This is a genomic window from uncultured Pontibacter sp. (assembly GCF_947495565.1).
Lineage (GTDB): Bacteria > Bacteroidota > Bacteroidia > Cytophagales > Hymenobacteraceae > Pontibacter.
Genome location: NZ_CANLZM010000001.1, coordinates 173,015 through 403,700 on the forward strand (window position 1 = coordinate 173,015; position 230,686 = coordinate 403,700).

Below are 230,686 nucleotides of genomic sequence, written 5' to 3' on the forward strand. Positions count from 1 at the left end.
ACCGGACAAGCAGTACATGGTGCACGACCTGCTAACTGAGCGTAAATATACCTGGACCGGCGAGTTTAATTTCGTGGAGCTGCGGCCGAACGAAATGCCAGTGCACGTTTTCCGTATAGAGGAAGCCAGCCCTGGCATGGGGCACGATAATTTAGACGATACCTGGCTGCCATCAGAGCACCACACCAACGAATAAAAGAACCCTTTTGACCACAACTATGGCTGACGAAAAATTCGAGCTTGACGACAACATCCATTGGTATAAAGACGCCATCATTTACGAACTGCACATAAAAGCCTTTAAAGATGGCAACGGCGACGGCATCGGTGATTTTAAAGGTCTGATGCAGAAGCTGGATTACCTCGAAGACTTGGGAGTAACTGCTATCTGGCTGCTACCTTTTTACCCATCGCCCCTCCGCGACGACGGCTACGATATTGCCGATTATCTGAGCATTAACCCAAGCTACGGGGTGATGCAGGACTTTAAGATTTTTGTGCGCGAAGCGCATAAGCGCGGGCTGAAGGTGATTACGGAGCTGGTTATAAACCACACTTCCGACCAGCATCCTTGGTTCCAGCGGGCGCGTCGGGCAAAAAAAGGCTCAAAGTACAGGGATTGGTATGTGTGGAGCGATGACCCGAACAAGTATAAGGATGTGCGTATCATTTTTACAGATACCGAGCAAAGTAACTGGAGCTGGGACCCTGTGGCCGAACAATACTACTGGCACCGTTTCTTCTCGCACCAGCCCGACCTGAATTACGACAACCCAGCCGTGCAGAAGGAGGTGTTTAAGGTGCTCGATTACTGGTTTGATTTAGGCGTGGATGGTTTCCGTTTGGATGCCGTGCCATACTTGTTTGAGCGCGAAGGAACCAACGGTGAAAACCTGCCCGAAACCCACCAGTTCTTAAAGAAGCTGCGCGCACACGTAGACCAGAAGCATACCGGGAAACTGCTGTTAGCGGAAGCAAACATGTGGCCCGAAGACTCTGCCTCCTACTTTGGCGATGGCGATGAGTGCCACATGAACTACCACTTCCCGATCATGCCGCGCCTGTTTATGTCTTTAAAGATGGAGGATCGTTACCCGATTATCGATATCTTTAACCAGACACCGGCCATTCCGGAAAGCTGCCAATGGGCCATGTTCCTGCGCAACCACGATGAGCTGACGCTGGAAATGGTGACCGACGAGGAGCGTGACTACATGTACAAAGTATACACCAAGGACCCGATGGCCCGCATTAACCTGGGTATACGCCACCGCCTGGCCCCGCTGCTGGGCAACGACCGCGCGAAGATAGAGCTGATGAACGTGCTGCTCTTCTCGATGCGCGGAACGCCAGTGGTATACTATGGCGACGAGATTGGGATGGGCGATAACTACTACCTCGGCGACCGCGATGGCGTGCGTACCCCGATGCAGTGGAACGATAACCGTAACGCAGGATTCTCCGATGCCAATCCGCAGAAACTGTACCTGCCTGTCATCATCGACCCTGAGTATAAGTATGAATCTATCAACGTAGATACACAAAACCATAACAGCAACTCGCTGCTCTGGTGGATGCGCCGCACCATTAACATGCGCAAGCGCTACAAAGCGTTTGGCCGCGGGAGTATAAAATTCCTGAACCCGAGCAACTCCAAAGTGTTGGCTTTTGTGCGCGAGTACGAGGACGAAACCATACTTGTAATCGCCAACTTATCGCGCTTCCCAGAGGCAGTGGAACTGGACCTGCACGAGTACAAAGGCTATGTGCCGATGGAGGTTTTCAGCAAAAATAAGTTTCCGTCCATCAAAGATGATGCTTACCTGTTTACAATCGGCGGCCACGGCTATTACTGGATGGAGCTGCGCCCGCAGGAGGTAGTGCAGGAGTCTGAAAAGGACCAGGCAAGGCCAGCTATGAAAATGGGAAGCCTGAAGCAGCCGCTCGATTCCCGTATCCTGCGTGAGTTGGAAAGCCGCGTACTGCCGCAGTACATCTGGCAGCGCCGCTGGTTCGGAGGCAAGGCCCGCACGTTGCAGCGCATGCAGATACTGCAAAGTATACCGCTCCCTTTAAGTAAGGGTGGCGCAGCGCTGTTGTTTGTGGAGGTCAGCTACAACGAAGGGCTTCCGGAAGTATACCAGCTGCCTATAGCGTTTGCCACCGGCGAGCAGGAGCAGGATCTGCGCGACCACAACCCTAACGCCATTATTAGCCGCGTAAGTATAGACGGCAAAGACGGTGTGCTGTATGACGCCCTCTACAGTGAGGATTTTCGTCAGATGCTGCTGCAGCTAATTTCGCGACGCAAAAAGCTACGCCACGACGGCGCAGAACTGGTTGGTTACAGCCACCGGGGTGTCAGCACTGAGATTCGTAGCTCAGAAAGTCCGTTAACCTCTAAAATTTTATCTGCCGAGCAAAGCAACACCTCCATCATTTACAACAATACCTTCTTTATGAAGGTGTACCGTAAACTGGACCGCACCCTGAACCCGGATGTGGAAGTGGTGCAGATGCTGACGGATAAGGTAGGCTATGGCCATGTGCCGCGCTTCCTGGGGTCGCTGGAGCATCAGGAGGGGAACAAGCCCCCTATGGTGCTGATGATGCTGCAGGAACTGGTGCCTAACCAAGGCGATGCCTGGACTTATATGGGCGACGCTTTAAAAAGGCTCTATGAACGCCTGCAAACGCAAACAGACCGTGTGAAGGTTAGTGCGGTTTCGGGCTCACTTTCCAGGCCGCTGGCATTCTCAGAGATTCCGGAGGAGGTGCAGTTGCAGATTGGTGGTGCCCATGTAGAGCGCGTGGAACTGCTGGGGCAGCGTACCGCAGAAATGCACCTGGCGCTAGGCTCTATTACTGATAGCAAGGACTTTACCCCGGAGAATTTCTCGCTGCACTACCAGCGTTCGCTGTACTCATCGCTAACCTCTTTGGTGCGCAGCAACTTTGATAGCTTGCAGAAACACCTGCCAGGTTTGCCGGAGCATGTGCGCGGCGAGGCAGAGGAAGTGCTGCAGATGCGAGGCGAGATTCTGGAGCGCCTGAAAATGATCTTTTCCCATAAAATCGATACACAGAAAATCCGCACGCACGGCGACTACCATTTAGGGCAGGTGCTGTTTACAGGCAAGGATTTCTACATTATTGACTTTGAGGGTGAACCGGCACGCTCCTTTAGTGAGCGCCGCCTGAAGCGGTCAGCACTGCGCGATGTGGCAGGCATGATCCGCTCTTTCCACTATGCCGCTTATAGCGCCCTCTTCCAGGAAGAAGGGCTTCGTAAAGAAGATGTGGACTACCTGGAGGCTTGGGCCGAGCAGTGGTACCACTACGCAAGCGGCTTCTACATGCACAGCTACCTGGGTAAAACCATGGGCACCGGCATTGTGCCGGCCAAGGAAGAGGACTTTGAGATCCTGATACATACTTTCTTGTTAGAGAAGGCTATCTATGAGCTGGGCTATGAACTGAATAACCGTCCGGATTGGGTGCTCATCCCTATCAGAGGCATTAAGTACATCATGAAAAAGTATAAGAATGGCTAAGAGAAAAGAAAGCATATCCCCCGAGACCAACGATACTAGCAAAGCAACGGACGCTGCTAAAGCTAAAAATGCTACTTCCCGCAAAAAGAAGGAAGAGCCAATGGCAGCTGAGGAGGCGAAGGCAGAGGCTAAAGCCAAGCGTACCCGCAAAAAAGCGACGGATGCGCCCGCAGCAGAAGCGGGAGCACCTGCAACAGCGTCTTCCAAAAAGCGCGGGAGACCCAAAAAGTCTGAAGGCGGTGAGCAAGAGGTTCCGGTGCAGGTAGCGTTTAAAGGCGGTGTGCAGGAGGTGGTGAAGGCAAAAACCCGCGGGCGCGCTAAAAGTGCGTCTGCCACCGAGGTAAAAGAGACTGCCCAAGTTATTGCTCCAGATCAGCAGCAGGATCAGCCGGTGTGGTATGCCAGTCTTTTCACGGATTTTGATATCTACCTATTTAAGGAAGGCAAGCATTTTAGCCTGTACCTCAAGCTAGGGTCGCACCCGATGGAGCTGCAGGGGCGGCAGGGAACTTACTTTGCTGTTTGGGCTCCAAACGCTGATCAGGTATCGGTAATGGGAGAGTTTAACGGCTGGAGCCGCGAAAACCACCAGTTGCACGTACGCCACGACGGCTCCGGTATTTGGGAGGGTTTTGTGCCTGAAGTACAAGCCGGTATGATGTATAAATACCACATCAAATCTAAGTATCACCTGTACCATGTGGAGAAGAGCGACCCGTTTGCTTTCTGCCGTGAAGTGCCGCCTCAAACTGCCTCCATAGTTAGCGAGCTAAAGTATGAGTGGCAGGACCAGGCTTGGATTGATGAGCGTAAAAGTAAGGCCGGAAAGCCGCAGCCGTTTAGCGTATACGAACTGCACCTGGGCTCGTGGCGCCGCAAACCTGAAGATAACAACCGGCCGCTTACCTACCGGGAGTTGGCTGAGGAACTGCCAGAGTATATAAAGAACCTCGGGTTTACGCACGTGGAATTTATGCCGGTTATGTACCACCCGTTCAGCGGATCGTGGGGCTATCAGATAACAGGATACTTTGCCGCACACAGCCTGCTTGGTTCACCTGAAGACTTGATGCACCTGATTGATGTGCTGCATCAGCATGGCATCGGTGTCATTATGGACTGGGTTCCGTCACACTTTCCTTCGGATGAGCACGGTCTGGCATACTTTGACGGCACGCATCTTTTTGAGCACGCAGACCCTAGAAAAGGCTTCCATCCCGACTGGAACAGCTACATCTTTAACTATGGCCGCAACGAGGTACGTTCTTTCCTGATCAGCAACGCGCTTTTCTGGCTGGATAAATACCATGTGGACGGGCTGCGTGTAGATGCTGTGGCCTCTATGCTATACTTAGATTACAGCCGCAAAGAAGGCGAATGGATACCGAACGAGCATGGCGGACGCGAGAACCTGGAGGCAATTTCCTTGCTAAAAGATTTTAACCACGCAGTGCATGATAACTTCCCGGAAGTACTAACGATAGCGGAAGAATCAACGGCTTGGCCAGCGGTGACGGGTCCTGTAGAGAATGGCGGTCTTGGCTTTGACATGAAATGGATGATGGGGTGGATGCACGATTCGCTGCACTATTTTTCTAAAGATCCTGTCTATCGCCGCTATCATCAGGGTGAGATTACATTTAGCCTTGTGTATGCTTTTTCAGAGAAATTTATGTTGCCACTGTCGCATGATGAAGTGGTGCACGGTAAAGGTTCGCTGCTAGGCAAGATGCCGGGAGATGAGTGGCAGCGCTTTGCTAATTTACGCGCACTGTACGCTTACATGTACGCTCACCCTGGTGGCAAACTCATGTTTATGGGCGGTGAAATTGCGCAGGCCACCGAGTGGAACCATGATAGTAGCCTGGACTGGCACTTACTGCAGTATGCTCCTCACCAAGGGATACAGCAGCTCCTGAGTGAACTCAATGCCATTTATAAAGCAGAACCCGCTATGTACTGGCACAGTTTCAGCCCCGAAGGTTTCCAGTGGGTAGACATGAACGATGCGCACAACTCCGTAGTGAGTTTTCTGCGCAAAGGAGACAATCCGCAAGAGGAGATACTGGTGATCTGTAATTTTACGCCGGCGCTGCACGAGCATTACCGTATCGGGACTCCGCATGCAGGCAAATGGGCGCAGATCTTTAACTCAGACGACAGACGGTATGGCGGAAGCGACGCGCATAATATGGAGCCGGTTCACACAGAACCTGAGCCGTTTCATGGGCATCCATACTCTCTTACTGTTAAACTGCCGCCAATGGCAGTAGTATACTTTAAGCTGGTAAACGGAGATTAAAGATTAGTATAAAAATAAAAATAGAGCCGCCGCAAAGATTAACTTATACTTTGCGGCGGCTCCTTTTTTATAACTGTGTGTGGCTGATCAAAGCCAACTATTCAGAAACGCTATTTACCCTTGCGCAGAGGAAAGAACCTGCGCAGACTTACCTGCCGTTCATTCTCGCCCTGAGGCAAGTCAATGTCTGAAACAGAGCGGACATCTTCCACAGAATAAAAAGCCTGCGGGTTGTAATCACGGATAATGTCGAGGACGTGCTGTAGCTTTTTGCGCTTTACGATCAGGAAAAGCAGGTTTACTTTGCCGCGCGTGCCCCGGGCATCAATACAGGTAAACCGGTAGCCATAACCAGCTAGTATGTCAATCAGCTTGTTGGCAGGCTCTACTGTTATAACGCGTACTACCATTTGGCCCAGCGCCAGCTTCTGCTCTACACGCAACCCCAGGAAATTACCCATGGCAAACCCCCCGGCCCAAGCCAGGTAAGAAGCCACATTGCTCAGGTTTTCCATGACTTGTGTAATAGCTACAAGCCAGATCAACACCTCCAGAAAACCCAGTAAGGGTGCCACAATCTTATCTCCTTTAGAGATAAAAACAATGCGCAGCGTGCCAAGGGTAACATCACAGATGCGGGCAAGAAAAATAAGGGTAGGTATGATAACCCAGTCTACTATTGCTGGGTCTATGCCTTCAAAAAAATCCATAGGGTTATACTTTTAAATGGGCAGCCTCAAGTTACGAAAGCTCAGCCAAAGGGGGTAATTTATCTCCCACAAACTCGCTGCGTGTTCTGGGCAGCGCCTCCGGGTAATTCCGCTGTATAAAGTTAACAAGCTGTTCGCGCACGTAGCAGCGCAAATCCCAGGCAGTGGCCGAATCCTGCGCACTCATAAGCGCACGTAGCTCCAGGGTACGCTCTTTAGAGTCTGTTACCTGCAGCACCGATACCTGTTTGTTCCATAAGTTGGTGGCGGCAAGTACCTGTTCAAACTCTTTTCTTAGGGGCTCGATGGGCATGGTATAGTCTGTGTAGAGGTACACGGATGCAAGTATATCGGAGCCGGTGCGGGTCCAATTCTGAAACGGCTTCTGTATAAAATAGTTGAGCGGCAGAATCATGCGGCGGTTGTCCCACAGCTTCAGCACGACATAAGTCAGGGTGATTTCTTCTACGCGCCCAAACTCATTTTCCACCACCAACACATCGTCCAGACGAATAGGCTGTGTGAAGGCAATCTGGAGGCCAGCCAACAAGTTAGCAATAGATGTTTGCGCTGCAAACCCAATTACTACACCCGCAACACCCGCCGAGGTAAGCAAGCCTGTGCCAAGTTTGCGCACCGGTTCGAAACTCAGAAGTACAAGTGCCACGGCCAGGAAAATAATGGTAACTACAGTGACTTTGCGCAGAAACTGCAACTGCGTTATTAGCCTTCGCTCGCGTATGTTATCCGGTTTTTGCTCAATGTTATACTTTTTTCGGACCAGATCGCGGGCAACATCCGTCAGCTTTATCAGTATCCAAGCAAAGGCAACAATATTCAGAATCTCTATTAGGCGGCGCAGGTTTCGCACCAGTGCTTCAGGGTAAGGCAAGGCCGGAAGCGCAATTGAAACAAACAGCAGAGGTATAAACAGTGCCAGCGGCTTGTTTAAATGTTTGGTAATCGATTTAAAGAAGTAAGGGTTTTCACGGCGGTTATAGATGTTCAGTACCTTAAAGATCAGGTACTTTGTAATAATCCCTGCCACCACAGCCACAGCCACCACAGCAAGTCCGCCAAGAAGGTCCTCAAACTGTTCGTGCCAAGCTTTTAAGTATTCCATTCGTATTCATAAAAATCACTCTGTGAAGGGAGATACTCTTTATAGCTGCCAAGGGTTATGGGCAGGCACTGACACCATAAGTTGTAGAAGAGTTTATTTCTTAATAGATATTTACCTATATTAGAGAACGTGAGGCGTTGATTTTACGTATGGGAGGTAGGTTGATGTGTGTCAACCGCTGGAGATAAACTTATACCCCGGCATACAGCCGCAGTTCCTATCTGCGCCTGAACATTTGCTGCGCTGCCTGCCGGGGAAAATACCACAGAGCATGGCAAAACTGATTATTGTTTCTAACAGGCTACCTGTTAAACTGCAAGAGAAAGACGGAGAACTGAGCTATAAAACGAGCGAAGGGGGCTTGGCCACAGGCTTGGGATCCATCTACAAAAAGGGAGACAATCTTTGGATTGGCTGGCCGGGCCTGGTAGTAACCGAGGAGGAAAAGCAAGAGCAGATCACCAAAGACATCAAGGGAGAAAACATGCATCCTGTTTTTCTCACCGAAACCGAGATTAAAGAATTTTACGAGGGCTTCAGCAACGAAACGCTGTGGCCTACTTTCCATTACTTCAGCCAATACGCCATTTACGACCAACAACTATGGGAGACCTATGTTGAGGTAAACCAGAAATACTGTGATGCAGTAGTGGCGCAGGCTGGTCCGGAAGATACTATCTGGGTGCACGATTATCAACTGCTGCTGTTGCCAAGTATGCTGCGCGAAAAATTGCCCGAAAGCACCATTGGTTTCTTTCAGCACATCCCGTTCCCTAGTTACGAAGTTTTCAGGCTGCTGCCTTGGCGTAAGCAGTTGCTGGAAGGCATGTTGGGCTCCGACCTCATCGGTTTCCATACTTATGATGACATGCGCCACTTCCTCAGTTCTGTAAACAGGATTGTAGGCTACGGCAGTATGCACGGCTGGATCAACACGCCAAGCCGCTCGCTGTTAGTAGACTCTTTCCCGATGGGGATAGACTATGAGAAGTATGCCGGAACAGCTGGCTTGGAGGAGGTAAAGAAGCGCGAGCGCATCTACCGTGGTAACCTCAATGCCGAGAAAATCATACTTTCCATTGATCGCCTGGACTACTCCAAAGGTATACCGCAACGCCTTAATGCCTTTGAGCTATTCCTGGAGAAGCATCCTGAGTTTCATGACAAGGTAACCCTGCTGATGCTGGTAGTGCCCAGCCGCGACGCTGTAGAAAAGTATAAAGAACTGAAAGAAGAGGTAGACGAACTGGTAGGCCGTATTAATGGCAAGTACAGCCACATTAGCTGGAACCCAATACAATACTTCTACCGCTCTTATCCATTAGAGACGCTTTCTGCATTTTATCGTATGGCTGATGTGGCGCTGGTAACTCCAATGCGCGATGGCATGAACCTGGTGTGTAAAGAGTACGTTGCCAGTAAGCTAGATCGAAAGGGTGTGCTTATACTTAGTGAAATGGCGGGCGCTTCCAAAGAACTCTCCGATGCTATCCTTATAAATCCGAATGATATTAATCAGATGGTAGAGGCTATTTACCAGTCGCTCACTATGCCTGAGGAGCAGCAGGTACAGCACATGGGTAATATGCAGGAGTCGCTGCAGCGCTACAACATACACCACTGGGTAAGTATGTTTATGGATCGTCTGTCTTACGTGAAGATCAAGCAATTGTCACTGGCTACAACTTACCTCGACGAGTCTACTTTCCTGGAAATGAGCAACGCTTACGAGTCATCCAGCTCGCGCCTGTTCTTCCTGGAGTATGATGGTGCTTTGGTAGACTATCGCCACCGTCCGCTTATGGCTCGCCCTGACGATGATTTAATGGAGCTGCTGGAGCGCCTGAGTAGCAACCCGAAAAACAGAGTGGTTGTGATGAGCAGCCGCGAAAAAGCTACCATGCAAGACTGGCTGGGCCATCTCAACATTGATATTATTGCCGAGCACGGTGTTTGGATAAAGCAACGCGGCACAGGTTGGCAAACCATGCTAAGCCTGATGGATGACTGGAAAAGAGATATACGCCTTATTCTGGACCTGTACGTTGACCGCACTCCGGGATCTTTTATTGAAGAGAAAGAGTACTCGCTGGTGTGGCACTACCGCCGTGTAGAAACAGGTTTAGGAGAGTTACGAGCCCGTGAACTGGTGAGCCATCTCAACTTCTTAGCATCTAACAGTAACCTACAGGTTTTGGATGGACAGATGGCTGTTGAGATCAAGGCCCAGGAAATAAACAAGGGTAAGGCATCGAGCTACTGGCTCAGCAAGTTTCCACATAAGTTTGTGATGGCCGTAGGCGATGATTGGGGTGATGAGGATATTTTTAAAGCAATGCCTCGCAACTCTTATACTATCAAAGTTGGTAACGCATCCTCGGTAGCTAAATACCATGTGGACACTTGCCAGGAAGCCCGCGAAATGCTGGACCGTCTGTTGCAAAACAGTGCACAAGAGCAGTCAACAGGCGCCTTGATGACAGGTTGATAAAGTATAAATCTATGAAGGCCCCACCTGCTGCAAGAGTAGTAGGTGGGGCCTTTGTCTAAATTGAGTTTTAAGTGCTTGATGTAATTATCAAGCTGCTGTTTATTACATTATACCTTTGATGTTTAGTATAAAATACTGATTAACTTACATCAAATTTGTTGCAAGTTTTATTTTTAAACAATGTTTTTGCTAAACCATTTATATCTATTATAATGTATGTATAAACATACGACGACAAAACAACCAACGCTAAAATGAGAAAAATACTATGTCCCACGGACTTTTCTGATACTTCAGGGAAGGCTGTGGAGTATGCTGTGTATATAGCACAGCATGCTGGGGCGCACCTCACGCTTTTGCATGTGGTGCACTTACCCATCGTAGATACTTCGGAAACAGCGTTAGTGGCAAACGAACTGCTGGGGGAGCAGATGCAGGATGCAGCTAACAAGCTTAAATCGACTGTACTACAACTTGAAGAGAATTTTGGGGCTAACCGCGACGGTGGCTTTACCTGCGATTTTTTGCTGAAAGAAGCGCTGCTGACAGATGTAACTGAAAGCTTAAGCAAACAGGAAGGCTACGATTTAATAGTGATGGGTACTACCGGCTGCGACAGCACCATGGAAGAGCTACTAATCGGGAGTAACACTGAAGCCGTAATTGAGGAAGTAAAATGCCCGCTGTTATCAGTACCAAAAGAAGCTGCTACTCCTAAAATAGAGCACATTATATATGCTTCTGACTACAGCCAAGAAGACATAGCTGCCATGAGTGAGGTAGTGGAGTTCGGAAGCTGCTTTGGGTCCAAAATTGATGTTGTGCACGTGGTGAAAGGGCGTGATAAACAAGATGGCGAGGAAGCCGCAGCTTTCAGGATGGAGCTACAGGGCATGTTCCCGAATGTGCCGCTCACTTTTCAGGAGATTACCAGCAAGCACCGCGACGAAGGGCTAATGCAGTATTATAACCAAGCCGGGGGAGATGTGATGGCGATTGTGCGAAAAGAGAAAGGCTTTCTGAAGAGCCTGTTCACTCAAAGCCTAGCTGAACGAATGACCTACCAGGCTAAAGTGCCGCTGCTGGTGCTGCACGGAAAGTAAAACAGAAGCACCGATGAAGAAAAACATACTTTGTAAAAAAGGCCCTACTAAAGCAGGGCCTTTTTTATTTATCAGTTCAGTACCCTTACCGCGTCCTGGTCAAATATAATGTCAAGGTCTTTGCTGCACACCTGGCAGTTATAGCGATCGTAATCTTCAATAGCTCTGGTTATGAGTAAGTTCCTGAAAGAGCCTCTGCCTTTGCATTGCACAAGAACAGGGCAATCATGCTGCACATGAAAAATATCCGATTGGCCATCCTCGCAGATCCAAACGCGCTTTTTGAGCATTTCCTCCGGAACCACAAAGAATTCTGGCGCTGGTCTTTTCTCAGTGGCTGCACTAGTTACCGCAGTCTCAGTTTCAGGAGTGCTACTTTCCTCTGCCTGCTGCTCTGTTTCTGCGGGTTGGCACGAAGCCATTATCAAGAGTGAACCCACAAAAGCGCTTTTAATTGATATTGCTGTTAGCTTGAAAAAAGTTGATTTCATTTATTTGAGGCTTTAAGAGACTCAAAGGTATACAATTTAGCCTTAAAGGCTGAAACCATACTTTAAATTCAATACTTAATACCAAAAGAACCAATCTTTATTATGGCTGTGAGTTACATACTACAACCAGGAAGTATAAGCCCTACGCTTTTAACAAGTAATGGATATAGGAGCTTATCTTTTCACGAACCTGCTTACATGGCGCTTCCCGGTTTCATCAAGTAACACCAATACATAAGTTCCGCTCTCTAAGGTGTTTACCTTAACCGAATAATTTGATCCGGTTTTAGGTAAATTAACATCCAGCACTTTCCGTCCCATAGGGTCTATTACTATAGCCTGCTGTAGATTTATACCTGTGCTAACCTGTAACTCCTGTGTGGCAATGGTAGGAAATACATGTACTTGCTGCGACACTTTTCTCGTAAGGGCAACCACTTTAGAATAAGTAAGGCTTTCATCTTCATCTACTTGCTTTAAGCGATAGTATGAGGTGCCCGCCAGTGGTACCTGGTCGTAAAAACTGTAATTTGTTGTAAGTGAGGTGGTGCCGTTGCCCGCTACTATGCCTATGCCTTCAAACAATTTTCCATCTGAGCTACGCTCCACCATAAAGTGGCTGTTTTGGTCCTCGCTGGCTGTTTGCCATTGCAACTCTACTTGTGTGCCAAATGCAGTGACTTTAAAATAAGCAAGTTCAACAGGTAGCGGTGCCGGTACATCTACCGTTTGGGTATGCCATGTTACTGTTACATCATCTATGGCCAAACCGTGATCAGCCTCAATATCGTCAGCATCTTTCCAGCGAAGCATCAGGTAATGGCCATCTGGAACTTCTATCTGTAACATGTGCTGGAGTAAAGCTTTGTTTTCAGGGGCATTGCCATCATGTGCCCCTCCGGGTAAATAGAACTTGGGGCCATAGAATTTTAGCTCCTGCACTTCAATCCATCCTTTGTCGGATGTAGGTGAGGTACTAAAGCCTTGTGGCGTACTGCTGATGGCATACCAGAAGGAGAGCGTGTGCTGCGGGGCAGTTTTATTGGAAGTACGCCATTGCTCACCGGTATACTTAACTTCCACAGATTTTATGGCGTTGCCGGTATTGTTCTGTAGCAGCAGGTTATAAGTAAATTGTCCGGCCGTACTTGAACTAAGCGATCCTAAAGCTCTGTCAGTTGAGTTCGCAGGGCCGTAGCTGTACAATCCTCCGGTATTACCCTGGCCTGTGTTGGCAGTGATAATAGTATCGTTTTTTGAGCGGAACACTGCCAGACCTGGTAGTAAATAGTTGCCGTTTTTCCAGGTTGCTGTACCGGTAGCGGGCAGCTGATCAAAATTTTGACTATAACTATTTTGGCGTGGTCCCATGCCTATTTGAGCCATAGCATCGGCAGAAATAAGCAGCAAGGCACAACATAAGGCAGCTAGCTGCCAGGCAAGCGTAAAAGTTGTTTTCATTCGCTCGGAAAGAAGTTAGTGTGTTAAGTATCAGGCTGTACTAATATCTTATAATTACAGACCAAACTCTTTGCTTCTTCTTTTAGTTCAATCTGATTACAGTATTTTTTAACAAGCAGCTGGTGAATAATTTTTAGAAGTATTTTTCTGATAACCCTTATCTGCATTGCACTCATTTTGTACAAGCAGCGTAAAATCAGGAACTATAAGCACGCTGAGGATGTACTAAAGTTAAGTACATGAAAATATGTTCATGTATAAGCTTACTTTAATATTACATGGCATGGGTACCTTAAAAGTTCGGGTGGACCAGAAAAAATTAGAGCGCGCCGCTTACGTGCTGAAGTGTGTAGCACATCCGGTCCGCATCAGTATTATAGACCTGCTGGAGCAACGCGATAGACTGACTGTAAGTCAACTTCAGGAGGTGTTGCAGATAGAGCAGTCTTTGCTGTCGCATCACCTTACCAATCTGCGCGACAAAGGTCTGGTAGATACGCAGCGTGAAGGCAAAAACGTGTTCTATTCACTTTCCGATTCCGCAGTCACCAATATTATCAGCGTTATTTACGGGGCGCGAAATCTATAAATCAGGCTTTAGTAGATGAAGCTTTCTTGCGCATAAAAAGGCAGGTATTATCTATCTTTACAATTAGAAGATTTAACAAAGTATAAAACATGAGAATATTAGCCATAAGCATACTTGTAGCCATACTTTTTAGCTGCGCTGGAGCTACGCCGCAAGGCCCGGTTCAAGTACAAAACATGTCTCCGGATGCGTTTAAAGAGCAAAACATGAACAGCAAAGCCGTGCTACTGGATGTTCGGACGCCCGAAGAGTTTTCTAGCGGCCATTTGGACGGGGCCATACTCTCAGACTTTAGAGGAGGCGACTTTGTACAGGATTTGCAGAACTGGGACAAGGATAAAGTATACTACCTTTACTGTGCATCCGGTAACCGCAGCGGACAGGCCGCAGAACTGATGAAGCAAGCTGGTTTTAAGCATATCTATAATCTTGGCGCCTATAGAAGCCTAGAAGAAGCTGGCTTGCCAACCGAAAAAGGAAATGTAGACAATCAGTAACAGCTTTTACAAGCTTGTAAAGGGGCAGGAAAGGCATTTGCATTTCCTGCCCCTTTAATTTTTTGTATCATCATACTAGCTTAAGGCAAGCTGTACCTAAAATTATACATGCTTACCAGAGAGACTACATAAAGCATACAGAGTGCGGTCCAGAAAATCAAGTGAGCATTGGCTAATAATAATCCTAAATTTCTTGCAATATCATTATATCCTGATGTAACTTGAAGCGGAATTGGAGAAGAAGAACATGCGCGTACTACATACCTCAGACTGGCACCTAGGCCAGCGCCTCGTTAACCTGGAACGTACCGAAGAACACCAGCACTTCCTGAACTGGCTGCTGCAGACCATAGAGCAGGAGCGGGTAGAGGTGCTTTTAATGTCCGGGGATGTTTTCGATAATGGCGCACCCTCTAATACAGCCCTTAAACTGTATTATGATTTTCTGCGGAAAGTATGTGCTACCTGCTGCCGCCATATTATAATTACAGGCGGCAACCATGATTCCATCTCTACTTTAAACGCACCTAAAGAGCTGCTGGAGTGTTTTAATATTTATGTTGTTGGTGGCGCTTCTTCAGATCCGCTGGATGAACTTATTGAATTGAAAAACGAACAGGGTGAGCTGCAACTGGCAGTTTGTGCCGTTCCTTTTCTCCGCGACCGCGATGTAAGGCTCTCAATGCCCGGCGAAAGCTTTGAGGAGCGGGAGCAGCGCATAAAGCAGGGTATAGCCGCACATTACAAAGCTTTCGTGCCGCACATCCAAAAGTATAGACAGCAAAATATACCGGTTGTAGCCATGGGGCATTTGTTTGCCGCCGGCGGCTCCGCCTCCGAAAGTGAGAAAGAGATTCATGTAGGGAACCTCGGCCAAATAGGGGCAGACCAGTTTCCGAAAGAGTTTAATTATGTAGCGCTGGGGCACCTGCACCGCCCGCAGCAGGTAAACAACAGCTATCATATCCGCTACTCCGGTTCTCCTATTCCGCTTAGCTTTAGCGAGGTAACGGATAAAAAAGTAGTCTTTATACTTGATTTTGAAAGCGGTAACCTGGCTGAGCTGCGCGAACTGGAAATACCCTGCTGCCGGAAGCTGGTACGCTTTAAAGGCTCTCTGGACAAGGTAAAACAGCAACTCGCCATCTACGATAATAGCGCTTATACTTTAACTGCATGGGCAGAGGTACAGCTGGAACTGGAGTCATACTTGCCAGACATGAACCAGCAGCTAGAGGAAGTACTAAACCTGAAAGCCGGAGAACTGCAGTTGCTTATCCACCGCCCGCCCATTATCCAGAAAGCCGCTCAAACTTTGGAGCAGCAGGTGCAGGAGGAAGCAGATTTGCATACCCTCCGCGAGCAGGATGTGTTTCTGAAACGCTGCCAAAGTACATTTCCTGATGCAGACCATGCGGAGTTGCTGTCTACTTTCTCGGAACTGCTGGAGCTTATGGGGCAGGAGCAGGAGAGTTGAAGTGTATGGAGTATAACGAGCTGGCGGTGCCCGAATGTCCCGCAAGCGTCTGTTTCAGCTATAAAGATAAATTATCAGAATCAGGATTTACAGGATAAATAAATTGGCAGGAATAAAAGTTAGCATCAGCACTTTGTGCTAGTGCTAAATATGAAATCCTGTTGATCCTCATACTTTGTAAATCCTGATTCTGACATGTATAAGATCAGCAAGATTTAGAAATAGTTACTACCCGCTTCCCATGAAAATCCTTTCTGTCCGCTTCCAGAACCTGAACTCGCTTAAAGGTGAGCATGAGATCCGCTTTGACCAAAGCCCACTGGTGGAGGCGGGGCTGTTCGCTATAACTGGGCCAACTGGTGCCGGCAAAACCACCATTCTGGATGCCATTACCGTTGGGTTGTATGGGCTGGTGCACCGCCACAGCAATGATAAGCCTCTGGAACTGATGACGCGCCACACAGCCGAATGTTATTCTGAGGTTGAGTTTGAGGCGGATGGCAAACGCTACCGCTCCAAGTGGCACCTGCGCCGCAGCCGGGGCAAAGTAGACGGCAACATACAGCCGGTGCACATGGAGCTGTATACTTTTGAGGAAGATACTTTATTTGATCTGAAGCCAAGTGAGGTTCCCGGTAAAATAGCAGAGCTCTGCGGGCTGGACTATAACCAGTTTTTGCGCTCGGTGATGCTCTCACAGGGAGATTTTGCACGTTTCCTGAAGGCCAGCCCAAACGAGCGCAGCAGCCTTTTAGAGAAAATAACAGATACGGGCATCTATTCTGATATCTCAAAATTTGCTTACGAAAAGGCAAAGCAGGAGCGCCTGAAGCAGGAAACTATGGAGCGGCGGCTGCAGGACACCCAGCTTCTGCCGGAAGAGCAGCGGCTGGCGTACAGCCAAAGTATAAAAGATCTGTCTGAACAGGAAGCCATACTTCAGGTTGATATTACAAAGCTGCAGGAGAAGGTGCAGTGGCTGCAGCAGGTGGCACAGCTGCAGCTAAAGCAGGAGCAACACCAGGCAAACCTGCAAGTGCAGGAGCAGAAACTAGCCCAACTGCAACCCGAATTTAAAAAACTGCATGCGCACGAGCAGGCGCATCAGTTTGTGGGTGAGCTAGCCGAAATCCGCAGTGCTAACAGCAAAGTAGTAGAGGTGCAGGAAGAGCTGCAAACACTTCAGAAACGCGTGCCCGCTCTGGATACAGAGCTAGAAGCCGCCGGTAAAATTGCAAACGAGGCTACCAATGCGCACCAGACACAGGAGGAGGCGCTTCAGAAACTGGAGCCGCTGCTGGCACAGGTCAGCCGCCTGGACCACCAGCTGCAAAGCATCCGCGACTCATATAGCAAAAACAAAACTGCTTACATGAACTCTGAGCAGCAACTGCAGCAAGAGCAAGCGCAGCTGCAAACCAAACAGCAGGAGTTGGAAAAGCTGACGCAAGAGGCGACAAGTATAAAAAGCTGGCTTGAGCAGAACGAGAAGCTACAAGACCTGAAAGAGCATTTGCCTGAGTTCAAGGCCACTCTTCGCGATTTGCAGGAGGTGGAGCAGCGCATAAAGCGCAGCCAGCAGGAGCAGCAGGAGCTAAACCAGCAGCGGCAGCACGAGGCAAAGCAACTAACTGAACTGCAGCAGCAACAGGCACAGCAGCAGGAGCAACAGCAACAGCTGCATCAGCAGAAAGAAGAAAAGCTATCGCAGCTGCAAAGTATACTTGCCGATAAAAGTATGGAAGAGCTGGAGCAGGCGGCGCAAACGCAACCGGCTTTAATGGCAACCTATGAACGCCTGCAGGAACTGGCGCAGCAGCATGCAGGGTATCAGCAAAAATTACATCAAGTTGATGAAAAGCTAACGCAGCTGGGGCAGCAGGCAAAGACAACAAGTATAAAATTAAAAGAGAGCCAAACAAAGTATAAACAGGCAGAAGAACACCTGCAGGCGCTTCAGAAACTGGTGCAGCTGCAACAGCAGATCCAGCAGTATGAGTCAGCGCGCCATACTTTAACACAAGGTGAACACTGTCCGCTTTGCGGCTCTGAGCACCATCCTTTTGCTGAGGCTGGTTATACTTTTGATTTGCCGGAAGAGGTGCAGAAACGCGACCAGCAGCATACATTGGTAAAGGAACTGGAGAGAAGTATAAACCAAATGCAGTTGCAGCAAGAGGCTTTGGAGCAGAAGCAGCAGTTGGGACTTACGGCTAGGTCAGAAGCAGCAGCCGAATTGCAACGCCTGAACCTGACTTTTGAGCAGTTCTCAAAAATCCTTCCGGATAGTATAACAATTGCTGATGTAGAGCAGCTGGCAAAACTACGGCAGGCGCAGCAGGAGTCAGCTACGGCTTTGCAGCATCAGCTGGCGCAGGCGCGTAGCCTGGGCCGGGAGGTGGAAAGTATAAACCAACAGTTGCAGAAACTCAGGGAGGCACAGGTGCAGGCGCAAGCTAATGCTAACCAGCTGCAAAATTCAGATAGACTGCTGGAGGCCCAATGGCAGAAGCTACAGGTTATACTTACCGATGAGCAGGAGCAACAGCAGGCGCATACCCAAACCGCCGCATCCTTTGCCGCTACTTTCGGAATGAAATTTAATCCGGAAGAAAAGTTTGTCTTGCAGCAGGCCCTGGAGCAGCAAGCAGCCTCTTACACTCAAAAGCAGCAGGCGCTGGAGAGTATGCGCGAGAAGTATATTGAGCTGAAAGAGCTGGTGAAGAACCTGAACGCCAACACACAGCAAAAGCAGAAAGAGCAGGAAGAGCGCCGGCAGGCACTGACAGAGGAGCATGAACAGCTAACGCAGCAGAAAGCAGAGCGGCAGAAGCTTTTCGGCGACAAAAGCCCGGATCAGGAAAGGCAGCTGGCGCAACAGGAGCTGAAAAAACTGGCAACTCAAGCTGAGGAGGCGCGCCGTGCCCAACTGCAGAAGCAGCAGGAACTACAGGAAGCGCGTTTCCGGCACGTAGACTGCCAGCAGAAACATCAGCAAAACACATCTGTACTTGATGAGCTACGCCGCGGGCTGCTGCAGGTGCTACAGCAGAAAGGCATAGAAACCATTGAGGCACTGAGCCAGATGCTGCTCCACCGCGATGAGGCTGACCGCCTTGCCAACCTGAAGGCACAAACTGAAAAGCATCTGACGGAGCTTCGCAAATCCTTGCGCGATGTGCAGCAGGAACTTAGCCAGGAGCAGGAAAAGCAGTTGACAGATGAAAGTTTGGCAACTCTGCAACAGCAGCAACAGGAAAAGGTAGAGCAGCAGCGCGAACTGATCTCTCAGCGGGCCAGGCATCAGCAGCTGCTGGAGCAGGACGCGCAGCAGCGGGAAAAGAACAGGGAGCTGGCCGAACAGCTAAAAACGCAGCAGCTTGTTTACCACCGCTGGTCGCAGCTGGCAGACCTGATCGGTTCAGCTGACGGAAACAAGTTCAGCCGCTTTGCGCAAGGGCTTACGCTGGCAAGGCTGGTGGAGCTGGCAAACCGCCACCTGCAAAAGCTTAACGACCGTTACCGAATCCTGAAATCTTCTGCAGAAGACCTGGAGCTGCTCATCGTTGATTTGTACCAGGCGGAAGCTGTGCGGCCTATGAACACACTTTCAGGAGGCGAGAGCTTTTTGGTGAGTTTAGCGCTGGCTTTGGGACTGTCTGATCTTGCAGGTCGGCGTACCCAAATCAACTCCTTATTTATTGACGAAGGCTTCGGAACATTGGACGGTGAAACGCTGGATGCTGCCATCTCAACTTTAGAAAATCTGCAGGCCAGCGGCAAAATGATTGGTATCATCTCGCATGTGGAGGCTTTAAAAGAGCGTATCAGCACACAGATAAAGATACAGCGGCAAGCAGGAGGTGTAAGCAAAGTGGCAGTTACTGGTTAATGGATAGCTTAAAACTTATACTTATCAGGCGTATCTAAAGTTGATCTCATTTTCAGAGTAAAAGAATAAAATCTTAAACTGGACATTTTAAATTACCTATATATTATTTCAATAAATTTATATATTTGTTGTAGGCAATCCTCTGTAAATGAAGCATATCATACTTATAGGCCTTTTATTGGTTATTTTTACTGCTCAAGCTCAGTCCGATAAAGTAGCAGAGGCGGAAGCTAAAATGGCAGCAGTCCAAGATCTGGATAAGGAGATATTTTTGCTATGTGAACTCACCAAGCAATTCTGGAATTCCTCTTTTAGTACTTCTTTAATGTACGGCAATAAAGCTATAAAATTGGCTCAGGAGTTAGGTAACCAAAAAGGGCTGGCGCTTGCTTACAACAACGTTGGGGTTGCGTATGACATCTACGGGAACTACAGCGAAGCCAGTAGCTACTATTATAAATCTCTGCAGATAAGAGAGGCCATCGGCGATTCTGCAGGGCTGAGTGCTAGCTACAACAACATTGCCTCCATCTTTGCTACGCAAGGCGACTATATCAAGTCTATAGAGCTTTATACTGCTTCCATGGAAATATCGGAGGCCATACACGACACAATAGCTGTAGCGCATGCTTTAGGCAATTTAGGTAACGTTTATCAGCAGCAAAAAGACTTAGACAGAGCCTTAGACTACTCATTGCGCGGCATTCAGCTTTTTAAGCCAGAACAAGAAGCAAGCTCACTTATCAGCTTAAATAATATAGGCTTTATTTATTCTGAGATAGGCGAATGGGGGAAGGCGCTGACTTACCATAACAAAGCTTTAAGCATTTCCAGAAAAATTGGGAGCACCTTAGATGAGGCTTACTCTCTAAGCGGCATGGCAAAAGCTTACATGACTGCCGATAAACCTGAAATGGCGCTGCCTTACGCACTCAAAAATGTGGAGTTGCTCCTAGAACTCAACTCTAAAGATGAAGTAAAAATTGGCGCTGAGCTGCTCAACAATCTTTACGTCAAACTAGGAGATTACGAGAACGCACACAAATACTTAACCCTGCAGAACCAGTATGCAGACAGTGTGCAGGCGGCGGCGGTAAAAACAAAGTTGTCCGAGCTTGAATTTAAGTATGAGAATGAAAAAGCCGCACAGGAAAACTTGCTGCTAAAGGCTCAGACTAACCTGCAGCAGCAGATGATTCAGCGAAGAAACACGGCACAATTATTTACTGGGGCTTTGTTGCTGCTGGTTGGCGCCTTGGCTGTGGTGTTCTTTATGGGCCGCCGGCGTAAGCACAAACTCAATGACCTGCTGATACAAAAGAACAAGGATGTGTTAGATCATAGTATTGCCTTAACCTCTCAGAAAGAGCGGCTGGCCAGCCAGGCGGAGCTGCTTCGGGAGCAGAAAGAGGAGCTCGAAAAACTAAATTCTGTAAAAGACAAGCTTTTCTCTGTCATCGCCCATGACCTTAAAGGCCCTCTTACTTCGCTGCAAGGCTTGCTGCAGCTTATCGCAAAAGACGCTGTTCCGCCGGATAAGCTAAAGCCTTTTATGGCTTCTCTTGAGGCCAGCCAGCAAAACTCACTTTGGCTGCTGGATAACCTGCTTCTTTGGTCGCGTATGCAAATGCGTGGTTTAACGGTAAAGCCGGAAGCTACCGAACTTAGCACACTGGTGCAGCAGAACATCCGTTTACTTGGGCCACAGGCAAATTCCAAGAACATCAACTTTGCATATGATATTGCAGAGTCTCATATCCTGTACGCTGACAAGGAAATGGCCAACTTAGTGTTGCGTAACCTGTTAGCCAACGCTATTAAATTCAGTAAAACGGGTGGAAGCATATTTATAGACTCCCAGCTTCAAGATGATTCTGTTACTATAACTGTAAGAGATACGGGGATAGGTATTTCTGCCGAGAAGCTTGCCCTACTTTTTAGTGGCAACAGCACCAGTAGCAAAGGAACTGCCGATGAGAAAGGGAGCGGGCTAGGTCTTCAGCTTTGTCAGTACTTTATAGATCGTAACGGCGGCAGCATTTGGGTTGAAAGTGAGCTGGGTCAAGGCAGTACGTTTTATTTTAAGCTTCCTGCTTTTGATTTCTGCTCAATAGAACCTGTATCAAACCAAACAGAGGCTATAGAAATAGCTTAACATATGCCGTACTGTTTGCTCTTAGCTGTTCATACGTATACTTTTGTGGCGCATGGCTATATCAGCCGTAAACTAAAGTATACTTTATAAGAGATGATAAAAAGATTCTTATACCTGCCGCTGGTAATCTTGGTTCTTTCTTCCTGTAGCAGCGACCGTGAAGATGCGCAGGAGCAGTTTAGGGAGCGTCGGCAGGCTATTCTGGAGCGTGATCAGCAGCAGGAGGAGCCGTCAGAAAGTGCTGTAGTTGAAGAGCCGGAGCCTGTAGAGATAGCTCCAGATGATGAAGCTGCCGATGCCAGTCCAGAGCAGTCAGGTACAACAGCCGGAGATAAAGTAGTAGGTGTAAAAGACGGTGATACGATTGTTTTGCTACGAAACGGCGAGGAGGTAACTGTGCGCCTTTATGGTATAGATACGCCTGAGAAAAACCAGGCGTATGGCCAACGGGCCAAAAAGTATACTTCAGACCTGGCATTTGGTAAAACGGTCCGGCTGATTATAAATAACAAAGATCGGTATGGACGCACTGTCGGCACAATTCTGCTTCCTGATGGGCGCAGTTTAAATGAGGAGCTGGTTCGAAACGGTTTTGCCTGGCACTATAAAGCATATTCTAAAGATCAGAACCTGGCCAATGCCGAGGCAGATGCCCGCCGCTTTAAACGTGGTTTGTGGCAAGATCCTAATCCTGTAGCGCCCTGGGATTTCCGTAAAGAACAGCGGAGCGGTAAATCATCTCCTAGTACAGCTAACGCACCTATCCCGGCTGGAGCAACCAAAAGAACAGTTTACATCTGCAACAGCGTTAATTCTGCGGTTTACCACTACGATAGTACCTGCCATGTACTAAAACGCTGTAAGGATGAAGTTATAAAAACCACTGAGGCTGCTGCCATCCGTGAACACGGCAGACGCGCTGATAAAACGTGTACTCCTTAAGCTATAATTTGAAATTAATAAGCATAAAAAAGGCTCTGCCATAGCGGCAGAGCCTTTTTTATGCTTTATCATGTGTTGTTTAAACGGAGAAACTGTCGCCGCAGCCGCAGGTGCGTGATGCATTCGGGTTGTTAAAGAAGAAGCCTTTACCGTTCAGGCCGTCAGAGAAATCAAGCTCTGTGCCTGCCAAGTATAAAAAGCTTTTCATGTCTACTACAACCTTCACACCTTTATCTTCAAACTCCTGATCCATTGGCTTCACCTCATCATCAAAGTCAAGGTTATAAGACAGGCCGGAGCAACCACCACCCGCAACAGAGGCACGCAAGCGAAACGTATCGTCGAGCTGAGCATCCTGCTTCAGCTTTATCACCTTCTCTTTTGCTTTATCTGAAACTGTGATCATAATCTTTTAGATTTAAGAGACCGGGTTAAGCACCACGCTGAATACAGTAATTGTGTTCATATCCCGGCCAAAGTATAACTTATCCAGCGCCTCATACATATTACGGGCCCGGAAGTAGGATGTATTTAACTCCTTGTCATCACGAGACATCCATTGCACCGTAAATGAGCTTTCCTGGTCACGGTAGCTTTGCACATAGGCCAGCATCTTGCGCAGCACATCTAAACGGTCATATCCCTCTTCCGAATGAAAAAGAAACGACTGCTGGTGGCGCGGGTTCACCGTAATCAGGTCGAGGCGTGTTTTGTTGTCAAGTTGTCTGAATTCAAAAAGCAGACTGCTACCGCTTATTCCTAAGTGGTGCTCAATCTGCTTTTGAATACGGGCACTCTCAACGTGCACATCCGTAGTTGACTCCATTGAGTCTGGTTTTCTTAGTGGTGAGACTTAGGCATTTCCAGTTCCGGAAGGCCATTCTTTACTCGATAGTCGTTGATGGCCGTTTTGATGGCATCTTCGGCAAGTACAGAGCAGTGAATTTTAACCGGCGGCAATGCCAGCTCTTCCACAATAGCCATGTTGTCGATAGCCAAAGCCTCGTCAACGGTTTTGCCTTTCAGCCATTCGGTAGCCAGCGAAGAAGAGGCGATAGCAGAACCACAGCCAAATGTCTTGAATTTAGCATCTGTGATTACCTGGTTCTCGTCCACCTCAATCTGCAGGCGCATTACGTCACCACACTCTGGGGCACCTACAAGGCCAGTACCCACATTTGCTTTTGCTTTATCTAATGTACCAACGTTACGTGGGTTGGTATAATGGTCGATTACTTTATCTGAATAAGCCATAGCTTTATAATTACGAATTGTTAATTAAGAATTATGAATGGAATCAGGAACAAAAAAGTAATACTAAATCGTAATTCCTGATTCTTAATCACATATTAATGTTCAGCCCACTCAATTGAGTTCAGGTCGATTCCTTCTTTGAACATTTCCCACAGCGGAGAGAGTTCACGAAGTTTAGAAACTGCCTCTTTCACGTGGCCAATAGCGAAGTCAATTTCCTCTTCTGTAGTGAAGCGGCTTAAGCCGAAACGCAGGGAAGAGTGTGCCAGGTCGTCGCTCAAACCTAATGCTTTTAGTACGTAAGACGGCTCCAAAGAGGCTGAAGTACAGGCAGATCCGGAAGAAACAGCCAAGTCTTTCACACCCATCATCAAGCCTTCGCCTTCTACATACTTAAAGGAGATGTTGGATACGTGCGGCAGGCGATGCTCTACAGATCCGTTTACATAAGACTCCTCAATTTTTGTCAGTTCACGCTCCAATCTGTCGCGCATGGCAGCGATACGCTTTGTATCAGACTCCATGTCTTGCTTCGCTACCTCGGCAGCTTTACCAAGGCCAACAATGCCCGGTACGTTAAGTGTACCTGAGCGCATGCCGCGCTCGTGTCCGCCACCGTCCATCTGGGCAGTAACTTTAACACGTGGATTTTTGCGGCGTACATAAAGCGCGCCTACACCCTTAGGGCCATACATTTTGTGAGCTGAGAAAGCCATCAGGTCAATGCCGTCGGCCTCTACGTCTACCGGAATTTTGCCTACAGCCTGGGTAGCGTCTGTAAAGAACAGAATACCGTGCTTTTTAGCAATAGTAGAGATTTCGCGAATAGGCTGGATAACACCAATCTCGTTGTTGGCATACATCACAGAGATAAGGATCGTCTTGTCGGTGATGGCTTCTTCCAACTCCTTCAGGTTGATCAAACCTTTCTCATCCACCTTCAGGTATGTAACCTTGCCGCCCATTTTCTCGATGTGCTTACAAGGGTCCAGCACTGCTTTATGCTCGGTGGTAAGGGTAATAATGTGGTTACCTTTTGAGGCGTACATCTCAAACACACCTTTCAGAGCAAGGTTGTCAGACTCAGTAGCACCGGAGGTAAAAATGATTTCCTTAGGAGAACAATTGATCAGCGAAGCGATCTGCTCGCGTGCATAATCTACAGCCTCTTCAGCCTGCCAGCCAAAGGCGTGGTTACGGGAAGCGGCATTGCCAAACATATTAGTCATGTAAGGCATCATGGCCTCCAGCACGCGCGGGTCTAACGGCGTAGTGGCGTTGTTATCTAAGTATATCGGTAGTGTTAGCATAATAACTATTTCGGTTTCTTGTTGTATCCTGTTAGCTAAACAGTTTGAAGAAATTATTAGTTTTGAATCCGGTGCAAAAATAGCAAAAATTCTTTACTTAGACTAATTACAAACTCTAAATGAAAAACGTAGAACATATAGGAATAGCTGTCAGAGACTTTAGTGAGGCCAATGCGCTATACTTTAAATTACTGGGTGTAGAGCCCTATAAAACAGAGTATGTGGAGTCGGAGGGGGTAAACACCTCTTTCTTTAAAGTAGGGGGCACAAAAATAGAGTTGTTGGAGGGCACAACCCCCGATAGCGCCATCAGCAAATTTGTGGAGAAACGCGGCGAGGGCATCCATCATATCGCTTTTGAGGTGGAGGATATTTATGCTGAGATGGAGCGCCTGAAAAGCGAGGGTTTTATACTTCTGAACGAGCAGCCTAAAAAGGGAGCCGATAACAAACTGGTGTGCTTCGTGCATCCTAAAAGTGCCAACGGCGTGCTGGTTGAACTGACGCAGGAGATCAGATAAATTGTTGAGTTGCTGAATTGTTAAATCGTTGTTCTGAATATTAAAAACTACACTTTCAACAATAAGCAGTAAATAATCAAACATTTTAAAAATTAGTGAAATGAGCCAGTTAGTTAAAGAAGTACAAGCAGCTGAGGAAGAGATTATTCTGGGCAACGTTATTCTGTACCCGACCGACACGGTTTGGGGAATTGGCTGCGATGCTGAAAATCCTGAAGCAGTCCGTAAAATCTTTAAAATGAAAGAGCGTGAGGAGTCTAAGGCGATGATTTTGCTGGTGGCTGACCAAAATATGCTTCAGCGCTATATTAAAAGCCTGCCCGACGACTTTGAGGAGATGGTGAAGCAGCAGGAGCGGCCGACCACTTATGTGTTTTCTAACCCGCAGAACCTGCCGAAAGAGGTATTGGCCGAAGATGGAACAGTGGCGATCAGAGTGGTGCAAAATGATGAGTTTTGCCGTCGGCTTATCCGGCAGGTGGCCAGGCCAATCGTATCCACCTCAGCCAACATTAGCGGAGAGCCATCCCCTAAAACTTTTGCTGATGTAAGCGATATTATAAAGGAGCGGGTTGATTTTGTAGTAAACTGGCGCCAGGATGATGATATGGCCTCGCAACCATCTCGAGTTATTAAAATAGAAGCCGACGGCAGCCAAAGCATCATCCGGGATTAGGAAAGCTTAGTTTTATACTTTGCGTCCCGGATGTAAAGTATAAATAGTTGTAATGCAAAGTATAAGCAGCTTAAAGCGCAGGCTTTTTTATTATTGAGCTGGTTATATGTAATTTTGTGCCTCAGGCCGCACTTCTGTAGCCTGAGGTTTTGATTTTACGAAAGATGGAGAAAGTACAGTTACCCGAGCATCCTATATTTAATGTTGTAGCCGAGGCCGCTGGCGAGCTAGGCGTAGACGCTTACGTGATCGGAGGTTTTGTGAGGGACCTGGTGCTGAAACGGCCATCCAAAGATATTGATGTGGTATGTGTGGGAGATGGCATTGCGCTGGCGGCCATGGTTGCCCAAAAGCTGCCGCACAAGCCAAAGGTATCCATCTTCAAGAATTTTGGCACAGCCATGCTTCGCTCCGGAGAGTGGGAGGTTGAGTTTGTGGGTGCCCGCAAAGAGTCATACAGGGAGCATTCGCGCAAGCCGGAAGTGGAGCAGGGCTCTTTGGATGATGACCTGCACCGCCGCGATTTTACCATTAACGCACTAGGTATAAGCCTTAATAAGGAAAACTATGGCGAGCTGATAGATGAGTTTGAAGGCGTAAAAGATATGCGCCGCCAGATTATACGTACGCCTCTGGAGCCAGGAATCACCTTCTCCGACGATCCGCTGCGCATGATGCGGGCCATCCGCTTTGCCAGCCAGCTTGGCTTCGACATTGACCCGGATACGTTCGACGCGATTATGGATAATAAAGAGCGCATCAAGATCGTGTCGCAGGAGCGGATAACGGATGAGCTGAACAAGATTATACTTTCGCCGGTGCCGAGCTATGGCTTTAAGCTGTTGTTCGCCTCAGGCCTTTTGCACCTGATCTTCCCGAAAATGGTGGAGCTGCAGGGCGTGGAAACCATTAACGGCAACTCGCATAAAGATAACTTTTACCACACTTTGCAGGTGCTGGATAACGTGGCGCAGGTGTCGGATGACCTGTGGTTGCGCTGGTCTGCCATTATGCACGATATTGCCAAGCCGGACACCAAACGCTACCACCCGAAAATTGGGTGGACTTTTCATGGGCATGAAGACCGTGGCGCCCGTATGGTGCCTCGCCTGTTCCGTGACCTAAAACTGCCCCTGAACGAGCACATGAAGTTTGTGCAGAAGCTCGTGCGTCTGCACTTACGCCCAATTGCCCTGGTAAAGGAAACCGTGACGGATTCGGCCATCCGCAGGTTGTTGTTTGAGGCCGGTGATGATATTGATGCGCTGATGAAACTCTGCCGCGCTGATATCACCTCCAAAAACGATAACAAGGTGAAACGCTACCTGCAGAACTTTGATAAGGTGGAGAAGCGCCTGGTGGAGGTGGAGGAAAGCGACAAGCTGCGCAACTTCCAACCAGTTATTACAGGCGAAATAATTATGGAAACGTTTGGGCTGAAACCTTCTAAAACAGTCGGCGACCTGAAGGAAATTCTGACAGAGGCAATACTGGAGGGAAAAGTAAAAAATGAGTTTGACGAAGCCTACGCCTTTCTTCTGGAAAAAGGAAAGGAGATGGGGCTCCGTCAAGATCACTCATCAAACAACTAAACAAACACTTCTGGAAAGCATAGCCATAACGGCTATGCAATGATTTTAGTATATAGTTTTATTCTGTACTTAGTGGCGATGTATCAAGAAGCTGGCTGATGAAGTATAAATCAGCCAGCTTCTTGATTTTAAGGTATTATCGGCGCTTTACGCTGCTTGGCCCAGAGCTGTCTATAACAGTATCAGATGGGTTGCCGCGGTAAACGATGCGGCTGGTGCCGGAGGCATCGGCGCGAAGGGTGTTGGTGGCGTATACTTCTGCCACTCCGGCACCTGTTACGTCAACATCCACATAACGGGCTTCTAAATTATCAGCATCTATACCGCAGGCTCCGGTAGCATCCAGCTCAAAACGATCAGCTTTGCCTGTAAACTTGCTTACAGTGGCGCCAGCTGCATCTACGCGCAGGTTGCGCACGTTCAGGTTGGCCATTGTTTGGATAGCGCCGGAAAGGTTCATGCGCAGGTTGTCTGCTTTTATACTTCCGATATCTGCCTTGATGGCTCCGTTTAATTCTATGGTGTTGATGTCTGGGGCTGTGATCTGGATCAGCACCGGCTCACGGTCGTCGAACAGGCTGAAGTATTTTTTTTCCGTTCTGATCTCCAGTTCATCGCCGCTTTGGTCCAGTTCCATGCGCTCTAACTCATCGTTTCCAGCCCTAACTGTTACAGTATAGTTGTCGCCCTGGCGCAGCTGCACATGGTACGGCCCGCTGATGGTGACACGCTGGAAATCGCGGAAGTTGAAGCTGCGGGAGTTGCTGCTGTACTCACTCTCGTTGAGCAATACGCTGCCGCGCATTTCTATTGAGCTGTTCTCATCGTCCAGTTTCATTTCCATGTCAAATTCGTCACGGTCGCTGTCCGTGCTAAGCGTATCGGTTGCGCAGGTGAGGCAAACCAAACGGTCACCGCTTACCTGCCATGTGTTGCGCAGTATTTTGTCGCGCTCATAGTTGCCCTCCAGGGCCGCACTAGGCAACATGGAATAGAAATTACGGGTCAGGCGCAGAGGTTTGTCTTTTGGCAGCTTTAGCACCAGGCTCAATTCCTGGTCACGGAACGCAGCGCCTTGCTTAAATTCGTAGCTGTCGTCAAAACGCAGCGTGGAGTCGTTAAGTACGGTGCGGTAAGTTACCATACGGGCATTTTGCTGTGCCTCCTCCTCGGTTCGGCCTTTGGCTTCTACACGCTGCATAATTTCTACGGTAGAGCCGTTGTTTTCCTGTATATCTATGTAGATGTCGTCATAATCCAGTCCAGTATCATAAGCATCCAGTGTAAGGGTGCCAAAGGCGTCTACAGGCACAGTTTTACTTGTGATCACCTCACCGCTGCGGCGGAAATTGCTGCTGAACATAGCGATGGTAGCGATCATAGTGAACAGTGCCACCAGCCATACTCCAAACATCGACCAGCCCACAATCGGCTTCATAACAGTTCGTTTTATGAGCAGGCTTATCCCTAGCACGATCAGCAGTAGAAGCGGAATCAGCCCTACAAAAAAACCTGCCACCAATCCGAGCCTGGGAAAGCCCCCGAGCATGACGGAGGCCGGGAAATCACCAAGGTTTATGTATTGTGCTTCGTCAATCATCCCTAGCGACACAAAAAGCGTGGAGAAAAGGGCAACGGTAAGTCCGAGTGAAATAACCAGAAGTATAACACCGGCCGCCACGCGAATCAGCGTAACAAGGAAAGCAAGTACAGGGCCTAGGGCACGTCCAAGCCAGTTAAATATTTGGGCAACAAGGCGAACTGGAAGCAGTATTATTTTTGCCAACGCGCTTTCCTCGCCGTTACTGTCGCGCATGTTCAGGTTGTCCTTCAGGGTGCGCTCGATGCCGGCCAGCGTAACCGGGTCGCCCTGCATCTGCATGCGCTCGGTTAGGGTAACAGCCTCCGGCATGGCAATCCAGAGAACAATGTAGGCAAGTATACCGAAACCGCCCAGGAAGATTGACACCAGGAAAAGGAGCCTGACAACGGCTACATCCACGCCAAAGTACTTTGCAATGCCGCTTGATACACCCGCCAGCTTTTTATCCTCGGGGTCGCGGAATAGTTTACGTACTTTACTTTCTGGCAGCAGGTTGCTCTCCGGCATGGCAATCCAAAGTATAACATAAATAATTATACCTGTGGCCGCCGACACGCCGGCAGATACGATGCCTAGCAGCACAAGCAGCACAAAGAACAGCCTGATCCACAGTGGGTCAATGCTCAAATAGTTGGCAATACCCGACGACACACCAGAAATTACCTTGTGGTTTACATCGCGGTACAGCTTTTTGGGGCCGGCAGCTTCTTGTGCAGCTTCTGCTTTAGGGTCTGGTCCGGGTCCAGATTTAGCTCCCGTGCCTGCGTTAGTGTATGCTTCCTCCTCCACAGGCTCCTCCACCTCAAAATCAGTTACGTTACCCATGCGCAGGATCAGGTATTGCACATCCTCCTGGGTTATTACCTGTTTGGCTGGGGAGACACGGGCAGAGAAAATTTCGGCCACGCGGGCTTCAATGTCGGCTACAATCTCCTCGTGGCCCTCATAGTTAGAAAAGTATGTTCTGATAGAGGCGAGGTAGCGGCTAAGCTGCTCATACCCATCTTCCTCGATCTGAAAGATGATGCCTTGCAAGTTTATACTTATATTCTTTTTCATGATTACTGGGCTTTCTTGTTTCGGATAATGTATTCTGTGGAGTCAACTAGCTCGGACCAAGTTGTCCGGAGCTGCTCCAGAAACTCTTTGCCGGTGTCGGTGAGGCGGTAATACTTTCGTGGCGGGCCAGAGGTAGACTCTACCCAGTTGTATTCCAGAAGCTGCGCGTTCTTAAGGCGGGTGAGCAAGGGGTAAAGGGTCCCTTCCACAACGATCATCTTGGCCGCTGTGAGCTCCTCCAACATATCGGACGCATAAACTTCACCACGAGAGATAATCTCCAGGATGCAGAACTCCAGAATTCCCTTCCGCATCTGCACTTGTGTGTTTTCTACTTTCATGATGATTCCGTTATAATGTTGAGGCAAAGATATAATAAGGTACTATGTAACGCAAGGTACTGTTTGATTTTATTTACGCCCTTTTTTTATAATGGTTATGATGCTGGTGAATTGTTAGTATAAATGATTAATTTTGAATAAAAATAAATCTCGGATAGAGTCAACTAAAATGACCCACAGCATGTTAAGGGGGCACAAAATGGGCAGAGGAGCCATGTGGCCGTGCTTAAGTAAATGCAATAAAAAAATTTAGCGAGCGATAAAACCTATACTATCAAGAATGAATAAGTTTCTGCTTCGCTGCCTGCTGGCGGCGATAGTTTTGCTGACATGGTCGGTGGCCGAGGCGCAGGTGGCCACGCCAAAGTATAGCAACGAGTTTCTGAATCTGGGCGTAGGTGCCCGGGCGCTGGGAATGGGTAATGTGCAGTCTGCTTTGGCCGAAGACGCCACCGCCGGCTACTGGAACCCTGCCGGGCTGTTGCGCCTGCCCAACAAGTATAACGTGAGCCTGATGCACTCGGAGCTCTTTGCCGGCATCGCCAAGAATGACTTTGCCAGCTTTGCCATGCCCCTGGACTCCAGCAGCGCATTAGGTATCTCACTGATCAGAGTTGGCGTGGATGACATTGCCGATACCCGCCGCCTGCAAAACGAGTATGGCTACATTCAGTACGATAGTATCCGTTTCTTCTCTGTGGCCGATTACGCCATGCTGCTTTCCTATGCCCGCAAAAGCAACCTGATCGAAGGTTTGCAATTAGGAGCTAGCGCTAAGATAATTTACCGCAACGTAGGCGACTTCGCCGATGCTTACGGGTTCGGGATTGATGCCGGAGCGCAGTTGCAGCGCGGAACCTGGCAGTTCGGCATCATGGCCAAAGATATTACCACCACCTTCACTGCCTGGACTCATAATGTGGAGGAACTAGAGGAAGCCTATCTGCAAACTGGAAACGATCTTCCTGAAAACACCGCAGAACTTACCTTGCCGCGTGTCATACTTGGAGTAGGCAAATCTTTCCGCTTTACCGACAACTTTACTGCTGCCCTGGCCACTGACATTGATTTTACTTTTGATGGGAGGCGCAACGTGCTTTTTAAATCTGATGTAATGTCTGTAGACCCACACGTAGGTCTGGAGCTGGCTTATGCTAACTCTGTTTTTGTACGCGGGGGACTTAACAACTATCAGGAAACACAGGATTTGTACGGCGGTACAACCAAGCGCATACAGCCAAACTTCGGGGTAGGTATAAAAACCGGCGGCCTCAACCTAGACCTTGCCATTTCCCGCATTAACAACAGCGAGAGCAACTCAGTTGGCAGCCGCAACACCTCGTCTGTTATAGTTTCTTTAGGATACGCTTTCGACTAATTAATAAAGATTTAGCCAATTGCTCATGTATACTTTTAGCATGAAAAGATGTTTTACCGCAGTTCTTCTGCTCCTGGTGGCCCTAACCACACAAACCTCCAAAGCGCAGGAGCTGGTCGGCAATGAGTGGATCGATTACTCAAAGACTTACCATAAACTGCAGGTACTGGAGAATGGCCTGTATAAGTTAGATTATACTTACCTGCAGGGGCTAGGGCTGGAAAATGTAAATCCTCAGCACCTGCAGCTCTTCCGGCGTGGCAAAGAGGTGGCAATTTATGTGGCAGGCGAGGCTGACGGCCGTTTGGATGCGCAGGATTTTGTAGAATTTTACGGTGAACGCAACGACGGAGTACTCGATAAGGAACTATATAAGAACCCAGCCCACCAGGTGCACCAGCTCCACAGCATGTATACCGACTCGGCTGCATATTTTCTAACCGTAAACCCTGCAGGCAATAACATGCGTATGCGGGAGGTGAACCCCTCCACCGCCGGTCTGACGCCTGAACCTTACCATTTGCAGAAGGTACTATCTCTCCAAACAGCGACGATCCAATTGGGGCAGCCTACCGGCTCAAACCGAATGCCTTGGATGGATAGGGGCGAGGGGTATTTTTCGAAAACTTCTACAGGTACGCAGAGCTTCAACATAACAGGTATTACCAATGTAGTGTCAACCGGCCCTAAACCGTTATTAAAGTATGCCATTGTAGGCCCTGATGAGAAAACGCACCGGGTTGACATAAATGTGGTAAACGGAGCGACGTTTAAGATAAATACGGCTGAGTACGGGGGGTATGATTTTTATAAGTCGCAACAGCAGCTGGAGTTTGGCCACATCAGCTCCTCAAGCCAGATTACACTGCAGCTGGTATCGCAGGAAGTAAATGGCAGTAAAGGTGCTGTTGCTTTGGCTTATGCTGAAGTTACATTTCCTCAAAGAAGTGTTTTTGCAGGCAAATCAATGTTTCTGTATACAGATTCGTTGCGTAGTGCCACATCTTACTTTGAATTTACCAGTGCACCAGCCAGTGTTGTGGCCTACAACGTGACAGACCAGCAGAACATAGTTCGTACAGTTGGGTACTCAAACGGCACAAGCAAAGGATTTGTGGTAAACGGAGGCCAAAATCAACAGAAGGTACTGTTGGCCAGAACAGATCAAGCCCTTATTCCTGCCGGGAATCCAGAAAAAATAACTTTCAGAGAGATTAATCCTGATGCCTATAACTACATCATTGTTACTAATAAAGAACTGATGAAGCCCGCGGACGGCAGCTCAACGCCAGCTCCCAAAGAGTACGCGGCTTACCGTAGCTCAGCAGAAGGAGGAGGGTATGATACCCTGCTTGTTTTTATAGATGACATAGCAGACCAGTTTCATTATGGTGAATTTTCGTCTAATGCGCTCACACGTTTCTCTTCACACTTGCTAAAGTCTCCGCGCCAAAAGTATATTTTATACCTGGGTAAATCTCTGGAATTGCGTGTGCTAAACTATAAGTTAGCTGCTTCCAGAAGTCAGGATCTGGTGCCTTCTGGCTTGGGTACATATCCTGGTTCAGATATCATCTTCTCCGCAGATTTCAGAAACAACAATTACGAACCACGCATTCCAACTGGCAGAGTTACAGCAAAAACTTCAGATGAAATTATTGCATACCTGAATAAAGTAAAGGAGTATGAGGCCGTAAAGGACGGGGAGGAGTGGAGAAAGAACATCCTGCAGCTGGGTGGCGGCTTAAAAGTTGATGAGATTAACTTGATAAATGGTTATTTAAATAATTATGCCACAATAGCAGAAGGGCCTCTTCTTGGAGCAAGTGTTATTCAGAAAACCAGGAAGAACCTGAGTGAGGTTGTGGAGACTTTGGATGTGTCTAAAGAAATTAATGAAGGCGTTTCGCTCATCACATTTTTTGGGCATAGTTCGTCAGGAACCGTGGACTTGGACATTGGCGTGCCATCCAGCCCGATCAGTAATTATAAAAACAAAGGCAAATATCCGGTTATGATCATGAACGGTTGTAACCTAGGTGGTATATTTTCCACCAGCGGGCTGACATTTGGTGAAAACTGGATTAAAACACCTGAAAAAGGAGCTATTGCTTTTATCGCACACACTGATGCTGGATATGTAACAGACCTTAACAGGTATACTTATAATTTTTACACAGTTGCTTTACAAGATCCGGCCTTCTACGGAAAAACGATTGGAGAGGTGCAGCGAGAAACTATACGGAGAGTGCTCCAAATCTCAAGGTCCAACTTTTCCATAGCCATGGTGCTCGAGATGGTGCTTCAAGGCGATCCTGCCATCAAGATCTACAGTCCTGCTAAACCGGATTACCTGGTTAAGCCAAACAGCTTTGACTTAAAAGGACGTTCCGGAAGCTTGGCCACTGCTGTGTCGGATTCTGTTGTACTTTCTTTTGATGCTCAAAACCTAGGCAAGGCTATCACAGACTCAATTTATGTTTCTGTGAAGCGAACATTGCCAGATAACACAGTGCTGGAGGCTGATACTTTTAAAGTTGGCCCTATTATGCATACCAGCCGCATCGAATTGACACTGCCTAATATTGGTGTGTCCTCTATGGGGATAAATACATTTGAGGTTACCCTTGACAGCCGCAATGCTTTTGAGGAGCTGAATGAGGAAAATAACATAGCTGTTTACCAGCGCTATATCTCAGCTAGTGGTTTAACAGTTGTCACTCCGATGCAGTATAGCTTACTTAGTGATGCTGTTGCGACCTTAGCGGTACAGGCTGTAGTAGCCAATAAAGATAAAGGTGTATACTTTGAAATAGACACTACAAATGCATTTAACAGCCCTTGGCTGAAAAAGAGCACAAACCCTAAATCAGGATTTGCATCCTGGGATGTTAGTTTGATTAATAATAGTACTTCGGACAGCATTGTGTATTTCTGGCGTGCGCGTTTTGATTCTTATGAGCAAGGGGAAGACACCGTTTGGGTAAACAGCTCTTTCAGGCGCGTGGCAAGTATAAAATCCGGCTGGTCGCAGAGCCACCGTGGGCAGTTTACGGAAGCCATACTTTCTGGCATGGATTCCCTCAATCAGAAAACGGGTGTGTGGGAGTTCGGTACGGTACGGAAGTTCGTTGACATCAAAACCGCCGGCGGAGACATCCATTTTAGTGACCCACCTTATGGCTTGTTTATTGATGGTAATCAGCAGCTGAACTACTGGTGCGGCAACCCTACTTACTATAAATACACCCAGCCGCGCTTTTATTTAATTGCCTTCAATGACGTTACACTGGAGCCTGTTACCGACATACCCGGACAGATTCTATGTACTACATACCCGTACATCTTCGATACCGATGACTTAAGGAAAGAGGCTAACATCACGAAGTTGAAATCTTTTATTGCAGCTATCCCTGATGGGTATTATGTGGCAGTGATAGGCATGCAGAATGTTCCTTTCAGCAGTTTTACGGAAGAAACCAAAGCAGCTTTTAGAAGCTTAGGCTCAAAATTGATTGATGAGCTAAGAACCGGCGACCCTTTTGTGATGATGGGTAGGAAAGGTGCCGCCCCAGGCACAATTGAGGAAAAGGGATATTCTAAAGAGGAGGAAGATAGAGAAGGTGGTACACCGGGAGCTTCACAAAGTATAGCCTTAAGTATAACTCTGGAGTCTAACAGGCAGTCTGGTACCATCACATCAACAACGATCGGCCCAGCCCTGAACTGGAATTCTTTGCACCATACAATTAAACCTTATGATGGCGGCGAAGACAAGTATAAGTTAAGCTTGATAGGGGTAGATGCCGCAGGTGAGGAGACATTGCTGGAAGAGAATATTAGCTCGAAAGCTTTCGATATTTCTCATATTAACGCTAGTCAGTATCCTAATCTAAAGCTATCAGCCTTCCTAGCTGACTCCACAATGCGTACTGCACCACAGTTGAAAGAGTGGTTTGTTATTTATGATCCTGTACCTGAAGGCATCATCCGGCCTGATTTAGTAAAAGCAAGCAGTGAGGATCTTACCCAGTTGGCCGGAAGCGGAAGTATGAATGTGCCGATGGCTTTTCAAAACGTAACTGCTACCGCGTTTACTGACTCACTGACAGTAGAGGTAGTACTAAGCGGAGCGGGTATATCAGCTACAACGTCAAGGTTCAAAATAAAGCCATTGGGGCCGAATGAGACAGTGCATTTCAGCCATGCCGTTTCTACGGTTGAGCTGGATGGAGACTATAGAATCAGTTTTTATGTGAACCCGCGCTTGGTGCCAGAGCAAGAATATACTAATAACATCTACGAAGTAGCTTTTAAAGTACAGTCTAAGCTTCATCCGGTTATGGATGTGGCTTTTGATGGCATACACATTCTGGATGGTGATATTGTATCTCCCAGCCCGCTGATCAGTGTGACGGTGAAGGATGAGAACAGGCACATTTTTCTGCAGGACCCAGCAAAAATGTCGATGGTGCTGATTACACCAGAAGGGCAACAGCAGGAGGTAGACCTGATGGGCAACCAGGAGGTGACGCATACACCTGCCACCGAGGCAAATGACTTTAAAATGGAGTATAGGCCTGCCAAACTAGAGGACGGCAAGTATACGATGGAAGTGCGGGCAAAAGACGCTGCCGGGAAAGAATCAGGCGTGTCGCCTTACAGGATAGGTTTTGAAGTAGTAAGCGAATCAAGTATATCCAACTTCTACCCATTCCCGAACCCGTTCTCGACTAAAACCAACTTTATATTTACCATAACAGGTAGCACCATTCCGGATCAGATAAAGATTCAGATCCTGACAATTACTGGTAAGGTAGTGAAGGAGATTATGAAGGAGGAGCTTGGCCCGTTACGCATCGGTAATAATAAAACAGAGTATGCCTGGGATGGCACCGATATGTATGGCGACAGGCTGGCCAACGGTGTATACTTGTACCGCGTGGTTATGAGCCGTGGCGAAGAGGAAATGAAGCACCGCAATACTTTCGGCGACGGTGCCTTTAAGAATGGCTACGGCAAGCTCTATATTCTACGCTAAGCTACAGCCGCAAGTATAAAAGCAGAGGGGCCGCTGATTTCAGCGGCCCCTCTGCTTTTATACTTGCGTTACTTCCTTTCCAGCGTCAGGAATGTATAGCTATACTTGTTTTTCTCGTCCGGCTCATGTTGTTCCTGCTCCACCACCTGCCATTTGTTTTCGGGCAGCTCCGGGAAGTAGGCATCTCCATCGAAAGTATGATGCACTCGTGTTAGGTATACTTTGTCGGTGTAGGGAAGCGCTTGCCTATAAACATTGGCCCCTCCAATTATACTTACCTGCTCCGCATCCAGCTCTTTGCCTTTAGCGATGGCCTCTTCTAAAGAGTGTACCACAATGCATCCATCAGCATGGTAGTCTATTTGAGAGGTGATAATAATTGAAGTACGGCCCGGAAGCGGCTTTCCGATAGCCTCATAGGTTTTGCGACCCATAATCATCGGATGGCCCATGGTGAGGCGCTTAAAATGCTTCAGGTCGGCGGGCAGGTACCAGATCAGGTCATTGTCTTTGCCAATCACATTGTTTTCGGCGGCGGCTACTACAATCGCTATCATATCAGTTATACTTCAAAATTATAGCCACGCAGCAGGTCCTGCGCCGGCATACGTTTTTTACCTTCCATCTGCAGGTCGAGCACAGCAAGTGCGCCTTCAGCAGTTTGTATGTGCAGGAAGTTTTTGTTGTCGGTGTGGATAGTGCCGGGCTCCGAAGTATAAACAGCATCATCCAGCACGGTTACTTTATAAATTTTAAAGTTTTTCCCGTTAAGCTTTGTCCAGGCGGCTGGGTAAGGGCTGAGGCCTCTGATAAAATTGCGTACCTGCTCTGCCGGCTGGTTCCAGTTAATCTCGCAGGTGTCTTTAAATATCTTAGGCGCATGTCTAGTTTCGGAGGAGATTAACTGCGGCTGTGGCTGCACTTCGTTGCGTTCGATAGCCTGCACGGTTCGCAATGCCAGCTCAGCGCCTTTATACTTCAGCTTTTCATACAGCGTACCGAAATCATCTTCTTCCAGAATCGACATGTGCTCCTGGAAAATCAAATCACCGGTGTCAATCTCATGCTTCAGGAAAAAGGAGGTAACACCTGTTTCTTTCTCTCCGTTGATGATGGCCCAGTTTATAGGCGCGGCCCCGCGGTACTGCGGCAGCAGCGATGCGTGAATGTTGAAAGAGCCCAACTCAGGCATCGCCCATACAACTTCCGGCAGCATTCTAAACGCCACAATAATTTGCAGGTTAGCACTGTAGCTTCTGAGTTCTTCCAGAAAAACCTCTGATTTAAGGTTTGTTGGCTGCAGCACCGGAATATGCTGCGAAACAGCATACTCCTTAACCGGCGACTGGTTCAGCTTCTGGCCACGCCCGGCCGGTTTGTCAGGGGCCGTGATAACAGCTACAACATTATACTTATTCTCCACGAGTGTCTGCAGGGTTGGCACGGCAAAATCCGGCGTACCCATAAACATGATGCGTAAATCTTTCATAATTAGCTAAAGTCTGGGTATAAAAGGTACTGCTTGCGCTTAGCTTTGTAGTTTGATAAGGCAGGCTCCCAGCTGGCGCGAATCTCCGCCTCTGTCTTGCCTGCTTTTACCTGCTCGCGCAGTTTGGTGGTACCCGCCAGTTTTTCGAAGAAGTTGTTGAAGAACTTATCCTTGTTACTGGAGTTGTTATACATTTCCAGTAGGTAACTCAGCGTAAAAGGCTGCGCATCGGACGGGTCTGTCAGGTCCATGCCATAGCAGGTAACGCCCTTGTGGGGAGGATCGGTGGCGCCTGGGGTGCTGGTTGGCGTAAAGCTAAAATCCTTGATCTGATAATATGGGCTGCCAATTAACTGGAAAGGTGTAGCAGTGCCTCGCCCAACACTCACGTTTGTGCCTTCAAAGAAGCAGATGGAAGGGTATAGTGCAATGGCCTGTGCGTTTGGCAGGTTTGGTGAAGGCCTCACAGGTAAATCGTAAGCCATGTTATGGTCATAGTTTTCCATCGGGATAACCGTGAGTTTTGCCTGGCGCTGCCCCTCCAGCCACTTTTCGCCGTTAATCATTTTGGCCAGTTCGCCTACGGTAAGCCCGTGCACAATCGGAATCGGGTGCATGCCCACAAACGACTGCAGTTCCATTTCCAGTACCGGCCCGTCTACATAATGTCCGTTCGGGTTTGGGCGGTCCAGTATAACCACTTCTTTTCCATTTTCTGCGGCGGCCTCCATTACATAATGCATGGTGCTGATGTACGTATAGAATCGCGTGCCCACATCCTGAATGTCGAACAGCAGCACGTCCAGATCTTTTATCTGCTGCGGCAGCGGTTTTTTGTTTTTGCCGTAAAGCGAGATGATGGGCAAGCCTGTTTTTGGGTCGTTGCCATCTTTTATATGCGCACCCGCGTCAGCCTCACCACGGAAGCCGTGCTCCGGCGCGAATATCGTTTTTATCTCTACACCCCGGCTCAGGAGCGTATCGACAAGGTGCGTTTGTCCAATGGTGGAGGTTTGGTTCACAATCATGCCCACGCGCTTGCCCTGTAGCTGCGGCAGGTAGGCTTCTAATCGCTCTGCGCCTGTTTTAAAGGGTTGGGCCTCTGGTGCAGGGGCCGCGGCAGTAACCTGGTTTTGCTCTGGCGCTGCTGTTGTGGCAGGCACTTGTTTAGAATTGCAGCCGCCAAGCGAGAGCAGCAGCGATGCGGTAAGGTATAGGAAAGGGTGTGTCATCGTTTTTGTAAGGTAGAAGTCAAAATTCATACCTATCTTTAAGGCCATTAATCTGATTTAAGGCGAGTGAATATCTCCAAATACATATCCGATAAAATATCAGAAGTGCAGACTGGCTCTTTTACGCAGTCAGTTACAAAAATAGCAATTATAAGTATAGCTGCAGGCATAGCCATCATGATTGTGTCTTTTGCCATATTGGAAGGCTTCCGTAACGAGATCCGTGAGAAGATCTTCAGTTTCGGGGCACACCTGCAAATCAGCAAGTATGACACCAATAACTCTTACGAAGGCTCTCCGATCAGCTACAATATCGGGCTGTCGGACTCCATTCCGGGTATAAGAAAAATACAGGGTTTTGCGCGTAAAACAGCCATCATCAAGACAGAGGATGAGGTGCTGGGCGTGGTGGTGAAAGGCGTAGGCGATACCTATGATTTAAGCGCCATGCAGCAGAACCTGAAGGGCGGGGAGCTCATGGCTTTTACAGATACCGCCTCGTCTAAAGACGTGCTACTGAGCCAGGCAATTGCCAGTAAACTCCGCCTGAGCGTGGGCGACGAGGCAATTTTTTACTTTGTCCAGAATCCGCCGCGGGCTCGTAAGCTACGGGTAAGCGGAATTTATAATACCGGGCTCGAAGAGTTTGACGAGGTTTTTGTACTCAGTGACATTAAACTGTTACGGGAGTTGAACAATTGGCCAGATACACTGGTAGGAGGCGTGGAGGTGGTGCTCCAGGATTTTGAGCAGATAGATGAAGCTGCAGAGGTAGTGTTCGAAAATATGAACTATGATTTGCAGTTGGAGAAGATTACGGACCGGCACGCCCAGCTATTTGACTGGCTGAAACTGCTGCAGAAGAACGTCGTGATCTTTTTAGTGCTCATCATCTTCGTGGCAACGTTTAACATGGTTTCGACAGTGTTTATCATGATTATTGAGCGGATAAACATGATTGGCGTTCTAAAAGCTGTAGGAGCCACAGATGCCCAGATCCGGCAGGTCTTTTACTTCCGTGGATTGAAACTGACGCTGAAAGGCCTGGTTTGGGGTAACATCATCGGGATTGGCTTTTGCGCGGTGCAGTATTATTTTGAGCTGATTCCGCTGGACCCAGAGAACTACTACATGGACCGCGTGCCTATCAGCTGGAACATCGGCATGATTCTGATCCTGAACGCGCTTACGCTTGTACTTACCATGTTGGCGATAATTATACCTGCCGCCATGATTGCACGCATCAAACCTGTAAAGGCAATAAAGTTTGATTAAGAAGAGTCATCATTCATACTTTGTAAATCAGAACTAACAAGCAGACCAAGTATAAAAAGCGAGGGACTAACCGTATTCGGTTAGTCCCTCGCTTTTTATACTTTGAAAATGATCTATACTGCAGCTGCAGCCTTGGGCTGACTTCCGTTTTGCTGTGTAAGGACTTCTCTTTTGGGAACTGGCAATGCAATGTTATTCTTCTCAAAAGCATCTTTTGCACGCTCATTCATGTCCCAGAACAGGCTCCAGTAATCTTCACGTTTGCACCAGATACGGGTACTGATGGTAATTGAATGCTCGGCAAAATTAGTGACAACTATGACAGGGGCAGGCTCAGCCATAATTCGCTCATCCTCGGTTACCAGCTGCTGAAGCAACTGCCGCACTTTGCCAATGTCGTTGTTAACAGATATGGTGAAAAGCAGCTCAACCCGTCGTGTAGATTCTACCGAGTAATTTACCACCACAGTAGAGGCCAGCGGTCCGTTGGGCATATAGATCGTTTTATTATCAGCCGTTTTAAGCACAGTGTTAAAGATGTTGATCAGTTTAACAGTGCCGCCTTGCCCTTGTGCCTCGATATAATCACCTACCCTGAAAGGTTTTATGGTAAGTATAAGTACGCCGCCCGCAAAATTTGAGAGGCTTCCCTGTAGTGCCAAACCAATAGCAAGGCCAGCTGAGCCGAGTACGGCAATAAAAGAAGTCATTTCTACGCCCAACTGTGCAATTACCAGCACAATCAGCAGCACCCACAGCGATATGTTAAGTATACTGGTAAGGAAGGGGCGCAGCGACTCATCTACGCCTTTGCGTAGCATTATGCTGTTAATCAATAATTTAAGGCGCCTGATAACCCAGGTTCCGATAATTAGAATAAAGATGGCAACCAACAGCTTAAAACCGTAAAGCACGGCAAAGTTTGCAACCATTTCGCGGATAGAATCTATATCCAGCACCATAAGAGTTAAAAAGTTATAGAGTTAAAAGTTATAAGGTTTGTGAGAATATGATCATGTGAGTACACTTTCTGATGGATGATACTGTTCTGAGACAATTTTAAAATAAAGCCGTGAGGTGACGGCACTGCAGAATCAGGTTTGGGTTGGGGCACAACTTCTCATACTTTGCACGCTCAGAATTGGTAGCAACACCCGGAAAATCACCGTGCTTTCCGCTCATGTCGGCAATAACCTGGAAGTGCAGGTGCGGCGGCCAATGGCCGTTTTCGGGGTACGGACCAACTTCCGCTATCTTTGCGCCTTTGGCAAAATGCTTCCCTTCCTGCAGCCCCTGCAAGGAGGCCCGGTTCAGATGCCCGTATAAAGTATAAAAGGTAACCCCCTCCAATTCATGCTGCAGAATAATAGTGGGGCCGTAATCACCAAAATTATCATTATCAGCAAAACTATGGATAGTGGCATCTAACGGGGTAAAAACGGCAATGCCTGCGGGTAGCCACACATCCACACCTAGATGAAGGTTGCGGCTTTCAGCCTGTACGTCAAAATGGCGGCTGCGGCGGTAAATAAAACGATCCTCCAGATACCCACCAACGCCCGTGGTGGCTTTATGCTGTCGCAGCATTTGTTCAACTGCCTGGTTAAAGGCAGCAGTATCCTGCAAATCGGTGTTTTGCAGCAGTTGGTTTTTTTCGGAGAAATCCAGTGTGCACACGCTTTCAGCGTTCAGGTTGGCATCCAACACTGGGGCAAAAGCATGGCAGTTCCTGCTTAGCAGGGCGCTAAGGTCTTGGGTGTTTTTCATAAGCTTGCACAACGGGCATAGTTTGGGATGCCCGTTGTGCAAGTTAAGTAGAATTTAGTTTAAAGGCGCAGCCTCTTCCTCCTCTAATACCTTGGAGAAGGTTTTAAGGCTCTTGGTTTTGCCGAAAAGCTCTTCTGATTTTTTGCTGTAGGCCAGGGCAGCCTCCTGCAGTGTTTCGAAGGTACCCAGGTTGATACGCTGCTTGTTGTGGTGAATGATGGCGCGGTATTTCTGGGCTTCTTTGTGCACCCCGCGCACACCAAGCTTGTTTTCGGTTTTTGTGGTGTTGCGAACAATTTTGCAAAGCGGAGCCCATTCTAGGTTCTCACGGCGGCAGTCAAGCTTGTTGCCGTTTTTGAAGTGTACGTACAGCTTCAGGTCGCTTTCAGGTTTTTCGAGCAGTTGCTCGCCAATCATTTTGTGAAGGTAGATCGTCTCGTTGCGGTATTTACCATTTTTGAGCGGCCAGTTTTTCTGAAAAAAAGCATAGCCGTTGGAGTGGATGCGCAGGTGCTTCAGAAATTCGATTTGTTGCAGATACGCGTTGCGCTGAATGTAATCGTACGTAGTGTCATCTACAACTACAGTTTTATCACAGTTCTTGAGTGTTAATTTGTACAGCATTTGGTTGTTTTCATGTTATAGTAAGGATAGCGTTTAATACAGAAGCATGGGCTGTGAAGTATAAATACTGTAGCCGTTGCAGCGTGTTGTAAAGTTCAACTTTTTTTTAATATATTTTACAACTAATATTCAAATTTTTTATTATTCACCGGGGGCTGGTGTTTCTAAATTTTATACGATACTTTCCCAGAACAGGAGGGATTGTCGTAACTTTCAGGGCCAAAATAAGTTTTAGTCCTAGACACATCAGAGCTAAAGTATAAAAACATGAGTAACCCTTATCTGACCTTAAAGGTTGTAGAAATTACCCGTGAAACGGCAGATGCTGCCACTATTCATTTTGAACATCCTGAAAAACAAGCGATAAACTATAAGCCGGGCCAGTTCCTGACACTGATCCTGCCTGTAGAAGGTAAAGAGATACGCCGTTCTTACTCCCTCTCCAGCACCCCGCACGAGGCGCCGCGCCTTTCAGTAACTGTTAAGCGCGTAGAAGGCGGATTGTTGTCTAACTACCTGCTGGATAGCCTGCAGGTAGGGCAGGAGGTAAAAGTGATGGAGCCTATCGGTAATTTTTGCCTCACCTGTGCCCCAACCAACCAACGGCAGGTATTGCTGTTTGGCGCTGGCAGCGGCATTACGCCACTAATGTCTATACTTAAAGCTGTGCTGCGCGAGGAGCCAAAAAGTAACGTAACGCTACTGTACGGCAACCGCGACGAAGACTCTGTTATTTTTAAAGAGCAGCTGCAGCAATTAGAGGTGCAGTACCAGGAGCGCCTGCATGTGGAGTATATCTTCAGCCAGCCGCGTGAGGCCTGCGACCACCGGGGCCGCATGAACCAAAGTATGATCATCAAAATTCTGGAGCGGCTGCAATTAGCCAAAATTAGCGACGGCATTTATTACATGTGTGGCCCTGAAGGCATGATGGAGGAGGTGCGCCACGCACTGGATGTGCTGCACGTTCCTGCTGATCGTATTTTCAGAGAAAGCTTTGTGAGTAACAAACTGCTGGATAAACAGCAGCAGGAGGCGCAGCATGGAGATGTGCTTTCTTCGGAAGATGACGGGGAAATTGTAACCCAGAACGTAACGGTTATTTACGAAGGCTCCGAGTACAGCTTTGTAGTAGAGCCAGACCAGACAATACTAGAGGCTGCCCTGGAGCAGGACATTGATTTACCTTACTCCTGCCAGGCCGGGCTCTGCACCGCTTGCCGTGGTAAGTGCCTGAGCGGCAAAGTACACTTAGACGAGCGTGAGGGATTATCTGACGCTGAAATGGAAGAAGGATACGTGCTTAACTGCGTAGGCCATCCCCTCACATCAAACGTAGTAATAGAGATCGGTTAAAGTTTAAAAAGCGTATATAAGAGCAGCGCCGGATAAGTTTTTTCTGGCACTGCTCTTTTTTTTGTACTTTCATAAGAAGTGCTTATATTGTACTTCTTAAATATACATTGCAATAATGACAATACAACCAACGACAAACCTAACTATACCGGAACGTAGCCCACGCACCTATCTCTCCGAAAATTTTAAGGTAGAGGACTGGGAAACCATAAGGCCATACTTTGAAGAATTGAAAACACGCCAGGTTAATAATGTAGAGGAGCTGGAGAAGTGGATGCGTGACCGCAGCGAGTTGGAGAGTGTGCTTTCTGAGGACTTAGGGTGGCGCTACATACGCATGACCTGCGACACGCAGAATGAGGAAACCACGCAGGCTTTTCAACACTTTATTTCAGAGATAGAACCAAACATTGCCCCCCTGGATCATGAGCTGAATTTAAAGCTTATGCACTCGCCTTATGGGAACGGGCTGGACAAGGAAAAGTATAAAATCTATTTGCGTGGGGTGGAGCGCGCTTTGGAAATTTTCCGTGAAGAAAATATTCCGCTGCAGACAGAAATCAGCACAAAGCAGCAGCAGTATGCGGCTACTACAGGTGCCATGACCGTAACGTTAGACGGGGAAGAAATGACGTTACAGCGTGCCGCAGACCGTTTGAAGCGTACTGACAGGGGCGTTCGGGAAGAAGCCTGGCTCACCGTGCAGGAGCGCCGCTACCAGGACCGTGAAAAACTGGATGGCCTTTTTGACGAACTCCTGAAGTTGCGCCACAAAGTAGCTGAGAATGCTGATTTTGAGAACTTCCGCGACTACATGTTCGCTGCCATGGGCCGTTTCGATTACACGCCGCAAGACTGTTTCGACTTCCATACTTCCATAGAGAAAACCATTGTTCCTTTGCTCACAAAGTTTGATGAGGAGCGCAAGCAGCAGCTAGGTGTGGAGCAACTGCGCCCCTGGGACCTGGATGTGGACCCCTCAGGCAAAAAGCCACTGGAGCCCTTTCAATCGGGTGATGAGCTGCTGGAGAAAACAGTGCAGGTGTTTTACAAGCTGGATAACTACCTGGGCGACTGCCTGGCTACCATGCGCGAAATGGGACACTTAGACCTGGAGTCCAGAAAAGGGAAAGCACCAGGCGGTTATAATTATCCGCTAGATGAAATTGGAGTGCCGTTTATTTTCATGAACGCTACCTCTAGCCTGCGCGATGTAATTACCATGCTGCACGAAGGGGGCCACGCTGTACACTCCTTCCTGACGCGTGATCTGTGGCTTAACTCTTTCAAACACCCACCTTCAGAAGTTGCTGAGCTGGCATCTATGTCTATGGAGTTGATCTCGATGGACTTCTGGGATACTTTTTTCGAGGACGAGGACGAGCTGAAGCGCGCGAAGAAAACGCATCTGGAAAGTGTGCTGGAGACGTTCCCATGGGTAGCCACTGTAGATAAGTTTCAGCACTGGATTTACGAAAACCCGGAGCAGACGCAGGAGCAGCGCCACCAGGAGTGGCTGAAGATCTTTGAGACCTTTAACCACAAAATGGTAAGCTGGGAAGGGTTAGAAAAGTATAAACCATACATGTGGCAGAAGCAGCTGCACATTTATGAGGTGCCGTTTTACTACATCGAGTATGCCATGGCGCAATTAGGAGCTATTGCTGTCTGGAAAAACTATAAAGAGAACCCTACCGAAGGACTTGCCGCCTATAAGCGTGCGCTAAGCCTCGGCTACACCGTTTCCATTGGCGAGGTCTATGAAGCCGCGGGCATTAAATTCGATTTCAGCACAGTATATATTAACAGCCTTGTGGATTTTGTGAAAGACGAGATGGCAAAAATCTGATTTATACTTTAAGATCAAGTAATGCAGCGGGCATGCCTTTTGTAGAGCGTGCTCGCTTTTTTTGTACACAACCAGGTGCTTTATCTCAACGAAGTATAATCTTAACCCAAATCTGCTTTTCGCAGTTAAAGACTGAAACAATCGATCTAAACTATGAAAGTTAGCTTACTCTTGATTCTTCCTTTGGTATTTTTGAGCATTTCTTGCTCCAGCAATAAAGCCTCTGCTTCAGCTTCCATTCCAAACGCAATAGAGGCTACCGCTGAGCTTGTGTCTCAGTCAGAGACGGTTGTAGGTACTTGGCAAGGTATGCTTCCCTGCGCTGACTGCCCTGGTATTAGCTACACGCTGCAGATTTTTCCGGACCAAACCTATCAGGAAAAGCTGGTATACCTGGAGCGCAGTGCGGAGGCAGTGGAGCAAGCAGGTGCTTGGGAAGTAGATGCCTCAGGCGTACTTAATTTAGAGAAGCCGGACGGCAGCGGGATGATTAAGTTTGAAATAATGCCGGATGCACTTGTCATGCTGGATACAGTAGGAAAGCGTATAAATTCTGATATGGCTGCTATGTACCGGCTTAAAAGAATTAATCAAAAGTAGAAGAGGCAGTGTATTTGAGACAGCAGTAAAAGAAAATCCGCCCCAGCTATAGTAAAATGGCTGGGGCGGATTTTTGTAATTATGCTTATACGTTACAGGGGCTTAAACTGCTCAAACATTTGCTTGCAGTTGTTGCAGTAGTGCATGGAGCGGCAAAGTGTCGGGCCGAAAGGAGTACGCATAGTTGTATTCTCACTTTCGCAGTACGGGCACTTCACGTGCTCCAGAATATCGAGATCCAGGATCAGGTCATATTTGGGTGGAGGGGCCAAACCGAATTCTTTCAAATGCTTTCTGCCTCGCTCGGTAAGTTTGTTGCTATCCCAGGGTTTGTCAAAAGTCATATTAACTGTATGGTTGCTGATGCCGTGCTTTTCTAATGTGAGCTCCACGTCCTTTTTCATATAATCCATGGCAGGGCAACCGGCAAAGGTAGGTGTCATGTTCACAGTCACGTGGTTCTTATCTGATACTTCCACGCCCGTAATCACACCTAAATCTACCAGTGAGAGCACCGGTATTTCAGGGTCTTTTACCTCCTCCAGTAGTATTAATATGTCTTCTTTTGTCAGCATATTTTTTGATTGTATCAGGTACCATGACTTTCTACTTTATTACAAACTCCCTGCGGATGTCGTGCTACGTGATACGTAAGAATTACCACTCAGCAGTCGGGTCAATTTTGAATACTTCAGCCATTTCATCCAACAGCGGTTGCAGGTGCTCGGTATGCTCGCCGTAGCGCCCGCCAAGCTTTGGCTCTTTACTTTTCAGGTCAGGCAGCCTTAGCTCTGTCTTCTCGAGTACTGCCTGTATCCGCTTCAGCCACTCTGATTTCACCGCTTCTTCACCTGCATACACTCCGGCGTTTATCAGTTCCTGCTCATAAGTTGATTTCTCAAACATCCCAAGTGCGTAAGGTAGAGCCTCATTGAGCGATGACTGCAAACGGATAAGAGCCTCTTCGGTAGAGGTCCCAAGGTTTTTGATCCAAGTGTTGGCATGCAGCACGTGGTACTTCACTTCACCCTTCAATTTCATGGCTACTTTGGCAATCGGCTCATAACTTGACTGCGAGAGCATCTCAAAGCGGATAATTTCGGCGTTGTCGTATAGGAAGTGGCGGATCAGGCTGAAATCATACTCACCGTTAGGTAGTTCTACCAATTGGTTGTTGTGGAACTGGTTGGCATTTCGCGTAAAGGCAACGGTATCCGGCTCGGCCTCTCCGAGCTCGTGCAGCAAAGTATAAAATGCCAGGCTATGGCCTATCTTGTCCTGCGCCATCGACGAAAAAGCAATGTCCTCTTCCAGTATCGGGCCAAAGCCAGTCCACTCGGAGTTGCGGTGGCCAAGTATAAGTTGGTCATCGGCCAGTTTGTACAGCAGGTCTTTTATCGCGAGCTCGTTCATTATTGGGCAGGTGTGTTTTTACGTTCTTCTTTATACTTCGTAATCTTGTCCATCACCTTGTAAGCGATGGCTTCGCGGTATTTTTTCTCCGGCACGGTAGTCCACATATCCTTGTCATCCTCCGCAGACTGCAGCACATCCTTAGATTTTACTACCCACACGTTCACGATAGGGCTTTTCTCTCCAAAAGCTTGCTTTGCCTCCTGTAGCGCGTTCAGGTAAGATGTTGCCATCACGCGACCAGCATGGGTATGGGCTTTTCCGCGTTTCTTCAGATGGAAAATTTCGTAAGGCTCCGGCTGTTCGATCTGCTCGGCAGTCTCTTCAATGCGAAGCATGTCATACACGTTTTCGCCATCGTTGCCATAAGGCGTTACCTGAATGTTTTCAGTGCGCGCAATCCAAAGGCCTACGCAAGGGAAACGGCGGCTGTACTGCTCTTTGGCAAACAGGAAAGCCACATCCTCGTTAGGGGCATGCACTGGGCCAACGTAAGTATGGGCAGCGCCATCTTTTTTCTGATGAAAGGCTTCGTAGGTTTCAAACTGATCCAGTTCAGGCTTTTCCTCCATCGGAGGCACTTCGCCGTCCGGCAGGTTCAGTCGAGTAACTCGTGGGTCAAGGGACTTTAACATAAGTTATGAGTTAAGAGTGAAGAGTTAAGAGTTAGAAGCACTTTTAAACTTTTAACTCTCAACTTTTAACTAAGTACGCCTACGCTAATGGGCGTACATATTTTGCTTTCGGGTTCAGCAGGGCTCTACGTACCCAGGCACCGCGCTCTTCGGCAGTTCGGCGTACGGCAAGACGCTCAGCGTTGCAAGGGCCGTCGCCGTTTATCACGCGCTTAAACTCATCCCAATCTGGCTCGGTGAATTCCCACTGCCCGGTTTCTTGGTTTTTCTTTAAGTTTGGATCAGGCACGGTCAGGCCAAGCTCCCATATTTTCGGCACATACATATCCAGGAACTGCTGGCGGCATTCGTCATTAGAAGCCATCTTAACCTTCCAGCGCATAAGCGTTTCAGTGTGCGTACTCATTTTATCAGACGGGCCGAAGAACGTCATAATCGGCGGCCACCAGCGGTTAAGTGCTGCCTGGATCATCTCGCGCTGCTTTGGAGAACCTGTTGCCATGTGCACCACAGCATCGTGGCCATACTTCAGGTGGAAAGCTTCCTCGGCGCAGATACGCTCCAGCGCACGGGAGTACGGGCCATAAGAGCCTTTGGCGTTTGCCATCTGGTTCACAATCGCACCCGCATCAATCAGCCAGGAAATAATATTGGAATCTGCCCAGGTAAAAGCAGGGTAGTTAAATACGTTGGAATACTTTGATTTGCCGTTGATCAAGTCCGTCAGCATTTGCTCGCGCGACTTACCCAACGTTTCGGCGGCAGAGTATAGAAGCTGCGCATGGCCTACCTCATCCTGCACCTTAGCCATCTGCGCCATTTTGCGGCGGAAACCAGGGGCGCGGGTAATCCAGGTACCTTCCGGCAAGGCGCCGATAATCTCAGAGTGCGCGTGCTGCTCGATCATGCGGATCAGCTGCTTACGGTACAACTCCGGCATCCAGTCAGTCGGCTCAATTTTTTCGCCTCGTGCAATGCGCGCTTCAAATTCGGCCAGTTTTGCAGGGTCTTCTGTCTGCAGGTCGTCAAATTTGGTAGCCTCGAAAATGTTTCCTCCTCCGTACATAATATATAGTTTTAAGGTTCTGAAATAAGGTTGCTGAGCCGTTTCCGGCCCAGCTGATAAAGGTAGATTAGTTAGGGTGTGTTAAGGTGAGAATATGTATCTTGTAAAGCCTGCTTTTTAGTGCTCAGGCCGTTTAGTAGCATCTCAGTCAGGTTATCGGCAATCTCTGCCGGTGTCATTTTCCCGTTTGGCTTATACCAGGTGTGGGTCCAGTTAAGCCCGGAAAGTATGGTAAGAGCGGCAAACTTCTCATCAGGCACAGTAAACTCTCCATTGCTTATGCCGGAGCGGATAATCTCCCTGAACCGGGCCTCATACTTATCGCGGAGCGACAGGTACGTACTGTGCATCGGTTCGCTCAGGTGGCGCCACTCGTGCAGAAAAACGGCTGCAGCTTCTGTGTTCTGCGTCAGTACCTGCACATGGGCGGCAATGGCGCGCTTTAGCCGGTCTGTGGCAGATCTCTCTGTCGCTTCGGCGGCATCTATGGCCTCAAAAAACTCCTGCGCCATTTTAAAGCAAACCCGCTGCAGTATTTCTTCTTTAGACTTGATGTGCGAGTAAATACTGGCAGCCTCAATGCCCAGCGCATTGGCTAGGTCACGCATCGATGTAGCCGAATATCCCTTTGTTCTGAAAAGGGCAGTGGCTGTTTTTTCGATTTGTTCTTTCCTGCTCAATTTTGTTCTTTCCTGCTCAATACGACTTCCATACTAGTTTAACAAATATAAGCAACCTAACGTTCGTTAGCAAATTTATTTTTATAAACGTTTATACTTTTAGAATGTTGGCAGGGGAGTTGTAGCTTTAATTGTTGGGTTAACATAACCAATGGTCTATACTTGTTGTTGTGCATGTAAGCGGCAAGCATAATATTATGCAGCATTGCTTCTGTACTTCCGTATATTTGAACGAATGGCTATACTTATTATATAAGACTATACATCATGACTGAAATGATCAATACGGCTGAAAGGCTGACAATGGAATATGTGCATTATGAAGTAAAAAATCGTGTCGGCTATGTTACGTTGGCTCGTGCCGAAAAGCGTAATGCGCTGAACTTTGAGGTAGTGTCTGAACTGAAGCAGGCTTTTGCGATTGCTGAAGATGACGAAGCATGTAAGTTGATTGTGCTGCGTGCTGAAGGCAAGGTTTTTTGTGCCGGAGCTGACCTGGAGTACATTCAGCGCCTGCAGGAGAACGATTATCACGAAAACCTGCTAGACTCTACGCACCTGATGGAGCTTTTCCGGCTGATTTATACTTTGAAGAAGGTTGTAATTGCTCAGATTCATGGGCATGCAATTGCCGGGGGCTGTGGTTTGGCTGCTATCTGCGATTTCGGGTTTACGGTGCCGGATGCAAAATTTGGGTATACTGAAGTTAAAATAGGGTTTATACCTGCTATTGTAAAAGTTTTTTTGCTGCGCAAAATAGGGGAGTCGCGTGCTAAGCAGCTGCTGCTTACCGGCGATTTGATTTCTGCGGAGGAGGCCGAGAAGTATGGTTTGGTAAATTATATAGTGCCTGCCGAAGAACTTGAGGAACGCGTATTTGCCTTTGCTCAGAAACTTTGCACAGAAAACTCCAGACAATCTATGGAAGTGACGAAGGAAATGATTGCCCGCGTGCAGGCGATGAGCCTTGAAGAAGGACTGCAGTATGCTTCCGAAATGAACGCCGTGGCGCGCGGTAGTGAGGATTGCCAGCGTGGAATAGCCGCCTTTCTTAATAAAGGACAAATTAAGTGGTAGACATTTGTTTAATAGTTTAAACTATTTATTAAACTTGCTGTTTTGTGGTTATGCTGATAGGCACCGGAATAATGCTATTGACTTTTGTGGCGATGGAGGGCTTAGCCTGGCTTATGCACAAATACGTGCTGCACGGCTTTCTGTGGTTTTTGCATAAGTCGCACCATACGCACCATGACCACGCCTTTGAGTGGAATGACCTGTTTTTTGCCTACTATGGCACGCTGGCGATGCTTTTTTTTATCTTCGGCAGCGACCCAATAGACTACAGGTTTTGGATTGGCGCAGGTATCACTTTATATGGCGTAGCCTATTTTTTGATACATGATGTCTTCATCCACAGGCGAATTAAGGTGTTTAGCAAAACGTCTAATGTTTACCTGAAAGCATTAAACATGGCTCATAAGGTGCACCATAAGGTACAAAGTAAAGAAGGTTCTGAGTCGTTTGGGATGCTGTGGGTTGCACCGCGGTATTTCAGATCAGCTTATGACATTGTGAAGAAACAGGAACAGGAGAAACGTGGCTCAGTACACTATTAAGGAACTCGAACATTTATCAGGCATCAAAGCGCACACCATTCGGATATGGGAGCAGCGTTACGGTATCCTGAACCCCAGGCGCACCGAAACTAATATTCGTTATTACGACGACGCTGATTTAAAGGAGCTGCTGAACATATCGCTTCTGAACGAGAGCGGCTACAAAATCTCGAAGATTGCTCAAATGGAGCGAGAACAGTTGCTGCAGACAGTACGGCAACTCTGTGAGCGCCCCTGTGCCTGCTCTCATCATGTAAATGCGCTGGTATCTGCCATGGTGGATATGGACGAGTATAAATTTGACCGTGCTCTGTCCACGGCAGCTGTGCAGATGGGTTTTCAGGCAACGATGCAGGAAGTAATTTATCCGTTCCTTAACAAAATAGGTGTGCTGTGGCAAACGGGTAATATTACTCCGGCGCATGAGCATTTTGTCAGTAACCTAATCCGGCAAAAACTGCTGGTAGCCATTGATGGCCAAACTGCCCGCTGGAAAGAAAGTGACCCTGCCTATATTTTATACTTGCCTGAAAACGAGTTTCATGAGCTGGCGCTGCTGTATATGCATTATATTCTGCGAACTTACAACCAGCGCGTGGTCTATATGGGCCAGCACCTGCCGTTTGAAGACCTGGAGTTGACATATGAGCAGTTTCAGGCAAAGTATATCTGCACTGTTTTAACTTCGCAACCGGAGCGAGAGGAGGTACAGGCGTACCTAAATAAGCTCTCTCAACGATTTACAGGCTGTACAGTTTATGTTTATGGCTACCAGGTGCAACAGGATGCTCTTGTATTCCCGGAAAATGTGCAGCGTTTGAGCTGCATGACAGAGCTTATTGCTAAATTTACCTAAATATAACATACTTCTTGCAATCCGGCCTTCCTGCGCTTTCGTTTATAAAGTGTTGGCAGGGCGGATTTTTTATGTCGTTTGCCATGATAATATGTACGTACACAGGTAGAAGAGGTGTATTTGTCGAATTTGTTTAACATATATTTAAAATATACTCCACAAACTTATTTTTATTGGCGCGTGTGTCGTATATTTGTTTATGGTTAAACCATAAAAGTTAAACAGAATGACAGCTCTGGAATTCAATACTCTCGTACAGAATGTGGCCCAATCGCTTCGGCCGGCGGCCATGAACCTTACCCGTGACTTGGATGATGCTAAAGACCTGGTTCAGGAAACTATGTTGAAGGCACTAACCAACCGCGATAAATTTAAATCAGGCACAAACCTCAAGGCGTGGCTTTATACTATCATGCGCAATACCTTTATTAATAACTATAATAAAGTAACTAAGCGCAGTAGTAATGTCGATAGTTCGGAATATCTGCAGTATCTTAACACTGACGAAAGTTATGTGACGCAAAACAAAGGTACGGCAACTTTCGTCATGAACGATATAAACAAAGCCATTGCGAACCTCAGCGAAGAGCATCGTACACCATTCATGATGTATTATGTAGGATATAAATACCTTGAAATCGCTGATAAACTGCAGATCCCGATCGGTACAGTTAAAAACCGCATTCACATTGCGCGTAAGGAGCTGAAGGAGGTTCTGAAAGTGTATAAGCAAGACGCTTAACCAAACCCATACCTGCCCTTATGGCTGCAACACGAGTAATTGTTATCGGATCAGGATTTTCCGGGCTGGCGGCAGCTACCAGCCTCGCCGACAGAGGTTATGACGTAACGGTGCTGGAGAAAAACAGCACTCCCGGCGGGCGTGCCCGTAGCTTCTCTTCTAACGGCTTTACATTCGATATGGGGCCCAGCTGGTACTGGATGCCCGATGTCTTTGAATCATACTTCCAAAAATTCGGCAAATCCACATTAGACTATTACAACCTTAAGCGACTAGACCCTTCTTACGCGGTTATATTCGGTGAGGATGATTTTATGGATGTGCCTGCGCAACTCTCCCAGATGCGCCAGCTTTTTGAAAGTATGGAACCGGGTAGCGCCGCTCAATTAGACCGATTTCTGGAGCAGGCCGCTTATAAGTATGAAGTTGGCATTAACCAGCTTGTATACAAACCCGGACGCTCCTTAACCGAGTTTATGAATCCCCGCCTTTTGCTGGATGTGCTGCGGATGGATGTTTTCCAGTCTTTCCATAAGCACATACGCCGCTTCTTTCAGCACGAAAAGATTGTGAAGCTGATGGAGTTTCCAATTCTTTTTCTGGGTGCACTGCCCCAAAATACACCTGCTCTTTATAGTTTGATGAATTATGCCGATATCAGCCTCGGTACCTGGTACCCGATGGGCGGCATGTATAAGATTGTAGAAGGAATGGTGCGCCTGGCAAAAGAGAAAGGCGTAAAGTTTATGTATAATCAGAACGTGAGTCGGCTGGAGGTGCAGGATGGAAGCGTAACGCACGTGCAAACTGATACGGGTACGTTTGAGGCAGAAGTAGTCGTGGCGAGCGCTGATTACCACCATGTGGAGAAAAAGCTTTTGGCCAAGAGCCACCAAAGTTACTCCGATAGCTACTGGGAAAGCCGTACCATGGCGCCATCATCGTTGCTGTTTTACCTGGGCGTAAACAAGCGCCTGCAAAAGCTGCGGCACCACAACCTGTTCTTTGATGAGGATTTCGGGCCGCACGCGCAGGAAATTTACACGCACCCGCAGTGGCCTACAAAGCCGCTTTTCTATGTGTCAGCCCCATCCGTTACCGACCCTGGTGTTGCACCGGAGGGCTGCGAAAACCTATTCATACTTATACCTGTGGCTCCTGGCTTAGAAGACTCGGAGGAGTTGCGCGAGAAATACTTTAATCTGGTGATGGATCGCCTGGAACGGCTGACAAAGCAGGAAATCCGTAGCCATATTATCTACAAGCGCAGCTATGCCCACAAAGACTTTATTCAGGATTACAATGCTTTTAAGGGAAATGCTTACGGACTGGCAAACACGCTTTTGCAAACAGCCATACTTAAGCCGAGCCTGAAAAGCAAGAAAGTTAAAAATCTATTTTACACCGGGCAGCTTACTGTGCCCGGGCCTGGCGTACCGCCCTCGCTTATATCGGGGCAGGTTGTGGCGAGAGAGGTTGAGAAGGAGTATGCACCGCCGGTTGCCGTAAACGTATAATTTACCATAACCATTTTGCGTATGGAGCAGCTTTTTGAAGATACCTGCATGCAGTGCAGCAAAGTTATTACCCAAGCTTACAGTACCTCATTTACTCTAGGCATTAAAACGCTGGATAAGAAATTCCACCTGCCCATTTACGCCGTGTATGGTTTTGTGCGCTGCGCTGATGAGATTGTGGACACGTTTCATGACTATGATAAGCGTCAGCTGCTTGCAGATTTCAAAAAGCAAACCTACGAGGCCATAGACCAAAAACTCAGCCTTAACCCGGTGCTGCACGCTTTTCAGTGTGTGGTAAACAAGTATGGCATCGATAAAAAGTATATTGAGGCCTTCCTCAAAAGTATGGAAATGGACCTGGACGACCACGTGTATGACCGGGCGCTATATAATGAGTATATTTACGGATCAGCTGAAGTGGTAGGGCTAATGTGCCTAAAGGTATTCTGCGAAGGAGATCAGGAAATGTTCGACAGGCTGGAGAAGCCGGCTAAAAGCCTGGGGGCAGCCTTTCAGAAGGTAAACTTCCTGCGTGACATGAAAAGTGATTTTAAGGAACGCGGCCGGGTATACTTTCCGAAGGTGGAGTACCGGGAATTCAGTAACGCTTGTAAGGCAGAAATAGAGCAGGACATCCTGAAAGACTTTGAAGATGCCTATGCCGGAATCATGGCGCTTCCGCGTTCTGCCCGCATGGGGGTGTACCTGGCTTACGTCTATTACCGCAAACTTTTCCGTAAGATACAGGCTCTGCCGGCAACCCACATACTAAAGGAGCGCGTAAGAGTACCTGATAATACTAAGCTGGCGCTACTGCTCAGCTCCTACGTCAAGTACCGATTTAACGCAATTTAAATGCTAAACAAATTACCTTTTATACTTTTACTTTTTGTAGTACACGTGGCCATGGCCGGTAACGAAACCCGTTATAAGCTATCTGAGTTGCGCACAGAATACCTGGAAGCAAGCAAAGACAAAGTGGCTGCAGAGCGCTTTAACAAAAAGATGGGCAAGTATGAGGATAAAAACCCGGTTGTGCTGGCTTACAAGGCTGCTTCAGAGGCAGTGATGGCCAAGTATGTCTGGAACCCTTACAGCAAGCTGAAGCAGATTAAAACAGCCGCTGCCATTTTTGATGAAGCGGTTGCGCTGGATAAGGATCATCCAGAAATTCGCTTTCTCAGGTTTACAGTGGAGCATTATGTGCCGCGCTACCTTAACCTGAGCCCAAACCTGGAGAGCGATAAAAAAATAATGATCAGCAGCCTGAAAGCATATCCAAATACGGTGATTTCTGCTGAGTTTGCACGTACCATGCGCGATTTCCTGCTTACAAAGGACCACTGCACCGAAGCTGAGAAAAAAGAGCTGCGTAAGATCTCTATTTAACGCTTGCAAGGTCATATAGCCAAATATTAGCGCATGCTCAGTTGGTAAAGGGGAAAGAACGCACACAGGTTGTTTATCATCATACTTTCAAATTGATTCCCTTTACACAGTAACCGCATGTACCTCTACCTGTACCTGAACATTTTTACTATTCTATTCCCGTTCCTGCTGTCGTTCGACCGGAAAGTGGCTTTTTATAAAAACTGGGGCGCATTGTTTCCGGCTATACTTGCCAACGGCGTGTTCTTTATCGTATGGGATGTGCTCTTTACCGAAGCAGGCATCTGGGGTTTCAATGAGGAGTATCTCACGGGTATTTACATCTTCAACTTGCCGCTGGAGGAGGTACTTTTTTTCCTGACTGTGCCGTACGCCTGCGTCTTTATTTATGATGTGCTGAACGCCTATATCCAGAAGGATCTGTTACAGCCTTATGCCAAGGCAGTAGCTGTGGTGCTGATGGTGGTGCTGCCTTTAATTGCGGTTTTTAACATGGGCAGACTTTATACTTCCATCACGTTTATACTGCTGACGCTCATGCACCTTCTGCACCTTCGCTTCTTTAAAACACGTTATTTAGGGCGATTTTACCTGGCTTACCTGGTGCACCTGGTGCCTTTCCTGCTTGTTAACGGTGTGCTAACGTATTTGCCTATCGTCTGGTATAATGATGATTATAACCTGGGCCTCAGAATCGTTTCCATACCTGTGGAGGATACTTTATACTCTATGTTGATGCTTTTGCTAACTATATCTGTTTATGAAGGACTTAGGCAGCGGAAAAGCGTTAAACAATATAACCCTGTAGCTGTATAAGATATATGCAACATCTGGATGTAACTATAGACGATAATTCAGGCTTCTGCTTTGGGGTAGTATACGCCATTCAGATGGCCGAAGATATTCTGAATGAGCAGGATTACCTGTACTGCCTGGGCGATATAGTGCACAACGATGTGGAGGTGGAGCGCCTGCAGCAGCGGGGCCTGCGCATTATCAACTATGAGCAGATGCGGCAGCTGAAAAACGATACGGTGCTCATAAGGGCGCATGGAGAGCCGCCCGAAACTTACCAGACCGCCCTGCAAAACAACCTGACTTTAGTAGATGCCTCCTGCCCGGTGGTGCTAAAGCTGCAGAACCGCATCAAAACATCCTACGACAAAAGCGATAAGATTTACATTTACGGCAAGCACGGCCACGCCGAGGTGATGGGGCTGCTTGGCCAAACAAACAACCAAGCTATTGTGTTTGAGAATATGGAGGAGCTGCTGCAGCACGAGCTCCCTGCCAAAATCACACTCTATAGCCAAACTACCAAAAGCACCGACAGCTTCTACGCCATCAAGAATAAATTAGAAGGCAAAGGCTACGAAGTAAGCGCCAATGACACCATCTGCCGCCAGGTATCTAACAGAGATAAGGAACTGCGAAAGTTTGCTGCAAAGTTTGATAAAATAGTTTTCGTATCTGGCACCAAATCGAGCAACGGCAAAGTGTTGTACCAGGTCTGCAAAGACACCAATCCAGCTACTTTTTTTGTTTCGAAGGTAGAGCAGCTGCAGCCGGAGTGGTTTTCTGCCGGCGAAACAGTCGGTATTTGCGGCGCGACTTCTACGCCTATGTGGCTGATGGAACAAGTGCGCGACGCGCTGCTGCAATATGAGCTGTAAAATTCCGACTCATTTCTCGTAATTAAGTATGATATTCTGCTGCTTGAGAAGCAGGGGTATGTTTTACTCAGCTAAGTATATATTTGTGCAGACGCTAATACAACTAAACTGAATGGGCATAGCAAGAACAAACGATTACCGGGGTGTGATAATTGCAGCAGTTATACTTACCTGCTGGGCTGTGCTGCTGGTTTTCTTGCTGACATCGTTTGAAGTTGATTTCGCCTCACCGCTTCCCTATATTTTTATCCTGCTGCAGACGCACCTGTATACCGGCCTGTTTATTACAGCACATGATGCCATGCATGGTGTAGCGGCACCGGGCAAGCCTCAGTTAAATAAGTTTATTGGCACTGTAACGGCCTTTCTGTTTGCCTATAACTGGTATCCGCGCCTGCTGCCGCGCCACCACCAGCACCACCGCCATGTAGCCACCGAAGAGGATCCTGATTACCACCACGGGTCGTTCTGGCCCTGGTATTTCAGCTTTCTAAAGCAGTATATTACTTGGTGGCAGCTCCTGCTGATGGCTGTTACCTTTAACGTGCTCAAGTTATACTTCCCGCTGGAGAATGTGGTGTTGTTCTGGATGCTGCCGGCTATACTTGCTACTTTTCAGCTTTTCTACTTCGGTACCTACCTGCCGCACAAAGGCGAACATCCGGCTGATAACCCACACAAATCCGGCACACAGCAGAAAAACCATTTATGGGCATTTTTTAGCTGTTACTTTTTCGGGTATCATTACGAGCACCACGACAAACCTTATCTGCCTTGGTGGCAACTTTATAAAACAAAAGTATAAATTTGTAAAGTATAAATTTGCATGATGCTGTAACAGCTTGATGAAGTATACCGTAAGCTCAAGGGTTTAATCTAATCATACCTTTCGTACACCCTTAGCCTTTTTAGCCCATGAAGTCCTGCTTTGCTTTCATTGCCCTGTGCTTACTTTTCAGTTTAACTTTTTTATTTCAGCCTTATACTTCAGTTGCGCAAACTTTCGCCAACGGAGGTGCCGGGAAAGAGCCTGCAAGTGTTAAAGCGGGTGTAAACTTTGTCTGGCTTTCTGAAAACGACAGTCAGGGCCTGATGTTCAGCAATAGCTTAAGCCATTACCTGGGTAGTCGTCTTTCGTTAGGCCTTAATCTGGGGCTTTTGTCTGCTAAGCGCTACGATGAAGCAAAAAAGATTTATACCATACAAAATACATTTTACATGGCCTCGTTGGAGGCAGCTTTTGATGTGATGCAGGGAGAAAGCGTTTCTTTCAGGCTAGGAGCAGGGCCAAGTTTCCGGCACCGCGCCGAAGTCAACTCTGACCCTGAGGAGCAGGGTACGCAAGACGGCTCCGTAACGCACATCAAGACATCAGATGTAGGGGCGTTTGGTTTTATTGAGAATGATTTCAACATCCTGCGCAATGGAGTGGCCGGCGGAAGGATCTCATACTTTCATTATAAAGAAGGCACTCCTGTACTGTCTATAGGGCTGCACGTAGGCTTCAAGTTCTAAAGCTGAAAGTTGCTGATGAACCTGTCATAGAAAAGGGGAGCCTGCAAAGACTCCCCTTTTTCATGCTGTATATTTGTTAGATCAATGATCGCCGGCTTCTTTTTTGCAGCACTCATCCAGACGGTTATATGCGCGTTCATCTGCAGGCAGCTCGTTGGCATCATAGCCTGTTTTGTTTACAGCTTTAAGTATACTTGCCTCATTAGTCTTGCGGCTGTCAAACATAACTGTCAGCACTTTAGACTTTACATCCAGGTTAGAAGACTTTACGCCTTTTTCGTAGGCCATAGCTTTCTCCAGTGTTTTCTTGCACATGTTGCACACAGCCGAGGTTTTAATCTTTACCGTTTCTGTGTTGCCTTTTTGCTGCGCTTGTGCGTTTGTTGCCATACTTACCAAGGCCAGCACCATCGAGAAGAATAAGACTTGTAGCTTTTTCATTTGTGTCTGTTTATAATGTATATGTTGTTAAGGTTAATCGATTCTAAATCGGAGTCCGGCATATACTACCCGCCCAGTAATTGGACCCCAAACCATGCTAGCATCAAAGTTGTTGCCAAAAGGATCATCGGCTCCTAAAATTGGCTCTGGCTGACGATAATTTAGCAGATTTTCTGCGCCAAGGTATACTTCCCATTGCTTAAAAGCTCGGGTAACCTGCGTGTTTACTGTGGCAAAACGTTTAGACGTATGCACCGGCTGCTCCTGCTGCGCCACCGGGGCCAGCGGCATCAGGCCAAAATACTGCGTAGTAAGGTCGGCGCGCCATTTGTCAAATGGAGTGGCAAAGCCAAGATTCACGAAAAAGCGGTGCTCCGGTATCATAGGCTTCTGCAGCAGGTCTCCTTTGTAACTCGTCTTTACGTCGTAATATTTGTAGGCAGCTTTCGCATCCAAGCCTCTCAACAGCTCATACTGTAGCTCCGCCTGAAAACTGTTGGAGTAAGATTTACCGTCGAGGTTATAAAATAACACAGCTCCCGGTTGGCTATACATATCCGCCACTACCTGATTCGTAAAACTGGTACGGTAAAAGTCTGTTACGAAAGCGCCTGATCGCCCTGCCAGCTCAAAGTAATGCGTAAATGAGCCACCAATGTTCCAGGCCTCTTCAGGCTTTAGATTTACCTGTGTCACAAACCTACGTGAGCTGACCAGTGCCGCTGTATTCTCTGCCACCGGATTTGCCACTCTAAAGCCTGTGCCTGCCGCCACACGCACAATTGTGTTTGGGCTGAAATCATACTTCAGGTTAAACCTTGGCGTAAATACGGCTCCGTAAAGATTATGCTGATCCAGTCGGGCCCCGGCTACTACTGTTAAATTCTCTGCGTTGTTGTAAATGTACTCACCAAACAAGCCAGGTATATGCTCTGTGCGGCTAAAAGCAGAGTCGGAGAGCGCTTCGGTATAATCCTCGAAAGTATAGCTGAGGCCGGCTTTATAAGTATGGCGGGTATCCCCAATAATTGATTGGAAGATCAGCCGTGCATTAGCGCTGTTTTGTTCGCCATTGTAGGTGCGCAAGCCGTATTGAGAGTCGAACTTGTGGTGCGTGGCCGAAGTAATGAGTCCCAGGCTCTGGTAAGGCTTGCCCGGAAAAGTATAGGAAGACTTGTTGAAGCCCGACAGCCGCTCAACTTCTGATTCGGTGCCATAGTAAGGCTGCTCCGTTTGTGCCACATCCTCCTTATAATCCATCTGCCCGCCTACCTTCGACTCCTGCAGCGCATTAACACCAAACTCAGATACCCAGGCGCCGTGTTCATACTTCCATTTGTTGTATACATTGTACTGTGATCCCAGCGATAAATCCATAAAACCATCGTTGTTGCGGTCCACGCGGTTGTGCAGTTGGTTGGTGTGCAGCATCAGTAGCGTGCTCCACTTATTGCCCAGGTTGGTAGCTAGGTTCAGGTTAGCGTCATACCTGGCGAGGCTGTTGCCATAAACATTAAAGTACAGGCGCTCTGCCTTGGCCGGGTCGCGAAGCGTTACGTTTACCTGCCCCGATATAGACTCATAGCCATTCAGGACAGAACCCATACCTTTAATAATATCAATGGATTCGATAAAGGTGCCGGATAGGTAATTAAGACGGTAAGGAGTGGCCAGTCCGCGGAGTGCTGGTACATTGTCGGTAGTCAGCAAGGTATAAGAACCGTCCAGGCCCAGCATCTGGATCTGTTTTGCACCTGATACGGCATCGGTAGTGCTCACTTCCACAGAAGCGTTTGTCTCGAAGCTTTCGGCCAGGTTACAGCAAGCTGATTTCTCTAAATCGCGGCTGGTGATAATCTCTGTCTGTGAGGATGTGAGGGCGGAGTGGCGTTCTACCTGCCCCTCAATCACTACCTCTTGCAGTCCGGTTGCCTGGCGAAGCGTAATGGTCACTTGGTTTTTGCCGGCCACATCTACCGTATCTGGTGTGTAGCCGATATACGTTACCACTACCTTAGGGGAAATAGCGTCTGCTTTAGAAAGGGTGAAGCTGCCGGTGGCATCTGTTGCGGTGCCTTTTTCGGTGCCCAGCCACACCACGTTAGCGCCAATAATGGGTTGCCCGGTATTTTGTTTGTCTACCACTTTGCCTTGCAGCTCTTGGGCGTAGGCTTGTGCTGTGGTAAGTGAAAGTATAGCAAACAGGGCAAAAGTAAGGCTCCTGATGTTGCTGAATTGTGTTAGCATATTGCGTGTGATCGTTTATTTCTCAGAATAGAATAAAGTATAGCATAACCAGCGCAAGCCATAAAACCTGCACCTGTGCGGTAACTTCTGAGGTGTCTAGACGATCAGGGTATGAAGGAAGTGCAGCAGTTGCCTGCCATAAAGCGGAGGTGAGCTGTTGGTAAAAGTATAAACGTCTAGCTGCGGGTTTATACTTGCAACATAAGTTGGTAAGGAAGGCGTGTGCGTAAGGTAAGCGAGAAGCGGTATAGCTAAATGATACTGCTTGTGCCCCTGAACCGGCTCCAGTTTTTGATAAGAAACATGCTCCTCGCAGCAATCATCCGCCTCGCTGTCTAAAGCATCCTCGCAGCAACTGTCAGGCACGGACGAGGCCTCAAAAGACTGAACGCCAGTAATCTCACAGAACTGCTTGCTCAGGGCAACGCCAAACGAGCCTAACAGCACACTAAGCGTTAGGGCGAGTAGCACAATATGTCTGAAGATGCTTTTCACGACACAAATATACGAAATCATTAGCCACTTTGTGCCACCTTGGTTAAATCCCTTCCATTTACTCCCACTTTTGCCATTTCGCCCCACTTTTAGCGTGGATAAGTATATAAAATAGCTTATACGCTATGTTATATTTGTAATAATTTGAGATTCAGTATTTTGTGTTTTAATGGGTCGTATTTTACTGATTTTGCTGATTCGCTGCAAATTTAGTTATACCCAAAATGAGGGACCGGCGGTGTGGATAATGTGGATAAGTGGTGTGGATTACCATAATTTATCCACAAAGTGGTAAAAAGTGGTAGATTGTGGTTGCGTTATTTTGCTGATTGGCTACATTTGTATAGTCCAAAGTCTATACGGACTAAACCACCATAAGCCTATGAACTTCCTTTCTGGCGAATATGAGTGCAAGATTGATCCTAAGGGAAGATTGGTTTTACCTGCAAAGATAAAAGCCAATCTGCCGGAGGCGTCTGGCAATCATGTGGTTCTGATGAGGGGGTTTGAGCCTTGCCTGGTTTTGTATCCGAAGGCAGAGTGGAAAGTGATTTACGACAAGGTTGCCGGCCTGAACGAGTTTAACGAAGAGTACCGTCACTTTCAGCGGAACTTCTTCCGGGGAAACACAGAGATAGAGCTGGATGGTGCCGGCCGTTTTATCGTGCCTAAAACTATGTCGCGCTTTGCGGGACTGGAAAAAGAGGCGATTGTGGTGGGTTTAGGCAACCGCGTGGAGATATGGAACCCTGACAAGTATGAGGAGTTCCTGATTAAGGATCAACAGAATTTCTCACAGCTTGCCCAAAAGTTTTTAGGTGACAAACCGGCTGAGGAGCCACAAATATAATGGAGTATCATCGCCCAGTATTGCTGGAGGAATCGGTAGAGGCGCTGGCAATTAAGCCAGATGGCATATACGTGGATGTAACGTTTGGTGGCGGAGGCCACTCTGCTCGCATCCTGAAAGCGCTTACAACAGGTAAGCTGTACAGTTTTGACCAGGATAGTGACGCGCAGGAGCAGTCTAAGAAGCTGGAGGGGCCGACTTTTCAGTTTGTTCGGGCAAATTTCCGCGACCTGAAAAAGTATTTGCGTCTGTACGGTATAAAGAAGGTAGACGGGATTCTGGCTGATTTGGGTGTTTCGTCGCACCAGTTTGATGTGCCGGAGCGTGGTTTTTCCACCCGCTTTAACGGTCCTCTGGATATGCGTATGGACGCTGATGCGGGAATTACCGCGCAGGAGGTGCTGGAAACCTACTCAGAGGAGCAGCTGCACCGCATCTTCGGGATTTACGGAGAAGTGAAAAACGCTAAAACGCTGGCCCGCACAGTAGTGGAAAAGCGCAACCGGCAGCCGCTGGAGACAATTGCGGATTTTAAGCAGGCAATCAGCTCCTGCACCCCAAAAGGAAAAGAGAATAAGTACCTAGCACAGGTGTTTCAGGCACTCCGGATAGAGGTGAACGATGAGATGAAGGCGCTGGAGGAGATGCTGGAGCAGACAGTGGAGGTTTTAAAACCAGGCGGTAGGCTTTCGGTGATCTCTTATCACTCTTTAGAAGACCGGATGGTGAAGAACTTTATCGCCAAGGGCAAATTTTTTGGAGAGGTGGAGAAAGACCTGTTCGGGAATGAGATAAAGCCGCTGGAGGCGGTGCACAGAAAGCCGATTACGCCATCAGAAGAGGAGCTGCTGCAGAACAGCCGCTCCAGAAGTGCCAAGCTAAGGGTAGCTGAGAAGAAGGAGGAGCGCGAAGGAAAGTAAACGAACTATTAGCTAAAGAAAACAAGTATGGCTTCTAATGTACTCACGAAAAGAACAAGCGTGCCGAAGGGAAACTCGATGCGCGTGAAGCCAGAGGTAGAAGAGCCGCAGAAGCCTAAGAAAAAAGGTTTCAGCCTGTTTGCTCTGCTGGATAAATACGCCAATGTTGATGCCTTGTTTGAGGAGGGTGTGCCGCTTAAGTATATGCCGCGCGTCCTTTTTCTGACGGGCATTACGCTTTTATACATTGGTAACACACACTTTGCTGTGAAGACGATCCGTCTGATCGACAAGGTGAAGGTGGAGGTGGAGGACCTTCGGGCCGATTACTCTACGTTAAAATCGGAGTATATGGAGGCTAGTAAACAGTCAGAGGTGGCCAGAAACGTTGCCCCGCTGGGCCTTGAGGAGAGTTCCAGACCGCCATACCAAGTATTAGTGCCTGCAGATGAGTATTAAGAAATCCATACTGGTTCGGGTCCGGCTGGTTTTCCTGCTGGTTTGCCTGTTTGCATGCGCCATCGTGTATAAGATCGTGCATATTCAGTTTCTGCACGGGGATAAATGGAAGAGCATCTCTAAAGAGCGCCGTATCTTTTACAAGCCGGTGCACGCCACCCGAGGAAACATACTTTCTGATAATGAAAGCATACTGGCTACATCGTTGCCATTTTACCGAGTAGCTTTTGACCCGACCGTGACAAAGGCAGAGGTGTTTAACAGCGGTATAGACTCGCTGGCATTGTTGCTTTCGCAGTTTTACGGTGATAAATCGAAAGATTACTACCACCGCAAAATCAAGAACGCGCGTCACTCCGGCAGAAGGTATATCCGCCTGAACAGCAGGCAGATTGATTATCAGGATAAAAAACAAATGTCGCGCTGGCCTATCTTCCGGGAGGGCAAGAACAGAGGCGGAGTGATTTTTGAGAAAGTAGAGAAGCGCTTTAAACCTTTCGGTATTCTGGCCGAGCGTACCATCGGCTTTATAAACGAGGATAAAAACGGAGCAGGCCTGGAGTATAGCTTCAACGGAAACCTGTCCGGAACAGACGGCGAGGCGCTCTTTGAACGCATAGCCGGCGGTAGCAAACCAATTTATGATGGCACGGAGGTAAACCCGCAGCACGGCTACGACATCAAGACTACCCTGGATATAAACCTGCAGGATGTAGCAGAAAGCGCTCTTTACAAGGCGCTTGAAAAGACGAATGCAGAATATGGCACCGTGATTCTGATGGAGGTGAAGACCGGGGAAATAAAAGCCCTGGCTAACCTAGGGAAAACCAAAGGCGGTTACATAGAAGATTACAACTATGCTGTTGGTAACCAGGGGCGTACAGAACCAGGGTCAACCTTTAAGTTGGCCTCTATGATGGCGCTGCTTGAACATGCCCCGGATGTAAACCTGACCGACACCATAGACACAGGCGATGGCCGTTACCGCATCAAAAATACGATCATGACCGATGCTAAAATCAATGGTTATGGTAAAATAACGGTGCAGGAGGTTTTTGAGAAGTCATCTAACATCGGCGTTGCAAAGCTGATGGAGCAATATTTCGGCAATGAGCAGCAGGCTTATGTCGATTACCTGAACAAATTCGGGCTGAACAGTACTTTGGGTTTCCAGATGGAGGGAGAAGCCAGGCCATACATGAAAGATCCGCAGGATAAGAACTGGTATGGCACTACGCTAACGTCCATGTCCATTGGCTATGAAATGAAGCTTTCGCCGCTGCAGACGCTGGCTTTCTACAATGCCGTAGCGAACGACGGTGTGAAAATCCAACCCATTATTGTGAAGGAAATCAGGAAAGTGGACGAGGTGGTGCAGTCGTTCCAGACGCGGGTGCTGAACGATAAAATCTGTTCCGATGAAACGCTTAAGAGGTTGAGAACCATGCTGGAAGGTGTTGTAGAACATGGTACGGCTAAAAACATCTTCAACTCCGACTATAAAATAGCCGGTAAAACAGGCACAGCCCGAAAAGTGAAAGATGGCAGATATGTTCGGGAGTACTCAACTTCCTTTGCGGGATACTTTCCGGCTGATAACCCGAAGTATAGCTGCATTGTGATTATTGACAGCCCGCGCGGCGTGAACGTGTATGGTGGCGACGTAGCAGCGCCTGTTTTCAAAGAGCTGGCTGATAAAGCCTACGCACGGGACCTGGCCATGCACAAGCCAATGCAAGCGCGTGTGGTGCCGAATAAAGATAGTATGCCAGTGGTGCAGGCGGGCAGTTTTGATGATCTGAAGATGATCTACAACAAGCTTGGGATCAGCACACACACCGGCCTGATGGATGAAGACTGGGTAAAGGTGTCGCCGAAACGACGCTCACTGGAATTCAAATCAAACCCGGTGCTGGAGAACAAGGTGCCGGATGTGGTGGGAATGATCCTGCGGGATGCCTTATTTATACTTGGTAACCAGCACCTGGAGGTAAAGGTGGAGGGAGTTGGCAAACGCGTAAAATCGCAGTCTCTGGCGCCAGGCACCGATATTAACGAAGATAAAACGATTAAAATTATACTAGGCTGATGCAGTTACTGCAGAACATACTACAAAATGTAAATGTGGTTAGCACCCACGGCACCCTTGATGTGCAGGTGCAGGGCATCACCTTCGACTCGCGCCATGTGCGGGAGGGGGTGCTGTTTGTGGCAGTACGTGGTGTGCAGGCAGACGGCCACGCATATATATCCAAAGCCGAGGAAGCGCAGGCAGTAGCGATTGTTTGTGATGAACTGCCGCAGGACCTGAAGCAAGGTATAACCTATGTGCAGGTAAGTGATACTGGAGTAGCGCTGGGGCAGATGGCTTCTGCTTATTATGGCCACCCTTCTAAAAAACTGCAGTTGGTAGGGGTTACCGGCACCAACGGCAAGACTACCTCTGTAACGTTGCTGCATAAGTTGTTCAGAGAACTGGGCTACCATGTGGGCATGATTTCTACGGTGCAGAACCAGATTGATGAGCAGGTGATCCCGTCTACCCATACAACTCCGGATGCTGTAAAGCTGAATGAGCTGCTGGCGCAGATGGTGAAGGCCGGCTGCACGCATGCTTTTATGGAGGTAAGCTCACATGCCATGGTGCAACACAGGGTGGCGGGCATTACGTTTGCTGGCGGTGTTTTCACCAATATTACGCATGACCACCTGGATTACCACGGCACGTTTGATGAATATATCAAGGCAAAAAAGTCTTTCTTTGATATGTTGCCGAAAAACGCGTTTGCCTTGGTAAATGCCGACGACAAACGCGGACCGATAATGGTACAAAATACCAAAGCCGAAGCGCACTTTTATGCTTTACGCAAGGTTGTGGAATTTAAGGCCCGCATCATAGATAATACTATTCAAGGATTACACCTGGAGGTAGATGGCCAGGAGATATGGGCAAAGCTCATCGGCACATTCAATGCTTACAACCTTCTGGCTGCTTACGGCGTGGCAGTGCTCCTTGGCGAGGACGCAACAGAGGCACTGACAGTGCTTTCTAGCCTGAGTTCTGCTGCCGGCCGCTTCGATTATATTGTCTCTGATTCGCAAATAACTGGCATTGTGGATTATGCCCACACACCGGATGCACTTGAAAACGTGCTCAATACAATTCAGCAGATAAGAAACCCAACGCAAAAAGTAATAACTCTGGTTGGCTGTGGCGGAAACCGAGACGCCGGCAAGCGTCCGGTAATGGCTGATATTGCCTGCCGCCTGAGCGATAAAGTTATACTTACTTCTGATAATCCACGATTCGAAGAGCCGCAGACTATATTGGAAGATATGCAGAAAGGGGTTAAACCGCTGGATTTTAAGAAAACGCTATCAGTTCTGGACCGTAAGGAGGCCATTAAAACTGCCTGCATGCTGGCCGAGCCGAATGATATTATACTTGTTGCTGGCAAAGGGCATGAGACCTACCAGGAGATCAAAGGTGTAAAGTATGACTTTGATGATAAGCAGATACTCCGCGAAATGTTTCAGCAGTTAGGGAAATAAATCAAAAGCCAAAAATCAATAATTAGCCAAAGGTAACCGAATACAGAATAAATGCTTTATCACCTTTTTACATACCTAGACCGCGAGTTCGATTTTGTCGGCGCTGGCGTGTTTCAATACATCTCCTTCCGGGCTGGTATGGCTACGCTTGTGTCGCTGCTGATTGCCATGCTGTTTGGCGGCAAGCTGATCAAAATCCTGCAGCGCAAGCAGGTAGGCGAGTCTATCCGCGATTTGGGTCTGGAGGGACAGATGGAGAAAAAAGGCACGCCAACCATGGGCGGTCTTATTATCCTGCTGGCTATTTTGGTGCCCGTGCTGCTGTTTGCTCGCCTCGATAACGTATACGTGCAGCTGATGATCGTTTCTACCGTGTGGCTCGGCATGATCGGTTTTCTGGACGACTACATCAAAGTATTTAAAAAGAACAAAGAAGGCCTGGCTGGCCGATTTAAGATATTAGGGCAGATAGGTCTGGGGCTTATTGTGGGCCTTACGCTATACTTTAATGATGATGTAGTGGTAAGGCAGTATATGTTTGCCGATGGCACAACCTCAGCTGTAAATGCTTCAAGCAACTACACAGATGTGCACAGTATGATTACCAGCATTCCGTTCCGGAAGAATAATGAGCTTGACTACTGCAACCTGTTCGGGTTTGCGGGCCCCCTGTTTGCGGGCTGGTCATGCTATCTCTACATCCCATTTGTGATTCTAGTGATTACGGCTGTGTCTAACGGCGCCAACATTACCGACGGCATCGACGGCCTGGCAGCAGGTACTTCAGCCATTATTGGACTGACGCTCGCCATTTTCGCGTGGGTATCGGGTAACACCATTTTTGCCGACTATCTGGATATCATGTTTATCCCAAATTCCGGTGAGTTGGCCATTTTCTCGCTGGCGTTTGTGGGGGCCTGTGTAGGTTTCTTGTGGTACAATACGTATCCGGCGCAGGTATTTATGGGCGATACAGGTAGCTTGGCTATCGGCGGCATCATTGCGGTATTGGCCCTGATTGTGCGCAAAGAGCTGCTCATCCCGATACTTTGCGGCATCTTCCTAGTAGAGAACCTGTCTGTGATGCTGCAGGTGAGCTACTTTAAGTATACCAAAAAGAAGTATGGCGAAGGGCGCCGCATATTTAAGATGTCGCCGCTACACCATCATTACCAAAAAATGGGTTACCATGAGTCTAAAATTGTGGGCCGCTTCTGGATTGTGGGCATCATGCTTGCTATTCTGACGCTGGCAACCCTGAAACTAAGATAAACGCACCTTAACAGAAAACGAACCATAAAACTATGAAGATAGCGATACTAGGAGCAGGAGAAAGCGGAGTAGGAGCGGCTTTGCTGGCAAAGGCAAAGGGGCTGGAGGTATTCGTATCTGATAAAGGTAAGATTAAAGAGCAGTACAAGGCCAAACTGGCTACGGCTGCTATTCCGTTTGAAGAGGGAAATCATACTTTAGAAACCATACTCAACTCCGATGAGATTATTAAAAGTCCTGGCATTCCTGATAAAGCTGCAGTTATACAAGAGGCAACCAAGAAACAGATCCCTGTAATATCTGAGATTGAGTTTGCAGGCCGCTATACCGATGCCAAGTTTATTTGCATTACAGGCACCAATGGCAAAACCACTACTACGCTGCTTACCTACCACCTGCTCAAAAACGCAGGTTTGAACGTTGGTTTAGCAGGAAACATAGGGGAAAGCCTAGCCGAAAAAGTAATCGAAAACAAGCACGACTACTATGTGGTGGAGCTGAGCAGCTTCCAGCTCGACAACATGTACCAGTTCAAAGCGCACATTGCAGTGCTGACTAACATCACCCCTGACCACCTGGACCGTTACGAGTATAGCATGGAGAAGTATGCCGCTTCTAAGCTACGCGTGGCCCAGAACATGACAGGAGCTGATTTCTTCTTGTTCAATGCCGATGACGAGAACATCAAAAAAGCATTTGACTCAGCTAGTTTTGGAGGTACAACTGTTCCATTCTCATTAAAAGGAGCTGATACTGCCAAAGTATACTTTGAGGAAAGCAATTTAAAAGTAGCAGCCAGGTTTTACGAAGGAACGGTTGATACATCAAAATCAGGCCTGATTGGCAAGCATAACCAGTACAACACGATGGCCGCTGTGGCTGTGGCCAAGTTGATGGGTGTGGAAGACAAGCAGATAGAGCAGGCGCTGGAGACCTTTGAGAACGCAGACCACAGGCTGCAGTTTGTAGGAGTTGCCAAGGAGGTATCTTATATCAACGACTCCAAAGCGACCAATGTGGAAGCTGTTTGGTATGCCCTGGAGGGTATTAAGCAGCCGATAGTCTGGATTGCAGGCGGCGTGGACAAAGGCAATGATTACACCAGTCTGATAGAGCTAGCCCGTGAGAAAGTGAAAGTGCTGGTTTGCCTGGGTACAGATAATGAGAAACTGAAAGAGGCGTTTGGCAAGGTAATTCCTATCATCGCCGAAACCACATCCATCGATTATGCCGTGCGCCTGAGCCGCTCTTTGGCAACGGCAGGCGATGTGGTGCTGTTGTCGCCGGCCTGTGCCAGTTTTGACCTGTTTAACAATTACGAACACCGTGGGCAGCGATTTAAAGAAGCTGTGGAGAAGATAGTGCTGAAGAAGTAAAGATAAATTTTAAGCCAAAGGTATGGTAAAGCAGTGGTTACAAAAAAACCTGAAGGGAGACTCCGTGCTGTGGGGCATCGTGATTGCGTTTTCGCTGATCAGCGTGGCCGTGGTATACTCAGCTACAGGTACACTGGCTTATAAAAAGATGGAAGGCAACACAGAGTACTTCCTGTTTAAGCATACTTTCCTGATTCTGGTTGGCCTGGCTTTTATGTGGATGGCCCACAAAATCCCTTACCGTTTTTACTCCAAATTATCCCTGGTGGCATTGATCATCTCTGCCCCGTTGCTGATCATCACATACTTTTACGGCTCAAACATCAACGATGCTTCCCGTTGGATTACCATTCCGGTGATCAACCAAACCTTTCAGCCTTCTGACTTGGCAAAACTGGCCCTGATCTCTTACCTGGCTAGTATGCTATCTAAAAAGCAACAGTTTCTGGAGGATTGGAAAGCAACTTTATTGCCTATGCTGGGTTGGACTGTGGCTATCTGCGGATTGATCGCCATGACAAATACATCAACAGCAGTGCTGCTTTTTGCTACTTGTATGCTGCTGATGTTTATTGGCCGGGTGCCTATAAAATACCTGGCCATTGTGGTACTGACAGGCGTGATAGTAGGCGGGGCGGGTCTGGCAGCCGGGCAGCGTATGGGCACAGCCATCAGCCGAGTGCAGGATTTTATGGACCCGAACGAGGTGCCGTTTCAGCTGGAGCAGTCTTACATTGCCATCGCCACCGGCGGGGTAGTGGGCAAAGGCCCCGGCAACAGCGACCAGCGCGACATTCTGCCGCACCCTTACTCTGACTTTATCTATGCGATCATCTTAGAAGAGTATGGATTGCTGGGCGGTGTTTTTGTGCTGTTTTTATATTTAGCTCTACTTTATCGAGGCTTGGTTACAGTTAATAAAAGCGACGGTGCCTTTGCCGGGCTGCTTTCCGCTGGTTTGAGTTTCAGCCTGGTGCTGCAGGGGATGATCAACATGGCCGTTGCCGTTGGCTTGGGTCCGATTACAGGCCTGCCGCTTCCGCTCTTAAGTATGGGCGGTACATCTTTGATCTTTACAGGAATTTCCATCGGCATCATACTTAGTGTGAGCCGAAAAGATATAAATGAGGAGCGTGCTGTGGGAGCAGCTATGAAATCACCTTTAAACGCGCCAGTGAATGCCTAAGCAGCACAAACCATATCGCGTCATCATTAGTGGCGGCGGCACCGGCGGACACATTTATCCGGCTGTGGCCATTGCTAACCAACTGCGTGCTGTAAACAAGGAAGCGGAGATTCTCTTTGTGGGGGCGCAGGGCCGGATGGAGATGATGCGCGTGCCAGAGGCAGGCTACAAAATTGTGGGCCTATGGATAAGCGGTCTGCAGCGCCGCCTCACGCTGGATAACCTGTCGTTTCCGCTCAAAGTATGGAAAAGCGTTCGGGCTTCGCATAAAATTATAAAAGACTTCAAGCCTGATGCCGTGGTGGGTGTAGGTGGCTACGCCAGTGGCCCTTTATTATACGCTGCTACATCACAGGGTATTCCGGCGCTAATCCAGGAGCAAAACTCATATGCCGGCATCACCAATAAACTGCTGGCAAAGCGCGTACAGAAAGTATGCGTGGCTTATCCTAACATGGAGGCATTTTTTCCGGGCGATAAAATTGTTCTGACAGGGAACCCAGTACGCTCTGATATCATGAACCTGCAGGGCAAAAAGGAAGAGGCATTGCAGCATTTCGGCCTGTCTCCGCAGAAGAAAACAATACTGATAATCGGAGGCAGCTTAGGTGCCCGAACCATAAACCAAAGTATAGCCGCTGGTCTGCAAAGTATAGCTGATGCAGGTTGCCAACTTATCTGGCAGACTGGAAAGGCCTTTTATCCGCAGGCGCAGGAGCTGGAGGCAAAGTATAAATCGCAGGGTATTCATGCCATGGATTTTATTCGGCGGATGGATTTGGCCTACGCCGCAGCGGACATAGTGGTATCGAGAGCTGGCGCACTTTCTATTTCGGAACTTTGCCTGGCCGGGAAACCCGCGGTGCTGGTGCCTTCTCCTAACGTGGCCGAAGACCATCAAACCAAGAACGCTATGGCGCTGGTGCAGCAAGACGCGGCGCTACTGGTGCGCGATGCGGAGGCGATGGAGAAATTAGTGCCAGCTGCACTGGAGCTATTGAAAAATGAAAAGGAGCAGCAGCGGCTGCATCAGAATATACTGAAGATGGCACGCCCTAACGCGGCGGCTGATATTGTAGGTGAACTGGTAAAATTGATCAAATGAAACTGGAGGACTACAGCTATATCTACTTTTTGGGCATTGGTGGTATCGGAATGAGCGCAATCGCCCGCTGGTTCAAGGCCAAAGGTTACCCGGTGTGGGGCTACGACAAAACCCGCACCGCATTAACGGAGGCGCTGGAGCAGGAGGGGATATTGGTGCACTATGAGGACGATGTGGCGCATCTTCCTCAGGAGGTTCTTCAGCATAAAGATCAGACCCTGGTGGTCTTAACGCCAGCCATTCCTGCCGAGCATGCAGAGTGGGCTTATCTAAAAATACAGGGTTATACTATCAAGAAACGTTCTGAGGTGCTGGGGATAATTACTTCCTCTGCTTACTCAGTGGCTGTAGCGGGTACACACGGCAAAACCACCACGTCCAGCATTGTGGCGCACCTGCTGCACCATGCCGGTGTGGATTGTTCTGCTTTTTTGGGAGGCATAGCCACTAACCTAAATTCCAATCTGCTTATAGGAAAAGGAGAGGCAGAAAAAGAAGTAGTGGTAGTGGAAGCAGATGAGTATGACCGCTCCTTCCTGACCTTGTTTCCGGATATTGCGATCGTAACTTCCGCAGACCCAGACCACTTAGATATTTATGGAGATAAGGAGGAACTGATCCGCACTTTCCAGAGGTTCATTAGCCAGGTGAAGCCGGGTGGTTTCCTGTTTTTGCACGAGGGTACCGACCCACGCCTGACGGACTTGGTGCAGGAGGGGGTGCAAGTGTACAAGTATAGCCTGAAAAGTGGGGATGCCCATGTAGAAAACTTGCAGGTAAACGGGCGTTGGTTTGAATTTGATGTGGTAAGTCCTTTCGGAAATGTCGAGGGAATCAGGTTGGGAGTGCCGGGATTTCATAATGCCGAGAATACATTAGCGGCCATACTTGCGGCCCAGGTGCTGCAGGTACAGGCTCAAAGTATAAAGGCAGGCGTGGAGGCTTTTACAGGTGTAAAGCGTCGCTTCGAGTTTGTGTATGAGGGCCAAGGCAAAGTATACATTGATGATTACGCGCACCATCCCAAAGAGATAGATGCGTTTATGAGTTCATTGTTAGCACTTTATCCAAACAAGCGGATAAAAGTGATATTTCAGCCGCACCTCTTTACGCGTACCCGCGACTTTGCAGCGGAGTTTGCAGAGAGCTTGAGTAAGGCAGACGAACTGGTACTTCTGGATATTTACCCGGCACGGGAAAAACCGCTTCCAGGCATTACCTCAGACATCATTCTGGAGCAGGTAACAAGCCCTGTAAAAGAGTTGATGCACAAAGATGAAGTTGTGAAAAATCTGCTTAAAAACAGTGATTTTGATGTTTTGGCCACACTTGGGGCTGGAGATATTGACACGCTGGTTAAGCCTATCAAAAATATTTTAGAAAATAATCGGTATGGGCTTGAATAGTAGAATAAAATCTTTAATTTTTGCAGGTTGTAGTGTAATATCAATTGGTGCCATTGCAGGTTTTGCGTCTTCTAGACAAAATGAAAAAATCTGTAAAAAAGTGACAATAAAGATTGATAATGAGTACAACAATTACTTTATTGGGGATAAGGAAGTTCGAGGCTTGCTAACAAGAGAAGGTGAGCGAAAACTCGAAGGCCTCCCGAATCAAAACATCGACCTGAAAAACCTTGAAAAACGCATAGAATCACATAAATTTGTGAAGGATGCTGAGGTCTACAGAGGGTTAGATGGAAACATCCAGGTATTTGTAAAACAGAACAGGCCTATTGCTAGAATTATACGTTCAAACCAAGATGTATACATCGATGCTGAGGGGAATATTCTTCCGCTCTCAGACAGGTACACCGCTCGTGTAATCCCAATAACCAAGTCAGCTCTTATAAAGCCAACTGACCGAGGATTCTTTCAGGATTCTTTAGGCCAATCTTACCTTGCGCTACTCCAGTTCATAGAGAACGACGAGTTTTGGAAGGCACAGCTTGCCCAGATGCATATAGACGGCAAAGGCAAGGTATCTTTTTTACCTCAGGTAGGCGAACATACGATTGAGTTCGGTAAGCCAAATAAGGTAGAAGAGAAGTTTAAAAAGTTAGCTATACTTTACAAAGAAGTGTTGCCAACCATGGGTTGGGATCGCTATAAAAGGGTTAACTTAGAGTTTGAAGATCAGATTATTTGCGAATAATAGACATAGATATGCAGAACGACAAAATAGTAGTAGGCTTGGATATTGGGACAACCAAAGTTTGCGCACTTGTAGGTCGGAGAAATGAGTTTGGCAAGCTGGAGATATTAGGCATGGGCAAGGCCGCGTCGGAGGGAGTGGTGAGAGGCATTGTCAGCAATATCGACAAGACAGTTGAAGCCATCAAGAAAGCCATACGCCAGGCTGAAGAACAATCAGGCATTAACATCGGCGTGGTTAACGTGGGTATAGCAGGCCAGCATATCAAGAGCCTGCAGCACAATGGCAGTATCACGCGCCAGGTATCTGATGATGAGATAACTGTGGAAGACGTGAACCGTCTGACAAACGATATGTACCGCCTTGTAACGCCTCCGGGCAGCGAGATCATCCATGTGATGCCGCAAGAGTACAAAGTAGACTATGAAGAAGGTATTGTAGACCCGGTTGGCATGTCTGGTGTGCGCCTGGAGGGTAACTTCCATATTATCACTGCGCAGTCTAACGCTATTAATAACATCAACAAGTGTGTGCTTCGTGCCGGACTTGAGGTAGACCAGCTGATCCTGGAGCCGTTGGCATCGAGCATGTCGGTACTGAGTGACGAGGAGAAGGAAGCAGGCGTAGCACTCGTGGACATTGGCGGCGGCACAACAGACCTGGCAATTTTCAAGGACAATATTATTCGCCACACGGCAGTTCTTCCTTTTGGAGGCAATATCATCACCTCTGACATTAAGCAGGGCTGTATGGTGATGCAAAACCAGGCGGAGCAGCTAAAGGTGAAGTTCGGTAGAGCCATTGCCGATGAAGCTTCCGAGAATGAAATCGTGTCTATACCTGGCCTGCGCGACCGTACGCCGAAAGAAATATCCCTGAAAAACCTGGCATATATTATTGAGGCTAGAATGGAGGAGATTGTGGAGCTGGTGTATGCTGAGATTGTTCGCTCAGGTTATGCTAACAGCTTGGCAGGTGGTATTGTCATTACTGGCGGAGGCGCTCAGCTTCAGAACCTGGTACAGCTTGTAGAATATATTACAGGTATGGATACGCGTATTGGCTACCCGAACGAGCATTTGGGTAGGTCTAAGATAGACGCCGTGAAAGGACCTATGTTTGCAACCAGTGTTGGCCTTGTGCTGGCAGGTTACCATCCGTTAGATCAGCGTGTGGAACGCCAGTCTCCGGTAGAAGAGCAAGTATATAATAAAGTAGCTGAACCAAAGAGTACAGCAAATAACAACAGTGGCGGAGGCCTACTGCAGAAGCTTAAGGGCTTCTTATCAGACGATATTGACTAAAAAAACTTATCAACCCATAATAGCAGGAGAAATTAGTATGACATCAGCATATGCATTTGACTTGCCTTCCAGCGGCAAGTCCATCATTAAGGTGATAGGCGTTGGCGGTGGCGGTAGCAATGCCGTTAACCACATGTATAACCAAGGTATAAAAGACGTTGAGTTTATAATTTGTAATACGGATGCACAGGCGCTGAAAAGCAGCGGTGTTCCTAGCAGGTTACAGATTGGCGAAAACCTGACAGAAGGCCTTGGAGCAGGCGCTAATCCCGAAAAAGGTAAGCAAGCGGCCCTTGAAAGCAAGGAAGAAATCCGCGAAATGCTGAGCAACGATACCAAGATGGTATTTATCACTGCTGGTATGGGTGGCGGTACAGGTACTGGTGCTGCTCCTGTAATTGCAAGAGTTGCTAAAGAGCTGGGTATACTTACTGTTGGCATCGTAACTGCTCCGTTTGCTTTTGAGGGTAAGAAGAAAAAGATTGCTGCAGAAAATGGTGTAAAAGAGCTGAGCGATAACTGCGATACCATTCTGGTGATCCTAAATGATAAGTTGCGCGAGATGTTTGGTAACCTGACCATCCGTGAGGCTTTCGCGAAGGCTGATAATGTATTAACTACTGCTGCAAAGTCAATTGCTGAGATTATCACAGTTACGGCTGAGGTAAACGTTGACTTTGAAGACGTTAAAACTGTTATGAAAGACTCTGGTGCAGCAGTGATGGGTTCTGCGACAACAGAGGGTGAGGGCCGTGCCCTGCGTGCCGCTGAAGAGGCTCTTTCTTCTCCTTTGCTGAACAACACCGATATTCATGGTGCTCAAAAGATCCTTCTTTCTATTATGTCTGGTGAGCAGGCTGAGCTGGAAATGGATGAGTTAACCGAAATCACAGAGTATATTCAGGATAAAGCTGGTCAGGAGGCTGAGGTTATCTTCGGACATGGTATTGACTCTACACTTGGTCAGAGCATTCGTGTTACTGTTATCGCAACTGGCTTCGCCAGCGATTCTGAGAGCATTATCGAGCCGAAGAAAACGGTTTTCGACCTGGATAGCCAAAAAAAAATTGAGGTAGCAGAGCCTGCAAAGCCTGAGCCTGCAGCAGAAATCACAACTTTTGCGAAGCCTGTTGCTCCGGCCCCAGTAGCCACTCCTAAACCTGCTCCTGCACCTCAGCAGCAAAACAATTTTGATAACAGCGCACCACGTCGTGCCGAGCAGCCGCAACAAGCGCAGCCGCAACGTATTGTTTTTGAGCTGGATGGTAATTCTCAGAACGATAGCTTCCATAATAGCTACCGCGACGATGAGGCACGTGAAGTGCGTGAGCATCGTGAGGCTGCTCAGAGACAGGCCGAAGAGCGTGAGCTAATGCAGCGCCGTGCCGAAGAGCGTCGTGAGCGTCTGCGTATGCTGAGCTCAGAGACTACCTCTGAAGCTATTAAAGAGAAGTTAGAAGTGCCTGCATACCTGAGACGCAATGTCGCCTTGGATAGAGTAGCGCACTCTTCAGAGCGTAATATCTCCCGCTTCAACCTAAACGACGACAACGAAATTCTAGGCGATAACCGCTTTCTGCACGATAATGTAGATTAGCTTCCAGGCAAGTATAAAATTTAAAAAAGGGGCTGCAGATTAACTGCAGCCCCTTTTTTAAATTTTATACTTGCCTACTTAGAACCTAAGAAATTGCGTTACATGCTGCTCCAACAGCTCTTGGTAAAGCTTATTTGTTAGTTTTTCGCCATTAAAGTTATGCTCTATGTGGGCTAGCTTAAGGCGCATAGCCATCACGTGCATCCCAAGGTAATTCAATATGTCAGAGAGGTGGCTAAGTGCTAGTCCACTGCCTTGCATGCCGGAGGATAGCCCAATTAATGCCCCTTTCTTGTCCTTAAAAGTATAAGGGTAAGAAAGCCCGTCGATAAATGCTTTCAAAACGCCCGGGAAAGAGGAGTTATACTCAGGCACCACGAAAACGAATTTATCTGAATTGATAATTTTGTCCGTTAAGCTGTTGAAAATCTCGTTTTTGCCTGTGTTGTCATATAGCGCTGACACTGTGAAATCTGCAGGAAGATCTGCCAGATCCAGGATCTGGTAAGGCTCACCATGCTCCTGAAGCATGCTGGCATACAGATCTACAATTGCTTTAGTATTGGATGAGGGCCGGTTAGTACCTGAAATTAATGTAATCATACTTTGTTGATTTTGCTTCCGATGCAGTTAACTTTTTAAGTTTCATAGTTAACTCGTTAACCTTACCGGAGGTTTATACTTGTGCTGACTTTGCCAGTTATTAGCTTAAAAGTATGCAAATATGGCAAATTCAGAAAAAGAAAAGGCGAGAACAGTTGCTGCCTCGCCTTTCCATACTTTAGTTTAGCTTCAGCTACACGTTTTCTGATGTTGCCTTGGCATAAACAAATTCGCTTCTCAGCATATTGATGTTCTCTAAAGAGATACCAACAGGACACTCGGCTGCGCACGCGCCAGTGTTAGTGCAGGCACCAAATCCTTCTATATCCATCTGCGCCACCATGTTTTCTACACGCGTTTTACGCTCAGTTTTACCTTGCGGCAACATAGCCAGCTGAGATACCTTCGCACTTACAAACAGCATGGCAGAGGCGTTTTTACAAGCCGCCACGCAAGCGCCGCAACCGATACAAGTAGCTGCATCAAAAGCCTTGTCAGCAATTGACTTTGGAATAGGAATGGCATTAGCGTCTGGCACACCACCGGTGTTTACCGACACGTACCCACCAGCCTGCTGTATACGGTCAAAAGCAGAGCGGTCTACCACCAAGTCCTTATGTACAGGGAAAGCGGCAGCTCTCCAAGGCTCGATGGTAATAGTGTCTCCGTCTTTGAAGTGACGCATGTGCAACTGGCAAGTAGTAGTGCCACGCTCAGGACCGTGCGGACGGCCATTGATGAACAGGCTGCACATACCACAAATACCTTCACGGCAGTCGTGGTCGAATGCTACCGGATCTTCCCCTTTGAGTAGCAGGTCTTCGTTAAGCACGTCCAGCATCTCCAGGAAAGACATATCCGGAGAGATGCCTTTAAGAGGGTAGGTCACCATCTGACCTATTGCATTTCTATCTTTTTGGCGCCAAACCTTTAACGTAATGTCCATTGGTTTAGCATTTGGATTGCTTCCAGCCATATTTTTATTAATTACGAATTAAGAATCACGAATTAAGAATTTTAAATCGGCTTACTACAGCCCCATTACTAATTCTTAATCATTACTTATAGCTACGCTGCGTTAGCTTCACGTTCTCGAACTTGAGCTCCTCTTTATGCAGCACCGGCTCGTTGCCAACGCCTGTAAACTCCCAGGCAGCTACATAAGTATAATTCTCGTCGTCGCGGAGTGCTTCATTCTCAGGTGTTTGGTACTCCTCACGGAAGTGGCCGCCACAAGACTCATTTCTGTTCAAGGCATCTTCTACCATCAGTTCTCCCAGTTCCAAAAAGTCAGCAACACGGTTAGCTTTTTCAAGGGTGATGTTCAGCTCCTCGTTTACACCTACCACTTTCACATCGCGCCAGAACTCATCACGCAACTTACGAATCTCCTGTTTCGCAAACTGCAGTCCTTCCGCGTTGCGTGCCATACCGCAGTATTCCCACATAATTAAGCCTAAAGCCTTATGGAAATCATCTACCGTACGCGTACCGTTGATAGAAAGCAACTGGTTGTTTTTAGAGATAACCGCCTGCTCTGCTTCTATAAATGCAGGATGGTCAACCGGAACCTTGTCGTAAAGAGTTTTAGCAAGATAATCACCGATTGTGTAAGGCAGTACAAAGTATCCGTCAGCCAAGCCTTGCATCAGGGCAGATGCACCCAGGCGGTTGGCGCCGTGGTCTGAGAAGTTTGCCTCGCCGGCAGCATATAAGCCTGGTACGTTAGTCATCAGGTTATAATCTACCCACAGGCCACCCATTGTATAGTGTACAGCAGGGTAAATACGCATTGGCCTTTCGTACGGGTTTTCATCCGTGATCTTGGCATACATCTCGAAGAGGTTACCATACTTGGCCGCAATGGCTGGCTGGCTATCGCGTTTGATGGCATCGGCAAAGTCGAGGTATACGGCAAGACCTGAGGCTCCTACCCCACGTCCTTCGTCGCAAACCAGTTTGGCGTTACGTGAGGCCACGTCGCGCGGCACCAGGTTACCGAATGCTGGGTATTTACGCTCCAGGTAGTAATCGCGGTCCTGCTCGGCAATGTCGTTTACTGTGATTTCACCGTTGCGCAGGCGCTGAGCAGTTTCAACTGTTTTAGGCACCCACACACGTCCGTCGTTACGCAGAGATTCTGACATCAGCGTAAGCTTAGACTGATACTCACCGGAAACCGGGATACAGGTTGGGTGAATCTGAGTAAAGCACGGGTTAGCGAACAAAGCGCCTTTCTTGTGTGCTCTCCAGGCTGCGGTAGCGTTGGAGCCCATCGCATTTGTAGAAAGGAAGAATACGTTACCGTAACCACCTGTAGCCAGTACAACGGCATGCGCACTATGCGATTCGATTTTGCCTGTGATCAGGTTACGAACCACAATACCACGGGCTTTTCCATCTACAAGCACCAGGTCAAGCATTTCGGTGCGTGGGTACATCTTCACCTTACCGTAAGCGATCTGACGGTTAAGGGCAGAGTAAGCACCCAGTAGCAGCTGCTGTCCTGTTTGGCCACGGGCGTAGAATGTACGTGATACCTGGGCCCCACCGAAGGAGCGGTTAGCCAAAAGGCCACCGTACTCACGGGCAAAAGGAACACCCTGGGCCACACACTGGTCGATGATATCTACAGACACCTGCGCCAGACGGTAAACGTTTGCCTCACGAGCGCGGTAGTCACCACCTTTCACCGTGTCATAGAAAAGACGGAAAACAGAGTCGCCGTCATTCTGGTAGTTTTTGGCTGCATTTATACCACCTTGCGCCGCAATAGAGTGCGCGCGACGCGGCGTATCCTGGAAGCAAAAGGCCTTTACGTTATAGCCCAATTCTCCGAAAGATGCAGCGGCAGAAGCACCGGCAAGACCTGTGCCTACTACTATTATATCATATTTACGCTTGTTAGCCGGGTTCACCAGCTTAACGTCAAATTTATGCTTTTCCCACTTTTCGGCTAAAGGGCCTTCCGGGATTCTTGAATCTAATATCATAGCAATATAGATAGCTTTTAATTACACAAGGAAGAAGAAATACAGCGGAATAATTGCAAACCCTAAGCATACAATGATAGAGAATGCCACGCCGAACTTCTGAATAAAGGGAGTGTACTTCTTATGGTCTAAGCCAAGTGTTTGGAAGGCACTCTGGAAGCCGTGAATAAGATGGTAAGCCAGGGCAACCATTGCGATAACATAAATAGCCACATACCACCAGATCTGGAAAGATTGTACTACACGTAAGTAAAGGTTGTCATACTCCACGTCTTCAATCACTACGCCTTCCAGGCCGCCAAAACGGGCAGGAACGAAGAAATTCCATAAGTGAATGATGAGGAAAACCAGGATTACTGTGCCTAAAAGGCCCATGTTGCGCGAAGACCAGGTGCTGTTCTGCTCCGGGTGGTTATTTACATAATCCACAGGGCGAGCCTTTTTATTACGGCTAGTCAGTACGATGGCATCGTAAATGTGAAACAGAAAGCCAGCAACAAGTATAAGCTCCATAAACCGGATAACACCATTGTGGGCCATGAAATCCGAATAAAGGTTAAATGCAGCTCCACCGTCGTTTCGGAACAGCTGTAGGTTACCGATAAGGTGCACCACCAGGAAAGAGCAAAGGAAAAGTCCCGTAACTGACATCACGATCTTTCGCCCAACTGTACTGGAAAACGTTTTAGTAAACCAATTCATCTGTGTTTGTTATAGGTTAAGTGAATTAAGCGTTTTTTAACGCCCAAAGGTACATTTCGACCAAGTAGAAAACAATTATACTTATATATTTTGAATCAATCTAAATTGATATCCGTAACTCCATAAATCTGCACCATTTCCTCGTATCAGAATCTATTAAGACAACATTTTAAACTGAACATAGTTTAAGATTATACTATATTTACTGCCTAACCCGATTCATCTATGCCAAATCTTATACGCCTGAAGTATCTGCTGCATGGTAGTCTGTTGTGGGTGTTGCTATTGTTGCTGTTGGGTACTTTCTCGGAAGTACAGGCTACTCATATTAGAGCAGGGGATATTACCGCCAAGCGGGACACGACACCAAACCCTAATCCCCGTCGCTTTTTCTTTACCATGATCGTGTATACTAACCATACTTCCCCGGCCGAAGACCCGGAAGTAACTATATTCACAGGTTCTGGTAATACCACCTTGCTTGTTCAACGTAAGTCAGTGACCCCCATTAACGCTGAGACTGACAGAGAGGTGTTTGAGTGGGAATTTACGTATCCGTCTGACGGCACCTACACCACCTACTGGATTGGCGAGAACCGCGATAATAATATCCTGAACATGGCGCCGCCATCTGACCAGCGGTCTTTTTTCATATCCACCACCATAGATATCAATGCTTTGCGCGGCTTTAACAGTACGCCAGTACTTACCGTGGAGCCGATTGACGATGCAGCCATGTTCCGTAAGTTTGTGCACAACCCTGGTGCTTTTGATGCCGACGGAGACAGCCTATCCTTTAAACTAATTGCCCCACGCTATCAGCAGCCGAGCGGAGACATTGCCGTGGTGCCTGGCTACCGCAACCCGGACCAGGTTGCAAACTGCCGCACATCGGATGACAGCGGCCCCGCATTTTTCAGACTCGACCCCATAACCGGCCAGCTAACCTGGGACGCACCCTGCCTTGCCGGTAAGTATAACATTGCGTTTGTGGTAGAGGAGTGGCGGCGCGGACCAAACGGCGGCGCTGTAAAGATTGGTGAAGTAGTGCGGGATATGCGCATAAACGTAGAGGAAAACGAAAACCGGCCGCCTGTGCTGGAGCCAAAAGATACCTGTATTGTTGCGGGTACTACGCTCAGAGCTATAGTGCGCGCCACCGACCCTGACGGAGACCGCATTAACCTGACAGTGGCAGGTAGCGGTATTGTGCCGCCTGCTACGCTCGAGCAGTTAACAAACAACCCCGGAGAGGCTACTGGCCGCTTTGTCTGGAGCACTTCCTGCGAGGATGTAAGACAGGCCCCTTATCAGGTTGTTTTCCGGGCGGAGGACATCCGGCCAAACAATGATGAAAGACTGGCCGACCTGCAGCCCTGGAATATAACAGTAATAGGACCGGCACCTGAAAACCTGGATGCCACCAGCGCAGACCGGAACGTAACTCTGACCTGGGATGAATATACTTGCCAGAACGCAGACAAAATAAGGATTTACCGACGTGAGGGGCCAAGCAACTTTGTGCCAGACGAATGCCAGACGGGCGTACCAGCCTCCACAGGCTATGTGCTAATTGGTGAGGTAGATGCAGGTGATGTTACGTTTTTTGATGACAACAACGGGGCAGGCTTAGAAGCCGGCGTGGAGTACTGCTATATTATTTATGCTACCTTCCCGGCAGTAGGCCGCGGCGAAAGCCTAGCCTCTCTTGAAACTTGCGTGGTAATAGACCAGGACATCCCATATCTGACCAACGTGACGGTAGATGAAACCGATGTGGCAAACGGCCAGATTACTGTTAAATGGGCACAGCCGATGGAAGTAGAGAAGCTGACACCGCCGTTGGAATATCGTTTGTTCCGCAAAGTGGGCATGGACACCGGAAACGGCTTTACTGAAGTAAAGCGCACCCGCAACATGGCCGACACTACCTTTGTTGACACCGGGCTGAACACTGTAGAAAATGCCTATCGTTACCGCCTGGAGTTTTACCAGACACCACAGCCGGGAGGCCAGCCAACGTCGCTGCGCGATAGTACGGAAGCATCCAGCGTATACTTAGAGGTTGCACCATCCGAAGGCGAAGCAAAAGAGGTTCAGTTGAGCTGGACTTACGATGTGCCTTGGAACAACGAACTGCTGCAGCATTACATTTACCGGCAGGTAGAAGATGAGTTTATACTTATCGATAGTGTGTCGGCTACGGCTGCAGGCGGAAATTATACGGATGCCGGTACTTTCCAGAACCAGGAGCTGGTGCGCGGGCAGGAGTATTGCTATTATGTGCAGACAGCAGGCACCTATCAGATTGAAGGACTGCCGGAGCCGCTGCTTAACAACAGCCAGCAAGTATGCGCCACATTGCCAAGAAATATTTGTCCGCCAGAGTTAAGTATAGAACTGCTTAACTGCGATCTTTTTGCCCAAAACCCTACAGAGCCTCCTTACCAGAATGTTCTGAATTGGGTGCCGGACACTTCGCCGGACTGCACGGACGAGATCGCTTATTACACCATATACTTTAAACCGACACTGGATGCAGCGTATGTGCGACTGGACACCACAACAGAAACCACTTACACGCACAGCGGCTTGCAGTCGTTTGCGGGGTGCTATGTAGTAACAGCCACAGATGTGAATGGCCGCGAAAGTGAGTTCAGCAACGAGGTTTGCAACGACAACTGTATCTCGTTTATACTTCCTAACATCATCACGCCAAACGGAGACAACCTGAACGATGTGTTCCGGCCTAAGGTACGAGCCTTTATCAGGAGCATGAAGTTTAAAGTTTACAACAGATGGGGGGTGCAGGTATTTGACGGCGGTACGGTTACCGAAGGAGAAGGACTGTTCATCAACTGGCCTGGAGTTGACACAGACGGTAACCGCCTTACTGACGGCACCTACTATTACGAGGTTGAAGTAGAGTTTTACACGTTAGACCCGTCCAAAGCCCGTGCCTCTTACAAGGGTTGGGTAGAGATTGTGCGTTAATGCAAAGTTTACAAAATATACAGCAGCTGCAGGGTAAGCCAGTCATATTTTACGACGGCACCTGCGGCTTTTGCCAAGGCAGTGTGCAGGTGGTGCTAAAGTATAACCAGCGGCAAAATTTATACTTTGCAGCCCTGCAATCCGGTGTGATGGAGGCGCTGGTGCCCAAAGCGCAAATTCCTGGTCCTTTGCCTGATTCCATACTTTTTTACGAGAACGGGAGGCTCTATTCTGAGTCTGAAGCTGCGCTGCGTATTGCCCGCTATCTTGATTTTCCTTTGTCCATACTTGCTGTTTTCCGCATTATTCCTTTATCTTTCCGGGATTTTGTGTACCGCCTGGTGGCCCGAAACCGCTACCGTATAGCCGGCCGCACAGATGCCTGCATGCTGCCAAGCCCGGAACAAAGGGCCAGGTTTTTTTAAATTGTTAAATGTTAGATTTCTGAACTTTACAAAGTATAGGTTGGCTAAACCATAGGCCTATAGTGAAGGGAGCAACTATGTAGCAGTTTAGCCATTTGGCGATTTAACCATACAGCAACTATCAATTAACAAAAAATAAGGAATGAAAGCATATGTTTTCCCGGGCCAGGGCTCTCAGTTTGTTGGGATGGGCAAAGACCTATATGAGCAGCATGAAGCAGCAAAGCAGCTGTTTGATCAGGCAAACGAGATACTGGGTTTCAATATCACCGAGATCATGTTTAACGGCACCGACGAGGAGCTGAAGCAAACCAAAGTAACACAACCTGCTATTTTTCTGCATTCTGTAGCACAGGCCGCCGTAGCCAAGGACTTTGCACCGGATATGGTGGCAGGTCACTCGCTTGGAGAATTCTCTGCTTTGGTAGCCAGTAAAGTGCTGAGTTTTGAAGATGGCCTGAGGTTAGTATACAAAAGAGCCATGGCCATGCAGGCCGCTTGCGAGGCAAACCCATCTACCATGGCCGCCATACTTGGTCTGGAAGATGCAAAGGTTGAAGAGGTGTGCGCTTCTATAGACGAGGTAGTAGTGGCCGCCAATTATAACTGCCCGGGCCAACTGGTTATCTCCGGCTCTAACAAAGGAATTGAGATAGCTTGCGAGAAAATGAAAGAGGCTGGTGCCAAGCGTGCGCTACCGCTCCCTGTAGGTGGTGCGTTCCACTCGCCGCTGATGAAACCAGCTGAAGTTGAACTGGCGAAGGCTATTGAGGAAACAACTTTCTCGGAAGGCATTTGCCCTATCTATCAGAATGTAGATGCCCAGCCGCATACCGATCCGCAGGAGATTAAGCAGAACCTGATCAGCCAGCTGACTGCGCCCGTGCGTTGGACACAATCGGTGCAGCAAATGGTAGCCGACGGTGCCACACATTTTGTAGAGTGCGGCCCGGGTAAAGTGCTGCAGGGCCTGGTGAAAAAGATTGAGCGTACAGCCGAAGTTAGCTCTGCCGAATAAGCATCAGAAGTAGTATAAACTATAAAACGCCTTCTTTGGCCTGCGCCGGGGGAGGCGTTTGTGCTTTGCAGAAGTATAGATGAACAGATTTATACTTTAAAGTCGGTTTGATACAGCAGCAGCTCTTCAGCATCATGTGGCAATTTTACGAGCTTTACGTACCGCAGACCTAGTGTTTCCAGTAGCTTTTGGCTGGCAATATTGCCTTTTGTGGTGATGGCGCAAATCTGCTTTAAACCGAAATGCTCAAAAGCTGCATTGCTCAGTTTACTCGCTGCCTCAAAAGCATAGCCTTGCTTTTCATACTGCGGCAGGAAAGCAAAGCCGATATCAATTCCATCCAAGCCCTGTCTGTCGTAAAGCCCGCAGGTTCCTATTTTAGCGCCGTCAGATTTCCGGATAACTGTGTAGTTGCCGTAGCCCAGCTTTTTTAATTGCGGTAGTATTCTGCTCCCGATATATTCTTCTGCCGCCTTAACAGAGCGCACGTTCCTGTCTCCGATATACTTTAGCCACTGCGGCGTGTTCAGGAGCTCAACTATAAAAGCGGCATCTGCAGTAGAAGTTGGTTTAATAAGCAGTCGCTCTGTTTCGAAGGATAGGTAGGCGCTCAAAGCTTTGTTGTTGGTAAGTATGATTTAATACGAGTTACTCCTCAAACTCCCATACCTCCAGCTCATCCGGGCACTCCTGCAGCAGTTGGTTTATACTTTTGTGCAGCAACGGGTGCTCCAACTCCGGTACCAGCTCTGAAAGCGGCAGCAACGTAAAACGTCGCAGGTGCAGCTGTGGGTGAGGAATGGTTAAGCGTTGCGTCTGCTGCACCTGGTTAGCGTAAAAAAGTATGTCGATGTCAATCACGCGGGCGCCCCAGTGCTCATGGCGTATACGGCCGAGTTCCTGCTCAATTTGGTTTATCTGCTGCAGCACCTGCTCAGGCGTTAATTCCGTCTGCACCTCCAGCACCTGGTTCAGGAAGTTAGGTTGGTCGGTTTTGCCCCAGGCGGCAGTTTCGTATATTTTTGAGCTGCGCATGAGGCGGCCCACCTGCTGGTTTATACTTTCGCGGGCTTGCTGTAAGTATGAGGTGCGGTCGCCGAGGTTGCCGCCAAGCAATAAGTAAACCTTAGGCATGCCTTCGGAAGAAATTTATACTTAGGTCTGCGGCTGAACGCGCTGCGTCTGGCAGTTCATTTTTATCGTAAGGGTGTTGCCCGCCAAAGGAGTGGTCGGCTTCGGGGAGCAGGTGCAGTTCGGCATCCGGCTTCCAGCTTTGCAGGTCGTGGGCCATTTGGGTTGGCAGCGTTTCGTCTCGCTCGCCGTGCAGCAGGAGCAAGGGTTGATCCATGCGCTTTACCACAGTGGGTATATCCAAGCGGTACTTGTTCTCAATAAAATTTTCTACAATCTGGTAATACAGCGGCATCTGAACACCGGTGCGTCCGTTCTGCACATATTGTACGCCTTGCTCTTTCCACTTGCCCATGTGCAGCTCATCCCAGCGGTTATCGTACCTGTTTACACCGGCCCAACTGGCCACAGCTTTTACGCGCGGCTCTTCGGCAGCTTTCAGAATCACGGCGCCTCCGCCACGGCTATGGCCTATCAGGTAAATACGGCTCAGGTCCAGTTCTTTGGCCTCGACAGGAGGGTTTTCGGAGTGAAGCAAATCGATAAGTGCCTGCATATCATCCAGCTCCAGACTGAAGTTATTTTGCCCGAACGCCTCCATGTCGTGCATGTCAGAGTAGTTGTCTACGGTGGTGCCGTTGTAGGCAAAGTTAAATTTGATAAACACAAAGCCTTGCTTGGCAAAATAAGTGGCCAGCAGGTTAAAATGTCCCCAGTCTTTAAATCCCTTAAAACCGTGGGCGAATAGGATAATTGGTTTGGGGTTACTGTCAGGCCAATAGGTGACATCGGCTGTAAAAGGGCGTCCGTGCTCGGGATAAACTACAAAATCAACTTTCATCTTCTGGGTTGCTTAGTGGCTGATTGTTAAATTGTTGCTTAGAGTTATTTACTATACTTGATTGGCTTCTGTTAAAGTCGTGCTGCACAAATGTATACTTACGAAGCAAGGGCATACTCGTAACCGAGCGTTCGTCTAAGCCTGACATTAATTTTTGTCATCAAACAATTTAACTATTCAGCAATTTAACAATAAAACACTGTTTTGCCAGCCCGCGTTTGGAAAGCACTTCAGGAGGCCGTAATATTGCGGACTTAATACATGAGCATAAGTCTAAACGAAATACAGGCGCCCATCGCGTCGGAGATGCAGCAGTTCGAGAAGAAGTTCAGGGCTTCCATGAAGACCAGGGTTTTGCTTCTAGACCGAATTATGAGCTACATCGTGAAGCGCAAAGGGAAGCAGATGCGGCCTATGTTCGTGTTTTTCACAGCCAAGCTTTTCCAGGAAAGTATAACCGAAGCCACTTACCGCGGCGCCGCCCTGATAGAATTGCTGCACACGGCTACGCTGGTGCACGATGATGTGGTGGACGATGCCAACTACCGTCGCGGCTTCTTTTCCGTAAATGCCCTCTGGAAAAACAAGATTGCAGTTCTGGTAGGCGATTATCTGCTCTCCAAAGGCCTGTTGCTCTCGCTGCAGAACGACGATTACGAGCTGCTCAAAATCGTTTCTAATGCAGTGAAGGAGATGAGTGAAGGAGAGCTGCTGCAGATTGAGAAAGCCCGCCGCCTCGATATAACCGAGGATGTATACTTTGATATTATTCGCCAGAAAACCGCTTCTTTAATTGCCTCCTGTTGTGCTGTGGGTGCGGCCTCTGCCGGCGCTTGCAAAGAGGAGATTGAGAAGGCCCGCTTGTTCGGTGAGAAGGTGGGGATTGCCTTTCAGATTAAAGACGACCTTTTTGATTATGGCACCGCCGAGATTGGCAAACCTGTAGGCATCGATATCAAAGAAAAGAAAATGACCCTGCCGCTGATACATGCCTTACGCGAAGCTGATTGGCTGACCAAGCGCCGTGTAATTTACAACGTGAAAAACAACAACGGCGACAACAAGCGCGTGCAGCAGGTGATCGATTTCGTAAAAAACTCCGGCGGCATAGACTACACCATACAGCAGATGAACCAGTACCATGCCGAGGCGCTGGCCATTCTCCATACTTTCCCAAATACCCCATCACGCCGCTCGCTAGAGCAGCTTATCGCTTATACTATAGAGCGGGAGAAGTAATTTAATTGTTAACTGTTGGATTGTTGATTTGCTTTGTAGGGACAGGTCGTGACCTGTCCGCGCTATGGCTGCAGCAATGAAATTTATACTTTAGCAGTAGCAGTTATAGGTTCCCCTCCTTTGACAAGGGGGGAAGTTAGACCCGACGCTGGCGAAGTATAAATCCTGCCCATCCATCCCCTAAATCCTGATTCAGGCAGTTTCAACCTTATACTTCTGTAAATATCAGCCGTAATTTTGCAACAGGTAGTATAGGTACAGTAGGTAGCTTTGATGACACAAAATAACCTATGAAACATGAACCTGAACACCAACACCTGGAACCGCCTGCGGTATACTATGTACCTGCCCATCTATGATTTTGTTGCGGATCGTATTTTCAGGAAGTATAGACAGCGCTCTGTACAGCTGCTGGGGGCAAAGCCTGATGATGCCATACTTATACTTGGCGCCGGCACCGGCCTCGACCTGCCTTACCTCAAAGGATGCACCAACCTCACCGCGATTGATATTACACCGGGCATGATTCGGAAATTAGTGCGGCGGGCCGACAAGCTACAGGTGCCAGTTGATGCGCAGGTGATGAACGGGCAGCAGCTGACTTTTGCAGACGCTTCTTTCGATGCCGTTATACTTCATCTTATACTTGCTGTTATACCTGATCCTGTGGCCTGTATCAAAGAGGTGGAGCGGGTGCTGAAGCCAGGCGGTACCGCTATGGTTTTCGATAAGTTTCTGCCCGACGGACAGAAGCCATCACTGCTTCGGCGCGCTTTTAACCAGGTTGCCAGCACGCTTTTTTCCGACATCAACCGAAGTATAGGAAACATCATCAGTCATACTTCGCTGCAGCAGGAGCTGAATGAGACGGCAGCGCTGGGAGGGACTTTCCGCATTGTGCGGTTGCGAAAGCCTTAGTATCTAACTACCCCTTTATCTCTAAGGCTACCATTGGGGACACATTTTGTTCCTGCCGCAAGATTACATCTTGTGGCTTATAACGGGGCAAGCTTTCAGCTTGCAAAAGTATGAAATGCGCAATCAACGCAAGCTGAAAGCCTGCCCCATGGGAAAACACGAGTTGAAAACTCGCGGTAAGTTTGCTGGAGTAAACACAAAGGCCGCTGCTTCATCAGAAACAGCGGCCTTTGCCTTTATACATGCCAATCAACAATTATCCATTACTTCTCCGCTAGCAGCTGCTCCATGGTTTTGTTGAAATCAGCCACAAACTCGTCGTAATACTTGCCAGTGCCGGGGCCAGAGAAGCCGGTGTGGATCTTGCGTACTTTGCCGTCGCGGCCTATAAAGATAGTGGTCGGGAAGGAGAGGACGTGGTTTAAGGCTGGTAAGGCTTTAGCGGCTGCCTCTTTATCGGAAGTGCCGGCTACGAGCAAATCATAATTTACATCCAGGCGTTCCTCCATCTTCTTCAGGCGGGCAGCGGCTTTGTCAAACTCCGGGCTGCGTTCAAAACCGAGCCCGATAATTTCCAGTCCGCGATCTTTGTTCTGGTCATAGTATGGCGCCAGAAAATTTGTCTCGTCCATACAGTTAGGGCACCAGGAGCCCAATAGCTGCACTACCACCACCTTGCCTTTATACTTGTCATCAGACAGCGACACCTGCTCGCCCTGCAGGTTAGGAAATGCAAACGATAGTGTTTCGTAGCCAGGCTTCAGGAACGTAAGCGAGTCAGCGCTGGCAAGTGCAGCGTTAGGGTTGCGTTTGGCAGTCCAGCTCTCGTAGCCGTTCATGCCGGCGTAAAAATCTCCGTTAAGCGTGGTGTCGTTAGTTGGTGTGGCTGTAAACAGGTAAGCGTGGTTTCCGTCGAAGGTGGAAAGTTTTAGCTCACTTCCAGCCACTTGCCCCTCCAGAAAACGGTAATCACCGGTTTCGGTCAGGAAGGTGCCCGTTACATAATTATCCTGCTGCTTAAACTCGCCGATGGCATTGTAGCTTTTCCCTTCTTTGGGTGTGAACACTACTTCCCATTTGCCGACAAAGTTAAAGTCTGCCGGAGCAGGATTGGCCTCAAATCGGTTTTCCAGGCCATGCGCTGCCGTGAAAGGCATGGCATAAGGTGTGGCGGTGTCGTTCTTTACAAAGCGGCCAGCCATTTTATTTCCTTCCACCTTAGCAATCAGGTCGGCATCAAAAATATGCAAACCGATTTTAACAGAGTCTCCTTCCTGTTTTATGTCATCTACCAAAATGCGCTCTTCGCCATTTATCAGGTAAAGTATGGTTTTGCCGTCTTGCTCTTCGGCTTCCATTATAAAAGGAATCTCTTTTCCGTCGGCGTGCTGCAGTGCTACGCGCCAGCTGCCGGCTTTAATTGTGTTGTCAGTGGATGTCATAGAAGTACAGGATGTTACCAGCAGCGCCAAAAACAAAAAGAGGCTGGTATAGGTATTACTAAAGTGATGTTTCATGTCGTGAACATTATGAATTACTGCAGTGCAAAGGTATAGATAAGTCTTTAAAATGTGTATTCTAATAATTCTGCATGCATATTAATGTAGCAACTTATATTAGCGTATTCTTATGTTTTTAGAGATATATAGTTTTCGTACATTTGTAAACTTCATTAAATAGAGTATAAAACACTAACAATAGCAAAACTATGGCATTTGATTTAGAAATGATCAAGGCGGTATATGCCGGCATGGAAGAGCGTGTTACAGCTGCCCGCAATAAGGTTGGCAGACCGCTTACCCTGACAGAGAAAATCCTGTATGCACACCTTTATGATGGTCCTGCGACAGGGGCTCATGAGCGTGGTAAGTCTTATGTAGACTTTGCGCCGGACAGGGTAGCCATGCAGGATGCCACGGCACAAATGGCCTTGCTTCAGTTCATGCAGGCAGGTAAGCCAACTGTGGCAGTACCTTCTACTGTACACTGCGACCACCTGATTCAGGCTCGTACGGGTGCTGAGTCTGACCTGCAGGACGCTTATGCAGAAAACAAAGAGGTTTATGACTTCCTTGCTTCTGTATCTAACAAGTATGGCATTGGCTTCTGGAAGCCAGGTGCTGGTATCATTCACCAGGTAGTGCTCGAAAACTACGCATTCCCGGGTGGTATGATGATTGGTACGGACTCTCACACACCTAACGCAGGTGGTTTGGGTATGGTAGCCATTGGTGTAGGCGGTGCCGATGCCGTGGACGTAATGGCCGGTATGCCTTGGGAGCTGAAATTCCCGAAAGTAATCGGCGTAAAGCTGACCGGTAAAATGAGCGGCTGGACCTCTCCGAAAGACGTAATCCTGAAAGTGGCTGGTATCCTGACTGTAAAAGGTGGTACAGGCGCTATTGTGGAGTATTTCGGCGAAGGCGCAGAGAGCATGTCTTGTACTGGTAAAGGCACTATCTGTAACATGGGTGCTGAAATCGGTGCAACTACTTCGGTATTTGCCTATGACAACAGCATGCGTGCTTACCTGAACTCTACTAACCGCGAGGAAGTAGTGCAGATGGCTGACGAAGTGGCGCAGCACCTGCGTGCCGACGACGAAGTATACGCTGACCCGGCTGCTTTCTACGATCAACTGATCGAGATCGACCTGAATATACTGGAGCCGCATGTAAACGGCCCATTCACGCCGGACGCTGCGTGGCCAATTTCTCAGTTCGCTGCTGTAGTTAAAGAGCACAACTGGCCAGCTAAGCTGGAAGTAGGTTTGATCGGTTCTTGCACCAACTCTTCTTACGAAGACATTACGCGCGCTGCCTCTATCGCGAAGCAAGCCGTTGATAAGAATCTGGTTGCTCAGGCAGAGTTCACCATTACACCAGGTTCCGAAATGGTACGCTATACAACTGCCCGCGATGGCTTGTTGGATACGTTCGCTGAAATGGGCGGTGTTGTGTTGGCAAACGCTTGCGGTCCGTGCATTGGCCAGTGGGCGCGTCACACCGACGATCCTACCCGTAAGAACTCTATCATTACCTCGTTTAACCGTAACTTTGCCAAGCGTAACGACGGTAACCCGAACACACACGCGTTCGTGGCTTCACCCGAGATCGTAACTGCTTTCGCAATTGCCGGCGACCTTACGTTTAACCCGCTTACCGATACGCTGACTACAAAAGATGGACAGCAGGTGAAGCTGGATGAGCCGGTAGGTATTGAGCTGCCAACGCAGGGCTTTGCAGTAGAAGACGCAGGTTATGCTGCTCCAGCCGAAGACGGAAGCACAGTTGAGGTAGTTGTTGATCCGGCTTCTGACCGTCTGCAACTGCTGGAAGGCTTTAAACCGTGGGAAGGCACAGACCTGAAAGGACTGAAGCTGCTGATTAAAGCGCAAGGCAAGTGTACAACTGACCATATTTCTATGGCAGGTCCTTGGTTGAAATACCGTGGCCACCTTGATAACATCTCCAACAATATGTTGATCGGTGCTATCAATGCTTTCAACGGTGAGGCGAATAGCGTTTACAATGACATGACCCGTGGTTATGACACTGTGCCTGCTACAGCCCGTACGTACAAAGCTGCCGGCATCGGTACTGTGGTTGTAGGTGATGAGAACTATGGCGAAGGCTCTTCTCGTGAGCACGCTGCCATGGAGCCTCGCCACTTGGGCGTTCGTGCGGTTCTTGTGAAGTCTTTCGCACGTATCCACGAAACGAACCTGAAGAAGCAAGGTATGTTAGGTCTAACATTCGTTAACAAAGCGGATTACGATCTGATTGAGGAAACCGACACAATCGATATACTTGGCCTTGAGGACTTCCAGGAAGGTAAGCAACTGAAAGTTGTGCTGCACCATTCAGATGGCAGCCAGGACAGCTTTATGGTAAACCACACTTACAACCAAGGCCAGATAGCCTGGTTTAAAGCTGGTTCTGCCCTTAACCTGATCCGTCAGATGCAGAAGCAGAACGCTAACGCATAGCACGTACTGAAATTCATAAGAAAGGCCTCTCTGTTTGGAGAGGCCTTTTGTTTTATAGGCGGTAGTCAGTTACTGAAGCAAGTAAGATTAGCTGCTAAAAACTACTTCCTTACCAGAACCCGCCTCACAAATATTTCACCCTGGTAGCTGATGTGGGCAATGTATACACCCGCACTTAAAGGGCTCAAATCATATTGAAACTGTGTGCTGGAAATTGAAGAAGGAGCAGCTGCCATAGTTTTTCCGGCCATATCGGTTAGCCTTAGCTCAGGCTTAGAGTCTTCTAATTCTGAAAGAGGCGCTGTTAAATTCAGAGTGATTTTTCCGATAGCAGGGTTAGGATAAAGTTTTGGCTCCACATCATACACATCAATTAACTGCTGATAGGTGCTGCGCGTGCAGTCTAATTTATTTAGCGTAGTTAAGGTAACGGTATATGTGCCGGGGCTAGTAAATTTATGCATAGGTTGTTGCACCTGAGATTGCCCGCCGTCCCCGAAATCCCAATGCCAGGAGCTGGCATTTATACTTTCATCTTTAAAGATTACAGTTTTGTTTACCTGAGACGTGGCATTTGTAACTTTAAAATTAGCATTGCTGATGGGCAGCACCTCTATCTGCATCGGCACCAAAGCACTTAAGTACATAGAGTCAGCATTGGCAACATAAATGGTGCTGCTGGTAGCGTTGCTGATAGTGAGGCTTGACCCTGAAGCAAGCAATTCTTTAGCATCGGAGTCATTGTAAAAATTAAAGTAGCTACCTCCTTCCGGAGCAATGACAACAGCGTCAGAATTGCAGACCTGATAAGCCAGAGACGATGGAGCCGGCCCGGATTTCATGCTTTTATACTTCTTCTGCGCAGCCTGGGCATGTTGTTTCATAGCGGCCAGGTTATCGCCGGCCAGCACGGCAAAGGCAATAATTTTAGTTTGCCCCGGTGCAAGGTCTAGCGCAGTGGCACCCAATATATGCGATATGCTGTTGCCATACTCCCCGCCTGCCTTCAAACGGCTCATTCCATTCGAAACAATTTTATACTTTTCAGCATCAGAAAAGCCATCGTCCACGGCAATAGTAGAGTCGTTGCCGCCAATGTTGTCAATGGCGTGGTAGATAGGCTGGCTTTCAGTAGTCAGAAGTTTGATGCCGGCGTAAGGTAACGGGGAGTAGGTATGATAAGCGTAACCCATCTGCAGCTCACTGTCCCAACCAGCTTTGTTTTCGGTATAGTTTCCGATGTCCCAGTCAGCAAAAAGGCCGGCGTGCAAGTATGGAATCGCTTCGGATGAATTGTTTGTGATCTGATATTCCAGTATCACATAATCCTGATCCGGCTCGGTGGCCCAAGCGTAAGCAAGGGTTTTAACCTCCACTTCCGGGTGCCCGTCTACTTTTGTCTGCATCAGGCTGCGGATTTCCTGGTCTGCCAGCTTGGTATTATAGTAGGATCGCGTAAGCATGGTTGGCTCAAATCCTTTGCTGTTTTGCCAGGAGTCGTTATGAAGGTTATCGGCCACTTTACCGTTAGTAGCAGAAAGTATAAGCCCTCCTTCAAATAACAGCGAAGCGCCATCTTTATATTTTACACCCACACCTTGCTTCATGTTTAGCCCGTTGTAGCCAATGTTGCCCTCACTGTTTAAGGTCAGGTGCAGGTTGTTGGCTGTGAGCGTGGCAAAGTTAGGGTTGATGACAAGCTCGAAATGCTGGAAACCGCTGTAGTCTCCGTCTGAATATCCTAAGCGCAAAAATACTTTATGGTTGGCAGGGGAGTCGCCTGATATTTTAATAACAAAAGGCTGTTCGCCTGTAGAGACAGTGGCCATGGTGCCTAGGCCTGAAAAACTGGCGTTGCCCTGCTCCACACTCACGTAAGGGGATAGGGAGCTAAGTGTGATTTGCAGCCCATCAGCAGCAGCAAGGTAATTTACAAAGCTGGCATCTATGGCAACAGTGCTTCCAGCTGACATGCTCTGGTTTGGGAAAGGCGCAAAAGAAAGACAGCGTACAGCTTTTAAGGAGGCGCTTTTCAATGCCTTTTTAAGGTTGAAGCGACCGGTTCCCAACATTTCGAGGTAGGCCTTGTTACCATCCAAAGTATAAATTTCGTCAGTGCTTGCTCTCAGCCTTTCTGCCACCTGCCTTGCGTTCAGCTCCGGAAAATGGGAACGCACCAGCGCAGCGCCACCGGCTACTGTGGGAGCCGCAAAGGAAGTTCCGCCCACGTTGCCATAGCGCTCATCGCCAAGCACAGATGTACTGTAGATATTGCTGCTCGGCGAGATAAGGTCAATGGTATAGCTGAAAGTATGGTCCTTAAACTTTACATCCTGATTATTGGCCCCACCCACTGAGAGCACATTGTCATATGAGGCGGGGTAAATATTAAGGTAGGCATTTGTGTTGCCACCCGATGCCACTATAAGCACATCCTTCTCCAGTACGGCATAGTTAATCACATCTTGCTCAAAAGCAGAGAAACCGGTGCCGCCCCAGGAGAGGTTGATGATCTTACAGCCATTATTAGCAGCGTAAACTATTGCCTCATATCCGCCAAACGGTCCGTTATTGTAAGAAGAGAAAACCTTGATAGGCATGAAAAGGGCATTATAGCTAAGGCCGGCCATACCTGTGCCATTGTTTGTAGCACCCGCAGCCACGCCAGCCACTGCTGTGCCGTGGCCTCGCCAGGCGGTGTTATCGGTTACGTCGTTATCGTTATCGGCAAAGTCCCAGCCGCGGTAATTGTCTATAAAGCCGTCGCCGTCGTTATCAATGCCATCAATCGGGTCGTTGTGGTTAAGTTTTACTTTTGTCTGCAGGTCAACGTGTGTAAGCCTGAAACCGGTGTCAAGTATACCGATCACAACTGTGGTGTCGCCTTGCTCTACCTCCCAGCCGCCATAAGCCTGCACCTGCTTGAGGTAATACTGCGTGGTTTTAGTAGAATCAGAGGCAGGGTCGTTGGGCTGATGGAGTGGCTCCCGTATAAATAATGGCTCTACATAGGCTACCTGTCCGGTTGCCATAAGTATGCTGCGGACTTCCTCAAACGTATGGCCAGGTGTATACTGTAATTCGTAAATCTGGGACAGGTCTACTGCAGGGGCAGCTTTTCGGGCCAAAGCAAATGTCTGCTGGGCTGCCACGCCCGGGAATTTCTGGTTTACCTGTTTTGCTCCTATCTGCTGCAGCGCCTGGCTCATACTTTGGTCAGTGCTTTTGCGCAAGTGGCTGGCTTGCTGCGGTTTTAGTTTGTAAACAACCTTGTTGGGAATGGTTTTGGCACCAAAATCCAAGGCAGGTCGTTGCCCATACAGCAGCGGCGCGTATAACAGTAAAATTAAGGCGAATAATAGACTGCGCTTTGGCAGCAGGGTAAGGGTAATCATCTGCTCAATATAATACCTGTTTATACCTGTTTATGAAATAGAGCAAATCATGGACGGGTACGGCAAAAGTACAAATATCCATGATAAAAAAAACAGCTGATGGATTTGGCTTCAGATTTTTTTGTGTATATTTCATTCAACTGTTATTTACAATAATTTGTTTCTATTTTCCTATTAAATATTAAAAATTAACTATGAATCTGGAATTAGTGGATAAACACCGAGAAACTATTCAAAAAGCAGTACAGGCTTTGCATGACCGTACTTTCTTTGCATACTACCCTGAAAACCCATCGCCGGACGTGTATGGCGAAACTGCCGATAAGGAAGGTCGCGAGAAGTATAAAAACTTTCTGAACAATAAATTTACGGAACTACTGCAGCAGGAAGAGCAAGCCTGGGTAGGGCAGGAGGAGTCGCCGTACGAGCAGCAGCAGCTCGGCGTTAAATACCCTTTCTTTGAGCCGGATACCCTGATCAGCCGTGCTGAAGAGGCGTATCATCAATGGCGTAAACTAAAGCCAGCCGATCGTGCAGCGCTGCTTGTGGAGGCGCTGGAGCAAATGAAAACCCGCTTTTTCGAAATCGCCTATGCTACCATGCACACTACGGGGCAGGCTTATATGATGTCGTTTCAGGCTTCCGGCCCTCACGCAGCCGACAGAGCCCTTGAAGCCATTGCGGCTGGCTACGAAGAGCAAACCCGTTTTCCGGAAAGCACGGAGTGGGAAAAGCCAATGGGCAAGTATAACCTGAAGCTTAACAAAACTTGGAAAGCAGTACCGAAGGGTGTGTCGCTGGTAATTGGCTGCTCTACCTTCCCGACCTGGAATACCGTGCCAGGCATGTTTGCCAGCTTGGTAACAGGCAACCCTGTTATCGTGAAGCCGCACCCGAAAGCTGTGCTTCCTATTGCTATTGTTGTGGCTGAGGTGCAGAAGGTGCTGCAGCAAAACGGCCTAAACCCGAACATCTGTCAGCTGGGTGTGGATGCCGATGACCGACTGATTACAAAGGAGCTGGCAGAAAACCCGAAGGTTAAGCTGATCGACTATACTGGCGGCACTGAGTTTGGAAACTATGTGGAGAGCCTTTCAGGTAAAACTACTTTCACTGAGAAAACCGGCGTTAACTCTATTATCATAGATTCTGTGGAGAACCTGGACAAAGTGGTGCAGAACCTGGCCTTCTCGGTTACGCTGTACTCTGGCCAAATGTGCACAGCTCCTCAGAACTTCTTTATACCTGAAACAGGTGTGAAAGTAGCCGGCGAAACAGTGCCTTACGAGCAGGTAGTGGAGAAAATTGCCGGAGCCGTAACAGCCTTGGTAAATAACCCTAAAGCTGCGCCGCATATCATGGGTGCCATTCAAAACCCGGCCACTGCGGAGCGTGTAAAAAGTGCTGCTTCGGTAAAAGGGCGCGAGGTGCTTAGCACTTGCGATTTCGAGAACCCGATGTTCACCAACGCGCGCACCTGCACACCGGTAATCTATGAAGTGGATGCCACTGAAAAAGAAAGCTACAGCCGCGAGTTGTTCGGGCCGGTGGTTCTGATCATCAAGACCAGAAGCACAGACCAAAGTATAGAACTGGCTAAAGAAATGGCCATTAATTTCGGGGCCATCTCGTGCGGAGCTTATACTACTGACGATGACGTGAAAGAGAAGATTATGGACGAAATGGGCTTAGCGGGTACTCCGGTAAGCTTTAACCTGACAGGCGGTATTTATGTAAATCAAAATGCCAGCTTCTCCGACTTCCACGTAACAGGGGGCAACCCTGCAGGTAACGCCTCTTTCACTAACCCTGAGTTTGTCATAAAACGCTTTACATGGGTTGGCTTTAGAGAGCCTGTAATGGGATAACCTGTAACGAGATCACGTATAAAAACAAAGCCCCTGCCGCAAGCAGGGGCTTTGTTTTTATTTTATCATATTGTCTGCATCGCTGTGCAGGTCGTTAATGTTGTTGTGCAAATCTTTCCAGTGCTGCTGCTCATTGCTGGGGTCGCCCATCTTCTGGATGATCAGTTCCCGCTTCCGCTCCAGGCCGGCAATATGCTCATGGTACGTATGGTTAGAGTCTGCCGCAGTGGCGTTAATGCGACCCTTGAGGGTTTTAATCTTGTTATCCAGTTCATCCAGGCTTTTCTGTACCTCGCCTTTAGTCAAATGGTCTGGGGCGCGCATGTTTTCAGGTTTAATAGGGTAATTATCCATAGTATAATAGCTTTGTTGTAGAATTGCTTTTTGGGCTTCTTACCACTATTACTAATTTTTTAGTCAAAAGGATGTGTGGTGGCAGCAGCTTATAAAAGTATGGAGATAATGCGGGGCCTAAATCAGCAAGATAACAGGTGAGATTCTACCATCTGTTTAAGTTTTGCGTTAATGGCACCTGATTTAGCAGGGTATTATGCTGCGTACGTAACACATGTATTTTCAATAATTTAGTTTAATGCAGGATTAAAATTTGAATTTACAGGTTAGAGTACGATATTCGCAAAAAGTTAAACAGAATAACTTGCAGCTGTAGGTTTAGTAGGTGCGACTGGTGAAATTTTAAAGGAATTGAGGCATAAATGAACAACCTGATGAAGCCCTACAATTATCCCTTAAATCTTGTGTTATTGGTAGACGACGACGATACCACTAACTATCTGAATGAGCGTTTGCTCAAAGAAATGCAGGTGGCGAAGGAGATTAAGTTGCTGAAAAACGGCAAAGAAGCATTAGATTATCTCACAAAGGCAGAAGGCCCTGAGGCAGAAGCAGCATACAAGCACCCGGATCTAGTTTTCCTGGATATTAAAATGCCTGTTATGGATGGCTTCTCTTTTTTAAATGAGTACCACAAGCTTAATTTTGAAGAAATTAACCCTGTTATTATACTTATGCTTACTTCTTCAGCAAGCTTTTACGATCTGGAGAAGCTAAAGCAGTATAATAAGGTAAAAAAGCATTTCTCCAAAGCGCTCACCAAGCACGATGTGCACGAAATAATAGAAGAATTTTTTAAAAGAAGCTAAAATAAGAGAGGCGCTGTATTTATTTGCAGCGCCTCTCTTATTTTAGCTTTCCTGTACGATTTCTTCCTTGGGCCAGGTAAAAGAAAACCGGCTGCCCCTCCCTTGGGAGTCAACCCATATATTGCCGCCTTTTTCTTCTATAATTTTCCGGACAATAGAAAGCCCAAGCCCGGAGCTATCCGGCCTCGACATAGCATTGCCTGATTCATACATACTGAAAATCTGGTGCTGCGCCTCTTCGGCAATTCCCGGGCCGTTATCCTCCACTGTAAAGTATAGCCAATCCTGCTGAGCCTCAAAATTGATGCGGACAAATGCCTTTTCCGGCTGGTCGTGGTACTTTATAGCATTGCCCAGCAGGTTGCTGAACACCTGGTAAAGGTATATTTCCTGAGTGTAAAGTATAGGCAGCTCTGGCTGAACATCTATTTTAAATAATGGCGGCACATTAAGCGAAGAGATAACCTGGTGCAGCAGCACCTGCATATCAATTACTTTTTTAGGCAAGTTGTGGTGCCCCGCCAACGAGTAAGCAAGTATGCCTGTTATCAGGCGGTCCATTTTCTGAGTCTGCTGACGAAGCATCGGGAAAACATGGTTAGCCTCCTCCAACTGTCCGGCCTCCAGGCACGCCTCCAGTGCGGTTGCAATTCCGTTGATGTTCTGCAGCGGCGCGCGCAGGTCATGCGACACGGTGTGTGCAAAGGCATCCAAGTGCTGGTTAATATCTTGCAGGATGAGGTTTTTCTTCTCCCGCTCGTCCAGCAGCTGGTTAATCTCTTGGTTAGACTTCTGTAGCTGTGTGTTCAATCGCCGGATCTCTTGTAGCTGTTGCTCTGCCTCCAGGTTTCTGATGCGAAGTTGTTCCAGTACCTCCAGGAGCTGCATGTTCTGAGTCTTGATCTCGGCATAAGGAGATATGTCTGCTTCACGCTCAAATTCTAAAGCCCACTTCTCTAAAGTATCTTTGCTGATGCTCGGGCCGGTGGCCGGAAGTTTTTTCAGGAGCTTTACACGGGTACCTTTTGCAAAATCGCTCTCTATCTCAAACAAGTCGGACAGCTTTTTTGAGTTGATGATTCCGGAGCCGCGGGAGTTGATTTTATAAGCCCTGTTTTCAAGTATAAGATCAAGGTTGCCGATGCCTCGCCCTCTATCAGTTACAAAAGCTTCCAGGTACTTAAAGCCGCTGACTTCTGATATGTTAAACTGTATGGTGCCGCTGCCAACATGCTCCACCACGTTGCGGCAAATCTCAGAAACGGCCGTAGCAAACTTGGTCTGGTTGGCTTGTTGCAAACCTAGCCGCTCAGAAAGCTGCATGGCTCTCTTGTAAGCCAGTACTACATCCAGCTCGTTGTTAATATTTATTTTAAGTATACTAAGCTGCATTTTGCTTAACTTCTACTTTTACATACTACAACCAAAGAATCATCTGTTTGGCGACTATTGTCTTTGTAGAGCAAAGCTGCCACAGTGGTAGGTAAATGGCGGTTTAAAGCCTGGTATTTGGTAAGATCCCACCTGGATTTGATTCCGTCTGAGTGTAGGATCAGCATACGGTGCCGTCCCCAATCAAGTTCCTGCTCGCTAAGTGTATTTGGGATATTGTGGCCTAAGATACCATTATAGGAGAACACGTTCTTATACGGGCTGCTGCCAAAGGTTGCATCGGGTGCATACAGTTTGCCTGCAATATTACCAATTCCGCAATAGCTCATGCGGTTGCTTGTTCCGCTGATGTTGGCCACAAAACCCACGGCACCACGTGTGCGCTTAATGTTATGATGAATCAGGCGTAGGGCATCGGTAGGCAGAAGCGGGGGAGAAGAGGTAAACACCTGTGCGGCAAGCTCTGAGGCTTCGTGTGCGCTTGGGCCATGCCCCAGTCCATCCAGGGCTAGTATGTATACTTCAGTTTCCTTTTCAATGATAGCCAACCCATCGCCACAAACTGTTTCTTTAGGCTTAGGCACCATAACATAACCAATCTCGTGGTGCCTTGCAGGCTGTGTTGCAGAGGTGGTTTTAACAGGCTTTAAAATCCTGGAAAGTATAACCGTGCCGACTCCCTGCTGAGAGTAAAGGTCAAAAACGTCTGACTGTCTTTTTATGGCGCCAAGTCCTTCCCCAGCAGTGCCGAAAGTAGAAATTCCATCTTCCTGCATCCGGATTGGGTCAGTCATACCAGGGCCGTTATCAAGGCTAATCACCTCTATACCCTCAGCCGGTGTGCCTCCTAATACGCGTAAGAGCAACTCACCACCCTGCACGGTATGCTTTACCAAGTTGGATACCATCTCGGCAACCACGATGTTGAGCTTTCCTACGTCGCTAACGGACATGCCGGCAGCAGCAGCTACACGCGCAATTTCTCGTTTAGCAATACTGGCGTAAGATTTATCTGGTATAAGAAAACGTTGGTGTTGCTTAACGTCCATGTTTCCAGTGTATTATTGTTACAGTGGTGCCTTCGCCCACTGCGCTCTTGATATCAAACTCATTTACGAGCCTTTTGGCGCCGGGCAGGCCGAGGCCCAAACTTTTTCCGGTAGAAAAACCGTCTCGCATAGCCTGCTGCACATCGGGTATACCTGGTCCCTGATCTTCAAAAATAAGCCTGATGCCTGACTGAGCGTTCTTGCTTATGGTTTCCAGCATTACTTTGCCGCCGTTGCCATACTTAAGCATATTCCGAACTAGTTCGCTGGCCGCAGTGATGAGCTTTGTCTGGTTTACCAGGCTCATACCTATTTTAGTGCTTAGCTCACGAACCCGGTTACGAAAGGGTACAACATCCTGCTCTCGCACGATTTGCATCGTGTCTTTAGTCATTACAATCATCCGGGGCCTCCTCGTCTTCTTCAGGATCTTCTAAGATGCCTATTTTATCCTGTAAGAGCTCCATGCCTTTTTCTACATCGAGGGCAGTATAAACACCCTGTAATGTAAGGCCAAGCTCTACCAGCGTAATAGCTACGGCAGGCTGCATACCCACCACAACTGTTTCAGCATCCATGATCCGCGACATAGAGGCAATGTTGCCCAGAATGCGGCCCATAAAGGAATCTACTATACTAACTGCGGAAATATCGATGAGCACACCTCTTGCACCGGTCTTACTCACCATGCTGATCAGGTCGTTTTCGAGGTTCAGGGCTAACCGGTCATAAAGGTCTACTTGAATGGTGACCAGTAGGAACGGCCCCATTTTCAGAATAGGAATTCTCTCCATTTTACTAAACTATCGGCTAATGCTAAAGCCTGTTTTCTTACTACTGTTCCGAACCTCTACGTTGCGCATGCTAAAGGCTAACTGCAGGGCAGTTGCCAAACTTGCTTTTGTTTTGATATTAGAGAGGTCAATGCCTAAATGCACGATAGTCTGTGCAATCTCTGCACGGATACCGCTAATAATACATTCAGCTCCCATTAGGCGGGTGGCGCTCACCGTTTTTATAAGGTGCTGGGCAACTAATGAGTCTACAGCTGGTACACCAGAGATATCAAGAATAGCAATGCTGCTACCTGTGTTCACAATCTCTTGCAACAGGTTCTCCATTACAATTTGAGTACGGGCGCTGTCTAACGTTCCGATAATTGGAAGAGCAAGTATACCATCCCAAACACGGATAACAGGAGTAGATATCTCATTGATCTCATCCGTCTGGCGCAGGATCACTTCTTCACGCCCTTTAATATAAGTCTCAAAAGTAACGACACTAAGGTTGTCTAATAACCTGTGGATAATGAGTAGCTCTTTGTAAAGTACTTCTGGCTGGTCGCTATGCTTTTCTTCTAAAATAGCGCTTAGTGCCTGCTTAAGGCTCAATACATACATACCTGTCTCGCGGGGGCTAAAGCCTTGGCGGGCGCGGGTAATAGAAATATCACTTAAGATTTCAATTACAGTTTCATATTCAGGAGCGTGAATATTATCTACGTTGCCTGTTGATGTGGCACGGGCAAGCGAACTGATAAGCTCATCAGACTGGCGACGCAGCTCCTCGTTTGATATTAAATCATCGCGGAGTGAATTGTCTTGTAGTTGATTTTGCATCCAAGTTTCCAGAATTTTACTCTTATTATTCTGTAATAACTGAGCTGTTGTGTTCATAATAAAGGGTTAGCCGATGTATACTAGGTATAGGTGTAAAATGATTTGGTACGATAAGCTTAAAGATATAAAATATATGTTTAACTACAGCACTTAACTTTTGTTGAGGTTGGCTGCATGTGTTTACACTTTGCTGTATATCAATAATATAGATAATTTTTTAGTTAGTTGGTAGCGCAAAGTATATGTCAAACCGGATCAAAAATTTAATATACTTAAAGCCTTTTGAGCTGAAATACGGCAAAAGGTTAATGTTAAAAGCTTAAATATTAACTTCTTGGTAACACTTCAGTATCTATGCAGGTGAGTTAGCTGTCAGTTGTGGAGAGTTTCAAAAATCTGCCACTCAGTATATTGCCGGATAATTTTCATGCGCTCAATTCGATTTTAAAATGTACAAAAATTGTTTTTTAGACAAACCTAAAACTATACTTTTGAGTATTGAACATTGTAAGAATGTATGTCTAAAAAGTAATTATGAAACACCTCAATACGCTTATTTTATTATTAACGGTTTTCTCCGTGCAGGTAGTGGCGCAGAAAGGCAGCATTAGCGGCTATGTTCGCTCGGCAGACAGCCCGCTGGAGTTTGTGAACGTGGGGTTGAAAAATACCAGCTTGGGCGCCTCCACAAACCAGAACGGATACTTTAGCATCAAAGAAGTGCCCTATGGCACCTACGAAATCACTACTTCCTTTATAGGTTTTGAAACGCAAACAAAACGGGTTGTTGTTAGCAGCCAAAACCCTCAGGGCACAGTTAATTTTAACTTAAAAGAGGCTGCCGCCCGGATAAGCGAGGTTGTGATTTCGGGTACAATGAAGGAAATGACAAAGCTGGAGAGCCCAGTGCCGGTGGAGGTTTACACTACGGAATTTTTTAAAGCCAACCCAACTCCCTCTGTGTTCGAGTCTATGCAGCACGTGAACGGCGTGCGGCCACAGCTTAATTGCAACGTGTGCAACACCGGCGACATACACATAAACGGGCTTGAGGGGCCTTATACGATGGTGATGATCGACGGCATGCCCATAGTAAGCGGGCTCTCCACAGTATATGGGTTAACCGGTATCCCGCAGTCGCTGATGGAGCGGGTGGAGGTTGTAAAAGGCCCGGCCTCCACGCTCTACGGTTCTGAGGCTGTGGGAGGCTTGATTAACATTATTACTAAAAAGCCGTCTTCCGCGCCGCTTACCGCTGTAGATGTGTTCGGCACAAGTTGGGGCGAGGTAAACGCTGATGTGGGGATGCGCTACGCCGCCGCAAATAAAGCGCAGGGCCTGTTAGGGGTAAATTACTTTAACTATCAGAACCCTATTGATAACAACAGCGACAACTTTACTGATGTAACACTGCAGAACCGTATTTCAGTATTCAACAAACTGAGCTTTGCGCGCAAGAGCAATAAGCCTTTCTCGGTGGCAGGCCGCTATGTGTACGAAGATCGCTGGGGCGGCGAGATGAACTGGAATAGCGAGAACCGTGGAGGGGAAGAGGTATACGGCGAGAGCATTTATACCAGCCGCTGGGAAGCTTTCGGGACTTATCAGCTACCGGTGGATGAAGTCATCAATTTCCAGTTCAGCGCTAACGGGCATGACCATAACTCTGTGTATGGCACCACTTTGTATTACGCCAACCAGTACATCGGCTTCGGGCAGCTGACCTGGAACAGGCTTTTTGGTAGAAAACATGATGTGCTGATGGGCCTGGCTTACCGCTATACTTACTACGACGACAACACGCCAGCCACAGCCGAAGCCGACGGTGCCGGAAATGAGCCTTCGGTGACGCACCTGCCGGGCCTCTTTCTCCAGGACGAGATCATCCTGAACGAGCAGAACAAAATCCTGCTTGGTGCCCGCTACGATTATAACAGCCTGCACGGCAACATTTTTACGCCCCGCCTCAACTATAAATGGACCTCTGAAAACAAAAATAACGTAGTGCGCCTGAGCGTGGGCAACGGCTACCGCGTAGCCAATGTGTTCACTGAAGACCATGCTGCCCTGACCGGTGCCCGTGAGGTGGTATTTGAAGGGGAGCTGGACCCGGAAACATCCTGGAACGCGAACCTGAATGTGGTAAAGCAAATTTATACCGGCAACAATTCCTTTATCGGTCTGGATGGGAGTCTTTTTTATACTTATTTCAACAACCGCATTGTGCCTGATTATGAAACAGACCCGAACAAGATCTTTTACAGCAACCTGATGGGCTCAGCCGTTTCGAAGGGAGTGTCTCTGAACCTGGATATGGCCTGGACGAACGGCTTGAAAATATTGGCTGGCGTTACTGCCATGGACGTTACGCTGGAGGAGAACGGTAAGCGCAGAAGGCAGCTGCTGACCGAGCAGTTTACTGGCGTCTGGAATGTTGGCTATACTTTTCTTAGGGCGGGCCTGACGGTAGATTATACCGGTAACCTGTACGGGCCTATGCGCCTGCCTCTGCTTGGGGAGCTGGATGACCGCCAAGAGTACTCCCCCTGGTGGAGTTTACAGAACATACAGCTTACCAAAGCCTTCGGCAGCCAATGGGAAGTATACGGGGGCGTGAAAAACCTGCTCAACTTCACGCCTCCGGCCAACAGCATTGCCCGCTCCTTCGACCCCTTCGATAAAGAAGTGCAGTTTGACGACCAGGGGCAGGTGGTTCCGACTCTCAATAATCCTAACGCGCTCACTTTTGACCCTTCCTATGTATATGCGCCTAACCAAGGCATCAGAGGGTTCCTGGGCGTCCGTTATACTTTGAGCAAATGATAATACTTCGCCTGCTGACCATACTTCTATTGACTCTCTGCCTGCAGACAAACGCACAGGGCAGTCTGTCAACTGGACTGATTTTGAGCATCTGGGCGACAGCCTGCGCAGAGAAAGAAAACCGCTGCTGATCTTCACCCAGACCGATTGGTGCAAATTCTGTAAAATGCAGGAGCACATCACTTTCATGGACAATGCTTTGGTGCAGGAGCTGAATAAAAGGTTTTACTGCCTGCGCCTGCATGGTGAGAGCAAAGCTAAGATTAGTTTTTTGGGTAAAATATACTGCTACCAACTCAACGGGTACCATGAATTGGCCGAAATGTTGGCCCGAGCGAACGGTGAAGTTACTTTCCCGACTACAGTGGTGTTCTTGGATAACCCGCAGGTTTTGATCAGGTATAGCGGGTATATAGGGCCGGAGGAGTCAAGGAGTTTTTTGAAAAGCTACATCGCCAAGAAAACCGATGAGCGGGGTAACTCCCAAAATGAGTAAGCTGGGCTGTTACAATTTACTGTAAGTGCTGCGACAGTGGGCCTACATTTTCCTTATTAGTTGTCATTTCACTTAAATTGTCTCTGATATTGTAAGCAGTAGTAAACCGATTAATGTGAATACGGCAACAAAAAAGCGCTAACTACTTTAGAAGTAATTAGCGCTGAAATTATACTTGTGCACCCGAGAGGATTCGAACCCCTAACCCTCGGAGCCGAAATCCGATATTCTATCCAATTGAACTACGGGTGCAAAGAGTATGCAAAAATAGCAAGTAAACCCACAATACGAAACATCTGTTAATAAAATATGCTAAAATCTGCTATATAAGTTACTTCCCAAAACATTGCTGCTTATTCTGTAGTTAAACCTACCAACGATAGTAAATTTAAATAGCTGAAAACTATGAAGAAACTGTATACGGCAGAGGTTACTGCTACCGGAGGCCGTCGTGGTCAAGTTACATCCTCAGACGGTATTATAGACATGAAATTAGCGCTTCCTGAAGGCTTAGGAGGGCAGGGGGGCGCAACTAACCCAGAACAGTTATTTGCCGCAGGGTATGCTGCCTGTTTCCAGAGCGCATTATTGGTAGTAGCTGGTAAGCATCATTTACGCCTTGACCCGGAATCTACCGTGTCGGCGCACGTAGACCTGAACCAGAACGAGGATGGTGGCTATGGCCTAAGCGTGAAACTTGAAGTAGATATCAAGGGAGTAGAAAAAGACAAAGCAAAGGAACTGGTAGACGAAGCGCACCAGATTTGCCCGTACTCCATTGGCACTCGCGGTAATATAGAAGTTGACCTGCACGTAGTGTAGCAAGTATAAAAAGGTTTAGATGGTCAGTTGAGCTAGAATCAACTGCCAATCTAAACCAAGTATAACTAAAAAGGGCTGCCAAAACTGGCAGCCCTTTTTAGTTATTTAGTAAGCGGATTAAGCTTCAGCTAATACTTGCTTTACTTTCTCAGCAGCTTCTTTCAGTACAACGGCAGAGTATACCTTAAGGCCAGACTCGTCGATGATGCGAGCACCTTCCTCAGCGTTTGTGCCTTGCAGACGAACAATGATCGGAACCTTGATGTCTCCGATGTTCTTGTACGCCTCAACCACACCGTTAGCCACTCTGTCGCAACGAACGATACCACCGAAAATATTGATCAGGATAGCTTTTACGTTCGGGTCTTTCAGGATGATCCGGAAACCAGCCTCAACCGTCTGTGCGTTTGCCCCACCCCCTACGTCAAGGAAGTTAGCAGGCTCACCGCCAGAAAGCTTAATGATATCCATGGTAGCCATTGCCAGACCTGCACCGTTTACCATACAGCCAACGTTACCGTCAAGCTTTACATAGTTTAGGTGATACTCACCAGCCTCAACCTCCAATGGGTCTTCCTCTGTGATATCACGCAGGGCAGCCAGATTTTTGTGGCGGAACAGCGCGTTATCGTCCAGGTCTACTTTGGCGTCAACTGCAAGTATTTTATTGTCTGATGTCTTCAACACCGGGTTGATCTCGAACATAGAAGAGTCAGTCTCAACGTAAGCCTTGTACAGGTTCGTTACAAACTTAACCATCTCCTTAAATGCTTCGCCTTCCAAACCGAAAGCAAATGCAATTTTACGAGCCTGGAATCCCTGTAAGCCAACAGCCGGGTCGATCCACTCTTTAATGATTTTTTCAGGAGATTTCTCAGCAACCTCCTCAATGTCCATACCACCTTCGGTAGAGGCCATGATCACGTTCTGACCTTTAGCGCGGTCCAGCAGGATGCTCAGGTAGTATTCTTTTGGCTCAGAATCGCCTGGGTAATACACATCCTGTGCAACCAGAACTTTCTGTACCAGTTTGCCTTCTGGGCCAGTCTGGTGCGTTACCAGCGTCATTCCCAGAATCTGATCAGCGATTTCTTTCACCTGATCCAGGTTTTTGGCCAGTTTTACACCGCCACCTTTACCACGGCCACCCGCATGGATCTGAGCTTTGATTACGTGCCAGCCTGTGCCGGTTTCTTCAGTCAGTTTCATGGCAGCTTTAACTGCCTGGTCTGGCGTCTCAGCCACGATACCCTCCTGGATACGTACTCCGTAGCTCTTTAAAATTTCTTTAGCCTGATATTCGTGTATGTTCATGCTTTCAGTTTTAATGGACGCACGAAAGTAAGCTTTTGTCGGCTTAAATTCAAGTAATCGGTTTTTAAAATATTCCTTGTCTAAAAGCTCCTCAAGGCGCTTTTGCAACGTGCACTGCTGCTATTCAGTAACAGAGTATACTTTAAAAGCCTCATCGGACTTAATTAAATAGAGAAGTTTATGTTAAATGTGTACTTGTATGCTAAGCGGGTGGCAATCGCCGCTCTTGTGGTACTGCTGATTGTCACCGGGTTCTACCTGCTGGGGCAGCACGCCTACTTTTTCCTGCTGGTGTTTGCAGCCATCCTGCTGGCTGTGCTGTTCTGTGGCATAACAGACTGGATAACTGCTAAACTGCATTTAAAACGGGGGCTGAGTTTGCTGCTGGCCGTGCTGTTCTTCTTCGGCGTAATCATAGCGGCTTTCTGGCTAATAGCTCCAACAGTGAGCGAACAGGTGCAGGAGATGCGGCAGACTATACCGCAGGCAGTGTCGCGGGTGCAGGACTGGCTGAGCCAGTATGGATGGGGGCAAAAGCTGGTGGAGCAGGTGCCCGACGACATGAGTAAAGCCATACCCAAGCAAAACGCGATGCTGTCTAAAGTATCGGGGATTTTCTCAACCACGCTGAGTTTTCTGGCTGATCTGTTTATAGTTATCATCACAGCACTTTTTCTGGCCTCTAACCCTGCGCTGTATACAACTGGCCTCACAAAACTTTTCCCGCTACGAAACCGCTCACGTATATCGGAAGTGCTTGGCAAGAGCTACGCAACTTTAAAATCATGGCTGGTAGGGATGTTGTCTGCCATGGCCATTATAGGTGTAAGCTCTGCAATCGCCTACAGTTTAATTGGGCTACCGTTGGCGTTTGCACTGGCCCTGATCGCTTTTTTTCTGGCCTTTATACCTAACGTTGGGCCATGGATTGCCGGCTTGCCTGCTGTACTTGTTGGCCTTACTGTGAGTCCGCAGATGGCGCTGTATACTTTGCTGATTTATAGTGCCATTCAGATGGTGGAAAGCTATATGATTACACCGATTATATTTCAGAAGACCGTGGATTTACCGCCGGCACTGCTGCTCTTTTTCCAGGTGCTGCTGGGTATTTTTGAAGGGGCGCTGGGGCTGCTTTTGGCTGCGCCTATACTTGCCGTGCTGATGGTTTTGATAAATGAATTTTACGTGAAAGATGTGTTGGAAGCAGAACCTGTAGATGCCTCGAAGGAGGAACAAACGGAGGGAAAGATAGCCTCGTCTGAAGTATAAAAAAGCCACTGATACAAACCAAAGGCAAGTATAAGCCACTGGCTGAAGTATAAGCAACGCAGCAACTGCAAAATTTTTGTAGCTTTGGCTTATTAATTTACGTTTTCAGGGCCAAACTCATACTTAACAGAACGTGCTGCAGGTAAAGAATATTCATAAAAAATACGGTGCGCTGGAGGTGCTTAAAGGCATCGACCTAACCATTGCCACAGGAGAAGTTGTATCGATAGTAGGGGCTTCGGGAGCCGGTAAAAGCACCTTGCTGCATATTCTGGGTACGCTAGATACGGCAGATACCGGTGAGGTAATGTTTGATGATAAGAATATCGCCCGTATGAATGCCGCAGAAATGGCGCGTTTCCGTAACCGGCACATAGGCTTTATCTTCCAGTTCCATAACCTGCTGCCTGAGTTTACCGCACTCGAAAATGTATGCCTCCCGGGCTTTCTGGCAGATAGGCCTGAGAAGGAGGTACGGCAGCGGGCCGAGGAACTCCTGACGATGCTCCACCTCTCGCACCGCCTCGACCACAAGCCTTCTGAAATGTCGGGTGGCGAGCAGCAGCGCACAGCTGTAGCAAGGGCGCTTATTAACTCTCCTAAAATTATTTTCGCTGATGAGCCGAGCGGTAACCTCGACTCCAAAAATGCGCAGGAACTGCACGATATCTTCTTCCGCCTACGAAATGAGTTCAACCAGACGTTTGTGATTGTAACCCATAACGAGCAGCTTGCCACCATGGCCGACAGAACGCTGGTAATGAAGGATGGCCAGATTGTGGAAGAGCTGAGGGTAAGGGTGGATTAGAAATTTCAAGACTTTTAAAGATGTGAGGGACGGGCTGTGGCTTGTCCCTTTTTTTATGTATCAGGTTTTACAAGATGTTGTAGTGTGCTATTGTTTTTTTTAACTACTGATTTTATAACCAGCAAACTGTTAAGGATTTAGTGGCTTTAAAGTTTACATATCTTCATCTCCGGAATCTACGTATGTATACTTCCTCCTTTTCTCAACTTTTAGCTTTTGGGTAGAGCTTTGGCAGTAGCCAAATTTTCTTTGAAAATATTTTATAACAAACTGATAATCAGTCTTTTAATTTGTGTTTAATTTCTGATTTTTTGCACTATTTACGCTGCTGCTCTGTTTAATATATGTAACTAACTATGAAAGCTAAATGAATATGAATCAACCTAATAAGGAGACAAAGGTGCAGAAGAAGCCGAAGATTGAGAGCTATGATATAGCCAAGTCTGACGAAACGCTCCACCTGGCCGTTGACCTGGCGAAGTTCATAAAGGAAAACCGCCTTTACCAGAACATCCAGGGAAAAGAATATGTGAATGTGGAAGGCTGGCAGTATGCCGGTTCTCGCTTGGGTATTTTGCCAGTGGTAGAGCACGTGGTGAACATCAGCAGCGATGACGAGATAAAATACCAGGCAAAGGTTAACCTGCTTGATCTGCGTAGCCAGCAGGTGGTAGGTGCCGGCTTTGCCATCTGTTCTAACAAGGAGCAGGGGAAGAAGTATTATCAGGAGTTTGCCATTGCCTCTATGGCGCAAACGCGTGCTATCGGTAAGGCATACCGTAATATTTTGGCCTGGGTTATCCGGGCTGCCGGCTATGAACCGACTCCCACTGAGGAAATGGATTATGGCGGCAATGAGTCTGCCGCTAAGCCTGCAGTGCCAACCGAAAAGAAAGCTACAATGAAGTCTTCTACGGCGGCACCAGTTGCGGAGGCTGAGAACAATGAAGAGCAAAGCGCCAGTGTGCGTTATGCGTCGGCTAAGCAGAAGGAAGAGATCATTCGCCTGCTGAATAACCCGACTATTACGCGCCAGGAAAAGACAAAAATGCTGCTGAACATTAACCGTTTCGACGAAGAGCGTGCCGCGCAGGCCATCGAGAAGTTAACCAAGGTGATTGAGGAGCGTGAAGACGGACAGTCGGCAGCTGCATAAGTATACTTTCAAAACTAGCTAAAGTCCCCATCTCTGCTGAGGTGGGGACTTTTTGATTTTAAGGCAGAAAACAATGTGTGTTGCAGAAAACAATGTGTGTTAAAGATGAAAGGTTGGCTCCGGAAGTGGCTGGGCGATGCCGTGCTTGTGGGATCCAAAGCCAGAATTGCAACAAACAGGTTGTGATGCAAAGTTCAGCGGTAGCTAGTAAGTAAGTTGTTGGAGGCAGACGCTTAGGGAATACAGATATACGGCTTAAGAAATCCGTAGCAGGCAAATAGAGGACAGAGAAGGCCGGAACAGCGAAGCTTACTTTATACTTGCTGTTGCAAATCATACTTTACAAAAGTATAAACACGACCTCCGGCGTTGGCTTCTGTTTGCTAAAGCTTATCTTCGCAGTAAAGAAGCAGCCATACGTTGGAGGATATTCACCACATACTTAAAACCTACTGGGGTTATGACTCCTTCCGGCCATTGCAGGAGGAGATTGTACAGTCGGTGCTGGCAGGGCAGGATACTTTGGCACTGCTGCCGACTGGCGGCGGAAAATCGGTCTGCTTTCAGGTGCCAGCTATGGTTTTAGATGGTGTTTGCCTGGTTATAACACCACTCATCGCCCTGATGAAAGACCAGGTAGAGAACCTGAAGAATCGTGGAATAGCTGCCGTAGCCGTGTACGCTGGCATGAGCCGCCGGGAGATTGATATTGCCTTTGACAACTGCGTGTACGGTGGCGTGAAGTTTCTGTATCTCTCTCCGGAGCGCCTGCTCACAGAAATGTTCCAGGAGCGTGTGAAGCGCATGAAAGTGGGGTTGCTGGCGGTGGATGAGGCTCACTGTATCTCGGCTTGGGGATATGATTTTAGGCCGCCATACCTGCAATTGGCAGAGTTGCGCGAGGCGTTGCCCAGTGTTCCTGTTATCGCACTCACAGCCACAGCTACCGAACTTGTAAAACTGGACATACAAGAGAAGCTGAACTTTCCGAAGCACAACGTTTTCCAGAAGAGTTTTGCCCGCGCCAACCTGTCTTACTCCTGCCTTCAAACAGAAGATAAAACAAACCGACTACTGGAAATTATGCAACGGATGCAGGGCCAAAGTATAGTGTATGTGCGCAGCCGCCGCCAAACGGTAGAGATGGCTAAGTTTCTGCAGAGCCGCCGGATTTCCGCCGCCGCTTACCATGCCGGTCTTAAGTTTGAAGAACGCAGTGCCGTGCAGCAGCAGTGGGTGGAAGATAAGGTACGGGTAATTGTGGCCACCAATGCCTTTGGTATGGGTATAGATAAACCTGATGTGCGGCTGGTGGTGCACCTGGATCTGCCGGAGAGCTTGGAGGCATATTACCAGGAGGCTGGCCGGGCCGGTAGAGATGAGCATTATGCCTTTGCCACCATACTTTTAGGGCCGAACGATGTAGCAGACCTGCTTCGGAAAGTAGAGGAAGCGCATCCGCCTTTGGAGTTCATCAGAAGAGTATACCAGTGCCTGGCAAACTATTATCAGCTGGCAGTTGGCAGCGGCCAGTTCAGCAGCTTTGACTTTGACCTGGCTGATTTCTCAAAACAGTATAAGCTGAAGGCACTAGAAACGCACCATGCTATTAAAAGGCTGGAGTCTGAGGGTTATCTGCAGTTGAATGAAGGGTACTACCTGCCTTCGCGGCTTATGCTCGCGCTCGAAAACACTGAACTCTATAGCTTTCAGCTGAAGAACCCTGAGCACGACAAACTTATACAGCTCATACTTAGGATGTACGGCGGCGAGGCTTTTGTGAATTTTGTGAAGGTGCGCGAGAAAAAGATGGCTGAACTGCTAAAGGTGCCAGAACTGGAACTTCGGCGCAAGTTGGAGTACCTTCATAAGCTGAAGGTTATCATGTATGAGCCTCAGCACGATTCGCCACAGCTCGTTTTTACTGCTCCCCGCGAAGATGCAAGCCGGGTTATACTTCAACCTAAAAAGCTGAATACCCTACGGGAACGGGCGCTGGATCAGGCAAAAGCAATGGGCTACTATGTGCAAACTGAGAGCCGTTGCCGTACACAGCTGCTGTTGGAGTACTTCGGAGAAATAACAGACACCCGCTGCCGCATCTGCGACTACTGCTTGTCGGAGCGTAAAAAGCAGCGGCGACTGGAGGACCAACAGGCTTTGCGTGCCAAGCTGATGCAGCTGGTACAAGTGCGGCCATACTTGCCTAAAGAGTTGGTGCAGCAGTTTGAGCCAAAACATGCTACAGCTGTAACAGAACTTATACGGGAGCTGTTAGACGTCGGTAAACTGCATTACCAGGGCAGCGGAAAATTAGAAGCGAGGCATTAATGTAACAGCTGGTCGCGCCATTTTTTACCCATTTCGGTGAGTGTGGTGTAATTATCTTTAACTTGGGGATTTGGTTGAACTAATTCTACTGTTTCTTTTCCCCAAAACTTAGCGTAATCATTATTAACCCATGAGCCTTCTCCGTTTTCGGATACCTGCAAATCGAGGAAATGAAGCGAGGCAGGTACGGCAGATAAAGGCGGTGTTTTACACTTCACACAACTGCTGGTCGCCATTGTCAGGTCTCTTGCGCTCAGCTCATTGTTATATTGAGCGGCTTTGCCAGAGATTAGATCCAGGTATGCCGTGCTGATGTTATTGTTCAGATCCAGAAACGCCAGCAGCAGTAAAACACTAACAGCAGCTTTCAGAAAAACAGGCCATCGGCTAACCATAAACCAGCTGCCTTTACGAATTATAAGCACCTGTAAAGTATAAAACCAGGCTAGCAGCAAAAAGAAGTAAATTACGTTCTGTAATCTAGGAGTAGGTCGCTCGCCGGTGGCCCACACAAACAAGAAGTTCATCAGGTAAACCGTGCCCACAACATACAGCAGCAGCAACGGCAGCGAAACCTTGAATAAGCCAGATTGACCGAGCGCTGCTTTTATTTTCTCTCCGAAAGCAAACACGTATACCAGCGAAGCCAGCAGGAGCAAGCCACCAAAACGATAAAAAGTAACCACACTAAGTATGCCGGCATATACAACAGACCACACCGGTTGCTTTGCCTGCGGATGGGATGCCATTCTGGAGAAGTTGCCCGGTGCCAGCACAACTGCCAGACTCACGAGCAGACAAAAAGCAAAAACAGCCAGAAAATAATTCCTGTTGGCAGATTGATTTATCCAACTGCTGATAAGTATAAACAGTAGCGTAGCCATGAGGTAGAGCAGTGCCATTTCGTTAGCGCCTACTATAAGCCCACCTGTTAGAGCGGCAGCCGTAGCGTAAGCTATTTTAATCTTTTGCTGACTTGTGTAAACTAGCTTATATAGGAAAAACAATACCCAAAAAAAGAGCAGATTCGGGAGTGTATAACCTAAAAAGCCTGTAAGCCAGAACAGACTTTCTGCAGTACTTGGCAGTTGCAACAGGTACAAAGCCAGAAGCAGCGAGGTCAAACCAAAACAAGCGGCGCGGGAAAGATGTGGGCGAAGCACCTGGTAGATCAGAAAAGTCAGGCTACCGGCAAAGGCAAGTATAATACCCAGTGAGTAAAATTTGTAATCCTCAAAGGATTTGGTGATAAGCGGGTTTAGCTGAAGTATGGCTGTGCTGAAAAAGCGGCCAGACCAATTCAAATAAAAATCTGCTTGCGTACTCCAAAAATTAAACTGCCCATCTCGGATAGCATAGTAATAGTCATCAGCCTGTGGGTATGCGTAGTTGGATAACAACAGAAACGGTAACAGGCAACAGATGCCAAGCAGGCTTAGAAAGAAGTAAAAGGCTTTGCTCTTAAAATTAAGGATGATAGACATATACTAGCTCTGGCTGCAGCTCAAAGATAAGTGATTTAAGAAGTATACAAGTATAAAGTACCTCGAACTGATAATCATTTATACCTGTCGCAGCTGCTCCTCTACCAGTTGCTTCAGTACAATAATCGGTTAAAATTTTATCGATCTCACCCTTTGCAACCAGATATCACTTTTTGGCATCTTAAGTATAGTCGTTACTAAAAATAAACCAAAATTATGATGTACTGGAGGAGGTTTGAATGTATAATACTGCTGGATGCTTGCCTTCTAAGTGCTTGCAAGGATAAAAACTGCATAAAGGGAGAAGGAAGTATTGAAACGCGCATGCTTGGTATTCAGCCTTTTAGCAGGATAGAGGCCAACGGAGATTTTAAAGTATACTTAGTTCAAAGCTCTTTGCCTCAGGTGGAGGCAAAGAGCGCGGTTAGCTAACTTCAAAATTATACTGCAGCAAGTATAAATCTAAGCCGATTAAGCTTGAGCCATACTTGCCAAGGAACCGCTTCAGGTAAGCTTACCGAATTTTGCGCCGCGTGTATAAGTATAATCCCTCTACTTTTTCGCGGGCCCAGGGCGTGCGGCGCAGGAAGGTAAGGCTGGATTTTATACTTGGGTTATTTTTGAAGCAGTTAAGGTTAATCTTGAGGCTCAGGTGTTCCCAGCCGTATACTTCCACCAAGTGCTCTAGCATCATTTGCAGCGTAACGCCGTGCAGCGGATTGTTTTTCTGTTGTTCTGCCATACCACAAAAGTACGTATTTAAGCTGAAAGTACAGCTGAATCCAGCATGGGCAACAGCCGTATAAGGGGGCTATGCTAGAAGAACTCATTATCCGCACCCTGGCCGACACCCTGCCGGACAAACCCTTAGACGGCCTTTTCCTGTTTGGGCAGACAGAAGATAACCAGCAGTCCGGTTTTGCTGTGGCCCAACGTATGCTGCAGCAGGGGCAGGTACAGAAAATTATGTTTCTGAAAACCAAACCCATGAGCGGCTACCCCGGTTTCGACAACTGGCACGCTGCACTTACCAAGCTGGGAGTACCGGAAGAAAGTATAGAAGGCATCCCGGATCCAGGTGAACCTTATCTGCACACGCTGATAGAAGCGAAGGCAATGGTACGCCACGCCAAAGACAAAAATTACAAGCATATAGCCGTAGCGGCGGCACCGTTTCAGCAGCCTCGCGCGTTTATGGCGGCTGTTACGGCGGCACGTCTCTACTTTCCGCAGCTATACCTCTACAGCCAGCCTGGCCAGCCGTTGCCGTGGTGCCGCCAAGTAACCCACTCGCAGGGAAAAGTAGAAGACACCAGAGCAGGGCTAATTGCCGGAGAAATGGAGCGAATCAGCAAGTATAACGCAAAAGGTGATTTGGATACTATGGAGGAAGTGCTGGCATATCTGAACCGTCGTGACAATAAGCAGTTGTAAATTCTATACCTGTCATATTTTTTTATGAAAAAGTATGACAAACCTTTTATTCATGCTTCAGTTCTTAAGGAATATGTATCACCTAACTACTTAAAGCTATGAAAGCATATGTTTTGAACGAGCCAGGCCAGCCTAATAATCTACAACTGCAGGAGGTAGATAAGCCAGTACCTGATAAAGGTGAGGTGCTGGTAAAAGTGAGAGCCATCAGTATAAACCCGGTAGATACCAAAACGCGTGAAGGAAAAGCGCTATACAAGCAGTTGGAAGCAGACCCTCCGGTTATACTTGGTTGGGACATATCTGGTGAGGTAGAAGCTGTAGGCGAGGGCGTAAATTACTTTAATGTGGGGGATGAGGTGTTTGGGATGGTGAATTTCCCCGGGCATGGCAAAGCCTACGCAGAGTACGTAACCGCCCCGGAATCTCACCTGGCGCACAAGCCGGAGCATATTCCGCACCACGAAGCCGCTGCCGCTACGTTGGCTGCTCTAACAGCCTGGCAGGTACTAGTACATGAAGCCAGTATTCAGCCAGGGCAGCGGGTGCTGATACATGCCGCAGCAGGTGGTGTTGGGCACTTTGCAACTCAGATTGCCCGGTACTTCAAAGCCTTTGTGATAGGCACGGCCTCTGCCAAAAATCATGAGTTTCTTAGAACAATGGGGGCTGATGAACAGATAGATTACCATGCCTACAAAGTAGAAGATGTGGTGATGGACGCAGACATTGTATTGGACTCGCTAGGAGAGGAGAATGCCCAAAGGTCACTGGCTACTTTAAAAAACGGCGGCAAACTCATTTCCATACTTGGAGGAGCCACCGAGGCTGTACAGGCTGAGGCGAAGAAGCGCAATATTGAGGCAAAAAATTACCTGGTACACTCCAGCGGAGAAGATCAGGCAAAGCTGGCTGACCTGATGCGTGAGGGCAAGTTGCGGCCGCATGTATCGCACGTGTTCAGTTTTGAAGATTTGCCAAAGGCGCACCAGCAGGTGGAAACGCACAGAACAAATGGCAAAGTGGTGGTTACGGTAGCCTGACAGTATCTCTATCATTCAAATAAATTCAGAAGGAAAACTATAAGTATGGCTGGCCCTTCGCCTGACGTACTAGGCCTGATACCCTGAATTGCTGCAGGCCTGCCTAAAATCCCAAAGTTTCAGGAACGAGGTACTGTACGATTTTTAAAAAGCCAGCCAATAAAGCTACAAATCCCTGCCACTTGCTCGTAACAGGGATTTGTAGCTAACTACCTTAAATGTAGCCGTAGCGCTGAAAAGCTTCCTGCTCCAGCCGCTCCCGGTGGTCTGGATGCGCAATGCTGATGAGCGCCTTGGCCCGCTGCCGCAGGTTTTTGCCATAGAGGTACGCTACACCATACTCTGTTACTACATAATGCACGTGCGCCCTGGTAGTGGTTACGGCGGCACCCTCATTAATGAGCGGCGTAATTCTGGAGATGCCTTTGTTCGTGACAGAAGGTAGCGCGATAATCGGTTTGCCGCCTTCAGACAAGGCTGCGCCCCTGATAAAATCCATTTGCCCGCCAATGCCCGAAAACTGGTGCCTGCCAATGGTATCGGCCACAACCTGCCCGGTCAGGTCAATTTCTATAGCGCTGTTGATGGCAGTAACTTTCGGGTTGGTGCGGATGATAGTGACGTCGTTTACATAGTCAGTGCGCTGCATAAGTATGAGCGGGTTATCGTCCACAAAATCGTAAAGCTTACGGTTGCCTACAATAAAACCGGTGGCAATGCGGCCTGGGTGCCTCTTCTTGTGCTCATTGGTAATCACTCCTTTCTCCACCAGCTCCATAATACCGTTCGACATCATTTCGGTATGGATGCCGAGTTCCTTGTGGTTGGTCAGGTTGCTTAAAACGGCGTCTGGTATGGCACCAATGCCCATTTGCAAAGTAGCACCGTCTTCCACCATCTCTGCAATATAGTTGGCGATAGCCCTTTCTCTGTCTGTGATGCGGAGGCTGTAATCCACTTCCGGCAGTGCTTCGTTTACCTCCACCAGCACATCGAAACGCCTTATATGTATCAGGCCGTCGCCGTGGGTACGTGGCATCTGCGGGTTTACCTGCGCAATAACATGTTTGGCGCTTAGCACGGCTTCGCGGGCAATATCCACAGACACACCCAGGGAGCAGTAGCCGTGGTGGTCAGGGGGTGATACGTGCACAATAGCGACATCCAGCGGCATGTTGCCGGACCGGAAAAGTTTAGGAATCTCGCTGAGGAAAATCGGCACGTAATCGCCGCGGCCGCTGTTTACGGCATCGCGCACATTGGCCGACACAAACAGTGAGTTGATGAAGAAGGAATCTTTGTAGCGCTCTTCTGAGAGCGGGAAATCTCCGTAAGTCGAAATACTTACCAACTCCACATCGCGCAGCGAATCGGCGCGTTCGGCCAGTTTGCGCACCAGGTACTGCGGGGTGGCGGCACTGCCTTGAATAAAAACTCGGTCTCCGGACTTGATAACTGCCAGAGCTTCCTCAGCTGATTTGTAAGAAACGTTAGTACCAGACATAGCTTTAAAATAAATCTGCCCTTCCTGGTGAGGGAAGGGCAGTAAGTGTAACATTAGTAATCGGTGCGTTCCAGGGCGGCTACCCCTGGCAGGGTTTTTCCTTCCATATATTCTAGTAAGGCACCGCCGCCGGTGGATACGTAGGACACACGGTCGGTGTAGCCAAATTTGTTTACAGCTGCGGCAGAGTCTCCGCCACCTATCAGGGAGTAGGCGCCGTTGGCTGTGGCGGCTACTACGGCATCGGCCACGGCCTCGGTACCTACCGAGAAGTTAGACATCTCAAACACGCCCATCGGACCGTTCCAAAGTATAGTTTTGGAGTTAGCGATTACGGCAGCGTACTGCTCGCGCGCATCAGGGCCAATGTCTAGTCCCATCCAGTTCTGCGGGATGTGGTGGCTCAGCTTTGTATCTACATTAGCATCGTTGCTGAAGGCATCGGCTATCACAGAGTCCACCGGAATCATAATGTTTACGCCCTTGTCCTTCGCCATTTTGATGAGGCGGTTTGCCAGCTCCAGCTTGTCTTCTTCCACCAATGAAGAACCAATCTGGCCGCCGTCGGCTTTCACGAAGGTATAAGACATGCCGCCACCAATCAGCAGGTTGTCCACGCGGTCGAGCAGTTTTTCGATGATCAGGATTTTATCAGAGATCTTGGCGCCGCCCATAATAGCAGTGTAAGGGCGCTCGGAATTGTCCAGCACGCGGCGTGCGTTCTCCAGCTCGGCCTGCATCACGTAGCCCATCATTTTATCGTTCGGGAAGTAACGTGCTATAACAGCCGTGGAGGCGTGCTCGCGGTGAGCAGTACCGAAGGCATCATTTACATACATATCACCCAGCGTAGAAAGCTCTTTCGCAAAATCAGGGTCTCCTTTTTCCTCCGCCTTATGAAAGCGCAGGTTCTCCAGCAGCAGGATTTCGCCAGGCTGCAGTTCATGTGCCAGCTGCGCCGCCTCAGGGCCAACGCAATCCGGGGCAAAAAGTACGCGGGTGTTAAACTCCTGCTCCAGGCGAGCTACCAGGTGGCGCAGCGAGTACTTCTCCTCAGGGCCAGTTTTAGGGCGGCCAAGGTGCGACATCAGGATAACAGCGCCGCCATCTTGTAAAATCTTGTTGATAGTTGGCACGGCAGCCCGGATGCGTGTATCGTCGGTGATCTTATATTCGCTGTCAAGCGGCACGTTGAAATCTACGCGCACCAAAGCTCTCTTACCGGCGAAGTTATACTCATCTATTGTTCTCATGGGGTTTGGTTATGATTTTGTAAAAGCGTTAACTCGTTTTTCGTGATTTGCAGAAAATAGTTGCTCTACAAATATAGCGATTTACCTATTGTATGATAATCGGAGAGGGGCAAAAGGCGATATACTTCATGTTTAGGTCTCTGCAGTGGGCTGTTTAACCCAGGTTACTAATTACAACTTGAATTTTTACAAGCGTGTAGAAGGTGCAATTTTGGGGGTTGATGCAGGTGTGAGTTTTAACCAGCAATTAGCAAGTATAAAACTGCCTTATAAACCGCATAAAAACTGGTAAAAGAAAAATGGCTAAACCGCTGATTTATACTTCAGCGATTTAGCCACTTCACTTAGTGATATTGTTAAAAGATTACTTCAGTTTCAGGTCTTTGAGGATCTGCTCTATTTTCTGGTTCAGCTTCTGCTCCGTAGCCTCATAATCGTTGGCAGAGGCAAGCGGCTCTTTCACGCTGATGTAGAACTTGATTTTTGGCTCGGTACCGGACGGCCGGGCGGATACTTTGGTGCCGTCTTCCGTCAGGTATTGCAACACGTTAGAGCTTTCCAGCTTCAGTTTGTGCTCCTCACCGGTCATGATAACTTTGCGGGTGCTCATTTTGTAGTCGTGCACCTCTATGATGTTAGAGCCGGCAACCTGCTTAGGCGGGTTGCTGCGCATGTCGGCCATCATCTGCTGGATTTCCTCGGCACCGCGCTGGCCTTTTTTGGTGATGGAAAGCAGATCTTCTTTGTAGAAGTTATACTTAGCATACATTTCCACCATCATTTCGAACAGGCTCTGGCCATTGTCTTTAGCGACGGCGGCCATTTCCGCAATAAGGGCGCAGGCCGAGATAGCGTCTTTGTCGCGCACAAAGTCACCGATCATGTAGCCGTAGCTTTCTTCGCCGCCGCCAATGTATACTTCCTGGCCTTCTTTTTCACGGATTACCTCTGCAATGTATTTGAAGCCGGTCAGCGTCTCATACATCGTCACGTTGTAGCTTTCGGCAATCTCTTTGATCAGGTCGGTGGTTACGATGGTTTTCACTACAAACTCTTTGCCAGTTAGCTTATCGGCTTTCTGCCACGCCTGCAGCAGGTAGTTGATGAGCAGCGCACCGGTCTGGTTTCCGTTCAGGAGCACAAACTCGCCTTTCTGGTTTTTCACGGCAATGCCTACGCGATCCGAGTCCGGGTCTGTAGCCAGCACTAAATCCGCATCAATTTCTTTTGCCTTGTTCAGGGCCAGCGTCATGGCTTCTTTCTCTTCCGGGTTCGGATACACTACCGTCGGGAAGTTGCCGTTTGGCTCTGCCTGCTCCTCTACTACATGCACATTGGTAAAACCGAAGCGCTGCAGCACCTCCGGCACCAACGTAATGCCTGTGCCGTGGATGGAGGAGAAAACAATTTTGAGATCGTGCTGGCGCTTAATGGCCTCCTGCGAAATAGACAGCTTCTGCACTTCCTGCATATAAGCTTCATCTATCTCCTTGCCGATCATCTCGATCAGGTCAGGGTTTGGCTGAAACTTCACCTCATCAATAGAAGTAATTTTGTTTACTTCGCCGATGATATTTTTATCATGCGGGGCCGTTACCTGGGCGCCGTCGTTCCAGTATACTTTGTAGCCGTTATACTCTTTCGGGTTGTGCGATGCCGTTACCACCACACCGCTCTGGCAACCCAAATGGCGAATGGCAAAGGAAAGCTCCGGCGTTGGGCGCAGCGCCTCAAACAAGTATACTTTAATGCCGTTGGCAGAAAAAATCTCAGCGGCGATGCGGGCAAACAGATCAGAGTTGTTGCGGCAGTCGTGGGCGATGGCCACTTTTACCTGCTCCCCCGGAAAATTCTGCTTCAGGTAGTTGCAAAGGCCTTGTGTGGCCATGCCTAACGTATAACGGTTCATACGGTTGCTGCCCGCACCCATAATGCCGCGCAAGCCGCCGGTGCCAAATTCCAGGTCTCGGTAAAACGCATCCGACAGCGCTTCGTGCTCGTTGCGCTCCAGCAAGCCGCTGATCTCACTTTTTGTAGCCTCGTCGTAGTTACCGGAAAGCCACTGGTCTATTTTCTGTTTTATGGACTGGTCTATCATAGTCTGTTTTTGCTGATGTGTTAGTAGCCGTAATCTCTTCTTTAAGTATAGTGCCGCCGGCATGGCAGGCATCAAGACAAAAAATCACACCAGCTCTTGTTGTACCCAAAGCACAATCGAAGAACTGGTGTGAAATATAGTTATATCAAAATAAAGGTATTTTAGCCACAATTACACGCGGCTATACTTTATTTTTAGCCTAAAGGTTGCCGCGCAGCTCCTGTTCGCGCTCAATGGCTTCAAACAATGCCTTAAAATTGCCTTTGCCAAACGATTTAGCCCCCTTGCGCTGAATAATTTCATAGAACACGGTTGGTCTGTCTTCCACCGGTTTTGTGAAAATCTGTAGCAGGTAACCTTCGTCGTCGCGGTCTACCAGAATGTTGAGCTTCTTCAGGTCTTCCATGTCCTCGTCAATGTCGCCAATGCGCTCAAACAGGTCGTCGTAGTATGTCTCTGGTACGTATAAGAACTCCACCCCACGGCGGCGCAGTTCACTCACGGTATGCAGAATATCGTTGGTAGCCACGGCAATGTGCTGTACTCCGGCTCCGCGGTAAAACTCAAGGTACTCGTCTATCTGCGATTTTTTCTTTCCTTCGGCCGGCTCGTTTATCGGGAATTTAATGTAACCGTTTCCGTTGGATACTACTTTAGACATCAGGGCAGTGTACTCGGTGCTAATGTCTTTATCGTCGAAGGTCAGGAGCAGTTTGAAGCCCATCACATCTTCGTAAAATTTCACCCACTCGTTCATCTGGCCCAGCTCCACGTTTCCTACGCAGTGATCTACATACTTCAGGCCAACCGGCTCAATGTCAAGTATATTTTGCTTCGGAACAAAACCCGGCATAAACACACCATTATAGTTTTTGCGCTCCACAAAAGTATGGATGGTATCGCCGTAAGTATGGATGGAGGCTACTTTCACCTCGCCGTGCTCGTCGGTGATGGTTTTGGGCTCCATGGCCGGTTTAGCGCCACGCCCCACTGTGCCACGAAAGGCTTCCTCGGCATCATCCACCCAAAGGGCCAGCACCTTTACACCGTCGCCGTGCTGGAGCACATGCTTTGATATTTCGGAATTAGGGTCCAGAGAGGTGGTAAGCACCAGGCGTATTTTCTCCTGCTGCACCACATAGGAGGCACGGTCGCGCACGCCGGTTTCGGGACCAGCATAAGCCACCAGCTTAAAGCCGAAGGCAGTCTGGTAGAAGTGAGCGGCTTGCTTGGCGTTGCCTACGTAAAACTCAATATGGTCTGTGCCGTTTAAGGGCAGGATATCTTTAGCTACAGTTTCTGAAGTTACGGTCTTGGTATTCATAGTCTGTTCGGAAAGGTTTACAATTATACTACGTAAAAATACATCTTTTACTTTAGTATCAAAACGATGCAAGCCTCAGACAAATTATCAAACCTATTTCTTGCAATTGCTAAGGCATGTTTCCAACTTTGTAAAAAATACGAGACAACATGAACGCAAAAGCCCTGAACGAGTCCATTGTGGCCATCCTGGAGAAGAAGCAAGAGTTACGAGCGCTTGACTACAACGATGCGCGCTATGATGACATAGAGGAAGAGCTGCACGACCTGGAAGACGATTTTAATGAAGAGTACGGCGATGAGCTGGAGGATGTGCTGGAGGATGTGCACGGCAAAATAAAGTCTGATGCCGATATCCTGCTGCCAACCGCTTACCTGGCCAGCTCGCTGGACGGCAAAGAGCTGGAAGAAGGCGATGATAACGAAGGCGTTTGGGTAGAGTCAGATTCTTTTCCGGGTGTGGAGATGCGCCTGGTGCTGGTAGCTAACCCGCCACGCGTGCTGCTGGTGCTTGCAGACCAGGAGCGTGTACTCTGGAAAGCTGAGTAAATAAGATTTGACTTTAGTAGCCTTCGGGCTGCCGATTTATACTTGCCGCACTTGCCAAAGCCTTGAGCTTAGGTTGGTGCGGCAATTTTTTTGTAGTTGATAAACGTAGGAATATGGCTATATTTTATTAGTTTAGAAATATGTGACATATTTTTCTAAACAGATTGATGAGAAACTATACTTAAATAGTGAAACAACTTAATGGGAAAGAAACTAACAATTTACATGATAGATGGGACTGAATATGGCCCAAGATTAGGTGAGATTGGTAATTGGGTTGGTAAAGCTGTTTTTTGTCCGAGACCTTCCGTAAATAAAATCATAAATAGACCCGAATTTGATAATCCAGGTATTTATTGTCTGAAAGGTGATCCGAGTGATGACACTTTTGATGAAAAGATTTACATAGGAGAAGCAGAAAACATTAGGTCAAGATTAAAGCAGCATTTAAGCGATCCGAATAGAGATTTTAAGGAGTTAATCTTTTTTGTTAGCAAAGATGAACTTCTTACTAAGACTCAAATAAGATATCTAGAGTCTAGGCTTGTACAAATTGCAATTGAAGCTAAAACTGCTCAAATTGATAATGGAAACTCACCAAGTTTACCAACTCTACATGAAGCGGACATTTCTGATATGGAATATTTTCTTGATCAAATTAAGTTAATACTACCTGTCATGGGTTTTAAGTTTCTCATTTCATCAACCATTAAACCATCACAAAGTGAAAGTAAAAATCCTCTTGATGAAGTGCATGAAACTTATTTTATTAGAACTAAATCTTTCAAAGCAACAATGAAAGAAACTGATCAAGGTTATATTGTTTTAAAGGGAAGCGAAGCTAAAAAATCTCTCTCTAACTCCTGTACAGATACTTACCGAAATATGAGAAGGCGACTTGTTGAAACTAGAATACTAGTTGAACAGATTGATAAGTTAGTTTTTGCTGAAGATGCCATCTTTAATAGTCCTAGTGCTGCATCAAACATGATATTAGGTAGAAACTCAAATGGGTTTACAGAATGGGTAAATAAGGATGGGTTAACCTTCAAATATGTTCAGGAAAAAATTAATAACTGACAGTTGAATAAAAAGCACTAAGATTATCTAGTAAAGATGTAACTATTAAGAGAAGCTCATTTATATTATCAGGTACTTTAAATTCGCACAATAGTTATATTTCATATTATAATATTTTTTGAAGAACTATTTCCTACCCCTCCTCTTCCTCCTATATATGCTTTCTACAGATATTGCCATTGCCCAGGATTGGGCGCAGCTGGGTAAGTATAAAGCTGAAAATGCAAAACTGAAAACACCTGCACCAGGCGAAAAGCGGGTGGTATTTATGGGCAATTCTATAACCGAAGGATGGAGCAATCATTATCCTGCCTTTTTCAAAGGAAAGCCTTACGTTAACCGCGGTATCAGCGGACAAACTACCCCTCAGATGCTGCTTCGGTTCAGGCAGGATGTTGTAGAACTGAAGCCGGCGATAGTGGTGATACTGGCCGGAATAAATGATATTGCGGGTAATACCGGCCCCGCCACGTTGCAGCAGATAGAAGCCAATATTATTGCGATGGCTGAGCTGGCTGAGGCTAACAATATAAATGTAGTACTCTCGTCTGTATTGCCCGCCCTGGATTTTGGCTGGAATCCTGGCCAGGAGCCAGCCTCTAAAGTTATCGCGCTCAACAAACTTATCAGGAAATATGCAGACCAACATAAACTGCCTTACATTGATTATTATTCAGCTATGGCAGACGCGCAGCAGGGGCTAAAACAGGCATATACCTATGATGGGGTTCATCCTAACGAGGCAGGGTATAAGATAATGGCACCACTGGCAGAAGCTGCCATTGCCAAGGCGCTGGCGCAGGAGTAGACGTAATTATAATTAAAAAGGCAGGTCAGAATCTGGTTCCAACCTGCCTTTGCTGCTTTTTAAGCTTCTTCTTTTTCATCGGTTTTTTCTTCTTTGCTTTCTTCCGGAGGCGTATCGGTTATGTTTCCGAATTCATCCACATAGGCAATCATGGCATCCAGGCTACCGCCTGAAGAGTTTTCCTGGCGCTCCTGCTTGCGCTGCACTTTGTCCTCTTTCTTTTTCTGCCTTTTCTTTTCGCGTTGCTTTTTCATGAATGTGTTTTGAGATCTGGCCATAGTATGTTTTTTAAGTGAGACATGTACCCCGCCCGTATCAGCTTTCAAAAGCACGGTGTGCGGAGGTATATTTAAAACGAGCAGCTGCCTTGCAAAACTTAGCCTGATGCGGCTGCACCAAGTGTCTTCTTCGCCAAACACCAAAGCTAAAAGAGCTGCTGAAGTATGAACCCTGACAGGTAGTTTAATGATGGTGCCGCGGGAGAGGGTGTACCAAAAAAAGCGGCTACAAACGAAGATCGGTTATAAAATCAGGATGTATGAATTAAACAAAGATAGCAAAATTCCAGGAGAAACGCAGGTTTTAGCCCAAGTTTCTTGGCAGGAGAGGGAGCAGGAGTGATCTCTTTTTTTAAGAATCGTACCGAACAGTTTCTGGCAGGAGTTTATCCCGTTTCTAAAAAAACACTATCTTTAGGCAAGGCATCCGCAGAAGGAGCCACTTGAAAAGAAGTAATTATGAAAACCACTACTATTGCGCTAATTGCTCATAACCAAAGAAAGACAGACCTGCTGAACTGGGCTAAAACACACCGCGACGTGCTTGTAAAGCACGAGCTGATAGGGACCAGCAATACTTCTAAGTTACTGAACGACATGCTGGAGCTGGAGGTAAAACCTTTTGGCCACGGCCCAAGCGGCGGCGATATACTTTTAGCAGCTAAAATACTGCAGCATGAGGTGCATAAGATTATTTTCTTTATTGATGCTGAAACACCACACGGCCACGAGCACGATATCCAGACGCTGATACGTACCGCTGTGATCAACAATATCCCGATTGCACTAAACCGCGCCTCAGCAGATTTTATCATCATGGAAATGACGGAGGAGGCTTAGGCTATACTTGTGATGCAAACAAAAAAGCGCCTATGGCTGCACAAGCAGTTATAGGCGCTTTTTGATACACTTTTATTGAAGTGGCGATACATATAAACGCCCGCCTAGTACTAATAACCAGGCGGGCGTTTATACTTTGCGGTAAGTATAATTTATACTTTAACGTAAATGCGGTTGCGGTCCATCAGGTAACCCATCAGCCAGTGCAGCAGCATGTAGGCAAGGGCAAACATCAGAGAGGCAAATTCTCCCTCGCCCCAGCTCAGGAACCAGTTTTGGTAAATCCACCGGCTTAGGCGGGTTTCTTCATCTACTTTTATAAAGCTCAGCGTTTTGATAATCAGAATGGACATGCAGAAAATGAACAGCGGGTTTTTGCCGAAGACCTCAAAAAAGTAAGTCCACTTTCTGTAGTTCAGCACCTCTATTACAAGCATCAGCGTAGCCAACACCAGCAGCACCAGTCCCACAGAGTATAAAGTATAAGTGCTGGTCCAGAGCGCCTTGTTAATCGGGAAAACAGTATCCCACAGCAGTGCTGCCACAATAACAGCTGCCCCGGCAATATTCAGTTTAAAGACAGTGCTAAGGTTGTTGCCATACCGCTGAATTGCCATGCCGGCCAAATAACCAGCCACCACGTTTACAGCTGCAGGCAGCGTGCTCAGCAGTCCTTCCGGATCAAACGGAATGCCGTAACCCTTGTAAAGATTCTCCGGGGAGAAAAACAGCAGGTCAAATTTGAGAGCTGCATTGCCCTCTAGTGAATAAGGGTCTGGTTGATTGCCGAAGAAGTATGAAACAGCCCAGTAGCCTAGCAATACCACGGCACTAAAAATAATAGAGCCCTTAATTTTAAGGTAATGAATGGCCAAAGACCCGATGAGGTAGCAGAGAGCAATGCGCTGCAGCACGCCCATCACTCGTATGCCTGTAAAGTTTATCAGCCCCAGGCCACCGCCCTCGGCATGCGCCACAAACGGAAAGGCGCGCAGTAGTACTCCGATAAAAAAGATAATCGCGGCGCGCTTAAACACCTTCTTCAGGAAAACACTATCCGGCTGCAGGTCGAATTTGCGCATGCTGAAGCTCATGGCATTTCCCACAGCAAACAGAAAAGCCGGAAAAACAAGGTCTGTAACAGTAAAGCCGTGCCAGGCAGCGTGCCGAAGCGGTGCGTAAATAGAGCCCCAGCTGCCCGGTGTATTCACGATCACCATCAGTGCCACGGTAAGCCCTCGCAGCACATCCAGCGACAGGTAGCGTTCAGATCTTTTCTTTGTGAGAGGTGTTGATGCTGCAACTGCGTTTGCCATACGTTAAGGTTCAGGAGTTAGAGTAAAGTATAGAATATCGCTTTAAGATATAGATAATACCCGATATTTTGGGTCTAATCAGCCTAAATCAACAAGGAAACATAAAAAAAGCGGCAGCCGGTTTTACGCAGCTGCCGCTTCTGTACTTTATACTTTAATCTGTAATTCAGCTTACTGTAAGGTGCAGTTCAGGCAAAGTTATACTTAATAACCTAGCTTCTGGCGCACACGCTCCAGCACCGGTGTTGCAATGGCTTTCGCTTTCTGGGCACCTTCCAAGAGTTTCTTATCCAGCTCAGGCAGGTTGTTCATGTAGTAATTAAAAATCTCGCGCTCCTTGGCATACTTGCGAATAATGAGCTCGTAAAGGGCTTGCTTAGCATGGCCATACCCGTAGCCGCCCGCCAGGTAGTTCTGGCGCATTACCTGAATTTCCTCTTCTGAGGCCAGCAAGCTGTAAAGTTTAAAAGTTGTGTCCTGGTCCGGGTCCTTAGGCTCCTCTAGTGCTGTACTGTCTGTCACAATGCTCATGATGGTTTTGCGCAGCGGTTTGTCTGCTTCAAAAATATCGATGATGTTGCCGTACGATTTACTCATTTTCTCGCCGTTAACGCCGGGCACGGTCATCACGGTCTCATCGGTTTTAGCCTCCGGCAGCACAAAGGTGTCGCCGTAAATATGGTTAAATGAGCTGGCAATGTCGCGGGTGATTTCCAGGTGCTGTATCTGGTCTTTGCCTACCGGTATAAAGTTGGCGTCATACATCAGAATGTCGGCGGCCATCAGTACAGGGTAAGTAAACAAGCCGGCATTTACATCCGCAAGGCCGCGGCGCGAAGATTTGTCTTTAAACGAGTGGGCATTTGCCAACATCGGGAAAGGCGTATAGCAGCTCAGGTACCAGCTCAGCTCCGTCACCATCGGCACATCCGACTGGCGGTAAAAAATATGCTTATCCGTATCGAAACCAAAGGCAAGCCAGGCTGCAGCCACCGAGTAGGTATTGTGTCGTAAGGTCTCTGCGTCGCGGACTGTAGTCAGCGAGTGCATATCGGCTATAAAGTACATGGCCTCCTGGTCTGAGGTTTCGGAGAACTTGATAGCAGGAATAATAGCGCCCAGCAGGTTGCCCAGGTGCGGGCGGCCCGTGCTCTGGATGCCTGTAAGATAACGTGCCATAGGTTAGGGTGTTCTTTGTTTGATTGCAAATTACGCGAAAATGCTGCAAACATGCTTAGCCCATTCAGCACAAATCCATACCTGTAGCTTTAAAGTTTGCGGAGCGAGTAGTTCTTAGCGTCGCTGATCTCCTCCTGCCGGTTGTTGAGCAGCTTTACTTCGGTATCGCTTACCTGCAGGAAATACATCAGGTCCAGGTCGCCTTCTGTCGGGATGAGCTGCAGGATCACGGCTTCTGGGTTATGCTTATTGCCTCTGGCTAAAATCCATTTTCCGCTGCCGGTAACTATGTTATTTTCAGCTGGTTTGCCCACATGCATTTGCTTGATTGTAAAGATGCCGTTGGTATCTTTAGAGTTTCGGGTCAGTATCAGTTCCGTCCGGATTTCCTGGCAGTCTGAGCAGGCAAATTTACCCCTGAAAGTGCCGTTTGGTGGAGCCATGGCAGGAGCAGGAGCTTTTTTCTCGGCACTCGCAGCTGCAGTCTTTCCTTTTACCGTCGTTTTTTTAGCGGCTGACTTGCCGCCGCTTCTGCTTTCTTTCAGCCAGTCCTCATAGCTTTTGCCGGTTTGCGCCTGTGCCTGCTGCAGCCCAAACGTACAAGAGAATAGGACAAAAATTGCGATGATTGCTTTCATATGGTAAGTGTTTTTATGCCGGTTTATACGTATCAGAAAGTGTACCGCAATTGCGATAGCAGTCACTTTCATATCCTGATACAGTTTAAACTGCCTTAGGAGAAGGATTATTGTGCTTTAAGGCAGTTGGGATACTGAGAGAGGATGCGTCAGGAGCAGGAATTGAAAAGCCGCGGAGTGCAGTAGGTATGCTTTAAAATTGGATCTTCTCTGGAAGCAATCATACTTGTGATGATGTAAAACAGAAAAGGCCAGGTATCTGCCCGAAGCAAAACCTGACCTATCTGTAATCAACCATCAACGAATATAGTTAAGCGGCCGCCATTAGCTGCTGCCGCTTTTTCTGCCTTACCGAACTGATATTGGATAGCACAATTGCCAGCAGAATCAGCGCCACGCCCAGCCATTGCATCACTTTTACATCCTCCTGCAGCACCAAGCTAGACATAAGCACAGCCACAGGCAACTCAGCAGCGCTAAGTATGGCGCTTAGCCCAAGCCCTGTTTTCGGGATACCGTAGGCATAGAATAGCGGCGGGATAACCGTACCAAACAAAGCCAGTACCAACCCCCACTTCAGCAGGCCGTTAAGCAGCGCCCCATTCACCAGAAACACAGGCGGAAAAATACTGAATATCAGCAAACAGGCTCCGGTAAGTATAAGGGCACTTTTAGTAGTAGGGTGCAGCGTATTGCCGGCCGAGCCGTTTATCATCAAAAAGAAAGTATAGAAAAGTGCGGCTAACATGCCATACACTATGCCTGCTACATCAAAATTAGAAATGCTTTCGGAGAACAAGCGGCCCGCCAGCGCTGTGCCTAAAAGTATAAGCACTACCATGCCTAACTGAAAGCGGCTTGGCAACTTACGCTTTATAGCAGACTCCAGTAGCAGGCTCATCCAGGTGAACTGCATGAGCAGCAGGATGGCGATGGAGGCAGGTACTGTTTGAACACATTTATAGTAGAAAATGCTGACAAGGCCGGTGCTGGTGCCCATAGCAACCAGTTTAAGCTTTTCCCTGAACGACGTGTCATTGCTTTTGCTGCCAAGCAGCTTGCGCAATAACACGATGGTCCAAAGAATAATCAACCCAAAAAAAACCTGAGTGCCCGTTACTTCACCCAGATCAAAACCTTCCTTGTAGGCTAGCTTAACAAAAGTAGAAAGTACGCCAAAACTACATGCGCCCATAAATACCAAGGCGACTCCTCTGAACATAATTGTCCCTCCAGTCTAAAATATTAATCAACCAAAAATAGTAAAGGAGGGGCCGACACAGCCCCAAAAGAGATTGGGGAGCTGTTACAGGTCGTGCAGCTCGTAGCCTGTGATGAAAATCTGTGTATGTGCTAAATGTGCAGGCATTTTCTATTTTGCAAGACTACAAAGATAAGGCACGCGCAAGTATAAATCCAAAAGAAAAAGTTGTTGCAACTATAATTTGTTGATTGTCAGAATGAAATTTTTCATGGCTAGAATTCGCTTTCTGCAGCGGCGGCCTCTATTTGCTGCTCCGCCTGCCGCTCGCCCAAGTAGCCATCTATCAGGTAGTGGGCCAGGTACAGGAGCGGAGTTAGAAGTATGGCCACGCTAAACTTGTAGATGTAGTTGATGAAAGCAACAGATAGCACCTGTTGCAGGCTCCAGTTACCGAACACGAAAAAGGCGATGAACAGCACCACCAGTGAGTCGATGATCTGGGAGACGAGGGTGGAGCCGGTGGCGCGGAGCCAGATTTTTTTGCTGCCGGTAAAACGGCGCAGCCAGTGGAACACCGTGGCATCCAGAAACTGCGAGAGCAGGAAAGCAGCCACAGATCCAAGTATAATGCCCAAACCCTGGCGATACACGCTGTTATAGGCATAATTAATATCGAAAGGGTTGCCGCTGGCGTCGGTGCTGTTTACATCAAGCCAGAACTGGGCGGGAGGCAGGCCGGTTACTGCCGTTATCACCACAAAGGCATATAGTATAAGTATAACAGTAAGTATGCTGACTTTCTTTACGCCGGCTTTTCCAAAGTATTCATTTATGATATCAGTGGTGATAAACACAATGGGCCAGATGATGACACCGGCAGTCAGGTTAAAGTCCAGTAGCTCGCCGGCGATCGGAATTTGCGCGCCTGGCAAACCAAAGAGCGCCTCCCCGGAAAAAATCTTAACACCGATAAGCTCAGCCAATAAGGCATTGGAAATAAAGATACCGCTGAGCACCAAGAAAAGATTTGTGCGCTTGCGTTGCTGTGTAGCCGTGACTATACTTTCCATAGTTCTGGGTTTATACTTTGGCAGTGCCAGTGTGGCGGAAATCTAATAAAGAAAGGTTATACTTACTGGTCGCAGACGCTAAAAATACTGCCTTCCGTAGCCAGGTCCGTAGCCGCAAAAACCTCCTGCGCTTCCTGCAGTAAAGGTGTCAGGTCTTTGTAGCGTACCGAAAAGTGGCCGATGAGCAGGTGCCGCACTTCAGCGGCTGTGGCTATCTCTGCCGCCTGCCGGGCTGTGCTGTGGTAAGTATAACTGGCACGGTCGCGCAGCTCGTCAGTAAAAGTAGCTTCGTGGTACAGCAGGTCTACGTGGCGGAGGTAAGGGAGCAGCGATGGCTTGTAGCGGCTGTCGGAGCAGTAGGCGTAGCTGCGGCTGCGCTTGGGCTCCAGGGTTACCTCGCTGTTGCGCACCAGTATGTTCCCTGCTTCGTCTTTAATGTCTTCGCCCCACTTCAGGCGCACCAGCTGCGGAGGCCGCAGAAAATCAGGTAGTTTATCTTTAATGAGAGGACGCGGCTTCTGCTTTTCACGGAACAAAAAACCGCAGCAGGGCACGCGGTGCTCCATGGGTATGGTGTGCACGGTTATGCTTTTATCCTCGAAAATCTTTCTGTAGCAGGTAGTATCCAGCTCATGAAACACAAGCTTGAAGTTGAGGTTGGTGCCAGAGTACTTAAACTGCAGACTAAGGATTTCGGAGAGGCCGGGAGGGCCGAAGAGGTGCAGCGGCGATTGGCGGCCCTGCAGGTGCATGGTGGAGATGAGCCCTGCCAGACCGAAGTAATGGTCGCCGTGCAGGTGGCTGATGTAAATATTGCAAATGCGCTGATGCTTTATCTTGTAAAGCATCAGCTGCATTTGCGTACCTTCTCCGCAATCAATCAGGTGGGGCTGATTGCCAAGTGTAAGAACCTGGGCGGTATGGTGCCTATTTGCCGAGGGAGTGGCCGACGAACTACCAAGAATTCTGAGTTCGAAATCCACAACGGCTTTTTACTTAGTCTTCCTTATTAGTCAGATCCTGCTCAATCTCGTGCAGAAAAACACGATCAATCGCCTCTTCCACAGTTGGCAGGATGTTTAGCACAGACTCCAGCTTAGAGATTGAGATCAGCTTCATTACGTGGTCTTGCAAACCGGTCAGAATCAGCAAGCCGCTAGATGAGTTGCATAGGCGGTTAGCGATCAGTATGGAGCTAAGGCCGGACGAATCTGTATATTTAACTTCGCTCAGGTCTAGAATCAGGTTGTTGATCCCTTCTGCATTCAATTTCACGAACTCAGACTTCAGGTCTGGCGCGATCGAAGTATCCAACTTCTTCTCATCTATCGTGATAATCGTGTAGTTTTCTTTCTTATCTATCGTGTACTTCATAGTCAACCAGTAAAGGATTTAAATGCGAATGTACCAAAATCTACTTTAACAAACTTAATTTTTGGTAGTAAAAATATTGTCATTAATGTGTTGCTCAATGCGTTTGAACACTGAGTTGTAATCTTCTTTCAGGAATTTTTCGCCTGTAAATACTTCATAGAGCTCTATATAGCGCTCAGAGATGCCGCCTACAACCGCATCTGTCATTTCAGGAATCTGCTGCCCGTCTTTGCCCTGAAAACCGTTTTCGATAAGCCACTGGCGAACAAACTCCTTTGAGAGCTGACGCTGCGGCTCGCCGTTTTGCTGGCGCTCTGCGTAGCCTTCGCTGTAAAAGTATCGCGACGAATCTGGTGTATGTATCTCATCAATAAGGTACACCTCTCCGTTATACTTGCCAAATTCATACTTGGTATCCACTAAAATCAGGCCGCGCTGCAGTGCCAGTTCGGTACCGCGCGCAAACAAGGCGCGGGTATAACGCTCCAGCACCAGGTAATCTTGTTCAGACACGATGCCATTTGCCAGAATTTCCTCTCTCGAGATATCCTCATCGTGGCCCTGATCGGCTTTGGTAGTAGGAGTGATGATCGGCTCTGGCAGCTTATCGTTTTCGCGGAGGCCTTCGGGCAGTTGCACACCGCATACAGTGCGTTTGCCTGCTTTGTACTCGCGCCAGGCATGGCCCGCCAGGTAACCACGAATCACCATTTCAACCCTAAAAGGCTCGCAGCAGTAACCAATTGTAACATTTGAGTCTGGTGTGCTTAGCACCCAATTCGGAACTATATCAGAGGTGGCTTCTAGATTGAGGCTGGCAATCTGGTTCAGCACCTGGCCCTTATAAGGTATAGCCCGCGGCAGCACTACATCGAACGCAGAAATACGGTCGGTGGCTACTACTGCCAGCTTATCCCCGAAATAATAAACATCGCGTACTTTGCCCTTGTAAAAGCCGGTTTGGCCGGCAAAGGAGAAGTTAGTTTCTTTAATGGCCTCCATTAAGTTAGTGTCGTTATAGGCAAGCAAAGTTAATTATATTTTACAGGGCAGGAAAAAAATCTAAAGGTTGATACTAAACTCAGACCAAAGGCTAAATATATAGGTAGCCAGAGATATTGAATTATACTTAGGGTATGGCTTTAAGTTTTATACTATAAACGCTATACTTTGCATATTACCCTGAACTTTCGGAATGAAGCTGCTGCTGTTGCTGCTTTGTGTTATCAGGCCGGTAACTGATGATGTTCTGAACCATTCCGCCAAAGATGATAAAGTGAAAGGGAAGTACGGCATACCAGTACAAACGGCCCATTAAACCGTAAGGGCGGAAGGCGGCCAGCTGCTCCAGGTAATTGCCGTCTTTCTCCTCACAGATCCTGAACTGTAGCCACGCCTCGCCGGGCAGTTTCATTTCTGCATAAAGCAGTAAACGTTTATGCATTTTATCAGCCACCAGCACGCGCCAGAAATCAATGGTGTCGCCGGCCATTACATCGTTCGGGCTACGCCTGCCGCGCCTAAGCCCAACACCGCCCACCATTTTATCCATCAATCCGCGTATGCGCCACAGAAAGTCTGTCTTGTACCAGCCACGCTCTCCGCCGATGCTCCAGATGTTGTCCAGTACTTCGTTGGGGGAGCGGTTAAACTTCAGACGCTGTTTATCGGTCAGCACCCCATGCTCTGGTATTTGTATAAAATCCATATAATTGAGGCGCATGGTGCCGCTTACAAGTGCATCTTTCCAGCTGGATATTACTGAGTTTTGCTCAATTCTGGCATAGGCCAAACTTACAGCCTTCTCGTAGGGTAGGCAGTGGTGCGGAATAACCTGGTTGATACGTTTGTCTTGTACCACAGCATCGTTACGCAGGCTATCTACCAGGCTTTGCGCTAAAGTATGGTTGGTGCTGGTTACAAAATACAGCCAGTAGGAGGAGATGCGCGGCGTAAGCACAGGCAAGGTAATGATGTAACGTTTCAGGTGACGCACTTCGGCCAGTTTAAGTAGCATCTGTTTATAGGTCAGCACATCGGGGCCGCCAATTTCAAAGCGTTTGCCGTAGACGTCTTCGCGTCCTAACACCTCCGTCAGGTAAAAAAGCACGTCGCGGATGGCGATGGGCTGGCAACGGGAGTTCAGCCATTTGGGCGTTACCATAACCGGCAGTTTTTCTACCAGGTCGCGGATAATCTCAAAAGAGGCGCTGCCGGAGCCGATGATAATGGCAGCCCGGAGCACGGTGAGTTGCGCCTTTGCCGTCTGCAGCACATCTTCAACGTGCCGGCGGGAAGACAGGTGCTTTGACAGGTTTTCAGCATTGGATATGCCGCTCAGGTAAACTACTTGTCTGGCAGTAGTGGTGTTCAGGTAATTTACAAAGTTTTCAGCAGCCACACTTTCAGACGCGGAGAAATCATCACGGCTAGAGCCCATGGAGTGTACCAGGTAGTATGCCGCATCAATATCGGTGGGAAGTTGCACAAGTCTGTCTGGGTGCAGCAAATCGCCGCTCACCACCTGCACTTTCTCTTTCAGGGTCCAAGGCAAATCGAAGCGGCGCGGGTCACGCACTACGCACACCACCTCATACCCCTGCTCCACCAGCAAAGGCAGCAGTCGCTTGCCAATATATCCGTTAGCCCCAGTGAGCAGTATTTTCATGGTTTTATACTTCGTGCAAATGCGCTTATACTTTCTGAACAGGTGGAAGGGCATTTAGTTACTTTAATTTCTTTTCCTCAACAAGATTTATACTTTGTAACTTAGAGAAAATAGTTCTGTATAAAGCAGGAAGTATAAATTTAGATAACAATGGACCAATATTTACAGGCAGCTTTAGAGGAAGCGAAGAAAGGCTATGCAGAAGGCGGCATACCCATTGGATCGGTGTTGGTGCACCAGGGTAAGATTATCGGCCGCGGCCATAACAAAAGGGTGCAGGAGGGAAGCGTGGTGCTTCACGGAGAAATGGATGCGCTAGAAAATGCCGGACGCCAACCTGCCTCTGTTTACCGCGAGTGTATACTTTATACTACCTTGTCGCCCTGCCCCATGTGCTCCGGCACCATTTTGCTGTACGGTATACCTAAAGTGGTAATCGGCGAGAACCGCACTTTTATGGGCGAGGAGGAGCTTCTCCGGTCACGTGGTGTGGAAGTAGAGGTAGCTGATAGCCCGGAATGCGTGCAGCTGATGCAAAAGTTTATCTCAGAAAAGCCTGAGCTCTGGAACGAGGATATCGGCGTTTGATGTCGCCTGCTACTCCCCCTACAGATGCCCCAGCACCTGGTTCACCTGCTTCTGCCAAAGCTGTTTCTCCAGTATAACGGGCGGTGCAGCGCGCTCCATGCAATCTAGGGCGGGGCAGCGCTCACAGGTTTCGTTCACTTTCCGGATTGTGATGGCTGGGTCTTCCAGGAAGTGGAGCTTGTTACGTAGGTTCTCGTTTAGCAGCAGGCCGATGCTTACCGTGCCGTGGCGGCTCTCGGAGGGCTGCGCCAGCGCCAGCACCAGGTACTCGTTTACAGAGTTGATATAAGAAGACCGCTGCACACCCACCAGTGACTTGTCGGGATTCTCCGGCTTCTCCAACTCCTGGAACAGCGTGAGCGAGATCCAGCGGCGGCAGTAGTGCTCGTTCAGGAAAGAGGCGTGCGGGTTGTGCAGCCCGGCCAGGTGCAGCTCTTTGCTAAGTATAAACTTGTCGTGTGCAGGCTTGTGGTGGAAGCGCAGAAAAAACAGCTGCTTGATGTTAAAAAACTTAGGCAGGAGCGAGGTAAGGCGGTGCAGCAGCGTTTCGGGCGAGGTGTCATACTTCTCCATGAGCTGCAACAGGCGCTGCGGCTGCCAGGTGTTGAGCTCAAAAAAACCTTGCATGTCCTGCACCAGCCTGTCTTGGTTCAGGAGTAGGGCACCCGCAAAGTATGAAGCTTTAAAATTATTGAGAACCTCCTCAAAAGAGCCCACCTTAACCCAGGTAGAAGTATAAGGCCGCTCCTGCAGCTGCAGAAACTGGAACCCCAGTTCTCGCGCCACGGCAAAAGCTTTCTGATGTTCCGTTAGGATGGGGTTGAGCAGCAGGCGCGGATTTTGGCCAGGTATGAACACCGACCGTAACGGGGCCAGCTCCGGGTGCGCCGAAAAACCATCAAAGCTGGTGCTGATGCCATACTGCTGCAGCAACAGGTCAGCCAGTTCTTCAAATGTTGATGTGGCCTCGGCATCTAAATCAAACTGCTCGACAAACCGCTCTGCCTCCAGCTCGATTTCCTCAAAGTAGTTGTCATGGAGCTCCTGGTAAGAGCGGAGCGCCGAAAAATAAAACTGCTCCACCCGCAGGTCAAAGGCGCGGGAGATTTCCAAAAGTGTGTTCACGAAAGCACTCAGCTTTGCCGGTGCGGTGGCAAACAGATCCAGCACGCGGCTTATGTCCAACCCGAAATGCTCCAACGGCAGCTCGGAAAGTATGTTAGACTGCAGCAGTTCGCCCACCGGCTGCAGGCGCTTGCTCAGCTGCAGCGACACTAGGTAATCATAGGTTACGCCCAGGGCATCGGCAATAATAGCCACTTTGCTCGGCTTTGGGTGCTTTTTGCCTTTCTCTATCTCATTAAGGTAAGATACGGAGATGCCGGTTTTACCTGCCAGATCCGTTAGCGAAATGCCTTTGTCTGTTCGCAACTGTTTCACTTTCAGTCCGAAAATCATTCGGATAACGTCTTCCTGCAGTTTCATGGGCGGGTATAAATCACTATTAATACTTCAAGTAAGGGCTTTTTGCGATAATCTCATAAAAAACGTAAATAATTTATTAGCGAAAATTCGCCAAAATAAAATTGTTCGCGTAAAAATGTAAAAGTACCTTTAAATAAAAGTATAAAACATTAAACTCTGATTTATGATTATCGAAAGCATTATTGAAGTTAAAGGCAACATGCAACCTGATTATGAGAGTATATTGACTCCGGAAGCACTGGAGTTTCTGGAGATGCTGCACCAGAAATTTGAGCCGCGCCGAAAAGAGCTGCTGCAGCTTCGGGCGGAGCGCCAGAAAGCCATTGATGCCGGGGAGCCGCTGAACTTCCTGCCGGAGACGGAGGAGATTAAAACAGGCAACTGGAAAGTAGGGGACATACCTACAGATCTGCAGCTGCGCCGCGTGGAAATTACCGGACCCGTGGACCGCAAAATGGTTATAAATGCGCTGAACTCTGGTGCCAACGTGTTTATGGCTGATTTTGAGGATGCCAATTCCCCGACTTGGGAAAACGTGGTGCAGGGGCAGCTTAACCTCCGTGATGCCATTCGCCGGGAAATCGATTTTACAGTACAGAATGGCAAAACATATCGGCTGAACGATAAAGTGGCTGTACTGAAAGTGCGTCCGCGCGGCTGGCACCTGCCGGAGAAACATGTAACTATTGGAGGCGAGCAGATTTCCGGCGCTCTGTTCGATTTCGGTTTATACTTTTTCCATAACGCAAGGGAGCTGCTGCATCGCCGCACCGGTCCTTACTTCTACCTGCCCAAACTGGAGAGCCACCTGGAAGCCCGCCTTTGGAACGATGTATTTGTGGCGGCGCAGCAGGCGTTGGGTATTCCGGTTGGTAGCATTAAGGCAACTGTGCTCATAGAAACCATTCCCGCCGCTTTCGAAATGGACGAGATTCTGTATGAGCTGCGCGAGCATATTGTAGGCCTGAACGCTGGCCGCTGGGATTATATTTTCAGTGCCATCAAGAAATTCAGAAACCGACCCGAAGTGCTGTTCCCCGACCGCACGGATGTTACCATGCAAGTACCGTTTATGCAAGCCTATACTTCGCTGCTGGTAAAAACCTGCCACAACCGCGGCGCACATGCTATGGGCGGTATGGCCGCCTTCATCCCGAACCGCCACAACCCGAAGGTAAACGAAAACGCCTTTGCCAAGGTGAAAGCCGACAAGGCCTTTGAAGCAAAAAGCGGCTTTGACGGAACCTGGGTAGCGCACCCGGATTTAGTGGCGGTGGCCCGTGAGGAGTTTGACAAGGTGCTGGGCGAGAAGCCGCACCAGAAGGAGGTGCTGCGCGAGGATGTGCAGGTAAAGGCTGAGGATCTGACGGACTTCCACATCCCCGGAGGTAAAATAACAGAGGCTGGTCTTCGGCTCAACATCAACGTGGGTATTATGTATATCGGCAGCTGGCTATGCGGCACAGGCGCTGCAGCTATCCATAACCTGATGGAAGATGCCGCCACTGCCGAAATATCACGGGCGCAAGTATGGCAATGGCTGCACCACCCACACACCAAAACCGACGACGGCGCGGAAATAACTGAGGAGCGCGTGCTGCAGCTGATAAAAGAGGAAACAGAAAACATAAAAGAAGATGTAGGCCTGGTGATGTTCAAGAACTGCCATTATGAAAATGCCTCCCAACTCTTCTCAGAACTTGTGCTCACCACCTGCTTTGTCGATTTCCTGACGCTGCCTGCTTACAAGTACATCGACTAATCATCTCCTTAACCAAAGTATAAAATCTCAAAAACCAAAGCCATGACAAAGAAAGATAGAATCCAGAAAATTGAAAGAGATTGGATCGAGAACCCGCGCTGGGCAGGCATCCGTAGGCCCTATAGCGCCGAGGAGGTGGTAAAGCTGCAGGGCTCGGTGCAGATTGAGCATACCCTGGCCCGCAACGGTGCCGAAAAAATGTGGCGCTTGCTGCACTCCGAAAATTATGTGGCTGGCTTGGGGGCGCTTACCGGTAACCAGGCGGTGCAGGAGGTAGAGGCCGGCCTAAACGCCATTTACCTGAGCGGCTGGCAGGTGGCCGCTGATGCTAACCTGGCAGGCCAGATGTATCCGGATCAAAGCCTGTACCCAGCCGATTCGGTGCCGAACGTAGTGAAGAAGATCAACAATGCCCTGCTGCGCGCCGACCAGATACAGAGCGTAAACGGGGAGGGAGAGAAGGATTACATGGTTCCAATTGTGGCGGATGCCGAGGCTGGCTTTGGCGGTAACCTAAATGCCTTTGAATTGATGAAGATGATGATCGAAGCCGGGGCAGCCGGTGTGCATTTCGAGGATCAGCTGTCGTCGGCTAAGAAGTGCGGCCACCTGGGCGGCAAGGTGCTGGTGCCTACGCAGGAGGCCATCAACAAGCTGGTGGCTGCCCGGCTGGCTGCCGATGTGATGAGCGTGCCCACTATTGTAGTGGCACGAACTGACGCCGATGCCGCCAACCTGATAACCTCAGACATAGACCCGCGCGACCACGAGTTTATACTTGACCAGCCGCGCACTAGCGAGGGTTTCTACCACGTGCATTGCGGCATGGAGCAGGGGATAGCACGCGGCTTGGCCTACGCACCTTATGCCGACCTGATCTGGATGGAGACCTCCCACCCGGACCTGGAGCAGGCGCGCCAGTTTGCCGAGGCCATTCATAAAGAGTATCCCGGTAAACTGCTGGCCTATAACTGCTCTCCGTCTTTTAACTGGGCCGCCAAACTTAGCGTAGAGCAGATGGAGACTTTCCGGGAAGAACTGGCAGCTATGGGCTACAAGTTCCAGTTCATAACGCTGGCTGGGTTCCATGCGCTGAATACCAGTATGTTTGAGCTGGCTAAGGCTTACAAAGCGCGCGGTATGGCAGGCTACTCAGAGCTGCAGCAGCGGGAGTTTGCCCTGCAGCCGGATGGCTTTAAAGCCGTGAAACATCAGTCGTTTGTGGGCACCGGCTACTTTGATGCTGTACAGAACACTGTAACTTCCGGCGCTACCTCCACTGCCGCACTGGTGGGCTCTACCGAAGAAGAGCAGTTTCATTAGGCTAAAAGGATAAACAGTTCGGGTGAAGAAAAAAGCGCCTGCCACAGGGTTTGCTATGGCAGGCGCTTTACTATTAAAGTCGTCTCGGCAAAAAATTATTTTTCATTTTCGGGCGTGTAGCCAAGTCGTCGGGCGCGTTTCTCCCAGTTCTGGCGTGCCCATTTCTGCAGGTCGGCCACCTGGTCTAGCTCATCAATAATTTCCATGCCCAACAATGTTTCAATAATGTCTTCCATACTTATTAGGCCGGCTGTGCCACCATACTCATCCACCACCAGGGCAATCTGCTCCTGTTGCTCCAGCAATCGGTTAAAAAGCGTAGGAATGGCCATGTGCTCCGGCACTACCTGTATTTTTCGCAGAACTGACTTTAGCGGCAGGTGCCCCTCGTTGTTGATTATCTTGTAAAGCACTTCCTCCTTCAGGATAAAACCTTGAATATCGTCCAGGTTGGTGGAGTAAATAGGAATACGGGAAAAGCGCAGATCCGGGAAATCGCGGAAGAAATCAGTCATGGTCATATCCTCTTGGGCACTTACAATAACGGTGCGGGGAGTCATGATGTGGCGCACCAGGATACTGTTAAACCGAAGTATGTTCTGTATAATCTGGGATTCTCCTTTCTTGAAAATTCCTTCTTTAATGCCAAGCTCGGCCATGGCTGTAAAATCGGCCCGACTAAGTACGCTGCGGCCTTTCTCTGTTTTAAGGCGCTTCGTGATGAACTGTGAAAGTATGATAAAAGGATACAGTGGAGAGTAAATCAATATTTTAAGCGTGCGCACCGTAAAAGGCGTCAGTTGCTTCCAGTAGTTGGCGCCAAGGGTTTTAGGAATAATCTCTGTGAAGATCAGGATGATGACGGTTAATACCACAGATATTACGGTCAGGTACTCCTCGCCCCAGATATACTGGGCCTGTGCGCCCACACCGGCAGCGCCAATAGTATGGGCAAAGGTGTTCAGGGTAAGTATGGCGGCCAGCGGCCTGTCAATGTTGTCCTTAAATTCTTTCAGGTCGTTGCCTAAAGCTGGGCTCTGGCTGTTTAAAATACTGGCGTGAGATGGTGTGATGCTAAGCAGGGTCGCCTCAAGTATGGAGCACAGAAATGAGAAAAATAGCGCAATGGCAAGGTATAAAACGAGTAAACCCATTTAGTGGTGTATAGCTTTAAATGAAAAATATGGTTTAATAAGCGGTAATGGCGTGTAAGTTAAAAATTTTTTAATGCACCACCCGAAGTATAGGCTCCGGCAGCGGCTGGTGCGTTTCGTTGTCGGCAGTAAAATAGCCAACCATACTCGGCCCATAGCCAAGGTTTATCTCAATAAACTTGTTCTTCTCGGGCAGCATCTGCACAATTTCCTCACGCAGTTTGTCCAGGCGCTGCACCATTTCCTGTAGCTGCCCCTCCGAAATATCCGGCACTTCCTTTAGGGTGGTGGCGGTGTTTTCTGCTGCCTCCTGTACCGGCCCCTGCTTCCTGGTGAGCATATCCACTTCCGATTTACGGATATCTTTTTCGAGGTTTAAATATTCTTGCACCTTCTCCTCCAGCGGCACCAGAGAATCGTCTAAATATTGAATCAGGTTTTCCATAGCATTATTGTTTAGCCAGTATAGTATGTGGCATTAGAACTTATCTTTTCCTGAAACGAAGTATGATGCCGGTAGGTTAAGCATGCCAGCACAGGCTTACAGCCAGGCAATGAGTTTAAGCAGCACAGGCAGCCTGTTAGCATAAGAGCAGCGGCAAATCAAAGTATAGCTTTGCACTTTTTTAGCTTCTTTGATAAACGTACCTTTGGCAGAGGCAGTAAGTTATACTTTAAACTGACCTTATACTATGAAAATAATAGAGTGCCCACGTGATGCCATGCAAGGCATCAAAGAATTTATACCTACCGATGTTAAGGTAAAGTACATTAACCAGCTCCTGCAGGTAGGTTTTGACACCATTGATTTTGGCAGCTTTGTTTCTCCGAAGGCTATTCCGCAGATGCGCGACACGGCTGAGGTGCTGGAGCGGCTGGAGCTGGATAGCACAGCATCTAAACTGCTCGCTATTATTGCCAATACACGTGGGGCCGAGGACGCCGCACAGCACCAGCAGATCGATTACCTGGGCTTTCCGCTTTCCGTATCTGAGACTTTTCAGCAGCGCAACACCAACAAAAGTATAGCCGAGGCCATGCAGCAGTTGGCCGAAATTCAGGACATCTGCCACAAGCACAATAAAACGCTGGTTACTTATATCTCGATGGGGTTTGGCAATCCTTACGATGACCCTTGGGATGTGGAGACGGTGGTAAAATTTGTGCATGAGCTGGATAAACTGCAGGTAAAGGTTGTGTCGCTGTCCGATACCATTGGCGTGGCCTCGCCGGAAAATATCACCTACCTGTTCAGCCACCTTATTCCGGCATTTGAGCAGATAGAGTTTGGGGCGCACCTGCATACCACGCCAACCACCTGGCAAGAGAAAGTAGAGGCGGCTTACCAGGCCGGCTGCCGCCGTTTTGACGGAGCCTTGCGCGGTTACGGCGGTTGCCCTATGGCCAAAGACGACCTGGTGGGCAACATGCCTACCGAAAATATGATCAGTTTCTTCGAAAATAATGGCGTAGATTTGCACCTCAACAAAACCGCCCTGCAAGCCGCCATGGCCGAGTCCGGGGCTGTATTTTTATAGTTTATGGCAAGCAGAAAAATTGTAGATATATTTATTCCTTGCTTCGTGGATCAGCTGTTTCCGGACACGGCCATGAACATGGTGAAGGTGCTGGAAAAGGTAGGCTGCGAGGTGCGCTACAACCCCAACCAAACCTGCTGCGGACAGCCCGCTTTTAACGGCGGCTTCTTTAACGAGGCCCGCGAAGTAGCCGATAAGTTTCTGGAGGATTTCACCAGCGATACCTCGCGTTACATCGTAGCGCCGTCAGCCTCTTGCGTAGGCATGGTGCGCAACGCTTACCAGGATATTTTTGTGAAATCGTCGAAGCTGGTAAAGTATAGAGCCATGCAGAAGAAGGTGTTCGAGCTGACAGAATTCCTGACCGACGTGCTGGGCATTACACGCATTGAGGGAGCCTCGCTACCCGGCCGTTTCACCTATCACGATTCATGCAGCGCCCTGCGCGAGTGCGGCATTAAAGCTGGCCCGCGCGAGCTGCTGAGCAATGTTCGTGGTCTGGAACTAGTGGAGATGGAAGATAATGAAACCTGCTGCGGTTTCGGCGGTACCTTTGCCGTTAAGTTTGAGGCAATCTCCACAGCTATGGCCGAACAAAAGGTAGATAACGCGATAGCCACCGGAGCAGATTATATTGTATCCACCGACAGCAGCTGCCTGATGCACCTGGAGGCTTACATCAAGAAACAGAGCAAACCAATCAAAACGATGCACATTGCCGATGTGCTGGCAAGCGGCTGGTAAGTATAAAGCATACTTGTATAAGTAAAAAGGCCTGCACAATTCATACTTGCGCAGGCCTTTTTTGTAGATGTTATTCTTGCTTAGCGGCTGATGAAGTAACTAAGTCCAAAATTAAGATAACTGCTGTTTAGATCTAGGCCAAACTCGGAGTGTTCATAGTCATCATTCTGGTCATTTTTAAACTCGGTTTTATACTGAGCGTAGCCCAAGAACCCAAAGGATGCAGACAGTCCAAATTTTGAAGTAGGGAAGAAGGAGATGCCGGGAGACACTCCTGCCCTGAAGGTGCTGTTGGTGCTCTCCCTACTTTGTATATCGCCCTTATACTCGGATGTACTTTTCGTCTTGCCGAAGCCAACAGAGCCGGTCCCGGTAAAGAATACTTTCTCAGTTAAGCTGAAATATCTTGTGATAAATGGACTTACATGATAGCCGTTATTAGTGGATTCAACATCTACAGTATAAGGGCCACTGTAGTAGCCTCCGTAATGCACTTCTGTTGATTTGGAAACTTCACGGGTATAGCTCATTCCCATTCCTACCGCTACGTTGTCTTTCACAAAATAACCTACTGATGGACCTAAGTTGAACCTGTTGCTCTTTTGATCGGTACCGTAATCCCTGCTGATACTTTTAAAACCAAATGAACCTGCTATCTCAACCGTTCCCTGAGAGGTTTGCGCGAAGGCTCCCGTGCACAGTAGCGCCAGTGCTGCGGCTCCTAAAAGCTTTTTCATGTTTGTTTTCTTTTGTGTTAAAATACTTGGTGTTCAAATATATATAAATATTTTAATTTGATAATGTTAAAGCAGTTCGATTTATACTCTTTTTGCCTCTAAGCACTATGGCAGCCTATTTTGCCCCGAAGCCGTATAAGCCTTCAAATATTTAAAAGTGGCAGAGGTTAAGCAGAAACAGAGAATCACGAGCAACAACAGGCCGCTCCGCCAGTCGCTGAAGGAGTATGCGCGGGGGATAACCGGCGGTTTGCTGTTCAGTTTTCCGTTGCTGTATACCATGGAGGTGTGGTGGGCCGGTTTTATTGCTTCGCCGCTGCAACTGCTGTTGCTGGTGGCGGTAACTTACCTGCTGCTGCTTGGCTATAACCGCTTTGCCGGCATGCGCCCCGATGTATCCTGGAAAAGTGTGATGGTAGACTCCGTGGAGGAAATAGGCATCGGTTTGCTGCTGTCCTTTGCAGTGCTGTACATGCTTAACCGCATCGAGTTTGCAGAGATGAGCATTGATGAGATAATGGGCAAGGTGATTATTGAGGCAATGGCAGTATCCATTGGAGTTTCTGTTGGCACAGCGCAGTTGGGTGTAAATGAGGAGAATGCCGAGGGATTGGACCAGGCCGAAAAAGAGGAGAAGCAGCAGGCGGAGAAACGGAATGAAGGGTCGCTTTACAGGTCTAAGCTAAGCGTAAGTGTACTGGCGCTCTGCGGCGCTATTCTCGTCGGCGGAAACGTGGCTCCGACTGAGGAGGTTTTAAAAATAGCCCTGGATGCCTCAGCCGGCAACATCTTAACCATGGCTCTTGTTTCCATCTTGCTAAGTATGGTTATTTTATATTTCAGTGATATTAAAGGGAAAATGGATAACAACATCCGCGACCTGCTCTACCACATTACGTTTGATACATGCATTAGCTACGTGATCGGGTTAGCCGCGGCGGCGTTTATGCTGTGGTTTTTCGGTCGGTTTGATGGGGTGAGTTTTTGGGTAGCTTTTTGCCAAAGTATAACCTTAGGTGTGCTTACTTCGCTGGGTGCCTCGGCGGGACGTTTGCTTATAAAGTAAGGCTTCAAAATGACTGAAAAAGAAACTCAAGACGAAGTAAAGGACAGGAAAAACTGGTTTGAGTGGCTGGTATTTGTTGTCGGGCTTTTGTTGATGTTGCATATAATCGGCTACCTGATTTACCAGGCGTACACCCGGAAACCCGCTTCCCCTGACTTGGTGGCCGAAAACTTTCCGGACCCAAGTGAGCATGCACCTTACCGCTACCGTGTTGTGCTGCACAACAAAGGCGGTGAAACAGCAGAACAGGTTAAAGTAAAAGTAGAGACACAGGCAGGAGGCGAAGCAGTAGAGTCGGCTGACATTGATTTTCCGTTTGCCCCGCAGGAGTCGAAGCGCGAAGGCTGGGTTAATTTTGATAAAGACCCTCAGCTAGCTGATACAGTGGTGGTGAAAGTTGTTAGCTATAAGCGGCCGTAAGCATCTGTTTTGCAAATAATTTTCATTTGCGTGATGCTGCCTGCAGTAGCGGCTATACTTTAAATTAAATAAGCCTCCGTTTATACTTCCTCTCTGTACTGAATCTATACTACTGACCATCATAAAATATAAACTCAGACAGTGCAGCAAAACCGACCATGTTTGAGAACTCCTCTTGCCCTATAACAAAAACGGTGCTACCGAAGCAGCACCGTTTTCTGAAGTATAAAACTCTTGAAGTATAAGCTAAGCCTCAGGCATAATACGCACCACCAAACCATCTAGGTCAGGGTTTACGCGCAGTTGGCAGGAAAGGCGGCTGCTTTCGGTAGCATGCGGCAGCGTTTCGAGCATGTAAGCTTCGTCGTCGCTCATCTCAGGCAATTCGCTGCTTTCCAGCACCTCTACATGGCAAGTGGCGCAAATGGCCATACCGCCACAAACAGCCTGCACCGGGAATTCATTTGCCTTCAGCACTTCCATTACCGAAAGGTTCATGTCCAGCGGTGCTTCCAGCTCTATGCGCTCGCCGTTGTCCTGCTCCACATAAATATTGATAGCGTCTTTCATTATTGTAGCTCCTGAATACCGTTAACGGTAGTATACTTTAACACAAATTTTTTGTCTGGGTAAATGATATTGTAGGCACTCTGAGCCATCAGCGCAGCCTCATGGAAACCGCAAAGTATAAGCTTCAGCTTGCCTGAGTATGTGTTGATGTCGCCGATGGCGTAGATGCCAGGTACATTAGTGGAGTAGTCCTCGGTATTTACCAGAATAGCATTCTTATCCAGCTCCAGTCCCCAATTCTCGATCGGCCCCAGCTTTGGCACCAGTCCGAAAAGCGGGATGAAATTATCCACCTCTATCTTGTAAGGGTCTTTGTTGTCTATCATTACCGTTACCGCTTCCAGCTCATCCTGGCCATGCACCTCGGTTACGTTAGATTTTAAGATAAGCTTAATCTGACCTTCCTCCGCCATACTTAAAACCTTAGCCGCCGACTCCGGCGCTCCTCTAAAGCTTGTGCCACGGTGCACCAGCGTCAGCTCTTTACAAAGGCCGGCCAAGTAAATAGTCCAATCCAGGGCAGAGTCTCCGCCACCGGCTATAACCACGCGCTTATTATGGAAATGCTCCGGATCGCGTACCATGTACTCCACGCCTTTTTTCTCAAACTTCTCCAGGTTCTGGATGGCCGGTTTGCGCGGTTCAAAAGAGCCGAGCCCACCGGCAATAACCACTACCTTGCAGGCAACCCTGGTGCCGTCCACCGTGTGCACTACAAAGGAGCCGTCCTCTAGTTTTTCCAGATCCTCTACACGCTCACCCAGGGTAAAGGTTGGGTGGAAGGGAGCAATTTGCTGCTCCAGGTTTTTTACAAGGTCGCCGGCCAAAATCTCCGGAAAGCCCGGTATGTCGTAAATCGGTTTTTTAGGGTATATCTCAGACAGCTGGCCGCCAACGGCTGGCAGTGCGTCTACTACGTGGCAACGCATTTTCAGCAGACCGGCCTCAAATACGGCAAACAAACCTACCGGGCCTGCGCCCACAATGCATATATCCGTGCTTATATTACTCATAGTTTAAGTTAAGATTTCGATTTTTGTACAAGGCTAAAGTTAGCCACCAAGCGGCAGCTTCCATAGCGTTTTTTATACTTTGTAAACTTGCTTTTGCGTATGCCTGTTAAGTGTTTTGCCCCCACCGATAGACGCAGCCTAAGCACCTGAAAGGCTCTGTTGGAGTTATAATAGCTATCCAACTCCTGCCGCAGCTGTACCTCCTAAAACAGCCAAATACAAGAGTGTCACCTCAAAGGCTACGCAAGCACAAGCAAATAGCTGTGGCCATACTTGGCCGTTCAGTTCCTAAATTCAAAAAACGGTAATATGTTTTCGGGTTAAGTATAAAAAATGTCTGCACTTCAATACTGTTGCCTGTACCCAAAAGTATACTAAGTGTAAGTTGTGGATTATGTTCTGCTGCCGACTGGGGTTAATGTAAATCTTAGCGTTTTCCTGCAAAGGAGTCTTTGTGTTGAGATAGAAGTACAGATGGATCAGTGCAATTTTTTATTTGCTCATGAGTGTGCAGCTGAAGCAGAGGGCTAATTGGATGGAGAATTAGTGAGGAAAGAGCAAAAAATCCATCCTAAATTATACGTAAAAATAGTATATAGGTAGTTTAATTATATAATATAAAGAATAAATAGTGGTGATATAAGGGTGAAAGTATTTTATTAAGAAGTTAATAGCTGAACCAGCTGATTTTGTAGACCGTTAAAAGAGTAAGATTATCAACTAATAATGTGCATATCATGAACTCAAATTATCAAAACGACCGCGACTCATTCATGCAGCGTGATGTGGGCAGCGAACAATCTGGTGAAAACCCTATGCGTGCTGAAAACAGCAGGAACTTAAGTTATGGCCGTGATAATGCCAGCATGCGTGGCAACGACTATTACGGCACCCAGGGCTATAAAAACGACTACAACCGTGGCAATTACAGTGTGTCTACCTTCGGGAATAAACACCGAAGCAATACTCCCGGCTCATCTGAACTTCAGGAAAAAGATAGACTAGGTGGTTATGCAGTCAGCCCTGATAATAACTATATAGAGTTTCCAGATTACAGCAACAGGCCAACTTATGGCAGCTACGCCAGCAGCCAGGCCTATACTGATTTTATTAATCATAACTATGGTTATAGTGGTGCAGAATCTGGTACAACTGTTTACGGTGCCCCTGAGCATGGCAGCAGAAGTGAGAAAAAACGGCGCAGGTTGTATGATAATAAACCATCGGGTTTTGGTGCGCGCACTCGCTTTAAATCAGAAAACCAGGCCCGCTATAGTAAAAACGACGGTCGTCGGAGATAATACAGAGTTCACAATTTATTTATACAGCAAAGGCCTGTCACTTCGGCGGGCCTTTGCTTTTGATGTAAAGGTCCGGAACCGTTCGCGTTTTGCCTCGTTAAGAATAGACCAGAAGTATGTATAACAAACTTAACTGAACTATGAGAAACGATAGAGTAAACAGATATTACCACGGCGGCCTTTGGACCGGAAAAGATACGTATGATTTTGACCGCGACACCCGCGACGGTGACTTCGGGCGCGAACACCAGGATCGTTACCAGGGTGGCAACAACCCGCAGGACTTTAGAGACAAGCGTGATTTTGATGCCAACCGTTTTCAGAACTACCGCAGCCGCGACTATGATATGGAGGATAATTACTATGAAAACACACGCGGCCGCAGACATGACTTAGGGGACATCAGGCAAGGCTACGGCATTTCTAGCTTTGGCGGCTCCTCAAACCGCTACGACGATATTCATGATATGCAGCGTGAGCGACGGGCGCAGCAGGAGCAAGGCTACGGCTCCGGCAGGATGAGCGGCTACAGCGGTTCAAGGTTTGGAGGCTCAAACTACAGCGCTCACGGCGATTTTGGCGGTTCTCCAAGTTATGGCTCCATGAGCGGCGGCGGCGGCAATATGGGTGATTCTGTCTCCTCGTCGGGTTATGGCGGTGGCTACGGCAATACCTCTGTGCACTCCAACAGAGGCATTCCCAATTATAGTGGCTCAGGCAGTTCTTCCGGTTACAGCGGCAGTAGCCAAGGCGGCGGGCTTGGCAGTAGCTATGGAGGTAAAAACTATGGTGGCGGCATAGGTTACGAGGGCGGCCACAGAGGAGGCACTCTTGGCAGTAGAAGCTATGGCTCCTCTTCGGGCAACTATGGCGGTTATGGCTCTATGGCCAACAAAGAATCCGGATTTGACAACCAAAGCAGAGGCAACCGCTCAGACAGAGGCGGCTACCGAAATCAGGATCCAAACTATTAAAAGGCACTATACTTTGATAGCAGCACCGACAGCACCTGCCAGTAAGCGGGTGCTGTCGGTGTTTAAGAGGCTGCGGTGCAGCTTGCCAAACTTGTTTAGCAAATAACTGTTTTATACTTTTAGAAAGCGATGAAATTATGAAAAACAGAAGTGTAGCCCGCCTGCTTTTTGCAGACACGATAGACATGGGAGGTATGCCTGTGCGTCAGCCTTTCCCAACGCAGCAGGTGGAGCAGATAGACCCTTTTTTGCTGCTGCATCACCACAAAACAAAAATGCCCGAGGGCGTTATCCCTCATAAAACAGGAGTGGACCCGCATCCGCACAGAGGTTTTTCGCCTGTTACGTTCGTGTTTCAGGGAGGAGTGCATCACCGCGACTCGCGGGGTAACAACAGCATTGTGTATGCAGGCGGAACGCAATGGATGAACGCAGGCCGGGGAATAGTGCATAGCGAACGGCCACCGAAGGATATCATGGAGCGGGGAGGCGTGCAGGAGATTGTCCAGCTATGGATAAACACACCGGCAGCCCACAAAATGGACCAGCCGGAATACATGCCTCTGCTTGCTGAAGACACGCCTGAGGTAGCAGAAGAAGGAGTTAAAGTGCAGGTAATTGCCGGGGAATTTGAAGGTATTAAAGGACCAGTAAAAACACTGTCTCCGGTGCTGGCGCTTCGGCTTCAGCTTCAGGAAGGGGCAAGTTATACTTTCCATATTCCATCAGATTACAATGCTTTTTTATACTTGGTGGATGGCGCTCTGCAAGTGGCTGGCTATGGCTTGGTGGATGGGCTGCACCAGGTCGTGTTTAACCAGGATGGAGAAAGTATAACCGTCACGGCTAAGGCAGATATGAAAGGCCTTTTAATGGCAGGGAAGCCGCTTCAGGAGCCAGTAGTGGCAAGCGGACCATACGTAATGAATAACCAAACAGAAATAATGCAGGCTATGCGCGATTACCAAATGGGGAAATTCGGAATTCTGATAGAGGATTGATGCAGCTATTCGTTCAGATACAGCCAGGCTAAGGCGGCATCTACAGAGGTGAACTGCTCCATGTGGGCTTCAAAATTATAGTTTTCCTGCGCTTTCCTCATCAGGTTCTCAAACGTGATGTAGCTGAATACATCTGATTTAACCACGCGGGCTACTTTTTCTAACCGGCTTTTCAGTAGCAATGGCAAAATCTCCTTCATAATCCATTGCTGGTCCTCAAAAGTAACATGTGACAGCTGTCGCGAATCGCTAAGCCAGAGCCTGATATCTTTTTCAAGAATCAGCTTTTTAATGAGGCTTAAGCTATCACGGTATTCTATGCTATTTACACTACGTAGCCAAGTGGTGTGCAACAGTGTATCATTGTTTAAAAGCCGTATAGAAAGGTATTCGGAGAGTTCAGCGGTAGTCATAGGTAAAGAATTGGGTGCAAAAATATAAACTTAATACTATATAACATAGTGTGTATAGAAGGGTCAGAAAACAATTGCTGAGGTAGGTCAGTTGAATTTTTTCTTGATTGCTCATTTCAGAGATGCTAGACTTGCTTCTATAATATTTGTACGTGATTAAAGCACTAACTTTGTAAAATGGCAACGAAGAAGATCTATATTAAAAACATGGTGTGCGACCGCTGCAAAAAAGTGGTGTCAGAGGAACTTCAGAAATTAGGTTACACGGTGCTTCAGGTAGGGCTAGGTGAGGCCGAGATAGCGAGCGATCATAACATCGATGAAAATAAGCTACGGGAAGTGCTGGAAAGCAACGGGTTTGAGCTGCTGGACGACCGCAAGACGCAGCTGATCGAGAAAGTGAAGCTGGCCATAATAGAGCTGGTGCACCAAACCGGGGAGCAGGAGCTACACGTTAACACCTCCGACTATATTGCTCAGAAAGTTGGCCTCGACTACAACTATCTGAGCTCTCTGTTTTCTTCTTTTGAAGGGACTACTATTGAGAAATATCTTATACTTCAGCGGGTGGAGCGGGTAAAAGAGTTGCTTGTTTACGATGAGTTGAGCTTAAAGGAAATAGCTTATAAGCTAGGATACAGCAGTGTAGCACACCTGTCCAATCAGTTTAAAAAGATTACAGGCCTTACCCCAAGCTACTTTAAGCAGGTTAAAACCAACAAGCGCAAAACCTTAGACAAGGTGCAGGATTAAAGCTAAAAAAATCCTCACTACCGCGCTTTTACCAGAACAGCAGTGGGGAAATCTTAATAGCGTCTTAAAAAATGGCTGGCTTAACTATACACAGCTTTAGGCGCTACGTGCTGTGCCTTCTCAGTATATTCTAGTGTCTCATTATGCTGGCTAATATCAAGTCCTATTATTTCCTCTTCCCTGGAAACCCGCAGCGGAGTTATTAAATCTGTAACTTTTAACAGCACCCAAGAGCCTCCGAACGCAAAACCAGAAACGCCTACCAGCGTGGCCACGTGTAGCAGAAACAGCTCATACTCGCCAAAAATCAATCCGTTACCTAATTCGATAGCCGGGTTTACTGCCTTGCTTGCAAATACGCCTGTTAGTAGCATACCTACCATGCCGCCCACACCGTGGCATGGAAACACATCTAAAGTATCATCGAGGGTAGAGCGTGTCCGCCATTCTACAACCAGGTTGCTTACTATAGCCGCTATAACACCAATGGCCAGAGAGTGCGGTATAGTAACAAAACCGGCGGCAGGAGTAATAGCCACTAACCCAACCACAGCTCCTATGCAAGTGCCCAAAGCAGTGGGTTTTCTGCCGCGTAAGGCATCAAAAAAGATCCAGGCCAAGGCAGCTGCTGCTGAAGCTGTAGTGGTGGTGGCCAGCGCCACAGTTGCCAGTATACTTGCACCCATCGCCGAGCCTGCGTTAAACCCGAACCATCCAAACCAAAGCAAACCGGTGCCTAGCATTACGTGCGGAATATTGGCGGGAGCATGGCTAGCTTCGTAACGGCGCTTCAGGTACAAGGCAGAGGCCAGAGCAGCCCAACCAGCCGACATATGCACCACCGTTCCGCCTGCAAAATCCAGTACTCCTAAGTTAAACAGAATACCGTCGGGGTGCCAGGTGGCGTGTGCCAGCGGGGCGTAAATGAAAATAAAGAATAATATGATAAACAAAGTATAAGAAATGAAGCGGATACGCTCCGCAAAAGCCCCGGTAATAAGTGCGGGTGTAATGATGGCAAACTTCAACTGGAACATGGCAAAGAGCAGTAAAGGAATGGTAGGTGCCGCCGGCCACGGTGCGCCATCTATAACTCCGTTCATCATAAAATAGGTGAAGGGGTTGCCAAAAACACCACCTAAAGACTCTCCGAAAGCAAGGCTAAAGCCAAAAACTATCCACATTACTGTAACAATGGCCATACAAATAAAGCTTTGCAGCATTGTTGAAAGCACATTTTTCTTCCGCACCATACCTCCGTAAAAAAAAGCTAATCCCGGCGTCATAATCAGCACGAGAGCTGTAGCTGTTAGCATCCAGGCTGTGTCGGCGGTATTTATTTCCCCTCCATAATTAACCTGCGGTACAGATGGAAGAATAAAAGTAGCTGCCACAACCAACAAGAGCAGTAGCATCGGTATCCGGGAAAATGCTTTAGCCATAGAAATCAATTTTAAATATTAAACCTTGTTTCGTTGTTAATTTAACAACTCTAGATATAATATTTAAATATTTTCAATAAAAAAGATAAGTGGTTAGTAAAAAATAAAATAATAGGTGCGACGATGATAAATTTTAGAACAATTAAGATGTGTACTTGACAAAAGTATAATTGACTAGCATTGCTGTTATTGAACCTTGCCGCTAGATGAGTTTTTGTAATAAAGTATACTTTGGGCTGCTTGACTGTGAAGCAGCAGAAGGATGATGTAAAAAAAAACGCCATCCAGCACATTATGCTGGATGGCGTTTGATGAAGTTTAAATGTGCTTTATTGCACAGCTGAAACAGCTCTGGCAGCATTTACACGGCCATAACCATAGTATGGATCACGGCCTGGTTTGCCAAGGTCATTAGCAGAGGCGCGTAATACCGCTTTTACACGAGCAGGGTCCATCTGGCCACCATTCATGCCAATAACAATAGCGGCAACTCCCGTTGCATGAGGAGCGGCCATACTAGTACCCACTGACCAGTAGTAAGAAGTAGAGCCGTTCAGGTTGCTTCCTGAGCTAAACACGTAGTCCAATACATACACGTACTGTGTTACTCCGCCCACAGTAGCTATCTCATTTCCTGGGTACATATAGTCGCCGCCCGGAGCAGCAAAATCTACATCTGCAGTACCGTAATTAGAGTAAGAAGCCAGGTTATCTAAGTTAGTAGTTGTTGGAGCCAGTGCCCAACCCTGTGGTGCTGTAGCTGATATAGAAATAACATTGCTAGCGCTAGAAGGAATATGCACCAATGATTTGTCTTTGTTGCCATTGTTTGCATCGTTACCTGCCGAAGCTATTACGGTAACGCCTTGCTGGTTTGCATAGTTTGTAACTTTGTTGATGGCGTTAATCAGCTCATGCGTCGCTTTTGTATCGCTTACAACAAAGTCATCAGAAGGATCGTCCGGCGTGCCGTTGTCATCCAGGTACTTACCGTTAGCAGGAAGCGCTGCGCCCAAGCTCATGTTAATTACGTCCGCACCTTGTTGCACAGCGTGCACAATACCCTGCATCATCCAGGAGAAGGAGCCGCTGCCAGAGTCGCGCAGAACTTTTACAAGTATAAGTTCCGACTCAGGAGCTACACCTATTATACCTATACCGTTGTCAGCGGCTGCAATAGTGCCTGCTGTGTGGGTGCCGTGGCTGCCAACACCTGGCAACGCATAGCCAAGGCTCTCGCCCACAACAAAGTTTGCGCTGGCGGCATAATCAATGTTTGGCGCAAGGTCAGCATGGTCAAGGTCAAAGCCGCTGTCAAGCACAGCTATACGTACTCCCTTGCCTCTGTAGCCGGCGTTCCATGCCTCAGGAGCATCCACTGCATCATGGCCCCACTGCAAATTAAAGAAACGGTCGTTGTCGCCGCTGGCAGGAGGGTTGCCAAATGCTTCAGCGTCAAATTCTACTATTTTCTGGTCTGCCGGGTTGTACCACTGCACCTCCAGATCGCGGATAACAGAGCCAACACCTTTGATTTTGCCAGCCTTAGCAGCAAAGTCAGGGTCGCTGGATGTAACAGTGGCTATACCTACATCTTCCATATGGCCGGTCACGTCTCCTTTAGCTGCTTTCAGTTGCTCCTTAATATTAGCAGGCAGTTTGTTGGATGATGCAACCACAATGTAGTGGCCTTTTTTAAATTTAACTCCAGGGGTTGCTGAGCTAGCAGAGGCATTGCTTGTTACATCTGTACTTAAGGTAGCGTCTGGCGATACCTGCTCCTCATCCGGAGTACAGCCCAACATAAGGCCTAGTGCCAGCATAGGGAATGCTACACGCGTGGTAATTTTCTTTAGCATAAAAATGTAATTAAGGTGAATGGTTAGATCGTTGTGCAGGAAGCCTGCTTATTATTTTGTTAAGATAGATAAAAAAAATTATATAAAAAGAATTCTGCTTATGTATTTTTTGAATAAAAGAAGTAAAGTGTAGTATTTTGCTGGTGTATGCTATACTGTGGCTGGTGAAAAAATGTTGCTTTGGAGTAGGTTTTATTTGCTTTTTCTGTGGAGGATGATTCGATCTATTGCATATTACCACGGCAATCGAAAGCCCAGGCTGATAAAACCACGCCAGTCTGAGCGGGTTTCGCGCGCTATGCCTGCTGTTATCGGGCCAAAAGGAGTAAGGTAGCCAAGGGTAGCGCTATAGCCAACACGGCTGCTTTTGCCGCGCAAACTACGGTAGCCATGTAAGATGCTGGTGTTGATGAAGGCAGAGTTAACCTGAAGGTATAGTTTTTTACGCAGTTCCGCCTGCAGCCCTAAGCCGGAGTAAAATAAGTTATCGGCGGAGTATGAGAAAGGCTCTGCCGCCCGAAACTCAACCATGTTGGGCAGTACAGAAGTATACCCCCCGATCATGGTTTCCGCGCCTATCGGTAAATCATTGCTGGTATACATTACAAGCCCTTGCCGCAGCATCAGGCTGAGTTTTGGCCGCAGCGGTACTAAGCCATTCGCTCTCAGCGATACTTTAAAGTAGGGGTCTATATTGTCTTTGCCCATTATATTTTCCAGCTCGCGGTGGTCTTCCTGCGCCCTTACAGTAAATCTGTTCCCGAAGATATAGCTGCCTTGCAGTTCCGTCTGCCAGCCTTTGGTTGGGTATACCTGGCGGTCCAGGGTGTTCAGCTTAAAGAAAGTGGTGAAGGCCCAATTACGGATTTTAAGCTGCTCCAGCCAGTTAATGTCCACTGTAAGCGAGTCGAGGTTTATTTGCCCTGCTACCTGCGGATACAGGCGAGCCAGCTTGTACTCCAGTTGCTGCCCCAGCGTCCAGGTGTTGTTGATGGTGGTTTGCCAGCCTAGCGTGCCCACGTTCATGTTCTGCTGAAGTATGGCAACCTTGCTGCCATTGTCGTTAAACAGCGAAAGGTCGTTTTTATAGTACTGGCTCCCGATTTTTACGGCTATCTGGTTTCGGTAGCCCATATACTTCAGGTAGTTAATGTCATTGCGGATGTTTTGCCCCAAGTCTACCTCGGCCACAAAGCGGGATCCGGGCCAGAAAAGGTTTCTCCGGGTATAGTTGACAGTGGCTCCGGCCCGGTTCTCCGAATCATAATATATAGCCGTTTTCAGGGCTCCCTCAGCTGCTTCTTCCACGTTTACCTGCAGGTGGTGGCTACTGTCGGTGGGTACCATGGCGTAAGAAACTTTAGTGAAATGGCCGGTGCCGTAAAGTATCTCAATCCTGTTTTCGATGGTGCGGATGCTAGTCGTTTCGTTCTCGTTCAGGCGGAGGCGGCGGCGCAGAATACGCCGTGGCGTGCTATTGGTGCCGCTGATAAGGAGCCTGCCGATTTTTACGGAATCTTGGAGGTTGCTAATTGCCGGCTTGTGCATTGGCTGCGGAAAAGCGCTAAAGTATGATGCCAAGGAGCGAAGGCTGTCCTCATACTCCCGCGCCACAAGTTCGCCGGTTTTGATGATCTTTTCTGTGTCTGCAAAACTGCCGGTGTTGTAACCCTCCAGGAAAGGTAAAATATCTACCAGAAAGTCCGTTTTCTTTTTTTCGCTTTCCAGGTTAGAGGCACTGGTGAAAAACGTTGCCTGCACCAGCACATCAAGCATCGATTTCAGGTTCTGCTCCGGCTCCAGCCCGCCACCTACGTTCACTCCGATAATAAAATCAGCACCCATATCAAGCGCTTCCTGCACTGGGAAATTCTGCACCAAGCCACCGTCTACCAGCATTCGGCCATCTAACTTTATCGGAGTGAACACCGTCGGGATAGCCATACTTGCCCGCAGCGCCTCCGGCAAAAATCCTTGTTGCAGCACAACTTTCTGGCCTGTGGTGAGGTCAGTGGCCACGCAGGCAAAAGGTATGGGCAGCTTCCGGAAGTCCTGAATGCTGTGGGCGCCGCGCGTAAGCCTGATCAGGAGGTTATTCAGGGCCTGTCCTTCAATCAATCCGCTGGGGAAGCTAATGGTGGTGCCGTTTACAGGGAGCTCCAGCAGGTAGCGGCCATAGTACTCCTTCTCTTCCATGGCAATCTGGTTTAGGGGCACCTGGTTGCTCAGCAGCATTTCCCAATCCTGGCTCAGCGCAATCTGCTCAATCTCACTGGCCGAGTAACCGAGGGCGTAGAGTGCGCCAACCAAACTGCCCATACTTGTGCCAGTAATTATATCGGGGCGTATGCCCGCTTCCTCCAGCACCTTTAGGAAACCGATATGCGCCATTCCCTTCGCCCCGCCGCCACTAAGCACCAGCCCGATTTTGGGACGCTTGCCAGTGTGCTCCGGCCATGCCTGGGCAAATACTTGTGCGGGCGCAAAAGTATAAAGCAGCAGCAGAACAGGTAACAAATAACGCCTCATTTATAAGTTTGAGCTGGATTTATGATGATAACCTTTGGAAGAAGGAGAATATTTTAAGCCCTCTTGAAACTGAAAGTTAAGCAATTCTGGGAAAGCTGCTAGAGAGGTTAGGAGGGATTCTGAGGTAGAGGCAATAAAAAAGCCGACCTGTTGATGCAGGCCGGCTTTTCTGTTATATCAATTTTGCCAATTAGATATTCTCATTAACTATTTTAGATCCTGAGAAACCATAATACATGATGTATAAGTAGCACACCAGCGGCACCATGAAAGAGAGCTGCAGGTTACCAGTGAAATCGGCAACGGCACCCTGTAGCGGCGGCACGATGGCACCGCCCACAATTGCCATTACCAGCAGCGAAGAACCTTGGCTTGTATGCACGCCAAGACCTTTGATGGCCAGTGTAAAGATTGTTGGGAACATAATAGAGTTAAACAGGCCAATAGCGATAACAGACCACATAGCCAAAGAACCGGTAGCGAAACTCGTGATCAGCAGCAATACCACTACAGTTGCGGCAAAGAAGCCGAGGGTTCTGCTTGGTATAAAGCGGCCAAGCATCAGTACGCCAAAGTTCAGGGCAATCAGGCCAAGTGCTATAAGCGCCTCATTCATACCATAGGCAAGGAAAAGCAGAACGAATACGACTGCCGCTATACCTCCGATTACCAGATATTTACCGTTGGCGGTTTTCATGTTAGAAAGGGCTACTGCTCCAAAGAAGCGGCCCACCATGGCGCCACCCCAGTAAAAAGCAAGAAAATGACCAGCTTCAGCTTCTTCTAGTCCGGCAATTTCAGGTAGGCTGAAAAAATTGATTAGCGTGCTGCCAATGGCTACCTCACCGCCCACATAAGCAAATATACAGATGATGCCCAGCACCAGGTGGCGGTGACGCAGAGCGCCCGCGCCCGGCGTTATCTCATCGCTGCTCTGTATACTTGGCAGTTTAGATATTTTAATGATCAGCGCAATAACAAGCAGGGCAGCGGCTAAACCTAAATAAGGCATTTTAACAGAATCAGCGCCAGCGTCAGAGGCGTTTACGGCACCAAAAATAAGGTATCCACCAATAATAGGAGCAACCGTTGTGCCCAGCGAGTTCAGAGCCTGGGTCATGTTCAGGCGACTGGCTGCACCTTCGGGAGGGCCAAGTATAGTTACGTAAGGGTTTGCGGCAATCTGAAGGATGGTGATGCCTGAAGCCAATACAAACAGTGCCCCTAGGAAGAAGCCATAGCTCAGGGTGCTAGCCGCAGGGTAAAACAGCGCACAGCCTACTGCTGCCACTACCAAGCCCACTATAATACCGTTTTTGTACCCGATCTGGCGGATAGGGTCTCCTTTAGTGATGGAAAGTATGAAGTAGATCAGCGATACGAAAAAGTAAGCGCCGAAGAAAGCCGTTTGAATAAGCATAGCCTGCCAAAGCTCCAGCGTGAAAACCTGCTGCAGCTTTGGTATAAGTATATCGTTCAGGCAAGTGATAAAGCCCCACATAAAGAAGAGCATGGTTACTGTTACCAGCGGGCCTCTGTAATTCTGCGGTGTATCGTAGTCGGTTGCAGGGTTGGGGGTTTTGACATTGGTTTGCGGGGTGCCAGCCATAATAGTGTATTTTCGGTGTTGTTTAGTTTTAGTTTACTGACTTGCCTGAGGCAGAGAAGTGTTAATTATTATTTTTAGCTGCAGCTGATTAGCGGTAAGTGTTTACCTGCTTTTGGAAGCGGCCAACCCTGCAGCAGCTTGCAATTTACACTTAAAATTTGGCAGGCACAGGGTTTTGTTAATCAATATGAGTTTAAAAGGCCGCTATTTTTTCGTACTGAAATGATATAAACCGTGCTTTCTTGGTAGGTTTCGCCTGGCCGGAGTATGGCTGATGGGAAGTTTGGCTGGTTAGGCGCATCTGGAAAGGCTTGTGTCTCAAGGCAAAAGGCATAATGCTGCACATACCTATGTCCGTTACGGCCGGTGAGTGAGCCATCTAAGAAGTTGCCGGTGTAAAACTGGAGGCCGGGCTGGGTAGTGAGTACTTCCAATACCCGACCGGAGCCTGGATCGTAAACTTCGGCTGCTTTACGCATACTTCCAGATCCTGTGTTAAGCACAAAATTATGGTCATACCCGCCGCCCTGTATCTGGCGCAGGTGCTCGCCAATGCGCACTGGCTGCTTCAGGTCGAAGGGAGTGCCTTCTACTGCCGCCAGTTCCCCTGTGGGTATAAACGTTTCATCCACTGGCGTATACTTGTCAGCGTTTATGGAGATGATATGGTCATACACATTACTCACTTTACCTGCAGATAAGTTAAAATAGCTGTGGTTTGTCAGGTTTACTGGTGTGGCTTTGTCTGTGGTGGCTGTGTAGTCAATTTTCAGGGAGTTGTCGTCGGTTAAAGTATAAACCACGGTGGCGGACAGGTTTCCCGGATATCCTTCTTCACCGTCCGGACTCTGGTAAGTAAGTTTCAGGGCATTGCGCTCCGGCATTTCCTCCGCCTGCCATACCACGCTGTCGAAGCCTTTTGTGCCGCCATGTAAATGATGCGGCGCATCATTGGCAGCCAGTGTATACTCAGTGCCGCCAAGTATAAATTTTCCGTTGGCGATGCGGTTAGCGAAGCGGCCAACTATGCCGCCAAAGTGAGGCTCATTAGGTATATAGCCATCTAATTTATCAAACCCTGCCACCACATCACCGAAATTCCCTCGCTTATCTGGTGTTATAAAAGAGGTTACAATGGCACCATAAGTAGTGATTTTCACTGTTACACCTTGTTGGTTTGCTAAAGTATAGCGGTATACTTGCTGGCCATCGGGTGTAGTGCCAAAAGGCTCCTTTTTGATATTCATAGTATGATTTAATTGTTTTCTTTCCTGCGATTAGGCACGGCTATTAGTACAACGCTTGCCGAACAGCTTAGCGTATTAAAACAAGCATCCTAAAATGCTAGCCTTGCTTTAACCGAAAATGAAAGTAGAGAGTTACGGTTTAAAAGCCAATAAGGCTGAGATTACTGATGCTGTTCAGAAAATATTACTCGAAGCTGAGAAGTAGCGGGCTTTTTGCGGGTATCGGTTCCAAGTCCGGTTCCTCGGCAGGAGTGCTCAGGCTACTGGCCAGTACACGTACACGGTTGCGCAGCGAAGTGCTTTCTTCCTGCCCCTTCACATGAAACAGCTGGTGCATCTTATCTATGGCCTTATAAGTAAGCTTATACACCGATTTCTGGTCGATGCCCATAATATCGGATATCTCGTCGTACTGCAAGCCGGTGTAATACTTCAGAAAAATTACTTCGCGCTGGCGCTCGGGCAGCTTCGAGAGCAAGAGGTGTATTTTCTGCTTGTTTATTTCAATAGATTGTAGCTTGATCAGCTCAGACTCATGCGAGGCCTCTACGCCAAGTTGCGTATTATCGGGTAGCGGTTCGTGCTTGTTCTTGAAAGTCGCTTTTTTGGCGATTTCACAACGGAAGGCCTTGAGGAGGTAGTTTTTTACGCTTGGGGGTGTAGATAAATTCTGCCTGCTTTTCCAGATCTGAAAAAACACCTGCTGAATACTATCCTTCACAATATCCGTGTCAGAGACAAGGCGTTGCCCATAGCGCAGCATCACGGGTGAGTAGCGCCTGTACAAGAGGGTGAAATCAGCCTCACTGCCTTCCCTAAACTTATTCCATACTTCCAGTTCTTCCATACGAACCGTTATAGTTATCCAGTTTTACCGGCTATTTGAGTGTCCGCTCACGTAGCAGGTTTTAAAAAGTTATTGCAAATGAGGTGTTTATCAATGGGTTACAAGTATAAATGAGCCTCATTAGATCTTACTTAATTCGAGCGTTCTATACTTGCTGCACCTTCTGAATCTCACAAATTTAGGAATATTAACATACAATAAAAAGAATGTTGCTTTGTACTATTATTGTGTTTAAACACCAAGTGAGCACATACTTTATTCTGCCTCTGCCATAGGCCGTTAATTTCTGTAAGGAGGATTCACAGACTTAAACTATAAAAGCTTTATATAGTTTTGGTTTGACACGATATAAGTTTGGCCTAAAGCGGGAAGAAGTGCAGCCTAAGGTGCTGCCGGAACAATGTATGATCTTACCTGCGTAGTAAGCAGAATAAAACCCTTTGTTCATGCGCAATTTAACTTACTGGCTTGCTGCCCATACAGGTCTTACAACAGAGTTTTACAGCAGACTCCTTTACTCGCTGGCGGTAATTGGCGTACTGTGGCTTCTGAGCCTGTTTCTGCAGCGGTTTATCAACAAGCAGCAGGCAGACCTTCGGAAAAAATACCAGTGGCGGAAAGTCACTAATTACTCCATTACTACCCTCAGCCTGATTTTTCTGTCTTATATCTGGCTCGACGGCTTTCAGTCTATCGCCACATTTCTGGGCCTGCTCTCAGCAGGGCTGGTGCTGGCACTGCGGGAGCCGGTGTTAAACATGGCGGGCTGGGTATTTATTATCTGGAAGCGCCCCTTCCATATCGGCGACCGCATACAGATCGGCGACCACATAGGCGATGTGATTGACATCCGGCTGTTTCAGTTTACTTTAAACGAGATTCAGGGTTGGATAAAGGCCGATCAGGCGAGCGGTCGCGTTGTAAACATCCCGAACCTGAAGGTTTTTACGGAAACGCAGGCAAATTATAACTATGGCTTTCCGTTTATTTGGGAGGAGATACCAGTCCGGATTACGTTTGAGAGTAACTGGCAAAAGGCCAAAGGTATACTTTGGGAAGTGATGCATGAGCACGCGGAGCAACTCTCAGAGGCAGCCCGTGAACAGATTAGATGGCAGTCGCAGCAGCACCTTATTTTTTATGAAGACCTGCAGCCGCACCTGTACACCGCTGTACGGGATAACGGAATAGAGCTAACCATGCGTTACGTATGCAACCTGATGCGCCGCCGCCAGAGTGTCCACCTGATTTGGGAAGATGTGCTGGTGCGGTTTATGGCAACACCTGATATCCGTTTTGCCTTGCCAGCCACTCGTTTTTACCGGGGTGAGGAAGGGCAGGAGCCTACACCAAAGCAAGTATAGGTTTGCTTTGGCAAACTTCAAATCAAGTATGAAATTAATCTAGGCCTTAAATAGCAATAGGAGAATGATTGCCTGCATTTTATCAGCCTTAACTAAAAAAAACACCGCCCTTTGCCAAGGCGGTGTTCATACCTATACTTTACATACCTATACTTTAATGGAGCTTAAGCAGCAGTTACATTCTGCTCTGTAACATAAAAGTTTGGGTTGACTTTTACGGTTGTATTTTTCTTTACTTTCAGTTCCTGCCAATCCGTTGTAGGCTCCAGCCACTGCTCTTTGCCGTTCAGTGATACTTTTACAGGCATGTTGAAGGAGTCTACACTGTTAGCCCAACGGTATTGCAGCTTCTTGCCGTTTAGTTTATACTCTAAAGCCGGAATGCGTACATCGCGCAGGTATTGGTCAAACACCGGCGTAAGGTCGCGGCCAATGTGCTGGCTCAGGTAATTCTCAATTTGCTGGGTGGTTACCGTTTGGTGGTAAAATTCCTTGTTCAGGCCGCGCAGAATGCTTCGCCACTTCTCATCATTGTCTACAATCTGGCGCAGGTTGTGCAGCATGTTAGCGCCTTTCGGATACATATCGCCAGAGCCTTCTTTGTTCACATTATACGTGCCGATAATAGGTTTGTCGTTCTGGATGATGTTGCGCAAGCCCATCACATACTCATTAGCGGCCTTGGTGCCGTAATGGTAATCCAGGAACAGCGACTCCGAGTAGTTCGTGAAGCTTTCGTGTATCCACATGTCGGCAGCATCTTTATATGTGATGTTGTTGGCAAACCACTCGTGCCCGGCCTCGTGTATGATGATGAAATCAAATTTAAGTCCCCAGCCGGTACCGCTCAGGTCGCGGCCCCTATAGCCATTTCTGTAGCCGTTGCCATAGGTTACAGCGCTCTGATGCTCCATGCCCAGGTATGGCACCTCGATCAGTTTAAAGCCATCCTCATAAAAAGGGTAAGGGCCAAACCAATGCTCAAAGGCCTGCAGCATCTGGTGCGTTTGCGTAAACTGTTTTTTGGCCTTCTCCAGGTTATAGCTTAGCGGGTAGAAGTTTAGGTCCAGATCGCCTTTCTCGCCTTTATAGGTGTCGGAGAAGTGCGCATAATCGCCGATGCTTACGTTCACGCCATAGTTATTGATAGGGTTAGCCACATACCAAGTATAGGTTTTGCTGCCATCCTGGTGCTCCAGCACATTTTTGAGCCTGCCGTTGCTCACATCCATTAAACCCTTTGGGGCACGCACGCTGATGCGCATGCTGTCTGGCTCGTCGTACATGTGGTCTTTGTTAGGCCACCACAGGCTGGCGCCGTCGCCTTGGTTGGAGTTGGCTACCCAGGGTTTGCCGTTGGCGTCATACTGCCAGGTCATGCCGCCGCTCCAGGGAGGGTTTACGCTTACCTGCGGTTTGCCGCCGTAGTATACTTCTATCTCTTTTTCCTGACCTGCTTTCTGCGGCTCCTGCAGTTGCACAAACCATGCGTTACCATCCTGCTGCACCTGCAGCTCCTTACCGTTCTGGGTTACCCGGTTTATGCGCATGGGCGGCTGCAGGTCTACCTGCATGCTTTGCTGCGGCTCCAGCACCTTGTAACGGATGGTATTGCTTCCGTGCACGCTGCTGTCCTGCGGATTTACAGCGATGTTGAGGTGGTAAAAGGTGAGGTCCCACCAGGCGCGCTCTGGCGTAATGCTGCCGCGCAAAGTATCCTGGCGCGTAAATTCCTGTGCCTGCACAGCGGCAGTTCCCAGGCAAAGCAAACCGCCAAATGCTAGTGTCCGGAACAATTGAGGAGTCTTCATGAATTATTTCGTTGAGGTGATCAGCTAAAAAAACATCCTGCCCAAAGTATAAACTTAAAGCAGGATGCAGTAGCTAAGTTAGCTTTTTTGTGCTGTATGGCAATAATGCCAGTGTAATTTATACTGTTATACCGGGTGCACCATCTCCTTGTACTCCGGGTAGCGCTCAATGTAAGCCTCCACCACAGGGCAAGAAGGTATGATTTTATAGTTATTGGATTTGGCGAACTCCAGCCCCTCTTTTACAAGCTTGCCTGCCAGGCCCTTGCCACGGTGGCTGTCCGGCACAAAGGTATGCTCAAAATCGAGGATGGTAGTTTCGGTGTAAGAATAGGTTAGTTCTGCGTCGTTGCCGTCAAAGGGCATGTAAAAACGCAGATCTTCTTCGTCGTGAATTATATTGTCGTTCATACTAAGTCAAGTTGGTTCCTTGTGTCATACGGTTGCTGCTGTTGCATGTTAAGCTTAGCCGCGAGGTTTAGCTCTTTCGTACTGAGGTGGCCACGGGTGCTCGTCACCTAGCTCCAAGGCTGCATGCATCGGGAAGTACGGGTCGCGCAGCAGCTCCCGGGCCAGCAGAACCATATCGGCCTGGCCATTTGCCACTATCTCTTCCGCCTGCCTTGCCTCAGTAATCATCCCTACAGCACCGGTTAAGATATCGGCCTGCCGCTTTACCTGCTCTGCATACGGCACCTGGTAACCTGGCGCAACTGGTATGGAGGCATGTGGCACGTTACCGCCGGTAGAGCAGTCAATCAGGTCTACGCCTAAGGCTTTAAGTTCTTTGGATAAAGCTACGGAGTCATCGCCTGTCCAGCCGCCCTCAGTCCAGTCGGTAGCGGAAATGCGCACAAACAGCGGGAGATTTTCGGGCCATACGTTGCGTACCCGCTCCGTTACTTCCAGCAGCAGCCGGATACGGTTCTGGAAGGAGCCGCCATACTTGTCGGTGCGCTGGTTACTTATGGGGGAGTAGAACTCGTGCAGCAGGTAGCCGTGGGCAGCGTGTATTTCAATCACCTTAAAACCTGCTTCCAAAGATCGCTTGGCCGCTGCCTCATACGCATCTTTAAACTCCTCTATCTCCTGCAGCGTGAGCTCATGTGGTACGGGCTCGCCTTCTGCAAATGGTTGGGCGCTAGGGGCCACCGTCTGCCAGCCGTTTTCTTGGTCAGGAGTGATGGCTGCCCCGCCATCCCAGGGGCGGTGGTGGCTGGCTTTTCGGCCGGCGTGCGCCAGTTGTATGCCCGGCACAGCGCCTTGTTCAGTTATAAATTTAGTAATGCGCTGCAGCCCCTCCATATGCTCATCCTTCCAGATGCCGAGGTCATGGGGTGTAATCCGGCCCTCCGGGGCAATGGCTGTAGCCTCCGCAATAACCAGACTGGCACCTCCTACGGCGCGGCTGCCCAGGTGCACCAGGTGCCAATCAGTAGCAAAGCCGTCCTGGCTGCTGTACATGCACATCGGCGATACGGCAATACGGTTTCTGAACGTGATGCTGCGGATAGTAAGCGGGGAAAAAAGTATAGACATAGTATAAACTCAGTTTGATGAAGTAGTACAAGAACAGTTGCTGCCACGGTTTGTTACGGCAGGTTTGACTGTAAAGTATAAATTTCTTCAGGTTACCGGGCTGCCTCGGCTAAAATGCGGCTGAGGTCTGTGAGTATGCTGCCGATGTCGCGGAGCGTGTGGTTGGAGTTTATACTGCGTAAGGTGCTGAGGCACTGGTTTTGTAGTTGCTCCGCCTCCCGGATGCTGGCTAACAAGGCTGGGCGGTGCAACTCCTGCGGTCCTACTATAGTGTTGCTAAACAATGTGATACAAACTGCTGTGGCTTGCATGGCCTGGTGCAGCGCGTGTGTGTCCTGCAGGTCGGTTTCAAAGATGTGCCCAGAGTTAAGGTCGGCTATGCCCCGGCGTATTCCCCGTATCTGGGTAGTAATATGCTCCAGCCGCTTCACACCAATGGAAAGCCGGCTGAGGCGGGTGCGTTTGTGCGTCAGAAACGGGTTATACTTTAAGCTCTGCTCGGCCAGCTGCAGCGATTTTATACTTTGCTCTGTGGCGGCAATGAGCGCATCGGTCTCCTGCCGCCCCACAAGCTGCCCTTTTTCGGTCTGGCGCAGCTGTGTGGCCAGAAACTGGAGCGTTTTGGTGCCTTGCTCGCCTAAAGCAAGCATGCTTTTCTCTACCTCCGGAATAGCGTTTTGCGGTACAATAAGAGCGTTGATTAACACTGCCACAACTGATCCCATCAAGGTTTCCACCACCCGCTCCAGCGCATATCCTTCTTCCTGAAAACCAAATGCCAGCACCAGGAAGGAGCTTACCGCTACCTGCGATACAATCTGAGGGTTCATGCGCAGGGCTTTGGAAATGCCCATGCCAATAATGATGACCAGGAAAATAGAAAAGCTGCTGATGCTGAGCCAATGCCCTATAAGCAAGCTGACAGCTACTCCGCCCACGATGCCGATAATGCGCTGCGTCGCCTTCTCTACAGAATCGGCTACAGTAACCTGCACTGTAAGTATAGCGGCCAGCGGGGCAAAGAAAGGGTATTCAGAGCCAAGTATTGCGGTAGCCACCAGCCAGGACACCGAAGCAGCCAGCGCCGTTTTCACGATTTGTAGCGTAAGCCCGATACGGGCAAAGAAATCTATGATTTTGGGCATGATGAGCTATACCTGTGGCAGCTGCAAAAGTTTACTATCGAGAAGCTGCTGGTACAGCAAAGGTATAAAGTATAGGCAGAGTAGAAAGTGTATCCGAAGTTATATTCTTTTAGTCGCGGCAGACAAGTTTATTTATACTTCAGCTATGCAATGTTCGATAACTGATTGATTAAATGCATTTATTTTAGCTAACGGCAGCTTCGCATTTCATCCCAAATCTTATTTATGAATAATCTGGCAACGCGTTGATAATTATGTTTTTACTTGAAGTATGGCCTTGCAGCTAAGTCTCATTTAATATTTTCCTGATGATATCTTCTTCGATTGGTTTTTGCAGAAAGCCGGCCAGGAAATCATACTCCTGTGCGCGCCTGATATCCTTAACATCCACAGACGAGGTTAGCATGTAAATCAGACAGTAATTTTCTAACAGATAGGCATAAGGCTCCAGAGCGTCTAAAAACTCCCAACCGTTCATGTATGGCATGTTCAGGTCCAGGATAATAATCTCTGGAAGCTGGTCCGGCTTAGTCTCCAGCAGATAGGGAAGTATTTGCTGGAGGGCATCGCAGGGGTTCAGGAACGTTTGATAGCTTTCAGCAAAATCTTCCGCTGTAAGCATCGCCTCTGTCAGGAAAGCGCTTACCTCGTCGTCATCAATAATGTAAACACTTTTAAACATAAAGTTGCGCTTTCTCCAATATTCAGGTTGTAGAGCCTTTTTATAAAAAACAGCAGTTGCCGGGCGCAAATATGGTTCAGTATCAGTCTCTTGTAACCCAATTTTACAGATGCAGCGAAGCGACCCCGTAAATTATACTTCCATTTATACTTGCAGTGTAAAGGCTTATAATTTTTACGAGAATATATACTTTTTGTGTGCAGAGAGGCTTGATTTATTTATAAGGAGAAACGCTAAAACTAAGTAGGATACTAAAGTATGGCGCGGAGAAAATTCAATTTCTGCCGCGTAATAAAGGCTATGTGCTAAGTATTAATAGTTGTACAGCAGGCATTATTAATGAATTGGCAGCGTGACCTTAAAAGTAGTGCCGGCTCCCGGCGTACTTTCAACTTCTACGCGCCCCTGCAACATCCTGACCTGCTCTTTAATAAGATATAAACCAAGGCCTTTGCCATCTATACTATGGTGGAAGCGCTTGTACATTTTAAACAGTGAAGGGCCCACCTCTTCCAGGTTCATACCTGTGCCATTGTCCGCCACAGACAAAACGGCTTCTGTTCCGTGCTGCACCAGCGAGATTTTGATGTGCAGCGGCCGCTCTGCCGATCTATACTTAATGGCGTTAGACAGCAGATTTTGGATGATGCTCACCAGAAAAGCTTTTACAGTGAACAAGGGCGTATCCAGGTGTCCGGCCAGTGTTATGCTGGCGCTGGCACCGTCTACCTCTTGCTGCATATTGTCTAGACACAGCTGCACCAGCTCCTCCACGTCGCAATGCTCGCGCGGCTCGTCGCCTTGGTGGTGTAGCGTGAGCATCTGGTTCAGGTCGCGCACCATGCCGTCGAGTTGTTGGGCCGATTGCAGCAGGGCACCAAGCGCTTTTTCCTGGGTTTTCTCTGGCAGGTTGTCTTTTTGCAGCAATTTACCCAAGCCGAGCAGACGGGCTATAGGGCTACGAAAATCGTGAGCTATGATTTTTCGGAACAGCTCCAGTTCTTCGTTCTGGTGCTGCAGCTCCTGCGTAGTGCGGATCAGGGCCTGCTCGCGCTCTTTCTGCTCCGTTATATCTTTCGCCACTCCAAATATAGCGACTACGTTACCGGCTGCTTTAAGCGGAAAATTGGTTACATCCAGAAAAATAGCTTCGCCGCTTGTGTTTAGAACCACCGTCTGGTAGCGCTGCGGCAGCCCCTGCCTGGCAGATTTAAAGTAGTGCAAAGACTCCTCCCAGTGCTCCGGGTGGATGATCAGTTGGTAATTCTGACCCAGCAATTGTTCCCGGCTTTTTTGCAGCACCTCACATACTGTCTCGTTCACAGTATGGAAAGTTCCGTCCAGCTTTATAGTATAGATGGCGTCCGGGTAATGGTTAAAGAGGAGCCTGTTAAGGCGCTCCAGCCGCATCGAGTCAAGACCAGTGCTCCGTTGGATGGGTGAAGTAATGTTGTGCATTGGGTGTTAAGTTTGTGTTGTTATAGCTTATATAATGTACGATCAGTTTTTTTGCAGCTGAAGGAGCCACTCATCTTCCAGCGGCTTCTGCAGGAACCCTGCCACCAGCTTTGAATGGGCGGCGCGTTTCTGCTCCTGCTCATCCACGGATGAGGTGAGTATGTAAATGCGGCATCGGCCCCGCAGGGCCTGCTCATAGGGGCTAAGAGCCTCTAAAAAGTCCCAGCCACTCAGGAAGGGCATATTCAGGTCCAGGAAAATAACCTCGGGCAGTGCCTCCGTGCTGCTTCCGTGCACGCTGTCCATTAAGTTCTGCAATGCTATCTTAGCGTCCAGAAACCCTTTGCACTCGTTTGCAAAACTTTCAGCCTCTAAAATCGCCTCTGTCAGAAAGATGCTTACTTCGTCATCATCTACAATGAATACTTTCTTATACATGCTTTGCTCCTAAGTATATTTTGAATGTAGTGCCTTGGTTCAGGGTACTCTCAACATCTATTTTGCCGCCTAAGGCCTGCACCTGCGTTTTTACCATAAACAGCCCGATGCCTTTGCCAAACGTGTTTGGGTGAAACCGCTTGTACAGCTGGAAAAGCTGTTTCTGAACCAGCTGCATGTCCATGCCAGATCCGCTGTCGCGCACTGTTAGCACATAGCCTCGTTTATCCCGTTCTGTCTGTACCCAAATCTCCAGCTGCCGATCTTCTGCTTTATACTTCAGGCTGTTAGACAGTAGGTTGTAAAGTATACTATGCAAATAAGCCTTAATTGATAAAAGACAATGGTCTGGTGCTATGGCCACATGAACAGCCACGTTAGCTTTAAGAAACTCATCCTCAAACTGCCCGAGCACTTCTTGGCACACCCTGGCTAGGCAAACGGTTTCGCGCTGCGTAACACGTCCAGATTCGCGTAAAGAAAGTATCTTGTTGATATCCTTCACCACCGTATCGAGTTGCTGTATGGATGCCTGCAGCTTGTTTTTGGCTACATCAAAGTTAGCTGACTCCTTCGGTAGCTTATTGACGAGCTGTATTAAACCAAGGGCATTGGCCACAGGCGCGCGCAGGTTATGCGATATAATGTAGGTGAACTGCTGCAGGTCCAGGTTATGCTTGTATAGGTCGTCTGCCAGTTTTAGCAGTTTGCCTTCGGCTTCTTTCTTCTCGGTAACGTCCGTCTGAATGGCAATAAAGTTCTTCAGGTTGCCTTCCTGGTCAAAAATAGGCGTTACGTCAATGTAGAACCAAAGTATTTCTCCGGATTTCCGGTAATTAAGCACCTCCTCCGAAAACGGCTTTCGGGAGTTATACTTGCTGACGATGCGCTGCGCCACTTTAGGGTCAGTGCCCGGGCCTTGCAACAAGTCGCTGGGTATTTGGCCCAGCACTTCTTCGCGATCATAGCCTGTAATGCGGCAGAAGCCATCATTAACCCATTCTATTTTTCTTTCAGCATCCATAATAATCACTCCATTCACGGTTTTGCTGGCCACCAGGGAGAGTTTCTCGATTTCGCGCTGGATGTTCTTCTGCTCGGTTACATCTATAAAATGAACGGCAACGCCATCAGGAGTAGGGTAAATGCTGATATGTAAATAACCAGGGTATGGCGTAGTAAAAGCCTCTTCTAAATAAGCAGCTGTTTGCTGTTCTGCCACCTGCTGGCAAACTCCGTAAAACTTAGAGGATTTTAACTCTGGCCAGAGCTCCCAGATAACCCTGCCGGTAATCTGGCTGCGATCCATTTTGATAAATGATGCAAAGGAGGTACTCGCAAACGAAAAGCGCCATTCGTGATCTAAAGCGTAAAAAGGTTCTGTTATACTATCCAGGATGCTGTTAAGCTGCTGCGCCTGCTGCCTGATAAGCTTTTGCGCCTGCACAGCCTCTGTTATGTCTTTGGCAATGCCTTGTACACCTTGTACTTCTCCTCTAAAGTATACCGGCATTACCGATACGCTTATATTTTTTATATCACCCAACTTAGTCACTATGCGTACCTCTACCGTATGGGCTTCACCGGTCCATACTTTGCTAATGGCATCAGTGGCAATCTTAACGTGGTCGGGGTGCAAAAGGGCGGTATAAGGTAAGCCAAGAATATCGCTTTTACTGTAAGCAGTGAGCGTCTGTATATGCTTGTTTACCTGCTGAAAAGCACCGTTTATGTCTAGCGTAAAAACAGTATCCGGATGCTCAAAAAACAGTGATTTGTAATACGCCTGATGGTAATCTTTGTCGTATGCCAGCTGTATAGCCTCTGTTACATCGCGGGAGGTAACCATAATGCCGCGCACATGATCGTTGTGCAGCATGTTTCTGCCGGTGCACTCTATCCAGCGCCAGTCGCCTTGCTTAGCTTTAAACCTGAATAGGGGGAAGGAGGCTGTATTAAACTTAAGAAGTTCTTCCAGCGCATTTTTTACGCTTGGCAGGTCTTCGGGGTGTATAAATGATAAGGCGCTGACACCCAATAATTCTTCTGGGGTATAGCCAAGTGAAGCCACCACAGAGTCTCCTACAAAAGTATAGGTTCCCTCCTCGTCCAGCACAGCAATCAGCTCTATTGTGCTGCCAACTATGGCACGATAGAACTCGCGTGAGTAATATTGTTTAAACTCTTTAGAAACAGGAGGTTGCAAGCAGTTGTATTTAGGTATTAGTTCTAATATTTGGGAGCATTGCGAGTCATACTCAATAACCGCCATCACAATACATGCAGGCAATGCGCAATCAGGCTCCAATATACGGAAGAATTACAAAACACAATTCTAAATCATTCTTTATCTGTTATTTTGAATTAGAATAGTAAGTAGTGACCTAAGCCACTGAAAAATTGCTGACTAATCTATTTTTTAGAGAAAAAGCTATTAGCTTATATAACTTTTTAGTTGTTTAGTGTTGTTTTTTGTTCCATTATACTTGTCTAACTTGTCCGGCTGCACGCTGCTTCTGGATATTTAACGTATGGTAGCGTGCTTCATTACCAAAACTGCTTTTCAAAACTAAACTCACTGCTTATGAGAATTTTTACGCTTCCTCGTTTTTTCCTACTGTTTTGGCTGCTGGCAGTTGGGTGGCAGGCGCAGGCGCAGGTCGTCACGACAGAGCCCGCCTTCCCTACCGCAGACAAAGAGGTAACACTTATTTTCGATCTCACTAAAGCCAAAGACAGCCGTGCAAAAGCGCTCCTGGGCAAAACCAATGATGTTTACTTATGGTCAGGTGCCGGTTCTACAGAGGGTGGAGACGCCTTCGAGTATCAGCCTGAGGGGCAGACAACCTGGACGGCCCCTTTTGAGCCAGGTAAAATGACACCGCTGGGTAATGACAAATGGAAGATCACGTTTGTACCCCGAGAGTATTTTGGAGTGCCGGCAGGTACGCCTATCCGCAAAATGGGCCTGCTCCTTAAAAACGGAAATGGCACGGCTCAAACAGAAGACCTTGTTATATCGGTTTATGCCGATGAGCTCAAAGTAGCTTTTCAGCAGCCAGTGCAGCGCTTTTTTTTCGCGGAAGCCAACAGTACGATTGAGGTGGCAGCTGCTGCTTCTGCGGATGCCTCATTGCGCCTGCTGCAGGACGGCATTGAGCTGACCACTGTTACTGCCGGAAAAAACCTCAACTATACTTTGCCGACAGGCACCGACAGGGGCTTGCGCCACAAAGTAACCATAGAGGCTCAAACTGCCACTGAGTCTGCCACAGCCTTTTTTGAGTACATGATAAAGCCAGTTACCAGAGTTGCGGCTCTTCCTGCGGACATGGTAGATGGTATAAATTACATTGATGAAGATGAGGTGGTGCTTGTGCTTTACGCTCCGAACAAAGAAAACGTGTACGCGATCGGGGAGTTCAATAACTGGCAGCCTTCGCAAGAGTACCTGCTGAACCGCACACCTGACGGAGCGCGTTACTGGCTCCGCCTGACTGACCTGCCGGAAGGGGAGGAGGTTGCTTACCAGTATTTGGTGGATGGCACCATTGCTGTAGCCGACCCTTATGCCGATAAAATTCTGGACCCAGCCAATGACAGCTACCTGACAGCCGCCAACTATCCGAACCTGAAACCTTACCCGGAAGGGGCAACCGGTATTGTATCGGTGCTGCAGACACAGCAGCAGGAGTATACTTGGCAGGTAACAGATTTTAAGCGTCCGGAAGTAGACCAGCTTGTGATTTATGAGCTGCTGGTGCGCGACTTTGTGGAGACTCGTAATTATAAAACTTTAACCGATACCCTGAGTTACTTTAAAAGATTAGGGATCAATGCCATTCAATTGATGCCTGTGATGGAGTTTTCCGGGAATGAGTCGTGGGGTTACAACCCTATCTTCTTCTTTGCTCCTGACAAAGCTTACGGCACCGAAGAAGATCTAAAGGCTTTTATTGATGCGGCCCACGAAGCAGGCATTGCCGTTATACTTGACATTGTGCTGAACCAGGCGGATTATGAGTTTCCGTATGTAAAGCTGTATTGGGACGGAGACAGGCCTTCGGCAGATAATCCATACTTTAACCAGGTTGCCACGCACCCTTACAACGTTTTCTTCGATTTTAACCACGAAAGCCCCGCCACCAAAATGCTGGTACAGCGTGTGACGGAGTATTGGCTGAAAGAGTATAACGTAGACGGATTCCGCTTTGACCTTTCCAAAGGCTTTACCCAAAAAAACACCGGAGATAACGTTGGAGCCTGGAGTGCCTATGATGCAGATCGTGTAGCCACTTGGAAACGCATCTACAATGAGATCAGGAATGTAGACGAGACAGTCTATGTTATTCTGGAACATTTTTCAGACAATGCAGAAGAAAAAGAGCTGGCCGATTACGGCATGCTGTTCTGGGGTAACTCCAACCACGACTTCAGGCAGTTGGGCAAGGGCCAAAACGCGCATGTAAAGTGGTTGTCTTTCCGGGAGCGTGGCTGGGCGCAGCCGCATGTAATTGGCTATATGGAAAGCCACGACGAGGAGCGCTTCGTGTATGATGTGAAGCAGAACGGCAAGTCCTCGGGCAGCTATAACACACGTAACCTGAACACTACTTTAAACCGCGCCAAACTTGCGGCAGCCTTCGCCCTGACTATTCCCGGCCCTAAAATGATCTGGCAGTTCGGTGAGTTGGGCTATGATATTTCGATCGATGAAAACGGCCGCACGGGCAACAAGCCGGTTTTGTGGAACTACCAGAACGACCCCGAGCGCGCCAAGCTCTACCAGGTGTACGCCGAACTGATCAAGTTAAAAACATCCCAGCCTGTGTTTGCCACAAAGGATTTCATGCTGGACCTGGATAACCTTGTGAAGCGGATAACCCTGAGCACCGAAGGTATGGAGGTTTTCCTGATCGGTAATTTTGATGTGAAGCAGCAGCTGCCCTCCGCCGGTTTCCCGGCTGCAGGTACGTGGTACGACTATTTCACCGGAAATGAGCTGATTGTGAATGATCCCGCAAAGGAAATCCAGTTGGAGCCAGGCGAGTTTAGGCTGTTCACGTCGCAAAAGCTGGATGAGCCTGTGGCAAACCTGGTGCCTTGGAACTATCTGATACTGTCAGCAGGTGATGTGCTGGAGGCCGGCAAAAGCTTTTCCGTATACCCTAACCCGGCTCAGGGTACAGCTATACTTCATTTGGAAAGTCCTTACCGTGGCCAAGTACAGCTAAAAGTAGCAGACATAACAGGACGCACCGTACTTGTGAAAACAGTCACAAAATCGCAGGATGTTTTAAAAGAGCAGGTACAGCTGCAGAACCTTGTAAATGGGTTATACTATATACAGATAGCTACAGGAGACGAGAGAAGCGTGCAGAAGTTGATAAAAGCTGCCCATTAAAACGGAAATTGGCATCCACTTAAAGCATAAACTATACTTAAAATCTGAAGTATAAGATTTTAAGTATAGTTTAAGGTATATTTTCTATGATTTGCTTATAAGTGTCTGGCTTTTAAGTTTAAACGTTTTAAGTATTGATAAATTATTAAGTTTTCAGAAAAATTACTGATAAGGGAGGGATAAAATCCCTCCCTTATTGCTATACAGGTTAGTGAGCAGGCACTAAGCTTGTTTGGGATTCATTTAATCACCTGAATGAAGTACGTTAACTACCGTGTAGCTGACTTTGCAACTGACGAAGACTTTATACTTTGGGTACAGCGGCCAACAGAAGAGGCGGATGCTTTTTGGGATAAATTTCAGCAGGAATGCCACTGGCAACGCAAAACTGTGTCGGAGGCGCGGGAACTGGTGCTGCACCTATCTCAAGAATTTGAAACAGCTCCTGAAGATGAACTGGATGAGCTTTGGGACGTAATAACTAAAGATCGCCAGCACTACCTGACTTACGGAGAACAGGAAAGCGAAAGCGACAACAACAGCAATAAGTTTATACTTGGCAGTGCTCCGAAATTCAGCATGATGTGGGCTGCTGCGGCTGCGGCTGTTTTACTGATGGTAAGCGGCTTTCTGCTGTACCAGCAGCGGCAAACAACCATCACTTACGCTACCACAGCAGGTGAGCGGTTGCATTTACGTCTGCCAGACAGCTCTTTGGTAGTACTGAATAACAATACAAAACTCATACTTTCAACTGACTGGTCATCAAATGATGACCGGGTGGTGCAACTGCAAGGGCAGGCTTTCTTCTCAGTAACACATAAGCACAACAATCAGAAGTTTATAGTACAAACACCAGACGGACTTGAGGTGGAGGTGCTGGGCACCGAGTTCAGCGTATCAAACAAAAGCAATCTTCGTCAAGTTATACTTGAGAGTGGAAAAGTTAACTTAAGCTATAAAGACGAAAAAGGAGAGCAGCAACTGGAGATGGCCCCCGGCGAGCTGGCTGAAGTAACAGAAACCAACGGAATCCTCAAGCACAAAGTACAGCCTGAATTGTATAACGCCTGGAAAGACTCCAAACTGCTGCTGGAAGACAAGACACTGGAGGATGTCGCCAAGCTACTAAGCCACAGCTACGGTTATTCTGTAGCGATCACAGACCCAAGCCTGAAAACACAACGCATCACTGCTTACCTCGATAACAATACCCCTGATCATATCCTGTCTACAGTATCGGAGACATTAGGAGTGAAGGTGAGCAGAGAGAATAAAAATATTACTATAAGCTCTAACTAATTAACAACTAAATTCCTATGCGTAAAAAATCTACAAACCGAGCAAGGACATGCGGCCTCATTACGGCGGCATGCTTCCTATACTTTTCGGGAGCAGCGCAGGATCAAAACGCCGGTAAGGTGGCATTTGCTGCCAGTACAGGCGTAGTGGCCCAGAGTACTTCCACAAAGTCGCTGAATGATGTGCTGAAAGACCTGCGCAGCAAGTATGGCATCCAATACTCTTACAAGGCAGATGTAGCGAAAAACCTGCAGTTGCAAGTGCCTGCCGGAGTTTCTTCGGAGGCAAACGTAGAGGTGGTGCTGGCCAAAGTGCTGGCTCCAAGTGGCCTCACCTACAAAAAGGTGAACAATGTTTACATTATTATTAAAGATGTTGCCCCGGCACCTGCTGTCACTCCTTCGGCTAACAGATCGAGCGCTGTGCAGGAGCAGACTGTACGCGGCACGGTAACAGACGGCAGCGGCTCGCCTTTGCCTGGCGTAACAGTGGTTGTAAAGGGCACTACGCGCGGCACTTCTACTGATGCCAGCGGTAACTTTACGCTAGCCGTACCTGCCAACGCTACGCTGGTGTTAAGCTATATCGGCTTTCAGACAAAAGAGGTTGCAGTAGGCAACCAGGCTACTTTTAACATCTCTTTGCAGACAGACGCCAAAGCGTTGGAAGAAGTAGTGGTTATAGGTTATGGTACGCAGAAGAAAAGCGATGTAACAGGTGCTGTAACTTCGGTAACTTCTGAGGATTTTGTGCAGGGCCAAAACACAACTCCTGAGCAGCTGATTCAGGGTAAAGTGGCCGGTGTGCAGATCACAACAAACGGCGGTGCTCCTGGTTCAGGTAGCCGTATCCGTATTCGTGGTGGTGCCTCGCTTACAGCTAGCAACGACCCGCTTATCGTAATAGACGGTGTGCCGGTGGATAACGCGGCTACATCAGGTGCAGCTAACCCACTGAATTTCCTGAATCCGAATGACATTGAGTCATTTAACGTTCTTAAGGATGCTTCTGCTACGGCTATCTATGGCTCCCGCGCCTCAAACGGTGTCATTATCATTACAACCAAAAAAGGCAAAGCCGGCCAGAAATTTAGCGTCAACTTCAGTACGCAAAATTCATTGTCTGTTATAAACGATAAGATTGATGTACTTTCTGCTGATGAGTTCCGTGCGGTTGTAAACGAACGCGGTTCTGAAGCTCAGCGTGCACTACTTGGTACTGAAAATACAGATTGGCAGGACCTGATCTACAGAAATGCCATTACGACAGATAATAACGTGAGCGTGAGCGGAGCTTATAAGTTCTTGCCATACCGTGTGTCTTTTGGCTACCTGAACCAGGAGGGTGTTATCAAGACTTCAGAATTCGAAAGATATTCTGGAGGCATCAGCTTGAACCCTACTTTTTTCAATGATCACCTTACAGTTAACCTGAACTACAAAGGAGCTAAAACAAACAGCCGCTTTGCTGACCAGGGTGCCATCGGTGCCGCAGTAGCATTTGACCCAACGCAACCTGTGCGAGTGGATAACGAGTTTGGCGGTTATTTTCAGTGGTTAGATGCAAACGGAAGGTATAACCCGCTAGCTACGCGTAACCCGCTTAGCATGCTGGAGCAGCGCCGCGATGTTGGAGACGCTTACAGAAGCATTGGTAATGTGCAGTTAGATTATAAATTTCACTTCCTGCCTGAACTGCGTGCAAACCTGAACATAGGTTTTGATAGATCAGAAAGCGACGGCTCTACTGTAACGCGTGCAGATTTTGCACCGGATGCAGTAACAGCCGGCCGCCGCACCCAGTTTGAGCAGACCAAAACCAACGAGCTGTTCGACTTCTACCTGAATTATGTAAAGGAGCTGGAAGGGTTTAACAGCCGCATTGATGCAACAGCCGGTTACTCGTTCCAGGATTTTGAGAACGATAGACCGAACTTCGTGCCTACCAATGCAGCAGGCGTACCGCTAACAGACCAGGAGCCAGGTTTGCCATTAAACCAGCCATACAAGCTGAAATCATACTTTGGCCGCATCAACTACTCGCTGATGGACCGTTACCTTTTAACAGCCACCGTGCGTTACGATGGTTCTACCAGATTTAGCGAAGACAACCGTTGGGGTACCTTCCCGGCACTTGCGCTGGCCTGGAGAATAAATGAGGAGGCCTTCTTGGCAAGCTCCGCAGTAGTTTCTGACATGAAGCTGCGCTTAGGGTTTGGTGTTACCGGCCAGCAGGATATCGGCGAGCGATTCTTCCCATACCTGGCGCGTTATTCTTACAGCGATAACACGGCCCAGTATCAGTTAGGTGACGAGTTTTACAACTTGTACCGCCCAGAAGGATATGACACAGGCATTAAGTGGGAGGAAACGCGAACCTGGAACGCAGGCTTGGACTTCGGATTCCTGAACAACCGCATCACAGGTAGCTTAGACTATTTCTTTAAGGATACCAAAGACCTTTTAGCCCTGGTAGCAGTGCCTGCGGGTACTAACCTAACCAACGAACTGGTAACGAACGTGGGTAACCTGGAAACGCAAGGTGTGGAGGCTGTCCTTAACTTTACAGCTATAGACACAGAGAAACTTACCTGGAACATTGGCCTGAACGGTACTTACCAGAACCGTGAAATTACCAGCCTTAGCAAAGTAGAGAACCCTGATTTTGAAGGATATCCAGAAGGTGGTATACTTGGCGGTACCGGTAACAGAATCCAGATCAACAGTGTGGGCTATGCACCTAATACATTCTTTGTGTACAAGCAGGTATACGACAGCAATGGCAAGCCAATTGAAGGTCTGTATGCCGACCTGAATGAGGACGGTGTGATCAATGAGAAAGACAAATACCGTTACAAGAACCCGGAGCCAAATGTGTTCTTGGGTATCAACTCAGATGTGCGCTACGGAAACTGGAATCTGAGCTTTGTGGCAAGAGGCAGCTTTGGAAATTACATGTATAACAACGTGTACTCCAACCTAGGTGCTTACAGAGCCTTCACTTTCCCTGGATACTTGACAAATGTTTCTACGAACGTGAACGAAACGAACTTCCAGGAATTCCAGCTGTTCTCTGATTATTATATGGAGAATGCTTCTTTCCTACGCATGGAGAACATCAGCCTTGGTTACGACTTTGGTCGTCTGTTTGACGAAACGCTGGCAATCCGCCTGACAGCCAACATGCAGAATGCGTTCGTGATCACAAAATACGACGGTCTGGACCCTGAGATTGCAGGTGGCATAGACAATAACTTTTATCCTAGACCACGTGTGTACACGCTTGGCCTGAACATCGGATTCTAAACTACAGAAAGATGAATACAAGATTTTTTAAACATATAGCATTGGGTGCTGCCTTTACAATAGCGGCCGCCTCATGCGATCATGACCTGGACCTGGAGCCTAAGTATGATGTAGTATCTGGCAACATTTACACAGATTTTAACAATTACAAAAACGTATTAGCCAAACTGTATGCGGGTTATGCTGTTACAGGCCAGCAAGGCCCAACAGGTAATGCTGATATCAGTGGTATTGATGAAGGTTTCTCAAACTACCTGCGTCAGTACTGGCAGGCTCAGGAACTTACCACAGATGAGGCAATCATTGCCTGGAACGACGGTAACCTGCGCGACCTCCACGACATGGACTGGACACCTGCCAACGAGTTTTTGAGAGCCCTCTATAACCGAATTTTTTATCAGGTATCCCTTACTAACGAGTTTATCCGCGAAACATCAGACAGCAAGTTAAGCTCTCGTGGTATTACGGGTGCTAATCTGGAGGAGGCAAAGCGTTTCAGAGCTGAGGCACGCTTCCTGCGCGCCCTGAGCTACTGGCATGCATTGGATCTTTACGGTAATGTTCCTTTCGTGACGGAGGAGGATGAGGTAGGGTCAACCTTGCCTGAGCAAATAGCTCGTCCTGAGCTGTTCGCGTATTTAGAATCTGAACTGCTCGCGATTGAAAACGAATTGCAAGCGCCAGCGCCAGGCAACTCCAGCGTATACGGCCGTGCCACACAGGCTGCCGCCTGGATGCTTCTGTCAAAGCTTTACCTGAATGCCGAAGTTTACACAGGTAATGCGCGTTACAATGATGCAGCCACGTATGCCAAAAAAGTTATAGATGCGGGTTACTCGCTGGAAGAAGATTATGATCACTTGTTCCTGGCTGACAACAACACGTCTCCAGAGATTATCTTCCCGATTACGTTCGATGGATTGCGCACCACTACTTGGGGTGGCATGACCTACCTGGTACATGCACCTGTAGGAGGCAGCATGCGCGCAGCAGATTTTGGTATAAACGGTGGCTGGGGCGGCTTGCGCACTACACAGGCTGTTGTAAACCTGTTTAATGATGTGAGCGGCAATACCGATGACCGTGCCAACTTCTGGACCGACGGACAGTCTCTTGAGATTAACGACATCTTTACGTTTACTGATGGCTACGCCGTCACCAAATGGAAGAACGTTACCTCTACCGGCCAGGCAGGTTCAGATCCTGCAGGCGACCACCCGGACACAGATTACCCTATGTTCCGCTTGGCAGATGCTTACTTAATGTATGCTGAAGCTGTAGTAAGAGGTGCCAGCACTGGCAATATGTCTGAAGCTGTAGAGTATGTAAACCGCTTAAGAGAAAGAGCTTATAACGGCACGTCCGGAAACATCACCAGCGGACAGCTTACGTTAGATTTCATTCTGAATGAGCGAGCACGTGAGTTGATGTGGGAGGCGCACCGCCGTACCGACCTGATCCGATTCGGCAAGTTTACCGGTGATGCGTACCTGTGGCCATGGAAAGGTGCAGTAAAAGAAGGACGCGGAGTTCAGGAATTCCGTCGTTTGTTCCCCCTGCCAACCACAGACCTAAACGCTAACCCAAATCTGACGCAAAACTCAGGGTATTAATCTTTAACATCGTTGCCTGCCGGTACAACATTACTGGCAGGCAACGATGACTTTCAATTTCAAAAATGAATTTATATGAAAAGCTGGCTAAATAAATCGTTATTATTTTTTGCTGCTTCGCTGGCTCTTATGAGCTGTGAGAAAGACGAAGATCGCCTTACTGTTGCCTCAGATGGTAGCTCTACCCTGACAGCCTCTACGACTTCACTTAACTTAAGTCAGGAAACTGCCCAAGAGGAAGCAGTGACTTTTTCCTGGAGTCCGCTAAGCCTGACATGGAGCAATCCTTCACTTGCCAATAAAAATGCTGCGACCTATGAGATCCAGATTGACCAAGCCGGTGGTGATTTTACAGATCCAGCAACAGCAGCAGTAGAGGGTAATCTGGAGAAAACATATACGGTAGAGGATTTCAACCGAATACTTGGTAACATGGAGTTACAGCCTGAGCAAGAGGCATCTTTGGATATTCGTTTAAAAACTATGCTAGGGGCTAATAAAGAGCCACTGTACTCTAATGTAATCACTGTAACAGCTACGCCTTACGTTGACCTGAAAGAGTATCCATCTTTGTTTGTTCCTGGTTCATATCAAGGCTGGAGCCCTGAATCTGCACCATTTGTTGCATCGGTTTCAGATAACAATATTTACAAAGGATACTTCTACTTTCCGGATGCAGTAAACAACTTTAAGTTTACTCCTGAGCGTGACTGGGATGAAGCTCATGGTGATGCAGGAGACGGCACAACAGGGAACTTAGTGATAGCAGGTGGAGAAAATATAGCTGTAAATGGTGCAGGCTATTATCTGATTACTGCTAATCTTGTAAACAATACTTGGTCTGCTAAAAAGACTGAGTGGGGTGTGACAGGTAGCGCCACACCTAATGGCTGGGCAAGCGAAACAGTAGCTGACCACAATTTAGAGTATGATGCTACTGAGATGGTTTGGAAAGCTACGCTGCAACTTTCAGAAGGAGCTGTTAAATTTAGAGCTAACGATGAATGGGAAATCAACTACGGCGATACTGACCCTATCACAGGTTTCCTGAAAGAAGGTGGCGCTGATATCATGGTTGCTGAAGCAGGTATGTATGAAATTATTCTGAACCTGAGCGTTGGAGGAAACTACCGTTATAAGCTGATTAAACAATAGTAAAATCATTACTACGGCTGCCCGTTTTAAGCTTTAGTTAAACAGTTATGCCTTAAACAAAAAATACCCCGGCAGCTAAAACTGCCGGGGTATTTTTTTGCTCTTAAAAATAGGGTTTACTGCAGAGTACCGAAGCGCGTTCCAAAGAAATCACCTTCATTCCAACGCGGCCTTTCCTCATCCTGCGCAACCAGGTAACCGATCAGGAAGTTGAGCTGCACATACTTCTTGGCGGCATCAAAGTCAAATATGCCACCCTCAAAGTTATCCTGCGGTTTGTGGTAATATCTTTCCCGCCATACTTTAACAGTTTCGTCCAGGTTATTTTTACCGTCTATGGTTTTGTTGCCATACTTAATATGCAGTGCCGGCACGCCCTGTACCACAAAGCTGTACTGGTCGCTGCGTACAAATCGGTTCTGCTCCGGCTCCGGGTCTTCCTCCACATCCAAACCTAGGTAGCTGCTGGCCAGTTGCACCTCTTCCTGCAGTGAGGAATGGGCTGCCCCTAGCGGTACGACAGAAAGCAGTGGCGCAATAAGCGTGGGCATATCCGTGTTTACGTTGGCCACCATCTGCGAGGCAGGCACAGTTGGGAATTTGGCAAAGTAGGCAGAGCCTAGCAGGCCCATTTCCTCGGCAGTAACCATGACGATCAGAATAGAGCGCTTTGGCTTTTTCTTCACATTAGAGTATATATTGGCAATCTCCAACAGGCTTGCTACGCCAGAGGCATTGTCGTGGGCACCGTTAAAGATAGAATCGCCCTCAATAGGTTTGCCTACTCCCACATGGTCTAGGTGGGCGCTGTGCACTACGTACTCGTTCTTCAGCACCGGGTCAGAGCCTTCAATTTTACCTATCACATTCTGTGTCTCAATATCTTCGTAGCGATTGCTGTAGCTGGTTGATGCGCTGAAAGGGAGCGGCATAGAAACCGGTGTACCGCTGCGAAGGCTGGTGGCTACCTGCTGCAGGTCTTGGCCTGTTGCTGCTATAAATTTCTGCAGCATGTTAAAGTGCACCATCCCCAATAGTTTGATATTCTTGTGATAGCTGCGCGAGGCGGCAACTTGTCCGTCGGCACCCATTACGCTGGACATGCCACGGGTAGAAAAGTCTGGCAGACCTCCGTTCGGGTTCATGGATGCTACCAGCACACCTATGGCACCGTTTTCAGCAGCGGTGTTAAGTATGGTTTGAAAATCATTGCTATAAGAAGCCACTGTGGACGGGAAACCCTCCGGGGTGCTGCGCACAATCACTACAATCTTGCCTTTGGCATCAATGTTAGCGTAGTCGTTGTAGTTCATGTCCGGGGCGCTAATGCCGAAGCCGGCAAAAACCAATGGCGCCTGCAGAGATACCTGCTCTTCGGCAGCGTTCGGAAAGATGATAAAGTCCTTGCCGTACTCTAGTTGTTCAGTGCCCGCTGTGTCGGCGGATAGCTGCATGGCAGCATCAGGGTTAGTATAGGCAGTACGTACGCGCACCGTTTGCAGGTAAGTTCCGTTTTCGCCTGCGGGCTGTACTTTTAGCTTTTTAAACTGATCGGTTACATAATCTACTGCCATCTGAAAGCCTGGCGTACCAGGTTTCCGGCCTAAAAGTTTGTCGTCGGCCAGGTAGGCGACGTGGGCGCTGATAGCAGCAGGTTTTACCTTTTCCATCGCTTTGGCGACAGGTTTTGGCACATCAGCTGTTTGTGCAAAGGCAGCAGCAGACACCAGGGTAAGGCAGAGGCCTGCAGTTATACTTTTCAGTCTCATAGTTTAGTTTTTGATTGTCCTTTAAAATAAAACATTAACCACCAGATTTACTACTTTACGGCGGTTACAAGTATAAATTGTGCCTCCAAAAGTATACTTAAAGTATAGATTTTACCGCCTCCAGTACCTGAGGCCATACTGGTGAAGAGGGTACAACCAAATCAAAATGACCAGCCTGCGGTAATAAGATAAGCTGAGAGTCGCTGCCAGCGGTTTTGTTTTTATCTACAAAATTTTGAGCCTGTGACACAGGTACAATAGGGTCAAGTGCTCCTTGTATAAGCCTGCTAGGCACCTGCAAGGGCAGCATTTGTTGCGGAGAGGCTTGTGCGTAAAGTGCGGGAAGTTGTGCCGGAGTGCCGCCCATGAGTTGCGAGACAGCCGCATTGCAGCTGCCCTTTTCAGAACTATACTGTACCAGGTCCGGGATGCCTGCCAGCGCGACGACACCTTTTAGCTTTAACGGTTTGCGCGTATACAGCGGGCTAGATTTCGGAAGCTGTTTTCTTGCGGCCAGCCACAGCGCCAAGTGCCCTCCGGCAGAATGGCCAATCACGGCTACTTTTTTAGTATCAAGCGGGTAGTTTTTTGCAAGCTCTCTCACATAATCTGTTGCCAGCGCTACGTCCTGCAGCGAGCCGGGCCATGCACCACCAGGGTCTCCTACACGTCTGAACTCAATGTTCCAGGTGGCATAACCTTGCTGGGTCAGCTCTTGGCTCAGGTGGCTCATATATTGCAGGTTGTAAGCCGAAAGCCAGCAGCCGCCATGCACCACTACCACCACAGGAAACTTGCCTTTCCCTTCTGGCAGGCGCAACTCCCCATATTGCAGCGAATCCGGTCCGTAGCTGATTTTATGGTTTGCCGGAGGAATCGGCATAGCGGCAATTTGCTGCCATGAGATAAGTTGAGGAGAAGAATCTTGCGCCGTAGTGTGTTTAATAACACAGAAAAACAGCAGTAATACTAGGCTAAAGCGCATAAAATGTAAGTATAGCATGATAGAAAACCGCATTATACACAATTTATAGCAAAGATTTGTTTTAGAGTGAGGTCGCAGAAATACGTTTTATACTTGATTTTACTCTTGCGTTGCTACCTTTTTAGACACTCATGATTTTAGGTAAAATACTTGGATTGATCAGGCAGAAAGTACTGAGAGTAGGAACTGGAGTTTGTAAAGCTGCCAGTTAAGCGCTTCAAAATACTGTAGATGGTCTTGTAGAAAAGCGTTGAGCAGGAGGTTGCCCTTACTCAGTGTAGAAAAGCTGATAAAGTCGCAAAAAACTTTGTTATTATTTGAGGTTAAAACAGCTCAGGCATTCATTATTATCATGGGTAGCAAAAAAGGGGAAGGAAGCACCATTACAATCCAGCTGAAAGTATAAACAGTCACTTTGTCTGCTAACCCGAAGTCAGGGTGCTTTCCTTTGGCCCGCTACTTTTCTTTTTCGCCATCCTCAGACCAGTTAACCAGTGCATCGGCTACCAAGCCTGTAGCAATGGCATAAAGTCCATGGAACATCATATCTTCGCTAATGGCTTTCGGTTTCCATTCGGTAATAGGTTCCGCTAAGTCCAAGGAAGGTAACATAGCTAGTTCTGTGCCCCACACCGCTCCAAAATGAGTAGCTGTACCCGTAGCGCCGCCTAAGCCAAATTCAGCAAGTAACGCTCTCGGAACTCCCCAGGCGGTGCCATAGGCAAAATGCATCAGGTTGTTGATATTTTCTTTAGCTTCTTCATCCTCCGCTTTTGCACCAAATACTTTTTTCGCTGCTTTATAGGGCGTGTCACTAGATTCACGGTCTTGCAGCTGCATTTCTATCATCTGGGCAATGGTCATCACGGCTGTTCCTATTAAGCCCGCTACTATGCCTTTACCTATGGCACCGGCCACCCGCGATGTTGTAGAAGCCACTTCTTCTGCTGTTTGTCTTTCGTCTTGCATAAACTTTTGATTTGTAATTTATACTTACTGAGAGGCACGGTTTAGTGTTATGAAAAATTTGAAGAAGGGTGGTATAGAGTGGAGCAGAAAGTATGTTTATAACGTAATTTTCGGCTGCTGTTTATTCTGAGTTTATATTTTGTTATACTTTCTAGCTGCCGTTTTTCTTCATCTTGAACCAAGCTATCCTTTCTGGCTGACGCTGATCCACAGCCTTGATTCGGGAGAGGGCTACGGGGGATTGAACCCAGTGCTGCTGGATAATGCAAGTTGGAAGCTTGCTGCCATGAGAAACCCCGAGTTGAAAGCTCGTGGCAGAGCTGTATGTATGCTAGTTATAGATTCTTAGAGTGGCAAGAATACGGATGATTTTTACCTGCTACAACCACCGCAGTTGCGCTCCAACGCCTCACTCTGGTAGTGCTTCTCGAAAAACTCATCACACCACAGGCAAACATTTTTAAGCTCTGCCGTGCGCTCTTTTGCAACGTCTTCAGAGATACCCATACTTTCACCCAAGGCCAGCGGGTTACCTTCGTTTATTTTCTGCCAGATTACAGATTTAGATACGCGCTGCAGTACATCGGCCACTTTTTCGGTGCGGGCGTCGCCCAGCGGAATTTTAGTGCCGGGGCAGCAGGGGTTTATCTTCCAGAGCTGTATGGAAATTTCCTGTGGGATGTCTTCTGCCCCGGTCAGAAAGCCCTTGCCGCCCGAAAGTATGGCGCAGAAGTTATGGTCTGGGTCTTCCTTCCAGAGTCCTTTCTCGAAAGCACGGCCCCTGGCCCAGTTGCCGCCCAGCCACATATCAATGGTAGCGCCCCAGTAGCCCCAGCTGGCTTTGTGCCTGGTAATGTAGGTGTTTTTTTCCACGAGCGGGTCCTTGTCCTCGCCGTTCACGCCGCGGCTGGCGAACAGGTCGGCCAGCTCCATCAGGCGGGCACCGGCATGCTTGTGGTAACGGTCTATGCTGGCAATATCGAAACGGGTAACGCCTTTCTGCAGCAGCGTGTCCAGGATTTTTTCGTTGAGCAGGTCGCCGTTGGTTTGCAGCATGATCTGCACGCGGCCCTGGTAGCGCTCCTGCAGGCGGTCCAGTATTTTGTACAGCAGCTTTTTATCAGCCAGCGGCTCGCCCCCGGATAGTATGAGGCGGTCCATACTGTCGGGCAGGTTATCGATAATGGCCATGCAGTCTTCCTCGGGAATGCGTTCTCCGCGTGGGCCGGAGCTGTTGTAGCAGTGGTCGCACTCGTCGTTGCAGAGCTGGGTGAACACCCAGTACACCGATTCTATATGGTTAAAGTCTTTATTTGTCATTGGTTGATATGTTATGTTCAATACTATTCCAGAAGGCGAGTTCTTCCTGCACACCCGTGGCGGGGTCATCCATAAAAGCCTCCTTGGAACGATAGAGCGTAAGTTTGCCGGCGGCCATGTAGGCAAAGCGGTCACCGATGAGCAGCGCCTCCTTTACGTCGTGCGTAACAAACAGGGCGGTGATGCCATATTTACGGGCCAGGCGCAGAAACAGCTTTTGCATGGCAGAGCGCGTCTGGGCATCGAGGCTGGCAAAGGGCTCATCAAGCAGGAGCACGCGCGGCAGAAAGATGATGGCACGCCCAAAGGCCACCCGCTGCCGCTGCCCACCCGAAAGCTGGTCTGGTTTTTTCTGCGCGTGCTCCTGTAGCTCCAGCTCGCGCAGCATACTTTGTACCTTGCTTTGCACCTCTGCCTCCGGGGTTTTGCGCACGCGCAGGCCATAGGCGATATTCTCGAACACGCTGAGGTGCGGGAACAGCAGCGGCTCCTGAAACAGGTACACCATTTCCCGCTCACGCGGCGGCACTTCGTTTATACTCTCCCCGGCCCATTTTATACTTCCGGCATCGGGTGGCAGCAGGCCGGCGAGGGTTTTGAGCAGCGTTGTTTTGCCGCAGCCCGAGCGCCCCAGCACTGCCAGCACCTGCCCCTCCGGCACCTCCACCGACACATGGTCGAGCACGGTATGCAACTGAAAAGCTTTGTGTATGTGTTGTATCGATAGCATCAGATTCCTCTAAAAACAAATTTTTTATTGGCCCACAGCAGTAGGGCAGGGGGCAGCATGATCAGCAGCGATGCCAGTGCCGCATGAAAAATATTAGCCTCATTCACGTATTTAAACACCAGAATTGTCAGCGTTTTTACCTTGCCCAGCCCAATAAACTGCGTCAGGCCATACTCAAACCAGGAGATCAGGAACGTCTGGAAAAAACAGATGAGCAGCAGGGATTTGGCAAGCGGCAACAGCACGTGGCGCAATGTATAAACAGCGGAAGCGCCCAATGTTTGCGATTGCTGCTCAAGTTGGAGTACCTCGCGGCTCCAGAAGCTCTGGAAAAAGATAACGGCAAACGGAAACGCAAGTATAAGTTGCCCCAGCAACACCCCGATAAGCTCGCCGCTCATGCCCGTAAGCAGGAAAAAGCGCTGCACCATTATGGCCAGCACCACCGGCGACAGCACAAAGGGCCAGTACGCGAGCAGCAGCCAGCGGTTTTTATACTTTGCCAGCGCAATTTCCTTGCTGATGATAAAGCCAAGCAGCGTTGAAAGTATGGCCACGCCCAAGCCAAGTATAAGCGACCGTACCAGGCCAAACTGCAGCTCGCTCTGCCCCGACCACAGCTGTTGCCAGTTAGCTAGCGTAAAGCGCTGCGGCAACACACTCGGGTAAAACCACGATTGCCCCACCGATAGCACTGTAAAGAACAGGAAAGGCAAAAGTATAGCCGAGGCAAGTATAACCGTGAGTGATTTCCTAAGCATGGCGCTGCAGTTTTTTAAAGCTGATGGAGAGCAGCAGCAGTACAAACAAAGTAAACGCCACGCTGATGGCATAGCCCTGCGGGATATCGAGCAGGTTGAAGCGTTGGAACTTCTGCACCGCCAGCACCGACACCATGGGGTGTTGCTGACTGCCGATAAGCAGCGGCACCTCGTAGGCGCCAAGTATAAAAATGAAGTACAGCAGCAGGTTGGGCGCAGCGGTTTTGAGCAGCGTAGGCACGGCAATGTGACGTGAAAAGTATACTTTGCCAGCTCCCAGGTTTTCGGATACTTCTTGCAGTTGCCTTAGGTTTTGCTCGCGGTAAATGGCATTGAAAAGCAGCGTCAGGAAGGGGATGGCCATGAGCGTGTGCGCTAGTATGATGCCGAAGCCAAAGCTATCGTGTACTAAATCAGGGAACTGCTGCAAGCCAGGAATCCAGTTTAAACTATAGGCCACCCGCGATACTAACCCTGACTTTGTGAATAGCTGGAAAACCAGAAAACCCATAACGACCGCCGGGATGGTAAGCGGCAAGTATAATAGGTAACTAAGCGAGCCGTTGCGCAGGCTTTTTTGGAAGTATAAACTTAGAAAAAGGGCAGTAGCGGTGGCTAATGTTATCGCGGTAAACGCAATGTACAGGCTATACCCCAGCGACTGCAGCAATACGCCCGATGCCAGCACCTGCTGCCAGTGCTGCAGGGTAAAACCGGAACTCAACGCGCCCGTCAGCCCGAGACTATAAGCCAGACCGTAGAGCAAACCACCGGCCACGGGCGCAGCCGCCAGCAGCAGGAAAAGCAGCCGCAAGTATAATCCGCTGCCTCGTTTAGTTTTGGTTGATAACCTGTGTTCTAAAATCATCATAAAGTCTGATCATGTACTCGGGCGCCAACTCCTCAAAGGCTCTGCCCTGGATGCTTGTGCGGTCTGGTGCGTGCCTGCGTGCCGGAATGTTCTGGAACTTCTGCTGCCATTCGGCGGGCAGTTTTTCGGTAGACAGCACAGTGCCGTCACCCCATACTTCGGGGCTGGCTTTGCGGTACTGCGCCTCCGCCGACTGCAGGAAATTAATCACCACCAGCGCCCCCGCCAGGTTCCCGGACTGCTTCATGATGCCCAGGTAGTGCGAGTTTTGAATGGTGCCCGGCTTCGGCACGTATGCCCTGGAACTCTCTGGAAAAACGCCCTGCAGTATTTTATTGTCGACCTCGCTATCGTTGTTGCTGAAGGTAAAATGCACTTCGCCGTTGGCGTAAAGCTGATGCAGCTGCGCGAGTGTTTCCGGGAATGTCTGGCCTTGTTTCCAGAAGTATGGCTTTAGCACGTTGACTTTCTGCCAGAGTTGCTTACTATACTTTTTATACTTAGCCTCATCAAAATCGCCTGCCAACTCATCTTTCCCGGCCAATGCAATCAACCACGATTTAAGCAGCGTCATGCCCGTGAACTCGTTGGGGATGGTGAAGGTGCCGGGGTTCGCTTGTACGTACTTTTCCAGCTCCTCGAAAGAGGCAGGAGGATGCTGTACTTGGCTTGAATTATAAATAAATGCCAGCTGCACATTGCCCCAGGGAGCTTCCATACCCTCCACCGGCTGCTGAAAATCACGAGCGATGAACGGGTTCTGCCAGTTCACATACTTGTTGTTGGGCAGCAACTCGGTAAACGGACCGTAAAGCGCATCGAATTGGCGCAGCTGGTAAAAGGTCTCGCCGTTAATCCAGATCACATCAATCTCGCTAGTCTTTTTGCCCGTCTCTTTCTCACCCAAAGCCAGGCCCACAATATCTTTTCCCTGACCAGAGGAAATCTCCAGTGTAATGCTATACTGCTCTTGCAGTTGCGGCTTCACGTAGGTTTGCATGTATTGGTTGATGAGCGGGTCGCCCTGCCACATCATCATCTGTACGGTGGTGCCGCTGGCAGCTTGTTCTATACTTTGCCAATCCGCTTGTTGCACGTTTAGCTGCGCCTCCTGCTCTGAAGTGTTCCCGCAGGCGCTGCACAGGAGCAGAAAGCTTAAAAATAAGGTATGTAAGTGTTTCATAAATATCTATTCCACCGCAAGCTTCCAGCTTGTGGTACTGCATGAGGCAAGCTTTCAGCTTGCGTAAATTTACTTTCAAACTGAGTTAAGACCTCATCTGCCTCCGAATTCCGGAACTACTGCACTTGAAGCCTCCGGCATCAGTGAAGTCACAGACTTCACATCATTAGAAGATACAAGTCTAAAGACTTGCACCATATATGTTCATCAACCAAACTCTATAACTTTCTAACTTCTAAACCTTCTAACTTCCCAACTTTCTACCTAAAACACATACCTCAAGCCAAACTGAAACTGCCTGGGCGGAGCGGCGTTGCGGCGCACCAGCACCCCGCTGCTAGCCGGGCCAACCTGTATCTGGTTGCTTTGCGTGGCGTTGTTGCTGTAGCCGCTCAGGTTTTCAGCATCAAAAAGGTTAAAAACATCCGCACGAATTTCAAGACCATTCTCCTTGCCGGAGCCAAAAGGTATAAAATACTGCACACTTGCATCGAGGGTATTGGACCAGGGCAGGCGATCGGAGTTTCGACCTTCGCCGGGTTGGCGGTCGGAGTTGCCTACATAAGCATCCCCAAAAGCAGAGCCGTCGCCGTTGAGGTCGTTCGTAAAGATGGGGTTGCCACTGCCGTTCAGCACCGGGCTGCCATTGCGGTTAATAATGCTGTACTGCGATGCATCCGGAATACGGTTAATCGGCTGGCCACTTTGCAGCAGCGCCGCCACCGTTAGCGTCAGGTTTTGCAGCGGGTAGTAGTTATAGATGGCGTTGATGACATGGCGGCGATCGTTGATGCTTGGGCCCCATTCAGCCTCAAAATTATTGGCATCCATCGCCCTGAAGTTAATGTCCTCCGTGTTGTTTTCGAGGTAAGACAAAGTATAAATCAGGCGGTACGAGAATCTATCCTCCGTCTTGTCTTTCTGCAGGTTAAAGCTGGCCGCGTAGTAATTGCTTTCGCCCTCGGATTCGGTCATCACCAGGCTGCGGGCTACGCCTTCCACACGTTCTCCGTCTATGATAGCGTAGTTGCCATAAATGGGTAGCGGACGCGTTTCGTCGGCCCAGGCGCTGCTGCGGGCCACGTCTTCCTGCTGGCTACGGTTATAGTCCCATGCGGCCGGGGCGTTTAAGTTTACCGTTCGGAACTGGTTACGGCCACGGTTGTACACCACATCCACATAAAAGAGTTTGTTTGTAGCCATTTGCAATTGATAGCCCAGCGAGAACTGCTGCGTGTAAGGGTTGTCGTAGCCGTTGGGGTTGAGGATGCGGCGCTCGTTGCTGAAGAGGTTGCGCTGCTCGGCAAAGCTTTCGGCTGGCGGGCCCTGCAGGTAAACGTAAGGCAAACCGGCGTTGTTGCTCTGGCCCACGGTCAGGTTGCCGTTAAAAGTTACGCGATTCGGGTCGGTGTCTGCGGGCAGTATACCCTGCTGCGCAAAGTATGCGATCTGCTTCTTAAAATCCTCGGAGTTGTTGTTCTGCTGCAGGGCATCGCTGTAAATGGCGTACAGCACCTTGTCATAAAACACACCGAAACCGCCGCGCAAGGTACTATTGGGAGTCAGTTGGTAATTAAAGCTAATCCGTGGTGCCAGGTTATTGAAATCGCCTTTGCCGCTGCCGCCTTGGGATAGGTTATCGTAATCGTAGCGCAGGCCGAGATTCAGGTTCAGGCGGTCGGTGGCCTGTAGTTGGTCCTCGAGGTATAAAGTATACATGTTTTGCCGCTTGCCAAACGAAGTCGGGCGCAGTTCCACGCTGTAGTTCGTTACCAGCGCATCCGCCGGAATGTCATTTATACTTAAACCCAAGCCGAAGTTTTGAGCGCTTATGTTGGCGAGTTGCTCCTGTGTAAGCTGCACGCGGTAGCTGCCGTTGGGGTTGCCGCCGCCAAAAAGTTCATGGTTGGTGCTCAGGATTTCAGCTCCGGCTCTTAACGTATGGATGCCCATGCTCCAGGTGGCTTTTTGCTGTGCCTGCAGGGTATGCTGTATACTTTCGAAGGCATAGCCGGGGTGACCTAAAACAGCCACAGTTTCGCCGGTTGGGCCAGCCACAGCAACATCGGGGCTGCCTGGGTTGTCAGGCGAGGCATAATCCCAGCGGAAGCGGGCATATTGCAGGCTCGTTTCCAGCGTCAGGTTGCCGGAGGTGTATACATTGGTGCTGGCCAGGTTAAGCGAGTTGCGCACCTGGTCGCTGGCTGCCGACGGAAAACTCAATCCGCCCGACAAGCCTCCGGCCTGCCGCCCAATGCCCACTACGCCCACATTGGCCCGAATGGCCGAGTGAAAGCGGTCGCTCCAGTAATGGTCCAGCTTGCCCGAAAGGTAGTTGAAGTAGTTTTTGCCGCGCACCGTTTCGTTCACGCCCAAAGCCGGGCTGCGCAGCAAGTTGTCTTTCAGGTCGGTGGTGTGTTCGTAGTTCAGGTAGTAAAACGTTTGCCCTTTAATGATTGGTCCACCCACGCCAAACCCTGCCTGGTAACGCTGGAACCCGTCTTTTACCTGGTTGCCGGATAAATCGCGCTGCGCGTAGGGTGAGGAGGCATCCAGGAAACCGGGGCGCGTCAGGAAAAACGCCTCGCCCTGCAGCTCGTTGCTACCCGATTTGGTTGTGATGTTGATAATGCCGTTGCCCGTGTTCCCAAACTCCGCTGAGTAATTGTTCGTCAGCACCGATACGTTTTGCACAAACCCGATAGGCATGTTAAAGCGCGACCCACCCAGGAACTGCTCGTTGTTGTCCAGCCCATCGATGAGGTAATTGTTGAACAGCGGGTTAGCTCCGTTTATACTTACATTGGGCGCCTCCGGGAAAAAGCCTGTGGCCTGCGTTACGTTGGGCAGGCGGTACAGCATTCGGGTTACATCGCGGCCTTCCACGGGCAGGCTCCTGATCTCTGCAATCCGCATCTCCGACGAAACCTCGGCATTATGCATGTTGATGCGCGTGGTGCTGGGCGCATACACGGTTACTCCCTGCAAATCCACTTCGCGCTTGTAAGGCAGCACTAGGGTAACCGTGCGTTTAAAGTTTGAGCGTAAAATAACAGGCTCGGATGCGGTGAACGTATAGGTTTCAGTTTCAGCGGAAAGGATGGTATAGCTGCCAGCGGTGTTAAGGCCGGAGAAAGTGGCAACGCCTTTGCTGTTGGTGCTTTTGCTGGTTTTAAAACCGATGGCAGCGTTTTGCGCCGTCAGTTGCATGCCCTCCAGCGGCTCCAGTTTGGGGTTGAGTACGGTTACTTCAATGTCGCCTTGCGCCAATGCCGCGGCCATGGGTACAAAATACCCGAGTATGAGGAAAAGTCTTCTCATCAAGTATAAATCTGTAAATGAAATCAGGAAATGAAGCGGGAGATTACTTACAGAACGGGCGGCGCGCGCAGGGATTTGGTAGCTACGACAGCTGATGGTATGGGAGAGAAGCTATAATTTATCTTTGTAGGAGCGACCTGCAGCAGTGACCATAATACATGTGTCAACTTACCTAAGTTTGAACTGCTGCTAATGCGTAAAATTCCGGCGCGGTCGTCGGTATCGGAAAGTATGGGGGCAAGTATGCTTACTGTAGCGGGTGCGGTTTGCGCGCAAAGCTGGGCAAAAACGTGGCTGGTGTTCCAGGAAATCTGCCGGAAATCGAGCTGCACCATGCTTTGGCGGCTCAGCCCCATCAGGTATACGCCACCGTCAGCGGCTCGCCCAAACACAAAGTCTTCTTGCTGTAGTTGGCTGGCGGCGCTTCGGAGCAGGGCAGGTGTAAGGCCGGGCGTATCGTTACCGAGGCAAATTACCTGCTCGTAACCGGCGGCAAAAGCCTGTGCAAAAGCATGCTCCAAACGCTCCCCGAAGGTATGACCCTGCTGGCTGGCAGAATCAACTACAAACAGCGGCAAACCCGACTGCTGCACTACCTTTTTGGTATGGCTGATGAGCTGGGCCGCAATCGCTTTTCGGCGGGCATGGCCGTTGCAGAAATGCTTTGCCTGCGCCTCCTGGGTGGAGCTGCGGGTAAAAAGCATAACGGCGATATGTGGCGGTGCGGGCATCAAGTTCCTTTCTTTACACGAATATCGCTGAAATGTTTAAAGAATAGTGTCGGCAGGTAGACAATTGAATGTTATTTTCCGGTTTGTGCAGCGGATGTTTGTAGTTATTGGCCAAAAGAAAAGACGTATCAGGATGCCTTTTCTTTGATCATCGAATAATTAGTAGCTACTAACTCCCCAGCGAATCAACCTCGGCGTTGGCTGGCATGGCAAACTGCTCTGCAGCCGGTTGCTGTTGCATCAGTTGCACGTTGTCAAACGAAACCTGGTAGCGTACATCGCCAATCTGGCCGTTTTCATACTTGTAACCCGTTAGCTTGTTTGGCAACAACAGCCCCTGCTGCTCCTGGTAATCCTCATACTTCAGAGCGTTGAACTGAACATTGTCGCTGCCGAAATAGGTAACCGTGTAGAGCAGCCACTCCATCTGGTTTGTTTCCGGGTTAATAAGCATGCGGTACTGGTCCTCGGGCGTGTCGCCGATGCCCTGGCCAAAGCTCGTGCCGATGACGCGGTACGTTTTGCCCTGCAGTTCCAGATCATCCAATTGCTCATAGTTTACACCAGGGTCAGCCAGCACAAAAGGGATGGTATAAAAATAGAAAAACAGGTTATGATAAAATCTGGCAGACTTACCCGGATAAGCGGCGCGGTTTGGGCTCACCCATACTTGCTGGCCATTATAACCAATAGTATAGTCGCCTCCCTTTACCAGATCTTTGCGTGTTTTCAGGTCGATGATATGCGTTTCGGTAGCTGGGTTGCCGCCTAAATCGGTTTGCAGCTCGTATTGCATGCCTCCAAACTGCTGCCATTTTTCAAGGCCTCCGTGTGCCTGTAGCACTTGCTCAAAGTATGCCGGGAAGGTGGCAGCGGCGTTTATTTCTGTTGTTGACTCAGTCGTTTCCGTCGTTTTATCTTCGGATGGTTGGCAGGCAGCTAACGCGAGGGCAGCAAGTATAAAGGAGTTGGTAATCAGTTTCATGGTTGATAGATTGGGTTTCTTTTTAGATACGATGGCAAAGCTAAGAAGCGCTGATTTTACTTTTTGTCGGGAAAGCGACAATTCCTCTAATCGCGTTGTGCTTCCTTTATCTTTGCAAAAGTATGCGGAATGGCGCCTTTGGGAAAGGTGATATGGCAGGCACAGGATGCTTCTTGTCGAAGGACAAAGGATGCTAAAGTGACACAGCCACGTATAGCTAAGCAAGAAGTCACTTAGAACTTCTCTGAAATCAAACCTTAGCTGCATCATTTTAAACATCCAGAAACAGGTGCCACCGCGTAATTTTACCAATTCTTATAAACAAGAACCATGCGCTTGATGTTGATATGTATACTTGCTGTGCTGCTGGCAAGCTGTAGTGGCAGCGTTCCAACTGGGGCAACCGGCACGTCACCGCCCTCGCATCAACTCTGGACGGAGCTGCTGAAAATGCACGTGAGCGATGATGGCAACGTGAATTACCGAGGCTTTATGCAGGACAAAGCCAAACTGCAGCGCTACCTCGATACGCTCAGCCAAAACCCGCCCGACACAACTAGCTGGAGCGAAGCCGAGCAACTGGCCTACTGGATAAATGCCTACAATGCCTTTACCGTGAAGCTGATCGTGGACAATTACCCGCTGGAAAGTATAACCGAGCTGCACCCGACCCTGCATGTGCCGGGCGTAAACACGGTGTGGCACAAGAAGTTTTTCAGGATCGGCAACCAGAAATCGAGCCTGGATGAGATTGAGCACCAAATTCTGCGGAAGCAGTTTAAGGAGCCGCGCATCCATTTTGCCATCAATTGCGCCTCTAAATCCTGTCCGCCTTTAAGGCCGGAGGCGTATGAGGCGGGCAAGCTGGAAGAGCAGCTGACGGAGCAGGCCAGGAGTTTCATCAACAACCCGAAGTATAACCAGCTTGAGGCGGAGCGGGCGGAAGTATCGAAAATCTTCAGTTGGTTTAGCGGCGATTTTACCAAGCAGGGCAGCCTTCAGGAGTATCTGAATAAGTATAGCGCCGTGCAGCTTAAAGCTGATGCAGCCATAGCTTACAAGGACTACGACTGGAGCCTGAACGAGTAAAAGGCCAGCGATCTGCCGAGGCAGGTGCCCCGTCTGTCGTGAAACTATATTTGACCGCGTAATTACGCTAACTTGAACCCGATTTCAACACAAAAGTCTTTTCACCGACGCATGAGAGAAGCCAAACCCATCGGCGATTTTTGCATCAACTCCTGTGGCCGCCGCATCGTGATCATCGGCAACGGCATTGCAGGCGTTACCTGCGCGCGGCACTTGCGCAAACGCGACAGCGCCGCCCACATCACCATCATCTCCGGCGAAACTGAGCATTTCTTCTCCCGCACCGCGCTTATGTACATTTACATGGGCCACATGAAGTATGCGCACACCAAACCTTACGAAGATAAGTTCTGGGGTAAAAACCGCTTAAACCTGGTGTACGACTGGGTAACACATATAGATTTTGAGCAAAAGCAATTACAGCTACAGCAGCAGGAGCCCATTGGGTATGATGTTCTGATCTTGGCGCTCGGCTCTACATCCAACAAATTTGGCTGGCCGGGGCAGGAGCTAAAAGGAGTGCAGGGTTTGTACAGTTACCAGGATTTGGAAAGTATGGAAACCAACACGCAAAGCTGCCAGCGTGCCGTAGTGGTGGGCGGCGGACTGATCGGGATTGAGATGGCCGAAATGCTGCGCAGTCGCAAAATTCCGGTTACATTGTTAGTGCGTGAGCAGGAGTTCTGGAACAATGTGCTGCCGCAGGAAGAGGCAAAATTGGTAAGCCGCCACATCCGCGAGCACCACATCAACCTAAGATTAGGTGCGGAGCTGGATAAGATTCTGGATGATGGAACGGGCAAGGTAAAAGCGGTGGTTACTAAAGACGGGGAGGAGATTCCGTGCCAGTTTGTAGGCCTTGCCGTAGGCGTAAGTCCGAACATAGACCTGCTGCGCAACACGGCCCTGGAAGTTAACAAAGGCATTCTGGTGGATGAGCATTTCGCCACGAACATCCCTGATGTGTTTGCCATTGGGGATTGTGTGGAGTACCGCACGCCGCCACCGCAGCGCCGCCCTGTAGAGCAAGTATGGTATACGGGCCGCATGCACGGCGAAACGCTGGCGCATAACCTGGCGCACCAGCCGGTGCCCTACAAGCCCGGCCCGTGGTTCAACTCCGCCAAATTCCTCGACATCGAATATCAGACTTACGGGCAAGTACCCAGCACCTGGGAGAAACCTACGGCCAGCTTTTACTGGGAGCACCCCGATGGGCGTACCTGCTTTCGGGCTTTGTTTGATGAAGAAAAACGCACCTTGCTGGGTGTAAACGCTTTTGGCATGCGGCTGCGCCACGAGTATTTTGATGAAGTCCTGCGCAAGGGGGCAACAGTGGAGCAAGTACTGGAGCAGCTGCCCACCGCCAACTTCGACCCGGAATTTTACGACAAGCACTACCCAAGTATACTTCAGGCTTTTAACCAGCATTTTGGCACCAGCCTGCAGCCACGCAAAAAGAAAGAGAAGAAAGGCATCCTTTCCATCTTCGGTTTATAAAACATCCTCATGAAAACGCTACAAAAATTTGGATTCGGTATATTTCTGACGGCGCTGCTACTCTTTAACCTGTTGCTTTTTATAGGCGATTTCAGGTTAACCGAGCAGAAGCTGCAGCAGGTTACCAGCCTCGAAAACTACGAGATTCTGCGCCCGGAGTTAGCGCCCATCCTTGGTAAAACTTACAACACCAGCTTTGCCTTTTCGCAGGATTTTAGAAAATACTTTGGGGCCTACAACACGCGCCAGCAGGAAAACGAGCAGTGGGACCGCGTGATCTGGGACGATTATACTTTTGCCGCCACCAAAGCCGCCAGCGTAGGTTTTGTGGCCAATAACAAGCTGCTGCTCCTGTTGCTGACCATTGCCTTGGGCACGGCTGGCGCACTTCTCAACATCCTGCCCAAATACAGCGATGAGCCTGCCGGCATCAAGCACAACGGCGTCATGTTCTCATCCAACAAATCGCGGGGCTTTATCGGGATTATACTTGGCGCTTACCTGATCGGTATTTACGTGCTGCTGTACTGGTTTCCGGAGCTTATCGTGAACTGGACGCTGCTCGTGGACCCGCTGAGCCAGCTGCTTTCGGGCGGCCCGGCCAGCCAGTGGTTCCTGTACGGAACCATTTATACCTTAGCTATTTTGGTGATGGGCGTGCGCATGTTCCGCAAGTACCGGGGCAACAAGTACCAGACGCTACGCACCTCATCTGTCATGTTTTTTCAGCTGAGTTTCGCCTTTCTGATTCCGGAGATTCTGGTGCTGCTCAACAAGCCCTGGCACGACTTTAAAAACATCTGGCCGCTGGATTATACGTTCTTTTTTGATTACCGCGTAGAGGGTTTCTTGAACAGCGGCAGCATCGGGATGCTCATGTTTGTGTGGGGAATTCTGCTGATCATTTTAGGTGTGCCGTTAATGACGTACTTTTACGGCAAGCGCTGGTACTGCAGTTGGGTTTGCGGATGCGGCGGCCTGGCCGAAACAGCCGGCGACCCCTACCGCCACCTCTCTGATAAATCCTTAAGTGCCTGGCAAGTGGAACGCTGGATGGTGCACGGGGTGCTGGTTTTTGCCGTGGTGATGACGCTGCTAACGATTGTTAATTACTTTTCCGGCTTCGAGCTGCTGGGCCAATGGACAAACACGCTGCACGAGTGGTACGGCTTCCTGATTGGGGCGGCCTTTGCCGGTGTGGTGGGTGTAGGCTTTTACCCACTGATGGGCAACCGTGTGTGGTGCCGTTTTGGCTGTCCGCTGGCGGCTTACCTGGGTATTGTGCAGCGTTTTAAATCGAGGTTCCGGATTACCACCAACGGTGGCCAGTGCATTTCCTGCGGCAACTGCTCTACCTATTGCGAAATGGGAATTGATGTGCGCTGGTATGCGCAGCGTGGCCAGAATATCGTGCGCGCCTCCTGCGTGGGCTGCGGCGTGTGCGCCTCGGTTTGCCCACGCGGTGTGCTCAAGCTCGAGAACGGACTGGAGCAACAGCGCATTGTGGATATTCCTATACTTACCGGCAACGAGTCGGTGAAGGTGCTAAGCTAAATACCCGAAGCCTGGCCCTGTTTTGATTATACTTTTAACCTGAATGACTGCTTTACTTTTAGTAATTGTATTGATTTACGCCGCCGCCATGCTGTTTATACTTTTTTACAGCGTAGCACAGGCACACTTACTTTACAGGTTCAGGCGCTACCTGAAACGCGGCTCAAAGCCAGCACCCGCCGCACCCAACGAATGGCCAATGGTAACTGTGCAACTGCCCCTCTACAACGAACAGTATGTGGTCGAACGACTGCTGGATGCCGTAGCCGCAGTCGATTACCCTGCCGACAAACTCGAGATACAGATTCTGGATGATAGCGATGATGAAACCTCAGCACTGGTGCAGCAGAAAATCCAGCAGTATTCGCAACTCCAGCTTCGGCACATACAGCGCCCGGACCGAAGCGGCTACAAAGCCGGGGCGCTGAAGTATGGCTTGGAATTCGCCAAAGGAGAGTACATTGCTATTTTTGACGCTGATTTTATACCTAAATCATATTTTCTCAAGCGCACGGTCCCATATTTTTCTGATCAGGAAACTGGCATGGTGCAAACCCGCTGGACGCACCTGAACAAAACCTATTCGCTGCTGACGCGCTTGCAGGCCTTTGCTTTGGATGCGCATTTTTACGTAGAGCAGGTTGGCCGCAACAGCCTCAGTGCCTACATAAACTTTAACGGCACGGCAGGCATCTGGCGCAAGCAAACCATCCTGGATGCCGGCAATTGGCAGGATGATACCCTTACCGAAGATCTGGACCTGAGCTACCGCGCCCAGATGAAAGGGTGGCGCTTTGTGTACCTGCCCGAAGTGGAATCCCCGGCGGAGTTGCCGCCCGTTATGAGTGCGCTAAAGTCGCAGCAATTCCGCTGGACCAAGGGCGGGGCAGAATCGGCGTTAAAGCATTTGGGTAATGTGTTGCGCTCCGGTGCTCCGCTGCACGTAAAGTACCACGCGTTGGCGCATCTGCTAAACAGCTCTGTTTTTGTGGCTGTGCTGCTGGCTTCGCTAACGAGTATTCCGCTGCTTTGGGCAAAGGTGAATGGCCTGCTCCCGGAGGTGGTTTTTGAAGTGGCGGCTATTACCTTGTTTAGCTTTTTGGTGATCAGCCTGGTGTACTTTCAGGCAAATACGCAGGAGCAGGGGGCGTTTGGCCGTCGGTTAGGGAGTTTTTTGGTATACTTCCCGCTGTTCCTTTCCGTATCGATGGGGTTGGCGCTGCATAATGCCGTGGCGGTCTGGGAAGGCTGGAGCGGCCGGAAATCACCCTTCATCCGTACACCGAAATTTAACCTGGAAGCGCGCGACAAGAAGTGGCAGGACAACTTTTACCTGAATTTCAAAACGCCCTACACGACCTGGGCCGAAGGCTTGCTAGGTTTGCTGTTTCTGGGTGTAGCCGCCTGGAGCGTGGCGCAGCGGGAATACGGCCTCTTGCTTTTCCATGGCATGCTGGCCATTGGCTACCTGCTGGTGTTTTACCACTCTTTTCAATCGTACCGTAAAGTATAAACCGATGGCTCAAAAACTGCAATTTATATACAATGCCGAAACAGGTTTCTTTAACAAGCTAACCGATTTCGCACATAAAATAATCTCGCCTAAAACTTATGCCTGCAGTCTGTGCGCGCTAACCTATGGCAAATTTACCATAAAAGAGGAGTGGGCCGATTACATTAAAAGCCTGCCCATGGAGGTGGAGTTTATCTATAAAAATGAATGGAAGTTTGCGCCTGTGCGGCAGGAGTACCCACTGGTAGCGCTGCAAACCGGGACCGACCGCGTAGAAGTGCTGCTGGAGGCCTCCGAACTGAACCAAATCAAATCCCTGAAACAGTTGAGGACCAAACTTGACGAAGTGCTGCAAAATGCCTTTGTCGGTTAATAAGCTTAAAGTCCTGCAACTGAACCAAATCCTAAAACTATGCTACGAAACCTGAAACTTCTCCCGCTCATACTTCTGCTCCTTGGCTGCTCCGGCGCCAGCAAAAATAACGCTGAAAGTATGGCTTCGCGGCAACTCGATTTTGATGCCTTTGGAGAATACTGGTACCAGGGCAAAGCTGAGCTTAACTCGTATACTTTGGAGCAGTACCGCTACGGCGAAAAAAGGGAAGGAGAGGCTGTGTTGATTTTCGTGACGGAGGATTTCTCGCGCGAGAAACAGGTGAAATTGGACAAGCCGCAGGCCAACGAGCAGGATGCGCAAAAGGTGCTCAAACTTAACCTGACCAAAAAATTTGTGACGGGCATTTACCCGTACTCCATGATGCTCTCGGTGTTTACGCCCGTGTATGATGCCGTGCCTGCGGTAAAAGTTACGGCCAGCTCGCAGGAGTGGTGCGGCCATACTTTTACGCAAATGAACCGGCAGGGCGGCAAGTATAACGCGCAGCTGCGTTCATACTTCGAAAAGGAAAGCGACCAGCAGCTAACCATGGATGCCATGCCCGAGGATAACCTCTGGACGCTGCTGCGCCTCGACCCAAAGCAAATTCCGACAGGTGATATCAGACTCATCCCGGCATTGCTGGACCAGCGAATGATGCACGAAAAACTGGAGGAGGAAGACGCCAGCATTCAAATAGTTGCGGCTCCGGATAGTATGGGCAGTTTTGCTGCCAAAGACCTGCAAGTGCTGGAGGTAAAGTATAAAGACTACCCGCGCGAGTTGCGCATTTTTTATACTTCCGCTTTCCCTTATGAGATTGCCGGTTGGGAGGAAGTTAGGACAATCCGAAACGGAGAAAAGGAGACAAGCCGCGCCACGCGCAAGGCCAAGCTGATTACTGACTACTGGACCAAGAACAGCAACACCGATGAAATACTGCGCCAGAACCTGAAGCTGGACTGATCCCAAGTGGGTGAGCCGCATTTTTGGCTGCGCTTCTTCGTACTCGGGTTAAAGTTTTCTAACGCCTATACTTTTCAACAATTTTTTACTTGCCCGCTTAACCGTAAGCGGGTTTTTTTGTTTCTGCTTTTTCTTGTAGCACTAGTGGCCTTGCAGCCGTACCTAGGTTTATACTTTACAACAATATGGGAAGAAGCAAAATAAGCATACAGGACCTGGCCCTGATCGGAGACCGTCGCACCTGCGCCTACATCTCAAAGGATAGTACGGTAGTATGGTACTGCCCGGGCCGGTTTGATGCGCCTGCGCTGCTGGCTGGCCTGCTGGATGAGGCAAAGGGCGGGCTTTGGCAAATACAAGCTGAAAACCTGCGGGCAAGCACCCGGTACTACCACAGCGATAGCAGCATACTTTGCACACACCTGGCTACTGAGTCCGGCGAATTAAAAGTAGAGGACTTCATGCCGATCGGTGCCAGTTTCAACGGGATCTGCCGCATGCTTTCCAAGGCTCCGTACCAGCTTAAAGTAGTGCTCTCTCCTAAACCAGACTATGCACGCCAAGCACCGCTTTTCCAACCTGAGCCCGATGGGGCTATAAGTATAAATGGTAGCATGTTCTTGTATGCCTCACATCCGCTTCAGGTTCAGACTGATAGTATTCATTGCGATGTTCCTGCCGGGCAAGCTTCCTGGTTTGTGCTGTGTGAGCAGGCGGCGGGCATCACCTCTGCAAAAATAAAACAAGCACATACAGTAACCCGAGAAAGCTGGCAGGAGGTAACGAGCCACATCACCTACCACGGCCCCTACGAGCAGCAGGTGCGCGATTCGCTGCGTGTGCTCAGGCTGATGACATTTGAGGAAAACGGAGGGATTATCGCGGCGGGCACTACTTCGTTGCCGGAAGTAAAAGCAGGTTTCCGGAACTACGATTACCGCTACGTTTGGCTGCGCGATGCCGCCATGATTGGCAGCGCCCTGACGCGCGCCGGCTCCGACGGGGAGGAAGAGCGCCGTTTCCTGAGCTTCATCTGCGATGCCATGTACCATGTGGAAGAGCCGGTGGTACCGTTTTTTACACTGGATAAAAAGCCTGCGCCGGGCGAACTGCTGCTGCATCACCTGGAAGGTTACGCCCAAAGCCTGCCCATACGTGTGGGTAACGATGCCAACGATCAACTGCAACTCGACGCCATCAGCAATGTGCTGCTTGCCGCCAAACTTATCTACAACCGTTTCGATACGCGCGAGCATTGGGAGCTGGTAGCTATGCTGGCCGATTACTTGACAGAGCACTGGCATGAAAAAGACCATGGCCTGTGGGAGGAAACGCAGCTGCAGCATTATACTTCCAGCAAAGTAGTGGCAGCCGTTAGCCTGGAGTACATCGCAGAGCACAGCCAGGAAGAAGCGCAGCGGCAGCGCTGGGAAAGTGCCGCCGCCGACATTCGCGCTTTCGTGGAGGAGAACTGCCTGACTTCGGAAGGGGCGTATGCAGCCTACGCAGGTTCAGAAGCCGTGGACGTGAGCGCCATACTTTTTCCGATCTGGGCCTATGTTGATGCCGATGCACCGCAGGTTCTTAAAACGATAGAAGTGCTGGAGCGCGATCATTGCCAAAACTACCTGTTCCGGAGGCATCTCGTTGATTTTGATGCGAAGCAGGAAGGGGCTTTTCTGGCCGGTACATTTTGGGTGGCGCAATACTGGGTAATGCGCCGCAACTGGCAGAAATTTAAAGGCGTCATGGATGCCGCACTCACCTTTATGAACGATGTGGGCCTGATGCCGGAAGAAGGCGACCCGGAAACAGGAGAGTACCTGGGCAACATCCCGCAGACCTTCGTGCACGCCTCCCTGATCGGGGCTGTGATAGATTATAAAGCGGCAATGGAAGAAGAATCAGACAACTAAAAATAACAAGCTATGAGCACAGACAAAGCAGTTGAACAGGTAATTCAGAAGCATAAGGCGTCCGGAAAGTATATAACAGTAGACGGAATCAAGACCTTCGTGCTGGACGAAGGAGAAGGCGAAGTTGTATTCTGCATACACGGTGTGCCCACTTCGTCGTTTCTTTACCGCAAGGTGATTAAGGAGTTGGCGGCGAAAGGCATGCGCGGTATCTGTGTGGACCTTCCCGGCCTCGGCCTCTCCGATAGGCCAACGGATTTTGAGTATACTTTCCCTAATTTTGCCCGTTTTTTGGCCAGAGCGGCAGAGGTAATGGGCCTAGACAAATACCACCTCCTCATCCACGATATTGGCGGACCAATCGGGTTTGCCATGGCAGCAGCTAACAAGCAAAAAGTAAAGTCGCTTACTATACTGAACACCTGGATTGATGTGGTGAATTTTAAAAAGCCACTGCCGATGCGCCCCTTCGAAATTCCATTGCTGGGGGAGGCAGAGCTGAAAACCATCACCCATACAACCTGGAAGCTAGGATTTAAAAAAGCGGCAGTACACAATGCGGAAGGCATTCCGGAAGAGGAAATCAGTGCTTACGTGGATTTGCTGAAACGAGAAGATGATGGGGCCGCCTTTCTGAAAATTATGCGCCAATTCGATAAGTCAGAGGAGTTCAGGCGCCACTGTTTACAGGCGGTGGAGCAGGTGCCCTATCCTGTGCAGGCTATTTGGGGAGCGGAAGACGCGGGCTTAACCTACGAGCATTACGGGCAGGAGATAAAATCGGCGGCTAACTTAAAAGAAGTACACAAACTGGAGGCAAGTCATTTTCTGCAGGAGGAGAAACCAGTTGAAATTGCGCAACTGGTCATGCAACTGGCCAAAAGCAGCAAAGTATAGCTTAAAGCTCCAGCGTAAATTGGTACCCTTCGCGCAGCCTGTCGTGCTGGTAGGTAAGGCTAGAAACGGAAACGCCAAGCAGGCGCACGGGGTAAGCAGGCAGGTGCGGTGTGCGCAGCAAATCGCGTGCGATGGTGTAGACCGCATCTGCACTGCTAAACTCGCTCAGAAAAGTTTTGCTGCGGGTGTTCTGGGTAAAATCGAAGTACTTGATCTTTAGGGTTACGGTTTTGGCACTTGCTTTCAGCCGCTCCATATCCTGCGCCACTTCCAGGCAAAGCTTATCGATCTGCAGCAGCATGTCATGCTCCTCCAGCAGGTCCACATCAAACGTACGCTCCGAGCCGATGGATTTCCGGATACGGTGCGGCTGTACTTCGCGGTCGTCCTGGGCGCGGGCAATCCGGAAATAGTAACGGCCCACCTTGCCGAAGTTTCGCACTAGTTCTTCCTCTGATTTCTCACGTAAATCGGCTCCAGTCAAGATGCCCATACTTTGCATTTTGGCTGCTGTCACCTTCCCAATGCCGTGAAATTTTTCGATAACCAGGCCGGCTACCAAGTCTTCCGCCTTATCGGGCGTAATAAGCGTAAAACCGTTAGGCTTGTTAAAGTCAGACGCTATTTTAGCCAAAAACTTATTATAAGACACACCCGCCGAAGCAGTTAACCCAGTCTCCTCAAAAATTCGCTTTCTTATTTCCTGGGCGATGATGGTGGCAGAGGGCATCCCGATCTTGTTTTCGGTTACATCCAGGTAAGCCTCATCCAACGAAAGTGGCTCCACCAGATCGGTATAAGAGTGGAAAATCTCCCGAATCTGGCGAGAAACAGCGCTGTAAACCTCAAACCGAGCTTTCACGAATATCAGGTGCGGGCAACGTTGCGCCGCAATTTTAGAGGCAAGCGCAGAGTGCACGCCATACTTGCGGGCCTCGTAACTGGCTGCCGCTACCACACCTCTGGCCCTGGAGCCACCCACAGCCACAGGTTTTCCGCGCAGCTCCGGGTTATCGCGCTGCTCCACAGATGCAAAAAAGGCATCCATGTCTACGTGTATGATTTTGCGAATGGGAGCGTCCAAAATGTTTTAGGCTTTTATACTTGCGGCATGCTAAGTTACCAATTTTGGACTGATTTGCCTGCCAATTTCAGCGAAGAAAAGCCTGCCATACTTTCTGCAAAACAGGAAGTATGGCCCAGTTCAGTTTACCCATTTCCATAATCGAAAGTATCTCGTTCGCAGCAACACCGATTCCAAGACAAGCGTTTAGGAGGCTTCCCGCAAAATGTGCATCTCAGGCGTGCCCAGTACACCGGCTTCTTTCATGGCCTGCTCCAGGTCTTTGGACTCCATAAACTCCAAGGCTTTGCCCTCGCTTTTAGCCTGAAACAGCAACACTACTTCGTTGTGGTTGTGGGTGTTCTGCAGCAAGTATAGCTCTTTCAGGTCCATCTGGTCGCGTACAGATTTATGTTCATCATAAGCTGTTTTCCAGTGGTCAAAGTCTTCAACTTCGTGTTTGATGAGTAAGAATGGCATGGCTTAAAATTTTGTCTGTTGAGGTATCCATACTTTACCAGTGAGACATGGATGAGAATTAAACAAGCGCTGGTTTTATGTTCTGGTTCAGCTTAAAGAGGTTGTCCGGGTCATACTTCTGTTTGATTCGTGCCAGTTTATCATAGTTGTCCCGGTAGGTGTCTTTTATCCGTTCATCGCCTTCATCCATCAGGAAATTTATATAGGCGCCCCCTGCTGCGTATGGGTGAAGCGCATTGTGGTAGGCTTTAACCCACTCCGTGATTTTTTCCGCGTTCTCATACGCTGGGTCTTCCCCAATCACTACCTGCGACCACTTGGCATCCCGGAAACTCCAGGCCATATCGCTTTCACTTGGTTTGTGAGCAGCGTCGTCAATAGGGTATAGGTGCATACCAGAGGTTGGTGTCGGTAGTTCTCTGGCAAAAGCGATGTACTGGTCTATGGCTTCGTCTGGTATCTCGTTGACGAAATCACCTTTAAAATACCAGTAGTGGCCTGCCGGATACAGCCCATCAAACATACTCTGCAGCGCCGGGTGCGGTACAGGGGCTATCAGGTCTAAGGCTGGTTTAATTTGATTGCGGATGGATGCAAAGGCCTGTTCTGCATTCTCCTTATCTCCTACATAAAACCACATCACACCTCCCATTTTTTTGTTATAATGCTCTTCTGGGAACGGAGGCCCGGGTGGTACCTGCATAAAAACAAAGAAGCCGTAAAGTTCTTCCGGCGCTTGCGGCATAAAGTCGCGGTACCATTGCATGACAGGCTTCACATCGTCCAGTTCCCAAAGCATTGGGCCAGCATAATCTATGCTTGCCGGGTGCGCTTGAAAGAGAAATGACGTAACCACCCCAAAGTTGCCGCCGCCGCCACGCAGCGCCCAGAACAGATCGTCGTTTTCCTGCTCACTGGCTTTTACAAAGCTGCCGTCGGCCAGCACCACGTCCGCCTCCAGCAGGTTGTCTATGGAGAGGCCATACTTGCGGGTAAGGTAGCCGGTGCCGCCGCCAAGTGTTAGGCCTGCTACTCCTGTGGTTGAAATTATGCCGCCTGGCACAGCTAAGCCAAAAGGGTGGGTGGCATGGTCTATAGCGTGCCAGGTGCCGCCGGCTTCTACTCTGGCGGTACGTTTGGCAGCGTCAACTCTAACTCCGTTCATGGGAGAAGGGTCTATAACCAACCCGTCATCGCAAGTACACTTACCTGTTATGCTGTGCCCGCCTGCTTTTACAGCCAACTGCAAGTTGTTGTCTTGGGCAAAGTTTACTGAGGCAATGACATCGGCTGCGTCTTCGCACCGGGCCATAAAGCGCGGGTGCTTGTCTATCATAGCGTTGTAAATGGAACGTAACTTACATCCCCAGATAGTAAAAGCTCACCTCGCAAGGCTGATTTATAGTTTGTGATTTTTACTTCGTCTTCCACGGCTTCCTCCTTTTTGCTAATTACTGCACCAATTGCTAGTCTTAACTGTGAGGGTGAGAATTTGTATCTGGCTTATTAGTGTGCAATTATTTAATTAAATTATAATATAGTATACGATGGCGCTAAAATTACAGAAGAGATGTCTTTCTTAAATGGGTAGTTATAAGGTGTGAGCCTCCCAATGGAACGGTAGAAGGGATAAATAAAGAGGTGTTTGATGCTGAAGAAGCTGCCAAAGCAGCTCATGATGCTATAAGTAGTTCACAGCTCCAGCTGCGCCTGTAAGTGGAGCTGATTAAGTTATTATCCAACTTAGGAGCCGACTTGCAACGTATAGTATAGACTTATATAAAACATAGTATATTATCCATGAAAAGAAGACAATGGCAAATGCCACTAATGGCTATGCTTGCAAGTATGGCCATATTTAGCTGCGCCGAAACAGCACGCACGCAAGAAGAAGCAAATCAGGAAGGTACAGAAGCAAACTATAATCCTGATGCAGATACGGTAAACACCCAGACAAACCAGAGCCTGTACTTACCGGCACCCGATACAACCCACAGAGCCGAAAAGCGCAGCAAAGTAATTGGCTGGCCAGAGGGCAAAATGCCAACTGCTCCGGCTGGTTTCACGGTTTCTAAATTCGCTGGCGAGCTAGAGCACCCACGCAGGATATACATCGCACCGAACAAAGACATTTTTGTGGTGGAGTCGGATGATGAGGGCAAAAGCGCCAACCGCATTACCATGTTCCGGGACTCCAACAACGATGGCAAACCAGACATGCGCGAAGTATTTATGACCAACTTAAACCAACCTTACGGTATGCTGGTGCTTGATGGGTACTTCTACGTGGGCAACACCGATGGCGTGGTGCGCTATCCCTACAAAGAAGGCCAGACGAAAATAACAGCCAAGGGCGAGAAAATTGTGGAGTTGCCAGCCGAAGGGTATAATCACCACTGGACGCGTAACCTCATTGCCGGCCCGGACGGCTCAAAAATCTACATCTCGGTAGGATCTGCCAGTAATGTGGGCGAATACGGTATGGAAAAAGAAGAACGCCGCGCTGCCATACTTGAAGTTAACCCTGACGGAAGCGGAGAGCGCATATACGCCAGCGGGCTACGTAACCCGGTCGGCATTGATTGGGCTCCCGGCACCAAAACCCTTTGGGCAGCAGTGAATGAGCGTGACGAACTGGGCGATGAGCTGGTGCCGGATTATCTGACAAGCGTGCAGGAGGGAGGCTTCTACGGTTGGCCTTACTCATACTTCGGCCAGAACGTGGACCCGCGCCGTAAGGGAGAACGGCCTGACCTGGTGCAGAAAGCCATTGTGCCTGATGTGCCGCTAGGCTCTCACACTGCCTCGCTGGGCTTGGAGTTTTACAACGGTAACCGCTTCCCGGCAAAGTATAGAAACGGGGCTTTTATCGGGCAGCACGGCTCCTGGAACCGAAGCGAATTTGTAGGCTACAAAGTGGTTTTCGTGCCTTTCCAGAACGGAAAACCAAGCGGCAAGTATGAGGATTTTCTGACAGGTTTTATAGCCGATGCTAGCAAAAGCGAAGTATACGGCAGGCCTGTAGGCATTGCCGAATTGCCGGACGGGTCGCTGCTGGTGGCCGACGATGACGGAAACACCGTTTGGCGCGTAGCCGCTAACTAGCAATAACTGATGTACAAAGTCCTTTGCAGCTAACTTTGCTGCAAGGGATTTTTGCTTTTCCGCAAATTATAAATCAGAATTGAAAACTGTGCGTAGACAGAAGCTGCATGTTTACCATCAATGACATACCGAAGTTTATACTAGCGTTTTTCCTGGTGTTGCCTCTGATCACCTTTATACATGAAGCCGGGCATGTGTTTTTTGCCTGGCTGATGGGGGGCAAGAATATTAAGGTAACCATTGGTACAGGCAAGGTTTTATTCCGTCTGGGCTTGGTGGAGGTCCGAAAATACTACTTCTGGTACGGCCTCTGCAGCTTCGATAACCTGAAACGAAACGAGCGGCTTGCCAATATCCTCATCTTCTCGGGCGGTATTCTGTTCAATAGCCTTACTACGTTGTTGGTAATGTACCTGATCGAAAACGGCAGTCTGCAGGAAAGTATGCTCACGTACCAGTTTACTTACTTTTCGCTATACTTTATCTTTTTTGCTGTTTTGCCCATGCCATACCCAGATGGTAATTATTCAGACGGTAAAATAATCCTTGATTTGATTCGCCACAAAACCATACCCGGCGAGCAGGTATACCGCATCCAGTGGAGCGAAGAAAAAAGCCAATGGAGTGTGCTGGACCAGGAGCAGAACGAGCTACACACGTTTGCAGAGCCGGAGGAGGCAGTGCAGAAAGCAAAAGAACTGGCAGTAGCCAACAGGCCAAGCCGCCTGCTGCATCACAAATCTGAAAAAGAAATAGAAGAGTATAACTTCCCCAGGATACCGCAGTAACTCTATAAGGCAACGCTGTGTAAGTATAAGGTATAAAAAGTAAACATATGCGGCTTTGGATTGTGTAACAGGTGTTGATTAACGGAAATTAAGTATAAAATCTATGAAAGTATTGTTTGTTTTAACGTCCCACTCAGAGTTGGGCGATACAGGTAAGAAGACTGGTTTCTGGGTAGAAGAGTTTGCAGCGCCATACTATGTTTTGGCTGATGCCGGAGTAGACGTAACGCTGGCATCTCCTGCTGGCGGAAAGCCTCCGATTGACCCAAGCAGCGAAGTGCCCGATGCGCAGACAGAAGCCACAGACCGGTATAATAAAGATCAGGAGCTGCAGGATAAGCTGAGCAGCACCAAAAAACTGAGCGAGGTAAGCGCCGATGACTTTGACGCCGTGTTTTACCCTGGTGGCCACGGTCCGCTTTGGGATTTGTCAGAAAGTGAAGATTCAGTAAGCTTGATTGAGGCATTTGCAAAGCAGAAGAAACCAGTGGCAGCAGTGTGTCATGCACCGGCCATTTTCGCGAAGGTTAAGAACGAGAAAGGAGAGCCCCTTGTGAAAGGAAAGAACGTGACAGGCTTTACAAACTCCGAGGAAGAAGCTGTACAACTGACGGATGTTGTGCCTTTTCTGGTGGAGGACAAACTGCAGGAGCTAGGCGGCAACTACTCTAAAGTTGATGACTGGCAACCACACGTGGTAAGAGACGGGTTACTTATTACGGGCCAGAACCCTGCCTCATCGGAGGGGGCAGCCAAAGAGCTGCTGCAACTGCTGCAGAAGTAACCAAGTTAAAAGAAGCGCCAGCCATATAAACCAGGCTGGCGCTTCTTTTAATTTATAACCTGCTGTTAATTTATAATCTGCTGTGTTTTAACACCAAGACTTTGGGCTGGCAAATAGCATCTGCATGGTCAAAAACTAATTCATACTTTCGCGGTTTTCCACACGACCAATCAAAGACTTATTATGGCAACGCTACTCGATTTTATAGGTAACACTCCGCTGGTAGAGTTAAACAAAATTAATACGAAACCCGGTGTAAAACTCTACGGCAAGCTGGAGGGAAACAACCCCGGCGGCAGCGTAAAAGACCGCGCTGCTTACAGCATGATCAAAGGCGCACTTGATAGAGGCGACTTAAAACCGGGCATGAAACTGATTGAGGCAACCAGCGGCAATACCGGCATTGCCCTGGCCATGATAGCGCGTTTGTTCGGAGTAGAGATAGAGCTTGTGATGCCTGCCAGCGCCACCAAAGAGCGGGTGCAAACCATGGAGGCTTACGGGGCGAAAGTTATACTTACGCCCGCCGAAAAATCAATGGAAGGCGCTATAGATTTTGTGGCGGAGCAGGTGGAGAAGGGTGGCTACCTGGTGCTTAATCAGTTTGGAAACCCAGACAACTTTATGGCGCACGTACGCACCACCGGCCCAGAAATTTGGCGCGATACCGAGGGGCAGGTAACGCACTTTGTTTCGTCTATGGGAACAACGGGCACTATTATGGGCGTATCGCGCTACCTGAAGGAGCAGAACCAGCAGGTGCAGATTGTTGGCGCGCAGCCGGTGGAGGGGTCCCAGATTCCGGGTATCAGAAGGTGGCCAAAAGAATACCTGCCTAAGATTTTTGAGGCAGAGCGCGTAGACCGCACCATTGACGTAAGCCAGCAGGAAGCCACCGCCATGACCAGAAGGCTGGCCCGCGAAGAAGGAATTTTTGCCGGGATGAGCAGCGGAGGTGCCGTGCACGTAGCTACCAAACTAATCGAACAGCTAGAGGAGGGTGTGGTTGTCTGCATCATCTGCGACCGCGGTGACCGTTACCTGTCTTCCGATTTGTTTGCGTTTTAGCAGGCTGGGCAAGTATAAAAAAGCTGTTTTGTTTTCCAAAGTGATATGCTGTTAAACGGCTTCTACTGTTAACTAAGTCAAACGGATGTAATTGAAATATAACATGCAAAACTTGTATGGCTGCTTTAGCGTTTCTAAATTAGTGTACATACATTAATTAAAGATATGAGAAAGATCAAAAAGGTGCATAAAGCTGTGAGTGCGCCCATAGATGATTTGGTGACTTACAGAGCGCTGCCAACTAGTTCGGTAAATTATATAGATCCGTTCCTGTTTCTGAACCACCACGGGCCGCAGGTGTATAAACCTGGCAACCGCGGGCTGCCGTTCGGCCCGCACCCGCACCGTGGCTTCGAAACCCTGACGTTTATACTTGCCGGCGACATTACGCACCAGGATACCGGTGGAGGCAAAGACGTAATTGAGGCAGGCGGTGTGCAGTGGATGACAGCAGGCCGCGGCTTGATTCATGCCGAGGTATCTTCTGAAAAGTTTAAAAAAGAAGGCGGCCCGATGGAGATTCTGCAGCTGTGGTTTAACCTGCCGGCCAAGTATAAATTGACTGATCCGAAGTATGTTGGGCTTCAAAAAGACAGTATCCCTACTGTTACAGAAGATGGAGGCAAGGTGAAGGTAAATGTTGTGTCAGGCAGCTGGCGCGAAACCGCAGGGCCTATTCCATCGCTGAGCGACATACACATGGCAAGTATAGAGTTGCAGCAGGGCGGCAGTTTTACTACGTCTATTCCTGCTGAGCGGAATATTTTCTTTTATGTGGTGCGCGGAACCGTAAAAGTGAACGGCGAAACAGTAAGCAAGCTCAACCTGGTGGAGTTTACCAATGATGGGGAGCAAGTACAGGTAGAGGCGCAGGAGGATAGTTACGTGCTGCTTGGGCATGCCCAGCCTTTTAACGAGCCTGTTGTGGCGCAAGGTCCGTTTGTGATGAATACGGAGGAGGAAATACACGAAGCCTACCGTGATTACCAGCAGGGAAAAATGGGCAGTTGGGAAAGCTGGGACTAGATGCTCAAAGTAGCGCTACAGTATCGCTTTTATACTTTGTTTGAGTGGTTATTAGATTACTGCACCTTCACCACCGAAGTATACTTCAGAGCAGGAAAAGCAGGAGGTGAAAACGCTACACGATGGGAAAGTATAAAACAAAACATCCCCTGCCGCACTTCAAGCGGCAGGGGATGTTTTGTAAAGTATAAATTCTAACGTGAGCGGTTAGGGGAGCCGCCTCTGGATGGGCCGCTCTTTTTTGCTCCGCCCTTAAAACCTCCTTTGTCTGAAGCGCCTTTTGCGCCGCCTCTAGAGCCTTTCGCGTTACCAGAATCTGCTGTGGCGGGCCTGGATTTGCCAATGCGTTTGCCTGAGCCGGCATACTCTGCCACACCGGATTTTGATGGCTTTTGATACGCGCCTTTTTCTGATGGAGCTTTCCCTTTACCAGCGGCAGCTCTGCTTTTAAAATCTTTCTCTGATTTTGCCTTGGCAGCTTTTTCAGGTTTGGCAGAGGCAATGTGCTTCAGGTTTTCGATTTCCTGTGCCGTAAGGGTTCTCCAGTGGCCTTTCTGCAACTTGGTGAGCGTAATGTTCTCAATTTTCACGCGCTGTAAAAACGTAACAGTATAGCCCAAAGCCTCACAGATTTTCTTTATGCCATGGTTCATGCCCGGCTCCAGCACTATCCTGAATCTGGTGGTTGTTTCCTTGTTTACAACAGCCTTCTTCGGGTTACCGTCTTCAAAAGACGCGCAAGCCTCGCTGAGCTTGAGTATAAACTCTGATGAAAACGGCTTGTTAACCGTCACGATCAATTCCTTCTCCATCCTGCTGTCAGACTTAGACAGTTTACGGACAAAGTCACCGTCGTTGCTCAGAAAAAGCACACCTTCATCTTCCCGGTCCAGCTTACCGATAGGCTGCAGCGATGCAGGGTGGTTGATAGCCCGCACCACATTGTCGCGCACGCCCATATCGGCTGTTGCCGACATACCGGATGGCTTATTAAGCACCAGGAACACAGGCGACTCATTGCGCACACTCAGCAGCTGGTCGTCAATTCTTATTTTGTCTTTCGGTGTTACTTTGGTGCCCGCGTCTGGCTCTTTGCCATTCACAGTTACTCTTCCCTCCTCAATCAGCCGGTCGGCCTCGCGACGAGAGCAGAAGCCTGCGTCGCTGATAAATTTATTTAATCGCTTTGGTTCCATGATTTGATTGGCGCTAGGTGGCAAGTATAAATAGTATAGTATGCCGTGTTTTGTTACGCCGTTTTAATTTAATGGCAAAATTACAGCAAAAGGATTGCTTTACCTATTGCTGTTGATAAGCGGCTCCTCGTTTAAAGATCCTCAGGATGAAAAGAAACCTGCAGCTTATCTTCTTCTGCCGCCTTTGCCTGCTGTGCCTCTGCCTTTGCCACCGGCTGTGTTACCTTTCGCGGCGCCCCTGGAGCCTCTGGCGCTTCCGGAGCTTTTGGGCTTGTCGCGTTTGCCGGCGGCTGCGCTTTTGCTGCTTTTAGGCGCCCCTCCTGAGCGAGCTGGTTTGCCAGCACCGGAGCTGCTGCGTGGCTTAGGCTTGTTACTTTTAGTTGGAGCAGCTGGTTCGCTGGTGCGTTTTTTCCCGGTAGAGCCTTCTTCTGTTTTGGTAGAGTGCTCCACCAGGCGCATCATTTCTGTTACTTCAGAGTCGGTCATGTTGCGCCACTGGCCCAGCGGGATTTTAGCCAGCGACAAGTGCATGATGCGCGTGCGCTGCAAAGTCTGTACTTCGTAGCCTAAGGCCTCGCACATGCGCCGTATCTGGCGGTTCATGCCCTGGGTAAGGATGATCCTGAACTTGTTTGCTCCCAGCTGCTCTACAAAACACTTTTTAGTGTTCACCCCAAGTATGGATACGCCATTGCTCATGCGCTCCACAAACTCATGGTTTATAGGCTTATCCACGGTAACAATATACTCTTTTTCGTGCTTGTTGCCAGCCCGCAGAATCTTGTTTACAATGTCACCGTTGTTGGTAAGGATGATCAGGCCTTCGGAATCTTTATCGAGGCGACCAACCGGGAAAATGCGCTCCGGGTAATTGGTGAAGCGGATGATATTGTCTTTCTGAGATGTGTCTGTGGTTGTCTCGATGCCGGGCGGCTTGTTCAGGAGCAAGTATACTAGTTCTACAGCGTTTACTTCCAGTAGGTTGCCGTCTACCCGCACCTTATCCCGTACCGTTACTTTTGCGCCAACTTCAGGTCGTTTGCCGTTCAACATTACCCGGCCCTGCTCAATTAATTTGTCGGCTTCGCGGCGTGAGCAGTAGCCGGAGTCGCTTATAAACTTATTTAATCTGATCGGTTCCATATCATGCCGGAGTTAATGCGGCTGGTTTATTCTTGCTGTACACTGACAGCCTTTCAGCTGATTTATACTTCTATACCCCAAAAGTACGCGAATGTATGTGGTATACCTACTGCAAGTAGTTAATAATATAGATTACCGGCCCTACAGCAGCAGTGTATTTATACTTGCAAAATCAACCGTAAAGCCATTACCACGCATAGTCCTTCAGCCAAGTATAAACACAAAGAGGCTGCCCATATAGGCAGCCTCTTTGTGCAGTGTAGGGTAAAGTATAGCTTATTGGTCTAAGCCGCCTTTACGGGTTGGCTCTCTCAAAGCCGGCCAGGTTCTCTGCTCACCTGTTCTGGAATCTACCGGTAGGTTAATGCGTTCGCGGTTAGACATTTCCGGATCTTCGCTGGCTTTGTACGCAAGTATAGCCACCAGTATAGCGTTGCTACGAACATCATCAAAAACGATCTTGTCATACGTATCGCGGTTGGTGTGCCAGGTGTAGTTGCCGTACGACCAGCTAAGCGAGCTCAGCATAAACGCCGGTGCGCCTGCCGCCACAAAAGAGGCATGGTCAGAGCCGCCACCGCCCGGGAAGCCCGGAAACTGCGTTTCGATACCGCTGGTGATTTCTCTGGGTGCCGCGCTAAGCCAGCGACCAAGGTAGTCGTAAGCGTGCAGGAAGCCCTGGCCCGAGATGTTAACGACACGACCGGTACCGTTATCCTGGTTAAAAACAGCCTGTACGTTCTTTACGATCTCCGGATGATCTGCCACAAAAGCGCGTGAGCCGTTCAGGCCCTGCTCTTCGCTGCCCCAGTGGCCAGCTAAAATGGTGCGTTTCGGGTTCGGGTACATTTTTTTGAGGATGCGCATGGCTTCCATCATCACAATGGTGCCGGTGCCGTTATCGGTTGCGCCTGTGCCGCCGTCCCATGAGTCGAAGTGAGCTGAAAGGATCACGTATTCCTCGGGTTTCTCGGTTCCTTTTATCTCAGCGATGGTGTTAAAAGTCGGGGCGTTCTTCAGGTTTTTAGACTCCGCTTGAATGTTTATTTGCGGTTTTCGGCCAGACTCTGCCAAACGGTACAGCATGCCGTAGTCTTCCAGCGCCATGTCGATGCTCGGGATTTTTTTGGTGTAGGCACCGAAAATCTTGTTCACGCCAAAGCCGCGCGACCAGTTGGACGTAACCACACCGGCGGCGCCTGCCTGCTCCAGCGCAGCAGGCAGGGTACGGGTGTTGTAGCCCATCTTTTTCATGCGCTCAGACCAGGCATCGCTCAGCGAGTCGCGGTGCTGCTTCATGCTTTCCAAAGACTCTTTGGTAGCAAATTCTTCCCAGTTATAGTCAGGTCTGCCAGTTGGCTGCTGCATAGAGATCATTACAATTTTGCCTTTTGCGTTTGGCAGCCAGCGCTGAAACGCCACCGAGTCCTGCACATCCGGAAGTACGATTACCTCAGCTGTTACGCCTTTGCTTTTGGTGCCGGGGCTCCAGGCAAGCTGCGTCGCCTCTAAAGACTGTACGCGCGGGTGCACCATATCCACATGCGTGGTGCCGCGTTGCCAGCCGCGCCACTCGCCCCATTTTTCGTTGCGGGACTCAATGCCCCAGCTTTTATACTTTGCAGCAGCCCAGTCGTGCGCCTTTTGCATTTCGGGTGTGCCAACCAGGCGGGGGCCGATGCCGTCCAGCAGCTCATGCGCCAGCACCTCCAGTTGCGAGTTCTCGTTCGCCTCCTTCACAATGCTTTCCACCACGGGGTCTTTTACCTGAGCTTGCACCAGGTTGCCGCTCAGGAGCAGGAAAAAGGCAAAAGCGTAAACTTTTCTTTTCATAAGGGTTAGTTAAATATGAGATTGAAATATATAGTAGTTTGGCATTAGAGGCAAAAATATCAGGAAAGTTTAATTTTGAGTACCTAAAGTTAATCTTGCTAGGCCTGTTGTAGGTAAGAGGCCGCAAAATACCTGTTTTAGAGCTACACGTGCTCGGGTAAAACTGAAACTAATTTGCTGCTTCCGTACTTATTTAAATTGCACCATAAGAGAATATGTATGTTAGAGCATTCCATGTTTGAGCGGCTCCCGTTGCGGAGCCAGGCCGAGACTTTAGCTAAGGAGGGCACCCTACTTGCCCAACGCAAATTTAATAGCTGGACAGTAAAGCTTTATACTTTGAACAATACCTTTGTAGAGCTTTGGACGGGAGAGGAGGCGCAGGTAATCAGCACGTTCAAGACATCCGCCAGCGCTGTGGCTGTGCTGGAGCCATACTTGGGTGAGGTAGATGTGCGGGAGGTGCTGGGGCTGTAGGTAAAGTGCATTAGCTGCTTGTAACGGCAGCCGTTATCCTTGGCGCAATTCGAAAATACTACTCTGTTTTTGCGCTAGTATGAATTGGAAGCAATAGTAATTTCTGGTTACTACTCCATCAGGTGCAGCGGAAGATTTAGTTATATAACTCTAGGTCTATTATTGAGCAACGAGTAATAAGCGGGGGCTGGTCAGGATATAAAAATAAAACCCGCCTTCTTCAAGGCAGGTCTTATCGGAAATATAGGTTCCTTTACTCACATCCTAAAACTTCTCCGCTTCCTATCGGTGAACCAGGAGGCAAATCGAGTGCTTTGCTTGGCTGCACCTGCTCGGACACTGGCCGGTTGAGCCTTTCCAAAGCGAAGGTGAGGTGGGCGTGGTAAGCACCTTGTTTGTTGGTGCGCAGCCTTGTTTCTATGTAGTTCTTAAGATCGTTTAGCGTGGCAGTGGCAACGGCGCGGGCCTGGTAAGAGGCGTTTTCGTTGTGGGCCAATGCCATCAGGTGCGTAAGTATAACCTGCTCCGTCTGCAGTTGCACCTGCTCCTGCAGCCCTTTCTCGCGGCGGCTTTTCCAGGTGTTCTGAACCAGCTGCTCTATTACATCCTGCAAGCTGAGGCTGTTGCTACGGGCACCTAACTCCACTAAACGGGAGGCGCGCTCCGGGTGCAGCAGGAAAGAAAGAGAGAAGTCGGCAGAGGCTTCTGCGGCAGCCAGCGGATCGAAGGTGAGGCCGGTGCGTTTGGCAAAAAGCTCGCGGCTGTTGCGCAGGTTAGGCGCGCGTGGCGGTATAAGTTTGATGATGTGCTCCGGCACCGTCAGCACTTCCGGACTTAAGGTGGTCAGCATCGCATCCAGGGCTTTCTGCTGCTCGCGTTTGTCCAGCACTTCTGTTACCAGCTGCCCATCGCCACGAACGGCATAAGTATAATTTAAGCCGCCAATCAGTTTAGCCACAGCCTCGGTCTGGTAGCGGTGGTAGTTATAAATCGGCACCAGCACATCTTCTAACGTACTCATGGCAGCACCTGGCTTAATATTTTTCTCAGAGAAGTTCTGAAGCGCTTTCTCACGGATGCGCAGTACGTTCTGCAGTTCGTCGGTGGCGCTGGCGCCGTTATCCCATAAGTGGGCAACCGGATGCGCTCCTCCCGGAGAACGAGCGTCGCGGTCCGAGATAAACTGCAGGCCGTTTGCTCTGCCTTTAGCCAATATCTCGTTAAGTGCGCTTTTCTCGTTAGTGCCAGCCGGAAAATCCTGATAGCCGTAGGTAACAGCCATTTTATCCCAGTCTCCTATACTTGTGCCATAAGCTTTGGAAAGATCTATGTTGCCGGCGCGGTCCAGCTTTACCTGCGGGTGCGGGTAATCCATCACCGAGGCGTTGTTGTTGGCGGCGTAGTTGTGCATAATGCCCAGTGTGTGGCCGAGCTCGTGTGCCGACAGCTGCCGGATGCGTGCCAGCGCCATATCTATCATCGCTTTATTTACCGGTTTGCCATCTTCATAAGGCGCCAGCAAGCCTTCAGCAATCAGGTAATCCTGGCGAACGCGCAACGAGCCAAGCGATACGTGCCCTTTGATGATCTCGCCGGTGCGTGGATCGGTAACGGTAGCGCCGTAAGACCAGCCGCGTGTGCTGCGGTGCACCCACTGTATAATATTGTAGCGCACATCCATCGGGTCGGCACCATCAGGCAGTATTTCTACCCTGAAAGCGTCTTTATACCCAGCCGCCTCAAAAGCCTGGTTCCACCAGCGGGCTCCGTCCAGCAGGGCCGAACGGATAGGCTCTGGCGCTCCGTTATCCACGTAGTAGACAATAGGCTCCACAGCTTCGGATACTCTGGCAGACGGGTCTTTTTTCTGAAGGCGGTGGCGGGCAATAAAGCGCTTTTCAATATTCTGATCTACCGGTGTGGCATAGTCGAAGTAGGAGATGCCGAAGAAGCCGGCCCGCGGATCGGCCTCGCGCGGTTTATACTTGTTGTCGGGCAGTTGAATAAACGAGTGGTGCTGGCGCAGCGTCAGGGCCTGCACATCCGGAGCCACCTCACGCACAAAGCGGCCTGCGTCTTCGCCTCCGGTAAAGGTAAGCGTGGCTTCAAACTCGGTGTTCTGCGGAAAGTTTTTGGTGCGTGGCAAGTATAAAGCCGAACGGCTGGCGTCCAGTTTGTAGTTGCCCTGTTTGCTGCGTTTTATACTTCCGGTCACGTCATGGCCATCGCGGAGCAGGAAATCAGTCGCGTCTACCAGCACTTTCTCGCCGTCCTCAGCCTCAGCCTTAAAGCCCCAAAGTATAGATTTGGCGAAAGACTCCTCTACGGCACGAGCCTCATTTTTATTGCTTGTTTCGGCGCGATAATCCAGGTTAGGCTGCACGAGCATTACCTTCGGACCAATTTTCTCGAAGTATACCACACGCTGCCCGCCCAGCTGCCCCCGGTCCAGGCCGATGTCGTTGGAGCCAAGGCCTGCAGCAAGTGAGTTAACATAAAGGAACTCCTGGTTCAGCTTATCCACTTCCAGCCATATTTTGCCGGCGGCATCATCATAGTAAAAGTTAAAGTAGCCGGGGTATTTCTGCATGCCCGCTGTTTTGGAGGCGATGCCGGGGAGCTTCTGGGCTACGGCCATACTTGCCATTAGCAGCGGCAGCATCAGCAAAGCCCATAATGTTCTGGTAAAGGGTGAGATCATGATTGTTTAGGTTATATGATAGCTTGATGATGTAAGATAAGTATTTTGCGCATTCTTTGGCATCTCTAACCGCTGCTGATGCTCAGTTCCATACTTCAAGGAGCCGATTGAATTCGTGCTGATCTTCCGCGAAAATTGTTTTAGAAGTATGGCTGCCTAAAAGTACAGCCTCGTAACAAAGAGCCGCTGTGCGGGGTATAGCTTTCTGAACCATGCCTCTACAACTATGAGCACAAAATACTTTTTTGCCGCACTCGGACTAAGTTTTATACTTGCATCCTGCAGCGATAGCAGCTCGGAGTACGACCGCTATTACGAGCGTAGTTACCGCGACTCCGTAGCCACTGCAAAAGCCAACGAGCCTGCCCCAGCCCCAGCTAACCGAAAGGCTGTGGGTACTACCCGCACCTCCGCAGAAACAAAGCGCACAGAGCAGCCGGGAGCCATGCTGATTGCCGGGTCTGATTGTACGGCCTGCCATAATAACCAGCAGAAACTGGTAGGGCCAGCTTATGTGGATGTAGCCGAAAAGTATGAGGACAATGATAAAAACCGCCAATACCTGATTGGGAAAATAAAAGAAGGCGGGGCAGGAGTTTGGGGGCAGGTACCCATGCCGGCGCACCCAGACATCAGCAACGACGATGCCGGCAAAATGGTGGATTATATTTTATCCCTGAACAACTAAAAACAGGAGCTAACGATAAATGGCTTCTGTTTTACAAAGCCCACGCATAACAGCCGCAGCCATACCCGGCACCCAAAGCCGCCTGGGAGAGGGGCCGTGCTGGCATGCGCAGGAGCAGGTGCTGTATTGGGTGGATATTGAAGGCTGCGCCCTGCGGAAGTTTGACCCATCCACCGGCAAAGTACAAGTATACCCGATGCCGGAGCGTATCAGTGCTGTTGTGCCTACTGCTGAGGGAGAGTTGCTGGTGGCGCTGCAGAACGGTATCTGTAAGTATAAGCCAAGCACTGGCGAATTCAGGGAGCTTGCAAAGCCGCTGGAGGATGCGTCTATCCGCCTGAACGAGGGAAAGTGCGATCCTGCTGGCAGGCTGTGGGTGGGTACTATGGCCCTGGATGTGCGTCCGGGTGCGGCGGCGCTGTTTTGCATCAGCCCTGATTTGCAGGTAACGCAGGTGCTGCAAAACCTTACCATCTCCAACGGCCTCGCCTGGTCTGCCGGCGATCATACTTTATACTTCATCGATTCTCCCACGCATACCATTCAGGCTTTTGATTTTGATATGGCTACTGGGCAAATCAGCAAATCCAAAGATGTGGTGCGTGTGCCGGAGCAGGAGGGGATGCCGGACGGAATGACTATAGATGCCAACGGGAACCTTTGGGTAGTGCTGCACGGCGGCGGGGCGGTGGTTTGCTATAATCCGGGAAGTGGCCAGGAGTTGCAGCGTATCAAAGTGCCGATCCCAAACGTGACCTCCTGTACTTTTGGCGGAAATGATTTGGATACGCTCTACATCACCACCGCCCGGGAGTGGCTCACAGAAGAGCAGCTAGAGCAGTATCCGTTGAGCGGTTGCGTGTTTGAGGTGAAGCTGAATGTGAAGGGGCGTGAGGCAAATCTGTTTCGGAGCCAAGGTTTATAGCAGCAGCACGACTGCTGATGCATTTAAACTATTTTTTTGTTCCACGTAGTGTTGCTAAGTGTAGCGTTGAAGGCATTTATTAAAACGCTCTTTTAATGTATATCATCTCCTGCAAAAGGAACCTTAAACTAGTTCTTAATTTTATTCATCACCCTTAGAGGCTCCTCCATTTTCCGCAGCACCAGCGTCGTCATACTTCGTTCCTGTTCCACCAGTACCGTCTTTAGGGGCTCCAGCAGCTCGGCTCCCAAAGTATAAATCAGCTCCCGCAGCAGCGCTTCATCTGCCAGAAACCAAACCGGGCCATGCGGCATCTGGTATTTTCTTGGCCCCACCTGTTGCAGCTTGCCTTCCATACCTATGGTGGTGCTGAAGCGGCAGAACAGCATGCCTCCAGGTTTTAATACCCGCCACAACTCCTGCAACATGTTCCTGAAATGCGCCTCATCTCGAGCAAAATGCAGCACAGCGCTACACAGCACCACGTCAAACGCATTATCGGCATCAGGTAGATCCGCTAAGTCAGCCACCACAAAGTTTTTAGAAGCTAAAGTGGGAGCCACTTCTGCGGCCATTTTCCGCACTTCTGAAATAGCTGCCTCAGAGGCATCGGCACCATACACTTTCACGCCCGCCTGCATCAGGTAGTGCACATTCCGTCCGCCGCCGCAACCTGCATCCAGCAGCTTCATGCCTTTCTGAATCCGGCCCTTCAGCAGCTGGTCGAAGAGGTAAATATCTATGTTGCCGAATTGGCCAGGGAGCGAGGAAATAGGTAGGTGAAACATGAGCGCAGAAGTATAAGAGGTTATAGCAGGCAGGTTCTGTCACTTAAAATTAGCATGCTTTTGCTGTCTTTTTTAATTAAATTTTCAGATAATTGAACAAACCCAAACTGGAATCAGAACTATGAATACATCAGCAGCAACAGCATTATCGCCCAGAGCCGGCCTTACCGCCGAGCAGTTTATACAGAAATACGCCAACCATCCAACTTACATTCCGCCGCGCGGGCCGGAGCTTCATGCCAAAAACTGGCAAGCCGAAGCTGCCCTCCGCATG

At 48.6% G+C, this 230,686-nt stretch carries 196 protein-coding genes and 1 tRNA gene (2 of these 197 cut by a window edge); 100 read left to right on the forward strand and 97 right to left on the reverse strand.

All coding sequences use genetic code 11. From position 1 onward, the window contains the following. The 3 genes in view from Q1B04_RS00725 to glgB are tightly spaced (at most 22 nt apart) and all read left to right on the forward strand, a layout consistent with a single transcriptional unit that may run on beyond the window. Nucleotides 1-196: the final stretch of an alpha-1,4-glucan--maltose-1-phosphate maltosyltransferase gene (locus tag Q1B04_RS00725; protein WP_299754368.1), read on the forward strand. Its footprint begins 1,826 nt before the window's first position; the window shows 196 of its 2,022 coding nt (coding positions 1,827-2,022); its start codon lies beyond the left edge, outside the window; the stop codon is at nt 194-196. 22 nt (nt 197-218) lie between these two features. Continuing rightward, nucleotides 219-3,554, forward strand: coding sequence for a maltose alpha-D-glucosyltransferase (treS, locus tag Q1B04_RS00730; protein ID WP_299754370.1), 3,336 nt, complete (start codon nt 219-221; stop codon nt 3,552-3,554). Further along, on the forward strand, nt 3,547-5,856 hold the full coding sequence (gene glgB / locus Q1B04_RS00735; RefSeq protein ID WP_299754372.1) for a 1,4-alpha-glucan branching protein GlgB: 2,310 nt from the start codon (nt 3,547-3,549) through the stop codon (nt 5,854-5,856). The genes treS and glgB overlap by 8 nt, the downstream gene beginning before the upstream one ends. 110 nt (nt 5,857-5,966) lie before the next feature. On the opposite strand, the gene Q1B04_RS00740 is transcribed toward glgB, so the two are convergent. Next, nucleotides 5,967-6,566 (reverse strand): DUF2179 domain-containing protein, encoded by a 600-nt coding sequence (locus tag Q1B04_RS00740; protein WP_299754374.1) that lies wholly within the window; start codon nt 6,564-6,566, stop codon nt 5,967-5,969. A gap of 31 nt (nt 6,567-6,597) precedes the next feature. Beyond that, the gene (locus Q1B04_RS00745) at nt 6,598-7,689 is read right to left on the reverse strand and encodes a mechanosensitive ion channel domain-containing protein (RefSeq protein WP_299754376.1); all 1,092 of its coding nucleotides are present in this window, start codon (nt 7,687-7,689) and stop codon (nt 6,598-6,600) included. Between the two features lie 271 nt (nt 7,690-7,960). Between Q1B04_RS00745 and Q1B04_RS00750 the strand changes: the two genes are divergently transcribed. Both Q1B04_RS00750 and Q1B04_RS00755 read left to right on the forward strand, forming a co-directional pair. Next, entirely contained in the window at nt 7,961-10,177 is a 2,217-nt protein-coding gene (locus Q1B04_RS00750; protein WP_299754378.1) for a bifunctional alpha,alpha-trehalose-phosphate synthase (UDP-forming)/trehalose-phosphatase, read from the forward strand. A gap of 257 nt (nt 10,178-10,434) precedes the next feature. After that, a complete protein-coding gene (locus Q1B04_RS00755) occupies nt 10,435-11,283 on the forward strand; it encodes a universal stress protein (RefSeq protein ID WP_299754380.1) in 849 nt (282 codons plus the stop codon). Between the two features lie 71 nt (nt 11,284-11,354). On the opposite strand, the gene Q1B04_RS00760 is transcribed toward Q1B04_RS00755, so the two are convergent. Next, nucleotides 11,355-11,774, reverse strand: a complete 420-nt coding sequence (locus Q1B04_RS00760) for a hypothetical protein (RefSeq protein WP_299754382.1) — start codon at nt 11,772-11,774, stop codon at nt 11,355-11,357. A 174-nt stretch (nt 11,775-11,948) separates the two neighbouring features. Further along, nucleotides 11,949-13,235: a T9SS C-terminal target domain-containing protein gene (locus Q1B04_RS00765; RefSeq protein ID WP_299754384.1), complete on the reverse strand. Its 1,287-nt coding sequence runs from the start codon at nt 13,233-13,235 to the stop codon at nt 11,949-11,951. 283 nt (nt 13,236-13,518) lie between these two features. Here Q1B04_RS00765 and Q1B04_RS00770 point away from each other — a divergent pair, with 283 nt between their 5' ends. The 6 genes from Q1B04_RS00770 (at nt 13,519) to Q1B04_RS00795 (ending at nt 22,787) form a co-directional block, all read left to right on the forward strand. After that, on the forward strand, nt 13,519-13,824 hold the full coding sequence (locus Q1B04_RS00770; protein WP_299754386.1) for a metalloregulator ArsR/SmtB family transcription factor: 306 nt from the start codon (nt 13,519-13,521) through the stop codon (nt 13,822-13,824). Between the two features lie 89 nt (nt 13,825-13,913). Further along, a complete protein-coding gene (locus tag Q1B04_RS00775; RefSeq protein ID WP_299754388.1) occupies nt 13,914-14,321 on the forward strand; it encodes a rhodanese-like domain-containing protein in 408 nt (135 codons plus the stop codon). Between the two features lie 247 nt (nt 14,322-14,568). Then, nucleotides 14,569-15,798 (forward strand): exonuclease SbcCD subunit D C-terminal domain-containing protein, encoded by a 1,230-nt coding sequence (locus Q1B04_RS00780; RefSeq protein WP_299754390.1) that lies wholly within the window; start codon nt 14,569-14,571, stop codon nt 15,796-15,798. A gap of 241 nt (nt 15,799-16,039) precedes the next feature. After that, nucleotides 16,040-19,690: an AAA family ATPase gene (locus Q1B04_RS00785; protein WP_299754392.1), complete on the forward strand. Its 3,651-nt coding sequence runs from the start codon at nt 16,040-16,042 to the stop codon at nt 19,688-19,690. Nucleotides 19,691-20,015: 325 nt separating this feature from the next. Next, complete coding sequence (locus Q1B04_RS00790; protein WP_299754394.1) at nt 20,016-21,845, forward strand: tetratricopeptide repeat-containing sensor histidine kinase; 1,830 nt, start codon at nt 20,016-20,018, stop codon at nt 21,843-21,845. 93 nt (nt 21,846-21,938) lie between these two features. Continuing rightward, on the forward strand, nt 21,939-22,787 hold the full coding sequence (locus tag Q1B04_RS00795; RefSeq protein ID WP_299754396.1) for a thermonuclease family protein: 849 nt from the start codon (nt 21,939-21,941) through the stop codon (nt 22,785-22,787). Nucleotides 22,788-22,866: 79 nt separating this feature from the next. Here the strand turns inward: Q1B04_RS00795 and Q1B04_RS00800 are convergent, their stop codons facing one another. From Q1B04_RS00800 to Q1B04_RS00815, 4 genes are all read right to left on the reverse strand, one after another. Continuing rightward, the gene (locus Q1B04_RS00800; protein ID WP_242928515.1) at nt 22,867-23,193 is read right to left on the reverse strand and encodes an iron-sulfur cluster assembly accessory protein; all 327 of its coding nucleotides are present in this window, start codon (nt 23,191-23,193) and stop codon (nt 22,867-22,869) included. Nucleotides 23,194-23,205: 12 nt separating this feature from the next. Then, a complete protein-coding gene (locus Q1B04_RS00805) occupies nt 23,206-23,613 on the reverse strand; it encodes a hypothetical protein (protein WP_299754400.1) in 408 nt (135 codons plus the stop codon). Between the two features lie 14 nt (nt 23,614-23,627). Further along, nucleotides 23,628-24,041 (reverse strand): Fe-S cluster assembly scaffold IscU, encoded by a 414-nt coding sequence (gene iscU / locus Q1B04_RS00810; RefSeq protein ID WP_299754402.1) that lies wholly within the window; start codon nt 24,039-24,041, stop codon nt 23,628-23,630. Nucleotides 24,042-24,136: 95 nt separating this feature from the next. Beyond that, nucleotides 24,137-25,351 (reverse strand): IscS subfamily cysteine desulfurase, encoded by a 1,215-nt coding sequence (locus Q1B04_RS00815; protein WP_299754404.1) that lies wholly within the window; start codon nt 25,349-25,351, stop codon nt 24,137-24,139. A 119-nt stretch (nt 25,352-25,470) separates the two neighbouring features. Between Q1B04_RS00815 and mce the strand changes: the two genes are divergently transcribed. The 3 genes from mce (at nt 25,471) to Q1B04_RS00830 (ending at nt 28,140) form a co-directional block, all read left to right on the forward strand. Then, nucleotides 25,471-25,872 (forward strand): methylmalonyl-CoA epimerase, encoded by a 402-nt coding sequence (gene mce, locus Q1B04_RS00820; protein WP_299754406.1) that lies wholly within the window; start codon nt 25,471-25,473, stop codon nt 25,870-25,872. A 100-nt stretch (nt 25,873-25,972) separates the two neighbouring features. Further along, nucleotides 25,973-26,548: an L-threonylcarbamoyladenylate synthase gene (locus Q1B04_RS00825; protein ID WP_299754408.1), complete on the forward strand. Its 576-nt coding sequence runs from the start codon at nt 25,973-25,975 to the stop codon at nt 26,546-26,548. Nucleotides 26,549-26,712: 164 nt separating this feature from the next. Next, a complete protein-coding gene (locus Q1B04_RS00830; protein WP_299754409.1) occupies nt 26,713-28,140 on the forward strand; it encodes an HD domain-containing protein in 1,428 nt (475 codons plus the stop codon). Nucleotides 28,141-28,276: 136 nt separating this feature from the next. Here Q1B04_RS00830 and Q1B04_RS00835 read toward each other — a convergent pair whose 3' ends face one another. Together Q1B04_RS00835 and Q1B04_RS00840 are read right to left on the reverse strand one after the other, a co-directional pair. After that, a complete protein-coding gene (locus Q1B04_RS00835; protein ID WP_299754411.1) occupies nt 28,277-30,802 on the reverse strand; it encodes a PspC domain-containing protein in 2,526 nt (841 codons plus the stop codon). A gap of 2 nt (nt 30,803-30,804) precedes the next feature. Next, nucleotides 30,805-31,143: a PadR family transcriptional regulator gene (locus Q1B04_RS00840; RefSeq protein WP_299754413.1), complete on the reverse strand. Its 339-nt coding sequence runs from the start codon at nt 31,141-31,143 to the stop codon at nt 30,805-30,807. A 280-nt stretch (nt 31,144-31,423) separates the two neighbouring features. On the opposite strand from Q1B04_RS00840, the gene Q1B04_RS00845 reads away from it, so the two are divergent. Both Q1B04_RS00845 and Q1B04_RS00850 read left to right on the forward strand, forming a co-directional pair. Beyond that, nucleotides 31,424-32,521 carry a PorV/PorQ family protein gene (locus tag Q1B04_RS00845; protein WP_299754415.1) on the forward strand — a complete coding sequence of 366 codons (1,098 nt, stop codon included), beginning with the start codon at nt 31,424-31,426 and terminating at the stop codon, nt 32,519-32,521. Nucleotides 32,522-32,561: 40 nt separating this feature from the next. After that, on the forward strand, nt 32,562-37,562 hold the full coding sequence (locus Q1B04_RS00850) for a C25 family cysteine peptidase (protein ID WP_299754416.1): 5,001 nt from the start codon (nt 32,562-32,564) through the stop codon (nt 37,560-37,562). 68 nt (nt 37,563-37,630) lie between these two features. Here the strand turns inward: Q1B04_RS00850 and Q1B04_RS00855 are convergent, their stop codons facing one another. The 3 genes from Q1B04_RS00855 to Q1B04_RS00865 are packed head-to-tail and all read right to left on the reverse strand — an operon-like array spanning nt 37,631 to nt 40,331. Further along, entirely contained in the window at nt 37,631-38,119 is a 489-nt protein-coding gene (locus Q1B04_RS00855; RefSeq protein WP_299754418.1) for a dihydrofolate reductase, read from the reverse strand. A gap of 5 nt (nt 38,120-38,124) precedes the next feature. Further along, nucleotides 38,125-39,054, reverse strand: a complete 930-nt coding sequence (fmt, locus tag Q1B04_RS00860) for a methionyl-tRNA formyltransferase (RefSeq protein WP_299754961.1) — start codon at nt 39,052-39,054, stop codon at nt 38,125-38,127. Then, nucleotides 39,054-40,331, reverse strand: a complete 1,278-nt coding sequence (locus Q1B04_RS00865) for a DUF1343 domain-containing protein (RefSeq protein WP_299754421.1) — start codon at nt 40,329-40,331, stop codon at nt 39,054-39,056. The genes fmt and Q1B04_RS00865 overlap by 1 nt, the downstream gene beginning before the upstream one ends. Before the next feature lie 18 nt (nt 40,332-40,349). Here Q1B04_RS00865 and Q1B04_RS00870 point away from each other — a divergent pair, with 18 nt between their 5' ends. Then, nucleotides 40,350-41,558: an FtsX-like permease family protein gene (locus tag Q1B04_RS00870; RefSeq protein WP_299754423.1), complete on the forward strand. Its 1,209-nt coding sequence runs from the start codon at nt 40,350-40,352 to the stop codon at nt 41,556-41,558. Nucleotides 41,559-41,671: 113 nt separating this feature from the next. Here Q1B04_RS00870 and Q1B04_RS00875 read toward each other — a convergent pair whose 3' ends face one another. From Q1B04_RS00875 to Q1B04_RS00885, 3 genes are all read right to left on the reverse strand, one after another. Beyond that, complete coding sequence (locus Q1B04_RS00875; RefSeq protein ID WP_299754425.1) at nt 41,672-42,520, reverse strand: mechanosensitive ion channel domain-containing protein; 849 nt, start codon at nt 42,518-42,520, stop codon at nt 41,672-41,674. Between the two features lie 97 nt (nt 42,521-42,617). Continuing rightward, nucleotides 42,618-43,325, reverse strand: coding sequence for a peptidoglycan DD-metalloendopeptidase family protein (locus tag Q1B04_RS00880; protein WP_299754427.1), 708 nt, complete (start codon nt 43,323-43,325; stop codon nt 42,618-42,620). A gap of 54 nt (nt 43,326-43,379) precedes the next feature. Further along, nucleotides 43,380-43,949 carry an HNH endonuclease gene (locus Q1B04_RS00885; protein ID WP_299754429.1) on the reverse strand — a complete coding sequence of 190 codons (570 nt, stop codon included), beginning with the start codon at nt 43,947-43,949 and terminating at the stop codon, nt 43,380-43,382. A 267-nt stretch (nt 43,950-44,216) separates the two neighbouring features. On the opposite strand from Q1B04_RS00885, the gene Q1B04_RS00890 reads away from it, so the two are divergent. From Q1B04_RS00890 to Q1B04_RS00900, 3 genes are all read left to right on the forward strand, one after another. Continuing rightward, nucleotides 44,217-45,305, forward strand: coding sequence for a ferredoxin--NADP reductase (locus tag Q1B04_RS00890; RefSeq protein WP_299754431.1), 1,089 nt, complete (start codon nt 44,217-44,219; stop codon nt 45,303-45,305). Between the two features lie 115 nt (nt 45,306-45,420). After that, complete coding sequence (locus Q1B04_RS00895; RefSeq protein ID WP_299754433.1) at nt 45,421-47,154, forward strand: M3 family oligoendopeptidase; 1,734 nt, start codon at nt 45,421-45,423, stop codon at nt 47,152-47,154. 153 nt (nt 47,155-47,307) lie between these two features. Next, nucleotides 47,308-47,754, forward strand: a complete 447-nt coding sequence (locus Q1B04_RS00900; protein WP_299754435.1) for a copper resistance protein NlpE — start codon at nt 47,308-47,310, stop codon at nt 47,752-47,754. Between the two features lie 92 nt (nt 47,755-47,846). On the opposite strand, the gene paaD is transcribed toward Q1B04_RS00900, so the two are convergent. The 5 genes from paaD to Q1B04_RS00925 form a co-directional block, all read right to left on the reverse strand. Beyond that, entirely contained in the window at nt 47,847-48,329 is a 483-nt protein-coding gene (gene paaD, locus Q1B04_RS00905; RefSeq protein WP_299754437.1) for a 1,2-phenylacetyl-CoA epoxidase subunit PaaD, read from the reverse strand. A gap of 82 nt (nt 48,330-48,411) precedes the next feature. Further along, complete coding sequence (gene paaC / locus Q1B04_RS00910; RefSeq protein WP_299754439.1) at nt 48,412-49,167, reverse strand: 1,2-phenylacetyl-CoA epoxidase subunit PaaC; 756 nt, start codon at nt 49,165-49,167, stop codon at nt 48,412-48,414. Further along, nucleotides 49,167-49,802: a phenylacetic acid degradation b gene (locus Q1B04_RS00915; protein ID WP_299754441.1), complete on the reverse strand. Its 636-nt coding sequence runs from the start codon at nt 49,800-49,802 to the stop codon at nt 49,167-49,169. The genes paaC and Q1B04_RS00915 overlap by 1 nt, the downstream gene beginning before the upstream one ends. A gap of 79 nt (nt 49,803-49,881) precedes the next feature. After that, complete coding sequence (paaA, locus tag Q1B04_RS00920) at nt 49,882-50,868, reverse strand: 1,2-phenylacetyl-CoA epoxidase subunit PaaA (protein ID WP_299754442.1); 987 nt, start codon at nt 50,866-50,868, stop codon at nt 49,882-49,884. 71 nt (nt 50,869-50,939) lie between these two features. Beyond that, nucleotides 50,940-51,548 carry a TetR/AcrR family transcriptional regulator gene (locus Q1B04_RS00925; RefSeq protein WP_299754444.1) on the reverse strand — a complete coding sequence of 203 codons (609 nt, stop codon included), beginning with the start codon at nt 51,546-51,548 and terminating at the stop codon, nt 50,940-50,942. Between the two features lie 303 nt (nt 51,549-51,851). Between Q1B04_RS00925 and Q1B04_RS00930 the strand changes: the two genes are divergently transcribed. From Q1B04_RS00930 to Q1B04_RS00980, 11 genes are all read left to right on the forward strand, one after another. Next, a complete protein-coding gene (locus Q1B04_RS00930; protein WP_299754964.1) occupies nt 51,852-52,625 on the forward strand; it encodes an enoyl-CoA hydratase/isomerase family protein in 774 nt (257 codons plus the stop codon). A gap of 71 nt (nt 52,626-52,696) precedes the next feature. Beyond that, nucleotides 52,697-53,167, forward strand: a complete 471-nt coding sequence (locus tag Q1B04_RS00935) for a fatty acid hydroxylase (RefSeq protein WP_299754446.1) — start codon at nt 52,697-52,699, stop codon at nt 53,165-53,167. After that, nucleotides 53,148-54,023, forward strand: coding sequence for a MerR family transcriptional regulator (locus Q1B04_RS00940; RefSeq protein WP_299754448.1), 876 nt, complete (start codon nt 53,148-53,150; stop codon nt 54,021-54,023). Before Q1B04_RS00935 ends, Q1B04_RS00940 begins: the two co-directional genes overlap by 20 nt. A gap of 226 nt (nt 54,024-54,249) precedes the next feature. Then, on the forward strand, nt 54,250-54,765 hold the full coding sequence (locus Q1B04_RS00945) for an RNA polymerase sigma factor (RefSeq protein WP_299754450.1): 516 nt from the start codon (nt 54,250-54,252) through the stop codon (nt 54,763-54,765). A gap of 20 nt (nt 54,766-54,785) precedes the next feature. Further along, nucleotides 54,786-56,282 carry a phytoene desaturase family protein gene (crtI, locus tag Q1B04_RS00950; protein ID WP_299754452.1) on the forward strand — a complete coding sequence of 499 codons (1,497 nt, stop codon included), beginning with the start codon at nt 54,786-54,788 and terminating at the stop codon, nt 56,280-56,282. Nucleotides 56,283-56,303: 21 nt separating this feature from the next. Then, nucleotides 56,304-57,140, forward strand: coding sequence for a phytoene/squalene synthase family protein (locus Q1B04_RS00955; protein WP_299754454.1), 837 nt, complete (start codon nt 56,304-56,306; stop codon nt 57,138-57,140). Then, complete coding sequence (locus Q1B04_RS00960) at nt 57,141-57,674, forward strand: hypothetical protein (protein ID WP_299754456.1); 534 nt, start codon at nt 57,141-57,143, stop codon at nt 57,672-57,674. Nucleotides 57,675-57,791: 117 nt separating this feature from the next. Next, the gene (locus Q1B04_RS00965; protein WP_299754458.1) at nt 57,792-58,490 is read left to right on the forward strand and encodes a lycopene cyclase domain-containing protein; all 699 of its coding nucleotides are present in this window, start codon (nt 57,792-57,794) and stop codon (nt 58,488-58,490) included. A gap of 5 nt (nt 58,491-58,495) precedes the next feature. After that, nucleotides 58,496-59,347 carry a 4-hydroxy-3-methylbut-2-enyl diphosphate reductase gene (locus tag Q1B04_RS00970; protein WP_299754460.1) on the forward strand — a complete coding sequence of 284 codons (852 nt, stop codon included), beginning with the start codon at nt 58,496-58,498 and terminating at the stop codon, nt 59,345-59,347. A gap of 112 nt (nt 59,348-59,459) precedes the next feature. Then, nucleotides 59,460-60,152 carry a fatty acid desaturase gene (locus Q1B04_RS00975; protein WP_299754462.1) on the forward strand — a complete coding sequence of 231 codons (693 nt, stop codon included), beginning with the start codon at nt 59,460-59,462 and terminating at the stop codon, nt 60,150-60,152. A 110-nt stretch (nt 60,153-60,262) separates the two neighbouring features. Then, nucleotides 60,263-60,862 (forward strand): hypothetical protein, encoded by a 600-nt coding sequence (locus tag Q1B04_RS00980; protein WP_299754463.1) that lies wholly within the window; start codon nt 60,263-60,265, stop codon nt 60,860-60,862. Nucleotides 60,863-60,943: 81 nt separating this feature from the next. Here Q1B04_RS00980 and Q1B04_RS00985 read toward each other — a convergent pair whose 3' ends face one another. The 3 genes from Q1B04_RS00985 to Q1B04_RS00995 form a co-directional block, all read right to left on the reverse strand. Then, entirely contained in the window at nt 60,944-61,303 is a 360-nt protein-coding gene (locus Q1B04_RS00985) for a heavy-metal-associated domain-containing protein (RefSeq protein ID WP_299754465.1), read from the reverse strand. Nucleotides 61,304-61,336: 33 nt separating this feature from the next. Then, entirely contained in the window at nt 61,337-63,550 is a 2,214-nt protein-coding gene (locus Q1B04_RS00990) for a TonB-dependent receptor (protein WP_299754467.1), read from the reverse strand. A 96-nt stretch (nt 63,551-63,646) separates the two neighbouring features. Beyond that, the gene (locus Q1B04_RS00995; protein WP_299754469.1) at nt 63,647-64,066 is read right to left on the reverse strand and encodes a hypothetical protein; all 420 of its coding nucleotides are present in this window, start codon (nt 64,064-64,066) and stop codon (nt 63,647-63,649) included. A gap of 361 nt (nt 64,067-64,427) precedes the next feature. Between Q1B04_RS00995 and mraZ the strand changes: the two genes are divergently transcribed. The 13 genes from mraZ to ftsZ are packed head-to-tail and all read left to right on the forward strand — an operon-like array spanning nt 64,428 to nt 79,820. Then, nucleotides 64,428-64,895 (forward strand): division/cell wall cluster transcriptional repressor MraZ, encoded by a 468-nt coding sequence (gene mraZ, locus Q1B04_RS01000; protein WP_299754471.1) that lies wholly within the window; start codon nt 64,428-64,430, stop codon nt 64,893-64,895. Then, nucleotides 64,895-65,815, forward strand: coding sequence for a 16S rRNA (cytosine(1402)-N(4))-methyltransferase RsmH (rsmH, locus tag Q1B04_RS01005; RefSeq protein ID WP_299754473.1), 921 nt, complete (start codon nt 64,895-64,897; stop codon nt 65,813-65,815). Before mraZ ends, rsmH begins: the two co-directional genes overlap by 1 nt. A gap of 27 nt (nt 65,816-65,842) precedes the next feature. Further along, nucleotides 65,843-66,274 carry an FtsL-like putative cell division protein gene (locus Q1B04_RS01010; RefSeq protein ID WP_299754475.1) on the forward strand — a complete coding sequence of 144 codons (432 nt, stop codon included), beginning with the start codon at nt 65,843-65,845 and terminating at the stop codon, nt 66,272-66,274. Beyond that, nucleotides 66,264-68,363 carry a penicillin-binding protein gene (locus Q1B04_RS01015; protein WP_299754477.1) on the forward strand — a complete coding sequence of 700 codons (2,100 nt, stop codon included), beginning with the start codon at nt 66,264-66,266 and terminating at the stop codon, nt 68,361-68,363. The genes Q1B04_RS01010 and Q1B04_RS01015 overlap by 11 nt, the downstream gene beginning before the upstream one ends. Further along, nucleotides 68,363-69,826, forward strand: coding sequence for a UDP-N-acetylmuramoyl-L-alanyl-D-glutamate--2,6-diaminopimelate ligase (locus Q1B04_RS01020; RefSeq protein ID WP_299754479.1), 1,464 nt, complete (start codon nt 68,363-68,365; stop codon nt 69,824-69,826). The genes Q1B04_RS01015 and Q1B04_RS01020 overlap by 1 nt, the downstream gene beginning before the upstream one ends. Before the next feature lie 51 nt (nt 69,827-69,877). After that, a complete protein-coding gene (gene mraY / locus Q1B04_RS01025) occupies nt 69,878-71,098 on the forward strand; it encodes a phospho-N-acetylmuramoyl-pentapeptide-transferase (RefSeq protein WP_299754481.1) in 1,221 nt (406 codons plus the stop codon). A gap of 32 nt (nt 71,099-71,130) precedes the next feature. Then, a complete protein-coding gene (gene murD / locus Q1B04_RS01030) occupies nt 71,131-72,474 on the forward strand; it encodes a UDP-N-acetylmuramoyl-L-alanine--D-glutamate ligase (protein ID WP_299754483.1) in 1,344 nt (447 codons plus the stop codon). A gap of 22 nt (nt 72,475-72,496) precedes the next feature. Continuing rightward, nucleotides 72,497-73,660: an FtsW/RodA/SpoVE family cell cycle protein gene (locus tag Q1B04_RS01035; protein ID WP_299754485.1), complete on the forward strand. Its 1,164-nt coding sequence runs from the start codon at nt 72,497-72,499 to the stop codon at nt 73,658-73,660. After that, entirely contained in the window at nt 73,653-74,765 is a 1,113-nt protein-coding gene (gene murG, locus Q1B04_RS01040; RefSeq protein WP_299754487.1) for an undecaprenyldiphospho-muramoylpentapeptide beta-N-acetylglucosaminyltransferase, read from the forward strand. The genes Q1B04_RS01035 and murG overlap by 8 nt, the downstream gene beginning before the upstream one ends. Beyond that, nucleotides 74,762-76,171 (forward strand): UDP-N-acetylmuramate--L-alanine ligase, encoded by a 1,410-nt coding sequence (gene murC, locus Q1B04_RS01045; RefSeq protein ID WP_299754490.1) that lies wholly within the window; start codon nt 74,762-74,764, stop codon nt 76,169-76,171. Before murG ends, murC begins: the two co-directional genes overlap by 4 nt. Continuing rightward, on the forward strand, nt 76,158-76,919 hold the full coding sequence (locus tag Q1B04_RS01050; RefSeq protein WP_299754492.1) for a hypothetical protein: 762 nt from the start codon (nt 76,158-76,160) through the stop codon (nt 76,917-76,919). The genes murC and Q1B04_RS01050 overlap by 14 nt, the downstream gene beginning before the upstream one ends. Before the next feature lie 11 nt (nt 76,920-76,930). Further along, a complete protein-coding gene (ftsA, locus tag Q1B04_RS01055) occupies nt 76,931-78,223 on the forward strand; it encodes a cell division protein FtsA (protein ID WP_299754494.1) in 1,293 nt (430 codons plus the stop codon). Nucleotides 78,224-78,260: 37 nt separating this feature from the next. Continuing rightward, nucleotides 78,261-79,820 (forward strand): cell division protein FtsZ, encoded by a 1,560-nt coding sequence (gene ftsZ, locus Q1B04_RS01060; RefSeq protein ID WP_299754496.1) that lies wholly within the window; start codon nt 78,261-78,263, stop codon nt 79,818-79,820. Between the two features lie 78 nt (nt 79,821-79,898). Here the strand turns inward: ftsZ and Q1B04_RS01065 are convergent, their stop codons facing one another. From Q1B04_RS01065 to Q1B04_RS01080, 4 genes are all read right to left on the reverse strand, one after another. Next, nucleotides 79,899-80,423 (reverse strand): NAD(P)H-dependent oxidoreductase, encoded by a 525-nt coding sequence (locus tag Q1B04_RS01065; RefSeq protein WP_299754498.1) that lies wholly within the window; start codon nt 80,421-80,423, stop codon nt 79,899-79,901. A 193-nt stretch (nt 80,424-80,616) separates the two neighbouring features. Continuing rightward, entirely contained in the window at nt 80,617-81,369 is a 753-nt protein-coding gene (locus Q1B04_RS01070) for a succinate dehydrogenase/fumarate reductase iron-sulfur subunit (RefSeq protein WP_299754966.1), read from the reverse strand. Between the two features lie 112 nt (nt 81,370-81,481). Continuing rightward, the gene (locus Q1B04_RS01075; RefSeq protein WP_299754500.1) at nt 81,482-83,416 is read right to left on the reverse strand and encodes a fumarate reductase/succinate dehydrogenase flavoprotein subunit; all 1,935 of its coding nucleotides are present in this window, start codon (nt 83,414-83,416) and stop codon (nt 81,482-81,484) included. Nucleotides 83,417-83,437: 21 nt separating this feature from the next. Further along, complete coding sequence (locus tag Q1B04_RS01080; protein WP_299754502.1) at nt 83,438-84,118, reverse strand: succinate dehydrogenase cytochrome b subunit; 681 nt, start codon at nt 84,116-84,118, stop codon at nt 83,438-83,440. A gap of 225 nt (nt 84,119-84,343) precedes the next feature. Here Q1B04_RS01080 and Q1B04_RS01085 point away from each other — a divergent pair, with 225 nt between their 5' ends. The 3 genes from Q1B04_RS01085 to fabD all read left to right on the forward strand — a co-directional run bounded on the left by Q1B04_RS01085 (nt 84,344) and on the right by fabD (nt 88,555). Then, nucleotides 84,344-87,112: a gliding motility-associated C-terminal domain-containing protein gene (locus Q1B04_RS01085; RefSeq protein ID WP_299754504.1), complete on the forward strand. Its 2,769-nt coding sequence runs from the start codon at nt 84,344-84,346 to the stop codon at nt 87,110-87,112. Continuing rightward, nucleotides 87,112-87,537, forward strand: coding sequence for a DCC1-like thiol-disulfide oxidoreductase family protein (locus tag Q1B04_RS01090; RefSeq protein WP_299754506.1), 426 nt, complete (start codon nt 87,112-87,114; stop codon nt 87,535-87,537). The genes Q1B04_RS01085 and Q1B04_RS01090 overlap by 1 nt, the downstream gene beginning before the upstream one ends. 142 nt (nt 87,538-87,679) lie before the next feature. Beyond that, complete coding sequence (gene fabD, locus Q1B04_RS01095; RefSeq protein ID WP_299754508.1) at nt 87,680-88,555, forward strand: ACP S-malonyltransferase; 876 nt, start codon at nt 87,680-87,682, stop codon at nt 88,553-88,555. Nucleotides 88,556-88,644: 89 nt separating this feature from the next. Here fabD and Q1B04_RS01100 read toward each other — a convergent pair whose 3' ends face one another. From Q1B04_RS01100 to Q1B04_RS01110, 3 genes are read right to left on the reverse strand one after another with little or no spacing between them, the layout of a single operon-like run. Beyond that, nucleotides 88,645-89,169, reverse strand: coding sequence for a GNAT family N-acetyltransferase (locus Q1B04_RS01100; RefSeq protein WP_299754510.1), 525 nt, complete (start codon nt 89,167-89,169; stop codon nt 88,645-88,647). Nucleotides 89,170-89,203: 34 nt separating this feature from the next. Beyond that, nucleotides 89,204-89,689, reverse strand: coding sequence for a 2-amino-4-hydroxy-6-hydroxymethyldihydropteridine diphosphokinase (folK, locus tag Q1B04_RS01105; RefSeq protein WP_299754512.1), 486 nt, complete (start codon nt 89,687-89,689; stop codon nt 89,204-89,206). Further along, nucleotides 89,682-90,527, reverse strand: coding sequence for a dienelactone hydrolase family protein (locus tag Q1B04_RS01110; protein WP_299754514.1), 846 nt, complete (start codon nt 90,525-90,527; stop codon nt 89,682-89,684). Before Q1B04_RS01110 ends, folK begins: the two co-directional genes overlap by 8 nt. A 261-nt stretch (nt 90,528-90,788) precedes the next feature. Here Q1B04_RS01110 and Q1B04_RS01115 point away from each other — a divergent pair, with 261 nt between their 5' ends. Both Q1B04_RS01115 and Q1B04_RS01120 read left to right on the forward strand, forming a co-directional pair. Then, nucleotides 90,789-91,766 carry a polyprenyl synthetase family protein gene (locus tag Q1B04_RS01115; RefSeq protein ID WP_299754516.1) on the forward strand — a complete coding sequence of 326 codons (978 nt, stop codon included), beginning with the start codon at nt 90,789-90,791 and terminating at the stop codon, nt 91,764-91,766. A 297-nt stretch (nt 91,767-92,063) separates the two neighbouring features. Continuing rightward, nucleotides 92,064-92,684 carry a class I SAM-dependent methyltransferase gene (locus Q1B04_RS01120; RefSeq protein WP_299754518.1) on the forward strand — a complete coding sequence of 207 codons (621 nt, stop codon included), beginning with the start codon at nt 92,064-92,066 and terminating at the stop codon, nt 92,682-92,684. 263 nt (nt 92,685-92,947) lie between these two features. Here the strand turns inward: Q1B04_RS01120 and Q1B04_RS01125 are convergent, their stop codons facing one another. After that, nucleotides 92,948-94,201, reverse strand: coding sequence for a TlpA disulfide reductase family protein (locus Q1B04_RS01125; RefSeq protein WP_299754520.1), 1,254 nt, complete (start codon nt 94,199-94,201; stop codon nt 92,948-92,950). A gap of 191 nt (nt 94,202-94,392) precedes the next feature. On the opposite strand from Q1B04_RS01125, the gene Q1B04_RS01130 reads away from it, so the two are divergent. Then, nucleotides 94,393-96,672: an aconitate hydratase gene (locus Q1B04_RS01130; RefSeq protein ID WP_299754522.1), complete on the forward strand. Its 2,280-nt coding sequence runs from the start codon at nt 94,393-94,395 to the stop codon at nt 96,670-96,672. Between the two features lie 101 nt (nt 96,673-96,773). Here Q1B04_RS01130 and Q1B04_RS01135 read toward each other — a convergent pair whose 3' ends face one another. After that, nucleotides 96,774-100,067 (reverse strand): S8 family serine peptidase, encoded by a 3,294-nt coding sequence (locus tag Q1B04_RS01135; RefSeq protein WP_299754524.1) that lies wholly within the window; start codon nt 100,065-100,067, stop codon nt 96,774-96,776. A gap of 194 nt (nt 100,068-100,261) precedes the next feature. Between Q1B04_RS01135 and paaN the strand changes: the two genes are divergently transcribed. Further along, entirely contained in the window at nt 100,262-101,935 is a 1,674-nt protein-coding gene (gene paaN / locus Q1B04_RS01140; protein ID WP_299754526.1) for a phenylacetic acid degradation protein PaaN, read from the forward strand. Nucleotides 101,936-101,992: 57 nt separating this feature from the next. Here paaN and Q1B04_RS01145 read toward each other — a convergent pair whose 3' ends face one another. Next, on the reverse strand, nt 101,993-102,289 hold the full coding sequence (locus Q1B04_RS01145) for a hypothetical protein (protein ID WP_299754528.1): 297 nt from the start codon (nt 102,287-102,289) through the stop codon (nt 101,993-101,995). A 374-nt stretch (nt 102,290-102,663) separates the two neighbouring features. On the opposite strand from Q1B04_RS01145, the gene Q1B04_RS01150 reads away from it, so the two are divergent. Continuing rightward, the gene (locus Q1B04_RS01150; protein WP_299754530.1) at nt 102,664-103,098 is read left to right on the forward strand and encodes a response regulator; all 435 of its coding nucleotides are present in this window, start codon (nt 102,664-102,666) and stop codon (nt 103,096-103,098) included. 42 nt (nt 103,099-103,140) lie between these two features. Here Q1B04_RS01150 and Q1B04_RS01155 read toward each other — a convergent pair whose 3' ends face one another. The 5 genes from Q1B04_RS01155 to Q1B04_RS01175 are packed head-to-tail and all read right to left on the reverse strand — an operon-like array spanning nt 103,141 to nt 107,215. After that, nucleotides 103,141-104,490, reverse strand: coding sequence for a sensor histidine kinase (locus Q1B04_RS01155; protein ID WP_299754532.1), 1,350 nt, complete (start codon nt 104,488-104,490; stop codon nt 103,141-103,143). 5 nt (nt 104,491-104,495) lie between these two features. After that, nucleotides 104,496-105,539: an ATP-binding protein gene (locus Q1B04_RS01160; RefSeq protein ID WP_299754534.1), complete on the reverse strand. Its 1,044-nt coding sequence runs from the start codon at nt 105,537-105,539 to the stop codon at nt 104,496-104,498. Further along, nucleotides 105,529-105,933 (reverse strand): anti-sigma regulatory factor, encoded by a 405-nt coding sequence (locus Q1B04_RS01165; protein ID WP_299754969.1) that lies wholly within the window; start codon nt 105,931-105,933, stop codon nt 105,529-105,531. Before Q1B04_RS01165 ends, Q1B04_RS01160 begins: the two co-directional genes overlap by 11 nt. Then, nucleotides 105,926-106,333, reverse strand: a complete 408-nt coding sequence (locus Q1B04_RS01170) for an STAS domain-containing protein (RefSeq protein WP_299754536.1) — start codon at nt 106,331-106,333, stop codon at nt 105,926-105,928. The genes Q1B04_RS01165 and Q1B04_RS01170 overlap by 8 nt, the downstream gene beginning before the upstream one ends. A 9-nt stretch (nt 106,334-106,342) precedes the next feature. After that, nucleotides 106,343-107,215, reverse strand: coding sequence for an STAS domain-containing protein (locus Q1B04_RS01175; protein WP_299754538.1), 873 nt, complete (start codon nt 107,213-107,215; stop codon nt 106,343-106,345). A gap of 477 nt (nt 107,216-107,692) precedes the next feature. Between Q1B04_RS01175 and Q1B04_RS01180 the strand changes: the two genes are divergently transcribed. Together Q1B04_RS01180 and Q1B04_RS01185 are read left to right on the forward strand one after the other, a co-directional pair. Continuing rightward, the gene (locus tag Q1B04_RS01180; RefSeq protein WP_299754540.1) at nt 107,693-109,981 is read left to right on the forward strand and encodes a TonB-dependent receptor; all 2,289 of its coding nucleotides are present in this window, start codon (nt 107,693-107,695) and stop codon (nt 109,979-109,981) included. A 91-nt stretch (nt 109,982-110,072) separates the two neighbouring features. Further along, nucleotides 110,073-110,477 (forward strand): thioredoxin family protein, encoded by a 405-nt coding sequence (locus Q1B04_RS01185; protein WP_366524593.1) that lies wholly within the window; start codon nt 110,073-110,075, stop codon nt 110,475-110,477. Between the two features lie 178 nt (nt 110,478-110,655). Here Q1B04_RS01185 and Q1B04_RS01190 read toward each other — a convergent pair. Further along, nucleotides 110,656-110,729, reverse strand: a tRNA-Arg gene (locus tag Q1B04_RS01190). A 153-nt stretch (nt 110,730-110,882) separates the two neighbouring features. Here Q1B04_RS01190 and Q1B04_RS01195 point away from each other — a divergent pair. Next, nucleotides 110,883-111,299, forward strand: a complete 417-nt coding sequence (locus Q1B04_RS01195) for an organic hydroperoxide resistance protein (protein WP_299754542.1) — start codon at nt 110,883-110,885, stop codon at nt 111,297-111,299. Between the two features lie 117 nt (nt 111,300-111,416). Here the strand turns inward: Q1B04_RS01195 and sucC are convergent, their stop codons facing one another. Next, nucleotides 111,417-112,613, reverse strand: a complete 1,197-nt coding sequence (sucC, locus tag Q1B04_RS01200) for an ADP-forming succinate--CoA ligase subunit beta (RefSeq protein WP_299754544.1) — start codon at nt 112,611-112,613, stop codon at nt 111,417-111,419. A 180-nt stretch (nt 112,614-112,793) separates the two neighbouring features. On the opposite strand from sucC, the gene Q1B04_RS01205 reads away from it, so the two are divergent. The 4 genes from Q1B04_RS01205 to Q1B04_RS01220 all read left to right on the forward strand — a co-directional run bounded on the left by Q1B04_RS01205 (nt 112,794) and on the right by Q1B04_RS01220 (nt 118,177). Next, nucleotides 112,794-113,882 carry an AI-2E family transporter gene (locus Q1B04_RS01205; RefSeq protein WP_299754546.1) on the forward strand — a complete coding sequence of 363 codons (1,089 nt, stop codon included), beginning with the start codon at nt 112,794-112,796 and terminating at the stop codon, nt 113,880-113,882. A 133-nt stretch (nt 113,883-114,015) separates the two neighbouring features. Further along, nucleotides 114,016-114,690 carry an ABC transporter ATP-binding protein gene (locus Q1B04_RS01210; RefSeq protein ID WP_299754548.1) on the forward strand — a complete coding sequence of 225 codons (675 nt, stop codon included), beginning with the start codon at nt 114,016-114,018 and terminating at the stop codon, nt 114,688-114,690. A 373-nt stretch (nt 114,691-115,063) separates the two neighbouring features. Further along, entirely contained in the window at nt 115,064-115,846 is a 783-nt protein-coding gene (locus Q1B04_RS01215; protein WP_299754550.1) for a hypothetical protein, read from the forward strand. Nucleotides 115,847-116,266: 420 nt separating this feature from the next. Then, entirely contained in the window at nt 116,267-118,177 is a 1,911-nt protein-coding gene (locus Q1B04_RS01220; RefSeq protein ID WP_299754552.1) for an ATP-dependent DNA helicase RecQ, read from the forward strand. On the opposite strand, the gene Q1B04_RS01225 is transcribed toward Q1B04_RS01220, so the two are convergent. After that, the gene (locus Q1B04_RS01225) at nt 118,174-119,661 is read right to left on the reverse strand and encodes a DUF6056 family protein (protein ID WP_299754554.1); all 1,488 of its coding nucleotides are present in this window, start codon (nt 119,659-119,661) and stop codon (nt 118,174-118,176) included. The genes Q1B04_RS01220 and Q1B04_RS01225 overlap by 4 nt on opposite strands. A 514-nt stretch (nt 119,662-120,175) precedes the next feature. Beyond that, nucleotides 120,176-120,403, reverse strand: coding sequence for a VF530 family protein (locus Q1B04_RS01230; protein WP_299754556.1), 228 nt, complete (start codon nt 120,401-120,403; stop codon nt 120,176-120,178). Nucleotides 120,404-120,474: 71 nt separating this feature from the next. Here Q1B04_RS01230 and Q1B04_RS01235 point away from each other — a divergent pair, with 71 nt between their 5' ends. Further along, nucleotides 120,475-121,095: a YdcF family protein gene (locus Q1B04_RS01235; RefSeq protein WP_299754558.1), complete on the forward strand. Its 621-nt coding sequence runs from the start codon at nt 120,475-120,477 to the stop codon at nt 121,093-121,095. A 98-nt stretch (nt 121,096-121,193) separates the two neighbouring features. Further along, nucleotides 121,194-122,138, forward strand: a complete 945-nt coding sequence (locus tag Q1B04_RS01240; RefSeq protein ID WP_299754560.1) for an NADP-dependent oxidoreductase — start codon at nt 121,194-121,196, stop codon at nt 122,136-122,138. A gap of 214 nt (nt 122,139-122,352) precedes the next feature. Here Q1B04_RS01240 and Q1B04_RS01245 read toward each other — a convergent pair whose 3' ends face one another. The 4 genes from Q1B04_RS01245 to hppD form a co-directional block, all read right to left on the reverse strand. Beyond that, a complete protein-coding gene (locus tag Q1B04_RS01245; RefSeq protein WP_299754974.1) occupies nt 122,353-123,642 on the reverse strand; it encodes an acetyl-CoA hydrolase/transferase C-terminal domain-containing protein in 1,290 nt (429 codons plus the stop codon). 53 nt (nt 123,643-123,695) lie between these two features. Further along, nucleotides 123,696-124,895 carry a phosphoglycerate kinase gene (locus tag Q1B04_RS01250; protein ID WP_299754562.1) on the reverse strand — a complete coding sequence of 400 codons (1,200 nt, stop codon included), beginning with the start codon at nt 124,893-124,895 and terminating at the stop codon, nt 123,696-123,698. Nucleotides 124,896-125,259: 364 nt separating this feature from the next. Then, entirely contained in the window at nt 125,260-126,993 is a 1,734-nt protein-coding gene (locus Q1B04_RS01255; RefSeq protein ID WP_299754564.1) for a phospho-sugar mutase, read from the reverse strand. Nucleotides 126,994-127,192: 199 nt separating this feature from the next. Beyond that, nucleotides 127,193-128,317 (reverse strand): 4-hydroxyphenylpyruvate dioxygenase, encoded by a 1,125-nt coding sequence (hppD, locus tag Q1B04_RS01260; RefSeq protein WP_299754566.1) that lies wholly within the window; start codon nt 128,315-128,317, stop codon nt 127,193-127,195. Between the two features lie 149 nt (nt 128,318-128,466). Here hppD and Q1B04_RS01265 point away from each other — a divergent pair, with 149 nt between their 5' ends. From Q1B04_RS01265 to Q1B04_RS01275, 3 genes are all read left to right on the forward strand, one after another. Then, nucleotides 128,467-128,865: a hypothetical protein gene (locus Q1B04_RS01265; protein ID WP_299754568.1), complete on the forward strand. Its 399-nt coding sequence runs from the start codon at nt 128,467-128,469 to the stop codon at nt 128,863-128,865. Between the two features lie 201 nt (nt 128,866-129,066). After that, on the forward strand, nt 129,067-129,945 hold the full coding sequence (locus Q1B04_RS01270; protein ID WP_299754570.1) for a GIY-YIG nuclease family protein: 879 nt from the start codon (nt 129,067-129,069) through the stop codon (nt 129,943-129,945). Nucleotides 129,946-130,102: 157 nt separating this feature from the next. Beyond that, nucleotides 130,103-130,753 carry an SGNH/GDSL hydrolase family protein gene (locus tag Q1B04_RS01275; protein ID WP_299754572.1) on the forward strand — a complete coding sequence of 217 codons (651 nt, stop codon included), beginning with the start codon at nt 130,103-130,105 and terminating at the stop codon, nt 130,751-130,753. A 59-nt stretch (nt 130,754-130,812) separates the two neighbouring features. On the opposite strand, the gene Q1B04_RS01280 is transcribed toward Q1B04_RS01275, so the two are convergent. Next, nucleotides 130,813-131,031, reverse strand: coding sequence for a cold-shock protein (locus Q1B04_RS01280; RefSeq protein WP_299754574.1), 219 nt, complete (start codon nt 131,029-131,031; stop codon nt 130,813-130,815). A 459-nt stretch (nt 131,032-131,490) separates the two neighbouring features. Here Q1B04_RS01280 and Q1B04_RS01285 point away from each other — a divergent pair, with 459 nt between their 5' ends. Further along, nucleotides 131,491-131,871, forward strand: a complete 381-nt coding sequence (locus tag Q1B04_RS01285; protein WP_299754576.1) for a methylglyoxal synthase — start codon at nt 131,491-131,493, stop codon at nt 131,869-131,871. A gap of 152 nt (nt 131,872-132,023) precedes the next feature. Here Q1B04_RS01285 and Q1B04_RS01290 read toward each other — a convergent pair whose 3' ends face one another. From Q1B04_RS01290 to Q1B04_RS01330, 9 genes are all read right to left on the reverse strand, one after another. Further along, nucleotides 132,024-133,187, reverse strand: coding sequence for a heparan-alpha-glucosaminide N-acetyltransferase domain-containing protein (locus Q1B04_RS01290; protein ID WP_299754578.1), 1,164 nt, complete (start codon nt 133,185-133,187; stop codon nt 132,024-132,026). 204 nt (nt 133,188-133,391) lie between these two features. Next, complete coding sequence (gene trpS / locus Q1B04_RS01295; RefSeq protein WP_299754580.1) at nt 133,392-134,366, reverse strand: tryptophan--tRNA ligase; 975 nt, start codon at nt 134,364-134,366, stop codon at nt 133,392-133,394. Between the two features lie 89 nt (nt 134,367-134,455). Further along, nucleotides 134,456-135,004, reverse strand: coding sequence for a copper resistance protein NlpE N-terminal domain-containing protein (locus Q1B04_RS01300; protein ID WP_299754582.1), 549 nt, complete (start codon nt 135,002-135,004; stop codon nt 134,456-134,458). Between the two features lie 310 nt (nt 135,005-135,314). Beyond that, the gene (locus tag Q1B04_RS01305; RefSeq protein ID WP_299754584.1) at nt 135,315-136,226 is read right to left on the reverse strand and encodes a DMT family transporter; all 912 of its coding nucleotides are present in this window, start codon (nt 136,224-136,226) and stop codon (nt 135,315-135,317) included. Between the two features lie 254 nt (nt 136,227-136,480). Beyond that, nucleotides 136,481-137,278 (reverse strand): queuosine precursor transporter, encoded by a 798-nt coding sequence (locus Q1B04_RS01310; RefSeq protein ID WP_299754586.1) that lies wholly within the window; start codon nt 137,276-137,278, stop codon nt 136,481-136,483. 62 nt (nt 137,279-137,340) lie between these two features. Further along, on the reverse strand, nt 137,341-138,261 hold the full coding sequence (locus Q1B04_RS01315) for a ribonuclease Z (protein WP_299754588.1): 921 nt from the start codon (nt 138,259-138,261) through the stop codon (nt 137,341-137,343). Nucleotides 138,262-138,274: 13 nt separating this feature from the next. Further along, complete coding sequence (locus Q1B04_RS01320; RefSeq protein ID WP_299754590.1) at nt 138,275-138,652, reverse strand: STAS domain-containing protein; 378 nt, start codon at nt 138,650-138,652, stop codon at nt 138,275-138,277. Between the two features lie 54 nt (nt 138,653-138,706). Continuing rightward, a complete protein-coding gene (locus Q1B04_RS01325; RefSeq protein WP_299754976.1) occupies nt 138,707-139,654 on the reverse strand; it encodes a phosphoribosylaminoimidazolesuccinocarboxamide synthase in 948 nt (315 codons plus the stop codon). A 175-nt stretch (nt 139,655-139,829) separates the two neighbouring features. Then, nucleotides 139,830-141,320, reverse strand: a complete 1,491-nt coding sequence (locus Q1B04_RS01330; protein WP_299754593.1) for an SDR family oxidoreductase — start codon at nt 141,318-141,320, stop codon at nt 139,830-139,832. A gap of 150 nt (nt 141,321-141,470) precedes the next feature. Here Q1B04_RS01330 and Q1B04_RS01335 point away from each other — a divergent pair, with 150 nt between their 5' ends. Next, nucleotides 141,471-141,908, forward strand: coding sequence for a nucleoside deaminase (locus Q1B04_RS01335; protein ID WP_299754595.1), 438 nt, complete (start codon nt 141,471-141,473; stop codon nt 141,906-141,908). Nucleotides 141,909-141,926: 18 nt separating this feature from the next. Here Q1B04_RS01335 and Q1B04_RS01340 read toward each other — a convergent pair whose 3' ends face one another. Continuing rightward, nucleotides 141,927-143,393: a helix-turn-helix transcriptional regulator gene (locus Q1B04_RS01340; protein ID WP_299754597.1), complete on the reverse strand. Its 1,467-nt coding sequence runs from the start codon at nt 143,391-143,393 to the stop codon at nt 141,927-141,929. Between the two features lie 163 nt (nt 143,394-143,556). Here Q1B04_RS01340 and aceB point away from each other — a divergent pair, with 163 nt between their 5' ends. Together aceB and aceA are read left to right on the forward strand one after the other, a co-directional pair. Next, nucleotides 143,557-145,155 (forward strand): malate synthase A, encoded by a 1,599-nt coding sequence (gene aceB / locus Q1B04_RS01345; protein WP_299754599.1) that lies wholly within the window; start codon nt 143,557-143,559, stop codon nt 145,153-145,155. 42 nt (nt 145,156-145,197) lie between these two features. Further along, a complete protein-coding gene (gene aceA / locus Q1B04_RS01350; RefSeq protein ID WP_299754601.1) occupies nt 145,198-146,478 on the forward strand; it encodes an isocitrate lyase in 1,281 nt (426 codons plus the stop codon). 95 nt (nt 146,479-146,573) lie between these two features. On the opposite strand, the gene Q1B04_RS01355 is transcribed toward aceA, so the two are convergent. Next, a complete protein-coding gene (locus Q1B04_RS01355; protein ID WP_299754603.1) occupies nt 146,574-147,632 on the reverse strand; it encodes a CNNM domain-containing protein in 1,059 nt (352 codons plus the stop codon). Nucleotides 147,633-147,702: 70 nt separating this feature from the next. Then, nucleotides 147,703-148,077, reverse strand: a complete 375-nt coding sequence (locus tag Q1B04_RS01360; RefSeq protein WP_299754604.1) for a hypothetical protein — start codon at nt 148,075-148,077, stop codon at nt 147,703-147,705. A gap of 247 nt (nt 148,078-148,324) precedes the next feature. On the opposite strand from Q1B04_RS01360, the gene Q1B04_RS01365 reads away from it, so the two are divergent. Continuing rightward, nucleotides 148,325-149,170, forward strand: coding sequence for a hydroxymethylglutaryl-CoA lyase (locus Q1B04_RS01365; protein ID WP_299754605.1), 846 nt, complete (start codon nt 148,325-148,327; stop codon nt 149,168-149,170). A 3-nt stretch (nt 149,171-149,173) separates the two neighbouring features. Continuing rightward, a complete protein-coding gene (locus Q1B04_RS01370; RefSeq protein WP_299754606.1) occupies nt 149,174-149,914 on the forward strand; it encodes a (Fe-S)-binding protein in 741 nt (246 codons plus the stop codon). Nucleotides 149,915-149,994: 80 nt separating this feature from the next. On the opposite strand, the gene Q1B04_RS01375 is transcribed toward Q1B04_RS01370, so the two are convergent. Next, nucleotides 149,995-150,651 carry an outer membrane beta-barrel protein gene (locus Q1B04_RS01375; RefSeq protein ID WP_299754608.1) on the reverse strand — a complete coding sequence of 219 codons (657 nt, stop codon included), beginning with the start codon at nt 150,649-150,651 and terminating at the stop codon, nt 149,995-149,997. Nucleotides 150,652-150,808: 157 nt separating this feature from the next. On the opposite strand from Q1B04_RS01375, the gene Q1B04_RS01380 reads away from it, so the two are divergent. Both Q1B04_RS01380 and Q1B04_RS01385 read left to right on the forward strand, forming a co-directional pair. Continuing rightward, nucleotides 150,809-151,717, forward strand: coding sequence for a TIGR02587 family membrane protein (locus Q1B04_RS01380; protein ID WP_299754610.1), 909 nt, complete (start codon nt 150,809-150,811; stop codon nt 151,715-151,717). Between the two features lie 9 nt (nt 151,718-151,726). After that, nucleotides 151,727-152,137 carry a hypothetical protein gene (locus Q1B04_RS01385; RefSeq protein WP_299754612.1) on the forward strand — a complete coding sequence of 137 codons (411 nt, stop codon included), beginning with the start codon at nt 151,727-151,729 and terminating at the stop codon, nt 152,135-152,137. Between the two features lie 246 nt (nt 152,138-152,383). Here the strand turns inward: Q1B04_RS01385 and Q1B04_RS01390 are convergent, their stop codons facing one another. Further along, complete coding sequence (locus tag Q1B04_RS01390) at nt 152,384-152,707, reverse strand: 2Fe-2S iron-sulfur cluster-binding protein (RefSeq protein ID WP_299754614.1); 324 nt, start codon at nt 152,705-152,707, stop codon at nt 152,384-152,386. Further along, complete coding sequence (locus Q1B04_RS01395) at nt 152,707-153,720, reverse strand: NAD(P)/FAD-dependent oxidoreductase (protein ID WP_299754616.1); 1,014 nt, start codon at nt 153,718-153,720, stop codon at nt 152,707-152,709. The genes Q1B04_RS01390 and Q1B04_RS01395 overlap by 1 nt, the downstream gene beginning before the upstream one ends. A 737-nt stretch (nt 153,721-154,457) precedes the next feature. Here Q1B04_RS01395 and Q1B04_RS01400 point away from each other — a divergent pair. The 3 genes from Q1B04_RS01400 (at nt 154,458) to Q1B04_RS01410 (ending at nt 156,996) form a co-directional block, all read left to right on the forward strand. Beyond that, on the forward strand, nt 154,458-155,021 hold the full coding sequence (locus Q1B04_RS01400; RefSeq protein WP_299754618.1) for a hypothetical protein: 564 nt from the start codon (nt 154,458-154,460) through the stop codon (nt 155,019-155,021). A gap of 140 nt (nt 155,022-155,161) precedes the next feature. Then, complete coding sequence (locus tag Q1B04_RS01405; RefSeq protein ID WP_299754620.1) at nt 155,162-155,995, forward strand: hypothetical protein; 834 nt, start codon at nt 155,162-155,164, stop codon at nt 155,993-155,995. Nucleotides 155,996-156,132: 137 nt separating this feature from the next. After that, nucleotides 156,133-156,996 carry a pirin family protein gene (locus tag Q1B04_RS01410; protein WP_299754622.1) on the forward strand — a complete coding sequence of 288 codons (864 nt, stop codon included), beginning with the start codon at nt 156,133-156,135 and terminating at the stop codon, nt 156,994-156,996. Nucleotides 156,997-157,001: 5 nt separating this feature from the next. On the opposite strand, the gene Q1B04_RS01415 is transcribed toward Q1B04_RS01410, so the two are convergent. Then, nucleotides 157,002-157,409 carry a hypothetical protein gene (locus tag Q1B04_RS01415; RefSeq protein ID WP_299754624.1) on the reverse strand — a complete coding sequence of 136 codons (408 nt, stop codon included), beginning with the start codon at nt 157,407-157,409 and terminating at the stop codon, nt 157,002-157,004. Nucleotides 157,410-157,586: 177 nt separating this feature from the next. Between Q1B04_RS01415 and Q1B04_RS01420 the strand changes: the two genes are divergently transcribed. Continuing rightward, nucleotides 157,587-158,162: an AraC family transcriptional regulator gene (locus tag Q1B04_RS01420; protein WP_299754626.1), complete on the forward strand. Its 576-nt coding sequence runs from the start codon at nt 157,587-157,589 to the stop codon at nt 158,160-158,162. An 80-nt stretch (nt 158,163-158,242) separates the two neighbouring features. Here the strand turns inward: Q1B04_RS01420 and Q1B04_RS01425 are convergent, their stop codons facing one another. From Q1B04_RS01425 to Q1B04_RS01450, 6 genes are all read right to left on the reverse strand, one after another. Beyond that, nucleotides 158,243-159,604, reverse strand: a complete 1,362-nt coding sequence (locus tag Q1B04_RS01425; protein WP_299754628.1) for an ammonium transporter — start codon at nt 159,602-159,604, stop codon at nt 158,243-158,245. A gap of 329 nt (nt 159,605-159,933) precedes the next feature. Further along, nucleotides 159,934-161,463 carry a S8 family serine peptidase gene (locus Q1B04_RS01430; RefSeq protein ID WP_299754630.1) on the reverse strand — a complete coding sequence of 510 codons (1,530 nt, stop codon included), beginning with the start codon at nt 161,461-161,463 and terminating at the stop codon, nt 159,934-159,936. 234 nt (nt 161,464-161,697) lie between these two features. Continuing rightward, nucleotides 161,698-163,992, reverse strand: a complete 2,295-nt coding sequence (locus Q1B04_RS01435; RefSeq protein WP_299754632.1) for a patatin-like phospholipase family protein — start codon at nt 163,990-163,992, stop codon at nt 161,698-161,700. Nucleotides 163,993-164,182: 190 nt separating this feature from the next. Continuing rightward, nucleotides 164,183-165,601: a sugar MFS transporter gene (locus tag Q1B04_RS01440; protein ID WP_299754634.1), complete on the reverse strand. Its 1,419-nt coding sequence runs from the start codon at nt 165,599-165,601 to the stop codon at nt 164,183-164,185. 182 nt (nt 165,602-165,783) lie between these two features. Beyond that, nucleotides 165,784-166,848, reverse strand: a complete 1,065-nt coding sequence (locus tag Q1B04_RS01445; protein ID WP_299754636.1) for an aldose epimerase family protein — start codon at nt 166,846-166,848, stop codon at nt 165,784-165,786. A gap of 184 nt (nt 166,849-167,032) precedes the next feature. Then, nucleotides 167,033-167,695 carry a sigma-70 family RNA polymerase sigma factor gene (locus tag Q1B04_RS01450; protein ID WP_299754638.1) on the reverse strand — a complete coding sequence of 221 codons (663 nt, stop codon included), beginning with the start codon at nt 167,693-167,695 and terminating at the stop codon, nt 167,033-167,035. 446 nt (nt 167,696-168,141) lie between these two features. On the opposite strand from Q1B04_RS01450, the gene Q1B04_RS01455 reads away from it, so the two are divergent. Continuing rightward, nucleotides 168,142-169,059, forward strand: coding sequence for a mechanosensitive ion channel domain-containing protein (locus Q1B04_RS01455; RefSeq protein ID WP_299754640.1), 918 nt, complete (start codon nt 168,142-168,144; stop codon nt 169,057-169,059). Nucleotides 169,060-169,223: 164 nt separating this feature from the next. Here Q1B04_RS01455 and Q1B04_RS01460 read toward each other — a convergent pair whose 3' ends face one another. The 8 genes from Q1B04_RS01460 to Q1B04_RS01495 all read right to left on the reverse strand — a co-directional run bounded on the left by Q1B04_RS01460 (nt 169,224) and on the right by Q1B04_RS01495 (nt 178,338). After that, complete coding sequence (locus Q1B04_RS01460) at nt 169,224-170,870, reverse strand: M1 family metallopeptidase (RefSeq protein ID WP_299754642.1); 1,647 nt, start codon at nt 170,868-170,870, stop codon at nt 169,224-169,226. A 126-nt stretch (nt 170,871-170,996) separates the two neighbouring features. Beyond that, the gene (locus tag Q1B04_RS01465; RefSeq protein WP_299754644.1) at nt 170,997-171,281 is read right to left on the reverse strand and encodes a GNAT family N-acetyltransferase; all 285 of its coding nucleotides are present in this window, start codon (nt 171,279-171,281) and stop codon (nt 170,997-170,999) included. A 54-nt stretch (nt 171,282-171,335) separates the two neighbouring features. Beyond that, on the reverse strand, nt 171,336-172,409 hold the full coding sequence (namA, locus tag Q1B04_RS01470; protein WP_299754646.1) for an NADPH dehydrogenase NamA: 1,074 nt from the start codon (nt 172,407-172,409) through the stop codon (nt 171,336-171,338). A gap of 92 nt (nt 172,410-172,501) precedes the next feature. Further along, nucleotides 172,502-173,554, reverse strand: a complete 1,053-nt coding sequence (locus tag Q1B04_RS01475; RefSeq protein ID WP_299754648.1) for an FUSC family protein — start codon at nt 173,552-173,554, stop codon at nt 172,502-172,504. 283 nt (nt 173,555-173,837) lie between these two features. After that, the gene (locus tag Q1B04_RS01480) at nt 173,838-174,236 is read right to left on the reverse strand and encodes a response regulator (RefSeq protein ID WP_299754650.1); all 399 of its coding nucleotides are present in this window, start codon (nt 174,234-174,236) and stop codon (nt 173,838-173,840) included. A 336-nt stretch (nt 174,237-174,572) separates the two neighbouring features. Further along, nucleotides 174,573-175,694 carry a PAS domain-containing sensor histidine kinase gene (locus Q1B04_RS01485; RefSeq protein WP_299754652.1) on the reverse strand — a complete coding sequence of 374 codons (1,122 nt, stop codon included), beginning with the start codon at nt 175,692-175,694 and terminating at the stop codon, nt 174,573-174,575. Between the two features lie 42 nt (nt 175,695-175,736). Beyond that, nucleotides 175,737-176,132, reverse strand: a complete 396-nt coding sequence (locus Q1B04_RS01490) for a response regulator (RefSeq protein WP_299754654.1) — start codon at nt 176,130-176,132, stop codon at nt 175,737-175,739. Beyond that, nucleotides 176,125-178,338: a PAS domain S-box protein gene (locus Q1B04_RS01495; RefSeq protein ID WP_299754656.1), complete on the reverse strand. Its 2,214-nt coding sequence runs from the start codon at nt 178,336-178,338 to the stop codon at nt 176,125-176,127. The genes Q1B04_RS01490 and Q1B04_RS01495 overlap by 8 nt, the downstream gene beginning before the upstream one ends. A gap of 378 nt (nt 178,339-178,716) precedes the next feature. Here Q1B04_RS01495 and Q1B04_RS01500 point away from each other — a divergent pair, with 378 nt between their 5' ends. From Q1B04_RS01500 to Q1B04_RS01520, 5 genes are all read left to right on the forward strand, one after another. Continuing rightward, nucleotides 178,717-181,536 carry an alpha-amylase family glycosyl hydrolase gene (locus tag Q1B04_RS01500; protein WP_299754658.1) on the forward strand — a complete coding sequence of 940 codons (2,820 nt, stop codon included), beginning with the start codon at nt 178,717-178,719 and terminating at the stop codon, nt 181,534-181,536. Nucleotides 181,537-181,791: 255 nt separating this feature from the next. Beyond that, nucleotides 181,792-182,838 (forward strand): FecR domain-containing protein, encoded by a 1,047-nt coding sequence (locus tag Q1B04_RS01505; protein WP_299754660.1) that lies wholly within the window; start codon nt 181,792-181,794, stop codon nt 182,836-182,838. 17 nt (nt 182,839-182,855) lie between these two features. Further along, nucleotides 182,856-186,143 (forward strand): TonB-dependent receptor, encoded by a 3,288-nt coding sequence (locus tag Q1B04_RS01510; protein WP_299754663.1) that lies wholly within the window; start codon nt 182,856-182,858, stop codon nt 186,141-186,143. Nucleotides 186,144-186,154: 11 nt separating this feature from the next. Then, a complete protein-coding gene (locus tag Q1B04_RS01515; protein WP_299754665.1) occupies nt 186,155-187,756 on the forward strand; it encodes a RagB/SusD family nutrient uptake outer membrane protein in 1,602 nt (533 codons plus the stop codon). A gap of 75 nt (nt 187,757-187,831) precedes the next feature. Further along, the gene (locus tag Q1B04_RS01520) at nt 187,832-188,911 is read left to right on the forward strand and encodes a SusE domain-containing protein (RefSeq protein ID WP_299754668.1); all 1,080 of its coding nucleotides are present in this window, start codon (nt 187,832-187,834) and stop codon (nt 188,909-188,911) included. A 116-nt stretch (nt 188,912-189,027) separates the two neighbouring features. Here Q1B04_RS01520 and Q1B04_RS01525 read toward each other — a convergent pair whose 3' ends face one another. From Q1B04_RS01525 to Q1B04_RS01575, 11 genes are all read right to left on the reverse strand, one after another. Continuing rightward, nucleotides 189,028-190,680, reverse strand: a complete 1,653-nt coding sequence (locus Q1B04_RS01525; RefSeq protein ID WP_299754671.1) for a M28 family peptidase — start codon at nt 190,678-190,680, stop codon at nt 189,028-189,030. A gap of 97 nt (nt 190,681-190,777) precedes the next feature. Next, a complete protein-coding gene (locus Q1B04_RS01530; protein WP_299754673.1) occupies nt 190,778-191,665 on the reverse strand; it encodes an alpha/beta fold hydrolase in 888 nt (295 codons plus the stop codon). 456 nt (nt 191,666-192,121) lie between these two features. Beyond that, nucleotides 192,122-192,634, reverse strand: a complete 513-nt coding sequence (locus Q1B04_RS01535) for a hypothetical protein (protein WP_299754676.1) — start codon at nt 192,632-192,634, stop codon at nt 192,122-192,124. Between the two features lie 372 nt (nt 192,635-193,006). Beyond that, nucleotides 193,007-193,954 (reverse strand): radical SAM protein, encoded by a 948-nt coding sequence (locus tag Q1B04_RS01540; RefSeq protein ID WP_299754678.1) that lies wholly within the window; start codon nt 193,952-193,954, stop codon nt 193,007-193,009. Beyond that, entirely contained in the window at nt 193,944-194,684 is a 741-nt protein-coding gene (locus Q1B04_RS01545; protein ID WP_299754680.1) for an ABC transporter ATP-binding protein, read from the reverse strand. The genes Q1B04_RS01540 and Q1B04_RS01545 overlap by 11 nt, the downstream gene beginning before the upstream one ends. Further along, entirely contained in the window at nt 194,684-195,445 is a 762-nt protein-coding gene (locus tag Q1B04_RS01550; RefSeq protein WP_299754682.1) for an ABC transporter permease, read from the reverse strand. The genes Q1B04_RS01545 and Q1B04_RS01550 overlap by 1 nt, the downstream gene beginning before the upstream one ends. Further along, the gene (locus tag Q1B04_RS01555) at nt 195,438-196,316 is read right to left on the reverse strand and encodes an ABC transporter permease subunit (protein WP_299754685.1); all 879 of its coding nucleotides are present in this window, start codon (nt 196,314-196,316) and stop codon (nt 195,438-195,440) included. The genes Q1B04_RS01550 and Q1B04_RS01555 overlap by 8 nt, the downstream gene beginning before the upstream one ends. Beyond that, nucleotides 196,279-197,499 (reverse strand): ABC transporter substrate-binding protein, encoded by a 1,221-nt coding sequence (locus Q1B04_RS01560; RefSeq protein ID WP_299754688.1) that lies wholly within the window; start codon nt 197,497-197,499, stop codon nt 196,279-196,281. Before Q1B04_RS01560 ends, Q1B04_RS01555 begins: the two co-directional genes overlap by 38 nt. Nucleotides 197,500-197,763: 264 nt before the next feature. Beyond that, complete coding sequence (locus Q1B04_RS01565; protein WP_299754691.1) at nt 197,764-200,820, reverse strand: TonB-dependent receptor; 3,057 nt, start codon at nt 200,818-200,820, stop codon at nt 197,764-197,766. Between the two features lie 47 nt (nt 200,821-200,867). After that, entirely contained in the window at nt 200,868-201,551 is a 684-nt protein-coding gene (locus Q1B04_RS01570; protein WP_299754693.1) for a DUF2064 domain-containing protein, read from the reverse strand. Between the two features lie 169 nt (nt 201,552-201,720). After that, nucleotides 201,721-202,536, reverse strand: a complete 816-nt coding sequence (locus tag Q1B04_RS01575) for a DUF6503 family protein (protein WP_299754695.1) — start codon at nt 202,534-202,536, stop codon at nt 201,721-201,723. Between the two features lie 339 nt (nt 202,537-202,875). Here Q1B04_RS01575 and Q1B04_RS01580 point away from each other — a divergent pair, with 339 nt between their 5' ends. The 8 genes from Q1B04_RS01580 to Q1B04_RS01615 all read left to right on the forward strand — a co-directional run bounded on the left by Q1B04_RS01580 (nt 202,876) and on the right by Q1B04_RS01615 (nt 212,347). Then, complete coding sequence (locus Q1B04_RS01580) at nt 202,876-203,625, forward strand: DUF547 domain-containing protein (RefSeq protein WP_366524589.1); 750 nt, start codon at nt 202,876-202,878, stop codon at nt 203,623-203,625. Between the two features lie 111 nt (nt 203,626-203,736). After that, entirely contained in the window at nt 203,737-205,125 is a 1,389-nt protein-coding gene (locus Q1B04_RS01585) for an FAD/NAD(P)-binding oxidoreductase (RefSeq protein ID WP_299754699.1), read from the forward strand. 9 nt (nt 205,126-205,134) lie between these two features. Beyond that, nucleotides 205,135-206,679, forward strand: a complete 1,545-nt coding sequence (locus Q1B04_RS01590; protein WP_299754701.1) for a 4Fe-4S dicluster domain-containing protein — start codon at nt 205,135-205,137, stop codon at nt 206,677-206,679. 43 nt (nt 206,680-206,722) lie between these two features. Continuing rightward, nucleotides 206,723-208,192: a cellulose synthase family protein gene (locus Q1B04_RS01595; protein ID WP_299754704.1), complete on the forward strand. Its 1,470-nt coding sequence runs from the start codon at nt 206,723-206,725 to the stop codon at nt 208,190-208,192. Between the two features lie 4 nt (nt 208,193-208,196). Further along, entirely contained in the window at nt 208,197-208,565 is a 369-nt protein-coding gene (locus tag Q1B04_RS01600) for a hypothetical protein (protein ID WP_299754706.1), read from the forward strand. 39 nt (nt 208,566-208,604) lie between these two features. Continuing rightward, nucleotides 208,605-209,534 (forward strand): hypothetical protein, encoded by a 930-nt coding sequence (locus tag Q1B04_RS01605; protein ID WP_299754708.1) that lies wholly within the window; start codon nt 208,605-208,607, stop codon nt 209,532-209,534. 185 nt (nt 209,535-209,719) lie between these two features. Beyond that, nucleotides 209,720-211,450 carry a glycoside hydrolase family 15 protein gene (locus tag Q1B04_RS01610; protein ID WP_299754710.1) on the forward strand — a complete coding sequence of 577 codons (1,731 nt, stop codon included), beginning with the start codon at nt 209,720-209,722 and terminating at the stop codon, nt 211,448-211,450. Nucleotides 211,451-211,462: 12 nt separating this feature from the next. After that, nucleotides 211,463-212,347, forward strand: a complete 885-nt coding sequence (locus Q1B04_RS01615) for an alpha/beta hydrolase (RefSeq protein ID WP_299754712.1) — start codon at nt 211,463-211,465, stop codon at nt 212,345-212,347. A gap of 1 nt (nt 212,348) precedes the next feature. Here Q1B04_RS01615 and dinB read toward each other — a convergent pair whose 3' ends face one another. From dinB to Q1B04_RS01630, 3 genes are all read right to left on the reverse strand, one after another. Continuing rightward, the gene (dinB, locus tag Q1B04_RS01620) at nt 212,349-213,434 is read right to left on the reverse strand and encodes a DNA polymerase IV (RefSeq protein ID WP_299754978.1); all 1,086 of its coding nucleotides are present in this window, start codon (nt 213,432-213,434) and stop codon (nt 212,349-212,351) included. Between the two features lie 183 nt (nt 213,435-213,617). Continuing rightward, nucleotides 213,618-213,890 carry a hypothetical protein gene (locus Q1B04_RS01625; RefSeq protein ID WP_299754714.1) on the reverse strand — a complete coding sequence of 91 codons (273 nt, stop codon included), beginning with the start codon at nt 213,888-213,890 and terminating at the stop codon, nt 213,618-213,620. 58 nt (nt 213,891-213,948) lie between these two features. Then, complete coding sequence (locus tag Q1B04_RS01630; protein WP_299754716.1) at nt 213,949-215,226, reverse strand: FAD-binding oxidoreductase; 1,278 nt, start codon at nt 215,224-215,226, stop codon at nt 213,949-213,951. Between the two features lie 464 nt (nt 215,227-215,690). Between Q1B04_RS01630 and Q1B04_RS01635 the strand changes: the two genes are divergently transcribed. From Q1B04_RS01635 to Q1B04_RS01660, 6 genes are all read left to right on the forward strand, one after another. Next, on the forward strand, nt 215,691-216,995 hold the full coding sequence (locus Q1B04_RS01635) for a sorbosone dehydrogenase family protein (RefSeq protein WP_299754719.1): 1,305 nt from the start codon (nt 215,691-215,693) through the stop codon (nt 216,993-216,995). A gap of 107 nt (nt 216,996-217,102) precedes the next feature. After that, the gene (locus Q1B04_RS01640; protein WP_299754721.1) at nt 217,103-217,783 is read left to right on the forward strand and encodes a site-2 protease family protein; all 681 of its coding nucleotides are present in this window, start codon (nt 217,103-217,105) and stop codon (nt 217,781-217,783) included. 103 nt (nt 217,784-217,886) lie between these two features. Then, a complete protein-coding gene (locus Q1B04_RS01645; RefSeq protein ID WP_299754723.1) occupies nt 217,887-218,567 on the forward strand; it encodes a type 1 glutamine amidotransferase domain-containing protein in 681 nt (226 codons plus the stop codon). A gap of 183 nt (nt 218,568-218,750) precedes the next feature. Continuing rightward, complete coding sequence (gene cysM, locus Q1B04_RS01650) at nt 218,751-219,635, forward strand: cysteine synthase CysM (RefSeq protein WP_299754726.1); 885 nt, start codon at nt 218,751-218,753, stop codon at nt 219,633-219,635. Nucleotides 219,636-219,800: 165 nt separating this feature from the next. Beyond that, nucleotides 219,801-220,661, forward strand: a complete 861-nt coding sequence (locus tag Q1B04_RS01655) for a pirin family protein (RefSeq protein WP_299754729.1) — start codon at nt 219,801-219,803, stop codon at nt 220,659-220,661. Next, a complete protein-coding gene (locus Q1B04_RS01660) occupies nt 220,662-220,859 on the forward strand; it encodes a hypothetical protein (protein WP_299754731.1) in 198 nt (65 codons plus the stop codon). It abuts the gene before it with no gap. Here Q1B04_RS01660 and Q1B04_RS01665 read toward each other — a convergent pair. The 3 genes from Q1B04_RS01665 to Q1B04_RS01675 all read right to left on the reverse strand — a co-directional run bounded on the left by Q1B04_RS01665 (nt 220,856) and on the right by Q1B04_RS01675 (nt 224,833). Further along, nucleotides 220,856-221,857 carry a S4 domain-containing protein gene (locus tag Q1B04_RS01665; protein WP_299754734.1) on the reverse strand — a complete coding sequence of 334 codons (1,002 nt, stop codon included), beginning with the start codon at nt 221,855-221,857 and terminating at the stop codon, nt 220,856-220,858. The genes Q1B04_RS01660 and Q1B04_RS01665 overlap by 4 nt on opposite strands. Nucleotides 221,858-222,022: 165 nt before the next feature. After that, entirely contained in the window at nt 222,023-223,000 is a 978-nt protein-coding gene (gene rluF / locus Q1B04_RS01670; RefSeq protein ID WP_299754736.1) for a 23S rRNA pseudouridine(2604) synthase RluF, read from the reverse strand. A 276-nt stretch (nt 223,001-223,276) separates the two neighbouring features. Further along, the gene (locus tag Q1B04_RS01675) at nt 223,277-224,833 is read right to left on the reverse strand and encodes a M20/M25/M40 family metallo-hydrolase (protein ID WP_299754739.1); all 1,557 of its coding nucleotides are present in this window, start codon (nt 224,831-224,833) and stop codon (nt 223,277-223,279) included. Between the two features lie 219 nt (nt 224,834-225,052). Between Q1B04_RS01675 and Q1B04_RS01680 the strand changes: the two genes are divergently transcribed. Then, entirely contained in the window at nt 225,053-225,310 is a 258-nt protein-coding gene (locus Q1B04_RS01680) for a hypothetical protein (protein WP_299754741.1), read from the forward strand. 253 nt (nt 225,311-225,563) lie between these two features. Here Q1B04_RS01680 and Q1B04_RS01685 read toward each other — a convergent pair whose 3' ends face one another. Then, the gene (locus tag Q1B04_RS01685) at nt 225,564-228,011 is read right to left on the reverse strand and encodes a zinc-dependent metalloprotease (RefSeq protein ID WP_299754744.1); all 2,448 of its coding nucleotides are present in this window, start codon (nt 228,009-228,011) and stop codon (nt 225,564-225,566) included. 226 nt (nt 228,012-228,237) lie between these two features. On the opposite strand from Q1B04_RS01685, the gene Q1B04_RS01690 reads away from it, so the two are divergent. Both Q1B04_RS01690 and Q1B04_RS01695 read left to right on the forward strand, forming a co-directional pair. Continuing rightward, a complete protein-coding gene (locus Q1B04_RS01690) occupies nt 228,238-228,699 on the forward strand; it encodes a c-type cytochrome (protein WP_299754747.1) in 462 nt (153 codons plus the stop codon). A 19-nt stretch (nt 228,700-228,718) separates the two neighbouring features. Then, entirely contained in the window at nt 228,719-229,624 is a 906-nt protein-coding gene (locus Q1B04_RS01695; protein WP_299754749.1) for an SMP-30/gluconolactonase/LRE family protein, read from the forward strand. Between the two features lie 128 nt (nt 229,625-229,752). Here Q1B04_RS01695 and Q1B04_RS01700 read toward each other — a convergent pair whose 3' ends face one another. Next, on the reverse strand, nt 229,753-230,412 hold the full coding sequence (locus Q1B04_RS01700) for a class I SAM-dependent methyltransferase (RefSeq protein ID WP_299754752.1): 660 nt from the start codon (nt 230,410-230,412) through the stop codon (nt 229,753-229,755). A gap of 121 nt (nt 230,413-230,533) precedes the next feature. On the opposite strand from Q1B04_RS01700, the gene hutU reads away from it, so the two are divergent. After that, nucleotides 230,534-230,686: the start of a urocanate hydratase gene (gene hutU, locus Q1B04_RS01705; RefSeq protein WP_299754755.1), read on the forward strand. The gene runs 1,560 nt beyond the window's last position; 153 of the gene's 1,713 nt are visible here — the first part of the coding sequence; its start codon is at nt 230,534-230,536; the stop codon falls past the right edge of the window.

Coding starts and splice junctions, on each gene's coding strand:
- treS (WP_299754370.1), top strand. CDS start 219: ATGGCTGACGAAAAATTCGAGCTTGACGACAACATCCATTGGTATAAA.
- glgB (WP_299754372.1), top strand. CDS start 3,547: ATGGCTAAGAGAAAAGAAAGCATATCCCCCGAGACCAACGATACTAGC.
- Q1B04_RS00740 (WP_299754374.1), bottom strand. CDS start 6,566: ATGGATTTTTTTGAAGGCATAGACCCAGCAATAGTAGACTGGGTTATC.
- Q1B04_RS00745 (WP_299754376.1), bottom strand. CDS start 7,689: ATGGAATACTTAAAAGCTTGGCACGAACAGTTTGAGGACCTTCTTGGC.
- Q1B04_RS00750 (WP_299754378.1), top strand. CDS start 7,961: ATGGCAAAACTGATTATTGTTTCTAACAGGCTACCTGTTAAACTGCAA.
- Q1B04_RS00755 (WP_299754380.1), top strand. CDS start 10,435: ATGAGAAAAATACTATGTCCCACGGACTTTTCTGATACTTCAGGGAAG.
- Q1B04_RS00760 (WP_299754382.1), bottom strand. CDS start 11,774: ATGAAATCAACTTTTTTCAAGCTAACAGCAATATCAATTAAAAGCGCT.
- Q1B04_RS00765 (WP_299754384.1), bottom strand. CDS start 13,235: ATGAAAACAACTTTTACGCTTGCCTGGCAGCTAGCTGCCTTATGTTGT.
- Q1B04_RS00770 (WP_299754386.1), top strand. CDS start 13,519: ATGGGTACCTTAAAAGTTCGGGTGGACCAGAAAAAATTAGAGCGCGCC.
- Q1B04_RS00775 (WP_299754388.1), top strand. CDS start 13,914: ATGAGAATATTAGCCATAAGCATACTTGTAGCCATACTTTTTAGCTGC.
- Q1B04_RS00780 (WP_299754390.1), top strand. CDS start 14,569: ATGCGCGTACTACATACCTCAGACTGGCACCTAGGCCAGCGCCTCGTT.
- Q1B04_RS00785 (WP_299754392.1), top strand. CDS start 16,040: ATGAAAATCCTTTCTGTCCGCTTCCAGAACCTGAACTCGCTTAAAGGT.
- Q1B04_RS00790 (WP_299754394.1), top strand. CDS start 20,016: ATGTACGGCAATAAAGCTATAAAATTGGCTCAGGAGTTAGGTAACCAA.
- Q1B04_RS00795 (WP_299754396.1), top strand. CDS start 21,939: ATGATAAAAAGATTCTTATACCTGCCGCTGGTAATCTTGGTTCTTTCT.
- Q1B04_RS00800 (WP_242928515.1), bottom strand. CDS start 23,193: ATGATCACAGTTTCAGATAAAGCAAAAGAGAAGGTGATAAAGCTGAAG.
- Q1B04_RS00805 (WP_299754400.1), bottom strand. CDS start 23,613: ATGGAGTCAACTACGGATGTGCACGTTGAGAGTGCCCGTATTCAAAAG.
- iscU (WP_299754402.1), bottom strand. CDS start 24,041: ATGGCTTATTCAGATAAAGTAATCGACCATTATACCAACCCACGTAAC.
- Q1B04_RS00815 (WP_299754404.1), bottom strand. CDS start 25,351: ATGCTAACACTACCGATATACTTAGATAACAACGCCACTACGCCGTTA.
- mce (WP_299754406.1), top strand. CDS start 25,471: ATGAAAAACGTAGAACATATAGGAATAGCTGTCAGAGACTTTAGTGAG.
- Q1B04_RS00825 (WP_299754408.1), top strand. CDS start 25,973: ATGAGCCAGTTAGTTAAAGAAGTACAAGCAGCTGAGGAAGAGATTATT.
- Q1B04_RS00830 (WP_299754409.1), top strand. CDS start 26,713: ATGGAGAAAGTACAGTTACCCGAGCATCCTATATTTAATGTTGTAGCC.
- Q1B04_RS00835 (WP_299754411.1), bottom strand. CDS start 30,802: ATGAAAAAGAATATAAGTATAAACTTGCAAGGCATCATCTTTCAGATC.
- Q1B04_RS00840 (WP_299754413.1), bottom strand. CDS start 31,143: ATGAAAGTAGAAAACACACAAGTGCAGATGCGGAAGGGAATTCTGGAG.
- Q1B04_RS00845 (WP_299754415.1), top strand. CDS start 31,424: ATGAATAAGTTTCTGCTTCGCTGCCTGCTGGCGGCGATAGTTTTGCTG.
- Q1B04_RS00850 (WP_299754416.1), top strand. CDS start 32,562: ATGAAAAGATGTTTTACCGCAGTTCTTCTGCTCCTGGTGGCCCTAACC.
- Q1B04_RS00855 (WP_299754418.1), bottom strand. CDS start 38,119: ATGATAGCGATTGTAGTAGCCGCCGCCGAAAACAATGTGATTGGCAAA.
- Q1B04_RS00865 (WP_299754421.1), bottom strand. CDS start 40,331: ATGGCCTTAAAGATAGGTATGAATTTTGACTTCTACCTTACAAAAACG.
- Q1B04_RS00875 (WP_299754425.1), bottom strand. CDS start 42,520: ATGGTGCTGGATATAGATTCTATCCGCGAAATGGTTGCAAACTTTGCC.
- Q1B04_RS00880 (WP_299754427.1), bottom strand. CDS start 43,325: ATGAAAAACACCCAAGACCTTAGCGCCCTGCTAAGCAGGAACTGCCAT.
- Q1B04_RS00885 (WP_299754429.1), bottom strand. CDS start 43,949: ATGCTGTACAAATTAACACTCAAGAACTGTGATAAAACTGTAGTTGTA.
- Q1B04_RS00890 (WP_299754431.1), top strand. CDS start 44,217: ATGAGTAACCCTTATCTGACCTTAAAGGTTGTAGAAATTACCCGTGAA.
- Q1B04_RS00895 (WP_299754433.1), top strand. CDS start 45,421: ATGACAATACAACCAACGACAAACCTAACTATACCGGAACGTAGCCCA.
- Q1B04_RS00900 (WP_299754435.1), top strand. CDS start 47,308: ATGAAAGTTAGCTTACTCTTGATTCTTCCTTTGGTATTTTTGAGCATT.
- paaD (WP_299754437.1), bottom strand. CDS start 48,329: ATGCTGACAAAAGAAGACATATTAATACTACTGGAGGAGGTAAAAGAC.
- paaC (WP_299754439.1), bottom strand. CDS start 49,167: ATGAACGAGCTCGCGATAAAAGACCTGCTGTACAAACTGGCCGATGAC.
- Q1B04_RS00915 (WP_299754441.1), bottom strand. CDS start 49,802: ATGTTAAAGTCCCTTGACCCACGAGTTACTCGACTGAACCTGCCGGAC.
- paaA (WP_299754442.1), bottom strand. CDS start 50,868: ATGTACGGAGGAGGAAACATTTTCGAGGCTACCAAATTTGACGACCTG.
- Q1B04_RS00930 (WP_299754964.1), top strand. CDS start 51,852: ATGGAATATGTGCATTATGAAGTAAAAAATCGTGTCGGCTATGTTACG.
- Q1B04_RS00935 (WP_299754446.1), top strand. CDS start 52,697: ATGCTATTGACTTTTGTGGCGATGGAGGGCTTAGCCTGGCTTATGCAC.
- Q1B04_RS00945 (WP_299754450.1), top strand. CDS start 54,250: ATGACAGCTCTGGAATTCAATACTCTCGTACAGAATGTGGCCCAATCG.
- crtI (WP_299754452.1), top strand. CDS start 54,786: ATGGCTGCAACACGAGTAATTGTTATCGGATCAGGATTTTCCGGGCTG.
- Q1B04_RS00955 (WP_299754454.1), top strand. CDS start 56,304: ATGGAGCAGCTTTTTGAAGATACCTGCATGCAGTGCAGCAAAGTTATT.
- Q1B04_RS00960 (WP_299754456.1), top strand. CDS start 57,141: ATGCTAAACAAATTACCTTTTATACTTTTACTTTTTGTAGTACACGTG.
- Q1B04_RS00965 (WP_299754458.1), top strand. CDS start 57,792: ATGTACCTCTACCTGTACCTGAACATTTTTACTATTCTATTCCCGTTC.
- Q1B04_RS00970 (WP_299754460.1), top strand. CDS start 58,496: ATGCAACATCTGGATGTAACTATAGACGATAATTCAGGCTTCTGCTTT.
- Q1B04_RS00975 (WP_299754462.1), top strand. CDS start 59,460: ATGGGCATAGCAAGAACAAACGATTACCGGGGTGTGATAATTGCAGCA.
- Q1B04_RS00980 (WP_299754463.1), top strand. CDS start 60,263: ATGAAGTCCTGCTTTGCTTTCATTGCCCTGTGCTTACTTTTCAGTTTA.
- Q1B04_RS00985 (WP_299754465.1), bottom strand. CDS start 61,303: ATGAAAAAGCTACAAGTCTTATTCTTCTCGATGGTGCTGGCCTTGGTA.
- Q1B04_RS00990 (WP_299754467.1), bottom strand. CDS start 63,550: ATGCTAACACAATTCAGCAACATCAGGAGCCTTACTTTTGCCCTGTTT.
- Q1B04_RS00995 (WP_299754469.1), bottom strand. CDS start 64,066: ATGATTTCGTATATTTGTGTCGTGAAAAGCATCTTCAGACATATTGTG.
- mraZ (WP_299754471.1), top strand. CDS start 64,428: ATGAACTTCCTTTCTGGCGAATATGAGTGCAAGATTGATCCTAAGGGA.
- rsmH (WP_299754473.1), top strand. CDS start 64,895: ATGGAGTATCATCGCCCAGTATTGCTGGAGGAATCGGTAGAGGCGCTG.
- Q1B04_RS01010 (WP_299754475.1), top strand. CDS start 65,843: ATGGCTTCTAATGTACTCACGAAAAGAACAAGCGTGCCGAAGGGAAAC.
- Q1B04_RS01015 (WP_299754477.1), top strand. CDS start 66,264: ATGAGTATTAAGAAATCCATACTGGTTCGGGTCCGGCTGGTTTTCCTG.
- Q1B04_RS01020 (WP_299754479.1), top strand. CDS start 68,363: ATGCAGTTACTGCAGAACATACTACAAAATGTAAATGTGGTTAGCACC.
- mraY (WP_299754481.1), top strand. CDS start 69,878: ATGCTTTATCACCTTTTTACATACCTAGACCGCGAGTTCGATTTTGTC.
- murD (WP_299754483.1), top strand. CDS start 71,131: ATGAAGATAGCGATACTAGGAGCAGGAGAAAGCGGAGTAGGAGCGGCT.
- Q1B04_RS01035 (WP_299754485.1), top strand. CDS start 72,497: ATGGTAAAGCAGTGGTTACAAAAAAACCTGAAGGGAGACTCCGTGCTG.
- murG (WP_299754487.1), top strand. CDS start 73,653: ATGCCTAAGCAGCACAAACCATATCGCGTCATCATTAGTGGCGGCGGC.
- murC (WP_299754490.1), top strand. CDS start 74,762: ATGAAACTGGAGGACTACAGCTATATCTACTTTTTGGGCATTGGTGGT.
- Q1B04_RS01050 (WP_299754492.1), top strand. CDS start 76,158: ATGGGCTTGAATAGTAGAATAAAATCTTTAATTTTTGCAGGTTGTAGT.
- ftsA (WP_299754494.1), top strand. CDS start 76,931: ATGCAGAACGACAAAATAGTAGTAGGCTTGGATATTGGGACAACCAAA.
- ftsZ (WP_299754496.1), top strand. CDS start 78,261: ATGACATCAGCATATGCATTTGACTTGCCTTCCAGCGGCAAGTCCATC.
- Q1B04_RS01065 (WP_299754498.1), bottom strand. CDS start 80,423: ATGATTACATTAATTTCAGGTACTAACCGGCCCTCATCCAATACTAAA.
- Q1B04_RS01070 (WP_299754966.1), bottom strand. CDS start 81,369: ATGGACATTACGTTAAAGGTTTGGCGCCAAAAAGATAGAAATGCAATA.
- Q1B04_RS01075 (WP_299754500.1), bottom strand. CDS start 83,416: ATGATATTAGATTCAAGAATCCCGGAAGGCCCTTTAGCCGAAAAGTGG.
- Q1B04_RS01080 (WP_299754502.1), bottom strand. CDS start 84,118: ATGAATTGGTTTACTAAAACGTTTTCCAGTACAGTTGGGCGAAAGATC.
- Q1B04_RS01085 (WP_299754504.1), top strand. CDS start 84,344: ATGCCAAATCTTATACGCCTGAAGTATCTGCTGCATGGTAGTCTGTTG.
- Q1B04_RS01090 (WP_299754506.1), top strand. CDS start 87,112: ATGCAAAGTTTACAAAATATACAGCAGCTGCAGGGTAAGCCAGTCATA.
- fabD (WP_299754508.1), top strand. CDS start 87,680: ATGAAAGCATATGTTTTCCCGGGCCAGGGCTCTCAGTTTGTTGGGATG.
- folK (WP_299754512.1), bottom strand. CDS start 89,689: ATGCCTAAGGTTTACTTATTGCTTGGCGGCAACCTCGGCGACCGCACC.
- Q1B04_RS01110 (WP_299754514.1), bottom strand. CDS start 90,527: ATGAAAGTTGATTTTGTAGTTTATCCCGAGCACGGACGCCCTTTTACA.
- Q1B04_RS01115 (WP_299754516.1), top strand. CDS start 90,789: ATGAGCATAAGTCTAAACGAAATACAGGCGCCCATCGCGTCGGAGATG.
- Q1B04_RS01120 (WP_299754518.1), top strand. CDS start 92,064: ATGAACCTGAACACCAACACCTGGAACCGCCTGCGGTATACTATGTAC.
- Q1B04_RS01125 (WP_299754520.1), bottom strand. CDS start 94,201: ATGAAACATCACTTTAGTAATACCTATACCAGCCTCTTTTTGTTTTTG.
- Q1B04_RS01130 (WP_299754522.1), top strand. CDS start 94,393: ATGGCATTTGATTTAGAAATGATCAAGGCGGTATATGCCGGCATGGAA.
- Q1B04_RS01135 (WP_299754524.1), bottom strand. CDS start 100,067: ATGATTACCCTTACCCTGCTGCCAAAGCGCAGTCTATTATTCGCCTTA.
- paaN (WP_299754526.1), top strand. CDS start 100,262: ATGAATCTGGAATTAGTGGATAAACACCGAGAAACTATTCAAAAAGCA.
- Q1B04_RS01145 (WP_299754528.1), bottom strand. CDS start 102,289: ATGGATAATTACCCTATTAAACCTGAAAACATGCGCGCCCCAGACCAT.
- Q1B04_RS01150 (WP_299754530.1), top strand. CDS start 102,664: ATGAAGCCCTACAATTATCCCTTAAATCTTGTGTTATTGGTAGACGAC.
- Q1B04_RS01155 (WP_299754532.1), bottom strand. CDS start 104,490: ATGCAGCTTAGTATACTTAAAATAAATATTAACAACGAGCTGGATGTA.
- Q1B04_RS01160 (WP_299754534.1), bottom strand. CDS start 105,539: ATGGACGTTAAGCAACACCAACGTTTTCTTATACCAGATAAATCTTAC.
- Q1B04_RS01165 (WP_299754969.1), bottom strand. CDS start 105,933: ATGACTAAAGACACGATGCAAATCGTGCGAGAGCAGGATGTTGTACCC.
- Q1B04_RS01170 (WP_299754536.1), bottom strand. CDS start 106,333: ATGGAGAGAATTCCTATTCTGAAAATGGGGCCGTTCCTACTGGTCACC.
- Q1B04_RS01175 (WP_299754538.1), bottom strand. CDS start 107,215: ATGAACACAACAGCTCAGTTATTACAGAATAATAAGAGTAAAATTCTG.
- Q1B04_RS01180 (WP_299754540.1), top strand. CDS start 107,693: ATGAAACACCTCAATACGCTTATTTTATTATTAACGGTTTTCTCCGTG.
- Q1B04_RS01195 (WP_299754542.1), top strand. CDS start 110,883: ATGAAGAAACTGTATACGGCAGAGGTTACTGCTACCGGAGGCCGTCGT.
- sucC (WP_299754544.1), bottom strand. CDS start 112,613: ATGAACATACACGAATATCAGGCTAAAGAAATTTTAAAGAGCTACGGA.
- Q1B04_RS01205 (WP_299754546.1), top strand. CDS start 112,794: ATGTTAAATGTGTACTTGTATGCTAAGCGGGTGGCAATCGCCGCTCTT.
- Q1B04_RS01215 (WP_299754550.1), top strand. CDS start 115,064: ATGAATCAACCTAATAAGGAGACAAAGGTGCAGAAGAAGCCGAAGATT.
- Q1B04_RS01225 (WP_299754554.1), bottom strand. CDS start 119,661: ATGTCTATCATCCTTAATTTTAAGAGCAAAGCCTTTTACTTCTTTCTA.
- Q1B04_RS01230 (WP_299754556.1), bottom strand. CDS start 120,403: ATGGCAGAACAACAGAAAAACAATCCGCTGCACGGCGTTACGCTGCAA.
- Q1B04_RS01235 (WP_299754558.1), top strand. CDS start 120,475: ATGCTAGAAGAACTCATTATCCGCACCCTGGCCGACACCCTGCCGGAC.
- Q1B04_RS01240 (WP_299754560.1), top strand. CDS start 121,194: ATGAAAGCATATGTTTTGAACGAGCCAGGCCAGCCTAATAATCTACAA.
- Q1B04_RS01245 (WP_299754974.1), bottom strand. CDS start 123,642: ATGTCTGGTACTAACGTTTCTTACAAATCAGCTGAGGAAGCTCTGGCA.
- Q1B04_RS01250 (WP_299754562.1), bottom strand. CDS start 124,895: ATGAGAACAATAGATGAGTATAACTTCGCCGGTAAGAGAGCTTTGGTG.
- Q1B04_RS01255 (WP_299754564.1), bottom strand. CDS start 126,993: ATGATAGACCAGTCCATAAAACAGAAAATAGACCAGTGGCTTTCCGGT.
- hppD (WP_299754566.1), bottom strand. CDS start 128,317: ATGAATACCAAGACCGTAACTTCAGAAACTGTAGCTAAAGATATCCTG.
- Q1B04_RS01265 (WP_299754568.1), top strand. CDS start 128,467: ATGAACGCAAAAGCCCTGAACGAGTCCATTGTGGCCATCCTGGAGAAG.
- Q1B04_RS01270 (WP_299754570.1), top strand. CDS start 129,067: ATGGGAAAGAAACTAACAATTTACATGATAGATGGGACTGAATATGGC.
- Q1B04_RS01275 (WP_299754572.1), top strand. CDS start 130,103: ATGCTTTCTACAGATATTGCCATTGCCCAGGATTGGGCGCAGCTGGGT.
- Q1B04_RS01280 (WP_299754574.1), bottom strand. CDS start 131,031: ATGGCCAGATCTCAAAACACATTCATGAAAAAGCAACGCGAAAAGAAA.
- Q1B04_RS01285 (WP_299754576.1), top strand. CDS start 131,491: ATGAAAACCACTACTATTGCGCTAATTGCTCATAACCAAAGAAAGACA.
- Q1B04_RS01290 (WP_299754578.1), bottom strand. CDS start 133,187: ATGGCAAACGCAGTTGCAGCATCAACACCTCTCACAAAGAAAAGATCT.
- trpS (WP_299754580.1), bottom strand. CDS start 134,366: ATGGCACGTTATCTTACAGGCATCCAGAGCACGGGCCGCCCGCACCTG.
- Q1B04_RS01300 (WP_299754582.1), bottom strand. CDS start 135,004: ATGAAAGCAATCATCGCAATTTTTGTCCTATTCTCTTGTACGTTTGGG.
- Q1B04_RS01305 (WP_299754584.1), bottom strand. CDS start 136,226: ATGTTCAGAGGAGTCGCCTTGGTATTTATGGGCGCATGTAGTTTTGGC.
- Q1B04_RS01310 (WP_299754586.1), bottom strand. CDS start 137,278: ATGGAAAGTATAGTCACGGCTACACAGCAACGCAAGCGCACAAATCTT.
- Q1B04_RS01320 (WP_299754590.1), bottom strand. CDS start 138,652: ATGAAGTACACGATAGATAAGAAAGAAAACTACACGATTATCACGATA.
- Q1B04_RS01325 (WP_299754976.1), bottom strand. CDS start 139,654: ATGGAGGCCATTAAAGAAACTAACTTCTCCTTTGCCGGCCAAACCGGC.
- Q1B04_RS01330 (WP_299754593.1), bottom strand. CDS start 141,320: ATGAAAATACTGCTCACTGGGGCTAACGGATATATTGGCAAGCGACTG.
- Q1B04_RS01335 (WP_299754595.1), top strand. CDS start 141,471: ATGGACCAATATTTACAGGCAGCTTTAGAGGAAGCGAAGAAAGGCTAT.
- Q1B04_RS01340 (WP_299754597.1), bottom strand. CDS start 143,393: ATGAAACTGCAGGAAGACGTTATCCGAATGATTTTCGGACTGAAAGTG.
- aceB (WP_299754599.1), top strand. CDS start 143,557: ATGATTATCGAAAGCATTATTGAAGTTAAAGGCAACATGCAACCTGAT.
- aceA (WP_299754601.1), top strand. CDS start 145,198: ATGACAAAGAAAGATAGAATCCAGAAAATTGAAAGAGATTGGATCGAG.
- Q1B04_RS01355 (WP_299754603.1), bottom strand. CDS start 147,632: ATGGGTTTACTCGTTTTATACCTTGCCATTGCGCTATTTTTCTCATTT.
- Q1B04_RS01360 (WP_299754604.1), bottom strand. CDS start 148,077: ATGGAAAACCTGATTCAATATTTAGACGATTCTCTGGTGCCGCTGGAG.
- Q1B04_RS01365 (WP_299754605.1), top strand. CDS start 148,325: ATGAAAATAATAGAGTGCCCACGTGATGCCATGCAAGGCATCAAAGAA.
- Q1B04_RS01370 (WP_299754606.1), top strand. CDS start 149,174: ATGGCAAGCAGAAAAATTGTAGATATATTTATTCCTTGCTTCGTGGAT.
- Q1B04_RS01375 (WP_299754608.1), bottom strand. CDS start 150,651: ATGAAAAAGCTTTTAGGAGCCGCAGCACTGGCGCTACTGTGCACGGGA.
- Q1B04_RS01385 (WP_299754612.1), top strand. CDS start 151,727: ATGACTGAAAAAGAAACTCAAGACGAAGTAAAGGACAGGAAAAACTGG.
- Q1B04_RS01390 (WP_299754614.1), bottom strand. CDS start 152,707: ATGAAAGACGCTATCAATATTTATGTGGAGCAGGACAACGGCGAGCGC.
- Q1B04_RS01395 (WP_299754616.1), bottom strand. CDS start 153,720: ATGAGTAATATAAGCACGGATATATGCATTGTGGGCGCAGGCCCGGTA.
- Q1B04_RS01400 (WP_299754618.1), top strand. CDS start 154,458: ATGAACTCAAATTATCAAAACGACCGCGACTCATTCATGCAGCGTGAT.
- Q1B04_RS01405 (WP_299754620.1), top strand. CDS start 155,162: ATGAGAAACGATAGAGTAAACAGATATTACCACGGCGGCCTTTGGACC.
- Q1B04_RS01410 (WP_299754622.1), top strand. CDS start 156,133: ATGAAAAACAGAAGTGTAGCCCGCCTGCTTTTTGCAGACACGATAGAC.
- Q1B04_RS01415 (WP_299754624.1), bottom strand. CDS start 157,409: ATGACTACCGCTGAACTCTCCGAATACCTTTCTATACGGCTTTTAAAC.
- Q1B04_RS01420 (WP_299754626.1), top strand. CDS start 157,587: ATGGCAACGAAGAAGATCTATATTAAAAACATGGTGTGCGACCGCTGC.
- Q1B04_RS01425 (WP_299754628.1), bottom strand. CDS start 159,604: ATGGCTAAAGCATTTTCCCGGATACCGATGCTACTGCTCTTGTTGGTT.
- Q1B04_RS01430 (WP_299754630.1), bottom strand. CDS start 161,463: ATGCTAAAGAAAATTACCACGCGTGTAGCATTCCCTATGCTGGCACTA.
- Q1B04_RS01435 (WP_299754632.1), bottom strand. CDS start 163,992: ATGAGGCGTTATTTGTTACCTGTTCTGCTGCTGCTTTATACTTTTGCG.
- Q1B04_RS01440 (WP_299754634.1), bottom strand. CDS start 165,601: ATGGCTGGCACCCCGCAAACCAATGTCAAAACCCCCAACCCTGCAACC.
- Q1B04_RS01445 (WP_299754636.1), bottom strand. CDS start 166,848: ATGAATATCAAAAAGGAGCCTTTTGGCACTACACCCGATGGCCAGCAA.
- Q1B04_RS01450 (WP_299754638.1), bottom strand. CDS start 167,695: ATGGAAGAACTGGAAGTATGGAATAAGTTTAGGGAAGGCAGTGAGGCT.
- Q1B04_RS01455 (WP_299754640.1), top strand. CDS start 168,142: ATGCGCAATTTAACTTACTGGCTTGCTGCCCATACAGGTCTTACAACA.
- Q1B04_RS01460 (WP_299754642.1), bottom strand. CDS start 170,870: ATGAAGACTCCTCAATTGTTCCGGACACTAGCATTTGGCGGTTTGCTT.
- Q1B04_RS01465 (WP_299754644.1), bottom strand. CDS start 171,281: ATGAACGACAATATAATTCACGACGAAGAAGATCTGCGTTTTTACATG.
- namA (WP_299754646.1), bottom strand. CDS start 172,409: ATGTCTATACTTTTTTCCCCGCTTACTATCCGCAGCATCACGTTCAGA.
- Q1B04_RS01475 (WP_299754648.1), bottom strand. CDS start 173,554: ATGCCCAAAATCATAGATTTCTTTGCCCGTATCGGGCTTACGCTACAA.
- Q1B04_RS01480 (WP_299754650.1), bottom strand. CDS start 174,236: ATGTTTAAAAGTGTTTACATTATTGATGACGACGAGGTAAGCGCTTTC.
- Q1B04_RS01485 (WP_299754652.1), bottom strand. CDS start 175,694: ATGCACAACATTACTTCACCCATCCAACGGAGCACTGGTCTTGACTCG.
- Q1B04_RS01490 (WP_299754654.1), bottom strand. CDS start 176,132: ATGTATAAGAAAGTATTCATTGTAGATGATGACGAAGTAAGCATCTTT.
- Q1B04_RS01500 (WP_299754658.1), top strand. CDS start 178,717: ATGAGAATTTTTACGCTTCCTCGTTTTTTCCTACTGTTTTGGCTGCTG.
- Q1B04_RS01505 (WP_299754660.1), top strand. CDS start 181,792: ATGAAGTACGTTAACTACCGTGTAGCTGACTTTGCAACTGACGAAGAC.
- Q1B04_RS01510 (WP_299754663.1), top strand. CDS start 182,856: ATGCGTAAAAAATCTACAAACCGAGCAAGGACATGCGGCCTCATTACG.
- Q1B04_RS01515 (WP_299754665.1), top strand. CDS start 186,155: ATGAATACAAGATTTTTTAAACATATAGCATTGGGTGCTGCCTTTACA.
- Q1B04_RS01520 (WP_299754668.1), top strand. CDS start 187,832: ATGAAAAGCTGGCTAAATAAATCGTTATTATTTTTTGCTGCTTCGCTG.
- Q1B04_RS01525 (WP_299754671.1), bottom strand. CDS start 190,680: ATGAGACTGAAAAGTATAACTGCAGGCCTCTGCCTTACCCTGGTGTCT.
- Q1B04_RS01530 (WP_299754673.1), bottom strand. CDS start 191,665: ATGCGCTTTAGCCTAGTATTACTGCTGTTTTTCTGTGTTATTAAACAC.
- Q1B04_RS01535 (WP_299754676.1), bottom strand. CDS start 192,634: ATGCAAGACGAAAGACAAACAGCAGAAGAAGTGGCTTCTACAACATCG.
- Q1B04_RS01540 (WP_299754678.1), bottom strand. CDS start 193,954: ATGACAAATAAAGACTTTAACCATATAGAATCGGTGTACTGGGTGTTC.
- Q1B04_RS01545 (WP_299754680.1), bottom strand. CDS start 194,684: ATGCTATCGATACAACACATACACAAAGCTTTTCAGTTGCATACCGTG.
- Q1B04_RS01550 (WP_299754682.1), bottom strand. CDS start 195,445: ATGCTTAGGAAATCACTCACGGTTATACTTGCCTCGGCTATACTTTTG.
- Q1B04_RS01555 (WP_299754685.1), bottom strand. CDS start 196,316: ATGATGATTTTAGAACACAGGTTATCAACCAAAACTAAACGAGGCAGC.
- Q1B04_RS01560 (WP_299754688.1), bottom strand. CDS start 197,499: ATGAAACACTTACATACCTTATTTTTAAGCTTTCTGCTCCTGTGCAGC.
- Q1B04_RS01565 (WP_299754691.1), bottom strand. CDS start 200,820: ATGAGAAGACTTTTCCTCATACTCGGGTATTTTGTACCCATGGCCGCG.
- Q1B04_RS01570 (WP_299754693.1), bottom strand. CDS start 201,551: ATGCCCGCACCGCCACATATCGCCGTTATGCTTTTTACCCGCAGCTCC.
- Q1B04_RS01575 (WP_299754695.1), bottom strand. CDS start 202,536: ATGAAACTGATTACCAACTCCTTTATACTTGCTGCCCTCGCGTTAGCT.
- Q1B04_RS01580 (WP_366524589.1), top strand. CDS start 202,876: ATGTTGATATGTATACTTGCTGTGCTGCTGGCAAGCTGTAGTGGCAGC.
- Q1B04_RS01585 (WP_299754699.1), top strand. CDS start 203,737: ATGAGAGAAGCCAAACCCATCGGCGATTTTTGCATCAACTCCTGTGGC.
- Q1B04_RS01590 (WP_299754701.1), top strand. CDS start 205,135: ATGAAAACGCTACAAAAATTTGGATTCGGTATATTTCTGACGGCGCTG.
- Q1B04_RS01595 (WP_299754704.1), top strand. CDS start 206,723: ATGACTGCTTTACTTTTAGTAATTGTATTGATTTACGCCGCCGCCATG.
- Q1B04_RS01600 (WP_299754706.1), top strand. CDS start 208,197: ATGGCTCAAAAACTGCAATTTATATACAATGCCGAAACAGGTTTCTTT.
- Q1B04_RS01605 (WP_299754708.1), top strand. CDS start 208,605: ATGCTACGAAACCTGAAACTTCTCCCGCTCATACTTCTGCTCCTTGGC.
- Q1B04_RS01610 (WP_299754710.1), top strand. CDS start 209,720: ATGGGAAGAAGCAAAATAAGCATACAGGACCTGGCCCTGATCGGAGAC.
- Q1B04_RS01615 (WP_299754712.1), top strand. CDS start 211,463: ATGAGCACAGACAAAGCAGTTGAACAGGTAATTCAGAAGCATAAGGCG.
- Q1B04_RS01625 (WP_299754714.1), bottom strand. CDS start 213,890: ATGCCATTCTTACTCATCAAACACGAAGTTGAAGACTTTGACCACTGG.
- Q1B04_RS01630 (WP_299754716.1), bottom strand. CDS start 215,226: ATGATAGACAAGCACCCGCGCTTTATGGCCCGGTGCGAAGACGCAGCC.
- Q1B04_RS01635 (WP_299754719.1), top strand. CDS start 215,691: ATGAAAAGAAGACAATGGCAAATGCCACTAATGGCTATGCTTGCAAGT.
- Q1B04_RS01640 (WP_299754721.1), top strand. CDS start 217,103: ATGTTTACCATCAATGACATACCGAAGTTTATACTAGCGTTTTTCCTG.
- Q1B04_RS01645 (WP_299754723.1), top strand. CDS start 217,887: ATGAAAGTATTGTTTGTTTTAACGTCCCACTCAGAGTTGGGCGATACA.
- cysM (WP_299754726.1), top strand. CDS start 218,751: ATGGCAACGCTACTCGATTTTATAGGTAACACTCCGCTGGTAGAGTTA.
- Q1B04_RS01655 (WP_299754729.1), top strand. CDS start 219,801: ATGAGAAAGATCAAAAAGGTGCATAAAGCTGTGAGTGCGCCCATAGAT.
- Q1B04_RS01660 (WP_299754731.1), top strand. CDS start 220,662: ATGCTCAAAGTAGCGCTACAGTATCGCTTTTATACTTTGTTTGAGTGG.
- Q1B04_RS01665 (WP_299754734.1), bottom strand. CDS start 221,857: ATGGAACCAAAGCGATTAAATAAATTTATCAGCGACGCAGGCTTCTGC.
- rluF (WP_299754736.1), bottom strand. CDS start 223,000: ATGGAACCGATCAGATTAAATAAGTTTATAAGCGACTCCGGCTACTGC.
- Q1B04_RS01675 (WP_299754739.1), bottom strand. CDS start 224,833: ATGAAAAGAAAAGTTTACGCTTTTGCCTTTTTCCTGCTCCTGAGCGGC.
- Q1B04_RS01680 (WP_299754741.1), top strand. CDS start 225,053: ATGTTAGAGCATTCCATGTTTGAGCGGCTCCCGTTGCGGAGCCAGGCC.
- Q1B04_RS01685 (WP_299754744.1), bottom strand. CDS start 228,011: ATGATCTCACCCTTTACCAGAACATTATGGGCTTTGCTGATGCTGCCG.
- Q1B04_RS01690 (WP_299754747.1), top strand. CDS start 228,238: ATGAGCACAAAATACTTTTTTGCCGCACTCGGACTAAGTTTTATACTT.
- Q1B04_RS01695 (WP_299754749.1), top strand. CDS start 228,719: ATGGCTTCTGTTTTACAAAGCCCACGCATAACAGCCGCAGCCATACCC.
- Q1B04_RS01700 (WP_299754752.1), bottom strand. CDS start 230,412: ATGTTTCACCTACCTATTTCCTCGCTCCCTGGCCAATTCGGCAACATA.